The 222,545-nt window shown below is 63.6% G+C and carries 229 protein-coding genes, 2 tRNA genes and 1 riboswitch (1 of these 232 cut by a window edge); of the genes, 109 read left to right on the top strand and 122 right to left on the bottom strand.

Annotated features, from left to right (window positions below; genetic code table 11):
• Positions 1-691: the 3' portion of an aspartate aminotransferase family protein gene (locus tag F3H95_RS01530; protein ID WP_149744690.1), read on the top strand. It extends 677 nt beyond the left edge of the window; only the last 691 of its 1,368 coding nucleotides appear in the window; its start codon lies beyond the left edge, outside the window; the stop codon is at positions 689-691.
• Between the two features lie 37 nt (positions 692-728).
• Here F3H95_RS01530 and F3H95_RS01525 read toward each other — a convergent pair whose 3' ends face one another.
• The 3 genes from F3H95_RS01525 to F3H95_RS01515 all read right to left on the bottom strand — a co-directional run bounded on the left by F3H95_RS01525 (position 729) and on the right by F3H95_RS01515 (position 5,093).
• Positions 729-2,249, bottom strand: coding sequence for a glycosyltransferase family 39 protein (locus F3H95_RS01525; RefSeq protein ID WP_188134263.1), 1,521 nt, complete (start codon positions 2,247-2,249; stop codon positions 729-731).
• Entirely contained in the window at positions 2,230-3,246 is a 1,017-nt protein-coding gene (locus F3H95_RS01520; RefSeq protein WP_188134262.1) for a glycosyltransferase family 2 protein, read from the bottom strand. The genes F3H95_RS01525 and F3H95_RS01520 overlap by 20 nt, the downstream gene beginning before the upstream one ends.
• 224 nt (positions 3,247-3,470) lie before the next feature.
• Complete coding sequence (locus tag F3H95_RS01515; protein WP_188134261.1) at positions 3,471-5,093, bottom strand: glycosyltransferase family 39 protein; 1,623 nt, start codon at positions 5,091-5,093, stop codon at positions 3,471-3,473.
• A gap of 213 nt (positions 5,094-5,306) precedes the next feature.
• Between F3H95_RS01515 and F3H95_RS01510 the strand changes: the two genes are divergently transcribed.
• Positions 5,307-6,218 carry a lysylphosphatidylglycerol synthase domain-containing protein gene (locus F3H95_RS01510; RefSeq protein ID WP_149744687.1) on the top strand — a complete coding sequence of 304 codons (912 nt, stop codon included), beginning with the start codon at positions 5,307-5,309 and terminating at the stop codon, positions 6,216-6,218.
• 22 nt (positions 6,219-6,240) lie between these two features.
• Here the strand turns inward: F3H95_RS01510 and amn are convergent, their stop codons facing one another.
• The 3 genes from amn to F3H95_RS01500 all read right to left on the bottom strand — a co-directional run bounded on the left by amn (position 6,241) and on the right by F3H95_RS01500 (position 8,558).
• Positions 6,241-7,740, bottom strand: a complete 1,500-nt coding sequence (gene amn, locus F3H95_RS01505) for an AMP nucleosidase (protein ID WP_149744686.1) — start codon at positions 7,738-7,740, stop codon at positions 6,241-6,243.
• A gap of 93 nt (positions 7,741-7,833) precedes the next feature.
• Positions 7,834-7,974 (bottom strand): hypothetical protein, encoded by a 141-nt coding sequence (locus F3H95_RS27015; RefSeq protein WP_185969808.1) that lies wholly within the window; start codon positions 7,972-7,974, stop codon positions 7,834-7,836.
• 242 nt (positions 7,975-8,216) lie between these two features.
• Positions 8,217-8,558 carry a DUF2147 domain-containing protein gene (locus F3H95_RS01500; protein WP_149744685.1) on the bottom strand — a complete coding sequence of 114 codons (342 nt, stop codon included), beginning with the start codon at positions 8,556-8,558 and terminating at the stop codon, positions 8,217-8,219.
• 510 nt (positions 8,559-9,068) lie between these two features.
• Between F3H95_RS01500 and F3H95_RS01495 the strand changes: the two genes are divergently transcribed.
• Positions 9,069-9,335 carry a sel1 repeat family protein gene (locus F3H95_RS01495; RefSeq protein WP_143125268.1) on the top strand — a complete coding sequence of 89 codons (267 nt, stop codon included), beginning with the start codon at positions 9,069-9,071 and terminating at the stop codon, positions 9,333-9,335.
• 86 nt (positions 9,336-9,421) lie between these two features.
• Here the strand turns inward: F3H95_RS01495 and F3H95_RS01490 are convergent, their stop codons facing one another.
• A complete protein-coding gene (locus tag F3H95_RS01490; protein ID WP_149744684.1) occupies positions 9,422-10,534 on the bottom strand; it encodes a pyridoxal phosphate-dependent aminotransferase in 1,113 nt (370 codons plus the stop codon).
• A gap of 152 nt (positions 10,535-10,686) precedes the next feature.
• The gene (locus tag F3H95_RS01485; protein WP_143125270.1) at positions 10,687-11,040 is read right to left on the bottom strand and encodes a hypothetical protein; all 354 of its coding nucleotides are present in this window, start codon (positions 11,038-11,040) and stop codon (positions 10,687-10,689) included.
• Positions 11,041-11,276: 236 nt separating this feature from the next.
• Here F3H95_RS01485 and F3H95_RS01480 point away from each other — a divergent pair, with 236 nt between their 5' ends.
• From F3H95_RS01480 to F3H95_RS01465, 4 genes are all read left to right on the top strand, one after another.
• Positions 11,277-12,494 (top strand): FAD-dependent oxidoreductase, encoded by a 1,218-nt coding sequence (locus F3H95_RS01480; protein ID WP_149744683.1) that lies wholly within the window; start codon positions 11,277-11,279, stop codon positions 12,492-12,494.
• Positions 12,495-12,611: 117 nt separating this feature from the next.
• Positions 12,612-12,702 (top strand) — tRNA-Ser (locus F3H95_RS01475).
• A 411-nt stretch (positions 12,703-13,113) separates the two neighbouring features.
• On the top strand, positions 13,114-14,124 hold the full coding sequence (locus F3H95_RS01470) for a porin (protein WP_149744682.1): 1,011 nt from the start codon (positions 13,114-13,116) through the stop codon (positions 14,122-14,124).
• 630 nt (positions 14,125-14,754) lie between these two features.
• Positions 14,755-15,765 (top strand): porin, encoded by a 1,011-nt coding sequence (locus tag F3H95_RS01465; protein ID WP_149744681.1) that lies wholly within the window; start codon positions 14,755-14,757, stop codon positions 15,763-15,765.
• 81 nt (positions 15,766-15,846) lie between these two features.
• Here F3H95_RS01465 and F3H95_RS01460 read toward each other — a convergent pair whose 3' ends face one another.
• Positions 15,847-16,740, bottom strand: a complete 894-nt coding sequence (locus tag F3H95_RS01460; RefSeq protein ID WP_149744680.1) for an alpha/beta hydrolase — start codon at positions 16,738-16,740, stop codon at positions 15,847-15,849.
• Between the two features lie 73 nt (positions 16,741-16,813).
• Positions 16,814-18,886 (bottom strand): lytic transglycosylase domain-containing protein, encoded by a 2,073-nt coding sequence (locus tag F3H95_RS01455; RefSeq protein ID WP_149744679.1) that lies wholly within the window; start codon positions 18,884-18,886, stop codon positions 16,814-16,816.
• A 218-nt stretch (positions 18,887-19,104) separates the two neighbouring features.
• On the opposite strand from F3H95_RS01455, the gene dapA reads away from it, so the two are divergent.
• Both dapA and smpB read left to right on the top strand, forming a co-directional pair.
• Positions 19,105-19,989 carry a 4-hydroxy-tetrahydrodipicolinate synthase gene (gene dapA / locus F3H95_RS01450; protein ID WP_143125276.1) on the top strand — a complete coding sequence of 295 codons (885 nt, stop codon included), beginning with the start codon at positions 19,105-19,107 and terminating at the stop codon, positions 19,987-19,989.
• Between the two features lie 142 nt (positions 19,990-20,131).
• Positions 20,132-20,608, top strand: a complete 477-nt coding sequence (gene smpB, locus F3H95_RS01445) for an SsrA-binding protein SmpB (RefSeq protein WP_143125277.1) — start codon at positions 20,132-20,134, stop codon at positions 20,606-20,608.
• Between the two features lie 81 nt (positions 20,609-20,689).
• Here the strand turns inward: smpB and F3H95_RS01440 are convergent, their stop codons facing one another.
• The 3 genes from F3H95_RS01440 to F3H95_RS01430 all read right to left on the bottom strand — a co-directional run bounded on the left by F3H95_RS01440 (position 20,690) and on the right by F3H95_RS01430 (position 22,955).
• A complete protein-coding gene (locus F3H95_RS01440) occupies positions 20,690-20,986 on the bottom strand; it encodes a hypothetical protein (RefSeq protein ID WP_149744678.1) in 297 nt (98 codons plus the stop codon).
• 175 nt (positions 20,987-21,161) lie between these two features.
• Positions 21,162-22,247: a trifunctional transcriptional activator/DNA repair protein Ada/methylated-DNA--[protein]-cysteine S-methyltransferase gene (locus F3H95_RS01435; RefSeq protein ID WP_149744677.1), complete on the bottom strand. Its 1,086-nt coding sequence runs from the start codon at positions 22,245-22,247 to the stop codon at positions 21,162-21,164.
• Between the two features lie 129 nt (positions 22,248-22,376).
• Entirely contained in the window at positions 22,377-22,955 is a 579-nt protein-coding gene (locus F3H95_RS01430) for an NYN domain-containing protein (RefSeq protein ID WP_143125280.1), read from the bottom strand.
• Between the two features lie 284 nt (positions 22,956-23,239).
• Here F3H95_RS01430 and rpoZ point away from each other — a divergent pair, with 284 nt between their 5' ends.
• The 8 genes from rpoZ (at position 23,240) to era (ending at position 29,862) form a co-directional block, all read left to right on the top strand.
• Positions 23,240-23,653, top strand: coding sequence for a DNA-directed RNA polymerase subunit omega (rpoZ, locus tag F3H95_RS01425; RefSeq protein WP_143125281.1), 414 nt, complete (start codon positions 23,240-23,242; stop codon positions 23,651-23,653).
• Between the two features lie 118 nt (positions 23,654-23,771).
• Positions 23,772-26,000 carry a bifunctional (p)ppGpp synthetase/guanosine-3',5'-bis(diphosphate) 3'-pyrophosphohydrolase gene (locus tag F3H95_RS01420; RefSeq protein ID WP_149744676.1) on the top strand — a complete coding sequence of 743 codons (2,229 nt, stop codon included), beginning with the start codon at positions 23,772-23,774 and terminating at the stop codon, positions 25,998-26,000.
• A gap of 133 nt (positions 26,001-26,133) precedes the next feature.
• Complete coding sequence (locus F3H95_RS01415) at positions 26,134-26,286, top strand: DUF3563 family protein (RefSeq protein WP_143125283.1); 153 nt, start codon at positions 26,134-26,136, stop codon at positions 26,284-26,286.
• 142 nt (positions 26,287-26,428) lie between these two features.
• Positions 26,429-26,935 carry a DUF2062 domain-containing protein gene (locus tag F3H95_RS01410; RefSeq protein ID WP_188134259.1) on the top strand — a complete coding sequence of 169 codons (507 nt, stop codon included), beginning with the start codon at positions 26,429-26,431 and terminating at the stop codon, positions 26,933-26,935.
• A 33-nt stretch (positions 26,936-26,968) separates the two neighbouring features.
• Positions 26,969-27,367: a holo-ACP synthase gene (gene acpS / locus F3H95_RS01405; protein ID WP_149744674.1), complete on the top strand. Its 399-nt coding sequence runs from the start codon at positions 26,969-26,971 to the stop codon at positions 27,365-27,367.
• 84 nt (positions 27,368-27,451) lie between these two features.
• A complete protein-coding gene (gene lepB / locus F3H95_RS01400) occupies positions 27,452-28,198 on the top strand; it encodes a signal peptidase I (RefSeq protein ID WP_143125286.1) in 747 nt (248 codons plus the stop codon).
• The gene (gene rnc / locus F3H95_RS01395) at positions 28,195-28,911 is read left to right on the top strand and encodes a ribonuclease III (RefSeq protein ID WP_143125307.1); all 717 of its coding nucleotides are present in this window, start codon (positions 28,195-28,197) and stop codon (positions 28,909-28,911) included. The genes lepB and rnc overlap by 4 nt, the downstream gene beginning before the upstream one ends.
• 9 nt (positions 28,912-28,920) lie before the next feature.
• The gene (era, locus tag F3H95_RS01390) at positions 28,921-29,862 is read left to right on the top strand and encodes a GTPase Era (RefSeq protein ID WP_143125287.1); all 942 of its coding nucleotides are present in this window, start codon (positions 28,921-28,923) and stop codon (positions 29,860-29,862) included.
• Between the two features lie 36 nt (positions 29,863-29,898).
• On the opposite strand, the gene F3H95_RS01385 is transcribed toward era, so the two are convergent.
• Positions 29,899-30,288 (bottom strand): hypothetical protein, encoded by a 390-nt coding sequence (locus F3H95_RS01385; protein WP_149744673.1) that lies wholly within the window; start codon positions 30,286-30,288, stop codon positions 29,899-29,901.
• Positions 30,289-30,490: 202 nt separating this feature from the next.
• On the opposite strand from F3H95_RS01385, the gene recO reads away from it, so the two are divergent.
• Positions 30,491-31,258 carry a DNA repair protein RecO gene (recO, locus tag F3H95_RS01380; RefSeq protein ID WP_143125289.1) on the top strand — a complete coding sequence of 256 codons (768 nt, stop codon included), beginning with the start codon at positions 30,491-30,493 and terminating at the stop codon, positions 31,256-31,258.
• Between the two features lie 9 nt (positions 31,259-31,267).
• On the opposite strand, the gene F3H95_RS01375 is transcribed toward recO, so the two are convergent.
• The 6 genes from F3H95_RS01375 to F3H95_RS01350 all read right to left on the bottom strand — a co-directional run bounded on the left by F3H95_RS01375 (position 31,268) and on the right by F3H95_RS01350 (position 39,059).
• Positions 31,268-32,482: an MFS transporter gene (locus F3H95_RS01375; RefSeq protein WP_149744672.1), complete on the bottom strand. Its 1,215-nt coding sequence runs from the start codon at positions 32,480-32,482 to the stop codon at positions 31,268-31,270.
• Positions 32,483-32,641: 159 nt separating this feature from the next.
• Positions 32,642-33,616, bottom strand: coding sequence for a flagellin (locus F3H95_RS01370; protein ID WP_149744671.1), 975 nt, complete (start codon positions 33,614-33,616; stop codon positions 32,642-32,644).
• 202 nt (positions 33,617-33,818) lie between these two features.
• Positions 33,819-34,718, bottom strand: a complete 900-nt coding sequence (locus tag F3H95_RS01365; protein WP_149744670.1) for a DMT family transporter — start codon at positions 34,716-34,718, stop codon at positions 33,819-33,821.
• A 91-nt stretch (positions 34,719-34,809) separates the two neighbouring features.
• Positions 34,810-35,652 (bottom strand): MOSC domain-containing protein, encoded by an 843-nt coding sequence (locus F3H95_RS01360; protein ID WP_149744669.1) that lies wholly within the window; start codon positions 35,650-35,652, stop codon positions 34,810-34,812.
• A 9-nt stretch (positions 35,653-35,661) separates the two neighbouring features.
• Positions 35,662-36,315, bottom strand: a complete 654-nt coding sequence (locus tag F3H95_RS01355) for an HD domain-containing protein (RefSeq protein WP_244617842.1) — start codon at positions 36,313-36,315, stop codon at positions 35,662-35,664.
• On the bottom strand, positions 36,312-39,059 hold the full coding sequence (locus tag F3H95_RS01350) for a DUF2339 domain-containing protein (RefSeq protein ID WP_149744668.1): 2,748 nt from the start codon (positions 39,057-39,059) through the stop codon (positions 36,312-36,314). Before F3H95_RS01350 ends, F3H95_RS01355 begins: the two co-directional genes overlap by 4 nt.
• Before the next feature lie 246 nt (positions 39,060-39,305).
• Between F3H95_RS01350 and F3H95_RS01345 the strand changes: the two genes are divergently transcribed.
• The 3 genes from F3H95_RS01345 to F3H95_RS01335 all read left to right on the top strand — a co-directional run bounded on the left by F3H95_RS01345 (position 39,306) and on the right by F3H95_RS01335 (position 42,156).
• Positions 39,306-40,337 carry an ABC transporter substrate-binding protein gene (locus tag F3H95_RS01345; protein WP_143125295.1) on the top strand — a complete coding sequence of 344 codons (1,032 nt, stop codon included), beginning with the start codon at positions 39,306-39,308 and terminating at the stop codon, positions 40,335-40,337.
• A 212-nt stretch (positions 40,338-40,549) separates the two neighbouring features.
• Positions 40,550-41,338: an ABC transporter ATP-binding protein gene (locus F3H95_RS01340; RefSeq protein ID WP_188134258.1), complete on the top strand. Its 789-nt coding sequence runs from the start codon at positions 40,550-40,552 to the stop codon at positions 41,336-41,338.
• Positions 41,335-42,156 carry an ABC transporter permease gene (locus tag F3H95_RS01335; protein WP_143125296.1) on the top strand — a complete coding sequence of 274 codons (822 nt, stop codon included), beginning with the start codon at positions 41,335-41,337 and terminating at the stop codon, positions 42,154-42,156. Before F3H95_RS01340 ends, F3H95_RS01335 begins: the two co-directional genes overlap by 4 nt.
• 5 nt (positions 42,157-42,161) lie before the next feature.
• On the opposite strand, the gene F3H95_RS01330 is transcribed toward F3H95_RS01335, so the two are convergent.
• From F3H95_RS01330 to F3H95_RS01300, 7 genes are all read right to left on the bottom strand, one after another.
• Positions 42,162-42,677, bottom strand: a complete 516-nt coding sequence (locus F3H95_RS01330; protein ID WP_149744667.1) for a tyrosine phosphatase family protein — start codon at positions 42,675-42,677, stop codon at positions 42,162-42,164.
• Entirely contained in the window at positions 42,674-43,255 is a 582-nt protein-coding gene (locus F3H95_RS01325) for an HD family hydrolase (RefSeq protein ID WP_143125310.1), read from the bottom strand. The genes F3H95_RS01330 and F3H95_RS01325 overlap by 4 nt, the downstream gene beginning before the upstream one ends.
• 32 nt (positions 43,256-43,287) lie before the next feature.
• Complete coding sequence (locus tag F3H95_RS01320; protein WP_143125298.1) at positions 43,288-44,139, bottom strand: folate-binding protein YgfZ; 852 nt, start codon at positions 44,137-44,139, stop codon at positions 43,288-43,290.
• A gap of 190 nt (positions 44,140-44,329) precedes the next feature.
• Complete coding sequence (locus F3H95_RS01315) at positions 44,330-45,070, bottom strand: hypothetical protein (protein ID WP_149744666.1); 741 nt, start codon at positions 45,068-45,070, stop codon at positions 44,330-44,332.
• An 18-nt stretch (positions 45,071-45,088) separates the two neighbouring features.
• A complete protein-coding gene (locus F3H95_RS01310) occupies positions 45,089-45,346 on the bottom strand; it encodes a hypothetical protein (protein ID WP_143125300.1) in 258 nt (85 codons plus the stop codon).
• 107 nt (positions 45,347-45,453) lie between these two features.
• Positions 45,454-45,870 carry a TIGR02301 family protein gene (locus F3H95_RS01305; RefSeq protein ID WP_149744665.1) on the bottom strand — a complete coding sequence of 139 codons (417 nt, stop codon included), beginning with the start codon at positions 45,868-45,870 and terminating at the stop codon, positions 45,454-45,456.
• Between the two features lie 97 nt (positions 45,871-45,967).
• A complete protein-coding gene (locus F3H95_RS01300) occupies positions 45,968-46,432 on the bottom strand; it encodes an NUDIX domain-containing protein (RefSeq protein ID WP_143125302.1) in 465 nt (154 codons plus the stop codon).
• Between the two features lie 157 nt (positions 46,433-46,589).
• On the opposite strand from F3H95_RS01300, the gene F3H95_RS01295 reads away from it, so the two are divergent.
• Positions 46,590-46,916, top strand: a complete 327-nt coding sequence (locus F3H95_RS01295; RefSeq protein WP_143125303.1) for a YnfA family protein — start codon at positions 46,590-46,592, stop codon at positions 46,914-46,916.
• Between the two features lie 46 nt (positions 46,917-46,962).
• On the top strand, positions 46,963-47,748 hold the full coding sequence (locus F3H95_RS01290) for an SOS response-associated peptidase (RefSeq protein ID WP_149744664.1): 786 nt from the start codon (positions 46,963-46,965) through the stop codon (positions 47,746-47,748).
• Positions 47,749-47,791: 43 nt separating this feature from the next.
• Here F3H95_RS01290 and F3H95_RS27590 read toward each other — a convergent pair whose 3' ends face one another.
• The 3 genes from F3H95_RS27590 to F3H95_RS01280 all read right to left on the bottom strand — a co-directional run bounded on the left by F3H95_RS27590 (position 47,792) and on the right by F3H95_RS01280 (position 49,667).
• Positions 47,792-47,917: a hypothetical protein gene (locus F3H95_RS27590; protein ID WP_280177814.1), complete on the bottom strand. Its 126-nt coding sequence runs from the start codon at positions 47,915-47,917 to the stop codon at positions 47,792-47,794.
• Between the two features lie 215 nt (positions 47,918-48,132).
• A complete protein-coding gene (gene pssA / locus F3H95_RS01285) occupies positions 48,133-48,948 on the bottom strand; it encodes a CDP-diacylglycerol--serine O-phosphatidyltransferase (protein WP_149744663.1) in 816 nt (271 codons plus the stop codon).
• 17 nt (positions 48,949-48,965) lie between these two features.
• Positions 48,966-49,667 carry a phosphatidylserine decarboxylase gene (locus F3H95_RS01280; protein ID WP_149744662.1) on the bottom strand — a complete coding sequence of 234 codons (702 nt, stop codon included), beginning with the start codon at positions 49,665-49,667 and terminating at the stop codon, positions 48,966-48,968.
• Positions 49,668-49,871: 204 nt separating this feature from the next.
• Here F3H95_RS01280 and F3H95_RS01275 point away from each other — a divergent pair, with 204 nt between their 5' ends.
• On the top strand, positions 49,872-50,402 hold the full coding sequence (locus F3H95_RS01275; RefSeq protein ID WP_149744661.1) for a nucleoside kinase: 531 nt from the start codon (positions 49,872-49,874) through the stop codon (positions 50,400-50,402).
• 24 nt (positions 50,403-50,426) lie between these two features.
• Here the strand turns inward: F3H95_RS01275 and F3H95_RS01270 are convergent, their stop codons facing one another.
• Together F3H95_RS01270 and F3H95_RS01265 are read right to left on the bottom strand one after the other, a co-directional pair.
• Positions 50,427-52,313, bottom strand: coding sequence for an ABC transporter ATP-binding protein/permease (locus tag F3H95_RS01270; RefSeq protein WP_149744660.1), 1,887 nt, complete (start codon positions 52,311-52,313; stop codon positions 50,427-50,429).
• A gap of 92 nt (positions 52,314-52,405) precedes the next feature.
• The gene (locus F3H95_RS01265) at positions 52,406-54,208 is read right to left on the bottom strand and encodes a LysM peptidoglycan-binding domain-containing protein (RefSeq protein ID WP_149744659.1); all 1,803 of its coding nucleotides are present in this window, start codon (positions 54,206-54,208) and stop codon (positions 52,406-52,408) included.
• A gap of 156 nt (positions 54,209-54,364) precedes the next feature.
• Here F3H95_RS01265 and F3H95_RS01260 point away from each other — a divergent pair, with 156 nt between their 5' ends.
• Entirely contained in the window at positions 54,365-54,985 is a 621-nt protein-coding gene (locus tag F3H95_RS01260; protein WP_149745075.1) for a TIGR00730 family Rossman fold protein, read from the top strand.
• A 52-nt stretch (positions 54,986-55,037) separates the two neighbouring features.
• Here the strand turns inward: F3H95_RS01260 and rarD are convergent, their stop codons facing one another.
• The 15 genes from rarD to alr all read right to left on the bottom strand — a co-directional run bounded on the left by rarD (position 55,038) and on the right by alr (position 70,102).
• Positions 55,038-55,952: an EamA family transporter RarD gene (rarD, locus tag F3H95_RS01255; protein WP_149744658.1), complete on the bottom strand. Its 915-nt coding sequence runs from the start codon at positions 55,950-55,952 to the stop codon at positions 55,038-55,040.
• Positions 55,953-56,186: 234 nt separating this feature from the next.
• The gene (cimA, locus tag F3H95_RS01250) at positions 56,187-57,803 is read right to left on the bottom strand and encodes a citramalate synthase (protein WP_149744657.1); all 1,617 of its coding nucleotides are present in this window, start codon (positions 57,801-57,803) and stop codon (positions 56,187-56,189) included.
• Between the two features lie 262 nt (positions 57,804-58,065).
• Positions 58,066-59,022, bottom strand: a complete 957-nt coding sequence (pip, locus tag F3H95_RS01240) for a prolyl aminopeptidase (RefSeq protein WP_149744656.1) — start codon at positions 59,020-59,022, stop codon at positions 58,066-58,068.
• Between the two features lies 1 nt (position 59,023).
• The gene (locus F3H95_RS01235; protein ID WP_244617841.1) at positions 59,024-59,503 is read right to left on the bottom strand and encodes a GFA family protein; all 480 of its coding nucleotides are present in this window, start codon (positions 59,501-59,503) and stop codon (positions 59,024-59,026) included.
• On the bottom strand, positions 59,500-59,964 hold the full coding sequence (locus F3H95_RS01230) for a GFA family protein (RefSeq protein ID WP_143128054.1): 465 nt from the start codon (positions 59,962-59,964) through the stop codon (positions 59,500-59,502). Before F3H95_RS01230 ends, F3H95_RS01235 begins: the two co-directional genes overlap by 4 nt.
• A 120-nt stretch (positions 59,965-60,084) precedes the next feature.
• Entirely contained in the window at positions 60,085-60,564 is a 480-nt protein-coding gene (locus F3H95_RS01225) for a GFA family protein (RefSeq protein WP_149744654.1), read from the bottom strand.
• A 300-nt stretch (positions 60,565-60,864) separates the two neighbouring features.
• Entirely contained in the window at positions 60,865-62,370 is a 1,506-nt protein-coding gene (gene cysS / locus F3H95_RS01220) for a cysteine--tRNA ligase (RefSeq protein WP_149744653.1), read from the bottom strand.
• 260 nt (positions 62,371-62,630) lie between these two features.
• Positions 62,631-63,518: a DMT family transporter gene (locus tag F3H95_RS01215; protein ID WP_149744652.1), complete on the bottom strand. Its 888-nt coding sequence runs from the start codon at positions 63,516-63,518 to the stop codon at positions 62,631-62,633.
• A gap of 27 nt (positions 63,519-63,545) precedes the next feature.
• Positions 63,546-64,286, bottom strand: a complete 741-nt coding sequence (locus tag F3H95_RS01210; RefSeq protein ID WP_143128058.1) for an SDR family NAD(P)-dependent oxidoreductase — start codon at positions 64,284-64,286, stop codon at positions 63,546-63,548.
• Between the two features lie 244 nt (positions 64,287-64,530).
• A complete protein-coding gene (gene purF / locus F3H95_RS01205) occupies positions 64,531-66,021 on the bottom strand; it encodes an amidophosphoribosyltransferase (RefSeq protein ID WP_143128059.1) in 1,491 nt (496 codons plus the stop codon).
• Positions 66,022-66,166: 145 nt separating this feature from the next.
• Complete coding sequence (locus F3H95_RS01200) at positions 66,167-66,772, bottom strand: CvpA family protein (RefSeq protein WP_149744651.1); 606 nt, start codon at positions 66,770-66,772, stop codon at positions 66,167-66,169.
• A 126-nt stretch (positions 66,773-66,898) separates the two neighbouring features.
• Positions 66,899-68,302, bottom strand: a complete 1,404-nt coding sequence (gene radA / locus F3H95_RS01195) for a DNA repair protein RadA (protein ID WP_149744650.1) — start codon at positions 68,300-68,302, stop codon at positions 66,899-66,901.
• A gap of 8 nt (positions 68,303-68,310) precedes the next feature.
• Positions 68,311-68,562 (bottom strand): type II toxin-antitoxin system RelE/ParE family toxin, encoded by a 252-nt coding sequence (locus tag F3H95_RS01190; protein WP_244617869.1) that lies wholly within the window; start codon positions 68,560-68,562, stop codon positions 68,311-68,313.
• 47 nt (positions 68,563-68,609) lie between these two features.
• On the bottom strand, positions 68,610-68,867 hold the full coding sequence (locus tag F3H95_RS01185; protein ID WP_143125605.1) for a type II toxin-antitoxin system ParD family antitoxin: 258 nt from the start codon (positions 68,865-68,867) through the stop codon (positions 68,610-68,612).
• 65 nt (positions 68,868-68,932) lie between these two features.
• Complete coding sequence (gene alr, locus F3H95_RS01180) at positions 68,933-70,102, bottom strand: alanine racemase (RefSeq protein ID WP_149744648.1); 1,170 nt, start codon at positions 70,100-70,102, stop codon at positions 68,933-68,935.
• A 288-nt stretch (positions 70,103-70,390) separates the two neighbouring features.
• Between alr and F3H95_RS01175 the strand changes: the two genes are divergently transcribed.
• The gene (locus F3H95_RS01175; protein ID WP_149744647.1) at positions 70,391-71,617 is read left to right on the top strand and encodes an alpha-D-ribose 1-methylphosphonate 5-triphosphate diphosphatase; all 1,227 of its coding nucleotides are present in this window, start codon (positions 70,391-70,393) and stop codon (positions 71,615-71,617) included.
• A gap of 91 nt (positions 71,618-71,708) precedes the next feature.
• On the opposite strand, the gene F3H95_RS01170 is transcribed toward F3H95_RS01175, so the two are convergent.
• From F3H95_RS01170 to F3H95_RS01160, 3 genes are read right to left on the bottom strand one after another with little or no spacing between them, the layout of a single operon-like run.
• A complete protein-coding gene (locus F3H95_RS01170; RefSeq protein WP_149744646.1) occupies positions 71,709-72,494 on the bottom strand; it encodes an ABC transporter ATP-binding protein in 786 nt (261 codons plus the stop codon).
• The gene (locus tag F3H95_RS01165; RefSeq protein WP_149744645.1) at positions 72,491-73,570 is read right to left on the bottom strand and encodes an iron ABC transporter permease; all 1,080 of its coding nucleotides are present in this window, start codon (positions 73,568-73,570) and stop codon (positions 72,491-72,493) included. Before F3H95_RS01165 ends, F3H95_RS01170 begins: the two co-directional genes overlap by 4 nt.
• Before the next feature lie 13 nt (positions 73,571-73,583).
• Positions 73,584-74,723, bottom strand: coding sequence for an ABC transporter substrate-binding protein (locus F3H95_RS01160; protein ID WP_149744644.1), 1,140 nt, complete (start codon positions 74,721-74,723; stop codon positions 73,584-73,586).
• A gap of 235 nt (positions 74,724-74,958) precedes the next feature.
• Here F3H95_RS01160 and F3H95_RS01155 point away from each other — a divergent pair, with 235 nt between their 5' ends.
• The 3 genes from F3H95_RS01155 to F3H95_RS01145 all read left to right on the top strand — a co-directional run bounded on the left by F3H95_RS01155 (position 74,959) and on the right by F3H95_RS01145 (position 76,880).
• Positions 74,959-75,816 carry an AraC family transcriptional regulator gene (locus tag F3H95_RS01155; protein WP_143125599.1) on the top strand — a complete coding sequence of 286 codons (858 nt, stop codon included), beginning with the start codon at positions 74,959-74,961 and terminating at the stop codon, positions 75,814-75,816.
• 63 nt (positions 75,817-75,879) lie between these two features.
• Positions 75,880-76,581: an AzlC family ABC transporter permease gene (locus F3H95_RS01150; RefSeq protein WP_149744643.1), complete on the top strand. Its 702-nt coding sequence runs from the start codon at positions 75,880-75,882 to the stop codon at positions 76,579-76,581.
• Positions 76,578-76,880, top strand: a complete 303-nt coding sequence (locus F3H95_RS01145; protein WP_149744642.1) for an AzlD domain-containing protein — start codon at positions 76,578-76,580, stop codon at positions 76,878-76,880. The genes F3H95_RS01150 and F3H95_RS01145 overlap by 4 nt, the downstream gene beginning before the upstream one ends.
• Positions 76,881-76,885: 5 nt before the next feature.
• On the opposite strand, the gene ftrA is transcribed toward F3H95_RS01145, so the two are convergent.
• Positions 76,886-77,872: a transcriptional regulator FtrA gene (gene ftrA / locus F3H95_RS01140; protein ID WP_149744641.1), complete on the bottom strand. Its 987-nt coding sequence runs from the start codon at positions 77,870-77,872 to the stop codon at positions 76,886-76,888.
• A 101-nt stretch (positions 77,873-77,973) separates the two neighbouring features.
• On the opposite strand from ftrA, the gene F3H95_RS01135 reads away from it, so the two are divergent.
• A complete protein-coding gene (locus F3H95_RS01135) occupies positions 77,974-78,375 on the top strand; it encodes a rhodanese-like domain-containing protein (protein ID WP_143125595.1) in 402 nt (133 codons plus the stop codon).
• 68 nt (positions 78,376-78,443) lie between these two features.
• Here F3H95_RS01135 and F3H95_RS01130 read toward each other — a convergent pair whose 3' ends face one another.
• On the bottom strand, positions 78,444-79,940 hold the full coding sequence (locus tag F3H95_RS01130) for a replicative DNA helicase (protein ID WP_143125594.1): 1,497 nt from the start codon (positions 79,938-79,940) through the stop codon (positions 78,444-78,446).
• A 358-nt stretch (positions 79,941-80,298) separates the two neighbouring features.
• Between F3H95_RS01130 and F3H95_RS01125 the strand changes: the two genes are divergently transcribed.
• Genes F3H95_RS01125 through F3H95_RS01115 form a run of 3 tightly spaced genes read left to right on the top strand, consistent with a single transcriptional unit; the run spans position 80,299 to position 83,554 of the window.
• A complete protein-coding gene (locus F3H95_RS01125; protein ID WP_149744640.1) occupies positions 80,299-80,754 on the top strand; it encodes a MarR family transcriptional regulator in 456 nt (151 codons plus the stop codon).
• Positions 80,751-82,487, top strand: a complete 1,737-nt coding sequence (locus F3H95_RS01120) for an MFS transporter (RefSeq protein WP_149744639.1) — start codon at positions 80,751-80,753, stop codon at positions 82,485-82,487. Before F3H95_RS01125 ends, F3H95_RS01120 begins: the two co-directional genes overlap by 4 nt.
• 11 nt (positions 82,488-82,498) lie before the next feature.
• Complete coding sequence (locus tag F3H95_RS01115; RefSeq protein ID WP_149744638.1) at positions 82,499-83,554, top strand: HlyD family secretion protein; 1,056 nt, start codon at positions 82,499-82,501, stop codon at positions 83,552-83,554.
• Positions 83,555-83,634: 80 nt separating this feature from the next.
• Here F3H95_RS01115 and rplI read toward each other — a convergent pair whose 3' ends face one another.
• From rplI to F3H95_RS01085, 5 genes are all read right to left on the bottom strand, one after another.
• Positions 83,635-84,207 carry a 50S ribosomal protein L9 gene (gene rplI, locus F3H95_RS01110; RefSeq protein ID WP_143125590.1) on the bottom strand — a complete coding sequence of 191 codons (573 nt, stop codon included), beginning with the start codon at positions 84,205-84,207 and terminating at the stop codon, positions 83,635-83,637.
• 18 nt (positions 84,208-84,225) lie between these two features.
• Positions 84,226-85,197: a DUF2232 domain-containing protein gene (locus F3H95_RS01105; protein ID WP_244617840.1), complete on the bottom strand. Its 972-nt coding sequence runs from the start codon at positions 85,195-85,197 to the stop codon at positions 84,226-84,228.
• A gap of 157 nt (positions 85,198-85,354) precedes the next feature.
• Positions 85,355-85,603 (bottom strand): 30S ribosomal protein S18, encoded by a 249-nt coding sequence (rpsR, locus tag F3H95_RS01100; RefSeq protein WP_143125589.1) that lies wholly within the window; start codon positions 85,601-85,603, stop codon positions 85,355-85,357.
• A 26-nt stretch (positions 85,604-85,629) separates the two neighbouring features.
• Positions 85,630-86,103: a 30S ribosomal protein S6 gene (gene rpsF, locus F3H95_RS01095; protein ID WP_143125588.1), complete on the bottom strand. Its 474-nt coding sequence runs from the start codon at positions 86,101-86,103 to the stop codon at positions 85,630-85,632.
• Positions 86,104-86,402: 299 nt separating this feature from the next.
• Entirely contained in the window at positions 86,403-87,287 is an 885-nt protein-coding gene (locus F3H95_RS01085; protein WP_149744637.1) for a LytTR family DNA-binding domain-containing protein, read from the bottom strand.
• A gap of 77 nt (positions 87,288-87,364) precedes the next feature.
• Between F3H95_RS01085 and F3H95_RS01080 the strand changes: the two genes are divergently transcribed.
• Together F3H95_RS01080 and F3H95_RS01075 are read left to right on the top strand one after the other, a co-directional pair.
• Complete coding sequence (locus tag F3H95_RS01080) at positions 87,365-87,880, top strand: hypothetical protein (RefSeq protein ID WP_149744636.1); 516 nt, start codon at positions 87,365-87,367, stop codon at positions 87,878-87,880.
• 99 nt (positions 87,881-87,979) lie between these two features.
• Positions 87,980-88,411, top strand: coding sequence for a hypothetical protein (locus F3H95_RS01075; RefSeq protein ID WP_185969837.1), 432 nt, complete (start codon positions 87,980-87,982; stop codon positions 88,409-88,411).
• Here F3H95_RS01075 and F3H95_RS01070 read toward each other — a convergent pair.
• Complete coding sequence (locus F3H95_RS01070) at positions 88,344-89,387, bottom strand: aldo/keto reductase (RefSeq protein ID WP_149744635.1); 1,044 nt, start codon at positions 89,385-89,387, stop codon at positions 88,344-88,346. The genes F3H95_RS01075 and F3H95_RS01070 overlap by 68 nt on opposite strands.
• A 287-nt stretch (positions 89,388-89,674) precedes the next feature.
• Between F3H95_RS01070 and fabD the strand changes: the two genes are divergently transcribed.
• The 7 genes from fabD to gmk all read left to right on the top strand — a co-directional run bounded on the left by fabD (position 89,675) and on the right by gmk (position 96,206).
• The gene (gene fabD / locus F3H95_RS01065; protein WP_143125584.1) at positions 89,675-90,619 is read left to right on the top strand and encodes an ACP S-malonyltransferase; all 945 of its coding nucleotides are present in this window, start codon (positions 89,675-89,677) and stop codon (positions 90,617-90,619) included.
• Between the two features lie 18 nt (positions 90,620-90,637).
• Entirely contained in the window at positions 90,638-91,375 is a 738-nt protein-coding gene (gene fabG / locus F3H95_RS01060) for a 3-oxoacyl-[acyl-carrier-protein] reductase (protein WP_143125583.1), read from the top strand.
• A 284-nt stretch (positions 91,376-91,659) separates the two neighbouring features.
• Positions 91,660-91,896: an acyl carrier protein gene (locus F3H95_RS01055; protein ID WP_003502080.1), complete on the top strand. Its 237-nt coding sequence runs from the start codon at positions 91,660-91,662 to the stop codon at positions 91,894-91,896.
• 114 nt (positions 91,897-92,010) lie between these two features.
• A complete protein-coding gene (fabF, locus tag F3H95_RS01050; protein WP_149744634.1) occupies positions 92,011-93,273 on the top strand; it encodes a beta-ketoacyl-ACP synthase II in 1,263 nt (420 codons plus the stop codon).
• A gap of 113 nt (positions 93,274-93,386) precedes the next feature.
• Positions 93,387-94,595: an endolytic transglycosylase MltG gene (gene mltG / locus F3H95_RS01045; protein WP_149744633.1), complete on the top strand. Its 1,209-nt coding sequence runs from the start codon at positions 93,387-93,389 to the stop codon at positions 94,593-94,595.
• A 45-nt stretch (positions 94,596-94,640) separates the two neighbouring features.
• Positions 94,641-95,528 carry a YicC/YloC family endoribonuclease gene (locus F3H95_RS01040; protein WP_149744632.1) on the top strand — a complete coding sequence of 296 codons (888 nt, stop codon included), beginning with the start codon at positions 94,641-94,643 and terminating at the stop codon, positions 95,526-95,528.
• A 3-nt stretch (positions 95,529-95,531) separates the two neighbouring features.
• Positions 95,532-96,206 carry a guanylate kinase gene (gene gmk, locus F3H95_RS01035; RefSeq protein ID WP_149744631.1) on the top strand — a complete coding sequence of 225 codons (675 nt, stop codon included), beginning with the start codon at positions 95,532-95,534 and terminating at the stop codon, positions 96,204-96,206.
• Positions 96,207-96,267: 61 nt separating this feature from the next.
• Here the strand turns inward: gmk and rsmA are convergent, their stop codons facing one another.
• From rsmA to F3H95_RS01000, 7 genes are all read right to left on the bottom strand, one after another.
• On the bottom strand, positions 96,268-97,095 hold the full coding sequence (rsmA, locus tag F3H95_RS01030) for a 16S rRNA (adenine(1518)-N(6)/adenine(1519)-N(6))-dimethyltransferase RsmA (RefSeq protein ID WP_149744630.1): 828 nt from the start codon (positions 97,093-97,095) through the stop codon (positions 96,268-96,270).
• The gene (gene pdxA, locus F3H95_RS01025) at positions 97,095-98,129 is read right to left on the bottom strand and encodes a 4-hydroxythreonine-4-phosphate dehydrogenase PdxA (protein WP_244617839.1); all 1,035 of its coding nucleotides are present in this window, start codon (positions 98,127-98,129) and stop codon (positions 97,095-97,097) included. The genes rsmA and pdxA overlap by 1 nt, the downstream gene beginning before the upstream one ends.
• Positions 98,126-99,016 (bottom strand): SurA N-terminal domain-containing protein, encoded by an 891-nt coding sequence (locus tag F3H95_RS27400; RefSeq protein WP_244617868.1) that lies wholly within the window; start codon positions 99,014-99,016, stop codon positions 98,126-98,128. The genes pdxA and F3H95_RS27400 overlap by 4 nt, the downstream gene beginning before the upstream one ends.
• A 174-nt stretch (positions 99,017-99,190) precedes the next feature.
• Complete coding sequence (locus F3H95_RS01015) at positions 99,191-101,377, bottom strand: LPS-assembly protein LptD (RefSeq protein ID WP_185969836.1); 2,187 nt, start codon at positions 101,375-101,377, stop codon at positions 99,191-99,193.
• A gap of 143 nt (positions 101,378-101,520) precedes the next feature.
• Positions 101,521-102,609 (bottom strand): LPS export ABC transporter permease LptG, encoded by a 1,089-nt coding sequence (lptG, locus tag F3H95_RS01010; RefSeq protein ID WP_143125574.1) that lies wholly within the window; start codon positions 102,607-102,609, stop codon positions 101,521-101,523.
• Positions 102,606-103,787 (bottom strand): LptF/LptG family permease, encoded by a 1,182-nt coding sequence (locus F3H95_RS01005; RefSeq protein ID WP_143125573.1) that lies wholly within the window; start codon positions 103,785-103,787, stop codon positions 102,606-102,608. The genes lptG and F3H95_RS01005 overlap by 4 nt, the downstream gene beginning before the upstream one ends.
• A gap of 97 nt (positions 103,788-103,884) precedes the next feature.
• Complete coding sequence (locus F3H95_RS01000) at positions 103,885-104,664, bottom strand: phosphatase PAP2 family protein (RefSeq protein WP_244617838.1); 780 nt, start codon at positions 104,662-104,664, stop codon at positions 103,885-103,887.
• A 171-nt stretch (positions 104,665-104,835) separates the two neighbouring features.
• Between F3H95_RS01000 and F3H95_RS00995 the strand changes: the two genes are divergently transcribed.
• From F3H95_RS00995 to F3H95_RS00980, 4 genes are all read left to right on the top strand, one after another.
• On the top strand, positions 104,836-106,326 hold the full coding sequence (locus F3H95_RS00995) for a leucyl aminopeptidase (RefSeq protein ID WP_143125572.1): 1,491 nt from the start codon (positions 104,836-104,838) through the stop codon (positions 106,324-106,326).
• Positions 106,327-106,334: 8 nt separating this feature from the next.
• Entirely contained in the window at positions 106,335-106,784 is a 450-nt protein-coding gene (locus F3H95_RS00990; RefSeq protein ID WP_143125571.1) for a DNA polymerase III subunit chi, read from the top strand.
• 110 nt (positions 106,785-106,894) lie between these two features.
• Positions 106,895-107,488, top strand: coding sequence for a nitroreductase family protein (locus F3H95_RS00985; RefSeq protein WP_143125570.1), 594 nt, complete (start codon positions 106,895-106,897; stop codon positions 107,486-107,488).
• A gap of 368 nt (positions 107,489-107,856) precedes the next feature.
• Positions 107,857-108,963, top strand: coding sequence for an alpha/beta hydrolase (locus tag F3H95_RS00980; protein ID WP_185969835.1), 1,107 nt, complete (start codon positions 107,857-107,859; stop codon positions 108,961-108,963).
• Positions 108,964-109,086: 123 nt separating this feature from the next.
• Here the strand turns inward: F3H95_RS00980 and F3H95_RS00975 are convergent, their stop codons facing one another.
• Positions 109,087-111,039 carry a methyl-accepting chemotaxis protein gene (locus tag F3H95_RS00975; protein WP_149744627.1) on the bottom strand — a complete coding sequence of 651 codons (1,953 nt, stop codon included), beginning with the start codon at positions 111,037-111,039 and terminating at the stop codon, positions 109,087-109,089.
• Positions 111,040-111,042: 3 nt separating this feature from the next.
• Here F3H95_RS00975 and F3H95_RS00970 point away from each other — a divergent pair, with 3 nt between their 5' ends.
• Positions 111,043-111,378, top strand: a complete 336-nt coding sequence (locus tag F3H95_RS00970) for a hypothetical protein (RefSeq protein ID WP_149744626.1) — start codon at positions 111,043-111,045, stop codon at positions 111,376-111,378.
• Positions 111,379-111,462: 84 nt separating this feature from the next.
• On the opposite strand, the gene F3H95_RS00965 is transcribed toward F3H95_RS00970, so the two are convergent.
• Both F3H95_RS00965 and F3H95_RS00960 read right to left on the bottom strand, forming a co-directional pair.
• Positions 111,463-113,349, bottom strand: a complete 1,887-nt coding sequence (locus F3H95_RS00965; protein ID WP_149744625.1) for an ABC-F family ATP-binding cassette domain-containing protein — start codon at positions 113,347-113,349, stop codon at positions 111,463-111,465.
• A 60-nt stretch (positions 113,350-113,409) separates the two neighbouring features.
• Complete coding sequence (locus tag F3H95_RS00960; RefSeq protein ID WP_149744624.1) at positions 113,410-113,919, bottom strand: DinB family protein; 510 nt, start codon at positions 113,917-113,919, stop codon at positions 113,410-113,412.
• Positions 113,920-114,090: 171 nt separating this feature from the next.
• Here F3H95_RS00960 and F3H95_RS00955 point away from each other — a divergent pair, with 171 nt between their 5' ends.
• From F3H95_RS00955 to F3H95_RS00945, 3 genes are all read left to right on the top strand, one after another.
• The gene (locus F3H95_RS00955; RefSeq protein WP_149744623.1) at positions 114,091-114,774 is read left to right on the top strand and encodes a glutathione S-transferase family protein; all 684 of its coding nucleotides are present in this window, start codon (positions 114,091-114,093) and stop codon (positions 114,772-114,774) included.
• 118 nt (positions 114,775-114,892) lie between these two features.
• Positions 114,893-115,315 (top strand): nucleoside-diphosphate kinase, encoded by a 423-nt coding sequence (gene ndk / locus F3H95_RS00950; RefSeq protein ID WP_143125566.1) that lies wholly within the window; start codon positions 114,893-114,895, stop codon positions 115,313-115,315.
• A gap of 97 nt (positions 115,316-115,412) precedes the next feature.
• Positions 115,413-116,087 carry a hypothetical protein gene (locus F3H95_RS00945; protein ID WP_143125565.1) on the top strand — a complete coding sequence of 225 codons (675 nt, stop codon included), beginning with the start codon at positions 115,413-115,415 and terminating at the stop codon, positions 116,085-116,087.
• A 15-nt stretch (positions 116,088-116,102) separates the two neighbouring features.
• On the opposite strand, the gene F3H95_RS00940 is transcribed toward F3H95_RS00945, so the two are convergent.
• The 3 genes from F3H95_RS00940 to F3H95_RS00930 form a co-directional block, all read right to left on the bottom strand.
• Positions 116,103-116,987 carry a dihydrodipicolinate synthase family protein gene (locus F3H95_RS00940; protein WP_149744622.1) on the bottom strand — a complete coding sequence of 295 codons (885 nt, stop codon included), beginning with the start codon at positions 116,985-116,987 and terminating at the stop codon, positions 116,103-116,105.
• 64 nt (positions 116,988-117,051) lie between these two features.
• The gene (locus F3H95_RS00935) at positions 117,052-117,552 is read right to left on the bottom strand and encodes a hypothetical protein (protein WP_149744621.1); all 501 of its coding nucleotides are present in this window, start codon (positions 117,550-117,552) and stop codon (positions 117,052-117,054) included.
• Positions 117,549-118,097 carry a CGNR zinc finger domain-containing protein gene (locus F3H95_RS00930; RefSeq protein WP_149744620.1) on the bottom strand — a complete coding sequence of 183 codons (549 nt, stop codon included), beginning with the start codon at positions 118,095-118,097 and terminating at the stop codon, positions 117,549-117,551. The genes F3H95_RS00935 and F3H95_RS00930 overlap by 4 nt, the downstream gene beginning before the upstream one ends.
• Positions 118,098-118,168: 71 nt before the next feature.
• Between F3H95_RS00930 and F3H95_RS00925 the strand changes: the two genes are divergently transcribed.
• Positions 118,169-119,065 (top strand): branched-chain amino acid ABC transporter permease, encoded by an 897-nt coding sequence (locus tag F3H95_RS00925; protein ID WP_149744619.1) that lies wholly within the window; start codon positions 118,169-118,171, stop codon positions 119,063-119,065.
• Here the strand turns inward: F3H95_RS00925 and F3H95_RS00920 are convergent.
• The 6 genes from F3H95_RS00920 to F3H95_RS00895 all read right to left on the bottom strand — a co-directional run bounded on the left by F3H95_RS00920 (position 119,037) and on the right by F3H95_RS00895 (position 123,875).
• Positions 119,037-119,573, bottom strand: coding sequence for a GNAT family N-acetyltransferase (locus tag F3H95_RS00920; RefSeq protein ID WP_149744618.1), 537 nt, complete (start codon positions 119,571-119,573; stop codon positions 119,037-119,039). The genes F3H95_RS00925 and F3H95_RS00920 overlap by 29 nt on opposite strands.
• Positions 119,574-119,603: 30 nt before the next feature.
• Positions 119,604-120,068: a molybdenum cofactor biosynthesis protein MoaE gene (locus F3H95_RS00915; protein ID WP_149744617.1), complete on the bottom strand. Its 465-nt coding sequence runs from the start codon at positions 120,066-120,068 to the stop codon at positions 119,604-119,606.
• A 76-nt stretch (positions 120,069-120,144) separates the two neighbouring features.
• Entirely contained in the window at positions 120,145-120,402 is a 258-nt protein-coding gene (gene moaD, locus F3H95_RS00910) for a molybdopterin converting factor subunit 1 (protein WP_143125559.1), read from the bottom strand.
• The gene (gene pgsA, locus F3H95_RS00905; protein ID WP_143125558.1) at positions 120,399-120,986 is read right to left on the bottom strand and encodes a CDP-diacylglycerol--glycerol-3-phosphate 3-phosphatidyltransferase; all 588 of its coding nucleotides are present in this window, start codon (positions 120,984-120,986) and stop codon (positions 120,399-120,401) included. Before pgsA ends, moaD begins: the two co-directional genes overlap by 4 nt.
• A 94-nt stretch (positions 120,987-121,080) precedes the next feature.
• Positions 121,081-123,117: an excinuclease ABC subunit UvrC gene (uvrC, locus tag F3H95_RS00900; RefSeq protein WP_149744616.1), complete on the bottom strand. Its 2,037-nt coding sequence runs from the start codon at positions 123,115-123,117 to the stop codon at positions 121,081-121,083.
• Entirely contained in the window at positions 123,114-123,875 is a 762-nt protein-coding gene (locus F3H95_RS00895; RefSeq protein WP_149744615.1) for an SDR family oxidoreductase, read from the bottom strand. The genes uvrC and F3H95_RS00895 overlap by 4 nt, the downstream gene beginning before the upstream one ends.
• A gap of 366 nt (positions 123,876-124,241) precedes the next feature.
• On the opposite strand from F3H95_RS00895, the gene F3H95_RS00890 reads away from it, so the two are divergent.
• Positions 124,242-124,880, top strand: a complete 639-nt coding sequence (locus F3H95_RS00890) for an outer membrane protein (protein WP_143125555.1) — start codon at positions 124,242-124,244, stop codon at positions 124,878-124,880.
• 189 nt (positions 124,881-125,069) lie between these two features.
• Here F3H95_RS00890 and F3H95_RS00885 read toward each other — a convergent pair whose 3' ends face one another.
• The 4 genes from F3H95_RS00885 to F3H95_RS00870 form a co-directional block, all read right to left on the bottom strand.
• A complete protein-coding gene (locus tag F3H95_RS00885) occupies positions 125,070-125,663 on the bottom strand; it encodes a glutathione S-transferase family protein (RefSeq protein WP_143125554.1) in 594 nt (197 codons plus the stop codon).
• A 419-nt stretch (positions 125,664-126,082) separates the two neighbouring features.
• Entirely contained in the window at positions 126,083-126,679 is a 597-nt protein-coding gene (locus F3H95_RS00880; protein WP_149744614.1) for a glutathione S-transferase, read from the bottom strand.
• 22 nt (positions 126,680-126,701) lie between these two features.
• The gene (locus F3H95_RS00875) at positions 126,702-127,355 is read right to left on the bottom strand and encodes a ribonuclease (protein ID WP_348530037.1); all 654 of its coding nucleotides are present in this window, start codon (positions 127,353-127,355) and stop codon (positions 126,702-126,704) included.
• Positions 127,356-127,439: 84 nt separating this feature from the next.
• The gene (locus tag F3H95_RS00870) at positions 127,440-128,306 is read right to left on the bottom strand and encodes a 23S rRNA (adenine(2030)-N(6))-methyltransferase RlmJ (RefSeq protein WP_143125552.1); all 867 of its coding nucleotides are present in this window, start codon (positions 128,304-128,306) and stop codon (positions 127,440-127,442) included.
• 86 nt (positions 128,307-128,392) lie between these two features.
• Here F3H95_RS00870 and F3H95_RS00865 point away from each other — a divergent pair, with 86 nt between their 5' ends.
• From F3H95_RS00865 to F3H95_RS00835, 7 genes are all read left to right on the top strand, one after another.
• Positions 128,393-130,531, top strand: a complete 2,139-nt coding sequence (locus F3H95_RS00865; protein ID WP_149744613.1) for a molybdopterin oxidoreductase family protein — start codon at positions 128,393-128,395, stop codon at positions 130,529-130,531.
• Positions 130,528-131,121, top strand: coding sequence for an NUDIX domain-containing protein (locus F3H95_RS00860; RefSeq protein ID WP_149744612.1), 594 nt, complete (start codon positions 130,528-130,530; stop codon positions 131,119-131,121). The genes F3H95_RS00865 and F3H95_RS00860 overlap by 4 nt, the downstream gene beginning before the upstream one ends.
• Positions 131,122-131,251: 130 nt before the next feature.
• A complete protein-coding gene (blh, locus tag F3H95_RS00855) occupies positions 131,252-132,544 on the top strand; it encodes a bifunctional sulfur transferase/dioxygenase Blh (protein WP_149744611.1) in 1,293 nt (430 codons plus the stop codon).
• The gene (gene bigR, locus F3H95_RS00850) at positions 132,538-132,885 is read left to right on the top strand and encodes a sulfite-sensing transcriptional repressor BigR (RefSeq protein ID WP_149744610.1); all 348 of its coding nucleotides are present in this window, start codon (positions 132,538-132,540) and stop codon (positions 132,883-132,885) included. Before blh ends, bigR begins: the two co-directional genes overlap by 7 nt.
• Positions 132,882-133,289, top strand: a complete 408-nt coding sequence (locus F3H95_RS00845; RefSeq protein ID WP_149744609.1) for a YeeE/YedE thiosulfate transporter family protein — start codon at positions 132,882-132,884, stop codon at positions 133,287-133,289. Before bigR ends, F3H95_RS00845 begins: the two co-directional genes overlap by 4 nt.
• The gene (locus F3H95_RS00840; protein ID WP_149744608.1) at positions 133,286-133,717 is read left to right on the top strand and encodes a YeeE/YedE family protein; all 432 of its coding nucleotides are present in this window, start codon (positions 133,286-133,288) and stop codon (positions 133,715-133,717) included. The genes F3H95_RS00845 and F3H95_RS00840 overlap by 4 nt, the downstream gene beginning before the upstream one ends.
• Positions 133,717-134,496 carry a sulfite exporter TauE/SafE family protein gene (locus tag F3H95_RS00835; protein ID WP_149744607.1) on the top strand — a complete coding sequence of 260 codons (780 nt, stop codon included), beginning with the start codon at positions 133,717-133,719 and terminating at the stop codon, positions 134,494-134,496. Before F3H95_RS00840 ends, F3H95_RS00835 begins: the two co-directional genes overlap by 1 nt.
• Before the next feature lie 25 nt (positions 134,497-134,521).
• Here F3H95_RS00835 and purN read toward each other — a convergent pair whose 3' ends face one another.
• Positions 134,522-135,178 (bottom strand): phosphoribosylglycinamide formyltransferase, encoded by a 657-nt coding sequence (purN, locus tag F3H95_RS00830; RefSeq protein WP_149744606.1) that lies wholly within the window; start codon positions 135,176-135,178, stop codon positions 134,522-134,524.
• Positions 135,175-136,248, bottom strand: a complete 1,074-nt coding sequence (gene purM, locus F3H95_RS00825) for a phosphoribosylformylglycinamidine cyclo-ligase (protein WP_149744605.1) — start codon at positions 136,246-136,248, stop codon at positions 135,175-135,177. The genes purN and purM overlap by 4 nt, the downstream gene beginning before the upstream one ends.
• A 308-nt stretch (positions 136,249-136,556) precedes the next feature.
• On the opposite strand from purM, the gene F3H95_RS00820 reads away from it, so the two are divergent.
• The 4 genes from F3H95_RS00820 to ppx all read left to right on the top strand — a co-directional run bounded on the left by F3H95_RS00820 (position 136,557) and on the right by ppx (position 142,222).
• Complete coding sequence (locus F3H95_RS00820) at positions 136,557-137,711, top strand: AI-2E family transporter (protein ID WP_143125542.1); 1,155 nt, start codon at positions 136,557-136,559, stop codon at positions 137,709-137,711.
• Positions 137,704-138,414 (top strand): DnaA regulatory inactivator HdaA, encoded by a 711-nt coding sequence (gene hdaA, locus F3H95_RS00815; RefSeq protein ID WP_143125541.1) that lies wholly within the window; start codon positions 137,704-137,706, stop codon positions 138,412-138,414. The genes F3H95_RS00820 and hdaA overlap by 8 nt, the downstream gene beginning before the upstream one ends.
• Positions 138,415-138,505: 91 nt before the next feature.
• Entirely contained in the window at positions 138,506-140,695 is a 2,190-nt protein-coding gene (locus F3H95_RS00810) for an RNA degradosome polyphosphate kinase (RefSeq protein ID WP_143125540.1), read from the top strand.
• Positions 140,696-140,701: 6 nt separating this feature from the next.
• Positions 140,702-142,222 carry an exopolyphosphatase gene (ppx, locus tag F3H95_RS00805; protein ID WP_143125539.1) on the top strand — a complete coding sequence of 507 codons (1,521 nt, stop codon included), beginning with the start codon at positions 140,702-140,704 and terminating at the stop codon, positions 142,220-142,222.
• Positions 142,223-142,224: 2 nt separating this feature from the next.
• Here the strand turns inward: ppx and F3H95_RS00800 are convergent, their stop codons facing one another.
• A complete protein-coding gene (locus tag F3H95_RS00800) occupies positions 142,225-143,310 on the bottom strand; it encodes an adenylate/guanylate cyclase domain-containing protein (RefSeq protein ID WP_149744604.1) in 1,086 nt (361 codons plus the stop codon).
• A 343-nt stretch (positions 143,311-143,653) separates the two neighbouring features.
• Between F3H95_RS00800 and F3H95_RS00795 the strand changes: the two genes are divergently transcribed.
• A complete protein-coding gene (locus F3H95_RS00795) occupies positions 143,654-144,595 on the top strand; it encodes a YbhN family protein (RefSeq protein WP_143125612.1) in 942 nt (313 codons plus the stop codon).
• Positions 144,596-144,670: 75 nt separating this feature from the next.
• Here F3H95_RS00795 and F3H95_RS00790 read toward each other — a convergent pair whose 3' ends face one another.
• The 6 genes from F3H95_RS00790 to F3H95_RS00765 form a co-directional block, all read right to left on the bottom strand.
• Entirely contained in the window at positions 144,671-146,026 is a 1,356-nt protein-coding gene (locus tag F3H95_RS00790) for an esterase-like activity of phytase family protein (RefSeq protein WP_149744603.1), read from the bottom strand.
• Between the two features lie 209 nt (positions 146,027-146,235).
• Entirely contained in the window at positions 146,236-147,243 is a 1,008-nt protein-coding gene (locus F3H95_RS00785) for a DUF2891 domain-containing protein (RefSeq protein ID WP_149744602.1), read from the bottom strand.
• Entirely contained in the window at positions 147,240-148,391 is a 1,152-nt protein-coding gene (gene rnd / locus F3H95_RS00780) for a ribonuclease D (protein WP_143125535.1), read from the bottom strand. Before rnd ends, F3H95_RS00785 begins: the two co-directional genes overlap by 4 nt.
• 146 nt (positions 148,392-148,537) lie before the next feature.
• Complete coding sequence (locus F3H95_RS00775; protein WP_149744601.1) at positions 148,538-149,431, bottom strand: MBL fold metallo-hydrolase; 894 nt, start codon at positions 149,429-149,431, stop codon at positions 148,538-148,540.
• Positions 149,432-149,466: 35 nt separating this feature from the next.
• Positions 149,467-150,882 (bottom strand): multicopper oxidase family protein, encoded by a 1,416-nt coding sequence (locus tag F3H95_RS00770; protein WP_149744600.1) that lies wholly within the window; start codon positions 150,880-150,882, stop codon positions 149,467-149,469.
• Positions 150,883-150,973: 91 nt separating this feature from the next.
• The gene (locus F3H95_RS00765) at positions 150,974-152,227 is read right to left on the bottom strand and encodes an MFS transporter (RefSeq protein ID WP_149744599.1); all 1,254 of its coding nucleotides are present in this window, start codon (positions 152,225-152,227) and stop codon (positions 150,974-150,976) included.
• A 297-nt stretch (positions 152,228-152,524) separates the two neighbouring features.
• Here F3H95_RS00765 and F3H95_RS00760 point away from each other — a divergent pair, with 297 nt between their 5' ends.
• From F3H95_RS00760 to F3H95_RS00735, 6 genes are all read left to right on the top strand, one after another.
• Positions 152,525-153,049: an isoprenylcysteine carboxyl methyltransferase family protein gene (locus tag F3H95_RS00760; RefSeq protein WP_188134257.1), complete on the top strand. Its 525-nt coding sequence runs from the start codon at positions 152,525-152,527 to the stop codon at positions 153,047-153,049.
• 154 nt (positions 153,050-153,203) lie between these two features.
• On the top strand, positions 153,204-154,994 hold the full coding sequence (gene aspS, locus F3H95_RS00755; protein ID WP_143125531.1) for an aspartate--tRNA ligase: 1,791 nt from the start codon (positions 153,204-153,206) through the stop codon (positions 154,992-154,994).
• A 212-nt stretch (positions 154,995-155,206) separates the two neighbouring features.
• Positions 155,207-155,887, top strand: coding sequence for a hypothetical protein (locus F3H95_RS00750; protein WP_149744598.1), 681 nt, complete (start codon positions 155,207-155,209; stop codon positions 155,885-155,887).
• A 124-nt stretch (positions 155,888-156,011) separates the two neighbouring features.
• Positions 156,012-156,335, top strand: a complete 324-nt coding sequence (locus tag F3H95_RS00745) for a DUF1236 domain-containing protein (RefSeq protein WP_149745071.1) — start codon at positions 156,012-156,014, stop codon at positions 156,333-156,335.
• Between the two features lie 326 nt (positions 156,336-156,661).
• Positions 156,662-157,309, top strand: coding sequence for a glutathione S-transferase family protein (locus F3H95_RS00740; protein WP_149744597.1), 648 nt, complete (start codon positions 156,662-156,664; stop codon positions 157,307-157,309).
• Complete coding sequence (locus F3H95_RS00735; protein WP_149744596.1) at positions 157,306-159,399, top strand: bifunctional diguanylate cyclase/phosphodiesterase; 2,094 nt, start codon at positions 157,306-157,308, stop codon at positions 159,397-159,399. Before F3H95_RS00740 ends, F3H95_RS00735 begins: the two co-directional genes overlap by 4 nt.
• A 54-nt stretch (positions 159,400-159,453) precedes the next feature.
• Here F3H95_RS00735 and F3H95_RS00730 read toward each other — a convergent pair whose 3' ends face one another.
• Complete coding sequence (locus F3H95_RS00730) at positions 159,454-160,641, bottom strand: hypothetical protein (RefSeq protein ID WP_149744595.1); 1,188 nt, start codon at positions 160,639-160,641, stop codon at positions 159,454-159,456.
• 182 nt (positions 160,642-160,823) lie between these two features.
• On the opposite strand from F3H95_RS00730, the gene parC reads away from it, so the two are divergent.
• Positions 160,824-163,085, top strand: a complete 2,262-nt coding sequence (gene parC, locus F3H95_RS00725; RefSeq protein ID WP_143125526.1) for a DNA topoisomerase IV subunit A — start codon at positions 160,824-160,826, stop codon at positions 163,083-163,085.
• A 106-nt stretch (positions 163,086-163,191) separates the two neighbouring features.
• Here the strand turns inward: parC and F3H95_RS00720 are convergent, their stop codons facing one another.
• The 4 genes from F3H95_RS00720 to hemB all read right to left on the bottom strand — a co-directional run bounded on the left by F3H95_RS00720 (position 163,192) and on the right by hemB (position 166,034).
• Positions 163,192-163,434 (bottom strand): AbrB family transcriptional regulator, encoded by a 243-nt coding sequence (locus F3H95_RS00720; RefSeq protein ID WP_149744594.1) that lies wholly within the window; start codon positions 163,432-163,434, stop codon positions 163,192-163,194.
• A gap of 83 nt (positions 163,435-163,517) precedes the next feature.
• The gene (locus F3H95_RS00715; RefSeq protein ID WP_149744593.1) at positions 163,518-164,285 is read right to left on the bottom strand and encodes an arginyltransferase; all 768 of its coding nucleotides are present in this window, start codon (positions 164,283-164,285) and stop codon (positions 163,518-163,520) included.
• A gap of 164 nt (positions 164,286-164,449) precedes the next feature.
• The gene (locus F3H95_RS00710; RefSeq protein ID WP_143125524.1) at positions 164,450-164,908 is read right to left on the bottom strand and encodes an RDD family protein; all 459 of its coding nucleotides are present in this window, start codon (positions 164,906-164,908) and stop codon (positions 164,450-164,452) included.
• Positions 164,909-165,020: 112 nt separating this feature from the next.
• The gene (gene hemB, locus F3H95_RS00705) at positions 165,021-166,034 is read right to left on the bottom strand and encodes a porphobilinogen synthase (protein WP_149744592.1); all 1,014 of its coding nucleotides are present in this window, start codon (positions 166,032-166,034) and stop codon (positions 165,021-165,023) included.
• Positions 166,035-166,241: 207 nt separating this feature from the next.
• Here hemB and F3H95_RS00700 point away from each other — a divergent pair, with 207 nt between their 5' ends.
• The 8 genes from F3H95_RS00700 to F3H95_RS00665 all read left to right on the top strand — a co-directional run bounded on the left by F3H95_RS00700 (position 166,242) and on the right by F3H95_RS00665 (position 173,508).
• Positions 166,242-166,682 (top strand): DUF6163 family protein, encoded by a 441-nt coding sequence (locus tag F3H95_RS00700; protein ID WP_149744591.1) that lies wholly within the window; start codon positions 166,242-166,244, stop codon positions 166,680-166,682.
• Positions 166,683-166,911: 229 nt separating this feature from the next.
• Entirely contained in the window at positions 166,912-167,424 is a 513-nt protein-coding gene (locus F3H95_RS00695) for a winged helix DNA-binding protein (protein ID WP_185969839.1), read from the top strand.
• Between the two features lie 377 nt (positions 167,425-167,801).
• On the top strand, positions 167,802-169,136 hold the full coding sequence (locus F3H95_RS00690; protein WP_143125520.1) for a L,D-transpeptidase family protein: 1,335 nt from the start codon (positions 167,802-167,804) through the stop codon (positions 169,134-169,136).
• An 89-nt stretch (positions 169,137-169,225) separates the two neighbouring features.
• Entirely contained in the window at positions 169,226-169,804 is a 579-nt protein-coding gene (locus F3H95_RS00685; protein ID WP_244617837.1) for an NUDIX hydrolase, read from the top strand.
• A gap of 182 nt (positions 169,805-169,986) precedes the next feature.
• Positions 169,987-171,276 (top strand): serine hydroxymethyltransferase, encoded by a 1,290-nt coding sequence (gene glyA, locus F3H95_RS00680; RefSeq protein ID WP_143125519.1) that lies wholly within the window; start codon positions 169,987-169,989, stop codon positions 171,274-171,276.
• 15 nt (positions 171,277-171,291) lie between these two features.
• On the top strand, positions 171,292-171,771 hold the full coding sequence (nrdR, locus tag F3H95_RS00675; protein WP_143125518.1) for a transcriptional regulator NrdR: 480 nt from the start codon (positions 171,292-171,294) through the stop codon (positions 171,769-171,771).
• Positions 171,772-171,775: 4 nt separating this feature from the next.
• A complete protein-coding gene (ribD, locus tag F3H95_RS00670; protein ID WP_149744590.1) occupies positions 171,776-172,903 on the top strand; it encodes a bifunctional diaminohydroxyphosphoribosylaminopyrimidine deaminase/5-amino-6-(5-phosphoribosylamino)uracil reductase RibD in 1,128 nt (375 codons plus the stop codon).
• Entirely contained in the window at positions 172,885-173,508 is a 624-nt protein-coding gene (locus F3H95_RS00665) for a riboflavin synthase (RefSeq protein ID WP_149744589.1), read from the top strand. Before ribD ends, F3H95_RS00665 begins: the two co-directional genes overlap by 19 nt.
• Before the next feature lie 60 nt (positions 173,509-173,568).
• On the opposite strand, the gene F3H95_RS00660 is transcribed toward F3H95_RS00665, so the two are convergent.
• Both F3H95_RS00660 and F3H95_RS00655 read right to left on the bottom strand, forming a co-directional pair.
• Positions 173,569-173,907: a hypothetical protein gene (locus tag F3H95_RS00660; protein WP_149744588.1), complete on the bottom strand. Its 339-nt coding sequence runs from the start codon at positions 173,905-173,907 to the stop codon at positions 173,569-173,571.
• A gap of 107 nt (positions 173,908-174,014) precedes the next feature.
• Positions 174,015-174,569, bottom strand: coding sequence for a GNAT family N-acetyltransferase (locus tag F3H95_RS00655; protein ID WP_149744587.1), 555 nt, complete (start codon positions 174,567-174,569; stop codon positions 174,015-174,017).
• A 164-nt stretch (positions 174,570-174,733) separates the two neighbouring features.
• On the opposite strand from F3H95_RS00655, the gene ribH reads away from it, so the two are divergent.
• The 4 genes from ribH to F3H95_RS00635 all read left to right on the top strand — a co-directional run bounded on the left by ribH (position 174,734) and on the right by F3H95_RS00635 (position 179,243).
• Positions 174,734-175,189: a 6,7-dimethyl-8-ribityllumazine synthase gene (gene ribH / locus F3H95_RS00650; RefSeq protein ID WP_143125513.1), complete on the top strand. Its 456-nt coding sequence runs from the start codon at positions 174,734-174,736 to the stop codon at positions 175,187-175,189.
• Between the two features lie 3 nt (positions 175,190-175,192).
• Positions 175,193-175,675, top strand: a complete 483-nt coding sequence (gene nusB / locus F3H95_RS00645) for a transcription antitermination factor NusB (RefSeq protein ID WP_143125512.1) — start codon at positions 175,193-175,195, stop codon at positions 175,673-175,675.
• A 9-nt stretch (positions 175,676-175,684) separates the two neighbouring features.
• Positions 175,685-176,911, top strand: coding sequence for an MFS transporter (locus F3H95_RS00640; protein WP_149744586.1), 1,227 nt, complete (start codon positions 175,685-175,687; stop codon positions 176,909-176,911).
• A 193-nt stretch (positions 176,912-177,104) separates the two neighbouring features.
• Positions 177,105-179,243, top strand: a complete 2,139-nt coding sequence (locus tag F3H95_RS00635) for a sodium-translocating pyrophosphatase (RefSeq protein ID WP_143125510.1) — start codon at positions 177,105-177,107, stop codon at positions 179,241-179,243.
• An 87-nt stretch (positions 179,244-179,330) separates the two neighbouring features.
• On the opposite strand, the gene F3H95_RS00630 is transcribed toward F3H95_RS00635, so the two are convergent.
• The gene (locus F3H95_RS00630) at positions 179,331-179,837 is read right to left on the bottom strand and encodes an outer membrane protein assembly factor BamE (RefSeq protein WP_244617836.1); all 507 of its coding nucleotides are present in this window, start codon (positions 179,835-179,837) and stop codon (positions 179,331-179,333) included.
• Positions 179,838-180,079: 242 nt separating this feature from the next.
• On the opposite strand from F3H95_RS00630, the gene F3H95_RS00625 reads away from it, so the two are divergent.
• From F3H95_RS00625 to F3H95_RS00600, 6 genes are all read left to right on the top strand, one after another.
• Positions 180,080-180,616 (top strand): ubiquinol-cytochrome C chaperone family protein, encoded by a 537-nt coding sequence (locus tag F3H95_RS00625; RefSeq protein ID WP_143125509.1) that lies wholly within the window; start codon positions 180,080-180,082, stop codon positions 180,614-180,616.
• Between the two features lie 9 nt (positions 180,617-180,625).
• Positions 180,626-181,195: a DUF177 domain-containing protein gene (locus F3H95_RS00620; protein ID WP_149744585.1), complete on the top strand. Its 570-nt coding sequence runs from the start codon at positions 180,626-180,628 to the stop codon at positions 181,193-181,195.
• Positions 181,196-181,290: 95 nt separating this feature from the next.
• Positions 181,291-182,340: a phosphate acyltransferase PlsX gene (gene plsX, locus F3H95_RS00615; protein WP_143125507.1), complete on the top strand. Its 1,050-nt coding sequence runs from the start codon at positions 181,291-181,293 to the stop codon at positions 182,338-182,340.
• Between the two features lie 18 nt (positions 182,341-182,358).
• Positions 182,359-183,330, top strand: a complete 972-nt coding sequence (locus F3H95_RS00610) for a beta-ketoacyl-ACP synthase III (RefSeq protein WP_143125506.1) — start codon at positions 182,359-182,361, stop codon at positions 183,328-183,330.
• A 90-nt stretch (positions 183,331-183,420) separates the two neighbouring features.
• Positions 183,421-183,759, top strand: coding sequence for an integration host factor subunit alpha (locus F3H95_RS00605; RefSeq protein ID WP_143125505.1), 339 nt, complete (start codon positions 183,421-183,423; stop codon positions 183,757-183,759).
• A gap of 136 nt (positions 183,760-183,895) precedes the next feature.
• Positions 183,896-184,432, top strand: a complete 537-nt coding sequence (locus tag F3H95_RS00600; protein WP_143125504.1) for a MerR family transcriptional regulator — start codon at positions 183,896-183,898, stop codon at positions 184,430-184,432.
• Positions 184,433-184,866: 434 nt separating this feature from the next.
• Here the strand turns inward: F3H95_RS00600 and F3H95_RS00595 are convergent.
• The 3 genes from F3H95_RS00595 to F3H95_RS00585 form a co-directional block, all read right to left on the bottom strand.
• A tRNA-Pro gene (locus F3H95_RS00595) sits at positions 184,867-184,943 on the bottom strand.
• A gap of 82 nt (positions 184,944-185,025) precedes the next feature.
• Positions 185,026-185,214 (bottom strand): hypothetical protein, encoded by a 189-nt coding sequence (locus F3H95_RS00590; RefSeq protein WP_143125503.1) that lies wholly within the window; start codon positions 185,212-185,214, stop codon positions 185,026-185,028.
• 108 nt (positions 185,215-185,322) lie between these two features.
• Entirely contained in the window at positions 185,323-185,667 is a 345-nt protein-coding gene (locus F3H95_RS00585; RefSeq protein ID WP_149744584.1) for a hypothetical protein, read from the bottom strand.
• Between the two features lies 1 nt (position 185,668).
• On the opposite strand from F3H95_RS00585, the gene F3H95_RS00580 reads away from it, so the two are divergent.
• Positions 185,669-185,938, top strand: coding sequence for a hypothetical protein (locus F3H95_RS00580; protein WP_149744583.1), 270 nt, complete (start codon positions 185,669-185,671; stop codon positions 185,936-185,938).
• Here F3H95_RS00580 and F3H95_RS00575 read toward each other — a convergent pair.
• The 5 genes from F3H95_RS00575 to F3H95_RS00555 form a co-directional block, all read right to left on the bottom strand.
• A complete protein-coding gene (locus F3H95_RS00575; protein WP_143125501.1) occupies positions 185,916-186,203 on the bottom strand; it encodes a helix-turn-helix domain-containing protein in 288 nt (95 codons plus the stop codon). The genes F3H95_RS00580 and F3H95_RS00575 overlap by 23 nt on opposite strands.
• A gap of 31 nt (positions 186,204-186,234) precedes the next feature.
• Positions 186,235-187,494, bottom strand: coding sequence for an O-antigen ligase family protein (locus tag F3H95_RS00570; RefSeq protein WP_143125500.1), 1,260 nt, complete (start codon positions 187,492-187,494; stop codon positions 186,235-186,237).
• Complete coding sequence (locus tag F3H95_RS00565; protein WP_149744582.1) at positions 187,491-189,047, bottom strand: undecaprenyl-phosphate glucose phosphotransferase; 1,557 nt, start codon at positions 189,045-189,047, stop codon at positions 187,491-187,493. Before F3H95_RS00565 ends, F3H95_RS00570 begins: the two co-directional genes overlap by 4 nt.
• Before the next feature lie 132 nt (positions 189,048-189,179).
• Complete coding sequence (locus F3H95_RS00560) at positions 189,180-190,319, bottom strand: glycosyltransferase family 4 protein (protein ID WP_149744581.1); 1,140 nt, start codon at positions 190,317-190,319, stop codon at positions 189,180-189,182.
• A 4-nt stretch (positions 190,320-190,323) separates the two neighbouring features.
• A complete protein-coding gene (locus F3H95_RS00555) occupies positions 190,324-190,902 on the bottom strand; it encodes a polysaccharide biosynthesis/export family protein (RefSeq protein WP_149744580.1) in 579 nt (192 codons plus the stop codon).
• Positions 190,903-191,099: 197 nt separating this feature from the next.
• Here F3H95_RS00555 and F3H95_RS00550 point away from each other — a divergent pair, with 197 nt between their 5' ends.
• The gene (locus F3H95_RS00550) at positions 191,100-193,403 is read left to right on the top strand and encodes a Wzz/FepE/Etk N-terminal domain-containing protein (RefSeq protein ID WP_149744579.1); all 2,304 of its coding nucleotides are present in this window, start codon (positions 191,100-191,102) and stop codon (positions 193,401-193,403) included.
• Positions 193,404-193,428: 25 nt separating this feature from the next.
• Here F3H95_RS00550 and F3H95_RS00545 read toward each other — a convergent pair whose 3' ends face one another.
• Both F3H95_RS00545 and F3H95_RS00540 read right to left on the bottom strand, forming a co-directional pair.
• Positions 193,429-194,568, bottom strand: a complete 1,140-nt coding sequence (locus F3H95_RS00545) for a GNAT family N-acetyltransferase (protein ID WP_188134256.1) — start codon at positions 194,566-194,568, stop codon at positions 193,429-193,431.
• Positions 194,569-194,790: 222 nt separating this feature from the next.
• Positions 194,791-195,000, bottom strand: a complete 210-nt coding sequence (locus tag F3H95_RS00540; RefSeq protein ID WP_143125494.1) for a DUF2842 domain-containing protein — start codon at positions 194,998-195,000, stop codon at positions 194,791-194,793.
• A gap of 144 nt (positions 195,001-195,144) precedes the next feature.
• Between F3H95_RS00540 and F3H95_RS00535 the strand changes: the two genes are divergently transcribed.
• Positions 195,145-196,236, top strand: a complete 1,092-nt coding sequence (locus F3H95_RS00535; RefSeq protein WP_149744577.1) for a COX15/CtaA family protein — start codon at positions 195,145-195,147, stop codon at positions 196,234-196,236.
• A gap of 4 nt (positions 196,237-196,240) precedes the next feature.
• Here F3H95_RS00535 and F3H95_RS00530 read toward each other — a convergent pair whose 3' ends face one another.
• The 9 genes from F3H95_RS00530 to F3H95_RS00490 all read right to left on the bottom strand — a co-directional run bounded on the left by F3H95_RS00530 (position 196,241) and on the right by F3H95_RS00490 (position 202,525).
• A complete protein-coding gene (locus tag F3H95_RS00530) occupies positions 196,241-197,068 on the bottom strand; it encodes a class III extradiol ring-cleavage dioxygenase (RefSeq protein WP_149744576.1) in 828 nt (275 codons plus the stop codon).
• 66 nt (positions 197,069-197,134) lie between these two features.
• Complete coding sequence (locus F3H95_RS00525) at positions 197,135-198,007, bottom strand: aminoglycoside phosphotransferase family protein (RefSeq protein ID WP_149744575.1); 873 nt, start codon at positions 198,005-198,007, stop codon at positions 197,135-197,137.
• Between the two features lie 2 nt (positions 198,008-198,009).
• The gene (locus F3H95_RS00520) at positions 198,010-198,408 is read right to left on the bottom strand and encodes a VOC family protein (RefSeq protein WP_149744574.1); all 399 of its coding nucleotides are present in this window, start codon (positions 198,406-198,408) and stop codon (positions 198,010-198,012) included.
• A gap of 27 nt (positions 198,409-198,435) precedes the next feature.
• Positions 198,436-199,368: an N-acetyl-gamma-glutamyl-phosphate reductase gene (gene argC / locus F3H95_RS00515; protein WP_143125489.1), complete on the bottom strand. Its 933-nt coding sequence runs from the start codon at positions 199,366-199,368 to the stop codon at positions 198,436-198,438.
• Positions 199,369-199,439: 71 nt separating this feature from the next.
• Entirely contained in the window at positions 199,440-200,393 is a 954-nt protein-coding gene (speB, locus tag F3H95_RS00510) for an agmatinase (RefSeq protein ID WP_149744573.1), read from the bottom strand.
• A 3-nt stretch (positions 200,394-200,396) separates the two neighbouring features.
• Positions 200,397-200,777 carry an antibiotic biosynthesis monooxygenase gene (locus F3H95_RS00505; RefSeq protein WP_149744572.1) on the bottom strand — a complete coding sequence of 127 codons (381 nt, stop codon included), beginning with the start codon at positions 200,775-200,777 and terminating at the stop codon, positions 200,397-200,399.
• Positions 200,778-200,963: 186 nt separating this feature from the next.
• The gene (rpsI, locus tag F3H95_RS00500; RefSeq protein WP_143125486.1) at positions 200,964-201,431 is read right to left on the bottom strand and encodes a 30S ribosomal protein S9; all 468 of its coding nucleotides are present in this window, start codon (positions 201,429-201,431) and stop codon (positions 200,964-200,966) included.
• A gap of 2 nt (positions 201,432-201,433) precedes the next feature.
• A complete protein-coding gene (gene rplM, locus F3H95_RS00495; protein ID WP_143125485.1) occupies positions 201,434-201,898 on the bottom strand; it encodes a 50S ribosomal protein L13 in 465 nt (154 codons plus the stop codon).
• A 276-nt stretch (positions 201,899-202,174) separates the two neighbouring features.
• Positions 202,175-202,525: a hypothetical protein gene (locus F3H95_RS00490; RefSeq protein ID WP_244617835.1), complete on the bottom strand. Its 351-nt coding sequence runs from the start codon at positions 202,523-202,525 to the stop codon at positions 202,175-202,177.
• 79 nt (positions 202,526-202,604) lie between these two features.
• On the opposite strand from F3H95_RS00490, the gene F3H95_RS00485 reads away from it, so the two are divergent.
• Entirely contained in the window at positions 202,605-203,039 is a 435-nt protein-coding gene (locus F3H95_RS00485) for a CoA-binding protein (protein WP_149744571.1), read from the top strand.
• Between the two features lie 133 nt (positions 203,040-203,172).
• Here the strand turns inward: F3H95_RS00485 and F3H95_RS00480 are convergent, their stop codons facing one another.
• Positions 203,173-203,607: a DUF6455 family protein gene (locus F3H95_RS00480; RefSeq protein WP_143125483.1), complete on the bottom strand. Its 435-nt coding sequence runs from the start codon at positions 203,605-203,607 to the stop codon at positions 203,173-203,175.
• Positions 203,608-203,868: 261 nt separating this feature from the next.
• Here F3H95_RS00480 and F3H95_RS00475 point away from each other — a divergent pair, with 261 nt between their 5' ends.
• Positions 203,869-205,152, top strand: coding sequence for an O-acetylhomoserine aminocarboxypropyltransferase (locus F3H95_RS00475; protein WP_143125482.1), 1,284 nt, complete (start codon positions 203,869-203,871; stop codon positions 205,150-205,152).
• Between the two features lie 53 nt (positions 205,153-205,205).
• Positions 205,206-205,550 carry a cupin domain-containing protein gene (locus tag F3H95_RS00470; RefSeq protein WP_149744570.1) on the top strand — a complete coding sequence of 115 codons (345 nt, stop codon included), beginning with the start codon at positions 205,206-205,208 and terminating at the stop codon, positions 205,548-205,550.
• 13 nt (positions 205,551-205,563) lie between these two features.
• Here F3H95_RS00470 and F3H95_RS00465 read toward each other — a convergent pair whose 3' ends face one another.
• From F3H95_RS00465 to F3H95_RS00450, 4 genes are all read right to left on the bottom strand, one after another.
• A complete protein-coding gene (locus F3H95_RS00465) occupies positions 205,564-205,965 on the bottom strand; it encodes a type II toxin-antitoxin system VapC family toxin (protein ID WP_149744569.1) in 402 nt (133 codons plus the stop codon).
• Positions 205,965-206,213 (bottom strand): type II toxin-antitoxin system Phd/YefM family antitoxin, encoded by a 249-nt coding sequence (locus F3H95_RS00460; RefSeq protein WP_143125479.1) that lies wholly within the window; start codon positions 206,211-206,213, stop codon positions 205,965-205,967. Before F3H95_RS00460 ends, F3H95_RS00465 begins: the two co-directional genes overlap by 1 nt.
• 69 nt (positions 206,214-206,282) lie before the next feature.
• Positions 206,283-207,530, bottom strand: a complete 1,248-nt coding sequence (locus F3H95_RS00455) for a cytochrome P450 (RefSeq protein ID WP_149744568.1) — start codon at positions 207,528-207,530, stop codon at positions 206,283-206,285.
• A gap of 98 nt (positions 207,531-207,628) precedes the next feature.
• Positions 207,629-208,882, bottom strand: a complete 1,254-nt coding sequence (locus F3H95_RS00450) for a GGDEF domain-containing protein (protein ID WP_149744567.1) — start codon at positions 208,880-208,882, stop codon at positions 207,629-207,631.
• A 248-nt stretch (positions 208,883-209,130) separates the two neighbouring features.
• On the opposite strand from F3H95_RS00450, the gene clpP reads away from it, so the two are divergent.
• The 14 genes from clpP (at position 209,131) to F3H95_RS00380 (ending at position 222,531) form a co-directional block, all read left to right on the top strand.
• Complete coding sequence (clpP, locus tag F3H95_RS00445) at positions 209,131-209,760, top strand: ATP-dependent Clp endopeptidase proteolytic subunit ClpP (RefSeq protein WP_143125476.1); 630 nt, start codon at positions 209,131-209,133, stop codon at positions 209,758-209,760.
• A 286-nt stretch (positions 209,761-210,046) separates the two neighbouring features.
• Positions 210,047-211,327: an ATP-dependent Clp protease ATP-binding subunit ClpX gene (gene clpX / locus F3H95_RS00440; RefSeq protein ID WP_143125475.1), complete on the top strand. Its 1,281-nt coding sequence runs from the start codon at positions 210,047-210,049 to the stop codon at positions 211,325-211,327.
• A 344-nt stretch (positions 211,328-211,671) separates the two neighbouring features.
• Positions 211,672-214,092: an endopeptidase La gene (gene lon / locus F3H95_RS00435; protein WP_143125474.1), complete on the top strand. Its 2,421-nt coding sequence runs from the start codon at positions 211,672-211,674 to the stop codon at positions 214,090-214,092.
• 195 nt (positions 214,093-214,287) lie between these two features.
• On the top strand, positions 214,288-214,563 hold the full coding sequence (gene hupB, locus F3H95_RS00430) for a DNA-binding protein HupB (RefSeq protein ID WP_143125473.1): 276 nt from the start codon (positions 214,288-214,290) through the stop codon (positions 214,561-214,563).
• A gap of 172 nt (positions 214,564-214,735) precedes the next feature.
• Positions 214,736-214,894: riboswitch (FMN riboswitch) on the top strand.
• A gap of 126 nt (positions 214,895-215,020) precedes the next feature.
• On the top strand, positions 215,021-215,923 hold the full coding sequence (locus F3H95_RS00425; RefSeq protein WP_143125472.1) for a DMT family transporter: 903 nt from the start codon (positions 215,021-215,023) through the stop codon (positions 215,921-215,923).
• Positions 215,924-216,060: 137 nt separating this feature from the next.
• Positions 216,061-217,080, top strand: a complete 1,020-nt coding sequence (locus tag F3H95_RS00420) for an NAD-dependent epimerase/dehydratase family protein (RefSeq protein ID WP_149744566.1) — start codon at positions 216,061-216,063, stop codon at positions 217,078-217,080.
• A gap of 368 nt (positions 217,081-217,448) precedes the next feature.
• Positions 217,449-217,661 carry a hypothetical protein gene (locus F3H95_RS00415; protein WP_149744565.1) on the top strand — a complete coding sequence of 71 codons (213 nt, stop codon included), beginning with the start codon at positions 217,449-217,451 and terminating at the stop codon, positions 217,659-217,661.
• Positions 217,658-217,891, top strand: coding sequence for a hypothetical protein (locus F3H95_RS00410; RefSeq protein WP_149744564.1), 234 nt, complete (start codon positions 217,658-217,660; stop codon positions 217,889-217,891). Before F3H95_RS00415 ends, F3H95_RS00410 begins: the two co-directional genes overlap by 4 nt.
• Entirely contained in the window at positions 217,875-219,395 is a 1,521-nt protein-coding gene (locus tag F3H95_RS00405) for an AAA family ATPase (RefSeq protein WP_149744563.1), read from the top strand. Before F3H95_RS00410 ends, F3H95_RS00405 begins: the two co-directional genes overlap by 17 nt.
• A gap of 573 nt (positions 219,396-219,968) precedes the next feature.
• Positions 219,969-220,490 (top strand): hypothetical protein, encoded by a 522-nt coding sequence (locus F3H95_RS00400; RefSeq protein WP_149744562.1) that lies wholly within the window; start codon positions 219,969-219,971, stop codon positions 220,488-220,490.
• A 107-nt stretch (positions 220,491-220,597) separates the two neighbouring features.
• Positions 220,598-221,080, top strand: a complete 483-nt coding sequence (locus tag F3H95_RS00395) for a hypothetical protein (protein ID WP_149744561.1) — start codon at positions 220,598-220,600, stop codon at positions 221,078-221,080.
• Positions 221,073-221,612, top strand: coding sequence for a hypothetical protein (locus F3H95_RS00390; protein WP_149744560.1), 540 nt, complete (start codon positions 221,073-221,075; stop codon positions 221,610-221,612). The genes F3H95_RS00395 and F3H95_RS00390 overlap by 8 nt, the downstream gene beginning before the upstream one ends.
• Complete coding sequence (locus F3H95_RS00385; RefSeq protein WP_149744559.1) at positions 221,609-222,073, top strand: hypothetical protein; 465 nt, start codon at positions 221,609-221,611, stop codon at positions 222,071-222,073. The genes F3H95_RS00390 and F3H95_RS00385 overlap by 4 nt, the downstream gene beginning before the upstream one ends.
• 38 nt (positions 222,074-222,111) lie before the next feature.
• Complete coding sequence (locus F3H95_RS00380) at positions 222,112-222,531, top strand: hypothetical protein (RefSeq protein WP_149744558.1); 420 nt, start codon at positions 222,112-222,114, stop codon at positions 222,529-222,531.
• Positions 222,532-222,545: the final 14 nt, after the last annotated feature.

Here is a 222,545-nt window from a genome sequence, read left to right as displayed (position 1 = left end):
GCCGATCCAGGGTGCAGGCGGGGTCATCGTCCCACCGGCAACCTACTGGCCGGAGATCGCCCGCATCTGCAAGGCGCGCAACATCCTGCTGGTTGCCGACGAGGTGATCTGCGGCTTCGGTCGCCTCGGTACCTGGTTCGGCCACCAGCATTTCGGCTTCGAGCCGGATCTCGCGCCCGTCGCCAAGGGCCTGTCCTCCGGTTATCTGCCGATCGGCGCGGTGCTGGTCAGCGACCGCGTGGCGAAGGTGATGATCGAGGAGGCGGGTGACTTCAACCACGGCTACACCTATTCCGGCCATCCGGTCTGCGCGGCCGCCGCCTTGGAAAACCTGCGTATCATCGAGGAGGAGGGGCTGGTGGACCGTGTTCGCACCGATATCGGTCCCTATTTCGCGGCCGCCCTGAAAAGCCTCGAAGACCATCCGGTGGTCGGGCAGGTGGATGCTGTCGGCCTGATTGCAGGCGTGCAGCTGGCTGCCGACAAGGGCACACGCCGTCGCTTCGCCAAGCCGGATGATGCCGGCATGAACGTGCGCAATCACTGCCTGGAGAATGGTCTCGTCATGCGCGCAACCGGAGACCGCATGCTGGCCTCGCCGGCGCTGATCATCAGCCGCTCAGAGGTGGACCAGATGGTCGAGACGCTGCGCAAGGGGCTCGACCATCTGCGCGACACAATGACAGAATGAGGGAAGGCGGCGAGGGCTTCGTCGCCTCATCCAGGCATCAGCGCTGCGCCTGCGGCGCCGCCTCCAGCCAGACATAGCCGAAGCGCATCGACTGGCCGTTTCGCGCGAACTTGTAGGGCACGCTGATCCACTGAACGGCAAGCGTTTCCGGCGGGATGTTGTCGTCGCGAAGCAGCGTGGTCAAAAGATCGGGCATCGCTGTTTCGCCGGCATTGGCGGGCCACACCAGCAGTCCCGGGCCCTGCTTTCTGACAGTATCGAGCGGCACCGGCTGCACGAAGCCCGGCAGCAGGGCGGGTACGCTCGGCAGGTTCAGCCGCGCATTGCCGGCCAGCATCTGGTCGCTGCTGACGATGTAGGCCGGCCGTTCGCCGCGCGCATCAATCAGCTGGTCGAGCAGGGCGCGATAGGGCACGTGTTCCTTGCCGTACTGACCGATGAACGGGCCGAGAATGATGCTGATGGCGAGATAGACGATGAAGGCGGTGACGATGCCGATGACCGGCGGCGCCATGCGGGCCACGCTTTGTCGGCTGTCGACACCGGCAGCGGCGAGCTTCAGCGTCAGATAGAGCGGCAGGAGCAGAAGGAAGGGCGACAGCCATTTTTCGCGGATGCTGGAAGCGCCGAAGCCGATGCCGATCAGGGCGACGATCACCACGCAGGCGATGATCATGCGGCCGGTGATCCGCGTCCATCGACTTTCGGCGCGCATCGCGGCCCCGATGCTGCGGAAGAAGACGGCGGCAAACAGGATCAGCACAGCGACGGTGCCCTCGATGGTGGAGATCAGGATCGAGGTGAGGCCCCGGATGGTATCCTTGGCGGCATCGCCGGAGGAGCCGACGCGCATGGCATCCACCGTACCGCTGGTGGCGGCATCCAGATGCGAGAGAACCCAGAGAAAATTCGGCAGTGCAATGGCGGCTGCGACGGCCGCGCAGGGCAGGATGCGCCAGTCGAACAGACGCTTGCGCAGGTCCGGCTCCGGCAGCACGGCGAGGGCCGCCGCAACCGGAATGATGACGAAATTGTATTTGGTGATCACGCCGATGCCGATCACCACGCCCAGCAGAAGATAGCTTGGCACGCTCGGGCTTTTCAGCGTGCGGAAGAACAGACAGAGGAAGAGCGAGACAAGACAGAGCGTGGCCACCGCATGCGTCAGATCGCGCTGGGCCAGCACCGTGACGGACGGGACGGCGAGAACGCCGAGCATCGCCACCAGTGACAGGCGCCGGTCATCGATCACCATGCGCGCTGCCAGCCAGTAGAACAGACAGCACAGAAACAGCAACGTGTTCTTCAGGAGCGAGATCGTCGCGACCGAAATGCCGAACAGCTCGAAGGTGCCGATCTGCAGCCAGTTGTAGAAGGGTGGCTGGCGACCATACCCAAGCAGAAGGAACTGCGCCTGGAAGACCTGCTCGGCCTCGTCATTCTGCAGGCTGTCGGACCGGATGACGCGCAGCAGCACCGACAGGACGAAATAGCCGAGGATCAGCCAGACCACGATATGCGGCCGGCGGATGAGGAGGTTATGAATTCGATTGCTCACCGCTGTACACTTCTCTGACAATATAGTTCACGGAACTTTCGTCCCGGTAATAGGTGCGTGCCAGCATTTCGGCGAGGATGCCGGTCGTGATCAGCTGCACGGCGGAGAGAAACAGCATCACGCCGATGAGGAAGAGCGGGCGCGTGCCGATGTCATTGCCGAGAATGAACTTGTCAACGAACAGATAGGCGAGGATCAGGCCCGAGAAGGCGCCAAGGCCAAGGCCCAGCGAGCCGAAGAAATGGCCAGGGCGTGCCCTGAAGCGCATGAAGAACATCACCGACAGAAGATCGAGGATGACGCGGAAGGTGCGCGAGATGCCGTATTTGGAAACCCCGTGCTGGCGGGCATGGTGGGTGACCGGCATTTCGCCGATCCGCGAACTCGGGACGACACCTGCCACCCAGGCCGGGATGAAGCGGTGCATCTCGCCCATCAGCTTGACCTGCTTGATGACGGAGGCGCGATAGATCTTCAGGCTGCAGCCGTAATCGTGCAGGCGCACGCCGGTGATGCGGCCGATCAGCCGGTTGGCGATCCAGGACGGCACCTTGCGCAGGAGAAGCCCGTCCTGGCGATTCTTGCGCCAGCCAACCAGCAGGTCGAGCTCGCGCCGTTCCAGTTCCGCGACCATGGCAGGAATGTCACGCGGGTCGTTCTGCAGATCGCCGTCCAGTGTCGCGATCAGGCGGCCGCGGGCCTGCGTGATGCCAGCCTGCATCGCAGCCGTCTGGCCGAAATTGCGCTGCAGTGCGACGATATTGAGGTCGAGGCCGCTCTTGCCGATGGACATGCGGGCCTTTGACAGCGTGGCGTCCGTGCTTCCATCATCGACCAGGATCAGTTCCCAGCGCTTTTCATAGCCGGCCATGGCCTCCTCGATCCGCGCGATCAGAGGTCCGACGCTTTCCTCCTCGTTGAAGACGGGGACGACCAGCGACAATTCCATGGGTACGGTCTCCGGCACGCCTTCGACCGGTTTGACGACTGACTGCACCTTCACAACTCCTGCCTCGGCATCCCTGTCTTGCCTGATGCCGGTTTCAAACGCGCACGCGAAGGCTTCTCGCGCGGCCAATCCGTGGCCTCTGTTATAGCAAGACGCCGCGGCTTGCCAGCGACAAGCGGCGGCCTGCAGGGAACGCGGCCAATCACGGGCGCACTCTGTTGCACGGGATGCTCACGTGCCGGCCATTTCCGTCGGCAGGCCTCAGTCCGCCGTCATTGCGCCTCGGGGCGCACGATCACGTAGCGGAAGGCTTCGGCCAGCCGGTCACGAAAACCGGTATAGGGTGCGAGGAAGGTTTCGACCGAAAAGCGGGAGGCATCCAGACCCTTTTCCTTTGCCAGCCATTCCTGCAGGTCTTCGGGCACCGTTTCGCTGCCACGCCAGACCAGCAGGATCGGATGCTCGGCGCGCCAGGTAAAGGGCAGGCGCAGATGGCTGAAATCGGTGGCAATGACGGAGCTTCCGGGAAATTCCATCTCGAGATTGCCGGCAGTCTGCCAGTTGACGGTGACGATCAATCCCGCCGTCTTGATGCCGGTCTGACGTCTGAAGGCCTCGCCGAACGCATCGAACGGTTCGACATAGTCGGCATTGGTGTTGAAACGGCCCACCCCATAGGTCGTTGGCACGATCAGCGTCATGATGATGAGCGCGGCGGGGAGCACGCGCCTCAGCGCCGCCCCGCCGTCCAGATCGGCCGCCTTCAGCTTCAGGCACAGCAGCAGCGGCACCATCTGCATCAGTGGCAGCAGCCAGCGGTCACGGAAATTGGTGAAGGTCAGGGCGAGCACCACCAGGACGAGAAGCAACAGAACGGCGCCGAGGAGAACGAGAAAGAAGTCCGACCAGGCGTTGCGCGCCCTCAGGGCCCGCAGAAGCGGACGGCCGAAGCCCGCCAGCAAAAGCACAAGGCCAGGCGCGGCAATCACCGCCGTGTTGATCAGCAGGCTTGCGGTGCCGGACAGGATTTCCACGCCGCGGCTGATCTTCTCGGCATTTTCCGCCATGCGTTCCGCCGTCACGCTGGAAGCCACGTCCAGGTGGTTGAAAAGCCACAGCAGGTGCGGTGTCAGGATGGCAAGTGCCACGGCGGCTGTCAGCATGATCCGTCGGTCGAACAGCCTCTGCCGGCCGACAGGCAGCAGCAGGACAGCGAGAAACAGGGCTGCCACCAGGATTGCGAAATTGTACTTCGTCAGCATGCCGAAGCCGATGGCCGCGCCAAGGAACAGGTAGGCCGTGAGGTTCGGGCGGCGAATGGTGTGAACGGTGGCGATCATCAGCAGATTGACGAGCAGCATCATCGCGGTCGTATGTGTCAGATCCCGCTGTGCCTGCCAGAACACCTGTGGTGTCAGGAACAGCGCGAGGCAGCCCAGCGCCGCGAAAGCCCTGTCACGCAGCACCATGCAGCCGAGCGCGTAATAGCTGGCCATGACCGCAAACAGCACGATGCCCTTCAGGGCAGCGAGGCCGAGCAGATAATCTCCCGTGACCGCGAAGACGGCATATTGCAGCCAGTTGTAGAGCGGCGGCTGCGCATCATAGCCCGGCAGCAGCCACTGGGCGAGAAACACCTGCTGCGCCTCATCGATGCGCAGGCCATGCGGAATAAGCAGTCTCACGCCGATCTGTGCCAGATAGTAGACGGCAAAGACGATCAGCAGGCGTTCCGGCCGGCGGGCCAGCGTGTCGGCGAATTCTGCAAGCCGTGCGAGAAGACGGGTGGGGTGCGGTGGTGCTGGCCGTTCGTCCATCGCTCGGGTGTGGTGTGCGACCGGTTCCTCGCGAAAAGGCGAGGGATCAGCGTCGCGGATATCGATACCGTTGTCCATCGCCTGCTTTCCAAAGCCTTCAGGCGGCGACAGAGGCTGAAACGGCATCATGCCAGATCTGTCACGCCACGCATCATGCACGGTCTCCGGGCCACCAGATGGCAAAGCCGGACGGAACTGTGCTACAGGTCCGGCCCAAGAGAAATCGAGCACAACGACTATATGACTTCCCCCCGATTTGCCAGAGAATCACGCTGGGTTGTGCGCCATCGCATGGCGCTTGTTACTGCGGGTGTCATTCTTGCCTATGCGGCCTTCCTCGAGTGGAGCATCGGCTGGTCCGTGCTCGGTGCACGTTTCGCTGACATTGGCTTTCTGCCGCTCGCGATCGCCCTTGCGGCGCTGACGATGACCTATGTCATCCGCTGCTGGCGCATTCACGACTATTTTCCGAACGAGACGCGCGGCCAGTTCGCACGGCTGCTCAGGGTCACGCTGGTGCACAACCTGCTCAACGTGATGCTGCCCATGCGCACCGGCGAAACCAGTTTTCCGCTTCTGATGCGCACGGAATTCGGCATGCCGCTCGCCCGCGGCACGGCGGCGCTCCTGGTGATGCGGGCGCTGGACCTGCATGCGCTGCTCGCGGCCGCCGGCGTCGGGCTGGTGATGGAGCGGGGCTGGGCGGTGTGGGCCATTGTGCTGTGGCTGCTGTTTGTCGCGCTGCCCTTCCTCGCCTTTGCCGCAAAGGAGCCGGTGATGCGCCACCTTGCCGGCCGCGTTCCGGCAAAGCTCACCCGCCTGCTGGACGAGGTGATGCTCGGCCTGCCGGTGAACCATCCGGCATTCCTGCGTGCCTTTGCCGCGACGCTGATCAACTGGGGCATCAAGGTGGTGGTGCTGGCCTGGGCGCTGGCGGTGATGGGGGTCTTCCCGGTTGCCGCGGCCTTTGGCGGTGCGCTGGGGGGCGAACTCTCCTCGGTGCTGCCCATTCACGCGCCCGGCGGTGTCGGCACCTATCCGGCCGGCATCGTGGCGGGCGCTGTGTCCTTCGGCGCCGATGTCTCGACGAATGCAATGGTAAAGCTGGCGGCGGCGGCGGTGAACGCCCACCTGCTGATCCTGATGTCGGCCTTCACCGGCGCCGGTCTCTCGCTGTTCCTCTCGCCGAACCGGAAGCCGTAAGGCTTCCGACCGGCCGGAGAACTCACTGGAACGCGGTTTCGTAGAAGCTGCGCAGCTTGCGCGAATGCAGCGTTTCCGTCGGCATGGCTGCCAGCTTCTGCACGGCGCGGATGCCGATCTTCAGATGCTGGCGCACCTGCGTACGATAGAACTCCGTCGCCATGCCCGGCAGCTTCAACTCGCCATGCAGCGGCTTGTCCGACACGCAGAGCAGGGTGCCGTAGGGCACGCGAAAGCGGAAACCGTTGGCGGCAATCGTCGCCGATTCCATGTCGAGCGCGATGGCGCGCGCCTGCGACAGCCGCTTGACCGGCCCGCGCTGGTCGCGCAGTTCCCAGTTGCGGTTGTCGATCGTGGCGACAGTGCCCGTGCGCATGATGCGCTTCAGCTCGAAACCCTCAAGACCGGTAATCTCTTCCACTGCATCTTCCAGCGCTTTCTGCACCTCGGCCAGCGCCGGGATCGGCACCCAGACCGGCAGGTCGTCATCCAGCACGTGATCTTCGCGCATATAGGCATGGGCGAGGACGTAATCGCCCAGCCGCTGGCTGTTGCGCAGGCCGGCGCAGTGGCCGACCATCAGCCAGGCATGCGGGCGCAGCACCGCGATGTGGTCCGTGATCGTCTTGGCGTTCGAGGGGCCGACGCCGATGTTGACGAGCGTGATGCCGGCATGGCCCTTCTTCTTCAGGTGATAGGCGGGCATCTGCGGCAGCCGTGCCACCTGTTCCGGCGAGCGTTCGGCACCGGCCGGCGTGATGATGTTGCCGGGCTCGACGAAGGCTGTATAGCCTTCCCCACCATTCGCCATCAGTTCGCGCGCCCAGGCGGCAAATTCATCAATGTAGAACTGGTAGTTGGTGAAGAGCACGAAGTTCTGGAAATGATCGGCACTCGTTGCCGTGTAGTGGCTGAGCCGCGCCAGCGAGTAATCGATGCGCTGGGCCGTGAAGGGGGCCAGCGGCGCGGGTTCGCCCGGCACCTGATCATATTCGCCATTGGCGATCAGGTCGTCTGTGATGTTGAGGTCCGGCGTGTCGAAGAGATCACGCAACGGCATGTCCGACAGCACCGTCGAGGCGGAGGCTTCCACATGGGCACCTTCGCCGAAGGCAAAATGCAGCGGGATCGGCGTCGTCGATTCGGATACCGTGACCGGAACCCGGTGATTGCGCATCAGAAGCCCGAGCTGTTCCTTGAGGTAATGTCTGAACAGGGTCGGTCGGGTGATGGTCGTCGTGTAGACGCCCGGCGCGGTGACATGGCCGTAGGAGAGGCGCGAATCGATATGGCCGAAGCTCGTGGTCTCGATGCTCACCTGCGGATAGCAGGCGCGGTAGCGTCCGCTGACCGCAGCCCCCTTCGCCAGGTCCTCGAACCGGCTGATCAGGAAGGCTGTGTTGCGTTCGTAAAGAGCAGTCAGCGCATCCACCGCCTTGACCGGATCGTCAAAACTCTGCGGTGCAAAGGGCTCAGGGCTGATGCAGGCGGAATGGGTGGGGGAATGGATTCGTTTGCTCATGGCGCATCATAATGCGCTCTTCTTAACAAGCCAATTACGGGCCTCGGCCTGCGGCAAAACTTTTCCGCCGGGGGCCGTGTTCCCGAGCAATGCTCAGCGATAGCGCGGCAGCATTTCCAGGTGCACTGTCAGGTCTGTGTCCTTGTTGACCTCACGCGCCAAAAGGCCGAAGGCGCCGGCAAACAGCGCGATCAGCAGGGTCATCAGGGCAAAGCGGCGGGCAAGATAAGGCATGAACATGTCCCCCTCGAGTTGCATGCAGAGTGAAGGCACATGGCTTAACCGGCGCTGATCCCCCCATTCATCCGGCATTCATCTGTCGTGGATGGTCCCGCAGCGCCCTGCCTGCCGCTGCCATCTTGTCAGCGATGCAAATGGGGCCGGTCTGGCGTGCGGTATGCCCGCGTTTTCATGAGGCAGGGGCGCGACGCGTAGACCGTCTGTCCGCGCCCGCCCCATCGACATCTCACCAGAGGTTAGAGGCGGCTCCAGGTCTGGCTCTTGCAGAAGATGCTCAGCACGCAGCCCTTCATCTTCAGCGAATTGCCGGTGACGGTGCCGGAGCCGCTATAGGTCTTGTCGTTTTCCGGATCGGTGATCTCGCCGTCATAGGTTCCGGCCTGGCCGCTCATCTTGCCGATCTGGCGCCCGGCATATTTTCCGGTCTTCAGCGTCACGCAGAAGGCGGGACCGCATTTGGCAATGGCTGCCGTCTCACCGCTTGCGGTCTTCCAGTTGCCCTCGATGGGTTCCGCTGCCAGCGCAAATCCCGTCGAGCCCATCAGCAGTCCGGCAAGCAGCACGATCCTGATCGTCATTCCTTACTCCTCCATCCGAGCCGGCATCCGTCCTCGCCCTTTCCGCTCCCCCGGAACGGGCGGAATGCCTTGCAGGAATCTAGCTTACGCGCACGTAAAGGTAAACATGATTTGCATGCATCGACTGCCATCCCGGAACGTCTTCCGCCGTCACCTTTTTTCGTCGCGGACCGGAATCGACATGCGAAACAGGGTGAATGAAGGGTGAAGACACCATGGTGAACGAAAGCTGAAGGGATCGCGAAAATCCTTAATTTCCGGGCCCTCCCATGCTTAACGAAATATGCGGTTTACGACCCGTTTAGACTTTGTTTTCAGCAAATTAAGCATGCATTTTAGGCGAATTTTGAAGTCGCGGCGGCATAGTGGAGCCATCGAACGAGCAGGGAAAACCTGCCGGCCGGACGGCTCGCGAAACACCGCTTGAAGATGGTGCGGATCGCCCGGCGCCCCCCGAGGGCCGATGAAAACAGGGAATACCAAAACAGGCTCCGAACAGGGATCTTCTCGATGGCACGCTTTGACATGAACAGTTCCGAAACGGCCGACATGGGCGGCAAGGCCCATGCAGAGGTCTTCTGCGACATGGGCCTGAAATATGCCACTGGCCGCGGCTGCCCGGTCGATCTGGTGGCGGCGCATACCTGGCTCAACATCGCCGCCATTCGTGGCTGCGATCGTGCGGCGGAACTGAGAGCCGATCTGTCGAAGTCGATGACCAAGATGCAACTGGCCGAAGCGCTGCGCGCCGCCCGTGAGTGGATGACCACCCACTGATCCGGCATCGCATGCATTGAAAAAAGCCGCGCCCGGTCTTCTGCCCGGCGCGGCTTTTTCGCATCGTGATCGGCGATGTGCCGTGATCAGGCGAGGCGTTTCAGAACCTGCGGCAGGGCTTCTTCCAGCAAAGCCATATCCTCCGGCCGACCGGCGCTGATGCGGATGCAGCGGTTGAGCGGCGCGACCCCCGGCATGCGGATGAACACGCCATGTTCCATCAGCCCGTCCACGATGGCGCGGGCATAGGTTCCGTCCCGGCCGCAATCCACGGCGACGAAATTGGTGGCGGATGGCAGGGCCGCAAGGCCGTTTGCCGCGGCAATCGCGGCGATCTTCTCGCGCGACCGGCCGATCGCCGCAATGGCCTCGGCGAGGTAGGCCTGATCCTTGAGGGCTGCCAGCGCTGCCGCTACGCTCACCCGCGCCATGCCGAAATGATGGCGGATCTTGTCGAAGGCTTTTGCATTGCCCTCTGCCGCAATCACATAGCCGACGCGGGCGCCGGCCAGGCCATAGGCCTTGGAAAAGGTGCGGGTCCGCATCACGTTCGGCAGATCGAGAAGGGCGTCGACCGGCGGCGTGGTGCCGGCTGGTGCCGTTTCGCAATAGGCCTCGTCCAGAATGAGCAGACAGCTGGCAGGCAGCGCCCGGGCAAAGGCGACGACGCTGTCGGCATCCCACCAGCTGCCCATCGGATTGTCCGGATTGGCGAAATAGACGAGCGGCGCATTGTCCCGCCGCACGAGATCCAGCAAGCCGTCGAGATCCTCCCGGTCGTTGACGTAAGGCGTGGTGACAAGGCGCCCGCCATAGCCGACCACATGGAAATTGAAGGTGGGATAGGCGCCGAGCGAGGTAACGACCGGCGTGCCCGGTTCAATGACCATGCGGGCGATGTGGCCGAGCAGCGAATCGATTCCCTCGCCGATCGCGAGATTCTCGGGCCGGCAGCCAAGATGGGCTGCGAGCGCCTGCTTCAGCTCGAAATTTTCGGGATCGGCATATTTCCAGGTGTCGGCCGCAGCGTCCGCGATGGCACGGATCACCGAGGGCGCAGGACCGAAGCCGCTTTCATTGGCGCCGATGCGCGCCTTCACGGCAAGGCCGCGATTGCGCTCGATGGCTTCCGGCCCGACAAAGGGCACGGTGGCGGGCAACTGGTCGAGAAGAGGGGTGAAACGGGAAAACATCGTCATGCGGTCTTGTCCGGCGCAAAGAAAGTCCGCCTACCATAGGGGGCTTTGTCGACCGCGCAAGGCCGGTTGGGTGCCTTGCCGTTGGTGCCGGATGAACCGGTGAGCCGCCCGCATAAAAGGGCGGGCGGTCCACCCTGCTGCACCGATGCGCCTCAGTGGCTGGTTTCAAAACTCAGCCGGATGACGTGATGCAGGAAATCCGCGTCGATCAGCATATTGAAGCCGACGGTGACCTTTTCCTTCTGGCGGCGGATCAGCGTGCAGCCGATTTCGTCGCGCACGCCGAGGATTTCCAGGAAAAAGTGATTCGGGACCGGAAGGTGGGGGCTGACTTCCAGTTCCGCCCCGTAGAGCGACATGCGGCGAACCAGGCAACGCATCTGGTTCTTGGTGCTGAGATGGTGGCCGACGAAGATGATCTTGCCCGGCCGGTCGATCTCGAATTTTTCGAACACCTCATCATGAGGGATGTTGGCTTTCGTCTCTCTCACAATGTTCAAGGGCATCGAACCCTCCTGTGGATGCTACACCCTCAGTCTGACCTTATAGATATGACGCTTCCTGAAGCCGGACGATAAAATGCAAGCGATCACCGCGATTTTGTCGCATGTCGGGAGCGCGGCGGGGATGCTGTTGACCCGATCAGTCCGCGGCGTTACCCACGGACCGGAGAAGAGCGCCGTGGAAGCGCTCTGTTGCGGGCGTGATGGAAAGCCGCGGACTGGACGAGGGAGTGGCGGGCGTGTCGGACAATATCGTGATCATTGGTGGCGGTCAGGCTGCCTTCGCGCTTTCGGCCAAGCTGCGGGCGCTGAAGGACGAGCGACCGATCACTCTGGTCAGCGCCGAATCCGTGCCGCCCTATCAGCGGCCGCCACTCTCAAAGAAGTATCTGCTGGGCGAGATGGAGTTTTCCCGGCTGCTGCTGCGTCCCGAGGCCTGGTACCAGGAAAACGGTGTTGATCTGCGGCTTGCCACCTTTGCCGAGGAGATCGACCGTGCGGCCTGCACTGTGCGCCTGCAGGACGGCACTCTTCTTCCTTATGGCACGCTGGTGCTGGCGACCGGGGCCACGCCCCGCACCCTGCCGGCAGCGCTCGGCGGCGATCTCGCTGGCGTCCACGTGATGCGCGACAAGCGCGATGCCGATCATCTCTCCGGCGCATTGCTGTCGGGGCGGCGTGTTCTCATCATCGGCGGCGGCTATATCGGCCTGGAAGCGGCGGCGGTCGCACGCCACCGGGGGCTCGAGGTCACCCTCATCGAGATGGCCGACCGCATCCTGAAGCGGGTCGCGGCGTCGGAAACGGCCGATATCCTGCGCGGGGTGCACGCAAGGCATGGGGTCACCATCCGCGAATCGACCGGTCTGGCCCGCCTGATCGGCCGCGACGGCCATGTCTGCGGTGCCGAGCTTTCCGATGGCAGCATGCTCGATGTCGATCTCGTCATCGTCGGCATCGGCGTCACTGCCAATGACCAGCTGGCCAAGGCTGCCGGTCTTGATGTCGCGAATGGCGTGATCGTGGATGCCTACGGTCGTACCTCCGATCCGGCGATCTATGCGGTCGGCGACTGCACGGAGCTGCCTTACGGGGAAGGGCGGGTGCGACTCGAATCGGTACAGAATGCGGTGGACCAGGCCGAATCGGCCGCGCTTGCGATTCGCGGCGAACCGGTTGCCTACGTGCCCAAGCCCTGGTTCTGGTCGGACCAGTATGACGTGAAGCTGCAGATCGCCGGCCTCAATCAGGGCTATGACGAGACACTGGTGCGGCCGGGCGCCCGGGACGGCGCGGCCTCGGTCTGGTATTTCAGGGCCGGACGCTTCATCGCCGTCGATGCCGTCAACGATGCCAAGGCCTATGTGACCGGCAAGAAGCTGCTCGATCTCGGACGCACGCCGGAGCGGGCGATTCTGGCTGATTCCGCCGCCGACCTGAAGGTGCTTCTGGCCTGATATGCCGGGGGCAATGCCCGCGATGGCGGGCATTTCGGTTCTTTTCACGGAGAAATGCGGGAAAGCGTGCAAAATTCCTTGCAATCGTCGTCTGTCCGCAATAATCACCACCGCACCGGAGAGGTGGCCGAGTGGTCGAAGGCGCTCCCCTGCTAAGGGAGTATACGTCAAAAGCGTATCGAGGGTTCGAATCCCTTCCTCTCCGCCACTCCCCAGACATAATCTTAACGTTCATTAGTATTTCAGTGGATGCTGCGGAGTGTGCGCAAGTCACGATGGAATCGTTTCGGCGTCGCTATACTGATTCCGTTGCTGCGCCGACCTTTCCTGCATGGCGTGTAAGTTTCCCGTTCTCCCTGCACTTCTTAACCAAAGGTAAAATTCAGGACGGCCGGTCATTGCGTCTGTGCTGTTTGTGCAACAGGGGGGTGGGGAAGCGGGTGTATCGGAACGAAACCGATCCAGTTCACGATTGCATGAACGAAGCGCTCTAGTATGTTCACCATCAGAAGCGAGGCGGTGGATCGTCTGTCTTCTAAGAACCGACGGGGATGGGGCAGGGAATGCTGTCCTTCAGCCAAAAAACCCAGACCCTTACGAAACTTGACTGGAGGTCATTATGAACATCAAGAGCCTTCTTCTCGGCTCCGCTGCTGCCCTCGCAGCAGTATCCGGCGCTCACGCTGCCGACGCTATCGTTGCCGCTGAGCCGGAACCGATGGAATACGTTCGCGTTTGCGACGCTTTCGGCGCTGGTTATTTCTACATCCCGGGTTCTGAAACCTGCCTGAAGATCAGCGGTTACGTCCGTTTCCAGGTCGACATGAGCGAGCTGCTCAATGACTCGGACAACGTTTCTGCAACGGCTGGCAACTGGAATGCCAAGACCCGCGGTCTCGTAACCTTCGCAACGAAGTCTGACACGGAACTCGGCGCTCTCGGCAGCACCATCACCGTTCGCGCTTGGGGCGATCAGTCCTCTTCGTCTTCGCTCGAAATCGACGAAGCGTTCCTGACCCTCGGCGGCTTCCGCGCTGGTTACGGCTACAACTACTGGGATAACGGCATCGTTGGCGAAACCGACGCGCTCGGCTCCAACCGCATCAACCAGATCGGTTACGAAGCAACCTTCGGCGCCATCAAGGCTGGCCTGTTCGTTGACGAGCTGAACAATACCACTGCCACGAACAACGACACCTGGGGTGTTGAAGGCCAGATCTCCGGCGCCTTTGGCCCGGTCAAGGCATACCTGCTCGGCGGCTACGACGTCGACAAGGAAGAAGGCGCGATCCGCGGTATCCTGTCTGCCGCTGTTGGCCCGGGCACCCTCGAAGGCGCTGTTGTCTACTCCAGCGGCACCAACGCATACTTCTCGACTTCCGAGTGGGCATTCGCAGCCGCTTACGAAGCCAAGATCAACGACAAGATCAAGGTTACCCCCGGCTTCCAGTACTGGGACAAGCTCGGCTTCGTCGACAGCGCCAACGGCTGGAAGGCCGGCGTTGCTGTAGACTACGCCATCACCAAGGGCTTTGCTGCCAAGGTTTCGGCTCAGTACACGGACCGCGACGACAAGAACAACGGCGACGGCTACTGGGCTGGTTACTTCCGCCTGCAGCGTTCGTTCTAATTCGATCTTGATCGAATGGGAGAAAGCCCGGCTTTGCCGGGCTTTTTTCGTTTTGGAGGTACGTGCGGCGTTTCCCGTGTCTTTCCTTTCCTGTCGCTGACCGCCGTGCAATCGGACGCGTCCGCCGTCGACTGCTCGTCGTCTGAGGTCCGTTCCGTACCGCCGACACGCTGTCATGCGACCTTGGTCTGTGCGCGAATCGGCGGACTGTCCCCTGTGCCGGCGTGGCACGAGGTCGGGCGGCCGGTTTGCGAGTCGCGTTGTCCCGTCCGTTCGGCCGCAGAAGGAAACGATTCGGCCGCTTCGGCGTAATCCGGTGGGGGTGCTTCGGCGACTCGTTCCGGCCGAGGCGAAAGATCCTGCCCGATTTTTGCCATCAACATTGCTGCAATGTTTCTGGAAAATGCAGGCTTTCTAAGTGCTTGGCTAAAAAAACGGCACCGCTGCGCTCCATTTGGCCCGCCGCTGCGGCGTATGTCACGAAAGCGCAACAGTGCCGGGGTAGAGAGTTTGCTGGAACCGAAATCCGGGCGTTTTTAATTTTCTCTGCGGGCAAAACGGTGGTTTAGTTTGGACAACTCAGGCGGCAATAGTGTCTGAGGTGTCCCAAATCAGTCCCGAGGAAAAAACATGAACATGAGAGCTATCGTACTGAGCTCTGTTGCAGCGCTTTCTTTTGGCGCGGCAGCCCACGCAGCTGACGCCATCGTTGCTGCTGAACCGGAGCCGATGGAATATGTCCGCGTTTGCGATGCGTTCGGCGCCGGTTATTTCTACATCCCGGGTTCTGAAACCTGCCTGAAGATCTCCGGTTACGTCCGCTTCCAGGTTGATGCCAGCGAACTGCTGAACGACTCGAACAACGTTTCGGCCACCGGCGGCAACTGGAATGCCAAGACCCGCGGTCTCGTGACCTTCGACACCAAGTCCGACACGGAATACGGCGCTCTCGGCAGCACCATCACCGTTCGCGCCTGGGGTGACTCCTCGTCCTCCGGCAATCTCGAAATCGACGAAGCCTTCCTGACCCTCGGCGGCTTCCGCGCTGGTTACGGCTACAACTACTGGGATACCGATATTGCCGGCGAAACCGACGACCTCGGTTCCAACCGCATCAACCAGATCGGTTACGAGCACACCTTCGGCGCCATCAAGGCCGGCCTGTTCGTTGACGAGCTGAACAACACGACCGCGACCAACAACGACACCTGGGGTGTTGAAGGCCAGGTTTCGGCTGCTATCGGTTCGATCAACGCTGCCCTGCTCGGCGGTTACGACGTTGACGCCAGCGAAGGCGCTGTTCGTCTGATCGTGACGGCTCCGGTTGGCCCGGGCACCCTGAACCTCGCCGGCATCTACTCCTCCGGCAACAACGCCTACTACGGCGCTGGCGAATGGACGGTTGCCACCTCCTACGAGCTGAAGGTCACCGACAAGTTCTCCGTTACCCCGGGCTTCCAGTATTGGGACAAGCTCGGCTGGGTCAGCGGCCAGAACGGCTGGAAGGCTGGCGCAACGCTCGATTACGCCATCACCAAGGGCTTTGCTGCCAAGGTTTCCGCTCAGTACACCGACCGCGACGACCAGAACAACGGCGACGGCTACTGGTCTGGCTTCTTCCGCCTGCAGCGCTCGTTCTAATCCGAACGAACTCTCTCTCGAAGGCCCGGCATTGCCGGGCCTTTTTGCGTTGGGGCTTTTTTTGCGCGACTGTCCCCTTGGTCAAGCATGCATCGCGCTGGCAAGAAACGCGCCGAGCGGTGCGGCGATCTCCGGGCGGTGAAGAAGAGGTGCGTGTCCCTGGCCGGGCGCGACAACCGCTTGCAGTGAAGGGCGTCGCGCGGCCATCGCAGCCACCGTGTCGGCGGTCAGCAGCCGTGAATGCTCGCCGCGAATCACCAGCATCGGAATGTCCGGAAACTGGTCGAACTGCGCCCAGAGCGCGGGCAGGGGGGGCGTCAGATCGGCAGCTGCAAAGGCAGCCGCGATGGCCGGATCGCAGTCGGCCACAATGCCGTTCTCATCCTGCGTGTAGATCGATTCTGCCATTTCCGCCCAATCCGTCTCGCTGAGGGACGGGAAGGCTGCGCCATGCACCCGCTTCAGGTCCTCCCTGGCATCCATCCAGGTCGCGAGACGACGCGGCGCCCTGAGATAGTCCTGGATCTGACGCAGGCCCTCGATGCCGAGTTCCGGCCCGATGTCGTTGAATACGATGGCTGCCAGCCGTTCGGGTGCGAGGGCGGCGAGAACGTGCAGAATCAGTCCGCCGCGCGAGGTGCCGATGAACAGCGCGCGGTCGATCGCGAGATGGTCGAGCACGGCCATCACGTCCTGCGCTTCCGTTGCCACGGTATAGCTCGCCTTGTCGATGGCCCGGCCGGAGGAACCGCGTCCGCGATAATCGATGCAAACGACAGACCTTGGCCGCTTTGGATCGGTGATGATCCGCTTCGCCAGCGGATGGAAGTCGCGCGCGTTGCGGGTGAGGCCCGGCAGGCAGATGACCGGCAGCGTGTTTGGCGATGCTGCAGCGTCTGCCGCCGGAGCGTAGAGTCGATAGCCAAGCTGCGTCCCATCGGTCGCGGCGATGTGGTGTTGGGTGTGGTCTGCCATGGGCTTCCTCCTTGTCCGGGAGGCAGCCTATCGCAAGGCAGCCGGGCGCGGCAGGGGAAAATGCCAGAGGGGATTAACGGCGGCCGAAGCGCAGGTCGTCCTCGATATCGGCCTGCTGGCCCAGCCGGATCTTGTAGACCTGATAGTTTTCCATCACCCGCTGCACGTAGTTGCGGGTTTCCGGGAAGGGAATGCGCTCGATCCAGTCCACGACCTCGTCGAGCGACTTGCCGCGCGGATCGCCATAGCGGGCGATCCATTCGGGCACGCGCTTCGGCCCGGCATTGTAGGCAATGAAGGTGAGGATGTAGGAGCCGCCAAAGCTGTCGATCTGTTCGCCGAGATAATGCGCACCGAGCGTGGCGTTGTATCCGGGGTCCGAGGTCAGCCGGGCGGGCGTGAAGGTCATGCCATGTCGGTTGGCGACCCCTTTGGCCGTGCCCGGCAGGATCTGCAGCAGGCCACGGGCATCGGCTGCGGAAACGGCCGCCGGATTGAAGGCGCTTTCCTGGCGGGCAATCGCATAGGCCAGCGCCTTGCCGGAGCCCTGGATGTTGGCGCTGGCGGGAATGACGCCGACCGGGAAGGCGAGGGCGGCCACATCGATGCCGCGGCTGAAAGCGCTCTTGCCGATCTGCAGGGAGAGGGCGTGATTGCCGTTGCGCTCGGCACGGGCCGCCAGGATCGCCAGTTCGCCCGGGCTCGTTAGCTGCTCGCCCAGCGCGCGATAGAGCGCATCCGCCCGTTCCGGATGGCCGGCGGCATCCAGCCTGTCAATCGCGCGCACGGCCTCGCGGGCCTGGAAATCGCGGCGATCTTCCGACGTTGGCTGCGGATAGGCGACGTCGAGCGTCTTCCGCTTCAGGCGTGCGGCGGCCAGCTGTCCATAGAAGGTGGCGGGATAGGCGGCGGCCTTGACGTAGAACGCGGCGGCCTTGCCGGAGCCGCCTTGCTCCGCCGCCCGGCCAAGCCAGTACCAGCCGCGCGAGGCCGACATCGGCCGCGACGAGGTGTCGATGATTCGCTGGAAATGCGTTTCGGCCGTTTCCGGATCGTTCAGCCCCCGCAGGGCATACCAGCCGGCATGAAATTCGGCATCGACGATATCTGCCGTCGCCTTGGCATTGTGGTTTGCGACCAGCCGGTAGGCATTGCGAAAATCGCCCTGATCCGCCAGGCCACGGGCAATGATGCGCCGCTCGTTCCACCATTCGGTGGCATTCACCTGTTCGGCATGGTCCTGCGGTGCGCGTGCCAGAAGGCCGGCTGCTTCGCCATAACGCTCCTGCTGCCGCAGGAATTCGATCTGGGCAAACAGGAAGGCCGGATCGCGCCCCCACCTGGCGGCCGCCTTGTCGAGCAGAGCGCCGGCCGTCTTGGCGCGGCTTGCGACCGCGCTCCAGGCGGCATAAAGCGGCGCGGCGCGCCCCAGGTCCCCGAAGCGCTTTGCCTGCGAGACGCGGTTGCGATACATCAGAAAATCCATGCGGGCGCGATGGTCCGTGCTGGTCAACAACGGTCCGAACTCCTGCAGGATGCGATCCTCGAGATCCTTGTCGAGCGTCTGGCCGGTCCAGAAGGGACGCAGCACTGATGCCGCCTGCGGGGCACGGCCGGTAGCGGCAAGCGCGCGGGCCAGAATGATGGCGCCCTGCGGCGTTTCCGGTACGGTGCGGCCAAAGGCGGCCAGAATATCCGGTGCTGGCGGATTTTCCTGGTAAAGGGCGCGCTCCGAATTGCCGCGCAGCCGGGAAAGGCCCGGCCAGCCCTGCAGGTCGCGCTGGGCCGCGGCAATCTCGGCGGAGGGGACGTCGCGCAGGCCGGATGTCACGATCGCCCAGGTCAGAAGATGCCGGTCGAGCGAGCCTTGCGGCAGGCGGTCGCGCACGGCAAGCGCGCCGGCAGCATCGTTGTCGGAGAGAAGATCGAGCCCCGCCTTCAGCGCCGCGATGGAGGTATCGGCTTCACCGTTTCCCGGTGCGCGGGGAATGGCGCCGGTAATCTCGGGTGTCGGCATGGCGACCTGCTGCAGTTCTACCGGCCGTGGGCGCGGCACGGGTGCGCCGTCGTCCGGCAATGGTGCTGCAGATAGCACCCCGGCGCACAGCGAAAGCCCGATACTGGCCATCACGAACGATTTCTTCATCCCACAACCCGCACCAGAAAGACTGTCATCCCAATTAGCTGGAGTGATGATTAACGGAAGCTTACCATAGTCGTGTCCTTGCACGATTTCTTTGATCACGATCCGGTGCGAAACCGGAAACAGCCTGCTTGTTTCAGTCTGTGGGCCGCTCTATGGTGCGCGTCACAGTATCAGAGAATGCGGCCGAAGCATGAAGCGGGCCGTTCGGGAGTGTTTGCATGTTCAAGGGGTCCATGCCCGCGCTGGTCACGCCGTTTACGGATGCGGGCGCGGTCGATGAGGCGGCATTTGCCGCTCATGTGGAATGGCAGATCGCAGAAGGTTCGACGGGGCTCGTCCCGGTTGGAACCACCGGGGAGTCGCCCACCCTCTCGCATGCCGAGCACAAACGCGTCATCGAAATCTGCATCGAGGTGGCCGCCGGGCGCGTGCCCGTGATTGCCGGTGCAGGCTCCAACAACACCCGCGAAGCGATCGAACTGGCCCAGCATGCCGAAAAGGCGGGCGCCGACGGTCTCCTCGTCGTCACCCCCTATTACAACAAGCCGACGCAGAAGGGCCTGATCGCTCATTTCAGCGCGATTGCCGAGGCCGTCAGCCTGCCGATCATCATCTACAACATTCCGCCGCGTTCGGTGATCGACATGTCGCCGGAAACGATGGGGGCGCTTGTGAAGGCGCACAAGAACATCGTCGGCGTGAAGGATGCGACCGGCAAGCTGGAGCGCGTCTCCGAGCAGCGCATGAGCTGCGGCAAGGAGTTCATCCAGCTGTCCGGCGAGGATGGCACCGCGCTCGGTTTCAACGCCCATGGCGGCGTCGGCTGCATTTCGGTCACCGCCAATGTCGCGCCGCGGCTCTGTGCGGAATTCCAGCAGGCGACGCTGGCCGGGGATTACGCCAGGGCGCTTGAATACCAGGACCGCTTGATGCCGCTGCACAAGGCGATCTTCATGGAGCCCGGCGTCTGCGGCGCGAAATACGGCCTGAGCCGCGTGCGCGGCATGAACCGGGCCGCCCGTTCGCCGCTCCTCTCCACGCTGGAGCCCGCCACCGAAGCCGCCATCGATGCGGCACTGCGCCATGCCGGCCTGCTGAACTGAGCTTGATCCGGTCAGTGGGCGGCGCGTTTCGGTGCCCCCGCTTCCCTTCGGGCATCGCGCACACTACATTGGGTCGGTCGAACCGTCGCCTCAGGGCGGATTGTCAACGAGAACCCTCAAAGGGCGGAGTTAACCACCTTCCATGGCACCCAAAGGCAGCCAGCGCGTCGTCAACAAGATCGTTGCGGAAAACCGCAAGGCGCGCTTCAACTATGAAATCATCGATACCTACGAAGCGGGCATGGTGCTGACCGGCACCGAGGTCAAGTCGCTGCGCGAAGGCAAGGCGAACATCGCCGAATCCTATGCCTCCGATGAAGATAACGAGATCTGGCTGATCAATTCACATCTGCCGGAATATCTGCAGGCCAACCGTTTCAATCACGAGCCGCGCCGTCGCCGCAAGCTGCTGCTGTCGAAGCGCGAGATCAACCGTCTGCGGGCTGGCATCAACCGCGAGGGCATGACGCTGGTGCCGTTGAAGATCTACTTCAACGAGAAGGGGCGGGCCAAGCTGGAACTGGCGCTCGCCAAGGGCAAGAAGCTGCATGACAAGCGCGAATCCGAGAAGGAGCGTGACTGGAACCGCCAGAAGAGCCGCCTGCTGAAGTCAGGCTGACCGACACGGGTTCCCTTTGTTTTGATAGATCGAGACAGCCGCCACGCTTTGCGTCGCGGCTGTTTTCAATCATGGGGGTGGTCAGCGACCGCCCATGCCCATGGTGAACATCAGTGCCGTCCGGCGCGCCTCGCTCAGCCTTGCATCCTGCCGCGCCGCCCGGCTGAGACCGCTGCCGGAGGGACAGTCCAGCGCGTCCAGCCCGATGTCGCGCAGGGCGTGGGTGTTCAGATCGCTCGCGTGGTTCAACCTGCGTCCGGCGCCGCGGAGACGGCGGGTGAACGACACGATCCAGCGAAACCCGGCAAAACCCTGGCGTCGGGCGGACAGCATGGGGCTGGCGGGAAGGGATTCGGAGGCTCGGTCGATCGTGCGCATGGTCCTGTCCTTTCGAAGAGGCACGAGAAAAGTCGCTCCGCTGCCGGCAGGACAGAGGAGAAACGGCGAAGGGGCTGGAGGTTGATTGCGGGGTGAAATGGGCAGCCTTCTGCTGCGAGCGGCAAACTGTCGCAGAAGAAGTCATTCGTCCAGTGAATGTTCTGAATGCGATTGATCAGCGCAGCTGATGAACTTCTGCCGTGCTTGACGCCTGTTGAAAGCGCTGCTCATGGCGCAAAAGCCATTCCTTGCGCCACAGGCCACCGCCATAGCCCGTCAGACTGCCATCGGCGCCCATCACCCGGTGGCAGGGAATGAGGATGGCAATCTGGTTCGCGCCATTGGCGCGAGCGACGGCGCGCACGGCGCTCTGCCGGTCGAGATCGCGCGCCACCGCGGAATAGCTGCGGCGCTGCCCCGCCGGTATCTGGCTGAGCGCCTGCCAGACCTCGCGCTCGAAGGGTGTGCCGTGTCCGCCGATCCGCACCGTGAAGTCCGAGGCGTGGCCGGCAAAATAGGCCGCAAGCTCCGCCTCGACCGTATCCGTCACGCCTGTCCGACCCATGATGATGCCACAGCGTCCGCGTTCCTGCAGCCGCTTGAGTTCCGTCGGCAGGGCCGGGCGATCGGCAAATTCCAGAAGGTGAAGGGCATGGTCGCAGACCACCGCCAGCATCGGTCCGATCGGTGTTTCGATCCAGTCGGCCTTCAGCAGCCTCTGGTCTTTCAACTGGCGGGGTGCGGCGCCCAGTCGCTGCGTGATGGCGTGGCGAAACCCGCTGCCGGATTCGAAGCCCGCATCCAGCTGTGCCGCGATGACCGGTGCACCGGCATTGAGGGTGTTTACGGCCTGGCTCAGGCGGCGCTGTCGGGCAAGCTCCAGAAAGCTCATCCCGAATCGTCGCTTGAAGGCGCGGCGCACGGTGGAGGGATCGTGGCCGAGGGCAATCAGATGCTGTTCGCTCCAGCGCCGGTCGGGTTCTGCGTCGAGGGCTGCCAGCAGGGTCGCGATGGTTGGGTCACCGTCGCCATAGCGCAGCATCGGCGTGCAGCGCTTGCAGGGGCGGTATCCAGCCGTCAGGCAATCGGCGATGCTCGTTTCAAAACGGCAGTTTTCGCGGCGCGGCTTGCGCGCCGCGCAGGTGAAGCGGCAGAAGATGCGGGTCGAGGTAACGCACACATAGGCAAAGCCATCATAGGCCGCGTCGCGGTCAAGAAGGGCCTGGTAAAGCGTGTCGTCGGAAGGTCGTAAGGTCAGCATGCATCGACCATACGAGGTCTTGGCTCGTTCCGGCGCCGAAAAACGGGCGTGCATTTTGATGAAGCCCGAAATGTGCAGGCAGCACCGCGAAAGCCTCCCAACCTCTCTGCGGTGCCGCTTGCGCCTGTCTCAGGCGTCCGCCGGATCTGAAACCGGTTCCACCACGCGCTGTACGCGTTCTGACGGATCGCGACCGATCTCGGCCTTCAGCGAAATCAGATCGATGAAATGATCCGACTGGCGGCGCAGATCGTCTGCGATCATCGGCGGCTGGGTTGCCATGGTCGACACGACGGAGACCTTGCGGCCCTTGCGCTGCAAGGCTTCCACCAGCGTGGTAAAGTCGCCGTCGCCGGAGAACAGCACCAGATGGTCCACCGTTTCGGACTGTTCCATGGCATCGATGGCCAGCTCGATGTCCATGTTACCCTTCACCTTGCGGCGGCCCATGGAATCGGTGAACTCCTTCGCCGGCTTGGTCACGACCTTGTAGCCGTTGTAGTCCAGCCAGTCGATCAGCGGGCGGATCGACGAATATTCCTGATCCTCGATCAGCGCGGTATAATAATAGGCGCGCAGGAGGTAGCCGCGCTTCTGAAAGGCCTTCAGAAGCTTGCGGTAGTCGATGTCGAAGCCGAGGCTCTTGGAGGCGGCGTAGAGATTGGCGCCGTCGATAAAAAGGGCAATTTTTTCGCGTGGATCAAACATTGTTTCCTCCATCCATTCTGAAAATATTTCGCTTTCCCGGTTCCCTCCCTTCCCGGGAACCCCGCTTGCGTCTGCAGCGGGCTGTGGTATTTTATCATATATTCATATTGAAAGTATTTAATGCACGATTGATTCAACTCCAAGCGGTTTGACGGCGTTTTCCCTAGGGAATTGGTCGCATATGGGGCCCTCGGCAAGGCCGGGTGAGGAAAAACTTGAATTCCCGCCCCTTTGCCTGTATCGGGCGTTCTAATCCTCGAAATACCGATCGTAAAGGACAGGCAATGGCCCGTGTCACAGTAGAAGATTGCATCGACAAAGTCGATAACCGTTTCGAGCTGGTCCTGCTTGCCAGCCATCGCGCCCGCCAGATTTCCCAGGGTGCTGCGATCACGGTTGATCGCGACAACGACAAGAATCCCGTCGTTGCCCTGCGCGAGATCGCCGACGAGACGCTCTCGCCCGACGATCTGAAGGAAGACCTGATCCACTCGCTGCAGAAGCATGTGGAAGTGGACGAGCCGGAGCCCGATCCCTCGACCCTCATTGCCGCCAATGCCGGTGCGGCTGCCAGCGCCGAAAAGGTTCTGGACGAGGACGATCTGCCGGAAACCCTTACTTTCGACCAGATGTCGGAAGAGGAACTGCTGGCTGGTATCGAAGGTCTGGTGCCGCCGGAAAAGAGCGACGACTACTGACGATTACCAATCGTCAAGGATCTCGCCTTAAGGGCCTTGTGTCTTGCATATCGGCAGCGTCAATCTCCGGGTTGGCGCTCCTTTTCTTTTTCTGGGTGTTGGAAGGGTCTTCGGAAGCATGATGCGGCAATACGAGCTCGTCGAGCGGGTTCAGAAGTACAAGCCCGACGCGAATGAAGCTCTCCTCAACAAGGCCTATGTCTATGCCATGCAGAAGCATGGCAAGCAGAAGCGCGCCAGCGGCGACCCCTACATTTCCCACCCGCTGGAAGTTGCCGCCATCCTCACCGAAATGCATCTCGACGAGTCCACCATCGCAGTCGCCCTGCTGCACGACACGATCGAGGATACCACCGCCACCCGCGCCGAGATCGACGAACTGTTCGGCGAGGATATCGGTCGCCTCGTCGAGGGGCTGACCAAGCTCAAGCGTCTCGACCTTGTCTCGAAGAAGGCCAAGCAGGCGGAAAACCTGCGCAAGCTGCTGCTGGCCATTTCCGACGACGTGCGCGTGCTGCTCGTGAAGCTCGCCGACCGCCTGCACAACATGCGCACGCTTGAGCATATGCGCGACGACAAGCGGGCCCGCATTTCCGAAGAGACCATGGAAATCTATGCGCCGCTCGCCGGCCGCATGGGCATGCAGGACATGCGTGAGGAGCTGGAGGACCTGTCCTTCCGCTACATGAATCCGGAGGCCTACGAGACCGTCACCAAGCGGCTGGCGGAGCTTTCGGCGCGCAACGAAAACCTCATCACCAAGATCGAGGACGAGCTGCGCGATCTTCTGATCGCCAACGGCCTGCAGAATGCTGCCGTCAAGGGCCGGCAGAAGAAGCCCTATTCCGTCTTCCGCAAGATGCAGTCGAAGTCGCTGTCCTTCGAGCAGTTGTCCGATGTCTACGGCTTCCGGCTGATCGTCGACGATATTCCCGCCTGCTACCGGGCGCTTGGCATCGTCCATACGCGCTGGCGCGTGGTGCCAGGTCGCTTCAAGGATTATATCTCGACGCCAAAGCAGAACGATTACCGTTCGATCCACACAACGATCGTCGGTCCGTCGCGCCAGCGCATCGAACTGCAGATCCGCACGCGGCGCATGCACGAGATCGCCGAATACGGCATTGCCGCCCACAGTCTCTACAAGGACGGCGAGACCGGGGAGGGCGGCGAGCTTCTGTCGAAGGAAAGCAATGCCTATTCCTGGCTGCGCCATACCATCGAGGCGCTGGCCGAGGGTGACAGCCCCGAAGAATTCCTCGAGCACACCAAGCTCGAACTCTTCCAGGACCAGGTGTTCTGCTTCACGCCGAAAGGCAAGCTGATCGCGCTGCCGCGCGGTGCCACTCCCATCGATTTTGCCTATGCCGTCCACACCAATATCGGTGACACCACGGTCGGCGCCAAGATCAACGGGCGGATCATGCCGCTCGTCACCCGGCTCAGCAATGGCGACGAGGTGGAGATCATCCGCTCCGGCGTACAGGTCCCGCCGGCGGCCTGGGAAGAGATCGTCGTTACCGGCAAGGCGCGCGCCGCCATCCGCCGCGCCACCCGCATGGCGATCCGCAAGCAGTATGCCGGCCTTGGCCATCGCATTCTGGAACGCACCTTCGAGCGGGCCGGCAAGGAGTTTTCCCGCGATATCCTGAAGCCGGCGCTGTTCCGCCTTGGCCAGAAGGAGGTCGAGGATGCGATCGCCGCCGTCGGACGCGGCGAACTGTCCTCGCTCGATGTGCTGAAGGCCGTCTTCCCGGATTTCAAGGACGAACGCACCACCATCAAGCCGGCCGCCGACCAAGGCTGGTTCAACATGCCGACCGCCTCCGGCATGATGTTCCGTCTGCCGGGCGGCGAAAAGACGGCGGCAAAACCGGCGGGAGAGGCGGGCGGACCCGAGCCCCTGCCGATCCGCGGTCTTGCCAGCAATCTGGAAGTCCGCTTCTCCCCCTCCGGCGCCGTGCCGGGTGACCGTATCGTCGGCATCATGGAAGAGGGCACGGGCATCACCATCTATCCGATCCAGGCGTCTGCCCTGCAGAAGTTCGATGACCAGCCGGAACGCTGGATCGACGTGCGCTGGGATCTGGACGAGGCGAACAAGTCCCGCTTTGCCGCAAGGCTGGTGATCAATGCGCTGAACGAGCCGGGAACGCTCGCCAAGGTCGCCCAGACGATCGCGCGCCTCGATATCAACATCCGCGTCTTGACCATGGGCCGCGTCGCCACAGATTTCTCCGAACTCCAGCTGGAGGTGGAGGTCTGGGATCTCAGGCAGTTGAACCAGCTCCTCGCCCAGTTGAAGGAGCTGGACTGCATTTCCACGGTCAAGCGCCTCTACGATTGAACATTTGTTAAGCATGGCATCGGGAAGAGTCGTGGTGCCATGCATCCAATGCATGGCTGACAGCGGAAGGCTGCGTTGGTGCCGAAGCGTTGCATGAACTATATCTTGTGCATCGCAACATTAGGAGGCAAACATGTTCAAGCCGCTTCGTACTTTCGCCCGCGCCCTTCGCGCTCCGACCCTTCAGGAACGGGAAATGGCTTATCTGAATGAATCGCATGATGCCATCGAACTGGAATACCGCATGCGCCAGGTTGATCGCGGTCTGTTCCGCAAGGTCATCTGATCGGGGCGACCGAGACGCCCCGGGCGTCCATGCATCGGAAGGCCGGTAGATGGCCATGACGGTTTTGGATCGCCTGTTCTTTGCACGACATGCTCGACCCGCCGGACGGCGCGAGCTGAGACACAGGAGACGCAGAAGCCCCTTGCGTTCCCTGCGCTACATGAGGGCAAGGGCCGTGAGGCTGACCGGTTCGCCGCATGCGGTGGCGATCGGTTTCGCCGTCGGGGTGATGTCTGCCTGGACGCCCTTTTTCGGTTTTCACATCGCCATTGCGCTTGCTGCCGCCTTTCTGTTGCGCGGCAGCCTTGTCGCCGCGACGCTTGGAACCGCCTTCAGCAATCCGCTGACCATTCCGCTCATCCTGCCGCTGACCTGGCAGATCGGCCATCGCATGCTGGACCGCGCGCCCGATTCCGGCGCCACGGCCGCAGCCCTGGTGCGACAGCTGGAAGGCCTGCATGTGGCCGAACTCTGGCATCCGCTGTTCGAGCCCCTGACGCTCGGTGCTCTTCCTCCCGCAATCGTGAGCGGTCTCTGCTGTTATCTCGCCACGTTTGTCGGCATCAGGAAGTATCGCGCCGCGCGAGCCGCAAGGCTTGCGGCGCGTCGTGCCGCCGCAAGGCCGGTCGACAAGGGCAGTCGTGTCTGACACAGATTGGGTCAGCCAACGAAGAGGAACGGCATGATCATCGGCATGGGCAGCGACCTGATCGATATCCGGCGGGTCGAGAAATCGATAGAGCGCTTCGGCGAGCGGTTCACGCATCGCTGTTTCACCGAGACCGAGCGGCGCAAATCCGACGGGCGCAAGATGCGCGCGGCCTCCTATGCCAAGCGCTTCGCCGCCAAGGAGGCCTGTTCGAAGGCGCTCGGCACGGGGCTGGCCCAGGGCGTGTTCTGGAAGGACATGGGCGTCGTCAACCTGCCGGGCGGCAAGCCCACCATGGTCTTGACCGGCGGCGCGGGCGAGCGGCTGGCTGCCCTGATGCCGGCGGGGCATGAAGCCGTCATTCACCTCACCATCACCGACGAATTCCCCTATGCGCAGGCCTTCGTGGTCATCGAGGCGCGGCCGCTCTGACCGGCGGGGGCCGGCCAAGGCCATTGCCGAGGTCCGGGGAAGAGTTTAGAGAAGCGCAAAACGCGGAAAACGAAAGACGTGCACGTGTCCGAACAAGTCGACAAGAAGCCGAACGCCCTCTGGGAAAACATCAAGGTCATCATTCAGGCACTGCTGCTGGCCATGGTCATCCGCACCGTGCTGTTCCAGCCCTTCACCATCCCCTCCGGCTCGATGATGCCGACCCTGCTCGTCGGCGACTACATCTTCGTCAACAAGTTCGCCTACGGCTTCTCGAAATATTCGCTGCCGCTGTCGCCGAACCTGTTTTCCGGCCGCATCCTGGAGTTTTCCGAGCCGAAGCGCGGCGACGTGATCGTCTTCCGCCTGCCGAGCGATCCGGACGTCGACTATATCAAGCGCCTGATCGGCCTGCCGGGTGACCGCGTGCAGATGATCGACGGCGTGCTGCATATCAATGGCAAGGCCGTGCCGAAGCTCGCCGATGGCAGCTTCACCTCCGATTACCGCCTCGATCCCGGCTCGGACGTTCCGGTGTTCCGCGAGACGCTGGACAATGGCAAGACCTATGACACGCTTGACCAGGTACCGAATTCCCGCGGCGACAACACGCGTGAATTCATCGTGCCCGAAGGCCACTACTTCTTCATGGGCGACAACCGCGACAATTCGCTCGATAGCCGCTTCGACGTGGGTTATGTGCCGGCAGAAAACATCGTGGGTCGCGCCAGCGTGATCTTCTTCTCGCTCGGCAACGACACTTCCTTCCGCGAGATCTGGAAGTGGCCCGCCAACATGCGCTGGGACCGGCTGTTCAAGGTGGTCGACTGATGAAGGCCGCAACGCTATCCGCAGACGAGCGCGCCCGGTTGGAAACCGTGATCGGGCATGTCTTCTCGGACAAGCAGTGGCTCGACCGGGCGCTGACCCATGCCAGCACGGGAAGCGCCAAGAACGCCAATTACGAACGCCTGGAATTCCTGGGCGATCGCGTGCTCGGGCTCTGCGTCGCCGAACTTCTGTTCAAGACCTTCCGCAATGCGACGGAAGGTGAGCTTTCGGTCCGGCTGAACCAGTTGGTGAGCGCCGAAAGCTGTGCCGGCATTGCCGACGAACTCGGCATCCACGAGTTCATCCGCACCGGCGCCGACGTGAAGAAACTGACCGGCAAGCGCATGATGAACGTGCGCGCCGACGTGGTGGAAAGCCTGATCGCCGCGCTTTATCTCGATGGAGGGCTGGAGGTTGCGCGTCGCTTCATCCTGCGCCACTGGGAAAAGCGTGCTATACATGCCGATGCGGCCCGCCGGGACGCCAAGACCGAGTTGCAGGAATGGTCGCACGCCCGGTTCGGCACCACGCCGGTCTACCGGGTGGATGACCGTTCCGGCCCCGATCACGACCCGCGCTTCACCGTGACGGTGGAGGTGGAGGGCGTGGCCCCGGAAACCGGCGTTGACCGGTCCAAGCGCGCTGCCGAGCAGGTGGCCGCGACGAAACTGCTTGAACGTGAGGGCGTCTGGCCGAAGCCTGCCGCCAATTGAAGGACCTTTATGACCGAAGACGACAACATGGCCGGCTCGCCTGAAGACGCGGCAATCTCCACGCGATCCGGCTTCGTGGCCCTGATCGGCGCGACCAATGCCGGCAAATCGACGCTGGTGAACCGCCTGGTGGGCGCCAAGGTGTCGATCGTCAGCCACAAGGTGCAGACGACGCGCGCCATCGTGCGCGGCATCGCGATCCACGACAACGCGCAGATCGTGTTCATGGATACGCCCGGCATCTTCAAGCCGCGCCGCAGGCTCGATCGTGCCATGGTCACCTCCGCCTGGGGCGGCGCCAAGGATGCCGACCTGATCATGCTTCTGATCGACAGCGAACGTGGCATTCGCGGCGATGCGGAAGCGATCCTGGAGGGCCTGAAAGAGGTCCACCAGCCGAAGATCCTGGTCTTGAACAAGATCGACCGGGTAAAGCCGGAGGATCTGTTGAAGCTTGCCGCTGCGGCCAACGAGGCCGTGCGGTTCGAGCGTACCTTCATGATTTCGGCGACGACAGGATCCGGCTGCAAGGATCTGCTCGATTATCTGGCCGCCGAACTGCCGGAAGGTCCCTGGTACTACCCGGAGGACCAGATTTCCGACCTGCCGATGCGTCAGCTGGCCGCCGAAATTACCCGTGAAAAACTGTTTCTGCGCCTGCATCAGGAGCTTCCCTATTCCTCCCATGTCGAGACGGAGAAGTGGGAAGAGCGCAAGGATGGCTCCGTGCGCATCGAACAGGTGATCTATGTGGAGCGCGACAGCCAGAAGAAGATCGCGCTCGGCAAGGGCGGCGAGGCGATCAAGGCGATTTCCACCGCCTCACGCAAGGAACTCTCGGAAATCCTCGAACAGCCCGTGCACCTCTTCCTGTTCGTGAAGGTGCGCGAGAACTGGGGCGATGATCCCGAACGGTTCCGCGAAATGGGCCTGGAATTCCCGAAGGGCTGAAGCCCGGCCTTTGTCGGCCGGGCAGCGGCCCGCGCGCTATTTCTGGCGTGCGAGCAGCGCCTTCATTTCCTCGAAGCGGCGGCGATGCTCCGGTTTCTCCTCGCTCGCGGAATAGCAGGTGTCGGATACACAGAAGCGCGTCAGGCCGAATGGGGCGGTGGCCCGTTCGAAGCTGCATTCGATCTGGTCCGTGAAGTCCGTTGCCTCCGGCTTGTCGCGCGTGGAATAGGTCAGTCGGGCGCCGGGCGGGTCCAGTTCCGGGAAGGACTGCACCATCCCGGTCTTCAGCGCGGGTGTCAGCAGGAAGTTCTTGGCCACGGTAATGCAGGCCTGTTCCAGTTCCGGTGACTGGGCGGCGGCGGGGGCCGCGGTGAGGTTCGTGACGGGAACGGTGATAAGGGCGGTGGCGAGGAGGACGTGTCGCATGGCATCTCCGGAATTGATTGTGCGCCCAGCAACCCGCAAGACGTCGCTTCGGTTCCATCGTCGGAGCGGTTGGTAATGGTGTAGAAGCGGCAGGTGAAGGACTTGCACCGGCAGACCGCCCTTCTCGCTGGCCCATGCATCGTTTTTCGCACGTCCGGTACGGGCGTGCCGGCTTCAATGGGCAGACAGGACGACGACCCGCATGCAATGGCAGGATGAAGGCATCATCATCGGGGTGCGGCGTCACGGCGAAACGAGCGTGGTGGCCGAACTGATGACGCGCCAGCGCGGCCGCCATATGGGCATGGTGCGCGGCGGTCGCTCGCGCAGCATGCAACCGCTGCTGCAGGCCGGCAATCGCGTCGATGCCGTCTGGCGCGCCCGCCTTGATGAGCATCTCGGCGATTTCCGGCTGGAGCCCCTGCATCTTCGCGCGGCACGGCTGATGGAAAACGCCACCTCCGTCTACGGCGTGCAGGCCATGGGCGCCCTGCTGCGGCTACTTCCCGAGCGCGATCCGCATCCGCATCTGTTCGAAGCGCTGGACGTGATCCTCGACCATATGGACGATCCGGCCGGCGCCGGCGAACTCTTCGTGCGCTTCGAGCTTGCGGTGCTGAACGATTTGGGCTTCGGGCTCGATCTCACCGCCTGTGCGGCGACCGGCACTTCGGAGGATCTCGTCTATGTCTCGCCGAAAAGCGGGCGGGCGGTCTGCCGCACGGCCGGCGCTCCCTATGCCGACCGTCTGCTGACGCTGCCAGCCTTTCTGGTCGCGCCAAGTTCGCAACGGCTCGACCGCCATGCGCTGGCCTCGGCCTTCCGTCTCAGCGGCTTCTTCCTCCATCGCCATGTCTATGAGCCGCGCGGCATCAGCGAAAATGCCGCACGCGATGGTTTCATCACGGCCGCCCTGAAGGCGCTGGACCGGCTGGAAGCCTCCCGAGATGGCGGGCAGGGGGCGTCGTAGCAGACGTCCTCAGGCTGCGAGGGCGCGCTCGACCGGGCGTTCCCGGATCGGCCAGTGAACGATCGCGGCAAACAGGCCAAGTGCGACACCCAGCCACCAGACCGGACCATAGGTGCCGAAATGGTCATAGAGGTAGCCGCCCAGCCACACGCCGAGAAAAGAGCCGATCTGGTGCGAGAGGAACACCACCCCGCCCAGCATGCCGAGATGGCGCGTGCCGAACATGATCGCGACCAGCGCATTGGTGGGTGGCACGGTGGAGAGCCACAAGAGACCCATCACCACCGCAAAGAGAATGACGGAGGTCGGGGTCTGCGGAAACAGCAGGAAGGCCGTGACGGCGATCGAGCGGCCGACATAGATCAGGGCAAGAAAATAGGGCTTGGAATAGCGCTGGGCGATGACGCCGGCGGCCAGCGAGCCAAGGATGTTGAAGAAGCCGATACAGGCCATGGCGATCACCGCGTAGCGCGCATCGATGCCGATATCGCCGAGATAGGCCGGGAAGTGCGCGGTGATGAAGGCCACCTGGAAGCCGCACACGAAGAAGCCGCTGGTCAGGAGCAGATAGCTTCTGTGGCCGAGCGCTTCGCGCAGCGCCGCGCCCGCGCTCTGCTGGAACTGTCCCTGGGACTGGCTGCCGGAGGAGGCATTGCCGCGCAAGGGAAGGGCCAGCAGCGGCACCGCCAGCATCATGGCGCCCATGATGGTCAGGCTGTCGGACCAGCCATAGAGGGTGATCAGCGCCTGGCTGATCGGCGCAAACAGGAACATGCCGGCCGAACCTGCTGCGGTGCCGATGCCAAACGCCATGGAGCGCTGTTGCGGCGTGACATGCCGCGCAAAGGCCGAGAGCACGACGCTGAACGATCCGGCGCCGACCGCCATGCCAGTCAGAAGGCCACCTCCCACATGCAGCCACAGTGGCGCTGCGGCATGGGCCATCACGAAGAGACCGAACGCATAGAGGAGGCCGGACAGCGCCAGCACGCGACCCGTGCCATGCTTGTCGGCCAGCGCACCGAAGAAAGGCTGGCTGAGACCCCAGAACAGGTTCTGCAGCGCCATGGCAAGTCCGAATGTCGAGCGGTCCCAGCCGGTATCCATCAGCATCGGCAGCTGGAAGAACCCCATGGCCGAGCGCGGCCCGAAGACCAGCAGCACGATCATGGAGCCGCTGGCAATGATCAGCCACGGCATGGGTGGTGCGGTCTTCGCGGACATGATGGCCTCCCTCGTCTGTTCGAACGAGAATAAACCAGCACTTTCGCAAGCCAAGCGTGTTTTGCTGTTCTATCGATGAGGGAAATTGATGAATGTTTATTCTAATGCCCGCGACGGAGCCGTTCGTCTCCGCCGCGTTCACTCAAGAGCGGGTGAGCGCTATCGGAACAGCGACAGGATGTTCTGTTGTGAATTGTTGGCGATGGAGAGTGCCTGGGTGGCCAACTGCTGCTGGGTGGTCAGCGCCTTGAGCCGGGTCGCCTCCTCGTCCATGTCGGCATCGACAAGCGTGCTGATGCCGCCCTTCATCCAGTCGCGCAGTTTCGACACGTAATCGAGCTGCAGGTCGACGCGTGACTGCACCGAACCGATATTGGCGCCGGCATCGGCCATCATCTGCAGCATGTCGTCCACGACCGAAATCATGTCGTCCAGCTGGCTGTCGGTGGTGTTCTTGCCAATGCCGATTTCAATCGCCGAGGCGCTGGTGTTGCTCTGATTGGCGATCAGCACATAATTGTTTGCGGCGCCCACATTGGTGGCGAACTGCGTGCTGGTGAAGATGCCGGCGCCGCCATTGGTGCTGGTTGAGCGGTTGTCGACCAGCGCCGTCACCGTGCCGTCGCTGGAGACGAGGTCGAGGGTGATCGTTTCCATGAAGACGCTGCGATCGATGTTGCGGTAGAAAGAGGCGGCCACCTTGGCCGTTGTATCGCTGCCGTCGCTGATCTTCAGCCAGTTGACGCCGTTGAAGCTCGCAGCATCGGTGATGGAGACGAGCTGCTGCTTCAGCTGCGTGATTTCCTTGTTCACCTTCTCCTTGTCGACGCCCGGCTGGCGCGCGGCGATCAGCTTGGACTTTATCTCGTCCACCACGTCGATCGAGGAATCGAGACCGGCATAGGCGGTGTCGGCGGTGGCCGCTCCAAGATTCATGGCATCCTGCACGGCAGAGAGTGCCTTGTCGTCGGATCGCATCGTCGTTGCGATCGACCAGTAGGCGGCATTCTGCGAGGACTGTCCCACCCGCAACCCGCTCGCCATGCGCTCCTGGGTCACTTCCAGATGCGTGGTGACCTCGCGCAGGGTCTTCAGGGCCACCATGGCGCCTGTGTTCGTGATGATACTCGTCATACCAAAACTCTACTGTACAAACACTCGAACGGATGCGGCGTTGCGGAAGGTAAGCGTATGGTTAATGTTTCCATAACGCCGCTATGACGTTATTGATACATAAGTAACCTTAATGGTCACTTAAGTGGGCTCCGCAAGTTTTACGTATTTCCGATAGGGGTCTGCACTCGCCGACGGGCGCCGGCAACCGGAGCAGGGGGTGTCAGGCCTGACCGTTTGTCGCCCGTGCGCGGGCAAGGCGGCTTTCGCGCCAGATGGTGAAGAAGCCGGCGCCGATGACGAGAAGGGCTCCCAGCAGCATGTTGGGGGTCAGCACCTCGCCATAGATCAGAACGCCGAGCATGCAGACGAGAACCACCTGGACATAGCCGATCTGCTGCACGGTCACGGCATCGACAAGGTCATAGGCACGGATGAGAAGGTAGTGCCCGCTCATGCCGGTGCAGCAAAGCGCGGCCATCCAGATCCAGTCCACCGGCGCCATGCTCGTCCAGTAAAAGGGACCGATGAGGGTGATTGCCACGGCGCCGGCAATGCCGGTGTAGAAGAAGCTGGTGGTGGAGGAATCCACCCGGCCGGCAAGGCGTGTCGTGATAGCGTAAAGAGCGAAGATCGAGGATCCGGCAATCGGCAGCAGCAGTTCCAGCTTCAGCGAGGCCGTCGTCGGGTTGATGATCATCAGCACGCCGAACAGGCCGACGCAGATCGCCGTCCAGCGTCGCCAGCCCACCTTTTCGCCGAGCAGCGGCACGGACATGGCCGCAACGAACAGCGGCGTGGCGGCAAAGATTGACTGGGTGTGTGACAGGCCGACCAGCGCGAAGGAATAGACGGCAACGACGATCTGGATCACGAGGATCACGCCGCGAAAGATCTGCAGCAGCGGCTGGCTGGTGCGCGCTGCCCCGAGAATGCCACCGCTGCTCCTTGCCGTCAGCGCCAGCACGAACAGGGCAAAGGCCCAGAAGCGGATCATCGTCACGAAGATCGGCGGATAGAGCGTGCCGAGATGCTTCGAGATCACGTCCTGCCCGGCAAAGATGGTGACGGCCGACAGGGCAAAGACGAGGCCGCGGGTTTTTCCGGCGCTTTTTCCGGTCATGGACATCTCGGACAGGCTGCTCCGCCGGCAGAAGGGCGGTCAAGGAAAGGAAAAGCGTCCCGCAGGGCAAACGGCTGCGAGGCGCCCGATATCAGCGGCGCTTGATCGACCAGGGGGCCCGCTCGCCCAGCACGCGGACGGGATCTCCGAGCGTCAGCGTGCCGGCGCCGACCGGCACGGCATTCCAGCCGAACAGGGGGCCGGGGACGCGCCGGTCCGCCGACATGCGGATGCGCCCCATGGCCGGCATCGGATTGGCGCCCTCGCGCGAGCCGGTCTGCTGGTCCTGCGTCGTCATGATGCAGCGGGCACAGGGTTTCACCAGACGAAGCTCGACATCGCCGACCATGATCGCCGTCCAGCCATCCTCGGCCCAGGCCACGTCATGCTCCAGCACGATGTTGGGCCGGAAGCGGTCCATGCCGACGGGTGCTTCGCCATGGGCTGCCATATCCGCATTCAGCGCCGCCAGCGAGCCGGTGGTGGTGACCAGAACCTGATAGCCGTCGCCAAAGGCAACGGGCGAATCGGGGCCGGCCCATTCGGCACTCGCCATCCGACGCGCCTGCGCATCGAAATGCACGAGACGCACGGGGCGGCCGAGCCAGTCGGAGAGGGCGGCATTGGCCGCATCCTCCGCCACGGCGGCCCTGACGGTGGATTTCCAGATCACCACATCGCTGCGGCGCTGCGGATCGGGGACGCTGACCACGAGGTCTTGCCCGTCCATAACAAGCAACAGGCCGTCATCGGTCGGCAGCACGGAAAGGCGAGCCAGCGCCGGCAGTTCGCGCTGGGTGATGAACTGCCCCTCCGGATCGGTCAGCATCCAGCGCCGGTCGCCGGCAAGGCCCATGGCATCGATCGGGCTTTCGGCCAGCGCAATGCCGCGCGCGCTTTTCATCGGATAGATGGAGAGGGCCGCAAGGCGCATGAAAATACCTCAGAGTTCGTCGAAGAAGAGATCGCGAAAATCGCTCAGCCGCTGGTGACGGTCTCCCGCCAGCCGCCGGCCCGTCGCCGTCTGGAAACCGTCGGCAAGCTTCAGCAGCTTCAGGGCAAAGTGATCGATGGCATAGGCCCTGTCGTCAAGGTCACGGGCATGGCCTTGCGGATCGCCGAGGTGATAAAGTTTCGACCCCATGCGGGCGGCGGTGTAGAAGGTGCGGGCAATGCCGATCGCCCCAAGCGAATCCAGCCGGTCGGCATCCTGCAGGATCTTCGCCTCCAGCGTCTGCGGTTGAAGATTGGCGGAAAAGCTGTGGGTCAGGATGGCATGCGCCACCGCCTCCACCTTGGCCGCGTCCCAGCCGAGTGTCGTCAGCAGGCCGGCGGCCTTGTCCGCGGCAAGGCGGGAGGAGTGGGCCCGGTCCGGATGGTTCTTCGGCAGCGAGACGCAGTCATGCAGCAGCACGGCGGCGGCCAGCACTTCGGCATCGCCGCCTTCCTCGGAAGCGATCTTCTGCGCATTGTGGAAGACGCGCAAGAGATGGGCAATGTCGTGGGCGCCGTCATCGCCCTCGACAGCATGCGGCAGAAGCGTTTCGGCAAGCGCCGCGAAGGGGGCGAAGGCGGCGCTCAAGGGGGCGTCGGTCACGATGGGTCTCCGGCAGGCGGGGCGGGTTGTCCCCCGGGGGAACGCGCGAGAATGCGCTGGTAGAACAGGCCGATTCCGATCAGCACGGCGCCGAGCCCGATGAAGGAGAGGGCGCGCAGAATGCCTTCCAGGTTTGCCATATCGATCAGGAACACCTTGCAGACCGCCATCAGCACCAGTCCCGCCGAGGCGAGACGCAGCCTGCGTGCATCGAGTCGGGAGCCGAGCGCAAGCAGGCCGACGCCGATGATCAGCCAGACCACGGAATAGGTGTAGGTTTCGCCGGCGGTGAAGCCTTTCCACAGGCCCATATGCTGGCCCTGCCAGAACCAGCGTACCGACAGTGTCGCCCATGCAAAGCCGAGCACGGCTCCCGTCAGAGCCAGCAGGGTGACGTAAGCGTGCGGCCGCTTGCCCCGTGCATGGAGTGCAAGGCCGGCATAGGCGGCCGCCGGCAGCAGGTAGCCTGGCAGCAGCAGGTTGACCACCGGCCATGTGCCCGCATCCTCGTTGGTGAGGGCCGGGTTGAGGGCGACGAGATGGACAAACAGGGCGTTCAGCGCCGCCAGCACGCCCGCCAGCATGCTGCCATAGCGGAAGCTGCGGCTGGGGCTCCTCAGGTCCAGCGTCATCAGGATGCCGGAAAGGCCGATCAGGAGCAGGGTGTAGAGCGACTGTTCGCCAAGCGTGGGTACCCGCGCATCAAGCGTGCCGCCGGTCATGGCATGGCGGACCAGAATGGATGCCGTCAGCAGGCTGGCGAGGGCCGCCAGCCCCTGCACGGCATTCAGCGCGCGCCGGCCCGGCCAGTGGCGAAGCCACCAGGCCGAGGCCGCCAGAAGGGCGGCGGGAATACCGTAGCCGGCGAGCAGCGCATTGAAGACGGGCGTCGTGCCGAGCCGGTCGGGGCCGACCACGGTCGGCTCCCAGGCGATCCGGGCGCCGATCACCACGGCGGCTGCCACCATGGCCCAGGGCAGACCGCGCCAGGGGCGATGACGGGTGAGGAGCACGAAGAGGAATCCGAGTCCTGCCACCGACAGCGTGGTGGTGAGCCCGCGGGTCAGGGCATGCAGCGCGAAGGTCAGCGCGGCAAAGGCACCGAGCACCAGCAGATCGCGCGCTAGCGGCGGTCGCGCCATCATGCGGGATGTCCGCTCGGCGGACCAGAGCAGCGCCGCACTGATTGCCAGCCCGTAAAGGCCGTAGAGCCCGTCGCCGCCCAGCCGGCCATGCGTGAAGAAGGTGATGGTGGCCAGAGTCACCGGCACGGCGGCGGCAAGCAGCGCCCAGAGGGCCGCAAGATCCGGATCCCGCTCGCCCTGCCGTCGGATGAAGAGGACGCCGCACAACGTGAAGATGGCGCCAAGGACGAGCGCTCCGGCCACCGTCGGCCCGATCGCGGCGAAAAGGGGTGTCGGGACGCCGAGTTGCGGGAGCGGGATTGTGGCCGCATCGGTCAGCGCGACGAGGCCTGTGCCGGTCACCGCAATCAGAGCCGCAAACAGGGCGGGCAGGGCACCCGCCCGGCGGCCCGCACCCAGCCCGGCCAGCGCGCCGGCCACCGCCACCAGCATCAGAACCGGATGCGCGGTCGAGGGGCCGGTGCTGCCCGTCAGTGTCAGCAGGCCGAGGAACACCGACAGGCCGGCCGAGAGCAGGATGCCGGCTGGCGGACGGGCAAGCAGGCGCCCGACGCGTCGCCAGGGATCGCGTGTGCCCTCGCCCTCGGCTGCATCGGTGTCGAGCAGGCGTCCCGGCCACAGAAAAGCGGTGCCGGCGACCAGCACCAGCAGCGCAAGGCCCGGCGGTACGGGGTCAAGCACATCCGTATTCAGCACATAGGCGATCACCCAGCCGGTGAGGCCGAGATTGGAAAGAATCGGCAGCCGGTGCCAGCGACGCAACCGCGCCGCCCCGGTCGACGCCAGCCAGACGAGGGCCAGAAAGCCGAAAAGGAAATCGATATGGGGCGCCTCGGAGGAGACGAGCGCCGGGGTGGCTAGCGATGCGGCAAGCCCGAGGCCGGCCAGCCCCTGTCCATGCAGCAGCGACAGCGCAAGCGTGCCGAGCGAGACGAGCGCCAGCAGCGCAAAGGCCGTGGTTTCCCCGATGAAGCCATAGAGACCATAGGCGGTGTAGACGGTGGCGATCAGTGTCACACAGCCCGCAGCGGTGAGCGCGCCGGGGATCATCGCATCGTTGCGCCTGCGGGTGGCGTCCGCTGCCGTTGCCGAGGCGGGCGCAATGTGCGGCAGCACGCGGCGGCGCAGCACCTCGCCGGCGAGGCCAAGACCAAGGCCGAACAGGCTTGCCAGAACAAGCCGGGCACCGGGGCCGAGCAGCCCGGCATCGATCGAATAGCGCACCAGGAAGATGCCGCCGAGCGCCAGTGCCAGCCCGCCGACCCAGACGCTCCATCGTGCGCCGAAGCGACTTTCGAAAGTTTCCCGCGCGGCGACGGGGGTAGGTTCTTCGCCTTCCGCTTCATCCGGTTCGCTATGTGCGGCCCGTGCCGCCTCCTCGACAGGAGGCGTAGCCTCCGCAGGGTCGTCGGTCTCGGTTTCGGTCTCCGCTGCCGCCTCTTTCGTCTCCGATGCCGTCTGCGGCGCAGGGGTGCCCGCCTCGGCGAGCTGGCGGGTCAGGACATCGATCCTCTGTTCCAGCAGGCGGACTCGGCCAGAGAGGCGTTGGTGCGCAATCAGCAGCACCACAGGAAGCAGCAGGAGAAAGAGTTCGATCATCGCGCACCCGACAGTGTGAAACACGCCCGTTATATTGGCTAGCATTCCGCAATGGAAAGATCGTGGTGCAGACGGGTTTGACCGGATGGTCAAAGATTTGGCATGCGGCGACCAATTTGCGCGCACAGGGATATTTTTTGAGCAATAAATGTAAATGTCTATATTGTGTGCAATTTTGGCTTGCATCGCCGCGGCGGATTGGTTTTGATGAGCCCTGTCTTATAAAATCCAGGGGGAAACCAAGACATGTTCACGCGCCGCCTTTTCACCCGGTTGACCGCCGCTGCCATCCTCTCGCTGTCGGCGGGCCTTGCCCAGCCGGTGCTCGCCGATACGCCGGTCAAGCTGACGCTCGACTGGAAGTTCGAGGGGCCGGCCGCCGGCTTCCTGCTCGCGCTCGACAAGGGTTACTTCAAGGCCGAGGGCCTCGACGTGACGATCGATACCGGCAATGGCTCGGTGGAGGCCATTCCGCGCGTGGCGACCGGCGCCTACCAGATGGGGTTTGGCGACATCAATTCGCTGATCAAGTTCCTGGATGAGGATCCGAGCCAGAAGGTGAAGGCGATCATGATGGTATACGAGCGACCGACCTTCGCGGTTGTCGGCCGCAAGTCGCTCGGCATCACCACGGATCCGAAGTCGCTCGAGGGCAAGAAGCTCGGCGCGCCGCCGCCGGATGGCGCCTTTGCCCAGTGGAAGGCTTTCAAGCAGGTCGCGAAGATCGATGACAGCAAGATCAAGATCGAATCCATCGGCTTTCCCGTGCGTGAGCCGATGCTTGCCAAGGGTGATGTCGATGCCGTCTTCGGCTTTGCCTTCTCCGTCATTCTGAACCTGAAGAAACAGGGCATCAAGGACGAGGACATCGCGACCATCCTGATGGCCGAGCATGGCCTGAACCTCTATGGCAATGCCGTACTGGTGAACACGGATTTCGCAGCCAAGAACCCCGCTGCGGTCAAGGGCTTCGTGAAAGCGCTGGCCAAGGGCTTTGCCGATGCCGTCGCCAAGCCGGAAGAGGGCGTTGCCGCTGTGCTCAAGCGCAACGAGACGCTGGACAGTGCCATCGAACTCGAGCGCCTGAAGATGGCGAACGCCATGAACATCAAGACGCCCTATGTGGTGGAAAACGGCTTCGGCGGCGTCGACATGGCCCGTCTCGGCGCGTCCATCGACACGCTGAAGATCTCCATGGGGCTGAAGGGCGCCGTGAAGGCCGAGCAGGTGTTTGATGCCGGCTATCTGCCGCCGAAGTCCGAGCGGATGCTGCCTTAACGGTGAACCTCTCCCCCGGATGGGCTGAACCTGCGGTGCGACTGCGTGAGGCCGCGCCGTGTCACCCCTTCTCCCCGTGGGGAGAAGGGGCCCGAAGGGCGGATGAGGGGGCCACCTCGACGCTGCGCCGCGCCGCCCCCTCATCGTCTCGCATGCGCACGGCTTTTCCCCCGCAGGGAAAAGGGAAAGCCGCCGTTGAAGGAGAGTTTGCAGTGTCCCACCTCGTTTCCATCGATAATGTCGACATGCGTTATGGCGGCGCTTCCGGCACACTCGCGGTGTCGGGGCTGACCATGCGCGTCGACAAGGGGGAGTTCGCGGCCGTTGTCGGGCCGTCCGGTTGCGGCAAGTCCACGCTGATGAAGCTGGTCACCGGCCTGCACATTCCGCAGACGGGCGTGGTGATCGTCGGCGGCCAGCAGGTGACGAAGCCGGTCTCCATCGTCGGCATGGCCTTCCAGAACCCCACCATGCTGCCCTGGCGCACGACGCTTGAAAACATCCTGCTGCCGCTCGAAATCGTCGAAAAGCACCGCCACCGCCTGCGGGCGCACAAGCGCGAATATGTGGAGAAGGCGGAGCAGTTGCTGGAGATCGTCGGCCTTCGCGGCTTCGGCTCGAAATTCCCCTGGCAGCTCTCCGGTGGCATGCAGCAGCGCGCCAATCTCTGCCGGGCCCTGATCCACGAGCCTGAACTTCTGATGCTGGACGAGCCGTTCGGCGCGCTCGATGCCTTCACCCGCGAGGAGCTGTGGTGCGTGATCCGCGACCTGCACGCCGCCCAAGGGGTCACCATCATTCTCGTCACGCATGACCTGCGCGAGGCGGTGTTCCTCGCCGACACGATCTTTGTCATGAGCGCAAGACCCGGCCGCATTCTGAAGGAGCATCGGGTGCCCTTCGAACGGCCGCGCGATCTCGACGTCATGTATCAATCGGCGTTCAACGACATGGTGCACGCGTTGCACGGCGAAATCGCCAAGGCGAGGGTGGTGGCATGAGCGCGATGACCGACACGGCGACACAGGCGAAAGCCGCGGCCAAACCTCTGATGGCCCGGATCAACTGGGTGAAGGCCGCGCCCTGGCTCTATACGCTGGCGCTGTTTGCGCTGTGGGAACTGCTGGTGATGGCGCTCGACATGCCGCCGACCATCCTGCCGGCGCCGAGCAACGTGTTCGCGGCGATTGCCAAATACTGGTCGCCGATCTGGAAGAATTCGCTGCAGACGCTCTATACCACCACCATGGGCTTTGCGATCGCGGTGGTGGCGGGCCTTGCGATCGGCCTCTTCATCGGCTGGTCGAAGACGATCTATGCCGGCCTCTATCCTCTGATGATCGGCTTCAATGCCATCCCAAAGGTGGCGCTGGTGCCGATCCTCGTCATCTGGTTCGGCATTGGCACGGTGCCGGCGGTGCTGACGGCCTTCCTGATCTCTTTCTTCCCGATCGTCGTCAATGTTGCGACCGGGCTTGCCACCATCGAGCCGGAAACCGAGGATGTGTTGCGGGCGCTGGGGGCGAAGAAAATGGATATCATGCTGAAGGTCGGCATTCCCCGCTCCATGCCCTATTTCTTCGGCTCGCTGAAGGTGGCAATCACGCTTGCCTTCGTCGGCTCCGTGGTGTCGGAAACCGTCGCCTCGAACTATGGCCTCGGCAACATGATGAGTTCGGCGCAGAGCCAGTTCAACGTGCCGCTCGTCTTTGCCGGCCTGCTGATGCTGGCGGTGGAAGGCATTGCCATGTACGCCCTGATGGCCTGGATCGAGCGGCGCATGACGGGCTGGGCGCATCGCTCCACGATGGCGCAGTAAAGCCCTCAGGCAAGCGGCAGAACGAAGCTTGCCCGCCCATCCGTCTCGGCGCCGCGGCCGATCGCCTTGATGGCGGCGATCAGCCGGCCCTTGCGGTTCAGCGCCCGGTCGCCGAATTCGATCAGCCGTGTGTTCGGTGTCGCGTGCGGCGCGACCTGCCGCAGACGCTGTGCAAGGGCCTCGTCGTCCTGATCGGGATCAAGCGCCAGCGCCGCGATCACGGCTGCTGCGGGGGAGCGGGACACGCCCATCCAGCAATGGATCAGCAGCGGCGCGCTGCGGTCCCAGCTTCTGGCAAAATCGATGAGGCGGGCTACATGCTCCTCACCGGGCGCTACCAGATTGCCGGTGCCGGCAAAGGCGATGTCGTTCATCCGCAGCATCAGGTGCCGGTCGGCGCGGATCACGCCGGGGCGATGGAAATCCTGGCCTTCGGCCATCAGGCTCACCATCTCGCAGGCGCGGTGGCGCACGGCCAGCTCGGCGATCTTCTCCAGCGGGCAGACGATGATGGCCGTCATGTCGGGGCGCTTTCCTGCCGGGCGCGGTCCAGCGCGTGGAAGCGGTCGAGAAACAGCCGCTGCGCCTCGATGGCCGCCATCGGCGCCATCGGCAGCATGTCGCGGGTGATACCGCGCGGCAGGCCGAAGAATTTCCTGGCTTCCTCATGCGAGAAGCCGGCAAGCTCCGTCGCCTCGAAATAGGCGGCCACCGTATCGGCCTTCTTGATGCGCGTCTTCAACTCGCGCGAGGGGTGGGGCGGCAGCCCGAAGCGCAGATGCACCGCCGCCTCCAGCCGCTTCTCCACCGCCTTGTAGCCGCCGCCGACCACCGCCTTGAACGGAGAAATCATGTCGCCAATCACATATTCCGGCGCGTCGTGCAGCAGGGTCATGGCGCAATCCGTCGCCGAGGCGGAGGGATGGGTCAGCCGGAAAATCTCTTCAACGACGAGGCAGTGCTGCGCCACCGAAAATGCGTGGTCGCCGCGCGTCTGGCCGTTCCAGCGGGCAACGCGCGCGAGCCCGTGGGCGATATCGGTGATTTCCACGTCAAGCGGCGAGGGATCGAGAAGGTCGAGGCGTCGGCCGGACAGCATGCGCTGCCAGGCGCGGGCGGAAACGAGGGTGCTCACGCCTCGGCCTCGCCGGCTCCCGTCGGGAAGGACAGGCCCGTCCAGGCCGGCAGGGTCAGCGTCACCGGGCTGTCCGCCGCCACAAGCGGTGTGCCGCTGGCCATGGCATCGCCCACCCGGTCGGTGCGAACGATGGCAAGGCCCCGGTTGCCGATCACGGTGCCGAGCGTGCCGACCGGTTTGCCGCCGGCCGAAATCTCCGCGCCGGAGGCGGGCAGGGCGGTGTCGGCCGACACCTGCACCACGCGTCGGCGCGCCGTGCCGCGGTGCTGCATGCGCGAGACAACCTCCTGGCCGATATAGCAGCCCTTGCGGAAGGAGAGGCCGCCATCGAGATCGAGCAGCACATCATGCGGAAAGGCGTCCTGGAGGGGAAAATCCCGGCCGCCGACGGCAAGGCCCGCCTCGATGCGCAGCGCATCATAGGCATCCTCGTCGCCGCTTGAGGCACCCGTTTCCATGCCCGGCCGGCGCTTCAGCCGAATGCCCGCCTTCAGGAAGGCGCCGTCGGGCACGCCGGAGGCCGTTTCCGCCTCGTCGCCCCAGGTCACGGTGACGCCTGTTTCACCCTCCGCCAGCGTCACGGCGGCGCGCAATTTGTAGAGCGTCAGCCGCTTGATCAGTCCCGGCCGCTGTTCGCCATCGCATTCCAGCAGGAAACCGTCACCCTCGCGCCAGATCAAAAAGTCGAAGAGGATCTTGCCCTGCGGCGTCAGCAGCGCGCCCGGCCGCGCTTCGCCGGTCGGCAGCCCCTCGACGTCTGTGGTGATGATCCCGTGCAGGAAGGATTGCGCGTCGGCACCCTCGATTCTGATCAGGCTGCGGTTCCGAAGGAGGGCATGGGTCATGGTCGTCTGTCCGGTCAGGGCAATGCCCGTCAGGCGACCTTTTGGCCTGTCAGACGGACTTGCATCAAAACAAGGAACTAGCACATTTCAGAGGATTCTGGCGCCCGAAGGTGCTGTTGGCCAAGACATAGGCGCATGGCCCATGCAGTGCAAGCGTGAGAAAGGGGCGCAATCGGCCGAAGGGCAGGGATCAATCCCCGCCGCTGAACATCTTCCACTTTCCGTCCGGGCTGATGCCGAGCCGGTAGAAATTGTAGTTGTTATTCTCTTCCATGGCGATCAGGTCGCCGGCGGTGATGATGCGCAGCAGTTCGACCCGCTCTGACGCAGACAGAGTATCAAGCGGCTTGCCGACGAAATAGGGCCAGACATAGATCTCATCCGGTGTGCCGGCATTCAGCCGCGCGGCTCCCGTCTGCAACAGGTCGAGCATGATGGCGAGGATTTCGAGGCCCTCCTGATCGCCCGACAGGCTTTTCAGGGCGTCGAGCGTATCGTCGCCGGCGGCACCCAACTGGCGCATCTGGTCGCCGTCGAAATTCAGCAGGGGGCGCAGCCGCTCGAAGTCGCCGGAGCTTGCAGCATCGATGATTGCCTGTCGCGTGGCGCGGACCGGCTCGGGCAGCGCATTCAGGTCACGGATGATCTCGACCGAGGTCGGAGGGCTTGCTTCGGCATCCGGCTTGTTGCCGGGCACGGCTGGCTTTTCCGTCGTATCCTGGCCGAACATCGGCGCGGGCTTGGCAGTGCCGCTCGCATCCGGCGCGGCCTGGCCCGATGTCGCCGTACCTGCAGCCTCAGGCGTCGCGGATGCACCGCTCAGCGCCCAGGCACTCTGGCCATAGAGGGTGGTGGAAAACACAAGGCAGGCGGCGGCCAGTAGCCGCACAAAGGAGCGGTGGCGCATTGCAGTCGCCGCGACGGTCAGCATGAATGGCCCCGGATCTTGTTACTGCAGGATGCGCTCCGGCGAAAACTCGCCGGCCAGCATGCGGGCGCGCAGGGATTCCAGCATGGCTTCCGCACCTTCCTCGCCATGAATGCGGATGGTTTCGCGCATGGCAAGGGCAATGGCGGCGTCGGCGATGATCTCCGGTTCGATGCCGTCCGCACGGCCATCGGCCCAGGCTTCATTCTGGTATTCGAGCGCCGCCTGCATCTTCTCGTGCACAATCATGTCGTCGATGTCGTTGCGCGCTGTCTGCATGTGTATTCCTCTTTCAAGGGATGCCTGTTGTTTACCGGCACGTTAACAAGACTAGCAGCCTTTTATCAAAACAACACGCCCCCATGGCGAAAGAGGTAAATAAAACCCTAATTTCCGTAGCGGGCGGCGATTTCGGCTGCCAGTGTTGCACCTTCGTTACGGTGGTTTTCTTCGGCAATACGAGCCGCCGGCGTGCAGGTCGAATGCACCGCCGCAAACGCCCTGTAGCCCCGGTTGAAAGAGGCGGTCAGGCGCTCGCGCCGCGCTGGCTCCTTTGCCGCCTCGGCATCCAGCAGCGCCTGCATCGAGGCACGCCAGCCAACCGAATCGTCACCGCAAAGCGAGCGCAGGTATTGAACCGAGCCGAGGATTTCCGCAAGTCGCAAAAGCTGGCCATCATAGGGTGCGGGTTTCTCCGTCGGCGGTTTGGCCGGCTGTGGCGCTGCCGCCGGCGTGTGCCCGCTGGCCTTCTGTGCGACAGCCGGCGCGGGACTTGAAAGAACGGCGACCACGAGAAGACCCATCAATGTCTTCAGTGACTTGCCGCGCTTTTCTCGTGCAGCATGACGGGTCTGCCTCGGTCCCGCACAGGCACTTGTCGTCGCCATCCACGCCATCCGGTTACACCCCTTCGCGACCGGCGATCAGTCGCTCGGCGCAATCGAGGACGCTTGGTGGGACGGGCAGGCTGCGGATCTCCTCCAGCGTGAACCAGCCGGCATCCGCAGCATCGTCGGCGGCAATGGCGGGTGTTGTCGCATCGGCCTTCACCAGAAAGACCGACAGGAAGAAGTGGCTCTGGAGATTGCCTGCTTCGTCGCGGGTTTCCAGATCATAGGTGGCAAACAGGTGCGGATCCCGTGCCGTGATGCCGGTTTCCTCGAGGAACTCGCGCAGGGCTGTCTGCGCGGGCATTTCACCGGGTTCTGCCCGCCCGCCCGGAAAGGCGTACAGATCAGCCGAAGGCGGATTGCGCCGGCGGATGAGCAGCAGGCGCCCCTCGCGCTCGAGAATGGCGGAGGAGGCGGCCTGTGGCCGGGCAGAGCAAGGCGCGGGCTGGGTGGAGGGTGGGGCTGCAATGGTCATGGTGGGGAACATAGCGCATGGGCCACAAAAATCCCCAGCCCTTTTCTCGGCCATTGCACCTGATACGACGAAGGATGGGCATGTCCGCCCCGCGAACCCGTCTTCCCTCGCATGGCAGGGCTTGCATCGCCAGGCCGCGGATGCGACGACGGGAGCCATGAAGACCACTCTGCTTTTCGCGGCCGCCGCGCTGTTCGAGATCGCCGGCTGCTTTGCCGTCTGGGCCTGGTGGCGTCTCGACAGACCGGTTTGGTGGCTGGCGCCCGGCCTCGTGTCGCTTGCCCTGTTTGCAGGCGTGCTGGCGCTGGTGGAAAGCGAAGCGGCAGGCCGCACCTTTGCGGCCTATGGCGGCATCTATGTCGCTGCCTCGCTCGCCTGGCTGTTTCTCGTGGAAGGACGCGTGCCCGACCGCTGGGATCTTACTGGCGGGGCGGTGTGCCTTGCAGGCTGCGGGCTGATCCTCTTCGGTCCCCGCAGCGGTTGATCTCGCCGCGCTTGACCCGTCGCACCGGCAATGCGATCACAATGCCATGTGTGGACGCTACGCCCTGACCGCGACGCCAAGGGACATTTTCGAATTCCTCAGCGTCATATCGATCGACGATTTTCCGAAGCGCTACAATATAGCGCCGACGCAGCCGATCCTCATCGTCGCGGCCGGCGAACGGCAGGCACCGGGCAGCAATCTGCCAGTTCGGCAGGCGATGCTGGCGCGCTGGGGCTTTCTGCCGGGCTGGGTGAAGGATCCCAGGGACTTTCCGCTGCTGATCAATGCGCGGGCCGAGACGGCCGCGGAAAAGGCATCGTTTCGTGCCGCCATGCGCCATCGCCGCGTGCTCGTGCCGGCCTCCGGCTTCTATGAATGGCATCGTCCGGGGAAGGAGGAGGGCGGTAAGGACGGGGCGGGCAGGGCGCAGGCCTACTGGATCCGGCCGAAGCACGGCGGCATCCTTGCCTTTGCCGGCCTGATGGAAACCTGGTCGTCCGCGGATGGGTCGGAGGTCGATACGGCGGCCATTCTGACTACGCGCGCCAATGACGCGATCGCGCCGATCCATGATCGCATGCCGGTGGTGATCGCGCCCGAGGATTTCGAGCGCTGGCTGGACTGCAAGACCGGCGAACCGCGCGACGTCGCCGATCTGATGAGGCCTGCGGAGCCCGATCTGTTCGAAGCCATTGCCGTGTCGGACCTCGTCAACAAGGTGTCCAACATGGGGCCGGATCTGCAGGCACCGGTCACGCCCTCGGTGCCTCTTCCGGCAAAGAGAAAGCCCCTTCCGCCGAAGGGCGGCGGCCAGCTTTCCCTGTTCTGATCGCAGCCTGCCGCCTTGGCGGCTTTCGGTTGCGCAATGCAGATCAGGCGGATTTCAGCGTCTTGCGCTTCAGCATCAGTGCTGCCGCGACAACGGCTTTCAGGCCGAGCGGGCGCAGAGGGGCATGCAACTCCTGCTTGGGTTGCGGGGCGGTCTTTTCCTGGCTCATGATGATCTCCTCAAGAATGCGAATCCGTCGCCAAACGGCGTGGATGCGCCTCTCGGGGTAAAACAGGGCGGAAATACGGCGGAATTCAAGGCGTTTTTGCCGGATCCACGATATGGAAATCCAAGAATCCGGTCCTGTTGTCGAAAAGACTCAGATCGTTTGTGTTGCAATCTATTCTTGCATTGCAGCATCGGTGATGCTGCAGGCGCTGCCGGTCAGACGTTGGCGTGGTCGTCTTCGATGGTCAGCGTACCATAACGCTTCTTCCAGGCCCTTGCGCTGAAGGGAAGGATGCAGAGATAGGCAATCGTGGTCACCACCAGCACCTGCCAGGTGTAGCTCATCAGCAGTGCGACATAGAGAACCACGCCGAGAAGGAGCGGCAGCATCAGGTCGCGCCGCACGCGCGTTTCGGATTTGCCCGACCAGACCGGAAGCCGGCTGACCAGCAGGTAGCCGATCAGCACGGTATAGGCGGTCGCGCCATAGGCCACCGTGCGGTCGCTTTCCAGACCAAGAAAGCCGAGATAGACGGGCAGAAGCACGAGCAGCGCACCCATGGGCGCGGGAACGCCGACAAAGAACTCGCTCTGCCATTTCGCCTTGTATTCGCGCTCCGCCATCACGTTGAAACGGGCGAGGCGAAGACCGGCTGCAATCGCGTAGATCAGTGCGGCAATCCAGCCGATGGAGCCGACGCGATCGAGAATGAAGACATAGAGCACCAGCGCCGGCGCCACGCCGAAATTGATGATGTCGGCCAGCGAATCCATCTGCACGCCGAACTTGGAGGTGGCCTTCAGGGCGCGTGCCACACGACCATCGATGCCGTCCAGAAAGGCGGCCAGCAGCACCATGGCGACCGCCAGTTCGAAACGGTTCTCGAAGGCCAGCCGAATGCCCGTCAGGCCTGCACAGATCGCCAGCACCGTGATGAAGTTCGGCACCAGCAGCCGAAGCGGGATTTCCCGAAGGCGCGGGCCGCGGGCGGCATCGTCGTCATTGGGGTCCGGGCTGATGTTCGGCTGCATGGTCTTCTCCGGTCTGTTTAGCTGCGGCGGCTGAGCGTCGGGCCCTTGGCCGAACCGAATTCGGCGATGACGGTTTCACCGCAGATGCAGCGCTGGCCGAGCGAGACGCGTGGCTCTCCGCCTGCCGGCACGTAGATATCGAGGCGCGAGCCGAAACGGATCAGGCCAAAGCGTTCGCCGGCATCCACCGGCTCGTTCTCGTGCACGAAGCAGAGGATGCGGCGGGCAACAAGACCGGCGATCTGCACCACGCCGAGGCGCCCGTGCTTGGTCTCGATGACAAGCCCGTTGCGTTCGTTGTCTGTGCTGGCCTTGTCGAGTTCGGCATTGACGAACTGGCCCGGCCGGTAAACGATCTTCGAGATGCGGCCGCGCGCCGGGGCGCGGTTCACGTGGCAGTCGAACACGTTCATGAAGACGGAAATGCGCAGCAGCGGCGCGTTGCCAAGCTCCAGTTCGGCTGGCGGCACGACCATCGCGACCGAGGAGACGCGGCCATCGGCGGGCGAGATGATCAGGTCGTCATCCTGCGGCACGACCCGTTCCGGATCGCGGAAGAAATAGGCGCACCACAGCGTCAGGATCAGCCCCACCCAGAACAGCGGCTTGGCGATGAGGCCCAGCACCAGCGAGGCCACGAAAAAGGCGATGACGAAGATATAGCCTTCCTTGTGGATCGGAACGAGGGTGTTGCGGATGGTGTCGAACAGGTTGGACAACAGAGGGTCTCCGGATCGTCGAACGTTGGTTTCAAACCTAGCTGACTACAGGCAAACCGGTTTGGGGGCAATGCGGTTCCAGCGAGGGAGGGGATGCGCAGATGCCGGCTTGTGGATGCGGCCCGCACCACGCTGTCGAAAATCTGACAAGTGCTTCTGCCATAGGCGTCAGCGATCTGCGGCTTGATGGGCAGGAAAGTCGAGATGGGAATCAGGAACTATCTGGTCGAGGGCGTCTCCGGAACGGGCAAGACCTCGGTTGCGGCAGAGCTTCAGCGGCGCGGCTATCCTGTGATTCACGGCGACCGGGAACTGGCCTGCAAGGGCGATCCGTTGACAGGAGAGCCACTCGATGAGGAGACCCTCCTGCGAGGCAGCGCAGACGTCACCTTCGGTCACAGGCATCATGTGTGGCCTGTGGAGAAGGTTCTTGCTCTGATGGCGGACAAGAGCCGCGCAGCAACCTTCTTTTGCGGCGGTTCCCGCAATTCTCATCAGTTCATCGACCGATTTGATGTGGTGTTCGTTCTCGATGTGGATCGCCAGGTGCTCCGCTCGCGCCTGGAGAACAGGCCGGAAGACGAGTTCGGTGGAAAGGCGGAAGAGCGGGAGGTCATCTTCCGCCTGCATGAGAGCGGCGAAGACCTGCCTCGGCAAGGTGTGATCATTGACGCCGCGCAGCCGCTGGCGCGGGTGGTCGATGCAATCCTTGCGCGGTGTGGCGAGATCGTCTGAGTTCGCCGTGCCTGCGCGCGCCGGTCAGCTTGCCGGCTCCTTCCGGACCACCACGCCCAGATCGTCGCTTTCACGCACCTGCCGCAGATGTTCTTCCGCCTGGGTCGCCTCGCGCTGGCGGCTCCACATCGAGGCGTAGAGGCCGTTTTGCGCAAGCAGGGCGGCATGCGTGCCGCGTTCGGCAATCTCGCCGGCCCGCAGCACGATGATTTCGTCGGCATTGATCACCGTGGAGAGGCGGTGGGCGATGACAAGCGTCGTGCGGTTCTTCGAGACCACGTCGAGGGCCGCCTGGATTTCCTGCTCCGTCGTGGTGTCGAGCGCCGAGGTCGCCTCGTCGAGGATCAGGATCGGTGGCGCCTTCAGAATGGTGCGGGCAATCGCTACGCGCTGCTTTTCACCGCCCGAAAGCTTCAGCCCGCGCTCGCCGACCATGGTCTTGAAGCCATCCGGCAGCTGGCGGATGAAGGTGCCGATCTGCGCCACGTCCGCGGCGATCTGCATCTCCTCCTCGGTGGCGGACAGCCTGCCGTAACGGATGTTGTAGGCAATCGTGTCGTTAAACAGCACCGTGTCCTGCGGCACCATGCCGATCACCGCGCGCAGGCTTGCCTGCGTCACGTCACGCACATCCTGCCCGTCGATTTCGACGGCGCCGGACTGCACGTCGTAGAAGCGGTAGAGCAGTCTGGAAATGGTGGATTTGCCGGCACCCGAGGGGCCGACGATTGCCACCGTCTTGCCGGCCGGCACCTCGAAGGAAATGCCCTTGAGGATCGGCCGCTCGGGATCGTAGGCGAAATGTACGTCGCGGAAGGTGATGCGGCCGTTCTCGATGGCGAGCGGTTTCGCCTCCGGCCGGTCCACCACTTCGGCCTCCACCTCGAGAAGGTCGAACATCTGCTCGATATCGGTCAGCCCCTGGCGGATTTCGCGGTAGACGAAGCCGATGAAGTTGAGCGGCACCGAAAGCTGGATCAGCAGCGCGTTGACGAAGACGAAATCGCCGATCGTCTGCTCGCCGCGCTGCACGGCCAGCGCCGACATCACCATCATCACGGTGGTGCCGAGCCCGAAGATCACGCCCTGGCCGAAGTTCAGCCAGCCGAGCGAGGTCCACACTTCGGTGGCGGCCTTTTCGTAACGCGCCATCGAGGCATCGAAGCGCTTTGCCTCCATCTCCTCATTGCCGAAATATTTGACCGTCTCGAAGTTGAGAAGCGAATCGATGGCCTTGGTATTGGCCTCGGTATCGCTGGCATTCATCGAGCGGCGGATGGCGATGCGCCAGTCGGAGGCCTTCACCGTGAACCAGATATAGGCCCAGACGGTGACGGCGGTGACGGCCACATAGCTGAAGCCATAGGCGTGCCAGAAGATGATTGCCGTCAGCAGGAACTCGACCAGCGTCGGTACGGAGTTGAGGATCGTGAAGCGCACGATCGTCTCGATGCCCTTGGTGCCGCGCTCGATGATGCGCGACAGGCCGCCGGTCTTGCGCTCCAGATGGAAGCGCAGCGACAGCCGGTGCATGTGCACGAAGGTCTTGTAGGCGAGCTGACGCACCGCATGCTGGCCGACGCTCGCAAACAGCGAGTCGCGCAGCTGGTTTAGGCCAAGCTGCAGGATGCGGGTGAGATTGTAGGCGATGACGAGCGCCACCGCACCCAGCAGCAGTGCCGGCAGAACACCCGCCATGTCCATCTTGCCGTTCAGCGCATCGGTTGCCCACTTGAAGAAATAGGGCACCGCCAGCAGCACGAACTTGGCGACGAAAAGGAAGAGCGTGGCCCAGACGACACGGGCTTTCAGGTCCGGCCGTTCGCCGGGCCACATATAGGGCCAGAGATTGACCAGCGTTGCCAGCGGATTGCCGGAATCCGCCGAAACGGTCTTCTTTCTGTCTGCCATGGGTGCCTCCGGAAGGAGGCTATCCCATAAGCCGGCCGCGTGCGCATTGCAACGCGCCATCGCGGGAAGCATCTGCCGTCAGGCTGAAGGGCTCAGCGAACCACAGAGGGCTGCTCGCCCTTGCGCAGGCGTTCGCGATGGATCTTCTCCGCTTCTCCGTCCGGCATCGCATCCTTCGGCACGCCAAAAATCTGGCCGGGCTGGATCACGTCCGGATTGGCGATCTGGTCCTGATTCGCCAGATAGATGGTGGTGTAGCGCACGCCCTGGCCGTAGACGCGGCGGGAAATCTGCCAGAGGGTATCGCCGCGGCGGATGATCACCGAGGCGGCTTCGCTCTGGGTCAGCGGCGCCTGGGCGATGGTGCGGGCGCCCGGCACCTGCTGGGCTTCGGCGGCCGCCGGCGGCAGCGGCGCCACCTTGCCATTCGGCAGGACGGGGCCGACGGCGCGGGCAATCATGTCGGCGATCGCACCAAGGCCCTTGCCGACCGAGGTCACATCGCGCGGAAGCGCGTCGAGCGCCTTCAGCGCCGCTGCCGCATCCTGCGTGGTGTTCTGGGCAATCAGTTTCGCATTGGCGTCGGCTTCTGCGGGCAGGCGGTATTCGGTCAGCGAACGAAGGGCAATCGATGTGGCGGACCGGGCCGCCGCGACCTGCTCGTCTGTCGGCGTCGCGCCATTGGCATAGAGGTTCTGCAGCAGGCGGAAGGCGCGCGACACCTCGTTGCGAAGCTTGTCGAAGGCGCCGTTGTCGATCGGGGTGAGTTCTGTCTTGCTGGTCTGCGGAGTTGCAACCGCTGCGACCTGATCGCCGGCCGGGCGGATGAAGGGGACCTCGACGCGTACCACGACCTTGCCATCCGCACCGATCTGGTCGACCGCAATGCGGTGTTCGCCGATCGACAGCGGCATGACGCCGTCGATGACGAAGTGACCATCGGCACCGGCGGTGGCATCGCCGATCAGCTTGCCGTCCGCATAGCCTTTCAGGCGGGCGCCGTTGCGGCTGATGCCGGCGACGAAGATGCGGTCCCCCTCGATCTCGACGGCGCTGACCTGCAGTTCCGGCTTGCCGGTGGCAGGCGCTGCTTCGGGTTGCTGTGCCGTCGCGGGCGCCGACGCCATTTGCTGCGGGGCCGCGTCCGGTGTCCTGGCCGGTTCGGCGCCACCGGTTGCCGGTGCGGCAGGACTGGTGGCAGAAGGCTGCGGCGGGACAGGGCTCTGGCCGCCGGCCAGCGCCACACGCTCGGTCTTGGCGGCTTCGTTGATGTTCGGAAGAGCAATCAGGCGGCTGGCCTCGCCGGGCTTGGTGACCATGGCCAGCAGTTCGCCGCCCTTTGCCTGCGGCACGGACACGGTGGCGATCTCTTCCGAAATCACCGTGCGGCCGTCCTTGGTGGTTGCCTTCAGGAGAAGCTGGTGATCGCCGGGCGCCAGCGGCTTGTCGAGGATCGCCACGAACTCGCCGCTCTTGTCGACCGTGGTGGTGGCGACCGTCTCGGCCTGGTCGTTCACGTCAAGGCGCGCTTCCGGTTCGGCGCGGCCGGCGATCACGGCGGAACCATCGGGCTCGACACGCAGCACGTCGAAGGTCGGGATGATCAGCGGGCGCTCTGCCTTGGCGGTCTGGCTCGGGGCTGCAGAGGGCTTGGCAGAGGGGGCCGCATTGCCCTGCGCGGCCTCGGCCGGGGCCTTGTCCGGGGTCGGATCGACCAGCGTACGGGCCGCATCGCCGCCTTGGGTTACCGCGTCCTTGACCTCCCGCCCGGCATTGTTGATCACCTGGCCCACCGGTTGGTCATCCGTCGAAAGCCGCGGCATGATGACGAAAACCATCAGCAGGGTCGCAATCGCAAGTACGGAAATGGCCAGCCAGCCGGCGCGGTTTTTCATTCTCTTCCCTCTCCAGACGGACGACCGTCGCATGCTACGGAATTACAGGTTTCACACCCCGTTAACAAGGTTTCACAACCCTTTTGTGCTTGCCCAGGGCTTGATTTCCCGTCACTTTTCCGGTTCGGGCGGCTGATTTGCCCGATACCATGCTGCATTACGGAGATTCCTGTGCCAATTCGATCCATTTGTGCTTACTGCGGCTCGCAACCCGGCCGTGACCCTGCCTATGTCGCGGCCGGCCGGGCGCTGGGCAAGTCCATCGCCGCCCACGGTCTGCGACTCGTCTATGGCGGCGGCACCAAGGGCATCATGGGCGCGGTGGCATCCGGCGTTCTGTCCCATGGCGGCGAGGTAACGGGAATCATTCCCGAATTTCTTGTCGACATGGAGGCAACCCGCCATTCTCTCGGACAGTTGAACGAACTGATCGTCACGAAGGACATGCACGAGCGCAAGCACAAGATGTTCGAACGTGCCGATGCCTTCGTCACGCTGCCAGGCGGTATCGGCACGCTGGAAGAGATCGTGGAGATCATGACCTGGGCGCAGCTTGGCCGGCACGGCAAGCCGATGGTGTTCGCCAATATCGGTGGCTTCTGGAACCCCATGCTGGAACTGATCGATCACATGAAGGCGCAGGGCTTCATCCACAATGCCAACCTGGTGAAGCCACTGATCATCGATCATGTCGAGGATATCGTGCCGGCCATCCTGGATGCGTGGGGCGATGCGCCTGTCGATGACGGCAACGAGGCCGTGATCGCGCGCCTTTGAAGCCTGAGATGACTGTCCGGACGGCCTCATGCGTCCGGACAGGGGCAGTCGTTCAGCCGGCGCGGCTGTTGCGCAGCATGCCGAGGCTGTAGAGGCCGAGCGCCGACCAGATCAGCACGAAGGCGAACAGCTTGACCGGGCTCAGAGGCTCGCGGAACACGAAGACGGCAATCAGGAAGATGATCGTCGGGGTCAGATACTGCATGATGCCGATGGTGGAGAGGCGCAGCCGCTTGGCGCCGTTGGCATAGAGCATCAGCGGCACGGCGGTCGCAATGCCGGCAGCGGCCAGAAGCCAGCTGTCGATGGCGGTTCCGTGCGTCAGGTGACCCTGGCCGCTCGCTTCAAGCCAGAGGATATAGGGCAGGGCGGGAACGCTGAGCAGCGCCACTTCCAGGAAGAAGCCCTGGTTCGGCCCGACCGGCAGCGTCTTGCGCAGGAAGCTGTAGATGCCCCAGCTGAAGGTCAGCGTCAGCGAAATCCACGGCAGTCGCCCGGCATCCCAGGTGAGAATGCCGACGGCGACGAAAGCCAGCACGATCGCCCCCATCTGCAGTGGCGACAATCTTTCCTTCAGCAGGATGGAGCCGAGCAGGATGCTGAAGAGCGGGTTGATGAAGTAGCCCAGCGCACCCTCGATGGCATGGCCGGAGCCGACGGCATAGACATAGGTGCACCAGTTGACGGTGATGAGGCTTGCCGTCACCGTCGCCATCACCAGCGTGCGCGGCGAGCGCAGGGCCGCCCGGATATCGCCGAAACGGCGGGTGACGAGCAGGATCAGGGCTGCAAAGGGCAGCGACCAGACGACGCGATGCGCCAGCACCTCGAAGGGCGAAAGATGGCCGAGCGCCTTCAGATAGAGCGGCAATATGCCCCACAGGCCATAGGCGGCCAGCGCATAGGCAAAGCCCTGCGGCGTATCGCCGGTCTGCTGCGATGCCACCGTTGATGGTTCGTTTGCCATGGGACTACCCTTTTCTCATTCCGGCGCCCTCCATAGGCCGGAAAACCGGTTCCCGCCAATTCATTCGTTTGGTGCTTGCATCAATGTGGTTCATCCGATGGACGCGCGCGCGAATGTCCCGTGCGTCGTCATCCTGATGAATTGCCCCTGCCGCTGATCGCCGCCCCGTTTGGTGGTGGCCGGAAGCGTCCGGCCATGCGGTCCGAAAAGGCGTGTGCGGCAGGCGATGAAGTGTCACTCCGCCGCCAGTCTGCCGGCCATGTGGCGGTTCTTCATCAGCTTGTAGACGATCGAATCGATCAGCGCCTGGAACGAGGCGTCGATGATGTTTTCCGATACGCCGACCGTCCACCAGCGGGTGCCATCGCCGTCCATGGATTCGATCAGAACGCGGGTGATGGCCTCGGTGCCGCCGTTGAGGATGCGCACCTTGTAATCCACGAGTTCGAGATCCTCGATCTCTGCGTTGAACTTGCCGAGATCCTTGCGCAGCGCAAGGTCGAGCGCGTTGACCGGGCCGTCGCCTTCCGCCACCGACATCACGCGTTCGCCATCGATGACGAGACGCACCACGGCTTCGGAAACCGTCTTCAGCTTGCCATTGGCATCGAAGCGGCGCTCCACCATCACCCGGAAACCGTCGATGTCGAAGAAGGTCGGGATGGTGCCGAGCGTGCGGCGGGCCAGCAGCTCGAAGCTCGCATCGGCCCCTTCGTAGGCATAGCCTTCCGCCTCGCGCTCCTTGACGATGGTGATGAGACGGTCGAGGCGCGGATCGTCCTTGCCGACCTCGATGCCGCGGCGCTTGAGTTCGTTGAGGAAATTGGATTTTCCGCCCTGGTCCGACACCATGACCTTGCGCAGGTTGCCGACCGATTCCGGCTCTACATGTTCATAGGTGCGCGGGTCCTTCAGAAGCGCCGAGGCATGGATGCCGGCCTTGGTGGCAAAGGCGGAGGCGCCGACATAGGGGCTCTGGTGGTTCGGCGAACGGTTCAGCAGCTCGTCGAAGGCATGCGACAGGCCGGTGAGCCCCGTCAGCCGCTCGCGGTCGATACTGGTTTCGAAGCGGTCGGCATAGACCGGCTTCAGCGCGAGCGTCGGGATCAGCGTGACCAGATTGGCATTGCCGCAGCGCTCGCCGATGCCGTTCAGCGTGCCCTGGATCTGCCGCGCACCGGCCTCCACGGCGGCCAGCGAATTGGCGATGGCCTGGCCGGTGTCGTCATGCGCATGGATGCCGAGATGATCGCCCGGAATGCCGGCGGCAATCACGGCCGAAACGATCTCGCTGACTTCGCGGGGTTGGCTTCCGCCATTGGTGTCGCACAGCACCACCCAGCGCGCGCCGGCCTCATAGGCGGTCCTGGCGCAGGCAAGTGCATAGTCCGGATTGGCCTTGTAGCCGTCGAAGAAATGCTCGCAGTCGATCAGCGCCTCGCGGCCGGCGGCGCGCACGGCTTCCACGCTGTCGCGGATCGATTGCAGGTTCTCCTCGTTCGAACAGCCGAGCGCCACCCGCACGTGATAATCCCAGCTCTTCGCGACAAGACAGATGGCATCCGTCTTCGATTGCAGAAGGGCGGCAAGGCCCGGATCGTTGGCGGCGGAAACGCCGGCGCGCTTGGTCATGCCAAAGGCGACGAATTTCGCGTTCTCTGTACGCTTCTGCGCGAAAAAGGCGGTGTCCGTCGGGTTGGCGCCCGGATAGCCGCCCTCGACATAATCGATGCCGAACGCGTCGAGCAGCCTGGAAATGGCAATCTTGTCCTCGACGGAAAAATCCACGCCCGGCGTCTGCTGGCCGTCGCGCAAGGTGGTGTCGAAGAGGTAGATCTTTTGCCTGCTCATGTCCGTGCCGCTCCCTGGCATCTTGTCATCCTTCCATGCCCTCATCCGCCTGCCGCCACCTTCCGTCGGCGATTGCAGACGTAAAGCCCCCTCTGGCCTGCCGGCCATCTCCCCCACAAGGGGGGAGACCGGCAGAACGGCTGCTGCCTCACCCAGCCACGTCTCCCGGACGTGGCCCCTTCAAACTGGGCAGGACGGCGCCGCAATGGGTCTCCCCCCTTGTGGGGGAGATGGCCGGCAGGCCAGAGGGGGTATTCAGTCCTCAGTTCTTTCCCGCAAACCGGTCGGTTGCCCGGATCAGCTGGTCGAGAATGCCGGGTTCGGTCAAAGCGTGGCCGGCGGCTTCCACGATCGTCAACTCGCCATCGGTCCAGCGCTTCGACAGTTCCCAGGCATATTTCAGCGGGCAGGGCATGTCGTAGCGACCATGCACGATGACGCCCGGAATGCCTTGTAGCTTATGCGCATCGCGCAGCAATTGCCCTTCCTCCAGCCAGCCGGCATGCATGAAATAATGGTTCTCGATGCGGGCGAAGGCGATGGCGTAATGGTCCTCACCGAAGCTGTCGATCTGCCGAGGGTTCGGCACCAGCGAGATGGTGGCGCCTTCCCACTGGCTCCAGGCCTTGGCAAAGCGCAGTTTTTCCGCTTCGTCCGTGCCGGTCAGGCGGCGGTGATAGGCGGCCATCATCTCGTGGCGTTCGCTCTCCGGCACCGGCGCGACAAACTGCTCCCAGCGGTCCGGATACATTTCCGAGACGCCGAACTGATAGTACCAGTCCAGTTCCGCCTTCGTCAGCGTGTAGACGCCGCGCACCAGAAGTTCGGTCACCCGGTCGGGATGCGTTTCGGAATAGGCGAGCGCCAGCGTGGAGCCCCAGGAGCCGCCGAACACCATCCAGCGCTCGACGCCGATCATCTGCCGCAGCCGCTCGATATCGGCCACCAGATGCCAGGTGGTGTTGGCTTCCAGCGAGGCATGCGGGGTGGAGCGGCCGCAGCCGCGCTGGTCGAACAGCAGCACGTCGTAAAGCGAGGGATCGAAGACGCGGCGCTGGTTGGCGTTGCAGCCGCCACCCGGCCCGCCATGCAGGAAGACGACGGGCTTGGCGCCCTTCGTGCCGACGCGTTCCCAGTAGATGCTGTGCCCGTCGCCGACATCCAGCATGCCCGTCTCGTAGGGCTCGATCTCGGGATAGTAGCTGCGCAGTTCGCTCATCTCAGTCTTCCTCGGGTGGCCAGTCGGCCGTGTCGTGATCGGGGTGCTGGCAGGTTCTTTGTGCGACCGCAGCCAGCCAGTCCGCGGAAATCGCCTCGGCCTCTTCCGGCAGGTCCGCCAGCGCAGGGAAGAAGGAGAGGCGGGAGTTCTGGCCGGATTGCAAGGCCGGTTTGACCCGTTCCGGTTCGTCCAGCGCGCCAAGCGTCACATTCAGCCCATCGCCGCCCAGCGGTTCGAAGAACAGCGGCGTGCCGCAGGTGGCGCAGAAGCCGCGCCGCACCATGCCGGAGGAGTGGAACCAGGCGGGTTCGCCGCGCGTCAGCGTAAAATCCGCGCGCGCCACCCAGCCGAGCGGCAAAAAATAATTGCCGGCGGCCTTCTGGCACATGCGGCAGTGGCAAAGATGCGGATTGGCCGGCACGCCCCGGATGCGATAGCGCACCGCGCCACACTGGCAGCCACCGGAAAGAGGCGCGCTCATGCGTCCTCCGGGGGCCATTGGTCCGTGTCGTGGTCCGGATGCTGGTAGCTTTCCACGGAGGCGAAGAAGGCCTCCATGGCCGGACTGGTGAAGGCCGGCTTCTCGAACAGGGTGTCGATCCAGGGCAGCCGCTGGTGATGGTTCACCTGGATCTGCGGCTCCAGTTGCTCGGGATGGTCGAAGGCGCCGATTGCCAGCTCGACGCCGTTCGGATGATGATAGGTGAGCGGCGTGCCGCAGCGATTGCAAAAGCCGCGATGCACCTTCTGCGAGGAGCGGTAGAGGCTCGGCTGGCCGCGCGTCCAGGTCAGGTGCGCCTGATCGGCCGTCACGAAGACGCCGAAGAAATGGCCGAACTGCTTCTGGCACATGCGGCAATGGCAGATCGAGGGACGCCCGAGCTTTTCCGCCCGGAACCGCACCGCCCCGCACTGACAACCGCCCGTAAACACCCCGTCCATGTCGCGTCTCCTATCTCAGTGTTACGTAGGCCACGATGCCGATGGTGATGGCCGCTACCAGAACGCCCTTGGCCATCAGCCCGTAGAGCAGCCATCCTGGCATCTTCGTGTTGGGATTGGTCATGCCGGTCGCTCCGGCGGCCATTCGGCCGTGTCGTGGTCGGGATGCTGGCGGGAGACGATATCCGGCAGGAAGGGCGCGTCGTCGAGATCGTCCAGCGTCGCGCGCGCCGGCAGGGCAGGGATGCCGTCGACGAAGGGCAGCCGGCATTCGATGCCGAACTGGATCGTCGGCGGCAGTCTTGCCGGCTCGTCGAAACTGCCGGCCGAGAGCGACAGCCCGTCCGGCGCCTCATAGGTCAGCGGCGTGCCGCAGGTTTCGCAAAAACCGCGCTGCACGAAGTTCGAGGAGGCAAACCGCTTCGGTTCGCCGCGCGTCCAGGTGACGCCGGCCGTGCCGACATTGACCAGCGGCGCATAATAGGCGCCGAAGGCCTTCTGGCACATGCGGCAATGGCAGACCGACACATCCTTCGGCTGCCCTTCCATGCGAAAGCGGATCGCGCCGCACTGGCATCCGCCGGTATGGATCTCGCTCATGCCATGCTCCCCCTGTTTCGACCTCTGTTCATCACCTGGTTCTTGCGGATCGCGCCGTTCCCCTCATCCGCCCTTCGGGCACCTTCTCCCCGAGGGGAGAAGGGAGAAACGGCCGCGACTTCGCCTCGTCTAGACCGCGATCGACCTCTGTTTTCGAGGTGTGACATGAGAGACATACCGCACCGTGGGTGTATTTGATCCCCGACGGTTCGGCTCCTCCTCCCTTCTCCCCTTGGGGAGAAGGTGCCCGAAGGGCGGATGAGGGGGCTTCTCGCTCCACTCACGCCACCAACCTCAATTTTACCGCCTCACCTCCCAGGTCGTCACCCGCTCGCCCGTCTCCTTGTCCTTGCTGTCATTCAACTGGATGCCCTTGTCGGCGAGTTCGTTGCGGATGCGGTCGGCTTCGGCGAAGTTTTTCGCCTTCAGCAGTTCGAGGCGCATCTCAACGAGTGCATCGATGCCGGCGGCAATCGCCTCGTCTGCTACAGTCGCAGGCTTGGATGCTTTAGGTTCAAACCCCAAAAAAATCAGCGTTGCAGCAAGAACATCTGCGCCATCGTCCTCCGCCGCCTTGGATAAAACGTGAAGTCGCGCGATTGCTGAGGAAAAATCGAGATCATCTGCCAGTGCCTCCACGATCTCCCGATCAACAGGATGATACTCACCGAGCGTGTAGTTATGCGCTTGGAGATACCATCGCTTCAGCAAGCGTTCCGCTTCCTCCAGCCGCTTCACCGAAAAATCAATCGGCTCGCGATAATGCGTCATCAGCATGGCAAGGCGCAGCACCTCGCCCGGCCACTTCCGTCCGCCAAACTTTTCCGTTTCCAGCAACTCGTTGATGGTGACGAAATTGCCCTCCGACTTCGACATCTTGCGGCCTTCCACCTGCACGAAGCCGTTGTGCATCCACACCGACGCCATCACGTCGGTGTCATAGGCGCAGCAGGACTGGGCGATCTCGTTTTCATGATGGGGAAAGATCAGGTCGAGGCCGCCGCCATGGATGTCGAACTGGTGCGGGTGGGCCTTCCCCCTCGGCGACAGCCGGTCCTTGATCTCTTCCCACAGATAGCGGTTGGACATGGCCGAGCATTCGATATGCCAGCCGGGGCGGCCATAGATTGGAAAATTGCGGCCTTCGAAGAGGAAATCGGCAGGCCAGCCCGGCTCGGTATCGGCGGACTGCTTCCACAGCACGAAATCGCCGGGGTTCATCTTGTGGGCTTCGACGGCCACGCGCGCGCCCGCCTGCTGGTCTTCCAGCCGGCGCTTGGAAAGCTGGCCGTAATCGGCCATGGAGGCGGTGGCAAACAGAACCTCGTGGCCTTCCGGGCCCTTTGCCACATAGGCATGGCCCTGGGTCAGCAGGCGCTGGATGATCTCGATCATCTGGGCAATGTTGTCGGTCGCGCGCGGCTGGTGCGTGGGCTCCAGGCAGCCGAGCGCCTTCACATCCGCCTGGAACTGGCTTTCCGTCTTGCCGGTCACGGCCCGGATCGCTTCGTTCAGGCTCATCGAGCCATCGGCAATCTTGTGTCCGAAATCGCGCAGCGCCCGCGCGTTGATCTTGTCATCGACGTCGGTGATGTTGCGGGCATAGGTGACATGCGCCTCGCCATAGACATGGCGCAGCAGGCGGAACAGCACGTCGAACACGATGACGGGGCGGGCATTGCCGATATGGGCGAAGTCATAGACGGTGGGCCCGCAGACATACATGCGCACATTGTTCGGATCGAGCGGCTGGAACGCGGCCTTTTCACGGGTCAGCGTGTTGTAGAGCTTGAGCGTGTGGCTCATCGATGTCTTCTCCCGAAACGAACTGGAACCGGCCGGACCGGTTCTGTGTCTTCCTGCGGAGATCGAGAGACGAGAACGGCCAGGCCAGCGATGCGCTAGCGAATAATTTTCCCGCAAATGATGCAGAGGCCGTTGTTCATGGGCGAAAGCTTATGGCGCTGAACCCGTCCACGGTCAAGGGGAGGCAAGGCGCAATCATGCGTGGATCGCGGGCGGCGTGAAATATCCGTTCGGGATTTGCGGGGAGAGCGCCTGTCCCGTTACGGCTGCGCCGGGACCCTTTGCCTCGCCGGCATCATTCCGAGCACCAGCGCGCAGCCGATGATGATGACGCCGCCGCCGGCGATCTGCATCAGGCTCAGCGGTTCGTCGAGCACCAGCGCGCCGACGAGAACCGCCACCACGGTGACGGCAAATTCCACGCTGATCGCCCGCGTCGCGCCGATGTTTGCCACGAGACCGAAATAGAGCACGTAGGTCAGCGAACTCATCACGGCCGCAAGCGCCACCAGATAGAGATAGTCGATCGGCTGCGGCATGCCGGGCACCGGCACGATCGCCAGCAATGGCAGCGCGATGATGCCGCCGGAGAAGAAGGCGCCGATGGTGACTTCCCACGGGCCCGTGCCGGCGAGGAAGCGGCTGGCATAATTGCTGCCGAAGGCGGCGGAGAAGGTGGAAAACAGCATGGCCGCGCAACCGAGCAGGAAATCCGCGGTGACCGGAACCGCGGGAAAGCCGACCAGCATCACAAGGCCGATGGTGCCAAGCGCAAGCCCCATCACGCGGGTGGGCGTGATGGCTTCGAGCCCCCACAGCCTGGAAATCACCATGGAAAACAGCGGAATGGAGGCAACGAAGATCGCCGCCATCGCCGTGCCGATCCGGGGTGTTGCATAGGAAAGGCCGATCAACTGGCCGGCAACCGTCGTGGCGCCAACCACGGCGAGCGGCATCAGGCGGGACGGGAAGGCGAGCCTGCGGCGGGTGAGACGGGAAAGGAGGAGCAGGATCGCTGCCGCGATGAAGCAGCGGAAGGTGACGGCCCCCACCCAGCCGAAGGCATGCACAACCTTCAGCAGGAGCAGGAAGGACAACCCCCAGGCGATGGCGAGAAACAGGTAGGCGGCAAGATCGCGGGGGCGCATGGCAAGGCTTCGATGGCAGGAGTGTGCTTATTCCGGCAGGCGGTAATCGACGAACTTATTCTGCCGCACGATGAACAGCCGGCCGGTTTCCGTCATTTCGGGCGCACAGAGCGGCAGCAGCTTTCCGGCCACGTCGGAGGGATGCGGCAGGGTGTCCGGATCCTCGCCGGGCATGGCTTGCGCGCGCATGGCAGTGCGGGTCGCGCCCGGATTGACGTTGATGACGCGCAGCTTCGTCTTTCTGGTCTCTTCGGCCCAGGTGCGCCCCAGCATTTCCACGGCAGCCTTCGAGGCGGCATAGGCGCCCCAGAACGGGCGTGCATCGGTCGCGACGCTGGAGGAAAGAAGAAGGGCGCGCCCCGCCTCGGATTTCAGCAGAAGCGGCTCGACCGAGCGGATCAGCCGCCAGGTGGCGGTCACGTTGGTCAGCATCACCTTGTCGAACACCTTTGCCTCGATATGGCCGACGGGGGAGATGACCCCGAGAATGCCGGCATTCGCCACGAGAATGTCGAGCTTGCCCCAGCGTTCGTAGATCGAGCCGCCGAGACGGTCGATGGCGGCCATGTCGGTGAGATCGAAGGGAACGAGTGTTGCCGTGCCGCCGGCCGCCTGGATCTGGTCGTCCAGCTCTTCCAGTCCGCCCACGGTGCGGGCGCAGGCGATCACATGCGCGCCGGCCTTTGCGAGTGCGAGTGCGGTGAAGTAACCGATGCCGCGCGATGCGCCGGTGACCAGCGCCAGCTTGCCCTTCAGGTCAATGCTCATGAATTCTCCACCCGTGCTTTTGCCCGGCCGTCCGCGTGTCCCGCGCATGGGCCTTTGTCCGTCGGGTCGGTGGCCAGGCGCCGCCTGTCTCCCGATCCCATGTCAGACCTCGTGCTTGTCACAGGGGGCTGCCGCACGCAAGGGGTTGCGCCGGCATGACGCAGGGGAGGTGCGATGGTCGCGGACGAAAAAAAAGCCCCCCGGATCAGGGTGGATCCGAGGGGGGTGGGATGATTGTCCGATGTCAGCCGTTGCTGGCCATCACCGAAACCTTGCGGCCCATCGCCTCGCCGTGCTTGTCGAGCAGACGGGTCGGATAATCGCCGGTGAAATAATGGTCCGTGAACTGCGGGCGGGCCGGATTGCGATCCTCGCCGCCAACGGCGCGGTAAAGGCCGTTGATCGACAGGAAGGCCAGCGAATCCGCGCCGATATAGCGGCACATGGCGTCCACCCCGTCATACTGGTTGGCGAGCAGCTTTTCGGCGTCCGGCGTGTCGATGCCGTAGAAATCCGGATAGAAGATCATCGGCGAGGCGACGCGCAGGTGCACTTCCTTGGCGCCGGCATCGCGGATCATCTGCACGATCTTCAGCGAGGTGGTGCCGCGCACGATCGAATCGTCCACCAAAATGACGCGCTTGCCCTCGATCATCGCCCGGTTGGCGGAATGCTTCAGCTTCACGCCGAAGGCGCGGATCTGCTGCGTCGGTTCGATGAAGGTGCGGCCGACATAATGGTTGCGGATGATGCCATATTCGAAGGGAATGCCGCTTTCCTGCGCATAGCCGAGGGCTGCCGGCGTGCCGCCATCGGGAACCGGCACCACCACGTCCCCCTCGACCGGGGCTTCCTGCGCCAGATTCACGCCCATGTTCTTGCGCGCCACATAGACGCTGCGGCCGCCGACCACCGAATCGGGCCGTGCGAAATAGACATATTCGAACAGGCACAGGCGTTCCGGCTGTGCGGTCGGCGACTTGCGGGAATCGATCTCGATCGAACCGTCCGGCTGGATCTCGCAGATGATGATCTCGCCGTTCTCCACGTCGCGCACATATTTCGCGCCGATGATGTCGAGCGCGCAGGTTTCCGAACAGAAGATCGGCTTGCCGTCCAGTTCGCCCATCACCAGCGGGCGGATGCCGGTGGGATCGCGCGCGGCGATCAGCTTGGTGCGGGTCAGTGCCAGCATGGAATAACCGCCTTCCATCTGGCGTATCGCATCGATGAAGCGGTCGGTGGTGTTGGTGTAGCGCGAGCGGGCGATGAGGTGCAGAACCACTTCCGTATCGGAGGTGGACTGGCAGATCGCGCCGCCGGCGATCAGCTGGCGGCGCAGCGTCAGCCCGTTGGTGAAATTGCCGTTATGGGCAACCGCGATGCCGCCGACTTCCAGTTCGGCAAACAGCGGCTGCACGTTGCGCAGTGCCACCTCGCCGGTGGTGGAATAGCGGGTGTGGCCGATCGCCATCGGCCCCGGCAGCTTCGCGAGCGTTGCCGGATTGGTATAGTGATCGCCGACCAGGCCCATGTGCTTTTCGGTATGGAACTGCTTTCCATCGAAGGAGACGATGCCTGCCGCCTCCTGGCCGCGATGCTGGAGGGCATGCAGGCCGAGCGCCGTCAGCGTGGCTGCATCGGGATGACCGAGAATGCCGAACACGCCGCATTCTTCATGCAGCGTATCGCCGTCCAGATCGTGGAAAACATCATGCGAAACCGGCTGAATCATGGTCTGCAGGTCCTTGGGCGTTGTCAGAAACATGGGCGTTGTCAGAAACTGAAAGAGGCCGGAGGGGTATCCCGTATCCGGCCTTGTCTCGCGCGCTATAGCACAAGTGGTGACGCTTGGCTTCCCTTAGAAGAGCACCAAACTGTCAATTCTTTGTCACACTCGGCGTCGGTGCCTGTGCGGGCGCTTCGTCGGAAGGGGCATTGTCCGTCTCGCCACTGGCCGGCTGTGCGCTGCTCTTGCCAAGCAGGCGGGCGCGGGCCTGCTGCTCGATATTTTCCGGCAGCACGGCTTCCAGCCGTCCGACCAGCGTATCCAGGAAGGGCTTCGACTTGGACTGGGTGATCCAGACCGGCTGCGACTGGACGCCGACAAGCCAGTTCCAGAAGGCAACGGCCACCACGAGAAGCAGAACCCCGCGCGCCACGCCGAACACGAAGCCGAGCGCCCGGTCCAGCGCGCCGATGCGGCTGTCGATGATGAAATCGGCAATGCGGGTGGTGATGAAGGTGATGATGATCAGCGCGACGAAGAAGACAACGGCCACCGAGCCTGCAATCGCGATGCGCTCATCCGTGGTGTAGTTCTTCGCATAGGGCAGAAGGAAGGGATAGGCATAATAGGCGGCCGCGATGGAGCCTGCCCAGCTGGCAATCGACAGAACCTCGCGGGAGAAGCCGCGCACCATGGCGAGCACCGCCGAAAACAGGGTGACGCCGATGACAATGCCGTCGAATATCGTGATGGGCATGGACGAACTTACTCCAAGACTGATCTGGCTGCGCCAGAATGACCCCGTGGCGGGTGGCGTGAAGGTCCGGTTAACCCTCAACGCCGGTGGCGCACCTCTTACAACAGGGAGACGGCGGGGAAAAGATCAATCCTCCGCCTCCGCTTTCCCCAGCTTCCTCATCGATCCCGCGATTTCCACCACCAGATCGGGCAGGCCTTCGATCTCGCTCCAGCCCTTGCGGCCGCCCTTCGGGATCTCGGCCGAGGAGGCGGGCAGCATGGCGGAAGAAAAGCCCAGCTTTTCGGCTTCCTTGAGGCGCTGTGCCGTTTGCGAGACCGGACGCACCGCTCCCGACAGGCTGACCTCGCCGAAATAGACCCGCTCGGCCGGCAGGGGGGCTGCGGCCAGCGAGGAGACAAGTGCTGCCGCCACCGCCACATCGGCCGCCGGTTCCGAAATGCGGTAGCCACCGGCCACATTGAGATAGACGTCGTGCTGGCCGAGACGCACGCCGCAATGGGCTTCCAGCACGGCAAGGATCATCGACAGGCGTGCCGAATCCCAGCCGACGACGGCGCGTCGCGGCGTGCCGAGCGAGGTGGGCGCCACGAGCGCCTGCACCTCCACCAGCACGGGACGCGTCCCTTCCATGCCGGCGAAGACGGCAGCACCCGGGGCCTTGGCATTGCGCTCGCCGAGAAAGAGTTCGGACGGGTTGGACACTTCCCGCAGGCCCTTGTCCGACATTTCGAACACGCCGATCTCGTCGGTCGGCCCGAAACGGTTCTTCACCGTGCGCAGGATGCGGTAATGGTGGCCGCGGTCGCCCTCGAAATAAAGCACCGCATCGACCATGTGCTCGACCACGCGCGGGCCGGCGATCTGGCCTTCCTTCGTCACGTGACCGACCAGCACCATGGCGGCCCCCGTCTGCTTGGCAAAGCGGATCATCGCCTGCACGCCGGTGCGCACCTGGGTGACCGTTCCCGGCGCGGAATCGGCGGTATCGCTCCACAGCGTCTGGATGGAATCGATGATCACGAGGTCCGGCCGCTTGCCCTCGGCAAGGGTCGCCAGAATGTCCTCCACATTGGTTTCCGCCGCCAGCAGCACGTCGGAAGACGCCGCTCCCAGCCGCTGGGCGCGCAGGCGCACCTGTGCGACCGCCTCTTCGCCCGAGACATAGATGATCCGGTGGCCGCGCCGCGAGAGTGCCGCTGCCGCCTGCATCAGGAGAGTCGACTTGCCGATGCCGGGATCGCCGCCGACCAGAACGGCAGAGCCGCGCACGAAACCGCCACCCGTCACCCGGTCCAGTTCGTCAATGCCGGTCTGTACGCGCGGCGCTTCCTCCGTCTCACCGGACAGCGTCGTCAGCGCCACGGGCCGCCCCTTCTTCGGTGCCTTGCCGGGACCGCCGCCGATGCCCCCCATCGGGTCTTCCTCGATGATGGTGTTCCACTCGCCGCAGCCATCGCACTTGCCGGCCCAGCGGGTATGTACCGTGCCGCAGTTCTGGCACACGAATTGGGTCTTGGGTTTTGCCATCGAAAAGATCAGTCTTGTTGTTGTTCTTCGGGAAAGAGGTCCGCCGAGAGATGCTGGTGGCGGTGGAGAACGCTGAGGATGATCATCTCCTCCGCCGTCGTGCGGAAGTAGATGCAGCGTCTGCGAAAGGGCAGCGCCTTCAAGCCGCTGCGCAGGTCATCACGTGGAACGCCGGGAAAGCCGCTTGCTGCTATCCATGCGATCTTGCTTGTTAGTTGACGCACGAAACGGCTTGCTGCGATGATGTCGCTTTCGCCAATATGGACAAAGATGTCGACGAGGTCCTGATCCGCGAGCCGCGTGTAGATCAGCTTTTTCGGTTTAATCGCCGCATCCCCCGCTCGATGACCGAATCAGCGATTGCATCCGCGTTTTCGAACGGAAGGGTATCGCCAGCTGCGACTTGAGCATCGGCGGCATCGATCGCCTGCCGAACATGCTCATCATCACGGTCCAGCAACTGCAGCCCCGCCCGCACCACGTCCTCGGCGCTTCGGTAGACACCGCTGCGCAGCTTCGCATCGATGAAGGCCTGTTCTTCCTCGGTCAGGTGGATCTCGGTCATTTCGATCTCCTTTTGTTCTCTTATAGCGCAGCATCAGCGCCCTGACCAGTGGGGATGAAAAAGGCTCAGATGTCGTCTTCGCCGAGGCTCCGACGTTCGTAGCGAAGCCCGAGGCCGGTGAGCAGTTCGTAGCCGATCGTGCCGGCGGCGGCGGCCACCTCGTCCAGCGCCATGTTGGCACCGAACAGTTCGATGTAATCGCCGGCGCGGATCGCAGGACGGGCCACGTCCGTGACGTCGAAGACGGTGAGATCCATGGTGATGCGGCCAAGCACCGGCACGCGCGTTCCGGCGATAAAGCCGAAGGCGCCTGCCGGCACGCTGGCGCGCAGCGGTATGCCGCTGCCGGAGAGATTGCGCAGATAGCCGTCGGCATATCCGACAGACGCGACGGCGAGACGGCTGTCGCGGGCGAGGCGGTGCGTGCCGCCATAGCTGACGGTTTCGCCGGCCTTCGCCTCGCGGATCTGCACGATGCGCGCTTCGGCGGTGGCAACCGGACGCATCGGATTATCCGTGCCGATGCAGGTCTGCCCGCCATAAAGAGCAATCCCCGGCCGCGTCAGGTCGAAGTGATAGTCGGATCCGAGGAAAATGCCGGCGGAGGCGGAGAGGCTGGCTTCGACACCCTCGAAGGCGGCGCTCACCGTCCGGAACAGATCGAGCTGCCGGCGGTTGGCCTCGGCGTCCGGCGTGTCGCCGCTGTGCAGATGGGAGAGAACAAGCACCGGTTCGAAACTCGTCGGGCGTGAGACGTCGTCGGCGAGGGCCAGCGCTTCGCCGACCGAAAGCCCCAGCCGGTTGAAGCCGGTATCGACCTGGAGCGCGCACGGATAGGGACCGTGTTCTGTGAGAACCGCCATCCAGAAGGCCAGCTGTTCCTCGGATGCGATCACCGGCACGAGGTCGTTTGCGAAGACGGCGTTCTCCTGGCCGGGCCAGATGCCGGACAGCACGAAGATCCGCGCATCCGGCGCATAGGCGCGCAGCGTCTCGCCTTCGCTGACGGCTGCGACGAAGAAATCGCGCGCCCCGGCCTCGTAGAGCGTCAGCCCGCAATCCTCGATGCCGAGCCCGTAGGCGTCTGCCTTCACCACCGCGCCGGCCCGCGCCCGGCCCGAGCGTGCCGCCATGTCGCGCCAGTTTTCGGCGAGCGCTTCCAGGTTGACGGTGAGACGGAGCGGGGCGGCATCGAAGGGATCGGTTTCCATCAGCTCATCACGTCCGTCGGTCATTCGCATCATCCTTTGTCATTCATCAGGCGTCACCGGGCCGCTTTCCCGATCGGGTCCGGCAGCCGTGTGTGCAGGCGGGCGCGACCCTATCACGTCTCGGGCGGACAAAAACGATGATCCCGTGAATTCTTCGCACATGCACAGCGTTTGCGCGCAAGAGGGCGGCAGCCGAATGTCAGGGTTTCAAAATGCAGTCCTGTCCGGGCGCGCTCGCAATAGTGTCACATCTGGCCAGTAGAAGCGCGCCTCTGTTAGAACCGCGCCCGTTGCGATCAGGGAATCGATATCATGCAGCAGCATCCGGCATTCATCATCGAAGGCGCAACCGTGGTCTTTGCGGATCGCCTTGCGCCCGCCTCCGTCCGCGTCGAAGATGGCCGCATCACCGCCATCGACGGCGCCCGCGACGAGGCAATCGTCATCGACGGCCGCGGCCAGATGCTTGCGCCGGCCTTCGTGGACATTCATGGCGATGCCTTCGAGCGGCAGATCATGCCACGACCGGGCACGATGCTGCCGGTGGCGCCGGCGCTTCTGGAAACCGACCGGCAGCTTGCTGCAAACGGCATCGCAACCGCCTATCATGCACTGACGCTGAGCTGGGAGCCGGGGCTGCGTTCGGTGGAGAACGGTCGCGCCATCGTCGCCGGGCTTGATCAGCTGGCGCCGCGCCTTACCGTCGACAACCGGGTGCAGCTGCGCTGGGAAACCTTCTGCTTCGAGGCGATCGATCTCATCCGCGACACGCTTGCCGGTCCGCGTCTGCCCTCGATCGCCTTCAACGACCATACCTCGATGCTGCTGCTCGATCCGGCGGTCAGGATGCAGGAGCGGCCGTTCGAGTTCGATCCGGCCTATCCGGCGCTGGAGCCTGAAAATCCGGTCTTCGCCGACAAGATGGCCGAGCGCGGCAAGCGGGCAAAGATACCTGCTGCCGATATGGTGGCGCTGACGCGGTCCGTCTGGGAGCGGCGTTCCGAGGTGCAGGCAGCGATCGACACGGTTGCCGCCCTTGGCCGCGCCGCCGATGCCCCGATGCTCTCGCATGACGACAGCCAGATCGAGACGCGCGATTTCTATCGCGGCCATGGTGCGCGCATCAGCGAGTTCCCGATGAACAGGCGGGTGGCGGAGGCGGCGCGCGCAGCCGGCGATTTCATTGTGTTCGGTGCGCCGAATGCCACACGCGGCGGCAGCCATCTCGCCTCCATCGGTGCTGCCGACATGATCCGCGAAGGCCTCTGCGATATCCTTGCCTCCGATTACTATTATCCGGCCATGCTGCTGGGGCTTGCCCGCCTGCTGGCGGATGGCGTGGCGCCGCTGCATGCGCTCTGGCCGCTGGTTTCGGCCAATCCGGCCCGCGCCTCGGGGCTTGCGGATCGTGGCGTCGTCGAGGTCGGCCGCCGGGCCGATCTGGTGCTGGTCGAGTGGCCGGACGGCGGCGTGCCCTCCGTGCGGCGCACCTTCGTGGCAGGCCGCGAGGCCTATCGTGCCGTGCCGGCAGGGCATTGAGGCGCAAGGGCTGCGGCTTGATCCGTGACGCGGGTCAGCTCTCGGCGGACAGAGCCGCAGTCCCCCCTCTCTCGTCCTGGGAAATGTCTGCTCAGAAAGAGTGCGATCGCAGCGCGACCGGATAGATCGCCCGGTGTCCGTCCTCCAGTTCCACGAGGCGGCACTCCACGCCATAGATCTCCGCGATCATCTCCGGGTGAAGAACCTCGGCCGTGCGGCCGTGGTGGCGGATGTGGCCGTCGCTCAGGATCAGCGTTGCATCCGCATAGCGGCTGGCGAGGTTCATGTCGTGCAGGATGGCGAGCGTGACGATGCCTTCGCGCCGCGTCACCTCGCACACCGCGTCCAGCATCTGCAACTGGTTCGCCAGATCGAGCGCCGAGGTGGGCTCGTCCAGCAGCAGCAGGTCCGGCCGGCGCACCAGCGCGAGGGCGAGCGCGATCATCTGCCGTTCGCCGCCGGAGAGTTGCGACGGCTGCTTGCCGGCGAAATGGACAAGGTTCAGCGCATCGAGAATCTGCCGGGCGTGGCGAAAACTGCCGCTTTCGGTCTTCCAGCCATGCCGGCCGCTGTTCTGGGCGAGAATCAGGAGGTCGAGCACCGTCATCTGCACATCGAGATGGGCGAGATCCTGCGCGACATAGCCCACCTTCTCGGCGCGTTCGGCGGGCGTGCTGTTCAGAAGATCGAAGCTGCCGAGCATGGCTTTGCCGCGGGCCTTGCGCAGGCCGCAGAGCCCCCGCACGAAGGTGGATTTGCCGGCGCCATTGGGGCCGAGCACGGCCAGGATTTCGCCGGGCCGCGCGCTCATCCGCGCATTCCGGATCACCGTCTGGCTGCCGATCATGACGCTGTAATCTTCGACGACGAGGCTCATCGCAGGCTTCCCCGGCTCTTGCGCAGGATCAGGAAGATGAAGAAGGGAAGTCCAGCCAGCGAGGTCACCATGCCGAGCGGCAGCACCGCGCCGGGCAGGATCACCTTGGAGAGCAGCGAGGCGATCGTCACGAACAGGGCACCGACCGCCATGGTGGAGGCGATGGTGAAGCGGTAATCCTCGCCGGTCAGCATGCGCGCCACATGCGGCGCGACAAGACCGATGAAGCCGATGATCCCGACCACGGCGGTGACCGAACCGGCGAGCAGCGCCGAAAGCACCAGCATCAGGGCCCGCAGCCGCCGCACCCGAACGCCGAAGACGATGGCCTGTTCGCCAAAGCTGCGCAGCGCCGTCAGCTGCCAGGCATGGAACAGCACGACGGGGAGCACGGCGAGCACGACGCTGCCGGTGATCGTCAGCTTCAGCCAGGTCGCCCGCTGCAGCGAGCCCATAAGCCAGAAGACGATGCTCTGCAACTGGTCGATGCTGGCGGTGTATTGCACGAGCGACAGAAGCGCGCTGAAGACGAAATGCAGCGCAATCCCGAGAAGCGTGATGATCTGCACATTGCGCGCGCCCTGCGAGAGGCCGAGCACCAGCAGGACGGCGAGAAGCGCAAAGACGAAGGCGTTGATCGAGATGACCAGCTCCGGCGGCACGCCGGGCAGAAGGGTCGAGACGGCAAAGCCGGCCGCGAGCGTCAGCGCCGCGCCAAAGCCCGCCGCCGAGGAAACGCCGAGCGTGAAGGGTTCCGCCAGCGGGTTGTCGAGGATCGTCTGCATCAGCAGACCGGCGAGAGACAGGCCGATGCCGGTGACCGCCGCCATCAGCGTCATCGGCATGCGCAGGCTCCAGACGATGAAGACCGCGCCGGGATCGGCATGCGCCGGGCCGAACAGGGCGGCCAGGACCTGCGAGAGGCTGAGCGTGCCGGAACCGATCATGATATCCAGCACGCCGAAGATGCAGGCCGCCCCGAAAAGGGCGGCAATGATGGCCACGCGTCGCCACGTTGCGGCATCCTGGCGAAAGCCAAGGTCTTCGGCAGGCTGCGCGATGTTGAGTGGCGTCATGGCAGAGCGACCGTCACTTGCCGGCGAGCCTTGCCCCGAAGACAACAGGCACGTCGCCAAGGCCGGTCATCCGGGTCAGGATCGTCTTCAGGTCGGCATCGGGATCGATGGCCTTCGTCTCGTCCGGATGCAGAGCCTTGGCCAGATATTCGATGGCATAGATGTTCCAGACGCTGGAATAGAGCTGGTGGTAAAGGCCCACCACGTGGCCGTCCTGCACCGCCTTGATGTGCTCGAATCCCTTGCGCGCCATCAGCCGGGACATGCCCTGTTCGACGCTGGCCCGGTCGATGTCGAAGCCGAAGGCGGGCGAGACGGCCGCCTTGTCCTCGAACGGCGTGCCGCTCATCATGTAGAGGTCCGGCTGGGCGCCGATGATGCTTTCCAGCGCCACGTCGCCGGTGCGGCCGCTCAGCATCCTGGTGCCGAGGTTTTCGCCGCCGGCGGCCTGAACGAGCTTGCCCCAATAGACATCGCCATGGGTGAAGCAGCAGAAATCGGCGCCCTTGCGACCGGCAAGCGCCTCGATGAACACCTTGGGCTTGGCCGTGCCGGCAATGGCGTCATCCACCGCCTTCTGGTGGCTGCGATAGAAGCCGGCATACTCTTCTGCTTCCTTCTCGCGGTTCAGCACCTTGCCCAGCAGCTCGACGCTCTTGACCGCATTGACCGCCGGCTCCATTTCGCTGTCGATCATCAGAACCGGCACGCCGAGCGCCTTCAGGCTGTCCAGCACATGGGCATCCTCCAGCGCCTGCTTGACGCGCGCATGCACGATGACGAGATCCGGCCTGGCCGCCACGATCTGCTCCATGTTCATCTGGCCGTCATCGCCGAACTTCATGTCGACCGGCCGTGCCGCCGATTCAGGCCATTTCTTCTGGAAAAGCGCCCAGCCCTGGCGATCGGAGCGCGACAGGATGTTGTTCCAGGCAACGACGCGCTGCAGCGGGTCCTGGCGGTCGAGCAGTGCCAGCGTGAAGAGATCGCGGCCATCCTGCAGCACGACGCGCTTCGGCTCCGACTTGATCTCGACGCTGCGGCCGGCAAAATCGGTAACCGTCAGCGGATAATCGGTGGCATGGGCGGTGAGGGCCGGCAGGGCAAACAGGCTTGCCTGGAGGGCCAGGCGCAAACGCGAAAAGAGCTTCATTGCTGTATCCAAGAAAGGGCTGGGAGGAAGGGCCGGGGATGGAAACGGATGGTGCGGCGCTTCTTGCGCCGAAAGATGATGTTGTCAATCAGGTTAACTTCACTTTTGCTCGATAGGTCGCGACAAGGGACAAGGCGCCGCAGGCGGGCTGTGCATGTCAGCCGGCAGCAAGGATGGGCAGCCGGACCTCACTTTTGTTCAAGACGGAGCGGGCAGGGCGCATTATGCTCATGTCATGCACAATGTTTCCCAGCAGCAGGCGGCCGAGGCGACGCCCGTCTCCCGGACGGAGCAGACCCGTTTCTGGCGCGACCGGCGTTTCCGCAACATGGAATGCCTGACGGCTTCCTTCATCACGCACGAATTTTCCCCGCATTCGCACGATACGTTTTCGATTGGCGCGATCGAGACCGGGTGCCAGGTGGCGATGATCCGCGGCGCGCGGGAGCATACTGGCCCCGGTGCGCTCTATCTGATCAATCCCGGCGAGATCCATGACGGTCAGCCCGGTGCGCCGGACGGTTATCGCTACCGGATGATCTATCCGGACCCGGCGCTTCTGACGGAGATCATCGAGGATATGACGGGCCGGGCCTTTCACGGCATGCCGAGCTTTTCACGCCAGCTTTTGACGGATGCGCCGCTCGCCACCGCCTTCAACCGGGCGCACCGTGCCATCGAGGAAGGCACCGCGCTGGAGGGGGAGGAGAGCATGTATGGCGTGCTTGCCACCATGTTCGCCCGTCACGGCAGCGCCATTATCAGCACGCGGGACTATCACGAACCGCTCGCCATGCGGCGGGTGAAGGATTTCATCGCCCGGCATTTCGACGCGGATATCGGGCTGGAAACCCTGGCGAAGGTGGCGGGTCTCAGCCGCGCCCACATGATCCGTGCCTTCCGAAAGCATTACTTCATCACGCCGCATGCCTACCAGACCGATCTGCGCATCCGGCATGCCCGGCACCTGCTGCGCAGCGGCGCGACACCATCCGACACGGCGGCGGCCTGCGGCTTTGCCGATCAGGCGCATCTGACGCGGCATTTCAAGGCGCGCACCGGGCTGACGCCGGCCGTCTTCCGCGCCGGCTGATCACTTTCCTTCAAGACCCGCGCCAGTCCGGACCTTTACAGCCTGTCTCGACAGGAGGTCTTCATGACATCACGGCATTTTCGGCGCGAGCTGCTCGACGGTTTGCGCGCCATTCTTCCCCTCGTGCTGGCGGCGCTGCCGATCGGCTTCGTGTTCGGCACGGTTGCGGCCGGCAATGGCCTTTCGCCGCTGGAAACCGTGCTGCTGAGCGCGCTGGTGTTTGCCGGCGGCTCGCAATTCGTCGCCATGGATCTGTGGACACATCCGGCTTCCTGGAGTGCGCTCGGCTTTGCGGCGCTTCTCGTCAACCTCCGCCATATCCTGATGGGCGCCTCGCTGGCACGCAGTCTCGGCCTGTTCCGTCGCTGGCAGACGGTACCGGCGCTTCTCGTCATGGCGGACGAGAACTGGGCGCTGGCGGAAGCCCGCGCCCGCCGTCAGCCGCTGACCCCAGCCTTCTATCTCGGCCTCGCGCTTCCCTTCTACTGCGGCTGGGTTCTGGCGAGCCTCGGCGGCTCGCTGTTCGGGGCGCTGCTGGGCGATGTCGCGGTCTATGGGCTCGACTTTGCCTTTCCGGCCGTCTTCATCGTGCTGCTGATGGGCTTCTGGAAGGGCGCCGATACGGGGCGGGTGCTCGCGGCCAGTGCGGTTGCGGCGCTGACCGTTCACAGCCTTGTGCCGGGCGCCTGGTATATCGCCGCAGGCGCGCTGGCGGGGCTTGTCGCAGCGCTCCTCGCCCCGGTCCGGCAGGAGGTGGCGGCATGAGGCTCGATCCCGCAACCCTTGCCGCCATCCTCGCCATGATGGCCGCCACCGTCTTCACCCGCCTCATCGGTGCGCTGCTCGTCAGCCGGTTCACGCTGTCGCCGCGTCTGGAGCGGGCGCTGACGGCGGTGCCGCCTGCCGTGCTGATGGCCGTGGTGACCCCGACCGCGATTGCCACCGGTCCGGCCGAAACCATCGCCTGCCTCGTCGCGGCGCTGGCTGCGCTGCGTCTTCCGCTTCTGCCGGCGGCGGGTGCCGGTGTCGTCACCGTGGCGCTGCTGCGCGCCGCGGGGCTCTGACGCCCTCAGCCCCCGGCCTCCACCGGCATGAAGCGGGTGCGATACGCGGTGGGACTGAGGCCAAGCCATTTGCGAAAATGGTGGCGCAGTGCATGGGCGGAGCCGAAGCCGACGGCATGGGCGATCTCCTCCATCGGGGCGTCGCGCGCGCAAAGCAGCTGTTTCGCCCGTTCCATCCGTTCGGCTGCCAGCCAGTCGCCGGGGGAAACACCGGTTGCCTCGATGAAGCGGCGGATGAAGGTGCGCTCGCTCATCCGGCAGCTGCTGGCCATGCGGGCGATCGTCCAGTCGCCGGCAAGATCCTGCCGCACCTGATCGAGAAGGGGCGCGATCTCGCTGCCCGGCCGCAGCGCCACCGGTCGCTCCAGGAACTGCGCCTGGCCGCCGCTGCGGTGGGCCGGCATCACGATGCGCCGGGCCACCGAATTGGCGGCTGCCGCGCCAAAATCCCGGCGGACGATCTCGATCAGAAGATCGATGCCGGCTGCGCTGCCGGCGGCGGTGAAGATGCGGTCGTGAATGCGGTAGAGCGAGGTCTCGTCCACGCTCACCTGCGGGCGCCTTTGCCGCAGCCTCTCGGCATAGCGCCAGTGGGTCGCGGCGATGGCGCCGTCCAGCAGGCCGGTTTCGGCCAGAACCACGGCGCCCGAACAGAGCGAGACAAGCCGCGCGCCACGCACATGGGCCGCACGCAGCCGCGCGCAAAGATCGTCCGGCACCGGAAGATCGATGCCCCGCCAGCCCGGCACGACGATCATGTCCGCCCGATCGATCAGACTGACGTCGCCATCGGCCGTCACCGTCAGGCCGCCCTGCGCCCGCAACGGCCCGTTCTCGACCGCGGCGCTGGCGAAGCGATACCAGCCCGGCCCCATTTCCGGCCGGCTGAGCCCGAACACCTCTGCGGCAATGCCGAATTCAAACGTGCACAGCCCGTCATAGACGAGCGCGACGACCAGCGGACCGCTAAGGGCAGGGGACGGGTTTGGCATGATCTCTACGCATATTGTCAAAGTTGCCAATTGGCAAGCCGGGCGGATTTGCCGATGGTCTGGCCGTTCACAGGACTGCTCTGCTCAAGGGAGATTGACCGATGCCAAGTTCCGTCACCGCCGTTGCCGCTGCCCCGAGCGAGGCGGCGCGCGCCCATTTCGCCGCAAGCTTCACCTTCGAGACCGATTGCTGGGATGTGCATGACGCGCTCGCCAAGGGCGCAGATTTCGTATTGCTTGATGTGCGCAGCCCTGCTCTTTATGCCGCCGGCCATGTGCCGGGCGCCATCAGCCTGCCGCATGGCAAGATCACCGCGCACCGCATGTCGGCGTGGCCGCAAGGCACGCTGTTCGTGACCTACTGCGCCGGCCCCCATTGCAATGGTGCTGCACGTGGAGCCCTGCGGCTTGCCGAACTTGGCCTCCCGGTCAAGCTGATGGCCGGCGGCATCACCGGCTGGCTGGACGAGGGGTTTGCGCTGGCGACGGGGGAAATCTCCTGACGTGCGGTCCCCAATGATCGGCCCGAACGGAAACGCCCCGCTTTTCGGGCGGGGCGCTGTCTTGAGGATCAATGTTCCTCGTACTGGGTAAAACTCGGGTCGGCCAGATCCGCGAAGCGGGTATATTCCGACTGGAAGGCGAGCTTGACAGTACCGGTCGGTCCGTGACGCTGCTTGGCGATGATCACGTCGGCCGTGCCCTTCACCTTGTCCATATGCGCTTCCCATTCGGGATATTTCGGGTCGTTCGGGTCGCGCGGTTCCATGTTCTTGACGTAGTATTCCTCGCGGAACACGAAGAGCACCACGTCGGCGTCCTGCTCGATCGAGCCGGATTCGCGAAGGTCGGAAAGCTGCGGGCGCTTGTCCTCGCGATTTTCCACCTGACGCGAGAGCTGCGAGAGCGCGATGATCGGAACGTTCAGCTCCTTGCCGAGCGCCTTCAGGCCGGTGGTGATCTGGGTCACCTCCTGCACGCGGTTTTCCCCGGATTTGCCGGAGCCGGTCATCAGCTGGATATAGTCCACCACCAGCACATCGAGGCCGCGCTGGCGCTTCAGGCGCCGGGCGCGCGCCGACAGCTGGGCAATCGAGATGCCACCGGTCTGGTCGATGAACAGCGGCACCTTCTGCATCATCTGGCTGCAGGCGACGAGCTTTTCGAAATCGGCCTCGGTGATGTCGCCGCGGCGGATTTTCGAGGAGGAGACTTCCGTCTGCTCGGAAATGATACGGGTGGCCAGCTGTTCGGACGACATTTCGAGCGAGTAAAAGCCGACGACACCGCCATTCTTGGCCTTGAAGGAGCCGTCCGGCAGCACCTCCGGCTCGTAAGCCGCCGCAATATTGTAGGCGATGTTGGTGGCGAGCGAGGTCTTACCCATGCCCGGACGGCCCGCAAGCACGATCAGGTCGGAGCGCTGCAACCCGCCCATCTTGGCATCGAGCGACATGATGCCCGTCGAAATGCCGGAAAGGTGGCCGTCGCGCTCGAAGGCGGCGCCGGCCATGTCGATCGCCTGCGCCACCGCATCGGAGAAGGACTGGAAGCCGCCGTCGTATCGGCCGGTTTCTGCCAGTTCGAACAGCCGGCGCTCGGTGTCCTCGATCTGTGCCTGCGGCGGCATGTCGAGCGGTGCATCATAGGCGATGTTGACCATGTCTTCGCCGATGGTGATCAGCGCGCGGCGCAGCGCCAGATCGTAAATGGCGCGGCCATAGTCTTCCGCATTGATGATGGTGACCGCTTCGCCGGCGAGACGCCCGAGATATTGCGCAAGCGTGAGGTCGCCCACCTTGGTGTCGGCGGGCAGGAAGGTCTTGATCGTCACCGGATGGGCGATCTTGCCCATGCGGATGATGTCGCCCGCCACCTCGAAGATCTTGCGGTGCAGCGGCTCGTGAAAATGCACCGGCTTCAGGAAGTCCGAAACGCGGTAATAGGCATCATTGTTGACAAGGATCGCGCCCAGCAGAGCCTGCTCGGCCTCGAGGTTGTTCGGGGCTTCGCGATAATGCGGTTCATTGGAGAGAGCGGGCGCGAGTTTGCGCGCGGCTTCGTTCATCGTATCGATCCAATCATTTTCATGTCGGGCATGTCTGGTGGTGTTCCACTCTACCGGACCGGCGCGCCGATCACAAACGATGGCCGTGAACTCACAACGATTCACAGGCCGCAGAAGCATCGACCGGAAAATGCGGCCATGCCCCGATAAATCCGTTGACTGTGATACGCGCCGAATCAGGAAGGCGAGACGCCAACTATAGCGCCTTCACCGCCGTGGCGGGATGTTTCAAGACGGCTGCTTTGACATTTGCCAAATTTGCATGGCTGTCGTGCGAGCTATGCTCTTGAAGGCTTGTTGCTCCCGATATAGATAGCGGTTAAATAATTAGGATACTAATTGTAAGGTCGTATTATCAATGTCACGTCATACACTCAACGAGCGCCTGTTCGATGAAATGTCCGCCTTCAACAGGCGGCTCAGGGCGCTGTTCGACCTGCGGGCGCGGGAAACCGGGCTGACGCTGACGCGCGCCCGCGCGCTCTTTGCCCTCGGCCGTCGCGGCGTGCTGAGCCAGAAGGATCTGGCTGAAGAACTGGAGATCGAAACGCCGACGCTGGTGCGCGTGCTGGACGGCATGGAAAAGCAGAACCTCATCGAACGGCGCGCCGGCGATGGCGATCGCCGGGTGAAGGAAATCCACGTCACGCCGGACGGGGAGGTGGTGAGCCGCGACGTGCAGGATCTGGCGCGCAGCCTGCGCAACCGTCTGGTGGAAGGCATTGCGGAAGAGGACCTCGACACCGCCCTGCGCGTTCTCCTGCAACTGAACCGGAACCTTGCCGTTTCCAGCGCCGAGGAGCAGAAGGCATGAGCACCGCCATCACCGTCAGTCGCGACGCAGACCAGGAGAGCGGTGCTCGGCGCCCGGAAGATGCCGCTGTGGCGCCGCAAGCTGTCCCGCAGGCAGCAAATGTCGCGCCCGCCGCAAAATCCCTTCCGGCCCAGCCGGTGCCGATCGAGGAGCGCCCGCTCTGGCTGACGCTCGCCTATATTGCCTCCGGCCTCCTGATGTTCATGACCCAGGGGCTCGGCATGAACATCGTCTCGGCCAATCTCTACCAGCTGCAGGGCACCTTCTCCGCCACGGTCGCGGAAGTCGCGGCGCTCTCGGCCGCCTATATGGCGCCCTATGCGAGCCTGTCGCTGGCGCTGTTCAAGATCCGCGTGCAATACGGCCTGCGGCCCTTCGCGGAACTCAGCATCGGCGCCTTCGTGCTGGCCTCGTGCCTGAACCTGTTCGTCACCGACCTGCATTCGGCGCTCGTCGTGCGCTTCGTCAGCGGTATGGCAGCCGCCCCCCTCTCTTCACTTGGCTTTCTCTACATCCTCGAAGCCTTTCCGCCGCAGAGAAAGCTGACGGTCGGTCTCAGCATCGCGCTCACAGGCACGCTGCTGGCGGCGCCGGTCGCCCGCATCATCTCGCCCGGCCTGCTCGATATCGATGGCTACGAGGCGCTCTATACGATGGAACTCGGCCTGGCGCTGATGGCGCTGCCGGTCATCTACATGCTGCCGCTGACCGCACCGCCCCGCGTCAAGGCGATCGAGCGGCTCGATATCTTCACCTATCTGCTGCTGGCCGTCGGTCTCGGCGCGTTTGCCGTCTTTTTCACGCTCGGCCGCTTCTACTGGTGGTTCGAGGCGCCGTGGCTCGGCGCGCTGGTGGCGCTTGCCATCGTGTCGCTGACGCTGTTCGGCATGATCGAGCTGCGCCGTCAGAACCCGCTGCTCGACCTGCGCTGGATCTTCTCCTGGCCGAACCTGCATCTGGCCGGTGTGCTGATCGTCTTCCGCGCCGTCACTGCCGAGCAGTCCAGCACCATGGTCAGCTTCCTGCAGCAGCTGGGCATCCAGAATGACCAGATGGCGACCCTGTTTTCACTGATCTTGCTTTGCTCGGTGCTGGGTGGCGCGGCCTGTGCCGTCCTGATGGTGCGCAGCCAGTCCGGCATCGCTCATGTCATCGCACTCTCGCTGATCGCACTCGGCGCCTTCCTCGACAGCCAGTCGAACAATCTCACCCGGCCGGAACAGTTCTATCTCAGCCAGTCGATGATCGCCTTCGGCGCCGCCATGTTCCTGCCCCCGGTGATGCTGCGCGGTTTTGGCGCCGCCCTGCAGAAGGGGCCACCCTACCTCGTCAACTTCATCGCGATCTTCCTGTTTACCCAGATCAGCGGTTCGGTCATCGCGACGGGCCTGCTCGGCACCTTCGTGACGATCCGTGAAAAGGTCCATTCGACCCTGCTGGTCGAAAACGTGCTCCTGACGGATCCGGACGTCGCCCAGCGCGTCGCGCAACTCTCCGGCGCCTATGCCAAGGCGCTGACGGACAAGACCCTTCTGAACGCCGAGGGACTGGCGCTGCTCGGCCAGCAGGTGTCCCGCGAGGCCTATATGCTGGCCTACAACGATACCTTTCTGCTGATCGGTGTTGCCTCCGCGCTCGCGCTGATCGGTCTTCTCATCCATCTCGCCTGGGATCGGCTTGTTGCCTGGTCCACGCGCCGGCGTGCCGGTGCCGAGGCGGTTTCCAACGCTTAAGGTCTCACATCATGTTGAAACGCATTTTTTCTCCCGCGACCCTGATCCTGCTCGTTGTCGGCATCGTGGGCCTCGGGCTCGTCCTGTATGCCTGGCGCCTGCCGCCCTTTACCAGCAGCGTGGAGATGACCGATAATGCCTATGTGCGCGGTTACGTGACCACGCTCAGTCCGCAGGTCAGCGGCTATGTCGTGGAGGTCCCGGTCAAGGATTATCAGAGCGTCAAGGCCGGCGACGTCGTGACGAGGATCGACGACCGGATCTACCGGCAGAAGCTGGCACAGGCCGAGGCGACGCTCGACAGCCAGAAGGCGGCGCTTGCCAATTCCCATCAGCAGGAAGTCTCCGCCAAGGCCAATATCGCCTCCAGCGAGGCGGCGGTGACGAGCGTGGAGGCGGCATTCACCCAGGCCCGCCTTGCCGAGGAGCGTCAGCAGAACCTTTCCAGGAGCGGTGTCGGTACCGCAAGTGGCCAGGAGGAGGCAGAAGCCAATCTCGAAAAGGCGCGCGCCGCCGTGCAGCAGGCCGAGGCCGCCCTCGAAGTCTCCCGCCAGCAGTTGCAGACCATCATCGTCAACCGCGCCTCGCTGGAAGCCGCCGTCGCCAGCGCCGAGGCGGCCGTCGAACTCGCCCGCATCGATCTCGACAACACCGCGATAAGGGCACCGCGCGATGGTCATGTCGGCGAGGTCGGCGCCCGCGTCGGCCAGTACGTGACGGCCGGCACCCAGTTGATGGCGGTGGTACCCGACGACGTCTGGGTGATCGCCAGCTTCAAGGAGACCCAGTTGCAGGGCATGCAGGCCGGCCAGCCGGTGACGATCAGCGTCGATGCGCTCGGCCACCGCAGGCTGACGGGCTATATCGAGCGCTTCTCGCCGGCGGCGGCCTCGGAATTCGCCGTTATCCGCTCCGACAATGCCACCGGTAATTTCGTGAAGATCGCCCAGCGTGTCGGTGTCCGCATCCGCTTCGACGACGGGCAGGATGCGATCCGCGATCTGCAGCCCGGTCTTTCTGTGATCGTGCGTGTCGACAAAACGCAGGCGCCGCGCAGCCTCGGCTGATCACCCTGTCAGCGAGCCAAAAAAGAAGCCCCGGATCTTGCGATCCGGGGCTCTTTTCATGCCATGATAGGCCGATGCAATCAGGCGTCGTCGCCGTCTTCGTCGTCCGGGTTGAAGAAGTCTTCCGGACGCAGGGCGTCTTCGTCCACGCCGTAGATGGCGTCGACGGAGTTGAGGTTTTCGCCCTTGGCCTGGCGCTCGGCTTCTTCGGCCGAACGGGCAACGTTGAGGGCGATTTCGATTTCGACTTCGGCATGCAGGTGCAGGGTGACGTTGTGCAGGCCGATCGACTTGATCGGGTTGTTCAGGTCAACCTGGTTGCGGGCAATGTTGAAGCCTTCCGCAGCCAGAACATCGACGATGTCGCGAGCCGCAACCGAACCGTACAGCTGGCCGGTTTCGCCAGCAGCGCGAACGACGATGAAGGACTTGCCTTCGAGGGCTTCGGCAACCTTCTGGGCTTCCGACTTGCGCTCGAGGTTGCGGGCTTCCAGCGTGGCGCGCTCGGATTCGAAGCGCTTCTTGTTGGCGTCGTTGGCGCGCAGCGCCTTGCCCTGCGGCAGCAGGAAGTTACGGGCGTAACCGTCGCGAACCTTGACGGTTTCGCCCATCTGGCCGAGCTTGGCGATGCGTTCGAGAAGAATGACGTGCATGGGTCTTGTCCTTTCAGATCAGGTCTTGGAGTCGGTGGATTTGGTATCGCGGGCCGGCGTCAGGGCGATCGTCCGGCGCGTATCGGTGAGCCCGATGACGAGGACGGCAATGGCCGGCAGCAGCATCATCGTGGAGAGGTAGATCAAGACGAGGCCCGGCAGGCGCCAGTCCTTGTCGCGCAGGCGAAAGTGCAGGGCGGCAAAGCCCGCCATCAGGAAGCCTGCGCCGAATGTGCCGCAGAGCGTCGCACCGATCATCGCCGGAACGCCGCCGAGGAAGGTCAGCACGATGCCGCACAGGAAGATGAAGATGGCATTGCGGTTCATGCGCAGCGCCGACGGCATGTCCTCGCGCGGACGAAGCGCCCGGCCGCTGCGCGAGACGATGCGCACGGCGAAATAGAAGGCGGCAAACAGCAGCATTACCCACAGGCCGCCCTGGACGATCGGCAGCATCAGCAAGATCATCCGCTTGGTCTGGGCGAGCGCTGCCGCATCCGGCACCATGGCCGGGTTCTGCTGGTTGAAGGTCTCCACCATGGCATCGACCAGCGCATTGGTCAGCGTCGGTCCATAGCCGATCACGATGCCGAGGATGACCACCGCAAGCGTCACCAGACCGCACAGATGCAGCAGGATGTCGGAGATCGGATACCAGGCCATCAGGTTGTCCGGACCGCCCAGTTCGGAGGCCGGACGCGCCAGATTGGCGAGATGGGACAGCCAGCCTGCCGGCACCAGCGTGAAGATCGCCATGGCAAGCGCGAACATTGGCGACACCAGGATGGCGCCGAGGATGGCAGCGGTGACGATGGCGACGATGGCGGTGCGATTGCCCCAGCCGAGGCCGGCGACCAGAACGGGAAGGGCGGAGGAGGCGTAAAGAACGGACGCGAACGAGGGCTGCGCATTCGCGCCCATCACGAGCAGCGTTGCGGCAATGCCGGCAAGAATGCCGGTCGTCAGCACTGTCTGGTTCAATCCGTACACGTCTCGCTGTCCTGCCTGTTCAAGCAGTTAGGGGAGAGGCCTGACAATTCTGTTTCAGGCACGTCATCCCCAACATGGGGTTTTCAAGGGTTCCGATCCGCGCCCATCGCGGAAGGGAGAATGCCGCCGGCGCGAAGTGCCGGCGGCAAGGGGTCGATCAGGATACGACGTAGGGCAGAAGGCCGAGGAAGCGGGCGCGCTTGATGGCCTGGGCCAGTTCGCGCTGCTTCTTCTGGGAAACGGCCGTGATGCGGGACGGAACGATCTTGCCGCGCTCGGAAATGTAGCGCTGCAGGAGACGAACGTCCTTGTAGTCGATCTTCGGTGCGTTGGCGCCCGAGAAGGGGCAGGTCTTGCGGCGGCGGTGGAACGGACGGCGTGCCGGAGCAGAGGATGCGTCAGCCATGGGTAATTCTCCTTGAAGCTCTCGGATTATGCACGATCTTCGCGCGGACGACGCTCGAAGCCGCCTTCACGCGGGCCGCGGTCTTCGCGGGGACCACGGTCCGAACGCGGGCCACGATCGCCGAATTCGCGGCGCGGGCCACGATCGTCGCCGTCACGACGCGGACGGTCGTCGCGGTCGCGCTTCTGCATCATGGCAGACGCACCTTCTTCGTGCTTCTCGACGGCGATCGTCATGTAGCGAAGAACGTCTTCGTTGATGCGCATCTGGCGCTCCATCTCGTGCACGGCCGGAGCCGGTGCGTCGATGTCCATCAGCGCGTAGTGAGCCTTGCGGTTCTTCTTGATGCGGTACGTCAGGGACTTGAGGCCCCAGTTTTCGATGCGCCCGACCTTGCCGCCATGAGCTTCGATGACACCCTTGTACTGTTCGACGAGGGCATCAACCTGCTGCGCGGACATATCCTGCCGGGCAAGGAATACGTGTTCGTAAAGAGCCATATCAGCTTGCCTTTCTTGCGGTTGTCTTGGCCCGGTAATCGGCGGCTAAGCCTCAACGACTGGTCTTGGAAGGAGCATTGCAGCCCCGGCAAGAAAAGCGTTACGATCGAGACGGTCGAGAGCGGAGACACGGGAGGCCGGAACCCTTGTGGTTCCTGCGGTTCCATGTGCGGAACCGGCCCTCCGTTCAGCCACCAGCCAGAAGACCGGGCATTTCGAACAGCGCGCTTATACGCGCATTTTCCGGGAACGCAAGGCTTTTGCAGATTTTCTCCGCCGCGTGTGGCAATGCCCCGTCGTCAGGGCAGGAGGCCTGCGTCGCGCAGGCGGGCCGCATGGGCGCGGCTGACGGGCAGCCGCTCGTCGGTCAGCGTCTCCACCTCGAGGCGGCCGTTGACCCGGTGGATCGCCCTTATCGCATCGACGGCCACCCAGTGCGAGCGATGCAGCTGCACGCCGTTCACCGCGCCCGCTTCCTCGATGGCGTCGCTGAGGCGCATCAGCAGCAGCGCCTTGCCCTTCAGCGTGGTCACCTCGACATAGTGGTCGCGTACGGTGAGGCTGACGATGCGTCCCCGCTTGTCGAGCGGCAGGCGGCGCACCAGAGCCGCGGCGGGGGCCAGAGCGGGGGCGGGGGCCAGAGCGGGGGCGGGGGCCAGAGCGGGGGCGGGCGGCATCTCCGGCTGCGCGGCCGTCGTCTCCCGCGCCTTTTCCTGCGGCGCCTCATCGGCGCGCCGGAACACGAATAAGATCACGGTGATCGTCATGGCGATCACAAGGGCATAGCCGAAGATGGTGATGAGCGTCCGTAGCGGATCGGCCCCCAAGCCGAATACGACGTCTTGGATGACCGCGACGCCGAGACCGGCGGCAAGCCCCGCCGCAAGGCCGACCGGCGCCAGCGCGCTTTGTCGGCGGATGCCGCGACGGGAAAGGGCAATGCTCGTCAGCGTCCCGGCGAAGTTCGCCAGGCCGAAGGTGAGGAGAACCATCGTTGCCCAGTAAAGAAGTCGCCCCACCGGCGGCAGCGCCTCATAGGTACCGAAGGGGCCGGAAAGGCTGAGGATGATGATTGCGCCGGCCAGCAGCACATGCGTCTTTGCGGAGGCGAGATCGGCCTGCATTTCACGAAGCGCCAGTCGCAGACTGCTTCCGCCTGCGGATTTTTCCGGCCGTTCACGCATGCCGTTTTGATTCCCGTCCCGCTTTTCCGCTGTCTGCCGCCGGTTGCGGCCGCCGGCTGCCGTGCAGGGAGTATAAAATGCAATTCCTCGTCAAAGTCATCACGGGCGCTCCGGTCTGGGTGTGGTTCCTGCTGGTTTTTCTGTGCCTTCTCGGCGCTGCGCGCCTGCGCGACAGCCGGGTGTCGCCGCTGCGCCTGCTTCTGCCCTCGGTGATCTTCGTGCTGCTCGCCTGCGGCAAGCTGATCGCCACGCACGGCGATCCCGCGGCGCTGGCCGGTGCCTTTCTCGGCGCCGTGATCGGGGCGGCGGCAGTTGCAGTTGTCAAGCCCGAGCGTCAGACGGAGCTGCTGCCGGATGGCCGCATCCTCATTTCCGGCGAATGGCATTCGCTGGCGCTGATCCTGCTGTTGTTCTGGACGAACTATGCCTATGCGGTGATGGCGGTGATCGCGCCGGCTGCGATCGCGACGCCGACCGCCCGGCTGGTCCTCTCGCTTCTCAACGTCTTCTCCACGGGGTTCATGCTCTGCCGCAGCCTCGCCCATCTGCGAAAGGTGCAGCGCCTGCAGCGTCCCGAGGTCGTGAAGGGGTGAGGGAGCGCCAGTCTGCCAGGGTTCTCTGGGGCTCGGCCAGGTCCAGCAGACCGAAGCCGTCGTAGACAGGTGCATCACCATCCGCGAGGGCGACTGCGCATGTATGTTTCGATCACCGGTTTCCGGGCCCATTCCGTCTGGCACATGCCTCGCTTCTGGTGGCATGCGGTCGCGGCGATGCAGCAGGTGAAGGCAGCGCCCGGCCTCATCGAGGCGGATGCCCGCAGCATGGCGGGCGTGCAGCACACGCGCTCGGCCTGGACGGATCGCGCCGCCATGCTGGCCTTCATGGCATCCGGATCACACCGGCAGGCGATGCGGGTCTTTCCCGCGATCGGCGCCGGCTATGCCTTCGGCTTCGAGGCCGAACAGATGCCGGACTGGGCCACGGTCCGCGCACTGTGGCTTGAGGAAGGAGAGCGCCGGGCCAGCGAGGCGGCCCGGCGGCAGGTGGCGTCAGGCCTCAGATCGGGGCCGGATACTGACGGTGGATGGCGGCAATCGCCTTCATCACCTCATCCGACAGCTTGACGTCGGCCGAGCCGATGTTGAGCTTCAGCTGCTCCATCGAGGTCGCGCCGATGATGGCGGCGGCCATGAACGGGCGCGTCAGGCAGAAGGCAAGCGCCATCTGCGAGGGATCGAGCCCGTGGATGCGGGCAAGCTCCACATAAGCGCGTGTTGCCGGCTCCTGCAGCGGCACGAGGCGTCCGCCGATATCGCCGTTGATCGAGCCGCGCGAGCCGGCAGGCTTGCCGCCATCGAGATACTTGCCGGACAGGATGCCGCCGGCGAGCGGCGAATAGGCGAGGAGGCCCACATCCTCGTGATGCGAAAGCTCTGCCATGTCGAGATCGAAGTGGCGGTAGAGCAGGCTGTATTCGTTCTGGACGGTGGCAACGCGCGGCAGGCCGAGCTGTTCGGCGATGGTCAGGAAGGCCTGCGTGCCCCAGGTCGTCTCGTTCGACAGGCCGATGGCGCGGATCTTGCCAGCCTTCACGCATTCGCCCAGCGCTTCCAGCTTCTCGGTGATTTCGGCCTTGGTCCTGGCCTTGTCCTGGTTGAAGGGGTTGTAGCCCCAGGCGCCGCGGAAGTGGAAATGGCCGCGGTTCGGCCAGTGGATCTGGTAGAGATCGATGTAATCGGTCTTGAGGCGCGCAAGGCTCGCATCCACCGCCTCGCGGATCGTATCGGCCGTGATCGGCGCGCCGCCGCGGATATAGGGACGCCCGGCACCGGCAACCTTGGTTGCCAGCACCACCTTGTCACGCTTGCCGGTCTTTTCGAACCAGTTGCCGATCAGCCGTTCGGTGTCGGCATAGGTGTCGGGGGAAAGGGGCGTGGTAGGGTAGAGTTCCGCCGTATCGAAGAAATTCACACCGTGATCGAGCGCGTAATCCATCTGCTCGAAGGCTTCGGCTTGCGTGTTCTGCGAACCCCAGGTCATCGTTCCGAGGCAGATTTCGGACACGCTGAGTTCGGTTCGGCCGAGCGTCTTGTATTTCATGAGATCGTTCCCGTCTTTCAGGGGTTAGGGGCAGGCATTAAGCTTGGGACCGGTGCTGGGTCCCGGGAGGCGCAGCGAATGTAAGCCGGTTTTGCTGCAACGCAAGGGAAACCGATATTGCAACGCGTTCGCCGGAGGCTGCGGGCGCCGATGCACCGTGCCATGGCAAAAACCCTGTTCACGAGGGGCAAAAGGCTTGCATTGGCGGGCCTGGCGCTTGCTGCCGGCCTTGACTTGGCGGGAGAGAATGTGAATGGAAAGGCAAAAAAGGGAAGGATTACGACCCAATGAGCATCGCATTTACATTTCCCGGCCAGGGAAGCCAGGTCGTCGGCATGGGCAAGGATCTCGCAGACGCCTTCCCGGAGGCTCGCGCGGTTTTCCAGGAGGTTGACGAAGCGCTCGGCCAGAAGCTCTCCGACATCATGTGGAACGGACCCGAGGACCAGCTGACGCTGACGGCCAATGCCCAGCCGGCGCTGATGGCGGTGTCGATGGCGGTGATGCGCGTTCTGGAAGCCGGCGGCCTGAAACTCGCCGACAAGGTGTCCTATGTCGCCGGCCATTCGCTCGGCGAATATTCGGCGCTGTGCGCTGCCGGCACCTTCACGATTGCCGATACCGCCCGCCTGCTGCGCATCCGTGGCGATGCCATGCAGTCGGCCGTGCCGGTCGGCGAGGGTGCGATGGCGGCGATCATCGGGCTGGAACATGCCGATGTGGAGGCCGTCTGCGCCGAGGCGAAGGCCGCCGGCGTCTGCCAGATCGCCAATGACAATGGCGGCGGCCAGCTCGTCATTTCCGGATCCAGGGCAGCCGTGGAAAAGGCTGCCGCGCTCGCCTCGGAAAAGGGCGCCAAGCGCGCCCTCATGCTGCCGGTGTCGGCGCCCTTCCATTCGGACCTGATGGCACCCGCCGCCGATGCCATGCGCCACGCGCTGGACAAGGTTGCCAAGCAGGATCCGGTCGTGCCCGTCATCGCCAATGTGCGCGCCGCGCCCGTCCGCGATGCAAACGAGATCGCAACCCTGCTCGTTACCCAGGTGACCGGGCAGGTGCGCTGGCGCGAAACCGTGGAATGGTTCGGCGCCAATGGTGTGACGACGCTCTATGAAATCGGGACCGGCAAGGTGCTGACCGGGCTTGCCCGCCGTATCGACAAGACTGTCACTGGCATTGCCGTCAACGGTCCGGCCGATATCGAGGCCGCCCTCAAGACCCTGCTCGGCTGAACGCAAAAGGATTGAAACATGTTTGACTTGACCGGCCGCAAGGCTCTCGTCACCGGCGCAACCGGCGGCATCGGTGAGGAAATTGCCCGCATGCTGCATGCCCAGGGCGCAACGGTCGGCCTGCACGGCACGCGCGCCGAGAAGCTGGAAGCACTGGCTGGCGAACTCGGCGAGCGCGCTCATATCTTCCCCGCCAATCTTGGCGACCGGGATCAGGTGAAGGCGCTCGGCGAAAAGGCCGAAGCCGAGCTTGGCGGCGTCGACATCCTCGTCAACAATGCCGGCATCACCAAGGACGGTCTCTTCGTGCGCATGAGCGACGAGGACTGGGATGCGGTTCTGGAAGTCAACCTGACGGCGACCTTCCGTCTGACGCGCGAACTGACCCATCCGATGATGCGCCGCCGCTTCGGCCGCATCATCAACATCACCTCGGTGGTCGGCGTCACCGGCAATCCGGGCCAGGCCAATTACTGCGCCTCCAAGGCCGGCATGATCGGCTTTTCGAAGTCGCTCGCCCAGGAAATCGCCAGCCGCAACGTAACCGTCAACTGCGTGGCGCCCGGCTTCATCGAAAGCGCGATGACCGGCAAGCTGAACGACAAGCAGAAGGAAGGCATTCTGGGCGCCATTCCGATGAAGCGCATGGGTGCCGGTGCCGACATCGCTGCCGCCGTTCTCTACCTCGCCTCCAACGAGGCAGGTTACGTTACGGGCCAGACGCTGCACGTCAACGGCGGCATGGCAATGATCTGAGTGGCTTGCGCCGCCCCGCATGCCGCAGGCGCATTGCCTGTTGGTGGCCGGGTGGCGGGCCATTTTCTGGCTTTGCGACACGGTGAAACCGTGTTAAGCGGGCCATGACTGTGAACAGTCACCCCGAAAACTGACAGGCTGTCTGTTGATCTATGGAAGCTTGAAGTCTTTTCTCGGGTGAGCGAGTTTGCCCTGGAGCCGGCCTGAACATAGGCGGTCAGGGTTTCAACAGGGTGCGGATGCCGGTGAGGCAGTCCGAAAAGACAAAGGTCGAGGAAACCGACATGAGCGATATCGCAGAGCGCGTAAAGAAAATTGTCATTGATCATCTCGGCGTCGATGCCGACAAAGTTGTCGAAGGCGCGAGCTTCATCGACGACCTGGGCGCCGACTCGCTCGACACCGTTGAACTCGTCATGGCTTTCGAAGAAGAGTTCGGCGTTGAAATTCCGGACGATGCCGCTGACTCGATCCTGACGGTTGGCGACGCCGTCAAGTTCATCGAGAAGGCCCAGGCCTGATTTCGATCGACAGGTTAGGACCCGTCGCAAGATGAGGTTCCTCGACGGCCCGGCACGTTCGGGCCGTTTCAGTATTGTGATATTGCATAAGACATGCAGGGGTGGGACGCTGGCATGAGGCGTGTCGTTATCACTGGTACCGGTATGGTATCTCCTCTGGGTTGCGGAACGGACATCAGCTGGTCGCGATTGCTGGCCGGTCAGAATGCCGCGCGCCGCGTGACCGAATTCGAGGTCGAAGATCTGCCGGCCAAGATTGCCTGCCGCATTCCGACGGAGCCCGGTACTGAAGGCGCCTTCATCGCCGACGACTGGATGGAGCCGAAGGAACAGCGCAAGGTTGACCCCTTCATCATCTACGGCGTGGCTGCTGCCGACATGGCGCTGGCCGATGCCGGATGGCAGCCGAAGACGGACGAGGACCAGTGTGCCACCGGCGTGCTGATCGGCTCCGGCATCGGCGGCATCGAGGGCATCGTCGACGCCGGCTATACCCTGCGCGACAAGGGCCCCCGCCGCATCTCGCCCTTCTTCATTCCCGGCCGCCTGATCAACCTGGTCTCCGGCCATGTGTCGATCAAGCACAAGCTGCGCGGCCCGAACCATTCGGTCGTCACCGCCTGCTCGACCGGTGCGCATGCCATCGGCGACGCCGCCCGCCTGATCGCTTTCGGCGATGCCGACGTGATGGTGGCCGGCGGCGCGGAATCGCCGATCAGCCGCATTTCACTGGCCGGCTTTGCCGCCTGCAAGGCGCTGTCGACCCAGCACAATGACGATCCGCAGAAGGCCTCGCGCCCCTATGACCGCGACCGCGACGGCTTCGTCATGGGCGAGGGGGCCGGTATCGTTGTTCTGGAGGAACTGGAACATGCCAAGGCCCGCGGCGCCAAGATCTATGCCGAGGTGATCGGTTACGGTCTGTCCGGCGATGCCTTCCATATCACCGCCCCGTGCGAGGATGGCGACGGCGCCTTCCGCTGCATGACGATGGCGCTGAAGCGGGCGGGCCTGAAGCCCTCCGACATCGATTACATCAATGCTCATGGCACCTCGACCATGGCCGACACGATCGAGCTTGGCGCCGTCGAGCGTCTGGTCGGCGATGCGGCCTCGAAGGTGTCGATGTCGTCCACCAAGTCCGCCGTCGGCCACCTCCTGGGGGCTGCCGGTGCCATCGAGGCGATCTTCTCGACGCTTGCGATCCGCGACAACATCGCGCCGCCGACGCTCAACCTCGACAATCCGGACGTGGAAACGAAGATCGATCTGGTGCCGCACGTGGCGCGCAAGCGCGAGATCAATGTGGCACTTTCCAATTCCTTCGGCTTCGGCGGCACGAACGCCTCGCTCGTGCTGCGCCGCTACGAAGGCTGATCGACAGACGGGTCTGCCGGGCTGGTCAGCCGGGCTGTCGTCTTCTGAACCCTGTTTTCGCCGCATTGCTTGCCCAAAAGGCAGGCAATGCAAGAGTATCAGAAGGAGTGCCGGTGACCGACACGAACCACAGCAGCGACTCGTCTTCCGGCCGCAGCGATACCGGCGGCCCCTTCATTCCCAAGTCGCCGAACGAGGCGCTGAAGCCCGAGCGCGTGCCGGAACCGCCGCGCCGCTCGAAGAAGGCGCGCAGCCAGATCGTCATCTTCCTCAACTTCCTGATGACGATGATGGTGTTTGCCTGCGTGGCCGCCGTCGCCGGGTTCTATTACGTCATCACCGCCTATCAGAATCCGGGTCCGCTGGAGACCAACACGCATGTGGTCATCCGCGAGGGCGCTGGCCTCGTCGAGATCGCCCAGACGCTGGAGCGCAATGGTATCATCTCGGATGCCCGCATCTTCCGCTATGTCACCGATACCAATCTCGGCAAGAACCGCACGCTGAAGGCCGGCGAGTATGAGATCAAGGCCGGCGCCTCGATGAAGGACGTGGCCGAACTGCTGGAATCCGGCAAGTCCATCCTCTATTCCGTCTCCATGCCGGAAGGGCTGACGGTGCAGCAGATGATGAGCCGGCTGACCGCCGATCCGGTGCTGGAAGGCAGCCTGCCGCAGGAACAGCCGCCGGAAGGCAGCCTGCGCCCGGATACCTACAAATTCACGCGCGGCACCAAGCGCACCGAGATCCTCGCCCAGATGCGCGCGGCGCAGGAACGTCTCGTCGACCAGATCTGGGCCAAGCGCGACCCGGATCTGCCGATCAAGACGAAGGAGGAATTCGTCGTCCTCGCTTCCATCGTCGAGAAGGAAACCGGCAAGGATGACGAGCGCGCCCATGTGGCCTCGGTCTTCATCAACCGCCTCAACAAGGGCATGCGCCTGCAATCCGACCCGACGATCCTCTACGGTCTGTTCGGCGGCGCCGGCAAGCCGGCTGATCGGGCGATCTACAAGTCGGATCTCGACAAGCAGACGCCCTATAACACCTACCAGATCAAGGGCCTGCCGCCGACGCCGATCGCCAATCCGGGCCGCGCCGCGCTCGAAGCCGTGGCCAATCCGTGGCGCACGAAGGATCTGTATTTCGTGGCCGATGGCACCGGTGGCCATGTGTTTGCGGCAACGCTCGACGAGCACAATGCCAATGTGCGCCGCTGGCGCAAGATCCAGGCCGAGCGCGGCAATGCCGGGACGGCCGACGAGGACGTGGTGGATGGACAGCCGGGCGGCAAGGATGCCGAAAAGCCTGCCTCCAACTAAGCGCACTGTCGCGACGATGGCGACGGGCGGGGAAGGATTTGACGCATGACTGTTCAGTCCATGACGGGCTTTGCCCGCCGCGAAGGCACCGCCGGCCGTCATCGCTGGGTCTGGGAACTGCGCTCGGTCAATGGCAAGGGCCTTGACCTGAGACTGAGGCTTCCCCCCGGCTTCGAGCCTCTGGAGGCCGAGGTGCGCCGGCTGACCGCGGCACGGCTCACGCGCGGCAATCTGCAGATGTCGCTGTCGATCACGGTGGCGGAAGCGCGCATCGAAGCGGTCCTCAATCGCGATGCGCTGAACGCAGTCATAGCGCTCCGTGACGAACTCGGGCCGCTTGTCGATCCTTCTCCGTTGAAGCTGGACAGCCTGCTTGGCATTCGCGGTCTCGTCGATATCCGCGAGGCCGAGGAAAGCGCCGAGGCTGCCTCCGAGCGCGATGCGGCCATCCTTTCCGGGCTGGAAGCCGCACTTGATGACCTGGTTGCCATGCGCACCGGGGAAGGCCAGGCGCTGGTCGCCGTTCTGTCGGAGCAGGTGCGCACCATCGAGCGGCTTGCAGCCGTGGTGGAACAGGATCCCTCCCGCTCGCCGGAGGAGATCGCCCGCCGGCTTGCCGCCCAGGTGGCGACGCTGATGGACGCTGCCGGCACGCTGGACCGCGACCGGCTCTATGGGGAAGTGGCGCTGCTCGCCACCAAGGCGGACCTGCGCGAGGAGATCGACCGGTTGAAGGCGCATGTGGCGGCCGCCGACGAACTGCTTGCCAGGGGCGGGCCGATCGGGCGCCGGCTTGACTTTCTTGCACAGGAATTTAATCGCGAGTCCAACACGATCTGTTCCAAATCCAATTCCGCTCAGGTAACGGCGGCTGGTATAGAACTGAAGGTCGTGATCGACCAGTTTCGCGAGCAGATCCAGAATTTGGAGTAGTGCATGAGCCCGGCGCCGTCCTCGCCTGCCGTCAAGATCGCCCGTCGTGGCCTGATGCTGGTTCTCTCCTCGCCGTCGGGCGCGGGAAAGTCCACCATCGCCCGCAACCTGCTCGACACGGATCGAAGCCTCGAAATTTCCGTCAGCGTCACCACGCGGGCGAAACGCGGCAGCGAGATTGCCGGCAAGCATTACCACTTCATCAGCGTCCAGCAGTTCGAGAAGATGCGTGACGCCGGTGATCTGCTGGAATGGGCGGAGGTGCATGGCAATTTCTACGGCACGCCGCGCGAGCCGGTGGAAAAGGCGATGGCGGAAGGCCGCGACATGCTGTTCGACATCGACTGGCAGGGTGCCCGCCAGCTGCAGGAAAAGATGAAGGCCGATGTCGTCTCCATCTTCGTTCTGCCGCCGACCATGACGGAACTGCAGTCTCGCCTGCATCGCCGCGCCGAGGACACCGAGGAGGTGATCCGCACGCGGCTTCTCAATTCCCGGGCCGAGATCGAGCACTGGCGCGAATATGATTACGTCATCGTCAATGATGACCTTGATGAAGCCTTTGGCCATGTGAGCTGCATCGTCAATGCCGAGCGCATTCGCCGCGATCGGCGCTATGGCCTGTTTGACTTCGTCGGATGCCTGCTGCAGGAAGAGCCTGATCTCTCCGGCCGCTGAGGCCGTTTTTCGACGGAACGACCCAGTGATGAACCGCAGCCCTGCGGTTCGCAGCTGGCCTTCACAGAAGGTTGGCGATCGTCACGAATTCCTCGACCGACAGCGTTTCGGCCCGCCTTGCCGGATCGATCCCGGCGCGCGTCAGGAGCGCCTCGCCGCCGAGCGGCTTCAGGCTCTGGCGCAGCATCTTGCGGCGCTGGCCGAAGGCGGCCTGCGTCACCCGCTCCAGCTTCTCCACATCGCAGGGCAGGGGCGTTTCGCGCGGCACGAGATGCACCACGCTGGAGGTCACCTTCGGCGGCGGCGTGAAGGCCTGCGGCGGCACGTCGAAGGCCATGCGCGCCTCGGTGCGCCAGCCGCACAGAACGCCAAGGCGGCCGTAATGATTGTCGTCTTCCTTCGCCACGATCCGCTGGCCGACTTCCTTCTGGAACATCAGCGTCAGCGACTGCCAGAAGGGCGGCCACTGGCGCGGCAGAAGCCAGTTCACCAGCAGCTGGGTGCCGACATTGTAGGGCAGATTGGCAATGATGCGGATCGGGCCTTCCGGGGCCAGCGCCTCGAAATCCGTCTTCAGCGCGTCGCCCTCGATGACCTCGAGGCGGCCGGGATAATAATCCGCCACCTCGGCCAAGGCCGGCAGGCAGCGGGAATCGCGTTCCACGGCGATCACCTTCTTCGCCCCGAGCGACAGAATGGCGCGCGTCAGGCCGCCGGGGCCGGGGCCGACCTCGAACACCGTGCAATCCTCCAGCGGACCGGCGGTGCGCGCGATCTTCTGGGTCAGGTTCAGGTCGAGCAGAAAGTTCTGGCCGAGCGCCTTGCGGGCATCGAGACCGTGGCGGTCGATCACCTCGCGCAGCGGCGGAAGTCCGTCAAGGGTCGCCATCAGGTGCGGTTTTCTTCTGTCTGTGATGCGAGTTTGGCAGCAAGCTTCAGGGCGGCGATCAGGCTTGCCTCGCGGGCAATACCCTTGCCGGCGAGCCCAAAGGCCGTGCCGTGATCGGGCGATGTGCGGATGAAGGGAAGGCCGAGCGTCACATTGACCGAATCGTCGAAACCCAGCGCCTTGGCCGGAATGAGCGCCTGATCGTGATACATGCACACGGCCACGTCATAGCGGCTGCGGGCCTCGTCGTGGAACATGGTGTCCGCGGGCAGCGGGCCGAAGGCGTTGATGCCGTCCTGGCGCAGGGTTGCAATCGCAGGCGCGATGAGGTCTCGGTCCTCGAGACCCATGGCACCATCCTCACCCGCATGCGGGTTAAGGCCTGCCACGGCGAGACGTGGCTGCGTCAGGCCGAAGCGCGTGCGCAGGTCACGATCGGCAATCCGGCAGGTGTCCAGGATCGCTTCGCGCGTCAGCGCAGCCGGAACGTCCTTCAGCGGAATATGGATCGTGACCGGAATGGCACGCAGTTTTGGCCCGGCCAGCATCATGACGGGTGTGCAGGCTTTTCCCGTTGCCCGCATGGCGAGGTCCGCAAGGAACTCCGTATGGCCGGGAAAACCGAAGCCCGCCTCGTAGAGCACGGATTTTGCGATGGGATTGGTCACGACGGCAGCGGCCTCGCCCTTGAAGCAGAGTGCAACGGCGGTTTCGATCGCGCTGATCGTGCTTCTGGCTGCGGCCACATGCGGTCGGCCGGCTTCGATCGGATGGCCGACAGGCACGTCCAGAACGGGAAGGGCGCGCGCAAAGATTTCCGCAGCAGAGGCAGCGTCGCTTTGCTCCAGGGCGACAGTCACGCCCAGAAGATTGGCCCGTGCCGCAAGCACCTGTCGGTCGCCCACATAGAGAAAGGGGCGCAGATTATGCGTCTCGCGCTGAAGCCAGGCGGCAAGTGCGATGTCGGGGCCTATGCCGGCCGGATCACCCTGCGTGAGGGCGAGGGGACGTGCCGTCAGGGCTGCCCCGCTCAAGGATAGACGATCTGTGCCTGCTGGCGCAGCTCCGCGAGATACTTGGCGTCGTTCGGATTTTCGCCACCCTTCTTCTGCTTGCCGATATCCTCGGCGCGGAAGACGATTTCGGCGGCGGTGTCGTCGGACACCTGGCGCTGGCTGCAGATGGCAAGGAATTCCACACCGCGCTCGGTCACGCGGGCGCCAGTTGTGCCATTCGCCGCCGGCTTTTCGATCAGCGGCCGCCATTCCTCCGGAAGTTCCGGCTTCATGACACGGCCGAGATCCCGAACGGAGACGTCGAGCATGGTCTTGGCAAAGTCCTTGGCCTTGTCGCAGCCCGGAAAATTGGGACGTGCCTTGTCCGCTTCCGCCTTGCGCTTGGCGAGAATCTCGTTGCGGCGGGATGCGGGTACGACGAAAATGACCTGTTGCAGGAAATATTCGGTGGTAACCGGCTTTTCCTTGTTTTCCTGCATGCGCTTGACCAATTCGTCGGGCGACATCTTGCCGCTCGAGCCATAGCGCGCGTTGACGAGACGCGGCCAGCTCATCTGAACGGCGATGAAGGCCTTGAAATGATCGACGCCGACGCCGGCCCGATCCAGAATCTGGGTCATCTGGGCGGCAGACAGCTTGTTGCCCTGCGCGAAACGCTCGAAGGCGCGATCGACATCCTCGGTGCTGACCGACATGCGAAGCCGCGCAATTTCCTCGCGCTTCAGCGCCTCGTCGATCAACTGATCCTTGGCCATCTTCTGCAGGTTGCCGGTCTGGCGCTGCAGCTTCAGAAAGGCGACGCGTCGTGCGACGTCGGTATTGATGATCGGCGTCTTGTTGACGACCACCACGACCTCGCTTGCCGCAAGCGCCACACGGGGCGCCGGATCCACGACGAAGGCCATAGCGAGTGCGGTAGCGGCGAGTGCTGCCCGGCGCAAGGCAATGCTGGCAAACATCATTCGTCCCTTCTTGGCGTGCGGCGGCCCCTTCGGGCCGCCGGCTCAGTCGATTTCAGTTCTCGGTGTGGATTGCATAAACCATGCGGCGAAACAATGACAAGCACAAGGGTGCCGACATTAGTTGGTCGTGTTGCCGGTCGAGCCGACCTTGACGTCGCCCAGCGTACGGAACGTCAGACGCGCCGTCACGGTCCAGTCGTTCGGGTCGGTATTGGCCGGCTGGTCGCTGTAAGCCACGGTGAAGACCGTGCACTCGTCCGCATAGCTCAGACCTACGCCGCGACGCACCACATCCTGCTTCTGGATGTCCCAGGTGGCCGACGTTGCGAAGGACCAGTTCTGGTTGATCTTCAGGTTGTTGGAGGCCTTCAGATATTCCGCTGTGGTTGCTACGCCGTATTCGGGCTGCGGCTGGATGTTGGTGTAGATCAGCGAACCGCTGACGCGCGGCAGGTTATAGCTGAAGGAGGCGTCCGCCCGACGCAGTTCGAGCGTCTTCTCGTCGAAACGGCCCTGCGTCGAAATGCTGTAGCCATGCGGCAGGTCGATTGCCGCCATGGTGACGAAATCCGAGACATTGGTCTCAAGACCCGATTCGGCACCGGCATTGACCAGGTCGGATGTGGCAAAGGAATTCAGACCGGCGAGCTGATAGGACTGTCCGAAGATGCCACGCAGTCCGATGCCGTTGTCGAAGTTGCCGGAATAGCGGATGCCGACATTGGCGCGCGTTCCGCCTTCGATGCGGTCATAGCCCGAGAACTTGTCGCGGTCGAACAAGGTGGTGGCGTCGAAGACGAAGCTCTGCGCATCCTCGTTCGGCAAGCCGCCGGCGTGCTGTTCGTCCGGACGCGCGAAAATCTGCGCGATAGGCTCGATCACATGCGTGGCATGATCGGTCGTGATCAGCACGGGATAACGGGCTTCCATGCCTGCGGTCAGCATGTAGCGCGTGGAGGCACCGGAACCGGAGAAGTCGCCGGCATAGGTGGAGGTGCCGAAGCTCGGCGCGGTCGAGGCGGTGCTGCGCAGCGCATCGCCGCGGGCCGCCAGGATCGGCGTTACAAGCAGGCCTTCGTCGGTCGTGAAGGTGCGCTTCCACTCCGCCTCGGCCGTCATGCGGCTGTAGCTGCCTTCCAGGCCGCGATAGCGGGCAAAGCCGCCTTCGGTATAGAAATCGTCCTTGCGGCGCGACATGTTGGTGATGTTGGCGTTGAACGACAGTTCGCCGCCCGCCACCGGCTCGGGCGCATAGTAGCTGTAGTCGATGACCGGATAGACGATCGCCTGCTGCTTTTCGGCGTTGCTGTTGTAATCAGCATCCTGCACGTCGAAGTAGTAGCTGTGCAGATCGAAATAGTTCCGCGTCCCGATGCCCGTCAGGTACAGGTCATTGGTGAAATTGGTCGTATTGAGATCGTTCAGCTTGTAGGTCTTGGAGAAGTTATTGTCCGACTGGAGCATCACGTTCCAGCCGAAGGTCCAGCGCGGATTGATCTTGAACTCCGCCTTGGATGCGATCATCTCGCGGCTATTGGCCCGGGCATCGCTGGTGCCGGCATTGAAGACGTTCGAACTCTGCTGGTCGATATAGGCAAATCGCAGCGTGTGATCGCCGGTCTCGAAACGGTTGCGGACCTCGCCCTGCAACAGCAGGCCCTGCTTGGTGTAATAGGTCGGGCTCAGCGTCGCATCCATGCTCGGCGAGATGACCTGATAATAGGGAACCGTCGTGCCGAAACCCAGCTTGTCGGTGAGGCTCGCACTCGGGAACAGGAAGCCGGACTTGCGTTCCACCGTTTCGTCGGGAACCGTGATGAAAGGCACATAGCCGATCGGCATGCCGAACAGCTCGAAGCGGGCATGTTCGAGGCGAATCGTGTGGTTCTTGCCGTCGCGGATGACGCGCTGCGCCTTGACCTGCCAGAGCGGCGCCTTGTCCGGCCGCTGCGCGCAGGGCAGGCAGGCCGTATAGACCCCGTTGTTCAGGATCATCTTCTCGTCGGGCAACTGCTCGGCGCTCTCGGCAGCCATGCGTGTGTTGTCGGTGGTCTCGACACGCAGCGAATTCACGAAGCCCTGACCGAAGTCGTCGGTCACATCCAGCGAATCGGCATAGACGCGGTTGCCGTCCGGTTCGATCAGTTCGATATTGCCGGTCGCCATCACGCGACCGGTCTTCTGGTCATATTCCACGCGCTGGGCCACCATGCGGTGGCGATTGTAATAGAGCTGCACGCCGCCGGTGGCGGTCACGTGCTGGCTGTCCTGGTTATAGACGAGTTCATTGGCCCGCAGGAGCATTTTCGCTCCATCGGCTTCCTGAGGCACGAGGCGAGACGCCTGTGCGTGAACGGGCGACGGGTTGACGACCAATACGCATGCAGCCGTGCTGGTGAGCAAGGCGGCAAGAAGCCGTCTGATGTTCCCGCGGTCATGTACCGCCACTAGCCATCCTCCTGATGAAGCAGGATTGTTGCGCCGATTGCCATCGCGACCACGACCGGAATCCAGACGGCCACGAAGGGGGGCACAACGCCACTGCTTCCGAATGCTTTTACAAGCACGGTTACCACATAAAGCACGAAGCCACAGACGATTCCACCCAGAATCACCGAACGCGATTGTGCCATTCGGCTGAAGCGGAGGGAAACCGTCGCAGCGATCAGGGTCATTGCCACCAGAAGCAGCGGCAAGGACAGGAGCGAATGAAATTGGGTCTCGAAGGGCTTGGTGGAGATGCCGAACGAGCGAACAACTTCGATTTTTCGTAAAATGTCAAAGAAAGCAACGTTCTCCGGCTTCGACAGCGATTCCTGCAGATAGGCCTTCCGAAGGTTCGTGCGCACCTTGACCTCCGGCAGGCGAGCCGGGGGCGCATCGGTGCGCGTTTCCAGAACATTGTTAAGCAGCCAGTAACCATCCTCCAAGGTCGCGGTCTGCGCATCCTGCCGAAGCGTGATCCGACCCTGTGGATCAAAGTGGACAATGACCACGTCGATCAGCTGCGTTCCGCCGTTTTCAAAGCCCTTGGCGCCGATGACGGTATCGTCCGTGTTGCTGATCTGGCGGATCCACGGCAGGAAATTGGAGGCGCGGCTGGCATTGCTGGCCTTGCGCCAGTCCGATTCCATGGTGGAAGAGAGGTTCTGTCCCCAGGCGGCCAGCGGATTGATCACGGTCACCGTGGCAAGGCCGATCAGGAAGGCGCCGGCGACGAAAGGCAGCACGAACTGCCAGACAGAAAGACCGGCGGCGCGCGTCACCACGAGTTCGGAGCGACGGTTGAGGGTGATCAGCGTGGTCATGCCGATGAACAGGGTCAGCGTCGGAACGGTCTGCTGCACGATCAGCGGCAGGCGCAGCGCGCTCATCAGCAGGCCGCCCGGCACGGTATAGCCGACGAAGCCGGACATGCGGCGGCTTGTCTCGCTGAAGTCGGCCAGGAAGATGATCCCGCAGACGCCCAGGAGGAACCAGAGGGCGGTGATCATGTAGCGCTTGAAGAAATACCAGCTCAGCGTCCGCGCGATCATGGCTGTCCGCCTCCCTTCGAGCCGGACGCCATCTGGCGCAGTCCGCTTTCGGCCTTGTTCATCCAGCGACCAGTGTGATTGGCAAGGAAGGATGGCAGGCGAAGGCCGCGGTTGGTCATCAGCATCACGACGCAGATCGCCCCGAAGGCGGCCGGAACCAGATAGACCAGCGGCACCATGGCAGCGTTCGTCTTGGTCAGATTCACGATATAGAAGCTCAGCCAGCGCAGTGCGAAGGCCAGAATGAGCGCCAGCACCATCGGATGCATGCGGGTGCGGCGGCTGGAGCGTACATTGCCGGCGACAACCAGGGAGATCAGGCCGAACACCACGGGCAGCATCCAGTCCGAGAGGCGGCGGTGCAGTTCTGAACGGAAGGCGCCCGGAGAGCTCAGGAAGGCCTTGTCGGTCGGGTCGGGCTTCAGCAGGAAGGCGAGGCTGCGATCGCTGGAAAACACCGCCTTGTCGCCCGTCGTCTCGTTCATGGAGGACAGGTCGAAGGCATAGGAGAGGAATTTCACGATGGAGATTCGGCCGTCCTTGGCTTTCCGGTGCACCTCGCCGTCACGCATTGTCAGCGTCGTGCCGCTCTCGTCGATCGAGCCTTCCCGCGCATAATAGATGAGTTCCATGTTCGGATCGCGGTAATCCACCAGGAACAGACCCTTCAGGATGCGGCCGGAATGGCGCTCCGAGATCTGCACATAGAGATTGTCCTCGATGCTGCGGAAGGTCTTTTCCTCGATCACCGAGGAGAGGAGATCCGCATAGGCTTCGGCCACCATGTCGCGCGCCTTGGTGCGCGAAGCCGGCTCGACGAAATTGGTGATCAGGAAAGAGAACGCCGCCATGCCGATCGCCAGCAGCATCACCGGGCGGTAGAGCACCGAGCGCGGCGCGCCCGCCGCATCGATCACCGCCAGCTCCGAATCGTTGTTCATCGCGTTCAGCGTCTGCGTCACGCCGATCACCACGGCAAACGGCAGCACCACCGGTATGATTGTCGGCAGGATGAAGGTCGCGAGCAGGACAAACGAGCCCATCGACTGGCCGGTATCGGTGACGAGATTGATCCGCCCGAGCACCTGGATGGTCCATATGATCGTCAGCACCGGAATGAGGGTGATGAAGAACATCTGGAACGCTCGCCGAAAAATGTAGAGTTCGAGAAGCTTCATTCGGGTCCGGTCGGTAATGGCCTGGTGATGGCTGGTTCGCGGGTTCTAAGCAATTCGGTGCGCCATGGCGACAGCGGTCCTGTCACAAAACTGTTTGCTACCGGTGTTTTTTTTGTGTCTGTGTCATTTCGAAATAGCTGGCGACACCCGCATAGACGACGGCTGACGACAGGAAGCCAAGGATGACATCCGACAGATAGTGGCCGCCGAAGGACAGGCGAAGGCTGGCCGGAACGAGGCAGAGCAGCAGAAGCGGCGGCCCCACGACCGGTCGCAGGCGGGCCGGAAGCAGCACCACGAGACAGACGAGCCAGCCGGCGCTGGCCGCTTCCCCGGAAATGAACGAGCAGTTGTTGACGCAGCTGCCATGGAAGGTGCCTGCCGCGGTGAAAAACTCCGTGCCGCCGAAGAGATCCGTATTGTAGGGCCGCGAGCGACCGGAGATCGTCTTGAGAATCAGGTTTACCAGCACATAGGGACCGAGAAGGAAGGCTGTGAGCGCGATCGAGTAGCGCCGGGTCTTGCCCGCATCATAGGTCGCGCCGTGGTGCTGCAGGTTTTCAAGCAGCAACATCAGGATCACGATCGCGACCACGACGGGCAGGTAGAAGAAGAACTTGCGCAGCGCGATCAGGATCCCTTCGCTGGAATAGGCGAAGCTGCCGCAGATGCGGCCCGCGACCGTGTTCGCGCCGCAATCGATCGGATGGAAGAAGCTCTGCGCCACGGCGATGTCTATGCCCGGAAACAGGTAGAAGACGGCGAGAAGAACCCACCAGGCACAAAACAGCGTGACGAACCAAGCCTGCGGCCGCCGGAAACTTTGCCGAAGCCGCGGTCCGGAAAACAGGTTGGATGACTGGAACGCGTCTGCCAAAGTGTTTATTCCTTCCCCTATGATCGTTCCGAGCCTGGTAGCGGTTACGCAGATCGCATGACAACATTAAGACGTCGCCTTGCCAATGCCTGTCCGCTCTCTTGTCCTCGGCGGCCCATCCTCCCAGATTGGCCGTGAAGTCTTACATCATCCTCTGCCTCCGGAGAAGAAATGTCCGTTCAGTATACAATTCGTTTCGCACAGTTCGCAACCGTCAGTAGCGGTCTCGCCATCGGCCTGAAAGTGTCCGGTGATCATGCCGTGGCCGGGGCGGAATTTGCAGATCCTGCGCAGGTGCTCGGCCGTGCGGGCGAGGTTGCCGGCTTCTCCGCCAAGTCGATGAGCGTGCTCGATGTCCTGGCGCCACATCAGTCGCCGTTCGACCGGCTGGTGGTGCTGGGGCTTGGAAAGCCGGCGGACATCAGCGCCTATGACTGGCTGCGGGCCGGCGGCAAGGCGTCGAGCATGATCAAGCGTGCCGAGACGGTCACCATTTTCCTTGATGCGCCGGGCCTTGAGGTGGATGCAACCAAGGCTGTGGATTTCGCCACCGGCCTGCTGCTGCGTGCCTACAGCTTCGACAGCTTCAAGACGAAGAAGGCCGATGACGAGGACAAGAGCGCCAAGGCGGTCGAGATCACCATCGTCACCGCCCATCACGAGGCCGCAGCCGCGGGCTTCGGCTTTGCAGAGGCAGTGGCCGGCGGTGTCAACCTGGCCCGCGAGTTGGTGAACCTGCCGCCGAACGTTCTCGGCCCGATCGAATTCGCCGAGCGTGCAAGCGCGCTTCAGGCACTCGGCGTCGAGGTGGAGATCCTGACGGAAACCGAGATGCGCGCGCTCGGCATGGGCGCGCTGCTCGGCGTGGCGCAGGGTTCGGCCCGTCCGCCGCGCATGGCGATCATGCAGTGGAAGGGCGGCAAGACGGACGAGGCGCCGCTCGCCTTCATCGGCAAGGGCGTTGTTTTCGATACCGGCGGCATTTCGATCAAGCCGGCCGCCAACATGGAAGACATGAAGGGCGACATGGGCGGGGCTGCCGCCGTGACCGGCCTCATGCACACGCTGGCCGCCCGCAAGGCGAAGGTGAATGCCGTCGGCATCATCGGGCTTGTGGAAAACATGCCGGATGGCAATGCCCAGCGCCCCGGCGATATCGTCACCTCCATGTCCGGCCAGACGATCGAGATCATCAATACCGATGCGGAAGGCCGTCTCGTGCTGGCCGATGCGCTCTGGTATGCCAAGGAGCGCTTCAAGCCGCGCTTCATGATCAACCTCGCCACGCTGACGGGGGCAATCCTGGTGGCGCTCGGCAACCTGCATGCCGGCCTGTTCTCCAACGATGACGAACTCGCGGCCAGCCTGCTTGCCGCCGGCGAGACGAGCGGGGAAAAGCTTTGGCGCATGCCGCTCGGCAAGGATTACGACAAGATCATCGATTCCCGCTTCGCCGACATGAAGAACAGCGGCGGGCGCTATGCCGGCTCGATCACGGCGGCGCAGTTCCTCAAGCGCTTCGTCGGTGACACGCCCTGGGCGCATCTCGATGTGGCCGGCACGGCCATGGGCTCGCCCGCCAGCGAGATCAACCAGTCCTGGGGCTCGGGCTATGGCGTGCGCCTGCTCGACCAGCTGGTGCGCGACCGCTACGAGGCGTGAACGGCACCATGACCGAGGTCCTCTTCTACCATCTGACCGAATCGAAGCTGGAGGATGCGCTGCCCGCGCTCCTCGAAAAAAGCGTCGAGCGCGGCTGGCGCGTCGTGCTCCAGACGGTGGAAGAGGCCCGGCGCGACCGGCTTGACCAGCATTTGTGGACGTTTCGGGAAGACAGCTTCCTGCCGCACGGGACCGATACCGGCGTTCTTGCCGCAGAACAGCCTGTGCTGCTGACGGTGAAGGACCACAATCCGAACGGGGCGAGCGTCCGCTTTCTGGTGGATGGCGCCGATCCCGGCGATCTCTCGTCCTATGAACGTGTCGTCTTCATGTTCGACGGTCATGATGCCGCCCAGCTGGAGGGCGCGCGGAGCCACTGGAAGCGCCTGAAGGGGGAGGGCCACCGCCTGACCTACTGGCAGCAGTCGGATGACGGGCGCTGGATCAAGAAGGCGTGAGCGGGGATGGGGATTGTCGAGCCGCTGATGACGGTGCGTGACGGCCCCTTGTGCGCCGCAGCACGGCTTGCTAGCTGATGGCATCCCACAGAAACAGGAGCCTGGAAGCCATGACTGCCAATACCCGCAAGGCCGATCATCCCGTCGCCGAGGTCTTCACCGGCCGCTGGTCGCCGCGTGCCTTCACCGATGCCACGATCTCGGAGCAGGAACTGCTCGGTCTTCTGGAAGCTGCCCGCTGGGCGCCGTCCGCCTTCAACGCCCAGCCCTGGCGCTTCATCTATGCGCTGCGTGGTGATGCCGTCTGGCAGCCGATCCTCGGCGCACTGCTGCCCTTCAACCAGAGCTGGGCCGAAAAGGCATCCGCCCTCGTCATCGTTGCCTCGGCCACCCGCTTCACCGCACCCGGCAAGACCGAGCCGAGCGACAACGGCAGCCATACCTTCGATGCCGGCACGGCCTGGGGTTATCTTGCGCTGCAGGCCCACATGGCCGGCTGGGCCTCGCATGCCATGGCGGGTTTCGACAAGCAGGCCATGGCGAAGGCCGTGAACCTGCCGGAAGGCCACGTGCTGCACGCGGCTGTTGCGATCGGCAAGCAGGGCGATGCCTCTCTGCTGCCGGAAGCCCTGCAGGCCCGCGAAGTGGCAAGCCCGCGCCTGCCGCTGTCCGAAACCGTCGTGCACGGCGTCTTCAAGGACTGAGCCGAGTCACGATCGACGGGCATGAACCGGAGGACCGGTCTTCCACGGGGAGGGCCGGTCTTTTTTTGTCCGCTGCGGTTCAGGCCTATGCCGGGAGCCGGCGGCATAGAGCATTTCCGGTGAAAACCAGATCACCGGAAATGCTCTCTCTCTTTGTTTTCACGCAGTCCGAGCCAAAACCGCTGACGCACTTTTGGCTCGGACGTGCTCTCGCATCGCCCCGATCGAGTGACATCTGGCTCCGGCCTCCGGTTTCCCGATTGATGAACAACGGCGATGAAGGCTATCGGCCGGCTTGCGCTAATCGCACAGGCGGGGGCGACTTATATCCGGTGTGGAAATTGTCCCGCAAACCGGAGTGTCTCCCGATGCACGAACCTCGCGAACTTACCCCCGTCCCGGCCGGTGCCGAACCGCTCACCATGGCGCGCCGCGATCTTCTGAAGATCACCGGCGTCGGTCTTGCCGCCGCCGGTGCCGCAAGCCTTGCCACGACCGCGACCGCGCAGGCCCAGTCCACGGCCGCAGACTGGGACAAGGTGTTCCCGAAGAGCGACAAGGTCGATCACCAGAAGGTCAGCTTCAGGAATCGCTACGGCATCACGCTGTCGGGTGATCTCTATCTGCCGAAGAATCGCGCCGGCCAGGCGCTGGCGGCAATCGTTGTCGGAGGTCCCTTCGGTGCCGTCAAGGAGCAGTCCTCCGGCCTCTATGCCCAGATCATGGCGGAGCGCGGCTTTGCGACGCTGGCCTTCGACGGCTCCTTCACCGGCGAAAGCGGCGGCGAGCCGCGCAACATTGCCTCGCCCGACATCAATACCGAGGATTTCAGCGCTGCCGTGGACTATCTCGGCCTGCGCCCCGAGGTCGACCGCGAGCGGATCGGCATGATCGGCGTTTGCGGTTGGGGTGGTTTCGCGCTGAATGCGGTTGCCGTCGACAAGCGCGTGAAGGCCGTCGTCGCCAGCACGATGTATGACATGACGCGCGTGATGTCGAAGGGCTACAATGACAGCGTGACACTCGAACAGCGCACGCAGACGCTGGATCGGCTGAGCCGTCAGCGCTGGGTCGACGTGGCGAGCGGCAACACCGTCTACCAGCAGCCCTACAATGTACTGAAGGGCGGCGAACCACAATTCCTGGTCGATTACCACGATTACTACATGACGCCGCGTGGCTATCACAAGCGGGCCGTCAATTCCGGCAACGCCTGGTCGCAGACGACGCCGCTGTCCTTCATGAACATGCCGATCCTCACCTATATCGCGGAAATCTCGCCGCGTCCGGTGCTGTTCGTGCACGGGGAAAAGGCCCATTCCCGCTATTTCGCGGAAACCGCCTTTGCGGCTGCGGCCGAGCCGAAGGAACTGATGATCATTCCCGGCGCAAGCCATGTGGATCTCTATGATCAGGTCGACAAGATCCCGTTCGACAAGCTCGAATCCTTCTTCGGCCAGCACCTCAGCGCCTGACGCCCGCGCCTGTCGAAAGACAGAAAGGCCGCCCCGGGGCAGAGCGCTGCATCCCCGGGGCGGCCTTCCTGTGGCTGATGCCTTTCCTGCCGGTGAGAACGACCACCGGCCGATAGGCGTGGATCATGCGTGGCGGCGCATATCGCTGCGGGAGACTGCCGGAACGGTCGCGCGGCTTTTGGCGCGGCCGGCTGCCGGCGGTGTGTCGGAAGACAGCGTAAAGCGGTCGATGAGGCGGGAAAGCTGAAGTGCATCATCGGCCAGCCGGTTGGTGCTTGCCGTGGTTTCCTCCACCATCGCGGCATTGCGCTGGGTCACCTGATCCATCTGTCCGACGGCGGAATTGATTTCCTGCAGGCGGCCGGATTGCTGGTTGGAGGTGGCGGCGATTTCGTGCACCTCGCCATTGATGCTGTCGACATGGCCGCGGATCTGGGCGAGCGCGTCGCCCGTGGCGGTTACGAGCTTCACGCCCGAGGCCACTTCATTGCCGGACTTGGTAATGAGGGCCTTGATGTCCTTGGCCGCACCTGCCGAGCGCTGGGCAAGTTCGCGGACTTCCTGCGCCACGACGGCAAAACCCTTGCCGGCTTCCCCGGCGCGCGCGGCTTCCACGCCGGCATTGAGTGCCAGCAGGTTCGTCTGGAAGGCTATCTCGTCGATCACGTTGATGATCTGGCCGATTTGTCCGGAGGCCTGCTCGATCCGCTCCATGGCGGCAATCGCATCGCCCACCACCACGCTGGAAGCCTCGGTGCTGCGGCGTGCCTCATCCACCTTGCGGGTTGCTTCCCGGGCGCGGTCGGTCGCCTGGCGGACCGAGACGGTGATTTCCTCAAGCGCCGAGGAGGTTTCTTCCAAGGCGGCGGCCTGCTGCTCCGTGCGACGGGCGAGGTCATCCGAGGCGTGGCGCAGCTCGCCGGAGCCGGAATTGATCTGGTCGATCGACTGGCGTACCTCGGTCACGATCGAGCGCAGCGTATCCACGGTGGTGTTCACATTGTGCTGGAGTTCGGCGAAGGCGCCGGTGAAGCTGCCGCGCATGCCGTCGGTGAGATCGCCCTCGGCCAGACGCCCCATCACGCGGCGTGTTTCGGCAAGACCGGCATCGATCGATTCGACCAGTTCGTTCATCGAGGCGGCAAAGGCGTTGAGATCGGCAAACTCGAAATCGCGGTTCATGCGGATGCTGAAGTCGCCCTCGACGGCCGCCGAGACGATCTGGCCCACGGCGGTGCGCAGGTCATGGCACTTCTCGTTGAAATGCTGTTCCTCTGCGCCAAGCGCCTGCACGCGAATACCGTTGTCCTTGAAGACGCCGACGGCCTTGGCCATCTGGCCGATCTCGTTGCGTCGTTCGAGATAGGGAATGGCAACCGCAAAATCACCCGCCGCCAGCCGGCGCATGATCGCCGTCATGCGGTCGATGGGGCGCGAGACATCACGGGACACGAAGATCATCGCACCGATGCCGGCAAGTGCACCGATCGAGAGGAGGATGGCGTTCTTGATGAGCGATGCCGTGAATTCGCTGGCACTCTCGGCATACATGTCTTCTGCAGCCTTCACATTGGCATCGCGGAAGGCATCGGCATAATCGTCCATGCGCTCGTAGCTCTTGACCATCTCACCGGTCAGCAGGGCGGAGGCCTTCTGCTTTTCGCCGGCGCGCGAAAGGGCAAGCAGCTGTTCGTGCAGGCGCAGATATTCGGCTGCGGCCTGCTTGAATCCGTCGAAGGCGCGACGCTCTTCCGCCAGCGATATCATCGGCTCGTAGGTCGCCATGCGATCCTTCAGTTTCTTGACCTCGCGCGCCAGCACCGCTTCGGCCTCTTCCAGCGCCTTTGGCTCGGTGGTCAGGATATGGCGTGTCTGCAGGCCGCGCAGATTGGCGATCGAGATGTTCAGGCGGTTCGTGATGTCGACCGCCGGTACGGCATCGTTGGCAAGCCCGTCGACATTGGTGAAGATGCCGCGCATGGAGGACAGCGCAACACCTCCCTGCAGCAGAAGCAGCAGAAGAAGAAGGGCGAAGGCAGATGTCAGGGATGTCTTCAGGGACAGAGCACGAAGCATTGCATGGGTCCAGAACAGGGGCGTGCCGTCATCATGGCGGCAGGTGCCGGAAACCGGAGGGACAGGGCCATCATCGGCCATATCCATGATGGCAGACACGCGTCATCCGTCACGGCGCGCGGCGCCGCGGGGCGGACACTGCGCGGAGCGCATGTCGGGCAGGATGGCAAGCCTGTCATTCCATCCCGCAGGATGGAGGCTCATGACCCGCTTGCCGTGTATAAAACGGAGAATGCGAGCGATGATGTTCAAGCTTTACTTAAGATTGTGCTAATTGACATCGTTTCGCATATGCGGCAACGAAGTTTTATCGATTTCGCCCTAAGAATTGAGGGGTAAACGGATCTCGGCTTCTGCCAAGATCCGGCGCGAAAGCGGAAGACGCGCCTTGTCACTCCAAAAGACGGGCGATGCAAGGCAGGATCAGCCTGCCATCGCCGCTTCATATTCGGCGGAAAGTTCCAGCCACTGTTCCTCGCAATCCGAAAGCTTCTGCGCGGCATCGCTGCGTTGCTTGGCCTTTTCTGCGGCCTTTGCCGGCGATTTCTCGTAGAGAGCCGGATCGGCCAGATCCTTGTCCAGCGCCTGGATCAGCTTCTCCAGCTTGGCGGTCATGGCTTCGAGATCGGTGATCTTCTTCTTCAGCGGCGCAAGCGAGGCGCGCTTTTCGGCATTGGCCTTGCGCTGGTCGGATTTCGAAACCGGCTCTTCGGCACCGGCCTGCGGCTTGTCGTCCTTGCGGCGCGAGGAGGCGACGATGATCGAGCGGTAATCCTCGAGATCGCCGTCGAAGGGGGCGACGGTGCCGTCATTGACCAGCCACAGGCGGTCGACGGTCGCTTCGATCAGATGGCGGTCGTGGCTGATCAGGATGACGGCGCCGTTGTAATCGTTCAGCGCCTCGATCAGCGCGCGGCGGCTGTCGATGTCGAGATGGTTGGTCGGCTCGTCGAGGATCAGAAGATTCGGCGCGTGGAATGCGGCAAGGCCCATCAGCAGGCGCGCCTTCTCGCCACCGGAAAGATCCTTGGCGGCCGTATCCATCTTTTCGGTGGCAAGTCCCATCTGGGCAACGCGGGCCCGCACCTTCGCCTCCGGCTGGTCCGGCATCAGGCGGCGCACATGGTCGGCGGCGGACTGATCGGGGATCAGGTCGTCCAGCTGGTGCTGTGCAAAGAAGCCGATCTTCAGGTTGGGCGCCACCTTCAGGTTGCCGGCTTCGGCATCCAGCCTGCCGGAGATGAATTTTGCGAAGGTGGACTTGCCGTTGCCGTTCGAGCCCAGCAGCGCGATGCGGTCGTCATTGTCGATCCGAAGCGTGATGTTCTTCAGGATCGGCTTGCCCGGCGCATAGCCGACGGCACCCTTGTCGATGGCGATGATCGGCGAGGCGGGCTGCCGGTCCGGTTCCGGAAAGGTGATCGGGTGGACGTGATCCTCGATGACCGCCGACACGGTGCCCATGCGTTCCAGCGCCTTGATGCGGCTCTGCGCCTGGCGGGCCTTGGAGGCCTTGTAGCGGAAACGGTCGATATAGCTCTGGATATGCTTGCGGGCGGCGTCGCTCTTGGCCTTCGCCTTCATCTGCAACTCGTCGGCTTCCGCCTTCTGCCGCTCGAAACTGTCATAGCCGCCGCGATAGAAGGTGAGCTTCTTCTGGTCGAGATGCACGATGGCGTTGACGGCATTGTTCAGCAGGTCGCGGTCATGGCTGATGATGACGACGGTGTGCGGATAGCGCCGGATATAATCTTCCAGCCACAGCGTGCCTTCCAGGTCGAGATAGTTGGTGGGCTCGTCGAGCAGCAGCAGGTCCGGTTCGGAAAACAGCACAGCGGCAAGAGCGACGCGCATGCGCCATCCGCCGGAGAAGGAGGAGGCGGGGCGGCGCTGCGCCTCCGCGTTGAAGCCGAGGCCGGCGAGAATGCTTGCGGCGCGCGCTTCGGCCGAATGGGCGTCGATATCGACGAGCCGTGTCTGGATTTCGGCAATGCGGTTGGGATCGGTCGCCGTCTCGGCCTCGGCAAGAAGCGCGGTGCGCTCCTTGTCGGCGGCAAGCACGATCTCGATCAGCGCATCCTCGGTGCCCGGCGCCTCCTGCGCCACCTGGCCGATGCGCGCATTCCTGGGCAGTGCGACCGATCCGCTTTCGGCGGCGAGATCCCCGGTAATGACGCGGAAGAGCGTGGATTTTCCCGCGCCATTGCGCCCCACGAGGCCAGCCTTGGTGCCGGTCGGCAGGCTGACGCTCGCATGGTCCAGAAGAAGGCGGCCCGCGACGCGCGCGGAAAGGTCGGTAATCGTGATCATGCGCCGGGTTTTGGCCGAAGTTTTTCAGCGATGCAAGAGAGGCGACCCGTCGCGACCACGCTATTGCCAGCGCTTGCCGTCTGCGAGCACGAAATAGACGAGATCGATCGCGATACTGGGCTTGCCGAGACTGGTCAGGATCGTATGCACCTGGCCGCGATGATGGGTCTGATGGTTGAAGACATGCGCCAGGATCGGTCCGAGCCGCAGCTCGACCTTGGTCGGCGTGCTGATCGGCGTATAGGAAATGATGCGGGAAAGCTCCGCCTCCTGCAGGCCGTTCAGCCAGTCGATGATGCGCCGGTCCTCCGCCTCGCGTGCGGCGCGCAGTTCGGCGAAGTCCTCGAAGAGAACGGCGTCGAGCGAGGTTGGCGCCTCGCCTTCTCCGGTGAAGCGCTTCAGCCAGATGCGGTCGGCCGCTAGCAGGTGATTCAGCGTGCGCTCGGCCGAGCCGAAGAAGGCGCCCATGTCGGCGCGGTAATCCTCGCCGCTCAGCGTGGCGCAGGCCTCGTAGACCCGCTCATTGGCCCAGCGGTTGTAATCGGCGAACATCTGGAAGTGGCGAAGCATGCAGGTCTCCTTTTTGATTGGGGCGGGACGCTAACCGAAAAATGCTGCACTGCGTGTGATGCGACCGATGAAATTTCCTGATTTGATCGAGGCTGCCGTCCTGTTCCACCATGGAGCGCGACGATGGGGTCGATAAGGCCGCCAAAAGGGCGGCAGGGGAGCCGGGAGAGCATGACCAGAATTCTCTATTCGCTGTGTGGTCGCGACGAGAGCCGGCCGTTTTCGCCGCATTGCTGGAAGGTGTCGCTGGCGCTCGCCCACAAGGGGCTGGACTTCATCGAGAAGCCGGTGGCCTTCACCGAGATCCCCAAGGTGGAGGGCGGTTTTTCCAGGACCGTGCCGATTCTGAAGGACGGTGACAGACTGGTCCGCGACAGTTTCGACATCGCCCTCTATCTCGAGGACACCTATCCCGATCGCCCGACCCTGTTCGGCGGCGAGGGCGGCAAGGCGCTGTCGCGGCTGGTCGAAGGCTTTTCCCAGACGCTGATCCACCCGGTGCTGACGAAGATTGCCGTGAAGGACATTCACGACATGCTGGCGGAACCGGATCAGGTCTATTTTCGCGAAAGCCGCGAGGCGAGGCTCGGCCAGACGCTGGAGGCCTTCAGTGCTGCGCGTGAGGCGGCGCTGGCCGATCTTTCGCTGCGTCTGGAGCCCGTGCGTCACACGCTGAAGCTTCAGCCATTCATCGGCGGTGCTACCCCGCTGTTTGCCGACTACATCCTGTTCGGCGCGCTGCAATGGGCGCGGGTCACGACGGGGCTTGCCCTTCTGCCGGACGAGGATCCGGTGGCACTCTGGTTCGGGCGCTGCCTCGATCTTCATGGCGGAATGGGCCGGGCGGTGGCCTGAAGCGCGGGGCCGCCGGGCTTTGTGACGCAGGCGTGAAATTCGCATCTCCCCCTTGTCTTCGTGATTCGGGGCGGCTAAACACCGCCCACTTATCCCTGAAGAACAAGGATTTTCCGAAATGGCGATCGAACGCACTTTCTCCATGATCAAGCCCGACGCAACGAAGCGCAACCTGACCGGTGCCATCACCAAGGTCTTCGAAGAGAATGGCCTGCGCGTCATCGCTTCCAAGCGCGTCTGGATGAGCAAGCGCGAAGCCGAAGGCTTCTACGCCGTTCACAAGGAACGTCCGTTCTTCGGCGAACTGGTTGAAGGCATGACCTCCGGCCCGACCGTCGTTCAGGTTCTCGAAGGCGAAAACGCCATCCTGAAGAACCGCGAGATCATGGGCGCCACCAACCCGGCCAACGCCGCCGAAGGCACCATCCGCAAGACCTTTGCGCTCTCCATCGGCGAAAACTCGGTTCACGGCTCGGATGCTCCGGAAACCGCTGCCCAGGAAATCGCCTACTGGTTCTCCGAAACCGAAATCGTCGGCTGATCAGGCCCTGCTGCCGGTGTGACGGCAGATGACATTGCGAGGCCGCCTGCGACGGGATCGTCCGGGCGGCCTTTTTCGTTTGAGGAAAGGCCCTGCCATGCTGCCCTGGATCGAGCTTGATCGCGCATCGGTGCCCGGTGATACGGCCGAACTGCGGCTGAAGCAGCGCGGCAGCGAATTTTCCATCATGCTCGGCGCCAACGAACTGATGAACAGCCGTCTCAGCGGTTCGGAAGAGGCGCTGGCCACGCTGGCCGCCGAGCGACTCGGTCCTCAGCCGGCGCCGGTCGTTCTGATCGGCGGCCTCGGCATGGGCTTTACGCTGCGCGCGGCACTGCGCGTGCTGCCGGCCGAGGCGAAGGTGATCGTCGCAGAACTCGTGCCGGCAGTGGTTGCCTGGGCGCGGGGGCCGATGGCCGCGGTCTTTCAGGGCTGCCTCGACGATCCGCGCGTTTCCGTTCACGTCGGCGATGTCGGCGCGCTGATCCGCAGCTCGAAATCGGCCTTCGACGCCATTCTTCTCGATGTCGACAACGGCCCGGACGGGCTGACCCGCAGCAGCAATGACGGCCTCTACGATCATGCCGGTCTGCGCGGCGCGCAGGTGGCGCTGAGGCCGAAGGGCGTGCTCGGCGTCTGGTCCTCGGGGCCGGACGACCGGTTCACGCGCCGCCTGAAGGAGTGCGGCTTTGCCGCCGAGGCGCTCTCCGTGCGGGCCAGCACGAAGCGCAGCGGTGCCCGCCATGTGATCTGGATGGCCGTCCGCCCCTGATCGCCACGCGCTCTCTCAGTCCTGCAGCCCCTCCAGCGCCGCGGCTACGCGCGGCAGGGCCTCGTCCGGGATCGGCAGCACCGGGCGGTGCGGGGCGGCGTGGAACAGGTCGAGCGTCGCGGCGATGGCATACATCACGCGAAAACTGCCGAATTGCTTGAACAGGGTCCAGAGCGGGTCGAAGGCCTGGTTCAGACGGTGCGCTTCGGCGGCATCGCCGGCCTGGGCGGCGCGGGTCAGCGCCAGGGCCTGGGCTGGCAGAAGGCCGGCGACCACGCTGTACCAGGCATCGGCGCCGGACAGCAGCGCCTCTGCCGCCCCCCAGTCACCGCTATAGCCGATGGCAAAGCCCTGCGGCAGGCGGGCGCGGAGCGCGGCCATTTCCGCCTCGAAACTGGCATCGACCGGCAGCGGCATTTTCACCGTCGCAATCTGCGGAATGGCGGAGAGCCGCACGATCAGGTCCGGGCTGAAGGTGAATTTCGTGGTGCCGGGATTGTTGTAGATGACCAGCGGCAGATCCGTCGCACCGGCCACCGCGGCAAAATGGGCAAACACCTCGTCCTCCGTCAGCGGCGTGTAGGAAACGGGGGCCAGCAGCAGGCCGTTGGCGCCGGCCTTGGCCGCATCTCCGGCGAGCGCCACGGCCTCATCGGTGCGCAGCGCCCCGACCCCGACGATCAGCGGCGTGCGGCCGGCGAGCGTCTTAACCGCGATCTCGACGGCGCGGCGCCGCTCTTGACGCGACAGATAGGCATAGCCACCGGTGCTGCCGAGCAGGCCGATGGAATCGACGCCGGCGGTCGCGAGACGATCGACCAGACGCGACAGGGCGTCCGGCTGCACGATGCCGTCCGCATCGGTCGGCGTGGGCGGAAAGGCGGAAAGACCACGGAACATGCTGCACCCTCGTCTGGCTGATGATGCCTGTGGTAGCACCGGCGCCGCGCGAGGTGAAGGCGGCTCAGGCCGGGCAATCCTGCACCGGCGTCAGGTCGATGTTGCCGCCGGGCTTGAACACCTTCGGGTTCATGTCATAGGCCGGGCCGACGACGATGGAATTGGCCGGCAGGATGCTCTGGTCGATGGTGGCGAGAACCCTGGTTTCCAGCTGCTGCAATACCTTGCCGTGGGCATCGGCCAGATCGATCTTCACGTCATAGGAACGCCCCTCGCGCACGCATTGCAGGTTGGGGCTTTCCAGCACGATCTTTTCCATCTTCGGATAAAGCTTTGCTTCCGTCACCAGGGGGGCGCCGCCGCGCGGGTTCTCGAAGCGGGCAATCGCCATGCCGCCGTCCGGCAGAGCGGCGGTCGGCCGTAGCGTCACGACGTAATTCGCCTTGGAGAGGCGATAGTTGAACACGAAGATGTGGCCGGAAAATTCCGCCAGCTTCTCCACCTCCCGCTGGCAGCCGGCAAGCGCCAGCAGGCCGAGCGCAGCCATGGTGATCTTTCTTCTCATTCCTGTTCCCCTTTCCTGCGTCGGTAATGGCGGGCGGCCTTGGCGCGGTTGCCGCACACGGCCATGTCGCACCAGAAGCGGCTCCTGTTCTTGCTGCGGTCGAGAAATAGCCAGCCGCAATGGCCGCAGATCTTCAGGCGGTCCGGCTCCGGCAAGGCGAGCAGCCTGAGCGCCGAGCGCACTGTCTGCCCCTCCAGACCATCCGCGTCGCAGGACAGCCGCAGCAGGCAGGCGCCCTGTTCCAGAAGATCGGCCAGCGTCTGGTCGGTGGATCCTCCCTCGGCCTCGGCGCGGAAATGCCGGTCGATTGCCTCGCGAAAGGTCAGAAAGGCGTGTCGTGCCTCCGTGCGCACCGGCTTCAACGGCCCGAACAGCGCGCGCTCGGCGGAAAATTCCATTGCCGCCTGCGGGAAGGCGTCGAACTGTGCGGGGTCCGCAAAACGGTCGATGCTGCGGGCGGGGTCGAAGCGCAGGATCACGCTGTTGGCGACATCGAGCGCCAATGCGCCGCCGGCGAAACGGTGAGGGGTCCAGGAAAAGCTCATGCCTCAATATAACTGGTAAAATTGCGTTTACCAGTTATAATTCTCAGCACCCATTCCGGCTGAATCGCGCCATGCTCTACGCCCTGCAACAGCTTTTGAATGCCGTGCCGATCGCCAGCCTCTATGCGGCGCTCGCCTTCGGCTACGCGACTGCCTTTGCCGTCACCAAGCGGGCGGACATCACCTATGGCGCGCTGTTTGCCGCCGCCGGCCACCTGTTCCTGCTGGTCGCCCATACCGGCTGGAATGTTCTGTTCCTCACCTTTCCGGCAGCGCTCTCGCTGGGGGCCCTTGCGGCCGTGACGCTGGTGGCGGGCGGCGGTGTGGTCATCGGCCGGCAGGTGGTCGCGCCACTGGCCCGCGTCTCGCCGAACGCGCTCACCGTTGCCTCGCTCGGCCTGCTGCTGGTCCTGATGGAAGCGGCACGGCTCGCCTCCGGCACGCGCGAACTCTGGCTGCCGCCCTTTCTCAATACGCCGCTCCGTCTCTGGCGCGGAGAGGAGGGCACGGCAAGTCTGACGCTCTTGCAGGCGCTGAACAGCCTTGTTCTGCTGCTGCTGGTCGCGGGCGGCGGATGGTTTCTCGCGGCAAGCCGCTGGGGGCGACACTGGCGCGCTGTCTGCGACGATCCGCTGGCCGCCGAACTCTGCGGGGTGCAGGCTGCCCGTATCTTTGCCGGTGCCTATGGGCTGGCTGCGCTGTTTGCGGCGCTCGCCGGGCTGCTCGCCACCGCCCATTATGGCACCATGGATTTCGGCGCCGGCATCCTCTTCGGGCTGAAGATCGTGCTGATCGCGGCGGCCGGTGGCCACAGCCATCCCCTGCGTGCGGCCGCGGGCGCCGCCCTGTTCGGTTTCGGCGAAACGCTGTGGAGCGGCTATGGCCCGGTTGCCTGGCGTGATACGGTCATGCTTGGCGCCCTGGTGGCGCTGCTGGTGATCAGTCGACGGGAAAGGGTTCTGGTGTGATCGCCACCTGCGGATTGACGATGCCGTAGATGACCTGGGTTGCGCCGAAACGCTCAATGCTTCGGAATTCGTGCATGCCGACCCGTTCGAGAAGGCGCCGCGAGGCTTGGTTCGCCGCCTGTGTCTCGCTGACGAGGCGGGGCAGGTTCAGGATTTCGAACGCGTGGCGCAGCACGGCCTGCGTGCATTCATATGCAAGACCCATCCCCCAATATTCCGGAATAAACTGATAGGACAGTTCGCGGGTGGCCTCATCGTGATTGGGAGCCAGGGTGATAAGCCCTATGCAGCCGGCCTCCTCTCGTTTGCGCAGCCGAACGGCCCATGCCGGAATCGGCGTTTGCCCCAGGATCAGGGCGTCCGCAGACGCCTTGGCGACCATCGCGTCACGGGGGCCGCCTAGAAACTGTCGCACGGCAGGATCGGTCGCCAGCGCTATGAGGCCGTCCTCGTCACCTTCCGTGGGCGATCGAAGAACACATCGGGCGGTGAAAAGTGTATCCATCATGCCCGTTGCTTCCCATCTGTCATCAAACGGTCAGCGCGTGATCCACTTGTCCCGCGCCCGATCGTCGGCATCCTTGGCCGAGACCCAGCCGCCGGCGGAGCCATCCTGCAGGTGCTCCTTCTTCCAGAAGGGAGCGGCGGTCTTCAGAAAATCCATCACGAAGCTGGCGCCGTCGAAGGCCGCCTGCCGGTGCGGGGCCGAGGCCACCACCATCACGATGGTCTCGCCCGGCGCGATCTTTCCATAGCGGTGCACGGCGGTGAGGCCGAGCAGGGAGAAGCGCGAAACCGCCTCCTCGCCGATGCGGCGCATTTCGGCCTCCGCCATGCCGGGATAATGCTCCAGCTCCAGCGCCGTCAGGCTGCCGCCTTCATCGCGGCAGAGGCCGGTAAAGGTGACGACCGCGCCGATATCCGCCCGCCCGGCCGTCAGCCGGTCAATTTCCGTCTGGAGGTCGAAATTTTCGCGCTGGACGCGGATGGTGGGTGTCGTCATGTCGAATGCCTCACCTTGTCCGGCACCTAAGCCGTTTCGTGCGATGCCCGGCAGGGCAGAGGGGCTGTTCCCGGTTTCAGCCGCCCGTCATCGGCGGAAAAATGCCGATTTCACGGGCGCCGGCAATCGGTTCGTCGTGATCGACATGCTCCTGATTGACAGCAACCCGGATCACCTCCGGATATTGCAGGGCCGCTTCATAGCCGTCACCGAGTGTCTTCAGGTGCTGCAGCAGATCGCCGGCCGTCACGACGCTGTCCGGCAGGTCGAGGTCCTCTTCCGGCTTGTCGATGCGCTCGCGCACCCAGGCGAAATAGACGAGCTTCACCTTCATTCTTCGTCCACCACATGCTTGAGGCCGGCCTTGAAGTAGTCATAGCCGGTATAGATCGTCAGGATGGCCGCAAGCCACAGCAGGGTAATGCCAAGCGTGGTCGTGTGAAGGCCGAACTTGTCGCCGGCGGGGCCCGCCAGCAGGAAGGCGATCGACACCATCTGGATTGCCGTCTTCCATTTGGCGATACGGGTGACCGGCACCGCCACCTTGAGGCCGGCCAGATATTCGCGAAGGCCCGATACGAGAATCTCGCGGCACAGAATGGTGATGGCGGCCCAGAGCGACCAGCCGGCAATCGTGCCGTCTGCGGCCATCAGCAGCAGCACGGAGGCCACCAGCAGCTTGTCGGCGATCGGATCGAGCATGCGGCCGATATTGGAGGTCTGGTTCCAGATGCGGGCGAGATAGCCGTCGAGGTAATCGGTGATCGAGGCAATGACGAAGATGCCGAGCGCCGTCCAGCGCGCCACGTCGGAACTCTGCAGCCGGCCTTCCACGAAAAAGCACGCGACGACGACCGGCACGGCCACGATGCGCGCATAGGTCAGGAGGTTGGGAATGTTGTATGCGCGCGATGCCATGACGAACCTGCTACCTGCTTGCTGGGCCCTTAGTTGATGCTTCGAAGGCCAAGCGTCAACTGCAATTCTGGCGGAATTCGCCCAGTAGCGACGATCACGGCGCGCGGCTTTCGTGAAAATGGTTGTAGATCTGTTTGGCGACCGCCTCGGAAATGCCCTCCACGGCCATCAGGTCGTTGATGCCGGCACGCGACACGGCCTTGGCGGTGCCGAAGTGTTGCAGCAGGGCCCGCTTGCGGCTGGGGCCGATGCCGGAAATCTCGTCCAGCGGGTTCTTCACCATCTCCTTCTTGCGCCGCGCCCGGTGTGAACCGATGGCGAAACGGTGCGCTTCGTCGCGCAGGCGCTGGATGAAATAGAGCACGGGGTCGCGCGGGGGGAGCGAGAAATCGCTGCGGCCATCGGCAAAGAAGCGCTCGCGCCCCGCATCGCGGTCGACACCCTTGGCGACGCCGATGGCGGTCACCACCTCGCGGATGCCAAGCTCGTCCAGAATGGCGCGCACCGCCGTCATCTGTCCCTGGCCGCCGTCGATCAGGATCACGTCGGGCCAGGCGGGGAAACCTGCATCGACGGCTTCTTCGGCCGCAGGCTGCGCCGTGCGGTCCGGCAGGCCCTCTTCCTTCAGCAGGCGCGTGAAGCGGCGGGTCATCACCTCGCGCATCATGCCAAAATCGTCGCCGGGGGTGATGTCGGTCGATTTGATGTTGAACTTGCGGTACTGGCCCTTCACGAAGCCTTCGGGCCCTGCCACCACCATGCCGCCCACCGCATTGGTGCCCATGATGTGCGAGTTGTCGTAGATCTCGATGCGGCGCGGCACATAAGCGAGGCCGAAGGTTTCGGCAAAGCCCTTCAGCAGCCGTTCCTGCGAGGCGGTTTCCGCCAGCTTGCGGCCATGCGCCTCGCGGGCATTGGCGAGAACATGGTCGACCAGATCGCGCTTTTCGCCCCGCTGCGGCACCAGGATCGCCACCTTGTGCGCGGCCTTTTCCGTCAGCGCCTGGGACAGCAGGTCCTGTTCCTCGACGGTTTCCGACAGCAGGATCTGCCTGGGCACAGGCTTGTCGTCATAGAACTGCGCGAGGAAGGCGTTCAGCACCTCTGCGCCGGAAAGCTGCGGGTCGGCCTTCGGGAAATAGGCCTGGTTGCCCCAGTTCTGGCCGGCCCGGAAGAAGAAGACCTGGATGCAGGTAAGCCCGCCTTCGTGGTGGATGGCGAAAACATCCGCCTCCTCGACACCGGCGGGGTTGATGCCCTGGTGGCTCTGCACGTGGGAGAGCGCCGCCAGCCGGTCGCGATAGACCGCGGCGCGCTCGAAATCGAGATCTTCCGAGGCTTCCGCCATCTGCCGGGCGATCGCTTCCTTGACGTTCTGGCTGCGGCCGGAGAGAAAATCCTTGGCCTCGTCGACCAGCCCCGCATAATCCGCGTCGGAGACCTCGTGCGTGCAGGGGCCGGAACAGCGCTTGATCTGGTAGAGCAGGCAGGGGCGGGTGCGAGCCTCGAACACGCTGTCGGTGCAGGTGCGCAGCAGGAAGGCGCGCTGCAGCGAGTTGATCGTGCGGCCGACCGCGCTTGCCGAGGCGAAGGGGCCGAAATAGTCTCCCTTGCGGGCACGCGCACCCCGGTGCTTGTAGATCGCCGGCGCCCGGTGATCGCCGGTGATCATGATATAGGGAAAGCTCTTGTCGTCGCGCAGCAGCACGTTGTAGCGCGGGCGCAGGCGCTTGATGAGGTTGGCTTCCAGCAGCAGCGCCTCGGTTTCCGTCCGCGTGGTGACGAATTCCATCTGCGCCGTCTCGCGCACCATCTTCGACAGGCGGTTGGAATGGACGCGTCCCTGCGCATAATTGGTCACGCGCTTCTTCAGGCTGCGCGCCTTGCCGACATAGAGCACGTCGCCGGCCGCGTTGAACATGCGGTAGACGCCGGGAGCATTGGGCAGATGCTTGACGAATTCGGCGATCAGCTCGGCGCCCGTCAGCCCGCTTTCATTGGCGAGGCCGTGATTCCATTCGATGCCGGCTACCGCGCGCGCGACATCGCCCTCCGGGGGGAGGATGTCGTCGTCATCGTCGTCCGATTCGTCATAAAGAACGCCGCCGTCAGGCAGTTTCGTTCCATTCATTCAACAATCTCCGCCACATCAGGCGTTTCCCAGGCCAGGTGCTGGCCTCCATCCAGAGCGATCATTTGGCCCGTGATGGATGGAGTGTCAAAAAGAAATCGGATCGTGCGGCCGAATTCGCAAGGGGCGGGGCCGCGCTTCAGCGGCACGCCGGCCACCTGCTTGTCAAAATCCGCCTGGGCCTGACGCTCGCTCTTGAAGGAGGGGCCGGGGCCGATCGCATTGACCCGGACGCGCGGCGCATAGGCCTGCGCCAGCGTCTGCGTGGCGGTCCAAAGCGCCGCCTTGGAGAGGGTATAGGAATAGAAGTGCGGCGTGAGCTTCCAGACGCGCTGGTCGATGATGTTGACGATCAGGCCCTCGCGATCGGCCGGCAGCTGACGCAGCAGGGCCGCGGAGAGAATGGAGGGTGCCCGCACATGGATGGCGAAATGGCGGTCGAAGGTCTCGGCATCGAAGGTTTCGGCCGTATCCTTCTGGAAGATCGATGCGCTGTTGACGAGGCCGGTAAGGGGGCCGAGTTGAGCCGCGGCCAGATCGATGAGCGCATCTGCTGCGGACGCATCGAGAAGGTTTGCCTGAACGGCCACGACTCGGTGACCCTCGGCCCGCAGACTCGCGGCCACCGATTGCGCCTCCTCGATCGAGCGGTCGGCGTGGATGGCAACGCCATAGCCGTTGCGGGCCAGATCTTCGCAGATCGCCTTGCCCATGCGGCGCGCGGCGCCGGTTACAAGTACGGTAGGGGAAGAAGTCATGGATGATCTTGTCCTGTCGGCCTGCTTCGGGGTCATTCTGAGATGCAAGTGCTTTACGCCCGGATCAAGGCCGCGGATTGCTTGGATGTTGTTCTTTTTGTTGCAGTATTATTACGTTGTATTCACGCGACCGTGACAAATAAAATCGAAGTTTATCGTCAATTAACCTTTCGTTAGGGTTAATAAATTCCATGTTGCGGGCAAGCAACATCCAGATTCAGCCATGTCTGTGCCACAATCAATTCACAATTCGGTACTTTCAATTCCTCAATTGGCCACCAAATTCCAACTCAACGAGCAGGGAGCGATGGCGTTGTCGCCTGAGAGAACAGCGCCTCCCGGCCCGCATTGAAAAGGAGATAAAGTATGCGTACTCTCGTAGCGTCCCTGATGGTTTCCGCCGCCAGCCTCATCGCCGTTTCGGCACAGGCCGCCGACGCCGTCACGCAGGTTCCGCAGGCTCCGGCTGCTTACGATGCGCCGGCACCGGCTGCGACCTGGTCTGGTTTCTACCTCGGCGGTAACGGCGCCTATGACTGGGGCAAGGTCAAGGGTGACTCCACCAAGCCGAGCGCTGATGGCTGGGGTGGTGGCATCTACGGCGGTTACAACTGGCAGAGCGGCCAGATCGTTTACGGTGCTGAAGCCGACCTCGGCTACAACGACCAGAAGGGCTCCGCAAACGGCGTTACCACCGAAGAAAAGCTGAACGGCTCGGTCCGCGGCCGCGTCGGTTACGACCTGAACCCCTTCATGATCTACGGCACGGCTGGTCTGGCTGTTGGCAACCACGAAGTTTCGAGCGCCGCCGGTTCTGACAGCAAGACCTCGGTCGGCTACACGGTTGGCGCCGGTGTCGAAGCTTTCGTGACCTCCAACATCACGGCTCGCCTCGAATACCGCTACACCGACTACAACGACAAGAACTACAACCTCGGCGGCACGAATGTTTCGCGCGGCTTCGACGACCAGTCGGTCAAGGTCGGTATCGGCGTAAAGTTCTGATCCGTCTCCAGCGGATCGAGAAGGGCCGGGGGGACACCTCCGGCCCTTTTTGCGTTGTATTGCCGTGTGACGTGAGGCGTGTCCGCGTGCAGTCCCTCCTGGTGCGGATAAGCCGGGCGCTTCGCCTCCGTGCCGCCACCCGCTGTTCTCGCCGGGCGTCGCCAGCCCCCAGCTTCCGCGGAACAAGGATCACGCGGCCGTCTTCATCTTCTGCTCGTGGAACAGGGCAGAGAACTGGCGTGGCCAGGCGGCAAGCCTGGGGCGGCCGACGGACCAGCGCCCGGCGTAGCGCAGATGCAGGTAGCCGATCAGGGCCGCCAGCGCGAAATGACCGCCGTTCAGCTTCTTCTCGGTCTTTGGCACGTGATTTTCCAGATAGTCGAGGCCGCGCGCCACCTTCACCCAATGGCGATCAATCCAGGGCTGGTACACCTTCTCCTCCGGCCGCAGCCGGCGTTCATAGGTGATGCAGAGCAGGCTGTCGGTAATGCCGTCGCAGAGCGCTTCCAGCATTTCGGCCTCGGCGCGCTTCTCCAGGCGCTTCGGGTAAAGCCGCCCCTGCGAGAGGCGGTCGAAGTAATGCATGATGGCGACGCTGTCGCACAGCGGCACTTCCCCGCTGCGGATCAGCATAGGAATTTTGCCCAGAGGGTTGCAGCCGGCCAGTTCCGGTGGCTCCTTTCCGTCTGTCGCGTTGACCTCCTCAAGGTTGATTCCAAGGTGGCGAGCAGCCATCCGGCATTTCGCCGAGTAGGGCGAAGCAGGCGAATAGAGTAGACGCACAACACAATCCTATCCAATATTTCCTCCGCCTTCCGATATAATGCAAATCAAACTTTGTCGCTAATAGATTCTTAATATTCACAGATAGATTATCTCGTATTGATCCATTTCGCATTCTAGACTCTGGTGGATGGAGAATTGTTTGTGAAAAATCGAGTCTAGATGCTGTTTTGCCGAATAAGTGCATATCGTGATCCCGGATATGTTTGACTGCGATCCCTTCGCGGTTGCAGCAATACATATTCCGGGCTTTTGCGGGGTTTTTGCATTGTGCAATGCCACCTTCGCTGCGATGCGTTGCGCCTGCTGGCGCGGATCTGCAAGGTCCGCAGAAAGCAAAAAAGGCAGCCGCTATGGCTGCCTTCCGGTTGTAGATGAACGAGGTGGTCGATGTCAGGAGCGTCGGGGCCGGCGCTTCTTCAGGCGGCCGGCTTCATGCTGGCGTGATCGGGAAAAAGCGCGGAAAATTTCTCCGGCCAGGCGGTGAGGTTGGGGCGTCCTTCGGCCCACTGGCCGGCAAAGCGCAGGTCAAGGTAACCGATCAGGGCTGCCAGCGCGAAATGACCGCCATGCAGTTTCTTTTCCGTCTTCGGCAGGTTCTTTTCCAGATGGTCGAGACCGCGCACGACCTTCTTCCACTGCTTGTCGATCCAGTCCTGGTGAATCTTCTCCTCCGGACGGAAGCGGCGCTCGTAAATGATGGCGAGCAGGCAGTCGGTGATGCCGTCGCAGAGCGCTTCCAGCACTTCCGCATCGGTACGCTTCTCCGGCTTCTTCGGATAGAGCGCGCCATCCGATTCCCTGTCCAGGAAATGCATGATGGCCACGCTGTCATAGATCGGGGCGTCACCTTCTCGGATCAGGACCGGGATCTTGCCGAGCGGATTGTTGTCGACCAGTTCGGCAGGCTCGGCGCCGGTATCGGTGCGCACTTCCTCGACCGCGATGCCGAGATGGCGTGCGGCCATGCGGCACTTGGCCGAATAGGGGGAGGCGGGTGAATAGAGAAGTTTCATTGTCAGGGTCCTGTCGGGAGGGTCAGCGTGCCGGCGGCACGGTGATGCGGTTGAGTGAGCAGCCCTTGCGGTCCACCTCGGCGCAGGGGCGGAAGGCAAGATCCTTGGACATGCAGATGCGCACCTCTTCCAGCTGGTTGCGCTCGCAGCTCACGGCGATGGAGGAGGCGCCGAGCCCGGGATTGTCGCGGATGAAACTCTGTTCGATCTGGTCGGCGGTGAAGGTCTGTGCGGTGGTTGCGGTGACGATGTCGGCCGGCAGGCGGATTTTCTCGAAGGCCGCGCGGGTCTTGTCGAAATAGGCCTTCTGGCCGAGGCCGGAACAACTGCCGTGCTTGCGCCATTCATGGCCGATCAGGCCCATCGAGGGCATGATGTCGAAATAGGCGCGCCCCAGCGTCTCCGGCACCCGGCGTGGCTCCGTCGTCGCGCAGGATTGCGGATAGTCGTTTTCGTTCTGCGGCCAGAGGCCATGCACGATGAAGGCGAACTTTTTCTCCGGACCGCACTGTTCCTTGCTGTCCTTGCCTTTCGGCGAGGCGCAGTAGGTGGGCGACCAGGACAGCGACAGCACGTAGAAATCGAAGCGGGCGGCGGTATCGTCCGCTGCCGCGGGCAGGGCGGCCAGCATCAGAATGGCTGTCGTCAGGCAGCAAAGGAAACGGCGGATCATCATCGAAGCCTCCTCATCTCGCATGCGACCATGTCTCAGGCCGCTCGGCCCGGTCAAGTCCGTCGTGGGCGGGATGCGGACAAAGGCTCAGATCTCCTCGGGCTTTTCCTCGCCGCGCAGCCAGAAGGTGCGGGAGGAGGCGAAGCGATCCTGCGCCAGAATGTCCTTCAGCACGGGCAGAACGCGGTGCAGCTCGTCCTTCAGCGTGAAGGGCGGATTGACAACGATCAGGCCGGAACCGGAAAGCCCGGTCGCATCGCGATCGCTCTTCACCGAAAGTTCGGTGCACAGCATCTTCGGAATCTCGAGCGCCTGCAGCGCCTCGTGAAACGCCTTGATCGGCGCCCCCTTCTTCAGCGGATACCACAGGCAATAGGTGCCGCCCGGAAAGCGTCGCCAGGCGGTGCCGAGCCCCTTCGCCAGCCGCTCGTATTCGCCCTCGATCTCGAAGGGCGGATCGACCAGCACGATGCCGCGCTTTTCCTTGGGCGGCAGATGGGCGCCGAGCGACAGCCAGCCGTCGAGTTCGGTCACGCGCACCTGAAAGTCGCCTTCGAACAGCCGGGCAAGGCGCAGGTAATCGTCCGGATGCAGTTCCATCGCCGCCAGCCGGTCCTGCGGGCGAAACAGCATGCGGGCCAGCTTCGGCGAGCCCGGATAGCGGGTGATCGCGCCCTTCGGATTCAGCTCCCGCACGGCATCCAGATACGGGGCCAGGATCTCGGCGGCCTGCGGCTCCAGCTCGGCCTCCATCAGCCGGCCGATGCCATCGCGCCATTCGCCGGTCTTCTGCGCCTCCTCTGAGGAAAGGTCGTAGAGGCCGATGCCGGCATGGGTGTCCAGCACCCGAAACGCCTTGTCCTTCTTCTGCATGTAGCGGATCAGCAGGCAGAGGACGGCGTGTTTCAGGACATCGGCGAAATTGCCGGCATGGTAGATGTGCCGATAGTTCATGACGGGGCCTTCTGGCTCTCTTGAATAGATTTGATGCATCGCAAAAGCGGCTTTCTGCGACGGTCTGCTTGTCCTATAGGAAAGGCATGAACGTTGCGACCCCGATCTCTGCGAAAAACACCGCCACCGCGTCCGCGGTGAAGGCCACCGTCTGCCCCCATGACTGTCCGTCTGCCTGCGCGCTCGAGGTCGATCTGACCGCCGAGGGGCGTGTCGGCCGCGTGCGGGGCGCCAATGCCAACAGCTATACCGCGGGTGTCATCTGCGCCAAGGTGGCGCGCTATGCCGAGCGGCTCTACCATCCGGACCGGCTTCTCACGCCGAAGCGCCGCAAGGGCGCCAAAGGGGAGGGTGTCTGGCAGGAGATCTCCTGGGAGGCCGCCCTCGATGAGATTGCCAACGCCTTGGTGAAGGCGGAAGCCGCCCATGGCAGCGAGGCGATCTGGCCCTATTTCTATGCCGGGACGATGGGCCAGGTGCAGCGCGATTCCATCGAGCGGCTGCGCCATGCCAAGCGCTATTCCGGCTTCTTCGGCTCGATTTGCACCAACATGGCCTGGACGGGCTATGTGCTCGGCACCGGCGCGCTGCGCGGTCCCGATCCGCGCGAGATGGCAAAATCCGATTGCATCGTCATCTGGGGCACCAATCCGGTTGCCACCCAGGTCAACGTGATGACCCATGCGGTGAAGGCGCGCAAGGAGCGCGGCGCCAGGATCGTCGTCGTCGATATCTACGACAGCCCGACGATGAAGCAGGCCGATATCAAGGTCATCCTGAAGCCCGGCACCGATGCGGCGCTTGCCTGCGCGATCATGCACATCGCCTTCCGCGACGGGTATGCCGACCGCGCCTACATGGACACGTTTGCCGACGATCCCGCCGGTCTCGAAGCGCATCTCAAGACCAGGACGCCGGAATGGGCCTCTGCCATCACCGGCCTCCCGGTCGAGGAGATCGAGACCTTCGCGCGCCTCGTCGGCACGACGAAAAAGACCTTCTTCCGTCTGGGCTACGGGTTTACCCGCCAGCGCAACGGCACCATGTCCATGCATGCCGCGCTCTCCATCGCCACCGTCCTGGGGTCATGGCAGTATGAAGGCGGCGGTGCCTTCCATAATAATGGCGAGATCTTCCGGCTCGACAAGCGCGAACTGATGGGCACCGGCTATCTCGATCCGTCGATCCGCATGCTCGACCAGTCGCAGATCGGCCGCGTTCTGACGGGCGATCCGGTGGCGCTGCGGCAGGGCGGCCCGGTGACGGCGCTTCTGATCCAGAACACCAATCCGATGAACATCGCGCCCGAGCAGCGTCTGGTGCGGCAGGGCTTTGCCCGCAGCGACCTGTTTGTTGCCGTGCACGAGCACTTCATGACCGAGACGGCCGAGATGGCCGATATCGTGCTGCCCGCCACCATGTTCGTGGAGCATGACGATCTCTACCGGGCCGGCGGGCAGAACCACATCCTGCTCGGGCCGAAGCTGGTCGAGCCGCCGGAGACGGTACGCACCAATCTCTTCGTCATCGAGGAACTGGCAAAGCGCCTCGGCGTCGCTCACTATCCGGGTTTCGGTCTGTCGGAGCGTGAACACATTGATCGCATGCTGCTGCCGAACGGCCTGCCGGGCTATGACCAGCTCTCCGTCGACAAATGGATCGACTGTCAGCCCGCCTTTGAGGATGCGCATTACCTGAACGGCTTTGGCTATCCGGATGGGAAATTCCGCTTCCGGCCGGACTGGTCGAACGGCCCGTCGCCCAACAAGACGCCGGAGAGCATCGGTCCGCTCGGGCCCCATGCCGAATTTCCGGTTTTCCCCGACCAGGTGGATGTGATCGAACTGGCGGATGCCGAGCATCCCTTCCGGCTCGCGACCTCGCCGGCCCGCAACTTCCTGAACTCCACCTTTGCCGAGACGAAGACCTCGCGCGAGAAGGAGGGGCGGCCGGAGGTGATGATCCATCCCGACGATGCGCAGGCGCTTGGCATTGTCGATGGCGCTGTGGTGCGCATCGGCAACCGTCGCGGCGCGCTTCGCATTCACGCGAAAATCATGCCCGGCGCCCGGCGCGGCGTGCTGATTGCCGAGGGCCTGTGGCCGAACAAGGCGCATCTCGACGGCGAGGGCATCAACGTGCTGACCGGTGCCGATCCGGTCGCTCCCTATGGCGGGGCGGCCGTGCATGACAACCGGGTCTGGCTGACGAAGGACGAGGCATGAGCCGCAGCAAGGACGCGACGATCCACATCGTCGAGAAGAAGCTTCTCTCCGACAACTGGTATCATCTCCACAAGGTCACGTTCGATTATACCGGCGCCAATGGCGTCACCCATCGGCTGGACCGCGAGGTCTATGATCGCGGCAATGGCGCGACCATCCTGCTCTACGATCCGGCCCGCGACGTGGTGGTGCTGGTGCGGCAGTTCCGTATCCCCGCCTATCTCAACGGCTATTCCGGCTGGCTGATCGAGACGCCGGCCGGCCTGCTGGATGGCGAGCATCCGGAAGAGGCGATCCGCCGCGAGGCGATCGAGGAGACCGGCTATCAGGTGCGCGATGTCCGTTTCCTGTTCAAGTGCTTCATGTCGCCGGGCGCCGTCACCGAGGTCGTGCACTTCTTCGCGGCGATCATCGATACCAGCGACCGCGTGACCGAAGGCGGCGGACTGGACGAAGAGAACGAGGATATCGAGGTTCTGGAAGTGCCGCTGGCAAGCGCGCTTGCTATGATCGAGACCGGCGAGATCGCCGACGGCAAGACGATCATGCTGCTGCAATGGGCACAGCTGAACCGCGCCTGCCTGCATTAAGATAACCGTCAACCGGATCAGGGACCGACCCTTCGGCCGCCGCCGTTCCTTGAAAACGGCGAAAGCTCTCTTGCGTTCAAACAATATACATTATATATAACTGTATATTGAAAGGCCAGGGAGCCCCGTCATGAACGCCATCCAGATCACTGATCGCCTCGCCATTGCCGCGCAGCCTGCTGTCGAGGACATTGCCCGCCTGCGGGCGCAAGGTTTTGCTGCGCTCGTCAATCTGCGCCCGAACGGCGAGGAGGGCGCGCCCGGAGATCGCATCGAGCGCGAGGCGGCGGCCGAGGCCGGGCTTGCCTATCGGTTTCTGCCGGTCAGCATGGGCGCCATGACCGACGCGGATGTGGATGCCTTCCGTGCAGCGCTTGCCGAGGCGAAGGGACCGGTTCTCGCCCATTGCCGCACCGGCGCGCGGGCGCTTGCGCTCCATGCCCTCGGCGAGGCGCTGGATGGGCGCATGAGTGTCGCGGACATCGGCGCGCTCGGGACTGTCCACGGGCTCGACATGAGCGCGCCGATCGCCTGGCTCGAGCGTCGCCTCCGCAGCCGTCCCGAGGTGAAGGGCTTCTTCGATCCGCGCACCTGGAGCGTGCAGTATGTCGTCACCGATCCGGCGACGAAGCGCTGTGCCATCATCGATCCGGTGCTGGATTACGATGAGAAATCCGGCCAGACCTCGACCGTCAATGCCGACCGTATCCTCGCCTATGTCGCCGAGAAGGGGCTGACGGTCGAATGGATCCTCGACACGCATCCGCATGCGGACCATTTCTCTGCCGCCCGGTATCTGAAGGAGAAGACCGGCGCGCCGACGGCGATCGGCGATCATGTCGTCGAGGTGCAGCGGCTGTGGAAGGGCATCTACAACTGGCCGGCGCTTCAGACCGACGGTTCGCAGTGGGACCGGCTGTTTGCCGAGGGAGACACCTTCAAGGTCGGCGGCATCGATGCGCGGGTGATGTTCTCGCCGGGTCATACGCTCGCCTCCATCACCTATGTCATCGGCGATGCAGCCTTCGTGCACGACACCATCTTCATGCCGGACAGCGGTACCGCCCGCGCCGATTTTCCGGGCGGCAGCGCACATGCGCTCTGGCAGTCGATCCAGGCGATCCTCGCCCTGCCGGAGGAGACGCGGCTGTTCACCGGCCACGACTATCAGCCCGGCGGGCGTCATCCCCGCTTCGAAAGCACGGTGGCCGAGCAGAAGCGCACCAACCCGCATCTCGCCGGCATTGCTGAAGCCGCTTTCGTAGATCTGCGTCAGGCGCGCGATCGCACGCTGCCGATGCCGAAGCTGATCCTGCATGCGCTGCAGGTCAACGTGCGCGGTGGGCGCCTGCCGGAGCCGGAAGACAATGGCCGGCGTTATCTGAAGATTCCGCTCAATGCGCTGGAGGGGGCCGCATGGTAACCGATTTTCTCGACAGGAAGCGCGCGCTCGGCATGAGCCCCAAGGCCATGGAGGCGCGTGCCTCGGAGGTGGCCGGGCACCTGAAGGTGCTGGCCCATCCGGTGCGCCTGATGCTGGTCTGCACGCTGGTGCAGGGCGAGTTTTCCGTCGGTGAACTCGAGGAAAAGCTCGACGTGCACCAGCCGACGCTCTCCCAGCAGCTGACCGTGCTGCGCGAGGCGGAGATCGTCGAAACCCGGCGGGAAGGCAAGCAGATCTTCTATCGCCTCACCGCGGCGAAGACGGCGCAGCTGATCGCCGCGCTGTTCGACATCTACTGCGCGGAGGACATGCCGCGATGAGCCCGTACCTCACCTCCTTTGCCGGCGGGCTGCTGATCGGTCTCTCCGCCATCCTGTACCTCATCCTCACCGGTCGCATTGCCGGCATCAGCGGTATCGTCGGCCGGCTGGCGGAAGGGGCGAATGCCCCGCTCAACGGTGCCTTCGTGATCGGCCTGCTGCTCGGGCCGCTCCTCTATCACCTTGCCTTCGGCGCGTGGCCTGCGGTGACGATCAGCGCCTCACTGCCGGTGATCATTCTTGCGGGCCTGCTGGTCGGCATTGGTTCACGCATGGGCTCCGGCTGCACCAGCGGTCATGGCGTGCTCGGCCTTGCCCGTTTCTCGCCGCGCTCGATGGTCGCCGTCGCCACCTTCCTGATCACCGGCATCGTGACCGTCTCCCTGATGAGGGCAAGCCTATGACCGCATCCTTTCGTTCCGTTCTGGCCGCCCTTGGCTGCGGCACGCTGTTCGGCTTCGGCCTTTCGCTCTCCGGCATGCTGGACCCCGCCCGCGTGCAGGGCTTTCTCGATCCGTTCGGCGCCTGGGATCCGAGCCTGATCTTCGTGCTGGGTGGTGCCGTGCTGGTGGCCATGGCGGGCATGGCTTGGGTCCGCCGCATGCCACAGCCGGTGCTGGCCGATCAGTTCCAGATCCCCACCAACCGCCGCATCGACCGGCCGCTGGTGCTGGGCTCGGCCCTGTTCGGCATCGGCTGGGGGCTCGGCGGCTTCTGTCCGGGGCCGGCGATTTCCGCGTTGCCGCTCGGCTTCGGGGCCGTGCTGCTGTTCGTCATCGCCATGGTGGCGGGCATGATCCTGCACGACCGTGTGCTGGCGGGGAAGGTGTGATGACCGAACAGCTGATCGCCGCGCTCGGCTCCGGCGGGCTGGTGGGCTTCACGCTCGGCCTGCTCGGCGGCGGCGGCTCCATCCTCGCCACGCCGCTGCTGCTCTATGTCGTTGGTGTCGCGCAGCCGCATGTGGCGATCGGCACCGGCGCGCTGGCGGTCGCCGTCAATGCCCTTGCCAATTTCATCGGCCATGCGGCCAAGGGGCATGTGCGCTGGCGCTGCGGCCTGGTGTTTTCGGCCTTCGGCGTCGTCGGGGCCTTCGGTGGCTCGACGCTTGGCAAGGCGCTCGACGGATCGAAGCTGCTGTTCTTCTTCGGGCTGGTGATGATCGCGGTCGGGGCGTTGATGCTGCGCCGGCGACCGCTGGTGGAGGTCGCACCGCGCCCCGTCGATCGGCGCATGTGCGTGCTGACGGCCGTCATGGCATTGCTCGCCGGCGGCGCCTCCGGCTTCTTTGGCATTGGCGGTGGCTTTCTCATCGTGCCGGCGCTGATCCTGGCGACCGGCATGCCCATGATTGATGCGGTCGGCACCTCGCTGATGGCGGTCACCGCCTTCGGGCTGGCCACCGCCGTCAACTATTCGCTGTCAGGGCTGGTGGACTGGGCGCTGGCGGGCGAGTTCATCTTCGGCGGCGTGCTGGGCGGTCTGGTGGGAACGCTGGCGGCCACACGGCTTTCGGCACAGAAGAACATGCTGAACCGCATCTTTGCCGGCCTGATCTTCTGCGTCGCCCTCTATGTGATCTCCCGCAGCCTTGGCGCGATTGCTGCGTAAGGCGCAATCCGTCGGTGCCGGGGGCTCAGGCGCTGATCAGCCGGGCATCGGGGCTGACGATGCTTGTCATCCGCTCCACCGTTCCCTGCGCCGTCATCCGCACCGTGCCTTCCGCCACGAGGCGAAGCGCCAGCGGATAGGTATGATGCTCGACCGTCAGCACGCGGGCGGCGAGCGTGTCGGCGGTATCGCCCGGCATGACCGGCACCACGGACTGGGCGATGCAGGGGCCTTCGTCCATGCCTTCGGTCACGAAATGCACCGTGCAGCCGGCAATCCGCACGCCGGCCTCCAGCGCGCGCTGGTGGGTGTGGAGGCCTGGAAACAGCGGCAGCAGCGAGGGATGGATGTTGAGGATGCGCCCGTCATACGGACGGATGAAGTCCGCCGACAGAAGTCGCATGTAGCCTGCAAGGCAGACGAGGTCTGGCTGCAACGCCGCGAGGGCGCCGAGCACCGCCGCCTCGTGCTCGGCCTTGCTGGAAAAATCCTTGCGCTCGAAGGCGAAGGTGGCGATGCCGCGAGCGCTCGCCTTCGCAAGCCCGCCCGCCGCCTTCTTGTCGGAGATCACGCCCACGATCTCGGCCGGGAAATCCGGTGCGGCACAGGCATCGGCCAGCGCCAGCATGTTGGAGCCGCTGCCGGAGATCAGCACGACGACGCGCTTCTTCTCCATGCTCATAGGCCAAGCGTACCCTTGTAGAGCGTCCCTGCGCCGCCTTCGGCGCGCGCGACGATGCGGCCGAGCGGCACCACGACTTCGCCTTCACCCGTCAGAACGTCGGTGACGGCCGCGACATTTTCCGCAGCGACGACGGCGATCATGCCGACGCCGCAGTTGAAGGTGCGCAGCATTTCATTGGCTGCCACGCCGCCCGTGGCAGAGAGCCAGGAGAAGACCGGCGGAACGGGAATGCTGCCGAGGTCGATTTCGGCGGCCAGAGTGTCCGGCAGAACGCGCGGAATATTGTCCGGAAAGCCGCCGCCGGTAATGTGGGCGAGCGCCTTGATGCCGGCCGTCTCGCGGATCGCCTTCAGGAGTGGCTTCACATAGATGCGGGTCGGGGTCAGCAGCGCTTCGCCGAGCGTCTTGCCGTCCGCAAAGGGGGCCGGCGCATCCCAGGCGAGGCCGGAAAGCGACACGATCTTGCGCACCAGCGAGAAGCCGTTCGAATGCACGCCCGACGAGGTCAGGCCGAGGATCACATCGCCTTCGGCAAGGTCGCCGGAGGGCAGCAGCTGGCCGCGCTCGGCAGCACCGACCGCAAAGCCGGCGAGATCATAATCGCCGTCGCGGTACATGCCGGGCATTTCCGCGGTCTCGCCGCCGATCAGCGCGCAGCCGGCCTGGCGGCAGCCATCGGCGATGCCGAGCACGATGGCGGCACCCTGTTCCGGGTCCAGCTTGCCGGTTGCGAAATAGTCGAGGAAGAACAGCGGCTCGGCGCCCTGCACCACGAGGTCATTGACGCACATGGCGACAAGGTCGATGCCGACGGTGTCATGACGGTTGGCGTCGATGGCGATCTTCAGCTTGGTGCCGACGCCGTCATTGGCGGCCACCAGAACCGGATCGGTAAAGCCCGCGGCCTTCAGGTCGAACAGGCCGCCGAAGCCGCCGATCTCGCCCTCGGCGCCGGGGCGGCGGGTAGAGCGCACGGCCGGCTTGATCTTTTCCACCATCAGGTTGCCCGCATCGATGTCGACGCCCGCATCGCTGTAGGTGAGACCGTTCTTGCCTGCGTTGCTCATCGCCCGTCTCCGCTTGTCTGCGGCAGGTGTCGCGGTCGCATGCGTCGCGAGAAGAACCTGCGCCCTGATAAAAAGGAACAGGCCGCCCGCTCCGGGTCGCAAGACCGGCCAAGACCGGCAACGGAACGGGATTGCCTGGAGACGGTCGCCATTGCACGAGTGGGCGCGATATGCAAGCGGCAGACGCCTTGAACCCCGGTTTTCCCAGCTGTTCAGGCCCTCTCTTGTGCATTGCATCCGCAGCCTTGACCTTGCAACGGGCAAGCGCCTATCCCATGTCCTCGAGAGTGATGCAGGGGACGCAAGCGATGGCCTATCATATCAGTGGTGCGAGCCTCAGACGTTACGTGCTGTTCTGGTTCGGCGCGCTTCTTGTCTTCGTCCTGTTCCTGCTCGCCTTCCGCACCATCCTTCTGCCGTTCGTGGCGGGCATGGCACTCGCCTATTTCCTCGATCCGGTGGCAGACTGGCTGGAACGGCGCGGCCTTTCGCGCCTGATGGCAACGGTCGTGATCCTGATCGGCTTCGTGCTGATGTTCGCGATTGCCCTGATGGTGGTGATCCCGCTGATCGTCAGCCAGTTCAACGATTTCGCCAAGATGCTGCCGGGCTATATCACGCAGCTGCAGCAGGTGATCGCCAGCCCCGAAAACTCCTTCCTGCCGAAATGGCTGGTGACGCAGGTCCAGAACGCCAAGCAGAACTTTTCCAGCCTGATGTCGGAGGGCGCCGGTTTCCTCGGCGGCCTGCTCAGCCAGATCTGGAGTTCCGGCAAGGCCATCGTCGATGTCATCTCGCTGCTCGTCGTCACGCCCGTCGTCGCCTTCTACATCCTGCTCGACTGGGATCGCATGGTCGCCAAGGTCGACAGCTGGATCCCGCGCGATCAGGTGACGACGATCCGCCAGCTGGCGCGCGAGATGGATCAGGCGGTGTCCGGTTTCATTCGCGGACAGGGGTCGCTCTGCCTCATCCTCGGCCTCTTCTACGCGGTGGGGCTCTCCATCGTCGGGCTGAACTTCGGCCTTCTGATCGGTTTCGTCGCGGGCATGATCAGCTTCATTCCCTATATCGGCTCGCTGGTCGGGCTGGTGCTGGCCGTCGGCGTGGCGCTGATGCAGTTCTGGCCGGATTATCCCTGGATCATTGCCGTGGTCTGCGTGTTCTTCACCGGCCAGTTCATCGAGGGCAACATCCTGCAGCCGAAGCTCGTCGGCTCCAGCGTCGGGCTGCATCCGGTCTGGCTGATGTTTGCGCTACTGGCCTTTGGCACCATGTTCGGCTTCGTCGGGCTGCTGATTGCGGTTCCCGCCGCCGCCGTGGTCGGCGTGCTTGTCCGCTTCGCCCTCACACGGTATCTTCAAAGTGATATTTACTTCGGCCATTCGGCCGCGCTGCCCTGGGACGACAGGAACGGCGTGGAAGCCAGGGCCCTTGAAACGCCTCCGAACGACCATGACTGAGACGCTCGACAAACAGAAGCGTCAGCGCGCGGAACAGCTGCCGCTGGCGCTGACCCATGATGCCGCGACCGGCCGCGACGATCTCCTCGTCGCGCCCCCCGTCAGTGCGGCCGTTGCCATGATCGATGCCTGGCCGCACTGGCCGGCGCCTGTGGTGATCCTCACCGGACCCGCCGGCTGCGGCAAGTCGCATCTTGCCAGCATCTGGCGCGAACGCACCGGTGCCGCCGACATCCATCCGACCGCCGAAAGCGACGCGGCCCTCGTCGCCGCCCGCGGCCCCGTCCTCTTCGAGGATGCCGACCGGCGCGGCTTCGATGACAATGCGCTCTTTCATGTCATCAACAGCGTGCGCCAGCACCAGACGACGCTGCTCATCACGGCGCGGCTCTGGCCGATGTCCTGGCCGGTGATGCTTGCCGATCTGCGCTCGCGCCTGAAGGCCGCGACGGTGGTGGATATCGGCGAGCCGGACGAGGATCTGCTGGGGCAGGTGATCATCAAGCTGTTTGCAGACCGGCAGCTGCATATCGATGACCGCATCGTCGCCTATATCGTGGCGCGCATGGAGCGCTCGATGGAGGCGGCGCAAGGCGTTGTCGATCGCCTCGACCGGCTGGCGCTGGCGCGCGGTACGCGCATCACCCGCACGCTTGCGGCCGAAGTGCTGGAAAGCCTCGCCGGCCGGGACACCGCTGATTGACTGTCATCGCCGCGTCGTTGAAAAGGAATAGGGGCGAGTGCAACGTTCGGCGCATCGTCCGATGCGGTATGGCAATGGCAGAGGGAGCGACATGGACCAGATTTCCGAAACGCGGGAGAGCCTCCCGGAGATGACGGCGGAAGCTTCTGACCTGCTGACGAGCCCTGATCGCTTCATCAACCGCGAATTTTCCTGGCTCCAGTTCAACCGCCGCGTTCTTGAGGAGACGCTGAACACTGCGCATCCGCTGCTGGAACGCGTGCGCTTTCTGTCGATCTCGGCGGCGAACCTCGACGAGTTCTTCATGGTGCGCGTCGCCGGCCTCGAAGGCCAGGTGCGCCAGAGCATCGTGGTGCGCAGCCCCGACGGCAAGACGCCGGCCGAGCAGCTCGACGACATCCTGAAAGAAATCGACAATCTGCAGATGGAGCAGCAGGCCTCGCTCGCCGTGCTGCAGCAGTATCTCGCCAAGGAAGACATCCTGATCGTCAGGCCGGCGGCGCTGTCGCCGGAGGATCGCAACTGGCTCGCCAGCGATTTCGAGGACAATCTGTTCCCGATCCTGACCCCGCTCTCCATCGATCCGGCGCATCCCTTCCCCTTCATTCCCAATCTCGGCTTCTCGATGGGCCTGCAGCTCGACAGCAAGAGCGGTCGCGAGCCGATGACCGGCCTGCTGCGCCTGCCGCCGACGCTCGATCGCTTCATCCGCCTGCCGGACGAGGGCCAGACGATCCGCTACATCACGCTGGAAGACGTGGTGTCGATGTTCATCGACCGCCTCTTCCCCGGTTACGAGGTCAAGGGCGCCGGCACCTTCCGCATCATCCGCGACAGCGATATCGAAGTGGAGGAAGAGGCCGAGGATCTGGTGCGTTTCTTCGAGACGGCGCTGAAGCGCCGCCGCCGCGGCAAGGTCATCCGCATCGAGACCGATTCCGAAATGCCGGCGTCCCTGCGCCAGTTCGTGGTGCAGGAGCTTGGCGTGCCCGACAATCGCGTCGCGGTTCTGCCGGGTCTGCTGGCGCTCAACACCCTTTCCGAAATCACCAAGGCCCCGCGCGACGACCTGCGTTTCGAGCCATACAATGCCCGATTTCCGGAGCGCGTTCGCGAACACGCTGGCGATTGCCTTGCGGCCATCCGCGAAAAGGACATGGTGGTTCACCACCCCTATGAGAGCTTTGACGTTGTTGTGCAGTTCCTGCTGCAGGCGGCGCGCGATCCGGATGTGCTGGCGATCAAGCAGACGCTCTACCGCACCTCGAACGACAGCCCGATCGTCCGCGCCCTGATCGATGCGGCCGAGATGGGCAAGTCGGTGACGGCGCTGGTGGAGTTGAAGGCCCGGTTCGACGAGGAGGCCAATATCCGCTGGGCGCGCGACCTGGAGCGCGCCGGCGTGCAGGTGGTGTTCGGCTTCATCGAATTGAAGACGCACGCGAAGATGTCGATGGTGGTGCGCCGTGAGGACGGCAAGCTCAGGACCTACTGCCATCTCGGTACGGGCAACTATCATCCGGTCACGGCGAAGATCTACACCGACCTGTCCTTCTTCACCTGCAATCCGAAGATCGCCCATGACATGGCGAACGTGTTCAACTTCATCACCGGCTATGGCGAGCCGGAGGAGAGCATGAAGCTTGCCGTCTCGCCCTATACGCTGCGGCCGCGCATCCTCAGGCATATCGAGGAGGAGATCGAGCACGCAGAAGCCGGGCGCCCGGCGGCCATCTGGATGAAGATGAACTCGCTGGTCGATCCCGACATCATCGATGCGCTCTACCGGGCAAGCCGGGCCGGCGTCGATGTCGATCTGGTGGTGCGCGGCATCTGCTGCCTCAGGCCGCAGGTGCCCGGCCTTTCCGACAATATCCGCGTCAAGTCGATCGTCGGCCGCTTCCTCGAACACAGTCGCATCTTCTGCTTCGGCAATGGCCACGGCCTGCCCTCCGACAAGGCGCTCGTCTATATCGGCTCGGCCGACATGATGCCGCGCAACCTCGACCGGCGCGTCGAAACGCTGGTGCCGCTGCTCAATCCCACCGTGCACGAGCAGGTGTTGTCACAGATCATGCTCGGCAACCTGATTGACAACCAGCAGAGCTACGAGATATTGCCCGACGGTACGTCGCGTCGCATGGAGGTCCGTCAGGGCGAGGAACCTTTCAACGCGCAGCAGTATTTTATGACCAATCCGAGCCTTTCGGGGCGCGGGGAAGCCCTGAAGTCGAGTGCGCCGAAACTCATCGCTGGATTGATCTCCGGCCGCAAGAAATAGTGACGAATGGTACGATCTGAAGCCCAGGGGCGTCTCCCCGGAAGCGCTCCCGTTTCCGTTGTCGACATCGGCTCAAACTCGGTGCGCGTGGTGATCTATGAGGATCTGTCCCGCTCGCCGACCATCCTGTTCAACGAGAAGGTGCTGTGCGGGCTCGGCAAGGGCCTCGGCATCAATGGCCGCATGGACGAGGAGGCGGTCAAGCGCGCCCTGAGCGCGCTGCGTCGCTTCCGCGCGCTGTCCGATCAGGCCCGTGCGACGCGGCTGTTTGCGCTGGCGACCGCCGCCGCCCGGGAGGCCTCCAACGGCCCGGCCTTCATCGAGGAGGCCGAGCGCATCCTTGGCCAGCAGATCCGGGTGCTGTCCGGCGAGCAGGAGGCCTATTATTCCGCGCTCGGCGTGATCAGTGGCTTCAACGATGTGGATGGCATCGCCGGTGATCTCGGCGGCGGCTCGCTGGAACTGATCGACATCAAGGGCAGCAGCTTCGGCAAGGGAATCACGCTGCCGCTCGGCGGGTTGCGCCTGTCGGAATCCTCGGGAAATTCCCTGCAGAAGGCCCGAAGCCTTGCCCGCAACGAGGTCCGTAACGCCAAATTTCTCACCAAGGGAGAGGGACGCACCTTCTACGCGGTTGGCGGCACCTGGCGCAACATCGCCAAGCTGCACATGGAGATCACCCGCTATCCGCTGCATATGATGCAGGGCTACGAGCTGCAGCTGAACGAGATGCAGAATTTCCTCGATCAGGTGGTGCTGTCGAAGGATTCCAAGGATCCCGCCTGGCAGTCCGTTTCCAAGAACCGCCGCGCGCTTCTGCCCTTCGGGGCTGTCGCCATGCAGGAAGTGCTTGCCGTGATGAAGCCGGCCCGCGTGGTGTTTTCCGCGCAAGGGGTGCGCGAGGGGTTCCTCTTCTCCGAGCTTCCCGAGGACGAGCAGCAGAAGGATCCGCTGCTGCTTGCCGCCGACCAGCTCGCCATTCTGCGGGCCCGCTCGCCCGAACATGCGCGCGAGCTTGCGGACTGGACCGGCCGCATGGTGCCGATGTTCGGCATCGAGGAGACGGAAGAGGAGGCGCGCTATCGCCGTGCCGCCTGTCTTCTCGCCGATATCAGCTGGCGGGCCCATCCGGATTATCGCGGGCTGCAGGCGCTCAACCTGATCGCCCATTCCTCGCTGGTCGGCATCACCCATCCGGGCCGCGCCTATCTGGCACTGGCCAATTACTACCGGTTCGAGGGCCTGCATGACGACGGGGCGACAGGGCCGCTGTCGCAGATCGCAACGCCCCGGCTTCTGTCGCTTGCCAAGCTGCTCGGCGGGCTGCTGCGCGTCGTCTATCTGTTCTCGGCCTCGATGCCAGGGGTCGTGGACCATCTTTATTTCCGCCGCTCCGCAAGCCCCGATCTCGACCTCGATCTGGTGGTGCCGCACGACTACATTGATTTTGCCGGCGAACGTCTGGACGGGCGTCTTCAGCAGCTGTCGAAACTGACCGGCAGGCGGATCGCCTTCGTCTTCGAATAAGATCAGGACGCGCGGGGACGGGCCTCTGCCGTGCGGCCCTTGCCAGTGCGCGACAGGGCGTAGACGTTGAGCGGCTCGTCGCGGCCCTTGACAAGATGCGCTCCCATCGGCTCGGCCAGTGTGCCCTGCGGCAGGGTCAGCCGTTGCATCAGATCGCTGGAGATCAGCACGGGGCGCTGCAATGTCCTGCACAGGGCCTCGATGCGTGCGGTGGTGTTCACGACATCGCCGAAATAGGTGATCTTGTGGTGGAAGACGCCGATTTCGGCCGTCACCACCGATCCGCCATGCAGCGCGGCAGACAATTGCGGCACGCGCCCGAAATGGGTCTCCCACCATGCGGCACGCACGGCGATGTCATCGAGAATATCGTGCAGGCACTGCACGCAACGCGCCTCCTTCAGTCCCTCCTGCATCGGCCAGGTGACGATCGCGCAATCTCCGACATAATCATCGATCTCGCCCTGATGCTTGCGCACGTGGCCGGCGAAATCCGCAAAGAGTTCGCCAAGAAATTCCTGGGCACGCAGGTCGCCGAACCCGCGGGCATAGGCGGTCGAGCCGACGAGATCAATGAACAGGAAGATGCGTTCCTCCTGGACGGGCGTGCGGTAGCGCCCGGTCAGCAGGCTGAGGAAGACGCGCCGTCCGAGGAGCTGGCGGACGCGCAGGATGGTGATCCCGCTCAGGAAGAAGGCCAGCGTGTAGAGGAAGGCCGGTGGGCGGATCAGCAGCACCTGCTTCCAGTGCGCGTCGATCATACCGGTCGTCTTCATGATAATGCCGGCGAGGGCGAACCCGACGCCCGAAAGCACGAAGTAGATGCCGAGGCTCGAGAGGAAATAGGCCGGCGTCGAGAAGCGGCGGATGCGCTGCAGCAGGGCTGGCAGCAGCAGACCACCTTCGAAGACAATCAGCGGCACGCTGCAGGCGAGCGCGTAGAGCGAACCGATATAGAGTGCGCCATCGACCGAAAACAGCAGCATGAACAGCATGCCTGTCAGCGCGATGAAGGACAGCAACATGATGAGGCGCAGGCCGGAAAACACGGCCCTCGCATTGATGACGGTCCGTCTCGCCCGCGTCATGGTCCCTCTGTCATCTCCCGCGGCAGATGGGCTTTACGCCTCGTCTGCCAGCTTCCCGAAGCGCACAATACGAGCTTTGCGGTCCGAGACAACTGCGGCAATTTGTGGGTGGGCGGCGGGATCGCAACGGGAACTCTCGCGTTCTGACCGAGGTTCCTTTGCCATCGGGCTGCAGCACCGGGGGCAGCGTCCTTTCTTCCCTGGTGCGCAGCGTCACGGCGGATCAAGCCGGCGTGACCGCGCCACGACCATCACTGGACCGACGGGCTGCGGGTATGGTTATAGTCTTGTGGGGGCAACGGCAGTCATGATCTGATCGGGGACGTGGTGTGCCGAAAAAAGCATGGGGGATGAGGCGATTATCAGGAAATACGGTTGGTCGGTTCTCGGGCTCGCGGTCGTCGCGATCTCGGTCTGGTTTCTCTACAAGGAGCTGCGTGGTCTTTCTCTCGATGCGCTGGGCGACAGTCTGAAAGCCATATCGGCCATGCACTGGTGTCTGGCAGTGCTGAGTGCGCTCGGCGCCTATGTGGCGCTTGCGGGCTATGATGCGCTTGCGCTCGGCTATCTCGGGCGGCGGGTGAACGGATGGTTCATCATGCTCACCTCCTTCACCACCTATGCGCTCTCGCACAATCTGGGTGCTTCCGTGTTTTCCGGTTCGGTGATCCGCTACCGCGCCTATTCGTCGAAAGGCTTGAGCGCCATCCAGATCGGCCAGCTGGTGGCTTTCTGCTCGTTCACCTTTGCGTTCGGCACCATTCTCCTGTCCGGCATCACCCTGGTGCTCGAGCCCTCGCTCGGCGAGCGCTTCATCGAGGGTCTCTCGCCGGAGGTGTCGCGCGGGGCGGGCATCGCCGTCCTGTTGCTGACGGCAGCCTATGTCTATGGCAGCTGGCGCGGCTTCCGGCCGCTGGTGCTCGGTCCGATCCGTATCGCCTATCCGAACCTGCGGACGGTGATGCTGCAGCTGATCATCGGACCGGCGGAACTGATTGCGGCCGCCGCCATCATCTATTTTGCGCTGCCGGCTGCGGGCAATCCGGGCTTTTTCATCGTGCTCGGCATCTTCCTGATGTCGTTTTCGGCAGCCCTTCTGTCGACGGCACCGGGCGGGCTCGGCGTCCTGGAGCTGGTCTTCGTCAACGGCCTGCCGGAAATGGACAAGCCGGACGTGCTGGCGGCTCTCATCGTCTTCCGGCTGCTCTACCTGATCATTCCCTTCGCCCTGTCGCTGATCGTCGTTCTCGTCTTCGAGAAACGTTCGCTGAGCGCCGGCCGCTAGAGGGCTCTTGCATCCCTGAAACGGAAAACGGGCACCGGAAACCCGGTGCCCGTCGCATGTCTGAATGCCGTCGGCTCAGCGGGCAGCGAGGAAATCGGCCACGTCGAGCAGCACGAATTCGTTGTCGTCGGCTCTGTCGATGAAGCGGCCGATGGAGAAGGGCAGATTGTTGTCGTTGCCGACGATGATATGCGTGGCATCGACCACATCGACGTTCTCGATCGTCACGAAGGGCATGGTGTAGATGCCGTCCTTCGTGCCCTGCTTGGCCTTCTTGTCCGGGTCGGCGATGTTCATCAGATCGATATAGCCGATCTTGCGGACGGCCTTGCCGACATTGGCGTCGCTCATCTCGATCTTGTAGACGCGCTTGTGCCTGGCGGGCTTTTCGAAGCAATCGACCTGCGGCTTGGCCGGGTCGGCGCAGGCCTTGTCGGCGGTGCCTTCGCCGCCGTCACGCTCCAGAACGAGGCCGGTGGTGGCGTCGATCATGTTGAAATCGCCGATATTGGTGCCGCCGGCCGACAGCGGATAGAGCCAGCTGCGGCCCGTCCAGCCCTTGCCGGCCGTGTCGAATTCGATGACGCGCAGCGCGTTCTGGCCGTCCACCTGCTCGAACTTGCCGTCGCCCAGATAGAGCGGGCCTTCCAGCAGCGCATAAAGGCGCGCGCCGTCCGGCGACATGGCAAGGCCTTCGAAGCCGTTGGAGCGGCGCAGGTTGAAGGCCGGCATCGGCTTCGAGGGATCGGAGGGCAGCGCCAGCGTCGGATTGTCCGGCGACATCACGGTCTTGCCCTCGACGCTGGTCGAATAGACGGCGACCAGTTCGCCCTTCAGGTTGACCTTGATCAGGTAGGGACCGAATTCCTCGCCGATCCAGTAGCCGTCGGCCACCGGCTGGATGGATTCGATATCGAAATCGGAGCCGGTCAGATAACGCTTTTCCGTGCCTTCCATGACGATCGGGAAGGGCGCGATCTTGTTCGGGTCGGAGAGGAACACGGTCTCCAGGCGGTCGACCTTGTTGTTGGCCCAGTCCATCTTCAGGTGGTGCAGCATCAGCATCGCATCCACGGAGTTCAGCTTGCTGCCGAAACCGTTGTCGGAAAGGCTCCAGAACGAACCGTCCGGCATGGTCTTGATGCCGGAAAAGCCCTGCACGGCCTGACCGTCGAATGGCATCGAGAGGCCGGTCGGGTGAATGCCGTCCATGCCCGGCACGGTGCCGAGGCCATTGGCGCGCTTGCGGTCGGCGGTCGTGAACTTGGCGGCGGTCTTCAGCGCGTCCGGTGCATCGGCCGGAGCCGGAATGACGGTGTTGGCGGGCAGGATGGCCTGGGCCGAAAGCCTGGCCGGAAAGGCCTTTTCCTCGGCCTTGGCACCGATGGCAAGCGCCAGAACGGCGGCGGACGCGAGCAGGATCGTCTTCATCTTGTATCCCCCGATGATGGAATCGAACGGGGCATGATTAGAAAGGCTGAATGTCGCTCGCATTGCGGGGGAATGAAGTTTTGGTGACGTTTCAGCATCGCGCCGCGAGATGGCGCCTGCCTCCGGGCATCTCGCCGTCTGGCTCCGGGGGGCGAGCGGAAATGATCACGGGAGTGACCGGACGCATCCCTGACGATCGGGCGAAACGATCAGGCGGTGAGCGCCAGCAGCGCAAAACTCGCCAGCCAGTGTTCGCCCATGTAATCGCCCGCCACATGCGGCAGCGCGGTCGCCAGATGGTGTTCCGCTGCCGTCCCAATCACGCCGCGGCGCGGATCTCCCGCGGGCAGCGAAGCCGCCAGCGTCCGGAAACACCAGGCGCGGCTGAGGTTCAGCCCGTCCAGATGGGCGATCTTGCCATCGGAACGGTCGGACACGGTGGCGGGCGCAAACAGCGTCGCGGGCTCCTGTGCTCCGATCCGGGGCAGGAAGGCTCCGAACCAGGCGAGGAAGCGATCCCGCGGCAGAAGGCGACGCAGGCATTCCGCCTCGACAAGCGTTGACGACAGGAATTCGTCGCCGGACGGTTCGCCCCAGGCCGGGCAGTTTTCGTCAGCGCCATACCAGCGTTCCGCTGTCCCGGTCAGCAGCGCCATGAGATCGGCATCGCCGGCGGTTTCGGCATAATCGGCGGCAAGGCGGAGCGCAAAGGCCGTGTTGAAATGGGTTCCGACGCGCACCGGATAGGTGGCGAGCGGCAGGAAGGCCATGAAACGGTCGCGAATCACATCCGTCAGCGGTTGAAGGATCGCCGCCCAGCGGCCGTTTTCGAGCGGCATCAGGTCAGAGGCCAGCTTCAGCAGCCAGCCCCAGCCATAGGGCCGCTCATAGCCACGCGCCAGCGGCCGCGCGAAATAGGCGCGCTCGCCGGCCACAGCATCCGCCGTGATCTGCGCATCGAACAGGGCACGGATGCGGCCTGCCTCCTGCATGTCGGGAAAGCGTCGCAGCAGGCTTGCCAGCAGCCAGTAGCCGTGCACGCAGGAATGCCAGTCGAAGCTGCCGTAGAAGAGGGGATGCAGCGCGCGCGGCGTGCCGAGATCCTCGGGGCCTTCGAACCCATGCGCGAGGTGGTTCGGATATTCGCGGGTGACATGGCCGAGCGCGATCGCGGCAAAACGATCGGCAAGCGCGATGGTCAGCCCGGGGGCGCTCACCCCTCAAGCTCCACGGCTTCCACTTTCTTGTCGGCGAAGCGCAGCGCTACCTTGCCGGAAATCAGTTTCAGCGCCGGCTCGCCGAACAGGTCGCGGCGCCAGCCGGTCAGGGCCGGCACCTCGGCGTTTTCGCCATCCACGGCAATCTTGTCGAGGTCTTCGCTGTTGGCGATCACCTTGGCGGCGACGCCATGCTGTTCGGAGATCAGCCGCAGCAGAACCTTGAGCAGTTCGACGGCGGACTGCGCGCCTTCCGGCGTGTGCACGTGCTTTGGCGCATGCGGCATGTCTGCCTTCGGCAGCGCCAGCGCCGCATTGACCGCTTCCACGATCGCGGCGCCGGAAGACGAGCGCTCCCAGCCCTTCGGCACCGTGCGCAGGCGCCCCAGCGCCTCGGTATCCTTCGGCTGCTGCTGGGCGATCTCGTAGATCGCGTCGTCCTTCAGCACGCGTGAACGCGGCACGTTGCGGCTGCGCGCTTCCCGTTCCCGCCAGGCGGCGACGAATTTCAGCACGGCCAGTTCCTGCGGCTTGCGCAGGCGCGATTTCAGTCGCAGCCACGCGTCGTCCGGATGCACGTCGTAGGTTTCGGGGTTTTCCAGGATCGCCATTTCCTCGGCGACCCAGGTGGTGCGGCCTTCGCTGTCGAGGCGGCTGCGCAGGCTCAGATAAACGTCGCGCAGATGGGTGACGTCGGCCAGCGCATAATCCAGCTGCTTTTCGGAGAGCGGCCGGCGGCTCCAGTCGGTGAAGCGGGAGGATTTGTCGATCTGCACGTTCTTCGTGCGCTGCACCAGCTGGTCGTAGGAAATCGAATCGCCGAAGCCGCAGACCATGGCCGCCACCTGCGTATCGAAGATCGGATGCGGGATGAGCTTGCCGAGATGGTAGATGATTTCCAGATCCTGGCGCGCTGCGTGGAAGACCTTCACCACCGCCGGATTGGCCATCAGCGCGAAGAAGGGCGCAAGATCCAGCCCCTTGGCCATCGGGTCCACCAGCACCTCAAGGTCGGGGCTCGCCATCTGGATGAGGCAGAGTTCCGGCCAGAAGGTCGTTTCGCGGAGAAATTCCGTGTCGACGGTAACGAATTCCGACTGGGCGAGCTTGCGGCATGCTTCATCGAGGGCGGCGGTCGTGACAATCATCAGAATCGGTCGTGCGGCTTGAAGAAAGGGACGTGGTCAACCTTCCTTTCCCTTTCATCAGAGGATGTCAACAGAAGGCTGGTCTTCGCCGCCCGCATTTGCCGGTCCGCCCGCTATTCCCGGTGGAAAGTTCATGCCGGAAAAGCTCAGGGCGTGCGGCCAAGGCTTTGACGGAGCGTCTGGATATTGTCCCGGTGCACCTGCTCGTAAGGGGCGAAATAGCCGATGCTGCCGGTGGCGATTTCGGGTGCCACGAAGCTTTCCAGGCTCTCGGCGTCGAGCGACGGATCATCGATGCGCGACAGAAGCCGCTCCAGATAGGCGCGGTTGGCGGTGATGAGATCGGGGCTGTAGCCGCCGGCGGCAATCGCCGCCTCGCTGCCGTGATTGGGCAGGATGCGGTGCACCGGCAGGCTTGCGAGACGGTGAAGCTCCGCGATATGGCGGGAGATGCCGTGCGGCTCGGAGACATAGGTCACCGTGTCCTCCAGCGTGTCGCCCGCGAGAAGCAGCCGCTCCTCGGGCAGCCACAGCACGGTGCCATCGGCGCTGTGGATGTCGAACTGCAAAAGATGCGCCGTCCGGTCGCCGACCGTCAGCTCCAGCCGGTCGTCGAACAGCCGGTTCGGCGGCACCAGCGGATGGATTGGCGGGTCCTTGGCGGCAAGCGCCGCCTCGTTCTCGACCATCGCCAGCGCCGTCAGCGGATTGGCGATGATGGGACAATCGGCAAAGGCGGTGATGCCGGCAATGTGGTCGGTGTGCCAGTGGCTGAGCACCAGCGTGGTGTGCCGCACGCCGCGCTCGGCAAGATACCGGCGGATGAGGGTCGCATGCGCGGTCGAGATGTGCGTGTCGTAGACCAGCGCCTCGTCGCCGCAGGTCAGCGCATAGCTTGCGATGCCGAGCGCATAGGCGCCGTCATCCATCCAGTTGCGCGCGTCCGAATGGAGGCGCTTGCCCGCAATGCGGCCGTCATAGAAGGCAAGGAGGCCGGGAGCGGGTTCCAGCACCCGAAGCGTGGCGGTCAGGTCACTCATGTCTGTCTCCCGGTCGGGACGTTCGGCGCGTGGCGTCACACCACCCGCACATAGCTCGTCATGCCGGCCTTCTGGTGTTCGATGATGTGGCAATGCAGAACCCAGTCGCCCGGATTGTCGGCCACCAGCGCCAGCTGCACCTTTTCGTCCGGCAGCACGAGATAGGTGTCGGAAATCAGCGGCGGGACGCTGCGGACGCTCGAGGAGACGACCTGGAAATTCATCCCGTGCAGGTGGATGGGGTGCAGATGCGGCGTGAGGTTTTCCAGGTTGAGGAGATAGGTGCGCCCGCGTTTGAGTTCCGCCAGCGGCGCCGTCGGGTCGGAGGTATCGCCCGGCCACGGCACCTTGTTGATCGCCCAGAAGGAATAGCCGAGCGAGCCGCAGAAGGATTCGCGCGCCGCGTTTTCCGCGGTGGCGCTCAGCACCAGCGGCACCGCCTCGGCATTCTTGAGGTCCGGCGGCGTGAAGGGATTGGCGGCGAGCGCCGCAACGGCGCGAAGGTCGCGCTTCAGCGAGGAGCCGGTGGCGCGGAAGGTGGCGACGGTTTTCGCGGTGGAGGGGCGCGCATCGACGAGCGATGCCGTCTGACCTTCGCCATCCGGCATGCGCAGCACCAGATCGGCGCGCTGGCCGGGGCCGAGGACCGCCTGATCGAGCGGTACGGGCGCTGGCAGCGGCTGGCCGTCCAGCGCCACGATCACGGCGTCCGCCCCGGCAAGCTTGAGCGTATAGATGCGGGTCACGTCGGTCGCCACCAGCCGCACGCGCACCAGCCCGCCGGCGGGTGCATCGAAGGCCGGTTCCACCTGCCAGTTGGCGCCGCGCACGGTACCAAAGGTGCCGTTGCGGGCGGCGTCACGCGGCTTGAACTGCTCGATGAACTGGCCGTCGCTGCCCAGACGCCAGTCGCGCAGGTTGACGGCGATCTCGGCGTCGAAGGCGGGATCTTCGGGGTTTTCGACGATCAGCAACCCCGTCATGCCGCGGCCCATCTGGGTCAGCGTGTTGCAGTGCGGGTGATACCAGAAGGTACCGGCATCCGGCGGCGTGAAGGCATAGTCGAAACTGTCGCCGGTATAGACGTAAGGCTGCGTCAGGAAGGGGACGCCATCCATGCGGTTATCGACCCGCAGGCCGTGCCAGTGGATGGTTGTCGGCTCGTCCAGCCGGTTGATGAGTTTGGCGGCAAAGGGTTCGCCCTTGCGCAGCCGCAGCGTCGGCGGCATCGGCGGGCCGGTCATCGCATCCGCCGCGCCGTCCGCGCCGTATGTCATCACACCCTTCGTCAGGTGCTGGCCGTCCAGCAGCGCATCGGCAGTCTTTGCTTCCAGCGTCACCGGAGTGGCGGCCTCCGCGCTGCGGTAAAGGCTCGCGGCCCCCAGCCCGATGCCGTAGGCGCCAAGCGCTGCGGCGCCCTTCAGCAGGGTGCGGCGGGACAGGTGAACCATGGCGTGGCCTCCGGCTGGCATGCATCTGCGTCCTGATTAAAGCTGAGCGCAGCATTCAGCAATAGAGAGGGATACGCGAATTTGCCGCAGGTCACGACCGGGGCGGGCCGTCCTTGCCCTCGTCGCCCGGCGCGCCGGCCAGCCGGTTGAAATAGGCAGAGGTGCGCAAGAGCGCACGAAAACGCCCCGGTCGGCTTTCGGGCGGCACGGCGGGGCGGGCGCGCATGCGCACCAGCGTGTACCAGAGGAAGCCCATGAAGATGAACGAGGTGTAGATGAAGAACACCTGCGGCCCGATGAACTGCAACAGCAGCGAAGCGATCAGCGGCCCGACGGTCGCGCCGATCGACCAGAAGAACAGGAGGCCCGCCGAGACCAGCGCATGTTCGCCGGGCTTGGCGAAATCATTGCCATGCGCCGAACACAGCGAATAAAGCGGCATGGCGAAGGCGCCGTAGATGAAGATGGCGATGATATTGGCCGTCTCGTCGGTGCCGGCGAAGAAGGACAGGTAGCCGCCGGTCAGGATCGTGCCGATGGTCGCCCAGATGATCACCTTGCGCCGGTCGAGCCGGTCGGAAAAGATCCCGAGCGGATATTGCAGCACCACGCCGCCGATGATTCCGGCGCTCATGAAGGTGGCGATCTCGGTGATGTCCATGCCGATATCCTGCGCATAGATCGGCCCGATGTTGCGGAAGGCGGCCATGCTGAGGCCGACCGCGATGACGCCGACCACAGAGAGTGGCGAGATGCGCCACACGGCACGGATATCGTAACTGATCGCTTCCGGCGGCGTCGGGCTGGAGCGATCGGCAACCGAGATCGGGACCAGCGACAGCGCCATGGCAATGGCGATCAGCGAGAAGATTACCGGCCCTTCGACGCCGAAGGTCGGAATCACATATTGCGCCACCGTCACGGAACTGAGGTCCACCAGACGATAGACGGAGAGCGTGCGGGCGCGGTTCTCGTTGGTGACCTTGGCATTGATCCAGCTTTCCACCACGGCAAAGAGGCCCGCCACGCAGAGGCCGATGATGAAGCGCATCAGCGTCCAGAACAGCGGCGCGATGACGAGCGGCATCAGGATGGAACAGGAGGCGGCAATCGCCGCCATGGCCGCAAACGTGCGGATATGGCCGATCGAGCGCAGGATGCGGGTGATATAGAGGCAACCGAGCGCAAAGCCGATGCTGTAGCCCGCGCCGATCAGGCCGATGGTGGAGGGCGAAAATCCTTCCGCCGAACCGCGCAGCGCGATGAACGTGCCCTGCAGGCCGTTGCCGCCGATGAGAATGCCCGCCGTGACGAGAAGGGGAACAAGCGGACGTATGGTCGACATCGGCACCGGACAGCCATGAGAAGAACGCGGGGCCCTGCAACCTTCATCGCAAACCCTGCGATTCTTGTAGCCGCCTGCCGGCCGAGAAGATAGTTCACAGGATGAATTTGTCGATCAGCGGGCGTGATCGATGAGCACCACGGCGCCGGCAGAGGGCCTGCGCGGCGGGAATGTGCTTGAACGGTGGCCGACAGGCTTCTACCAATGTCGCGCGGGTGTGCCGTAGCGGGGTTCGGTCGGTATCCGCCTGACGACTGCCCGCCCCAAAGGTCGAGCCGGCGGCGGAGGCGGCGTGCCATGGATTTCCTGCTGATCGCAGTCTTTCTGGTCGGGGCGGCGATTCGTCTCTCCAGTCTCGTGGTCTCGAAGCGGCATGAGGCTGCGCTGCGGCGCGACGGTGCCGTGGAGCACGGGGCGCTCAACACCCGCCTGCTGGCGTTCGCCCACGTGTTCTACTATGTCGCCTGCCTCGGCGAGGGGATTGCACGCGCCACCCGGTTCGATGCGGTGTCGCTGACGGGATTTGGTCTCTATGGTGCCGCTATCCTGATGCTGGTCTGGATCGTGCGGCTGCTCGGGCCGATCTGGACGGTGAAGATCATGATCGCCCGCGATCATGTGGTGAACAGGCACTGGCTGTTCCGCACGGTGCGTCACCCCAACTATTTCCTGAACATTCTGCCGGAACTGATCGGCTTCGCCCTCATCTTCCATGCCTATGTGACGCTTGTCGTCGGTCTGCCGGTCTATCTGGTGATCCTGGTGATCCGCATTCGCCAGGAGGAAGCCGCGATGCGGGACCTGTTTTCCGCGAAGGACTGAGCCATGGCCGGCGGCGCGCGGACAGCCGCAATCGGGCGCAGAACCGGTTCCGCCTTGACAAAGCGGGCGGGCCATGCGCTTTTCCGCCCGATTTTCCCCTGCCGGCCCGGCCATTGCGGCGTGCGCCGGCACAAGTGATTCCAGGATCTCGAAAATGCACCGTTACCGCAGCCACACCTGTGCAGCCCTTCGCAAGTCCGATGTCGGCGAAACCGTTCGCTTGTCCGGCTGGGTTCACCGCGTCCGCGATCATGGCGGCGTTCTCTTCATCGACTTGCGCGACCATTACGGCATGACCCAGGTCGTCGCCGATCCCGACAGCCCGGCCTTCAAGGTGGCCGAGACCGTGCGCGGCGAATGGGTGATCCGCATCGATGGCGTCGTGAAGGCCCGCTCCGACGAGACGATCAACAAGCAGATGGCCACCGGCGAGATCGAACTCTATGCCAGGGAAATCGAAATCCTGTCTGCCGCCAAGGAACTGCCGCTGCCGGTGTTCGGCGAGCCGGACTATCCGGAAGATGTGCGCCTGAAGTACCGCTTCCTCGACCTGCGCCGCGAGACGCTGCACAAGAACATCGTGCGCCGCACGCAGATCATCGCCTCGATGCGGTCGGGCATGACCTCTGCCGGTTTTGCCGAATATTCGACGCCGATCCTGACGGCCTCCTCGCCGGAAGGCGCGCGCGACTTCCTCGTGCCGAGCCGCATCCATCCCGGCCAGTTCTTCGCGCTGCCGCAGGCGCCGCAGCAGTACAAGCAGCTCCTGATGGTGGCCGGCTTCGACCGCTATTTCCAGATCGCGCCCTGCTTCCGTGACGAAGACCCGCGCGCCGATCGCCTGCCGGGCGAATTCTACCAGCTCGACGTCGAAATGAGCTTCGTCACCCAGGAAGATGTCTGGGGCACGATGGAGCCGATGATGACGAAGGTCTTCGAGCAGTTCGCCGAAGGCAAGCCGGTGACAAAGCAGTGGCCGCGCATTCCTTACGACGAGGCGATCCGCAAGTACGGTTCCGACAAGCCGGACCTGCGCAACCCGATCGAGATGCAGAACGTCACCGAGCATTTTGCGGGCTCCGGCTTCAAGGTCTTTGCGAACATGATCGCGTCCAACCCGAAGGTTCAGGTCTGGGCGATCCCGGCCAAGACCGGCGGCTCCCGCGCCTTCTGCGACCGCATGAACGCCTGGGCGCAGTCCGCGGGTCAGCCCGGCCTCGGCTATATCTTCTGGAAGGAAGAGGACGGCAAGATCGGCGGTTCCGGCCCGCTCGCCAAGAACATCGGCGAGGAGCGCACGGAAGCCGTCCGCACGCAGCTCGGCCTTGAGGCTGGCGATGCCTGCTTCTTTGTCGCTGGCGAACCCGCCAAGTTCTACAAGTTTGCCGGTGAAGCGCGCACCCGCGTCGGCGAGGACCTGAACCTCGTTGATCGTGACCGCTTCGAGTTCTGCTGGATCGTCGACTTCCCCTTCTTCGAATGGAACGAGGAAGACAAGAAGATCGACTTCGCGCACAACCCCTTCTCGATGCCGCAGGGCGGTCTGGAAGCGCTGGAGAGCCAGGATCCGCTCACCATCAAGGCGTTCCAGTATGATGCTGTCTGCAACGGCTTCGAGATCGCGTCCGGTTCGATCCGCAACCAGTCGCCCGAATTGATGGTCAAAGCCTTCGAACTGGTCGGCCTTTCCAAGGCGGATGTGGAAGAGCGTTTCGGCGGCATGTACCGCGCCTTCCAGTATGGCGCGCCTCCGCATGGCGGCTGCGCCTTCGGCATCGACCGTATCGTCATGCTGCTGGTCGGTGCGAAGAACCTGCGCGAGATCACGCTGTTCCCGATGAACCAGCAGGCGCAGGATCTTCTGATGAACGCGCCCGCACCGGCCATGCCGAAGCAGCTGATGGAGCTGTCGCTGCGCGTCATCCCGCCGCAGAAGAAGGACTGAGGGGCTAGCCCCTCCCTTTGGAGAGATCAGACGCCGCCGGTGAGCCTCTCGCCGGCGGCGTTTTCACATTCGCGTGCGGTGCGGCCCAGTCGGTTGCATTGCCACAAAATGGCCGGGGAGCGGGCGATCATCGGCAGGGCAGGGCGCCGCTTCCGCAGCATACGGGGATGCGGAAGAGCGACGTTCTTCATGACAGATCAATGGAGATAGCCATGCGTAACCTTCGTTCCCTCGTTCTTGCCGGCGCCGGTCTTGCGGCCGTGATCGCCGGCACCGCCTTTGCCCGTGATTCCATGCACGACATGACCGTCCGCCTGCCGGATGGCAGCATCGAGCACATCCGCTACCTCGGCGACCAGCCGCCGAAGGTAAGCTATGACACGCGCAGCGACCGCATCCTGGTGCCGGTCTTCGATGACGGTCTTGCCGCCGATCCCTTCGCCGCAATCGAGCAGATCTCGGCCGCGATGGATCTGCAGGCGGCCCGCATGATGCAGGCGTTTGATCACGCTGCACCTCTGACCGCACCTCTGGCGGCGGCCGGCCCCGGCCTTCTCACGGTCGACATGAGCCACCTGCCGCCCGGCGTGCAGGGCTATTCCGTCTATTCCGTGACGAGCGGCGGCAAGACCTGCTCGCAGGCGATCCGCTACCTGAATGACGGCAGCGGCGCGCCGAAGGTGGAAAAGACCGCATCGGGCAATTGTGATGCCATAGCGCCGTCCGTCTCGCCGCGCACGGTACGCCTCGCACCGGCGGTGCCCGCCGCGCCACAGCCGGCCGCACCGGTCCAGACGGCACCCTCGAACGGCCGCAACGGCAACATCATCGAGGCCAGCATCGCGGCGGACCGGACGGGGGTCCCTGCACAGCGCCTGCTGCGCAGTTTCTGACTGTTGTCTGATCACTTTGGCGGAGCGGGGCGGCCTCAGGGCGTCCCGCTCCGCGGAACCATCTCCCGGGCCGGACATTGTCCCGCCAGCATCAACGCCCGAGGAGAGCATCATGCTGAAGACCATCAGCCACACCCTCATGGCCGCATCGGCGGCCCTTCTCATCTCGACCACGGCCTTCGCCCAGTCGACCGTCATCGTCACCGACCAGCCCGCGCCGGGCGCCGTCGTCGTGCGCGAGGTTCCCTCCAGTGTGCGCACCTATGTCATGCGCCAGGAGGTGCCGTCGGTGAACTATAATGGCGACGTGCTGGTCGGCCGCGTCCTGCCGCAGGAGGTGGAGACCCACGTGATCGACGGCGATGGCGGCTATGCCTATACCATTGTCAACCAGCGTCGCGTGGTGGTGGACCCGGAAACCCGCGAAGTGATCGAGGTTCTGGACTGATCCTTTGCAAGAGCGACATCTGTCGATGGGCAGGCGGGAAACCGCCTGCCCATATCGTTTTACGGCCCCGTCTCTCCGGTGCGCGTCGAACTGGCAGGTGAAGCGGGGACGAAAGGCGGTGCCTGTCGTCCTGCAATCCCTTGTTGGTGCGGTCAATGCCGCAGCCGCGATCCGTGTGGTGACAACAGCGTAAAACTGTTGCCAAAGCTTTTCCGAAGTGGAAAAGTGTCGACATGTTGTCCGGCAAAATTCAAGGTGTTTTCAAAACGTTTTTTCAATCCTGATTGGCGTAACCTAAGACGTTCTCAAAGAGGAGAGGGTGTCGGATGTATGTGCTTTACGCCACGCGGGGATCAGGTAACTGTTTCAAGCCGTTTCTGACCTTGTGTCAGCTTTCCATTTCCTTTTCTGTACTTGAGGTGGATGTCCTGAAGGGCGAGACACGCGGAGATGCGTTTCGCCGGATCAATCCTGCCGGCGCCGTGCCCTATCTGATGACCACGCAGGGTGTGGGCCTCGGCGAATCCAACGCCATGCTGTGGCTGATCGCGGATGGATCCTCCCTGATGCCGCAGACCGCTCTGGAACGGGCCAGAAGCCTGCAATGGATGTTCTTCGAGCAGTCCAAGCTGGAGCCCCATATTTCGCCCGCCCGATTCCTCGGCCACATCGCGCCGCATCTCGGCAAGGGCCGCGAGGCGGACATCGCCGCCTGGCGCGAGAAGGCGAGGGCAGGGCTGGCAACACTCGATGCGCACCTGGCCGGCAATGCCTTCATGCTCGGCGACCGCTACGGCATCACCGACATCGCCCTTTATGGCTATGTGCATGTGGGCGACGAGGCCGGCATCGCCATGCAGGACTTCCCCTCCGTCTGTTCCTGGATGGAGCGGGTGCGCGAGCAGCCAGGCTACGTGCCGCTTTCGGAGCTCTGTTCCACTGCCAAACCCTTTGCTGCCGGACATGCTGCATGACAAAGGGCAGGGCCCACGCGACGGATCTCTTTGTCGCCGAGCAACCGGTGGGGCTGGTCAGCGACAGCCGCTGGATGCTGGAGCGGCTGAGCACTGCCGTGTGGGTGTTCGATTTCGACCACGGCCGGGTTGTGTGGGCCAATGCGGCGGCGCTGGAAATCTGGGCGGCCGATACGGCAGCAGAGCTTTATGCGCGCGACCTGAAGAACGGCATGTCGCCGGCGGTCGAGCGGCGTCTGCGGCAATACCAGGCCGATTTCATCGCCCGTGATGCCGTGTTCTCCGAAATGTGGACGCTTTATCCCCGCGGCGTGCCGCGCCCTTTGCGCGTGCGCTTCAGCGGAGTCAGGCTGGAAGACGGGCGCATGGCCATGCTCTGCGAGGGCCGGGACGAGGCGGGGCTGCCGCCGGAGGCGCTGCGCAGCGCCGATGCGCTGCTGCATACGCAGCTGATGATTTCCCTGCATGATCGCAGCGGCCGCACGCTTTATTGCAATCCGGCGGCGCGGGCCAGCTTCGATGCCAATCATGACCAGCTTGCCCGGCGTTTCGTTCGCCCGGACGATTACGAGGCGCTGTTGTCCGGCGTCGGTACCAATGGCGAGGTGAGCTTGATCGCCGAGGTGTCCACCTCGCGCGGCATCCGCTGGCATGAGATGACGGCGCGCGCCTGCCACGATCCCGCGTCCGGCCAGCCCTCGATCCTGATCAGCGAGACGGATGTGAGCGAGTTGAAGGAGGCGGAAGAGCTTGCCCATTCGCGTGCGCATCATGACCCGCTCACCGGCCTGCCGAACCGGCTTGCCATGCCGCTTCTGTTCGAGACGCTGGTGCGCCGCACGGAGGAAACCGGGGCGGGTATCGGCGTGCTGTTCATCGACCTCGATCAGTTCAAGGCCATCAACGACACGCTCGGCCATCTGCAGGGCGATGCGGTGCTGATGGAGGTGTCCCGACGGCTTTTTGCCCTGCGCGGCAAGCATGATGCCGTGATCCGCCTGGGGGGCGACGAGTTTCTGTTCCTGGCGGCGGAGGAGCCGTACGAGAAGGGCCGCATCGAGGAGCTCGCAGGGCAGATCCTGACGCAGCTCGCCATGCCCGTCCAGGGCGCCCGCCGCAAGCTGATGGTGACGCCGAGCGTCGGCATTGCCCGCTTTCCCGAACAGGGCAGTGATCCGCAGCTTCTGATGCAGAAGGCGGATCTGGCCATGTACGAGGCAAAGGCGGCCGGGCGCAACCAGTTCTGCGTCTACGAGGAGCGCATGCGCCACCGCCGCGACGATGCGATGGAGCTTCTGGCGGATCTGCGGGAAGGGTTGCGGCGCGGCCAGATCGAAGCCTATTACCAGCCGCGCTGTTCGGCTGGAGATGGGCGTATCGTGGCGGTGGAAGCGCTCGCCCGCTGGAACCATCCGGATCGCGGACTGGTTTTCCCATCGGAATTCATCCCGCTGGCGGAAAAGGCCGGGCTGGTCAACCAAGTTGGCGCCATGATCCTCGAGCAGGCGTTGCGCCAGCAGCGCATCTGGACAGAGGCCGGCTTCGATCTCGCCGTTTCCGTCAATGTGTCCCTGCGCCAGTTGTGCGAGGCTGATTTTTCAGCCCTCGTGTGCCGCCTGATGGCCTGTTACGATGTCGATCCCGGCAAGCTGGAACTGGAGCTGACCGAAACGCTGCTGCTGGAAAGCAATCCGGTGGTGCACGAAAATCTGGCACAAGTACGGGCGCTCGGCGTGCGTATCGCGATCGATGATTTCGGCACGGGCTATTCCAATCTCGCGCGCCTGAACGAGATGGCCGTCGATTGCATCAAGATCGATCGCAGCCTGATCGGTGGCCTGCCGCGCAACGAGCAGATCCTGAGGCTCGTCATCGATATGTGCAATTTCATGCAGGTGCGGATCGTGGCGGAAGGCATCGAGACGCAGGCTGCCGCAGACTGGGCCTTTGCCCATGGCTGCCACGAACTGCAGGGTTTCCTGTATGGCCGGCCGGTGCCGGTGCCGGAACTGGAGGCCATGCTGTACAGCCAGAGGGAAGAGGATGCCCGGGCAGACAGCGCGCGGCATCTGGCGCTCGGCTGTCTGTGACCGTGGGCCAGAGGCCCGCCACATCGGGCGGCAGGCCTCTGGCGTGCCTTGTGATTACTGGTTTGCCGAAACCTTGATGCCGAGCACGTCGGGAAGCGTGTTCGGGGCAGACTGCGCTGCCCCGATGATCATCGGGAACGGCACAGGGTTGGCCGGCTCGGCGGTCACCGTCAGGTTGCGCGGGTGATCGATGAAGGCGTTGACCGCTGCCGACAGGCTGTTCTGCAGCGTCGGAAGGTTCCACTGCGCCACGATCAGCGGCACCGAGCCCTTCACCATCATTGCCATCTGGTCGCCGGAAACGCCTTGGCTTTTGCCGGCGAAGGACAGCGCCCTGTTGGTGATGCCGGAATCGTCGAAGCGGACCTCGGCGCGGTTGAAGCTCAACTGCTGCAAGAGGCCGAAGATGGCGAACATCTGTGCCTGCTGGGCGGCTTCCTTGTTGGGATTGTTCTGCAGGGTGCGCGTTGTTTCCTGCACGGCTTTCATGAAGGCCGGTGTATAGCCGGAAATGGTGGCGGCGATGTTGAGGCGGCCGATATTGGCGAAGTCGAAGGCATACTCGCTGATGTCGAAGGTGCCGCTGGCGATTTCCCAGTCGCCCTGCATGGTGATCTTGCCGGCAATCTGCGTGAGGCCGAGGCTCTGCAGCGCTTCGCGCGTCTTGATGTCATCAATGCTGGAGAGGTCGGCCGCAATGCCATCGATGGTCCCGTCGAAGCTCAGGCCGGAATCGTCCTCGCTGCGCTCCATGGTCACCGAGATCTCGCTGATTGCCCAGACCTTCTGGCCCTCGACGGTGATCTGCATCGGCCCCATATGGGCCTCGCCGTAAAAAAGCATGGAATCGAGGGTGTCTCCGCTGGTGTCGCCGGGAACCACGACGTCGGATAGGTACATGTCGGAGGCGGAGATCTGTGCTTTCTCCTCGCTGAGGTTCACATTGGGAAAGGTGACCTTGTCGATCGCATAGGATCCGTTGGCTTCCTCGGTGACGCCGTCCAGCACCACGTCGCCAATGGTGAGACGCTCACCGCCGCCCTCGCCGACCGACAGGCCCTTCAGCGTGACACGCTGGCCGGACACGTCGATGCCGGTGACTGCCAGATTGCCCGCTTCCAGGTTGGCGGCGCGGGTGATCTTGTTGAGCAGGTCGGTGCCATCCAGTGCCCAGGCCGGTGCGGCAGCGAAGGCAAGCATACTGCCGGCAAGCAGAGTGCGGGTTGAGCGAAGCAGGGTCATGCAATCCTCCAGGCGGCCGTATGGCCAAAGTTTGTTCTGCAGCAGTTATAGGCTGACACCGTTAAAGGTCCACGGCCTTCGGATCATAAAAAATTGGCATGTGTGAGGATGAAAGCCCTTCATCCACAGGCGGTTCAGCGGCTTTTCTTGCTCGCAATTCGCCTTTCCGGTAGCAAGGAGGCATGGGACAGAACCTGACACCACCGCCCGGCGACGGCGACGACGACCATATCCTGCCGATCGATCTGAAGGCGGCGCTGGAAGAGCGTTACCTCGCCTATGCGCTCTCGACGATCATGCATCGCGCTCTGCCGGATGTGCGCGACGGCCTGAAGCCGGTGCACAGGCGCATCATCCACGCCATGAGCGAGATGGGCATCCGTCCGAACTCCGCCTTCAAGAAATGCGCGCGTATCGTTGGCGACGTCATCGGTAAGTTCCATCCGCACGGCGACCAGTCGGTCTATGATGCGCTGGTGCGTCTCGCCCAGGATTTCTCGCAGCGCTATCCGGTCGTCGACGGGCAGGGCAATTTCGGCAACATCGATGGCGACAGCGCTGCTGCCTATCGTTACACCGAAGCGCGCATGACCGAGGTTGCCGCCCTTCTGCTCGAAGGTGTCGACCAGGATGCGGTGGATTTCCGCCCCACCTACAACGAGGAAGACGAGGAGCCGACGGTTCTGCCGGGCGCCTTCCCGAATCTGCTGGCCAACGGCGCCTCCGGTATCGCGGTCGGCATGGCCACCTCCATTCCGCCGCACAATGCGCATGAACTCTGCGATGCCGCGCTGCATCTGATCCGCCATCCCGATGCCTCCATCGAGAAGCTCGTTGAATTCATTCCCGGCCCGGATATGCCGACGGGCGGCATCATCATCGACAGCCGTGAGCAGATCATCGACGCCTACCGGACCGGTCGCGGCGGTTTTCGCGTACGCGCAAAGTGGGAGACGGAGGATCTCGGCCGGGGCGGCTACCAGATCGTCATTTCCGAAATTCCCTATCAGGTCCAGAAGTCGCGCCTGATCGAGAAGATCGCCGAACTGCTGGTGGCCCGCAAGCTGCCGCTGCTCGAAGACATCCGTGACGAGTCGGCGGAAGATATCCGCATCGTGCTGGTGCCGAAGAGCCGCACGGTCGATGCCACGCTTCTGATGGAATCGCTGTTCCGCCTCACCGAGCTGGAAAGCCGCTTCCCGCTCAACATGAACGTGCTGTCCATGGGCCGCGTTCCCAAGGTCATGGCGCTGAATGAAGTTCTGCTCGAATGGCTGCAGCACCGCAAGGAGGTGCTGATCCGCCGCTCGCGCTTCCGGCTCGCTGCCATCGACCGGCGCCTGGAAATCCTGGGTGGCCTGCTGATTGCCTATCTCAACCTCGATGAGGTGATCCGCATCATCCGCGAGGAAGACGAGCCGAAGCCGGTCATGGTCGCCAAATGGGATTTGACCGAGGTCCAGGTCGAAGCCATCCTCAACATGCGCCTGCGCAATCTGCGCAAGCTGGAGGAATTCGAGATCCGCAAGGAATTCGACGAATTGAGCCAGGAAAAGGCCGATATCGAGGCTCTGCTCTCCTCCGACGACAAGCAGTGGAAGGTGATCGAGCACGAGATCCAGGATGTGCGGAAAAACTTTGCCAAGGGCCGCGGCAAGCCCTTTGCCCGCCTGACGCAGTTCGCCGAGGCACCGGACGCCGATGTGGAAGCCATCCAGCAGGCGATGATCGAGAAGGAACCGATCACGGTCATCATCTCGCAGAAGGGCTGGATCCGCGCACTGAAGGGCCATATCGCCGATACGTCCGGCCTCACCTTCAAGGAAGGCGACGGGCCGAAGCTCGCGTTCCCCGCCCAGACCACCGATAAGCTGTTGCTGGTTACCACTGGCGGCAAGGCCTATACGCTCGGCGCCGACAAGCTGCCGGGCGGGCGCGGCCATGGCGAACCGATCCGCATCATGGTCGACATGGAAAACGATCAGGATGTGCTGACCGCCTTCGTGCATGACCCGGCGCGCAAGCTGATCATCGCCTCCACCGCCGGCAACGGCTTCATCGTGGCGGAAAGCGAGATGATCGCCAATACCCGCAAGGGCAAGCAGATCATGAACGTGTCGATGCCGGACGAGACGAAGCTCCTCGTGCCCGTCAGCGGCGACCATGTGGCGATCGTCGGCGAGAACCGCAAGCTTCTGGTCTTCCCGCTGGCGCAACTGCCGGAAATGACCCGCGGCAAGGGCGTGCGCCTGCAGCGCTACAAGGATGGTGGCATTTCCGACATCAAGTGCTTCGCCATCGCTGACGGCCTGACTTGGGAAGACAGCGCCGGCCGCAGCTTCACCCGCAACAAGGACGAACTGGCCGAATGGCTGGCCGACCGCGCCACCGTCGGTCGCACCGTCCCGAAGGGTTTTCCGCGCAGCGGCAAGTTCAGCGGCTGACGTGATTTTGGCAAGACGGGCGCGCGACTTTGCCGTTGCAAGGGCGTGACACAGCAAGGGTCTATGCCAGCGGTTGCTCCGTGTTCACCGGATGGAGTTCCGGTGGTCACTCCCTTGCGAGCTTCTCCCGCGCGACATTGTATTTGCGCATGATCCATCGGGCCGCTTCAAGCTGCTGGTCAAAGGCGTCTTCGGCGGGCACCTCCGCCACGGACAGGTAGAGCCCGGTCTGGTCGAGATGGAGGTCGGCCGACTGGCCTTCGCTCAGTCCAAGGCGCCCGACGGCCTCCTGCGGCAGCGGCAAGACGAAGGTCTCACCTGATTTGCCGATGGTCACCTTGTATGCCATGGCCTCTCCTCCAGGATTGGGAGGCTGAGCATGGCGCAGATCTGCGCAGGCGACGAGAGGCGTGCCTGTGCGCACGTGTTGCATCAACGTTCGCTGTCGTCGGCTTCGCTGTAGCGTTCCCAGCCGCGCGGCGTCAGGTGTTCCTGCGGCTGGTAGCGGGTCTTGTAGTGCATCTTGGCGGAGCCGCGCACCCAGTAGCCGAGATAGACATGCGGCAGGCCCATCTGGTGGGTACGGGCAATGTGGTCGAGGATCATGAAGGTGCCGAGCGAGCGGCGGTCGAGCTTCGGGTTGAAGAACGAATAGACCATCGACAGGCCATCGCTCATCAGGTCCGTCAGCGCCACGCCAACCAGTTCGCCCTTGGGCTGGTCGCCGAGCCCGGCGCCCGGCACGCGCTTGCGGTATTCTATGAGGCGGGTGTTCACATGCGTGTCCTCCACCATGATCGCATAGTCGAGCGCCGACATGTCGGACATGCCGCCGCGCGGGTGGCGATCGTCCAGATAGCGGCGAAACAGCGCGAACTGTTCGGTGGAGGGCTGGGCCGGCAGCATGGTGCCGACGAGATCGCTGTTGACGGCGATCAGCTTGCGCATGGTGCGGTTGGGCACGAATTCATTGGCCAGGATGCGCACGGACACGCAGGCGCGGCAGCCTTCGCAGGCGGGGCGATAGGCGATGTTCTGCGAGCGGCGGAAGCCGCCTTGTGTCAGAAGGTCGTTCATCTCCGTTGCACGCTGGCCAACCAGATGGGTGAAGACCTTTCGCTCCATCTCGCCGGGAAGGTAGGGACATGCTGCCGGGGCTGTCAGATAAAACTGCGGAGAGGGCGTCGCCTGTGTATTCATCCGCGCAAATTGACCTTCGTTGCAAGACTTGCCGCTGAAATGCGTGGGTTGCGCAACATGATTTGCGAGCGCCACGGCAATAGCATGGCGCAAGTTAGAAAAACGTCAACCTTCCGCGAAGGTCATCCGCACCGGGAAGAGGCCGATGCGGGGCAAACGACTGTTCAGTCTGCACGGGCGATCACGGTGCCGAGCAGGAGATCATGCACAAGACGCGATCGGTTGGTAAAGAGGCCAGCCAGCAGGATGAGCGGCGTCAGCACCGAGTTCAGGATCCAGAACAGCACCATGTGAACGATGGCGGTCAGGAAGTCGATGCGCCGGCCATCGAGCCGCAGCATCACGAGACCCATCATCCGCATGCCCGGAGAGGCCTGCGTGCGGCCGCCCAGGGTGAAACCGAAGTAGAGCAGGGCAACGATGACGAAGAGGGCCGAATACAGGAACCAGCCGAGACCGAGCGTGATGACGCCGAGGAAGAACACCACGACGGAAGCCGGTATGCACAGCAGCAGCACCATCACGTAATCAACGATAAAGGCAAACACGCGCCGGGACAGCACACCGCTATAGGCGCGCCAGTCATCCGGTGCGGCAATGATGGGGGAATTGTCCAGCGACATGGTTTTGGGCTCCGTTGTTCCACCCTGATATGGGAGCCTTCGGCCCCCTTCACAAGGTGGAAAGGCGAGGGGCGCGCTGGGCGCCCATACGATCCTGCCCGCCGGGGCTTCTTCAGGCGCTCTTCAGCTTGCGCGCCGCATCCACCGCGAAATAGGTGAGGATCCCGTCGCAGCCGGCCCGCTTGAAGCAGAGCAGCGTCTCCATCATGATCCGCTCGCCATCGATCCAGCCGTTCATGGCGGCTGCCTTGATCTGGGTGTATTCGCCGGAAACCTGATAGGCGAAGGTCGGCAGGCCGAAAGCGTCCTTCATGCGCCAGCAGATGTCGAGATAGGCAAGGCCGGGCTTCACCATCAGCATGTCGGCGCCTTCCTCCACGTCAAGTGCTGCGTCGCGCAGGGCCTCCGTGCCGTTGGCCGGGCTGATGTAATAACTGTTCTTGTCGCCCTTTAAGAGGCCGCCGGTGTTGATCGCCTCACGATAGGGGCCATAGAAGCCCGAGGAAAACTTCGTGGCATAGGACATGATGCCGACATCCTGGTGGCCGGCCGCGTCGAGCGCGCGGCGGATCGCGCCGATGCGCCCGTCCATCATTTCGGACGGCGCGATGATGTCGGCGCCGGCATCCGCCTGCATCACGGCAGCGCGTGCCACCTGGTCCACCGTCTCGTCGTTGACGATGATGCCGTCGCGCAAAATGCCATCATGGCCGTGGCTGGTGAACGGATCGAGCGCCACGTCGGTGATGAGGCCGATATTGGGCACGGCCGTCTTCACCGCGCGGGCGAACTGGTTGATCAGGTTGTCGCGCGCGAGAATTTCCGAGCCGGTCGGGTCGCGCTTGTCCATCTCCACGTCCGGAAAGGGGGCGATGGCGGGAATGCCGAGATCGGCTGCCTCGCGGATGGCTTCCACTGCCTTGTCGACGCTCATCCGGTTGACGCCCGGCATGGCGCGGATCGGATCGACAATGTTTTGACCGGGCACGATGAAGATCGGCCAGATCAGGTCGTCCACCGTGAGCCTGTTTTCCTGGGTCAGACGCCGCGTCCAGTCGGCCTTGCGGTTGCGACGCATGCGACGGTGGCCGGTGATCTCGTCCACAAGGTGGGTCTTGTCGTTCATGGCGGGCTCGCTTTCGTCAATTCCAGTCTTGCGGCTGGCTTATCATGCTGGTGCCCGCTTTGCGAAGAGGCAGGCTGCCGCAGGCAGAACGATCGCCCGCCTCGGCGGCCAGTGTGGCTAAGGCGGAGGCGCGGCTGGCCTGTCCTCCCCATCCAAACACACCCTCCCGGCTGGCGGGCGGCACGGAACCGGTCTATCTTCCGCGCCATGGACGCTGATTCACCCGCGACACCGAGGCTCAGTCTCACCGAGATCCTGTTCGTGGTCTTCCTCAGGTTGATCGCCGTGGTCTGCCTGTGGTTCGGCCTGCAATACTGGGGCATGCTCGTTGGCTATTCCTTCGAGGGGCGCGCCCGTTTCGACCTGCTCAACCTTCCCTGGCGTGCCGCGGCAGCCTCGCTTGCCGTTGTCTATCCGGTGGCAGCGCTCGGCTTGTGGCTGGCGGTGTCCTGGGGCCCGGTACTCTGGGCCATCGCCGCCGGCATCCAGCTCGGCATGTACGAGGTCTGGCCTGAAATCTTCGGCCGCAATCTCATCATCCCGCTGATGCACGCGCTCGTGGCGCTGCTTTACGTGGTCTTCCGGCTCGCCATCTGGCTCGATGAACGGCGCAAGCAGGAGGAACGGGTAAGGGTCGATTTACCCTGATTGCGACGGATTTTCCGTGTCTCCTGCCACCGAAATCTTGCGCAAGTCCTTGAAAAATATGGGCACATATTCGGGACGGGTTACGCTCCCGGGGTTTGTGCAAGCCGGTGGCTCAGCGGTTAAACCCTTGTTAGCCCTGTGTTTTAAGTCGAATTTTATGCGCATTCGATAGTGTCTCTCACAAGGCGGGAAAACAGACACCGCCAAACGAAACAGTGAGGCAGACATGTTGAACACCAAGATCAAGCCCCAGGCGCAGTCTGTGGCCGACGCCCAGGATGAAACGATCCGCAGCCTCTATATGGAGTCGCTGCATCTGGTCGAGCGACTGCATCGGCGACTGCTCGATGTCATCAAGGACGAGTTCGACCGCCAGGGTCGTGACGACGTCAACGCGGTGCAGGCCCTCCTGCTCTTCAATATCGGGACCTCCGAACTGACGGCCGGCGAGTTGCGCTCGCGTGGATACTACCTCGGTTCTAACGTTTCGTATAACGTCAAGAAACTGGTCGATCTCGGCTTCATCAACCATCAGCGTTCGCGCATCGACCGCCGCTCGGTCCGCATCAGCCTGACCAAGTCCGGCCAGGAGATCGCCGAGGTGGTTGCCAAGCTCTATGAGCGCCATATCGGCTCCATCGAAAAGGTCGGCGGCATCGGCGAGGGCGAATTCGCCCAGATGAACAAGCTGCTGCAGCGCCTCGACCGCTTCTGGAACGACTCCATCATGTACCGCCTCTGAAGAGTGCGCTCCTCCCGCGCTTTTCCTTCCCCATCGCCGCTGACTGATCCCAGAACCTCCAGTCGCGATCGGAACCGGATGCGTCCCCTGCGCATCCGGTTTTCGCGCTGTGTGCCCCGCCAGCGGCGCGCCGGCGATGAAGTCTTGCAACAGCAGGCAAAACTCACGTTGCAACACGCCGACGTGAGCGGCTTTGTGCTGACAAGATGTGGCCATATTGCTATGGGACCCGCCATATCTGGTTGTGGAATCTTCCGGCTTGCTTGACCGGCCGGCCCATCCCGCAGGCTGCGGGATGGAACATCGCCACAGGATGCTTTGTTAACCATATCCGTGTATGCACGCCTGATGTGTTTGCGGATAACGTGGATCGAATGATGTCGAAAAAGAGCGAATCCGAACTTCTGTCCCGCCGGACCGTGCTGCGGTCGGCTGCTTCCCTGGGGGCGGTTGCTCTCGCGGCGCCTGCTCTTGCGCAGGATGCGCTGCAGGAGATCATTTCGGCCCCGCAACGCGGCACCTGGGATGACCAGTTTGATGCCAATGCCGCCTCCCGCACGGCCGTTGAGGTTGTGTCCAACAATCCGGTGCTGGGTCCGGCCTCGCCGATGTATCTCCAGCAGGCGATCGCCACTTACCAGACCATTGTTGCGAATGGTGGCTGGCCGCAGGTGCAGCCCAGCCAGGCCGGCATCCGCATCGGTTCTGCCGAACCGGCCGTCCAGCAGCTGCGCCAGCGCCTGATGATCGCAGGCGACCTGCCGCGCTCGGCCGGCATGTCCAATTCCTTCGATTCCTACGTGGATGGCGCCGTCAAGCGCTTTCAGGCCCGTCACGGCCTGCCGGTCGATGGCGTGCTCGGCGATTACACGCTGAAAGCGATGAACATTCCGGCCCAGACCCGCCTCGGCCAGCTGGAAACCAATCTCGTCCGCATCCAGTCGATGTCGGGCGATCTCGGCGACCGGCATGTGATGGTCAACATTCCCGCTGCCTATATCGAGGCTGTCGAAAACGGCCGCGTCGTGCTGCGCAACACCGCCGTCGTCGGCCGCATCGACCGCCCGACGCACATGATCAATTCCAAGATTTACGAGGTCATCCTCAACCCGTACTGGACGGCGCCGCGCTCGATCATCGAGAAGGATATCGTGCCGCTGATGCGCAAGGACCCGACCTACCTGTCGCGCAACAACATCCGTCTGTTCGATGGCCGCGGTCAGGAAGTGGCGCCGGAAACCGTGGACTGGTTCGCCCCCAAGGCGCCGAACCTGATGTTCCGGCAGGACCCCGGCAAGAACAACGCCATGGCGTCGACCAAGATCAACTTCCACAATCCAAACAACGAATACATGCATGACACGCCCCAGCAGGGCCTGTTCAACAAGCTGATGCGCTTTGAATCCTCGGGCTGCGTGCGCGTGCAGAACGTCCGCGACCTCATCACCTGGCTGCTGCGCGACACGCCCGGCTGGTCGCGCCAGGAAATCGAGCGCGTCATCGCCTCGCGCCAGAACAACCCGATCAAGCTTGCGGTCGAAGTGCCGGTCTATTTCGTCTACATCACCGCCTGGTCGGCGAAGGACGGTGTCGTGCAGTTCCGCGACGACATCTACCTGCGTGACGGTGCGACCGAACTTGCGCTGCAGACCAAGACCGGTGTCGAGCAGAATGCCGGCCCGATCGATGACGACATGCTGCCGCGCAATTGAGCGGCAGGTTCAGCACATCGGCATGGCCGCCCCACCGGGCGGCCATTTTCATGATGGGCTAAAGACGCGCGACACAGGGGAGCACGCCGATGGACAAGAACGGGCCTCTGGAAAAGAACTGGACCGTGCTCCGCTCGGAGCGCGTGCTGAAGGATCGCTGGATCGACCTGCGTGCCGATCACTGCCAGACGCCGTCCGGTCGCGAGATCAGCCCCTATTACGTCCTCAGCTATGCCGACTGGGTGAACATCGTTGCGATCACCGAAGCCGACGAGGTGGTGATGGTGCGCCAGTATCGGCATGGCGTTGCCGCCTGGGTCACGGAACTGCCGGGCGGCGTTGCAGATCCCGAGGATCGGTCGCTGGCCGAGGCCGCAGCCCGCGAACTGCTGGAGGAAACCGGCTACCGCGTGGCGGCCGTTCCGGAGCCCGTCTCTTCGCTCTATGCCAATCCGGCCACCAACACCAACCGCGTCCACACTTTTCTGGCCCGCGGTGTGACCTTTGATCGGGCGCCGAACCAGGAGGCGGGTGAGGAGGGCATGAGCGTGCATCTTGCGCCGGTTGCCGAGGTGGTCGCCGGCCTGCGCTCGGGGGGCATTCTCCAGTCCATGCATGTGGCGGCTCTCAGTCTGGCGCTGATGGCGACCGGTCACATCCGGACCTGACACCGCCGGATTGGGGGCAGGAGACGGATGCGCGACCTCCTGACGCAGCGGAAAACCGCGGGAAAATGCGCGACGTAGCAATTTGGTCGCTGCCTCCCCCGGCAAATGTCGCTGCACGTATTGCCCTTGCCGGGGCGGGGGGATATGACGCCATCGCATCAGTTTCTTGCAGGAGCCCTGACATGTCGCATCGAGATGCATTCTTCTCCCGTCCGCTCTCCGAATCCGATCCGGAAATCTTTGGCGCCATCGAGAAGGAACTCGGTCGTCAGCGTCACGAGATCGAGCTGATCGCCTCGGAAAACATCGTCTCCCGCGCCGTGCTTGAAGCACAGGGCTCGATCATGACGAACAAGTATGCCGAGGGCTATCCGGGCAAGCGCTATTACGGCGGCTGCCAGTTCGTCGATATCGCGGAAGAACTCGCGATCGAACGCGCCAAGAAGCTGTTCGGCGTCAACTTCGCCAACGTCCAGCCGAATTCCGGTTCGCAGATGAACCAGGCCGTGTTCCTGGCGCTCTTGCAGCCGGGCGATACCTTCATGGGCCTCGACCTGAATTCCGGTGGTCACCTGACGCATGGTTCGCCGGTCAACATGTCCGGCAAGTGGTTCAATGTCGTCTCCTACGGCGTTCGCGAAGACGATCACCAGCTCGACATGGACGAGGTGGCCCGCAAGGCCGAAGAGCACAAGCCGAAGCTGATCATCGCCGGCGGCACGGCCTATTCGCGCATCTGGGACTGGAAGCGCTTCCGCGAGATCGCCGATTCGGTCGGCGCCTATCTGATGGTCGACATGGCCCATATCGCTGGCCTCGTTGCCGGTGGCGTGCATCCGTCGCCGTTCCCGCATTGCCATGTGGCCACCTCCACCACCCACAAGTCGCTGCGCGGCCCGCGCGGCGGCATGATCCTCACCAATGACGAGGATCTGGCGAAGAAGTTCAACTCGGCCGTCTTCCCCGGCCTGCAGGGCGGTCCGCTGATGCATGTGATCGCCGCCAAGGCTGTTGCCTTCGGCGAGGCGCTGCAGCCGGAATTCAAGGACTATGCCGCCCAGGTAGTGAAGAACGCCAAGACGCTGGCCGAGACGCTGATCAAGCACAATCTCGACATCGTCTCCGGCGGCACCGACAACCACCTGATGCTGGTCGACCTGCGCAAGAAGAATGCCACCGGCAAGCGCGCGGAAGCCGCTCTCGGCCGCGCCTACATCACCTGCAACAAGAACGGCATTCCGTTCGACCCCGAAAAGCCTTTCGTCACCTCCGGTGTTCGCCTCGGCACGCCGGCCGGGACGACGCGCGGCTTCAAGGAAGCCGAGTTCGCCGAAATCGGCAACCTGATCGTCGAGGTTCTCGATGGCCTGAAGGTCGCCAATTCGGATGAGGGCAATGCCGCCGTGGAAGCCGCCGTGCGCGAAAAGGTCGTGGCTCTCACCGACCGCTTCCCGATGTACCCCTACATGTAAGAGGCAATTTGGTCGATGCGCTGCCCCTATTGCGGTTCCGAAGACACACAGGTCAAGGACTCGCGTCCGGCGGAGGATTTCACCTCCATCCGCCGGCGGCGCATCTGCCCGGATTGCGGCGGGCGTTTCACCACCTTCGAGCGCGTGCAGCTGCGCGAGCTGACGGTGACCAAGAAGACCGGCCGCAAGGTGCCTTTCGATCGCAACAAGCTGGTGCGGTCCTTCCAGATCGCCCTGCGCAAGCGCCCGGTCGATGCCGATCGCATTGAGCGGGCGGTATCCGGCATCGTGCGCCGGCTCGAAAGCTCGGGCGAGAGCGAGATCTCTTCCGAGCAGATCGGCCTGCAGGTGCTGGAAGCGCTGAAGAGCCTCGATGACGTGGCCTTCGTCCGCTATGCCTCGGTCTACCGCGATTTTTCGCATGCCGAGGATTTCGAGAAGGTGATTGCCGAGATCAACGCGAAGATCGGCCGCGACTCGACGGCGGAGTCGTGATCCGATGGTCGTGACACCCGAGGACCGGCGCTTCATGGCGGCCGCCATCCGGCTGTCGCGCCGCCACACGGGTCTCACCGCCACCAACCCGTCCGTCGGCTGCCTGATCGTCAAGGATGGCGTGATCCTGGGCTCTGCCGTCACGGCGCGCGGCGGGCGTCCGCATGCGGAAACCCAGGCGCTGGACCTTGCGGGCGAGGGCGCGCGCGGCGCCACTGCCTATGTCACGCTCGAACCCTGCTCCCATTATGGCAGGACGCCCCCTTGCGCCAATGCGCTGGTCGCGGCCGGCATTGCCCGTGTCGTCGTCTGCCTCACCGATCCGGATCCGCGCGTCTCCGGCCGTGGCCTCACGATTTTGCGCGATGCGGGCATCGAGGTCGTCAGTGGCGTGCTGGAGGAGGGGCGTCGGGCGCTCGAAGCCTATCTCATGCGCCAGATGAAGGGCCGCCCGCATGTGACGCTGAAGCTTGCGGTTTCCGCGGATGGCATGATCGGCCGGCGCGATGCCGGGCAGGTGGCGATCACCGGTCCCGTATCGCGTGCGCAGGTGCATGCCTTGCGCGCTGAAATCGATGCGATCCTCGTCGGCATCGGGACAGCCATCGCCGACGATCCGGAACTGACGGTCAGGCTGCCGGGTCTGGAAGAGCGTTCGCCGGTCCGTATCGTGCTCGACCGCCAGCTGCGTCTGCCCCTGACATCGAAACTGGTGCGGAGCGCGAGGGACGTGCCGGTCATCGTCGTTGCGGCTGGCAGCGCAGAGGGGGATTTTGCTCCCGACGTTTTCATCTCGGATGAAAACCTCCGCCGCCAGCATCTCACGCAAGCCGGCGTCGAGATCCTCGCCGCGGACGACCTCTCGTCGCTCCTCACGCAACTGGCCGACCGCGGCCTGTCCTCGCTGCTGGTCGAGGGCGGTGCCTCCGTTGCCCGTGCCTTCCTCGATGCCGGACTGGTCGATCGCATCCTGCTGTTCCAGGGCGAAGGCGTGATCGGCGCCGATGGCATTGAATCGCCGGTAACGGCACACGATATCCCGAAGGCGTACAAACCGGTCCGCCGCATGCGGTTCGGCACCGACACCTGCTGTGATTACGAAAGGGAATTTGAATGTTTACGGGTATCGTGACGGATGTCGGCACCGTGTCCGACCTGGTGCCGCTCGATGAGGGTATCCGCCTGCGCATTGCCACCAGTTATGATCCCGCCACGATCGATATCGGTGCCTCCATTTCGCATGCCGGCGTCTGCCTCACGGTGACGAAGCTCTCCGAAAGCGACAGCAACATGCGCTGGTACGAGGTGGAAGCCTGGGAAGAGGCGCTGCGGCTGACGACGATCTCCTCCTGGAGCGTCGGCACCCGCGTCAACCTGGAGCGGGCGCTGAAGATCGGCGATGAACTCGGCGGTCACATTGTCTCCGGCCATGTGGATGGCAAGGCGGAAATCCTGTCCGTCACGCCGGAAGGCGAGGCCGTCCGCATCCGTCTGCGTGCACCGGTCGAGTTCGCACGGTTCGTGGCGCCGAAGGGATCGGTGGCGCTCGACGGCACCTCGCTCACCGTCAATGCCGTGGATGGCACGGATTTCGACATCCTGCTGATCCGCCACACGCTGGAGGTGACCTCCTGGGGCGAGCGCAAGGCCGGCGATTTCGTGAATTTTGAGGTGGATACCATGGCCCGCTATGCCGCGCGCCTGGCCGAGTTCCCGTCTGCCGTGAAGGCCGGTTGACCGGAGGCGTCCGGCCGGCTGCCGGACGCCGGTTCCTCCTGCGGAACCGCAGGTCGCGGATCAACGCATGTAGAGCACGAAGCTGCCGTCGGCGGCTTCATCCGCATAGATGACGTTGCGGATCTCGACATCCTGAGCCTTCAGTTCCTTCGTAAGCACAGGGTTCTCGCGGATCGCCACCTGCAGGTCCTTCACCTCCGGGCTCTGCGGCGACAGGTCATTGAGATAGTCCTGCAGGCTGACATGATCCTCGATCTCGTCGGTCCGCATCAGCAGGAAGCGGGGATTGTGATCCGCCGCTAGCGCTCGATCCGCCGCCGACATCGCTGCCTGGCTGGTGCCCGCAAGGGCGGCGGTGGCCAGAAGACCGGTCATGCATACTGTGATCAGGCGTTTCATCGCTATACTCCTCCTCATGGGTCGGGAAAGCGGCCATGCCGTTGCCGACCGGGATCATGGTCGCGCCGATCGCCTTCAAATCCAATTCACCAGCCTGTCATAAATGGTTAAATCTTGGCCATGTTTCCGGGGCTCTCGGCTGTGACAGGCCGGCGCAGCACAACCACGTCGCCATGATAGTTGGCCCGCGCGAACTCCGTGAAGCCGAGGCGGCTGGCAAGGATGCGCGAGGGCGTGTTTTCCGGTGCGATGATCGCCGTCATCATGCGGCCTGCAAAGCGTTCTTCCGCCCAACCGATCAGCGCGGTCATCGCTTCCAGGGCGTAGCCTCGCCCATGAAACTTGGGCAACAGAACCCAGCCGGTCTCCAGCGTGCCGACGAGGGAGGGCGTCATGTCGCGACGCACCTCGTGAAAGCCGGCCTCGCCCACGAACCGCCCGCTTTCCCGCTCCTCGATGGCCAGAAAACCGAAGCCCATGTAGTGCCACATGCCGGCACGGTTCATGAGACGGATCCAGCTTGCCTCTGCCGTCGAGGGCTTGCCGCCGATATGGCGCACGACAGTCTCATCGGCCCAGAGCGCAGTAAAGTCCGGGTAGTCGGCAAGGCTGTGCGGTCTGAGGATGAGACGCTCGGTCTCGAGTATGGGCATGTCCGGCATCGGTCTGGCACTCCGGTCTCTGTCGCGAGGGCGTAATCTGACCGCTTCCGCCGGCCGCGGCCAGCCGGCCCTTTGCGAAAATCGCTTGCCATTCCGCGCGCGCCGTGGTTTGACCGGCCCAATTCCCAACATCTCAAATCGCAGAATTGCGACCAGGACGACCCATGACCGATTCTCTGAAGCCTCATCTCCTCATCGTCGAGGCCCGCTTTTACGACGATATGGCCGACGCGCTGCTCCACGGCGCAACCTCGGCGCTGGACGAGGCAGGCGCCACCTATGACGTGATCACCGTGCCGGGCGCGCTCGAAATCCCGCCGGCGATCGCCATGGCGCTCGACGCGGCCGAACAGGGCGGCGTCAACTACGACGGTTTCGTCGCGCTCGGCATGGTCATCCGTGGCGAAACCTATCACTTCGACATCGTCGCCAACGAATCCTCGCGTGCGCTGATGGATCTCGCCGTGTCGGAATCGCTTGCGATCGGCAACGGCATCATGACCGTCGAGAATGACGAGCAGGCCTGGGCGCGTGTGAAGAAGAGCGAGAAGGACAAGGGCGGTTTCGCGGCCCGCGCGGCTCTCACCATGATCGAGCTGCGTGAAAAGCTGGGTGCCTGAGCCATGTCGAAGGATCTGCAGCCGCCGGTGAAACCGGCCAACCAGCGGGGTGCCGCCCGTCTTGCCGCCGTGCAGGCGCTGTATCAGATGGATATCGGCGGCACCGGCGTGCTGGAAGTGGTGGCCGAATACGAGGAACATCGTCTCGGCCAGGAACTGGACGGCGATACCTATCTGAAGGCCGATCCCTCCTGGTTCCGTTCCATCGTCTCCGGCGTCGTGCGCGACCAGACGAAGATCGATCCGCTGGTGCGGGCCACCCTGCAGGAAGGCTGGCCGCTGTCGCGTCTCGATTCTACGCTGCGTGCCATCCTGCGTGCCGGCACGTTCGAAATCCTGGAGCGCAAGGACGTGCCCGTGCCGGTGATCGTCACGGAATATGTCGAGATCGCCCAGGCCTTCTTCTTCGAGGGCGACGAGCCGAAGATCGTCAATGCGGTGCTCGACCGCATTGCCAAGCAGGTGCGCGGCGAAACCAGGAAATAGGCAGGGATCATGGACAGCACAGGCGGCGGTGGACTGGAGCGGCAGCTTGTGGCCGCCAAGCGCACGGTCGCCCTGCTGGCCGGCACCCAGGCCATCCTCGGCTCGGCGGCGCCCATGACGATTTCTGTCGGTTCGCTGGCCGGCTATCAGTTGCTGGCCGCCGATAAATCGCTGGCGACTGCCCCGGTCACCGGTTTCAATGTCGGAACCGCGCTCGGCGCCATGGGCATTGCCATCGTGTCGCGCTTCCTTGGTCGCCGCGCGGCCTTCATGACCGGCGCCATGATCGGCGCCACCGGCGGCACGCTTGCGACCATCGCGCTGTTTCGCGGCGAGTTCTGGCTGTTTGCCTTCTCCCTGATGCTGATCGGCATCTGCGGCGGCTTCACCCAGAAGATCCGCTTTGCCGCCGCCGATGCCTCGCCATCCTCCTACAAGCCCAAGGCGATTTCCTGGATCCTCGGCGCCGGCATCGTCTCCGCCGTCATCGGGCCGCAGCTGGCGATCTGGGCAAAGGACGCCTTCGAACCGGTCACCTTTGCGGGCACTTTTCTGGCGCTTTTGCCGCTTTGCCTGGCGGCGATCGGCATCCTTGCCTTCCTGAAGCTTCCGCAGCCGACAAGGACCTCCGCGTCCGGCCAGCCGGCCCGGCCGCTGCGCGAGATCATCGCCACGCAACGTTTCGCCACCGGCATGGTCTGCGGCATCGGCACCTATGCGCTGATGTCCTTCGTGATGACGGGCGCGCCGCTCGCCATGGTGGTCGGCTGCGGCTTTCCGACGGAGCTTGCCACGCTCGGCATCCAGTGGCATGTGCTCGCCATGTTCGGCCCGAGCTTCTTCACCGGCATGATCATCGCCCGTATCGGCGCGGAAAAGGTGGTGGCGCTCGGCCTCGTCACGCTGATGGCCTGCGCGGTCGTTGCCCACATGGGCATCGAACTGTGGAACTTCTGGGCGGCCCTCGTGCTGCTCGGCATCGGCTGGAATTTCGGCTTCATCGGCGCCACCTCCATCGTTGCCTCCACCTATCGCCCGCACGAGGCCGACAAGGTGCAAGGGTTCCACGACATCATCCTGTTCGGCACCGTGGCGCTTTCTTCCTTCTCTTCCGGCAAGGTCTTCACCGCCTATGGCTGGTCCTTCATGAACCTGTTCATCTGGCCGGTCGCGATTCTCTGCCTGGTGCTGATCGGCCTGCTTCTTCTGCGGCAGAAGTCCGCAACCTCAGCTTGATTTTTGGCAAATACGCCATTCTCCGTCTGAAGTAGGGTGTTCAGGCTCCCCTTGCCGGGCAAGCCCTTGACGCCATTTCATCACAACCGCAATCTCGCGGGCGAACGGCATCATACGTTCCTTGGGAGGGGAGCCTTGCCGTTCCATGCCGGCGTAATGTTTGCGGCCGGCCTTTTGGGAGAGGAACAATCGTATGACAGTGATACTGGGTGTGATCGTCTGCGGTCTCTTGTCGGTGGTCTACGCCGCCTGGGCCACACGGTCGGTCCTGGCCGCGGACCAGGGCAATCCGCGCATGCAGGAAATCGCCGGCTATATCCGGGAAGGCGCGCAGGCCTATCTGACGCGCCAGTACATGACGATCGCCATCGTCGGTGCGGTGGTGACGATCGGTACATGGCTGCTCTTGTCCGGCCTTGCCGCCATTGGCTTCGTCATCGGCGCCGTCCTGTCCGGGGCGGCCGGCTTCATCGGCATGCATGTGTCGGTGCGCGCCAATGTGCGCACCGCCCAGGCCTCCTCGCACAGCCTGTCGGCCGGCCTCGACATCGCCTTCAAGTCCGGTGCCATCACCGGCATGCTGGTGGCCGGTCTCGCGCTGCTTGGCGTGTCGATCTACTACTGGATCCTGGTCTACCTGCTGGGTAATGCGCCCGGCAGCCGTCACGTCATCGATGCCCTGGTCGCGCTCGGCTTCGGCGCCTCGCTGATTTCCATCTTTGCCCGTCTCGGCGGCGGCATCTTCACCAAGGGCGCCGATGTCGGCGGCGATCTCGTCGGCAAGGTGGAAGCCGGCATTCCCGAGGACGATCCGCGCAACCCGGCCACCATTGCCGACAATGTCGGCGACAATGTCGGCGATTGCGCCGGCATGGCGGCCGACCTGTTCGAAACCTATGCCGTCTCGGTGGTGGCGACCATGGTGCTGGCGGCAATCTTCTTCGCCGGCGTTCCGGCGCTTGGGCTCATCATGCTCTATCCGCTGGCCATCTGCGCGGTCTGCATCCTCACCTCGATAGCCGGCACCTTCTTCGTCAAGCTCGGTTCCAATGGTTCGATCATGGGCGCGCTTTACAAGGGGTTGATCGCCACCGGCCTGCTCTCCATCGTCGGGCTCGGCATTGCCACCAGCCTCACCATCGGCTGGGGCGCCATCGGCACCGTGGCCGGCAAGGAGATTACCGGCGCCAACCTGTTCGCCTGCGGCATTCTCGGCCTCGTGGTGACCGCGCTGATCGTGGTGATCACCGAATACTACACGGGCACCAACAAGCGCCCGGTCAATTCCATCGCCCAGGCCTCCGTCACCGGCCACGGCACCAATGTCATCCAGGGGCTGGCCGTCTCGCTCGAATCGACCGCGCTGCCGGCCATCGTGATCGTCGGTGGCATCATCACCACCTATCAGCTGGGCGGCCTGTTCGGCACCGGCATTGCGGTCACCGCCATGCTCGGCCTTGCCGGCATGATCGTCGCACTCGATGCCTTCGGCCCGGTCACCGACAATGCCGGCGGCATTGCCGAAATGGCAGGCCTTCCGCCGGAAGTGCGCAAGTCCACCGATGCGCTGGATGCGGTCGGCAACACCACCAAGGCCGTCACCAAGGGTTATGCCATCGGCTCGGCCGGCCTCGGCGCGCTTGTCCTGTTTGCCGCCTATTCCAACGATCTCGCCTATTTCGCGGCGAACGGCCAGCAATATCCGTATTTCGCCGGCATCGGCGAGATCTCCTTCAGCCTCGCCAATCCTTACGTGGTGGCCGGTCTCCTCTTCGGCGGCCTGATCCCCTACCTGTTTGGCGGCATGGCGATGACGGCCGTCGGCAAGGCCGGCAGTGCTGTCGTGGAGGAAGTGCGCCGGCAGTTCCGTGAAAAGCCCGGCATCATGCAGGGCACGGACCGGCCGGATTACGGCCGTGCCGTCGACATGCTGACGCGGGCGGCGATTCGCGAAATGATCCTGCCCTCGCTGTTGCCGGTGCTGGCACCCGTCGTCGTCTATTTCGGCGTGCTGGTGATCTCGGGATCGAAGGCCTCGGCCTTTGCGGCGCTCGGCGCCTCGCTGCTCGGGGTCATCATCAACGGCCTGTTCGTGGCGATTTCGATGACCTCGGGCGGCGGCGCCTGGGACAATGCCAAGAAGAGCTTCGAGGATGGCTTTGTCGACAAGGACGGCCAGAAGCACTTCAAGGGCTCGGATGCGCACAAGGCCTCCGTTACCGGCGATACCGTGGGCGATCCCTACAAGGATACCGCGGGGCCTGCCGTCAACCCGGCGATCAAGATCACCAATATCGTGGCGCTGCTGCTGCTGGCGATTCTCGCCGCCTGACGCAACATCCCTCGACACAAGACCCCGAAATGAAGAAACCCGCGGATCGTCTCCGCGGGTTTCCTGTGTGTCGAAGGTCTGCCGGACTCAGTTGCCGAGCAGGTTGCGGAAGGCTGCCGCGCCCGCATTGGCGCCGGAGCCGGCACCCGTCAGCAGCTGCTGCAGGAAGGTCAGGTCGCGGCCGCCGGTCGGCGTCGTGCGGCTGATCGTATCGAACACCTTGCCGTCCTGCATCGTGTAGACGGCGCGGCGGGTCACGATGCCCTTCTTGTCGAAGTAATAGGCGACGACCGTCTGGTCGACGATGCGCGGCTTCATGAAGGCGACCGGGCGCTGGCGCTTCTGGGAAATGTAATAGAACACTTCGCCGTCGAAGGTCGCCGTGGTCGACGGCGTGCCCATCGAGAGCAGAACCTGCTCGCGGCTGGAGCCCACGGGCGTCAGGTCGAGCGCATCCTTGTCCAGCACGTAGCCGTTATACATGGTTTCGCCGATGCCGGTGCTGCAGCCGGCCAGACCCAGCGTCATGGAGACCGCCAGGATCGCGGCCTTGCCGGCCATATTGACTTGAGACCCAAACACCCGCTTGCTCAACACGCTGTCCTCATGTGTTCCATCCCGCCTTCCGTAGACCGCCGTGCTGCGACAGCATTGTGGCTATTCCACGAATGCCCGGCGCTTTCACCGCCGGCTTTTCCCGAATTCCCGCCGGTCGGCAGTTGCCATGCCTCAACGGCATTGCAATTCGTGCCTGCTTCGGTAAACCAGCTTTCGTTTCCATGCAACACGGCTGGCATGGCCAGTCCCCGGTTTGACGGGCAAGAGTGCAGGGTTTGATGATCTTTGGTCTGTTCCGCAGGAAAAACGGCAATCGCGCCATCGTCGAGCGCCAGTACGCGGCCTTGACTTCGGCCGCCCGCATTCCTTTCTTCTATAGTGATCTCGGCGTGCCCGATACGGTCATGGGCCGCTTCGAGATGCTGTCGGTGGTGATGATCCTGTTCTTCCGGCGCACGGCCTCGTCTGCCACCAGCGGGCAGGAACTGGCGCAGGAGATCATCGATGCCTTCTTCCAGGATATCGACCATTCGATCCGGGAACTGGGGATTGGCGATCAGGGTGTGCCGAAGCGCATGAAGAAGCTGGCCGGCATGTTCTATGGCCGCGTGAAATCCTATGCGGCGGCCATGGATGCGGATGATGCGGCAGGCCTTGAAGAGGCGCTGCGTCGCAATCTTCACCCCGGTGATGCGGCAGCCCCCGCCATGGACGGGCTTGCCCGATGGATGATATCGGCGGAAGCAGCATTGAAAGAGGTGCCCGAGGATACGATCGCTCGCGGCATGCTCGTGCTGCCAACGCCCGAAACGTGAGGTTCAATCGTGAGTTCGAATCCGGATCATGGCGCACCGGCGCCCTTTTCCTATCCCGTCAAGGTCGGGCACATCTCTGCCAATGCCGTGACCGTGCATGTGGAGGCCGATCCGCGCGAGCGGAAGGCGCTTGCCGACCTCTGGCAGGCCCTGTCGGTGGAATCGCTGTCGGCAGAGATGCAGGTCGGCCGATGGAAGAAGGATGGCGTGCGGCTGAAGGGCCGGGTGAAGGCGCATGTGGTGCAGGCCTGCGTGGTGACGCTGGAGCCGGTGGACGGTTTCATCGACGAACCCTTCGAGCAGATCTTCGTGCCTGAAGGCTCAAAGCTTGCCCGTCTGATGACCGGCGACAGCGCCGAAATGGTGCTGGACCCCGATGGTCCGGACCTGCCGGAAACCTTTGTCGGCGATACCATCGATGCGGGTGCCGTGGTGGCCGAATTCGTGGCGCTGGCGCTCGATCCCTATCCGCGCAAGGCGGGCAGCGAATTCGCCGACCACATCGAATCGGACGAGAAGACCGACGCGCGCAAGCCCAATCCCTTCGCCGTGCTGAAGGACTGGAAAAACAAGGAATAGGGTTTGCATTTTCTGAGGAATGAGTTGTATGCGGCGGCAAAAGCAGTATTTTGGCCGCGATTTCGCCAAGCGCGGGACAGAAGGATCAGGAGCGCGTGATCAGGATTTCTCTCGACGCCATGGGTGGCGATTTCGGTCCCTCGGTTGTCATTCCGGGCGCCGCCAAGGCGCTTGAACGCCATCCGGATGTCACCTTCATCATCTTTGGCCAGAAGGCCGAATGCGAGCCGCTTCTCGCCCGTTATCCGAAGCTTCGGGAAAAATCCGTCTTCCATGATTGCGAAGTGGCCATTACCATGGATGAGAAGCCGAGCGCGGCCCTGCGCCGCGGCCGCTATACCTCCTCCATGTGGCGCTCCATCGAGGCGGTGAAGACGGGAGAGGCGGATGCCGTCGTATCCGCCGGCAATACGGGCGCCCTGATGGCCATGGCCAAGTTCTGCCTGCGCACCATGGCCAATATCGAACGACCGGCGATTGCCGGCATCTGGCCGACGCTGCGCGGCGAAAGCATCGTGCTCGATATCGGGGCCACGATCGGCGCCGATGCGCAGCAGCTCCTCGACTTTGCCCTGATGGGCGGCGCCATGGCGCGCGCCCTGTTCGAAATCGACCGCCCGACCGTCGGACTGCTGAATGTCGGCGTGGAGGAGGTCAAGGGCCAGGAAGAGGTCAAGGAAGCCGGGCGGATGATCCGCGAGGCGAGTCTTTCGACCATTGCCTATCATGGCTTCGTCGAGGGTAACGACATCGGCAAGGGCGTGGTCGACGTCGTCGTTACCGAAGGCTTCACCGGCAATATCGCGTTGAAGACGGCCGAAGGCACTGCCCGCCAGATGGCGGAACTGCTGCGCTCGGCCATGTCGCGCACACTTCTGTCGAAGATCGGCTATCTGCTCGCCAAGAGCGCCTTCGACCTGCTGCGCGAGAAGATGGACCCGCGCAAGGTCAATGGCGGCGTCTTCCTCGGCCTCAACGGCATCGTCATCAAGAGCCATGGCGGCACGGATGCGGAGGGCTATGCCTCGGCCATCGATGTCGGCTACGACATGGTGCGCAATGCCCTCAACGACAAGATCGCACAGGATCTGAAGACCTATCATGCCCGCCGCCTGCCACCGGCAGGACCGGAAGAAGCGGCGTAAGAAACAGGAACAACGAGCATGATCCGTTCAGTGGTTCTCGGGTATGGCGCAGCGCTTCCCAAGCGCGTCGTCCCGAACAAGGAACTCGAAAGCCTGGTGGAAACGTCCGATGACTGGATCGTGCAGCGCACCGGTATCCGTCAGCGCTACATTGCCGGCGATGGCGAAACCAGCGCCTCGCTTGGCGAGCAGGCGGCCCGGGCAGCGCTGGACCGCGCCGGCCTGACGCCCGCCGATATCGATCTGGTGATCGTCGCCACCTCGACGCCCGATAACACCTTCCCGGCAACGGCAGTCAATATCCAGAACCGGCTCGGCATGACGCATGGCTATGCCTTCGACGTGCAGGCCGTCTGTACCGGCTTTGTCTATGCGGTGGCGACGGCCGATGCGCATCTGCGTGCCGGCCTTGCCCGCCGCGCCATCGTGATCGGCGCCGAAACCTTCTCGCGCATCCTCGACTGGACCGACCGCACAACGTGCGTGCTGTTTGGCGATGGCGCCGGCGCCATCGTTCTGGAAGCGCAGGAGGGGGAGGGCACCATTGCCGATCGCGGCGTGCTGACCGCGCATCTGCGCTCCGACGGTTCGCACAAGGACAAGCTCTATGTCGATGGCGGTCCATCCTCCACCGGCACGGTGGGCCATCTGCGCATGGAAGGCCGCGAGGTGTTCAAGCACGCGGTCGGCATGATCACCGACGTGATCGAAGCCGCATTCGAATCGACCGGCACCACCGCGGAGGATCTCGACTGGCTGGTGCCGCACCAGGCAAACCGCCGCATCATCGATGGCTCCGCCAAGAAGCTTGGCATTCCCCCGGAGAAGGTGGTGGTCACGGTGGACCTGCATGGCAACACGTCTGCGGCCTCGATTCCGCTGGCGCTGTCGGTTGCGGCTGACGACGGGCGCATCCAGAAGGGCGACCTCGTGATGCTGGAAGCCATGGGCGGCGGCTTCACCTGGGGCGCGCTTCTGATTCGCTGGTAATCTCGCGTTTACAAGTGCTTGACCGTGAACCGCAAGGAACATAGTGTTTGGGCGCTTCACCAATAAAACGAACAGTGACGGGCGGGGGCCATGGCCGGCAAGACAGTGACCAGAGCAGACTTGGCGGAATCCGTGTTTCGCAAGGTCGGCCTTTCCCGCACCGAATCTGCCGAACTCGTCGAGACGGTGATCGATGAGATCTGCAACGCCATCGTGCGCGGCGAAATCGTGAAGCTGTCGTCCTTCGCCACCTTCCAGGTGCGCGCCAAGAACGAACGCATCGGCCGCAATCCCAAGACGGGCGAGGAAGTGCCGATTTCGCCGCGTCGCGTCATGACGTTCAAGGCCTCCAACGTGCTGAAGCAGCGCATCCTCAAGGCGCATCTCGCCCGCAAGGCCAAGCTGAAGCCGGTCAATCCGCCCGGTTGAGCGTGATTTTCACGCATTCGTCTGTTTATCATTTCTTGAAACGCTTGAATTCGACGCCGTAAGCCGTTGAAATGCGGTTTATCAATCGAAATGCCGTTGCGTGAGTCGGCGCTTTGCCGGCGGTGGAGATGAGAACGTGGACAAGAGCCCGGACGCCTTTCGCACGATCAGCGAAGTTGCCGACGATCTGGACCTGCCCCAGCACGTGCTCCGCTTCTGGGAGACCCGTTTTCCGCAGATCAAGCCGATGAAGCGCGGCGGCGGCCGCCGCTACTATCGCCCGGAAGACGTCGATCTTCTGAAGGGCATCCGTCACCTGCTTTACGATCACGGCTATACTATCAAGGGCGTGCAAAAGCTGTTGCGCACCAATGGCAACAAGTTCGTGGCCGCCATTGCCTCTGGCGACATGGCGACGATGGAGGCCATCATGGCCGCCAACAACGACCGGGTGGTGGAACCGAAAGTGGTGAGCCCCGACGACGACCAGATCGTCGGCCGGCCGAAGGCAAAGCCCAGCGGCCGCTTCTTCGGCTTCGGCGGTGGCAGCGAGGATGATTCGCTGGAAGTGTCGATCGGCAAGAGTTCCATCGGCAAGGAAGACCGCGCCCTCCTGCAGGAGGCTCTCTTCGATCTTCTGGAATGCAAGCGCCTGCTGGACCAGGTTCGCTGACGGCCGCCGTTCTGCTGCGGGAAGGGCCGGCGGTGTCGCCCGTTCCTGCCTGCGATCTCGCCAAGGGCGTTTCCCGTGCAGCCTCCCTGTACCGCGACATTGCCTGTTTCTGAGGAGACGGCCCACCAGCGCTGCCAGATTCTCTTCCGCAGTGTCCGGTGTCGCACTGGCTCCGAATCGGGATCGGACTGCGTGTCTTCTGGGGGATGAGGGAAGATGATGTCTCGGGAGTACGGTCCCGTGCGATCTCATGCGCCTGTCACGGCGGAGGAGACCTTTGGCCGGTTGAAAGCAATCCGGCATGAGGTTTCAAGCCATTTAGCTGCACAGTGACACTCACCGCTGACCGCGAACATCAACGGGCAATAGTGCGACACAGGTATTTAAGGAAAAGCGAACCGCCATCTGGGGGATGGGAAGGTTCCGGGAAGAAATGGTCGGGGCGACTGGACTTGAACCAGCGACCCCTTGACCCCCAGTCAAGTGCGCTACCGGGCTGCGCTACGCCCCGACCTGCTTCCTTGGAAGCACGCCCTCCTTACTGACTTGCCGCGCAGGGTGCAAGACCTAATTCGGGCGTGAGGGAGAATTGCCTAGCGAAAAATCGGCGTACGGGTTGCGTTCATCAGCAGTTCCTGCTCCGAGGCAAAGGGCCCCAGCAGCTTCAGAAGCCGGTTCTCTTCCCGAGAATCCAGACGGTAGCGCCGTGCGAACTCGCTGACGTTCCAGACCTTGCGCAGGCCTTGCCTCTCGGTGACTTTTTGATCGACATGCTCGGTCATGATGCACCCTCTCGTTCTCTTTTTATGCGCTGCAGTTTTCTGCTATTCCCCGCATGATTGTATATCGCGAAAGGTTAATATTCGCAAACGTTCTCGCATTGAGGCAGGTCAATTCTGTTCCACTTTGACGCCGTTGCTGGAAATGCTCATCTCCACGCCCTTCGGCTTGGTTTCTTCGTGCACGACATAGGCGCCCAGTCCGGCGACGACCACGACGAGCGCGCCGATGATCAGGTAAAGACTGTTGCTGCGGGCCATTTTCCAAAACTCCTTGATCGAGAACCCGCGTTCGAGCGGGCGCCGATCAACGACCCAGTCGTGGTTTTGTTCCAGGCGAATCGCGAGGGCGCACGAACCTGATGGCGTCGCGCCCGGCGCGGCGCGCCGCCTGCTTGTGTCGGGCGCAAAAGACGGCATAATTCGAGCAGTCGTCAGTTCTCGCGAGGTTTTCACGGTGACACTTCCCCTCTGGTTCGAGGTGGTCCTGGCCTGCATCTACATGCTGGTGGCGCTCGTCTTCCTGGGGCAGGCGTTTCTCGATCGGCTGGCCTCGGGCGAGCGGTGGACAGGGCTGCGGGTCATTGGCCTTGTCCTGTGTCTGGTGTGGCCGCTGACGCTTCTCGGCGTGATGGTCTGGGCCGCACTTGGCCGTTTTCGCCGCCGGCACGAGGATGCGTCCGTGGGGATCGCGCCGATGCGCCTCAACCGTCGTTGGCGGAGCTGAGATGTTCCGGACGTAGTCCCTCATCCGCCGGTGCCTGGCGCAAGCGGACGCCGGGGCCAGCCCCCGGATTATCCTCGCCTGCCGCCACAAACACGATGCCGTGGCCTTCCAGCGTTGCCTTCAGCCGCGCCAGATCGATGCCCGGCATTTCTCCGCGCTCCAGCGCTTCGATATCTTGAGACGAAAGACCGGACGCCCGGGCAAGGTCCTTGGCGGAAAGTCCAAGCATGGCGCGTGCGGCGCGGATTTGTTCGATGCTGATCATGCCTGAGGAAATGGGCCTGCGCCGGCCGCGGTCAAGAGGGCTCTGTCGTCGCCGGAGCGGGAGCGGTTCGGTCGCGCTGATGGCGCTGCTCCAGCGCAAAGCAGCCCCAGACAATTCCGAACAGCAGATAGACATGGCGCCAGTGGTCGATGTCGATGACATTGCCGATCAGCGCATGCCCGGCAATCAGGATCCAGGCGATCATCAGATAGGGTTGCCAGGGCCGCTCCCGGAGCAGTGATCGAAAGCCGATGATCAGCGTGGACCAGATCAAGGTCACGTAGCAGACGAATCCCAGCCAGCCATAGGTGGTGAGCGATTTCAGCCAGATATTGTGCTCGTCCTCGCCGAACATCTTTCCAAGCACCATGGGGCCGAGGCCGAGCGGCCGCTCCATTGCCATCAGGAAGCCGATCTTGTGCCGCTCGAAGCGGCCGAGACGCGCCCCGTCATAGGATTGCACCAGCTTGGCGCGATTGAGGAACAGCTCGTCCACCTTCTTTGATTGCAGTACGCCGCCGATCGCCACGATCAGCAGCACCATGGCGGCAAGCGAGAGCGAGAAGATCTTCAGCCGGAAGGCGGCGGTGCGCTCCTTCAGCAGCATCACCGCCACCAGCATCAGCGTGGCAAACAGGTAAAGCCCCCAGGCGGCGCGGGAGAAGGAGAGGAAGATGCCGAGCGTCAGCACCAGCAGGCCGGCGATGTAAAGCGGTGCGCGGGCAAGCGAGCCGGAGAGAAGCCTGTACATCAGGTAGAGCGCCGGTGCGACGAGATAGGGCCCGAACACATTGGGATCCTGGAAGGCACCCTTGGCGCGGTCGTAGAGCGTAAAGATCTCGGCCCCCGCAAAGGCATGGAAATAGCCGAGAATACCGAGAATCGCCGTGATGAGAGCCCCGGCCACCCAGGCACGGAAGATCAGCAGCAGGCGTTGGTGGCCATCCTCGATGATGGCGGCATAGAAGACGGCGCTGAGGGCGAGGAAGGTGGAGACCGCCATATACATCGGCCCCTCGGAGATATCCGCCATCACCGTCAGGGACAGGATGCCGCCGACATTGAAGAGCAGCAGCAGGATGAGGAGCGGTGCCACCGGCCGCGAGATCTTCAGTCCCAGCAGGAACCAGAGCGCGATCTGCACCGCCATCATCAGTTCGTAAGGAGCGGGCTCGGAGATGACGAAGCCGGACAGGAAGACGCCGAAGGCCACCATGCCGGAGCCGACCAGCCTCAGCGCCGCCCGTTGCGGGTGAAACGGCGGGGCAGGGCTGTCGGCCAGCGCGCTCAATAGGCATTCTCCGTGTTGAGCAGGCGGATCGGCGTGAGGAACAGGATCTTCAGGTCGAACAGCAGCGACCAGTTTTCGATGTAGTCGAGGTCGTAGGCGGTGCGGGCGCGGATCTTCTCGTCGCTGTCCAGCTCGCCGCGCAGGCCGTTGATCTGCGCCCAGCCGGTCACCCCTGGCTTGACCCGGTGGCGGGCGAAGTAGCTCTCGACGACGTCCACATATTTGCGTTCGCCGGTCTGGGCGTGCACCGCATGCGGGCGCGGGCCGACGAGGGAAAGCTCGCCGCGCAGCACGTTGAACAGCTGCGGCAGCTCGTCCAGCGAGGATTTGCGCAGGAAGCGGCCGACCGGGGTGACGCGCGGATCGTTCTTCGTCACCGCCTTGCGCGCGGTCGGATCGGCAAGCTCCGTGTACATGGAGCGAAATTTCAGGACGTTGATCACCTCGTTGTTGAAGCCGTGGCGCTTCTGCATGAAGAAGACCGGCCCTTTCGAGGTGGCCTTCACCGCAACGGCCGCCGCCAGCATCACCGGCCAGGCAACGAGCAGTGCGGCCACGGCAAAGGCGATGTCGAAGATGCGCTTGGCAACCGAATCCCAGTCGCGGATCGGTTTGTCGAACAGGTCGAGCATCGGCACGCTGCCGACATGCGAATAGGTGCGCGGGCGAAAGCGCAGGCGGCTGGCATGGGCGGCAAGCCGGATGTCGACCGGCAGCACCCAGAGCTTGCGCACCAGCTGCAGGATGCGTTCCTCGGCGGTGGCGGGTAGCGCGATGATCAGCATGTCGATGCGGGCGAGGCGGGCAAATTCCACCAGTTCATCGAAGGTGCCGAGTTTCGGATAGCCGGCGACAACATCGGGCGAGCGCTCGCTGCCACGGTCGTCGAACAGGCCGCAGATGCGGATGTCGTTGTCCTCCTGCTGTTCCAGCGCGCGCACCAGATCCTTCGCCGGCTGGCCACCGCCGACGATGACGGCGCGCCGTTCCATGATTCCATTGCGCGACCAGTGGCGAATGCCGAAGGCAAGAGCCTGTCGCAGCGCCAGCAGCAGGAGTGTGCCGACGAGATACCAGAGCGCCAGCATGGCCACAGACGACATCGGCCGGTCGATCGCGACGCTGCCCGCCATCTGCACGGCAAAGCCAATCGTCCAGGCCGTCATCACGCGACGCCACATGCGGTTCGGCGCCTGGAGCGACGGGATCTGATAGGCATCGGCGAGCTGCAGCAGCAAAACCGCCACCGCAGCCGCGCATGCGCTCACCAGAAGCGGAGCGAGAAGATCGGCGGCCTGCGCGATGCCTGCGGGCAGGGCGGCGACAAGACCGACACCAAGGATCAGGAGAAACTCGGCCAGCCGGATCTGTCCCGCCAGCATGGCGGGACTGCGGCTTGTGTCACGGAACTGCTCGGCAATCTGGCGGGCGAAGGGATTCAGTTCGACGGGCTTGTGGCCGCCTGCGGCCGGGGCTGCATCGGGCGCGATGGCAGTCACCTTCTGGCGCAGGGCCTCCACGTTGAACTCGTCCTGCCGCGCCGGTTCGTTCATCGTCGTGATCCCGCCTGCCTTACCCTTAAGTCCTCAGCATGCGCTTCAGGCGGCAGTAGCCGCGTGATGCGCGCTTGAAGCCGCAGCAATAGCAGCAAAGGTGCTAAGAAAGCTTTGAGTGGCGATTGTCGATCAGTGGGGGCTAATCAGCTCGCGGTAGAGCCCCAGCATTTGTCCCGCCATGGCGGAGGCGGAGAAGGTGGCCCGGAATTCCTCCGGTCGCGGCATCACGCGCGCTTGCCAGTCGGGATCGATGAGAACGTCGGTCATGCGGCGGGCGAGGTCGCGGGCATCGCCTGGCGTTGCAAGTGCAGCACTGTCGACACCCAGCACTTCCGGAATGCCGCCCACGCGGCTGGCAATCACCGGCTTTTCGGCGGCCAGCGCTTCAAGCACGATGTAGGGCATGGCCTCGGCGCGGGAGGGAACGACGACCGTGCGGGCCAGCGAAAAGGCAGTCCGCGCCGGCATGGCGTCCTCCACCCGGATGCGCCGGCCAAGTCCGGCCTCGACGATCATCTTCCGGTAGCGCTGCTGGTCCGGCCCGTCGCCCACCATCACGGCCGAGAGCGGGCGGCCGACGGTGCGTTCGGTCTCGGCAAAGGCCTCGATGAAAACATCCGGCCCCTTCAGGTCGCGCATCATGCCGATATAGAGAAAATCGGCCCCTTGCGGGGCCGTCGTCACGGGAGAAAATTCGCTGTCGGTGATGCCGTTGTAGATCACCCGGGCCGGCGCGCGAGGCTTGCCCACCTTCGCCGCATAGGTTCGCTGCTCATAATCGCACACGAAGACGAGGCTGTCGGTGAAGCGCTCCTGCAGGCGTTCCAGACGCAGCACCACCTGACCGGCCGGGCGCGACCGGTCATAGTGCAGGCTGCCGCCATGCGGAGAATAGAGGCGGGCTACGCAATACCTGTTCACCCGCAGCACTGAGCCGATGAGCCGTGCCACGACGCCACCCTTGGCGCCGTGTCCGTGCAGAACATCCGGCCGCAAACTTTTGATATGTCGATAACTTCTGTAGAGCGCCGCGAGATCGGAGGGAGCGATCGAGCGACGGATGGGAAGGCGCGTCAGGCCCAGCGCAAGCCGGGGCGCGATCGCCTTGAAGAGTTTCTCCTCATGCGTGCCCCCGGTGGAGCTGTCGCAGAGAATGCCGACCTGATGGCCAGCCGCCGCATGCTCCTCCACCAGATCGCGCACATGGCGGAAAATTCCGCCGACGGGCGACCGAAAGCAATGGATGATCCGCAGCGGACGTGCCGTCATGGTCTCAGAACAGCCGTTCGCGCACGTAGATGGTGTCGCCGGCCAGAATCGGGCTCGAAATGCTGGTGCGGCCCGTCAGGACGTCTCCATTGATCTTGCGTGTGATGTCGATATCGCGCTGGTTGCCGCGCGGGGTAAAACCGCCGGCAATCGCGATCGCGTTCTGTGCCGTCATGCCGGGCACGTAGGAATACTGTCCGGGGCGGCCGACTTCGCCCATCACGAAGACGGGGCGATAGCGGTCCACCTCGATCGTCACGTCCGGGTTGCGCAGATAGCCCTGCTTCAGCTTCGTGGCAATGGCGCCCTCAAGGCCGGCAAGGGTCTGACCGCGCGCCGGCACCTGACCGATCAGCGGAAAGGAGATGTAGCCCGCCTGATCGACCGTATAGGTGTTCGACAGGCTCGGCTGTTCGAAGACGGCGACGCGCAGACGGTCGCCGCTGTCGAGACGGTAGGGCTGGATGGTTGCCTGGGCGAAGGCCTTCGGTGCCGGGCTGTAGCTGGTGCAGCCGGCAAGCGCGGTCGAGAGGCAGGCTGCTGCAACTAGCGACAGGGCAGATCTTTTTCGTGCGAACCACATTTCGCGCGAGGCTCCGGCTTCGGTGAGGCGATTGACCCTGTTATCGGCTGTTATGGTTAATGGCGGGTAAAGAGGGTTCAACTTTTCCGCGTCCGGTTGTGCGCGAAAGCGACAGGAGCCGGCGCCGCGGCGTGCCATTAACGCCGGGGTTACCGCGATCCCCTAGAGTTTGGAATAACTTGGAAGCGGAGTTGTTCATGGCGGGCGTCAGCGGCAATCAGGATGCGGATATCGATCTCGGCCAGCTGTTTTCCGCTGTCTGGGAAAAGCGGCGGCGCATTCTTCTCACCACGGCGCTGGCGGCCGTGGCGGCCTTTGCCGTCTCGAGCCTGATGTCGCCCTATTACAAGGCCGAAAGCCGGCTGGTCATCGAGGCGCGCGGGGCAGGCCTTGTTGGTGATGGTGCACAGGGTGCCAATGACGGGCTGCTCGATGCCTCCAACGTGGCAAGCCAGGCGCAGATCCTGCAATCGGCCGATCTTATCCGCGCCATTGCCCGCGAGATGAATCTCGGTGCCCGCAAGGAGTTCGATCCGGATGCCTACGCGCTGCTGCCGGACCCGCTTGTGCTTGTCGGTCTGAAGCCTGATCCGCTCGATCTTCCGGCAGAGGACCGCATCCTCAAGACCTTTCGCGAGCGGCTGCAGGTCTACCCCGTCGAAGGCTCGCGCGTGATCGCCATCGAATTCAGCTCGAAGGATCCGAAGCTTGCCGCGGCCATCCCCAACCGGCTGGCGGCGGCCTATCTCGCGTTGCAGAGCGATGCCAAGCGCGATACGCATTCGGATGCCACACGTTGGCTTCAGCCGGAGATCGAGACGCTGCGGGCGCGCGTCGAGGCGGCCGAGAAGAAGGTGGCCGATTATCGCGCCGCGCACGGCCTCTTTCAGTCCGGTGACAATACCAGTTTCACCACGAAGCAGCTCGCGGACATGTCGGCTGAACTGGCGAAGGTGCGCAGCGATCGTGCCTCGGCGGAAGCTCGTGCCGGAAATGTTCGCGCCGCGCTCGCCGCCGGACGCGGCACCGATACGTTGAGCGATGTGGTCGGCTCGGCCATGATCCAGCGTCTGAAGGAAAGCGAGGCTGGATTGCGCAGCCAGATCGCCGATGCCTCGACCACGCTGATGGACGGGCATCCGCGCCTGAAGGCACTGCGCGCGCAGCTTGCCGGCATCGGCCAGCAGATCGAGGCGGAAACGCGCAAGATCCTCGCCAGCCTCGAAGGCGAGGCGACGGTGGCGCGGCTGCGCGAGCAGCAGCTGATGCAGCAGCTCGGCAGCCTCCAGGCCGAATCCTCCCGCAGCGACGAGGGGGAGGTGGGCCTGCGCGCGCTGGAGCGCGAAGCGGCGGTCGAGCGCCAGCTGCTGGAAACCTATCTCGCCCGATATCGCGAGGCGGCCTCGCGGATCGATGTTCAGTCGACACCCGCCGATGCCCGCATCGTCTCCACCGCGATCGAGCCGCCGGAGCCCTATTTCCCCAAGGTGATCCCGATCACCATCGTTGCAGCGCTCGCGGCCTTCGTGGTGCAGGTGATCGTGCTCATTCTGATGGCGCTGTTTTCCGGACGGGCGCTGCGCCCGGCCGATGGCGAGATCGATGTCTCATCGGTGCCCCGGTCGAACCCCGTATCTGCCGCTCCGCCAGAGGGGATGACGCCCGTTGCCGCGGTTCTCCCCGAGATACACACCCCCGGTCCTGTCATCGAAACGCCCCGTCTCGGACCGTCATTGACGCCACAGCCGGAGAGCGTGGGGATCACTGCGCAGCCGTTAGATGACGCCAACGCCATCATCGCGTCGCTCGAGACGCCATCCGGGGCCACGCCACCATCGCCTGCGGAGGCTGCCTTCGAAGCCCCGGCGGTATCCGCTCCAGTGCCTCCGGTGCCGTCGGCGGCGGTTCCGGCGCTCGGCATCGAGGCGGTCAGGGATTACCTTTTGCGACGGCGCGATGCGCTGGTCATCTCGGTTTCGCCGCAGGGAGATGCGGGATCTGCCGCCGCCGTCGTGCTGGCGCGGGCGCTCGCCGCGCGCCGCCGCTCGGTCGTGCTGGTGGATCTGACCGGCTCGGCCTGCCCGACCGGCCTGATGGCAGGCGATGCGCGCCTTGCCGGCATCACCGACCTTTTGTGCGGCGAAGCAGCCTTCGGCGATACCATCCATCCGGACCGGCTCTCGGAGGCGCATGTGATTCCGCAGGGCACGGCCGATGCGGCGGAAGCCATGCGGGCTGCGGATCGGTTGACCATGATCATCGATGCGTTGACGGGCGCCTATGAAATCGTGCTGGTGGAATGCGGCCCGGCGGATGTGCGGGCGCTGGAGCGGCTTATGCGCGGCAGCCATGCCGAGCTGATCCTCTCCCTGTCCGGCGCCTCGGAGGATGTCATTGCCGAGACCGTCGCCCGGTTCGCCGCGGCCGGCTATCCGGATGCGCTTGTGATGACCGGTGGCACCCATCTGACCGGCACGCCGCACGGGCGTCATGCCGCCTGAGGGCTCCTGAAGCCTCCTGAGGGCGCTATTCGGTCAGGGTCGGCACCAGCCGTCCAGCCCGCACACGCTGCGCCAGATGATAGAGGAAGCGGTTGCGCTTGAGGTGTGCCTTCATGGCAACCAGAGCGCTGTGCAGGCCTGCCGCCAGCTTACCTTTCGGGGTCAGCGGAAGGAGGATGTCGTGCAGCACGGTTTCCACCGGGCACCAGCTTCGCTTGTATGGTTGGTCGCCGACGCCGAAGTCAAACAGGAGGGCTCCCTCGCGACAGGCCTTTTCGATCATCAGCCAGAACAGAAGCTCGCCGGGGCTCGCCTCCGGCAGGCGTGATTCGTCGATCGAGCCGAACTGGCAGATCACGTGGTCACCCTTGCGGGACAGCCCGGCAATCGCGGCAATGGGTTTGCCCGGCTGACCGCTGAGGCGGACGGCATGCAGCGTCAGCGGATGGTCATCTCCCTTCGGTGGCAGATCCAGCAGTGCATGCAGGAAGTTGCGCACTGACGGGCTGGCGAAGGAGTCCGGCAGGCCGTGGGCTTCGAAGCGGACCTTCTTCTGCCGGAAGAATTCCTCCAGCAGCGCATGACGCTCGATGCTGGTGCGCGGCATGTAATGCTCGAATCCGCCGGCTTCTTCCAGCCGGCGCGTCTGTGTCCGGAATTTCTTGCGCCGGCGTTTGGCGTTTACCTGTGCGAGCGTGGCCGCCATGTCGCCCTTCAGCGGCAGCTGGAAGGAATGGTTCTGGTGCGGCACGCGGGTGAGGGCCGCGAAGGGATGAGGGCGACCACGCCAGACCAGCGGCACGGCCTCCAGCACCACGAGATCCACCTCCTCGCCCAGGTGTTTGGCGAGATCGCGAACGAGGGCCTGCTGCGCCCGGGCCGACAGGGCGAGATCATCGGCAAACAGGCCGCTGTTGATGTTGTTATAGCGATGCGCGAGGAAAACGGCGCTGGTGATGCCGCAGCGACGATGGATCTCGAGCGGCAGGATCATTGCGATCCGTCCCTCGATGCGGCCAACCACCAGCGTCAGCGGAGCGCGGTGCGCCGCGACCCAGGCCTTGCACCAGTCGAGACCCTGATGCAGCGAATTGCGCGGCAGTGCTTCCAGGCGCCGCCACTCGGCCTCGATCTCCGTGATGTCGCGGACGATCGACAGGGTCATCGGACTCGTCCTGTCGCGTATCGTGATCTGCAGCGCGGGCCTGCCGCGCCCCGCCGTCTCCATCGATCCCAGCAATCCGTCCTGCACGCTCAACCCCTGCCACTGCATCGTTGCACGGCAAGGCTAGCAGCTGGAGCGAAAGGCGACCTTTACCTCCTGCAAAACGCAGGGAGGATTTGGCTGTCACGGTTAAGTGACGATGAAGGCGGAAGCTTTGCCGGGTCAGCGCTGGCGCGGTCCGGCCATCCATTTGATGATCAGCATGGCGGGCAGAACCCACAGCACGCCGGTCAGTGCGAAATAGGCAAGATGCACCCACCACGGAGATTGCGACAGCGCAAGCGTGGCGAATGTGGTCGCAAGCAGGGCATAGAGCATCACGAGAATGACGATCAGCACGGTGCCGATGAGTTTCTTCAACCGAACTGGCATTGTCTCTCTCCCCGTCCGTGCCGACCTGCGACGTCCCCGACCTGCCGCGACGGCATGCCGCAAAGCCTCTCCCCTTGTTTTGCACGGGGGCATCAGGCAAATCAACGGCAGATGGACATTGTTGACGAATGTCAGGAGAACGCCATGGCGACCTTGGATATCACGCAGACCGGCAGAGCCGAGGCCGTGCACCGGCTTGAACGAAACCGCCTGCTGTTGCGGCGCTGGCTGCAGGTCGTCATCATCACGCTCTTCTGTCTGGTGCTGGTGGGCGGCGCCACGCGGCTGACCGATTCGGGCCTGTCCATCACCGAGTGGAAGCCGATCCACGGGGTCATCCCGCCGCTGTCGGTTGCGGAATGGGAGGAAGAGTTCCAGCTCTACCAGCGCATCCCGCAATATACGCAGCTGAACCAGGGCATGACGCTCGATGCGTTCAAGACGATCTTCTGGTGGGAGTGGGCGCACCGCCTGCTGGCGCGCACCATCGGCCTCGTCTTCGGCCTGCCGCTTCTGGTGTTCTGGCTGAGCGGCCGGGTGGAAAGGCGCCTGCGGCTGCCGCTGGTCGGACTGCTGGCGCTCGGCGGCTTCCAGGGTTTCGTCGGCTGGTGGATGGTCTCTTCCGGACTTTCCGTGCGCACGGATGTGTCGCAGTACCGCCTCGCCACCCATCTGACGATCGCCTGCCTGATTTTTTCCGCCTGCGTGTGGATCATGCGCGGGCTGACGCCGCAGCGCGTCGATGCCCCGCCGACCGCGCATTCGCATCTTGCCGCGGGCGGTCTCGCTTTTCTCGCGTTGTTCCAGATCTATCTCGGCGCGCTGGTGGCGGGTCTCGATGCAGGCTTTTCCTACAACACCTGGCCGCTGATGGATGGATCGCTGATCCCCGGCGATCTCTTTCTGCGCCAGCCCTGGTGGATCAACCTCTTCGAAAACCCGAAGACGGTGCAGTTCGTCCACCGCTGCGGCGCCTATCTGCTGCTGACGCTGACCTTCGTCCACATGATCGTCTCGATCGCCAGAACGCCCGGCAGCACGCATGCCAAGGGTGCCATGGCGCTGTTCGGGCTGGTCTGCCTGCAGGCCTGCATCGGCATCGCCACGCTGCTTCTGCATGTGCCGATCGAGCTTGGCCTGCTGCATCAGGGCGGCGGTCTGGTTGTTCTGGCCTATGCCATTACCCACTGGCAAGGCTTCTACGGCGAATTCCGCCGCAGCCCGGCCGCCGCCTGATCCTTCAGCCGAAGCGGAAGGCGGAATAGGGCTTGCCGAGGAAGGTGGTCCGCAGGATCCGCGTGCCGCGGTCTGCGCCGGCCGCCCCCGCTGCCACGAACAGCGGTACCAGATGGTCATGGTCCGGCACATGGCAGGCGCGGGCATCCGGATTGTCCGGCCAGAGGGCAAGCTTTTCCGCACGCGCATCCGGGTCCGGCGTCTCCACCGCCTCGGTCAGCCAGTCATCGAAGCGGATGGCTTCGGCCACGTGGTCGGGCTCGGCGCTGCGGAACTTGCGCATGTTGTGATAGCTCATGCCGGATGCGATGATCAGCACATCCTCGTCGCGCAAGGGTTCCAGCGCCTTGCCGATCGCCACATGGCTTTCCACGTCGAGCGTGTTCTTCAGCGAGATCATGGTGATCGGCACATCCGCCTTGGGATAGATCAGCATGAAGGGAATGAACACGCCGTGGTCGAAGCCGCGGGCGGGATCTTCCGCCGAGTCGATGCCGGCGTTCGACAGCAGCTGGCGGGCGCGGGCGGCAAGCTCCAGCGAGTTTGGCGCCGGATATGACAGTTCATAGGTGTGCGGCGGGAAATTGTAGTAATCGAACAGCATCGGCGGCTGTGCAGCCGTGCTCAGCGTCGGCACCGGTTCCGTCTCCCAGTGCCCGGACACGACCAGCACCGCCTTGGGACGGCGGCCGATCTCGGCGTCCAGCCCGCGCAGGAAATCGCCCAGTTCGTCCCAGGGCCCCTTGCCCTCGTCGTTCTTGGGAAAGTCCATGAAGGGCCAGGGGCCGCCGCCATGGGGAATGAAATATACGGGAAAACGCGTCTGCTGCATGGAAGGTGATCTCCGATCCTGAGGCGACCATAGCGGGGATCGGCTGTTCACACTACAGCACAAATTTCAAACAGATTGTTGCTCGATCAGTGAACGAACGAAGCCGGCAACGGCAAGCCGCTCCCGGATGTTTTCCGTCGCGTTCGGGTTGTCCGGCTCATTCAGCGACCAGGCGGTCGAGAGCATCGCATGCGCACCGGCATAGCGCAGCACCGTTCGCGGATCGCAGCCCAGCGCAGGGGCGAAGGTTTCGGCGAGCCGCACCACGCGGGCCGGTTCGAACAGATGCGCGCCACCGGGATTGCCGAAGATATTGGCCACCTCATAGGCGGGATCGCCGATCAGGCCCTGCGGGTCGATGACGCGCCAGGTGCCGTCTATGCCCCTCATGACATTGTCGTGGTGCAGGTCGCCGTGCAGCGGGATCTGTCGCGTCTGGTGGTCGATGAGGTCGCGTGCGTGCCGGGCCGCCCAGACCGCCATCTCCCGGTGCGGGCCGTCCTTTTCAGCAAGCTGGAACAGGCTGCGGAAATGCCGCTCCAGCGGGATCAGGTCCGGAGGTGGAGGCCGGTCGGAGGGCGCATGCAGCAGCGGCAGAAGCTCGCAGAGGACCGGCGTTGCAGCCTCATCGCCCTCCGCCTTGTGCAGGTCGGCGAGGCTTTGCGTGCCGGCATCGTCCAGCAGGCAGGCGTCGTCCGACTGCTCCAGCAGGCGCACGGCGCCCAGCCCGTCGCGCCACGCGAGATAGGCAAAGCCGGCCCGCTCGCGAAGCCCCTCGGGCTTCAACTGCTTGAGGATGGCGCCGCTGCCATCGGCGCGCCGCACGCGGTAGAGGCGGCTGGAATGGGTATCGGCGATCAGGCGCGGCGCGTTTAGAGTCCAGCCCCGCAAGAGGTCGGACCGCAGCAGCGGATCGACGGACGGGGAGCCTTCGTCCATGCTCACGCGTCCATCGGCGGCAGATGGCAGACGGCTTCGATATTGTGACCGTCGGGATCGAGCACGAAGGCGGCGTAGTAGTGGGGATGGTAATGCTCCCGCACGCCCGGTGCGCCGTTATCCGTGGCGCCCGCCGCCATGGCCGCGGCATGGAAGGCATCGACTGCGGCGCGGCTGTCGGCCACGAAAGCCACATGCAGGCTGCCTCGGGTACGACCGCCGCTGCCGATCCAGAAGGAGGGCTTGCCGTTGCGGCCATAGCCTGCGCCCTCATAGGTGCCGCCGGTTTCCTCCGCCGTCACCGCCGTCACACAGGCCGCGCCGAGCCTCGGCATCACGGCGTCGTAGAAGGCGCGAGAGCGGGCAAGATCGGCCACCGACAGTCCGATGTGGTCCAGCATCCTGCCCCTCCCGTCTTGCGTGATGTCTCAGGCCGAGAGCATCAGGTCCATGTTCTGTACCGCAGCACCCGAGGCGCCCTTGCCAAGGTTGTCGAGCAGGGCGACGAGGTTGACATGCGCGCCGCCCGGCGTGCCGAACACGAAGAGCTTCATCGTGTCCTGCCCTGCCAGTTCCTCGGCATCGATCCGCGCCAGCGCGCTGCTGTCGGCAAGCGGCACGACGGTGACGATGTCCTGGCCCTGGTAATGGGCCACGAGGGCTGCATGCACGCTCTCCAGCGTCGCGCCATCCTTGAGGTCCTCGAGGAACAGCGGCACCTGCACGATCATGCCCTGCGCGAAACGTCCCACGGAGGGCGAGAAGAGGGGGGCGCGGTCGAGCAGGCCATGCACCTTCATCTCCGGCACGTGCTTGTGCTTCAGCGTCAGGCCGTAGAGGAAGTTGTTGGCGCTGATCGCATCCTCGCGGCTCTGGTCCTCCATCTGGGCGATCATCTGCTTGCCGCCGCCCGTATAACCGGAAACGGCGTTGACCGTGACGGGGTAGCCATCCGGCAGCAGGCCGGCAGCCCGCAGCGGACGGATGAGGCCGATCGCGCCGGTCGGGTAGCAGCCGGGATTGGCAACACAGCGCGCCGAGCGGATCCTGTCCGCCTGCGCCGCGTCCATCTCGGCAAAGCCATAGGCCCAGTCCTCGGCGACCCGGTAGGCGGTCGAGGTGTCGATGATGCGCACCCGGTTGTTGCCCGAGAGCATGGACACCGCTTCACGAGAGGCATCGTCTGGCAGGCAGAGAATGGCGATGTCCGCGCTGTTCAGCAGGTCCTCGCGCATCGCGGCATTGCGGCGCTCCGCTTCCGGGATCGACAGGAGCTGCACATCGCGGCGGCCGGCCATGCGGGTGCGGATCTGCAGGCCCGTGGTTCCGTGTTCGCCGTCGATGAAGATTTTCGCGCTCATGTCTTTATCCAGAAAATCAGGGGTTTAACCGGGGTTGCGGATTCAGTTTATCCGCGACTTGATTCAGTTTGTTAAAGGCCCGCCGCAAGACGCTCGGCCCTGAGGCCCAGCATATACATGGCGACCGTTGCACCGGCAATGGCGGTGATGTCGGCATGGTCGTAGGCCGGCGCCACCTCCACCACGTCAGAGCCGCGGATATCGAGAGCACCCAGCTTGCGCAGCACCGACAGGATCTTTGCCGAGGAGGGACCGCCCGCCACCGGCGTGCCGGTTCCCGGCGCAAAGGCCGGGTCCAGGCAGTCGATGTCGAAGGTGAGGTAGCAGGGAGCGTCGCCGACATGCGCGACGATCGCGTCGGCGATTGCCTGCGCGCTCATGTCCTCCACGGCATAGCCGTGCAGGATGCGGATGCCGAAATCCTCCGGCGCCTGCGTGCGGATGCCGATCTGGATGGAGCGGGCCGCATCGATCACGCCCTCGCGCACCGCACGGCAGACAAAGGAGCCGTGGTCGATGCGCTCGCCATCGTCGTCCCATGTGTCCTGATGTGCATCGAAATGCACCAGCGCCAGAGGTCCGTGCTTCGCGGCATGCGCCTTCAGCAGCGGCCAGGTCACGAAATGGTCGCCGCCCAGCCCCAGCAGATAGGCGCCGGTCGAAAGAATCTCGGCGGCCTGACGTTCGATCCGTTCCGGCGTTTCGCGGTGGTTGCCATAGTCCAGCAGCACGTCGCCGTAATCGGCTACCGCCATGGCCTCGAACAGGTCGCGGGCGAAAGGATATTGCGGATCGTTGTCGAAGATGGCGGAGGCGCGGCGGATCGCCTGCGGCCCGAAACGCGCGCCGGGGCGGTTGGAGACAGCGGCATCGAAGGGAATGCCCAGCACCACTGCATCGGCTCCCTCGATCACCTTGGTGAAGGGGCGGCGCATGAAGGACAGCGCGCCGGCATAGGTCGGATCGGTGGCGGCGCCCCGCAGGCTTCTGGCGGTGAAGGCGTTGTCGATGGATTTCGAGGCCATGGCTCAGGTGCTTTCGAATGCGTTCTCGTCTGTGGCTGCGGCAGTCTCCGGCCGGTCGAAACCATAGGCCCGGTGGATGACACCGATCCGCACCGCATAGTGCCGATACCAGTCCTGCCGTCCCCGCCGCTGGGCGGCGAGATGATCCACCACCTGCTTCCAGGCCCGGATGCTTTCCTCGTCACGCCAATAGGAATTGGTGATGCCGAAGCCAGCCTCGTCGCGTGCGCTTTCGGCGCCGAGAAAGCCCGGCTGCTGCCCGGCCAGCGCCAGCATGGCATCGGCCATGGCGCCATAGCCGTTATCGCCGTCGGTTCGCTGGGAGGCGAAGGTGACGACATGGTAGGGCGGGGCGGGCAGAGCGGCAAATGATGGAAGGCTCATGGGCGATGTCCGGTGGTCTGGTGGCCGACATGATGCCGAAACGCCGTTGATGAACAAGTTCCAAATGCTGATGGATGGCGCGTTACGGGTCGTTTGCAGACGCCGTGGCGGGCCTGACCCGCAACGAAAAAGGCGGAGCCGAAGCCCCGCCTTTTCCAATTCCGGAAACCGGTTCCCGGTGCGCGATCAGCGCTTGGAGAACTGGTAGGAACGACGGGCCTTGGCCTTGCCGTACTTCTTGCGCTCGACCACGCGGCTGTCGCGGGTCAGGAAGCCGCCCTTCTTCAGAACGGAGCGCAGGCCCGGTTCGAAGTAGGTCAGCGCCTTGGAGATGCCGTGACGAACGGCACCGGCCTGGCCGGACAGGCCGCCGCCGGCAACCGTGGCAACGATGTCGAACTGGCCGTTACGGGCAGACGCGACGATCGGCTGCTGCAGGATCATCTGCAGGACCGGACGGGCGAAATAAGCCGAATAGTCCTTGCCGTTGACGATGATCTTGCCCGAGCCAGCCTTGACCCAGACGCGGGCGACCGCGTTCTTGCGCTTGCCGGTGGCGTAGGAACGGCCGAGCGAGTCAACCTTGCGCTCGTGAACCGGAGCGGAAGCCTGGGCTACCGTGCCGAGGTCCTTGAGGGAAGAAAGGTCAGCCATGATCAGGCGCTCCGTGTGTTCTTGTTGGACAGCTTGGCCACGTCGAGGGCGACCGGCTGCTGAGCTTCGTGCGGGTGGTTGGTGCCGGCGTAGACGCGCAGGTTCTTCATCTGGCGACGGCCAAGCGGGCCGCGCGGAATCATGCGCTCGACGGCCTTCTCGAGAACGCGCTCCGGGAAGCGGCCTTCGATGATGGCGCGTGCGGTGCGCTCCTTGATGCCGCCCGGATAACCGGTGTGCCAGTAGTACTTCTTGTCGGAGTACTTCTTGCCGGTGAAGACCACCTTGTCGGCATTGATGACGATGACGTTGTCGCCGTCGTCAACGTGGGGGGTGTAGGTGGCCTTGTGCTTGCCGCGCAGACGGTTTGCGATGATCGTGGCAAGACGGCCGACGACGAGACCTTCGGCGTCGATCAGGATCCACTTCTTCTCCACCTCGGCGGGCTTCTGTACGAAGGTAGACATATGTGCTCTCTTCTTGGTGATCCCGAAACGAGGAAATCCTCGGCAACGGGCGTTTCTTGTTGCTTGGTTTGGCCTGTTGCGGCCTTAGGATGCCGGGCGCGCATACGGCTCCCGTCATCCTGGCGCGGCTTATACGGATGTGCTGAAATCCGGTCAAGATCGACCGGACCGACGCCTTAGAAAATAGGCTAGCAAAAACAATGACTTGATAATGTGGTTTCATGTTACCACAAAATAATCGTCGTCGAGGTTGCCTTTTCTGCAGCGGGCAGGGTGTCAATCGAGCCCGAAGCAGCCGGGTTCGAGAAAATTGCGGCAGTCTTCCGGCTCCGGCCGGCGCTCGCAATGGCGCACCGGGCAATTTTGCCGGTCGGCGGTCGGAACCGTCGAGGCCTTGGCGAATTCATCGAAGGAACACTGCCGGCCGGACGCCACGTAGCGGTCGTAGAGCGGAATGCCCTTGCGGCCGCTGTAGCGCAGGATGACGGCCCCTTCCTGCGCGATCTTCGCCTGCACGTCGGCACAGGCCATCTGCGTGGACGTGTAGCGGGAAACCGCCAGCACCGGCGTGGCAAGCGTCAGCATGGGCAGCAGGAGAGCAAGGGTTGCAGCGTGTATGGCTCGCATCTTAAATGTCCTGTTAAGGATCCCGGAAGGGAACTAGCGCAGACTATCGTCAGGCCAAGGGCCGGAGGAGGACGACGCGATGAATCACGATCGATACGAAGACGGTTACGTTGCCGACATCCTGAAGACGGTCAAAACCGTTGCGGTGGTGGGCGCCTCGCCCAATCCGTCGCGGCCAAGCCACGGCGTCATGGGGTTCCTGCTGTCGAAGGGTTATCACGTCATTCCGGTCAATCCGGGACAGGCAGGCAAGACCATTCTGGGCCGCACGGTCTATGGCCGGCTCGCCGATATCCCCGAACCGGTGGACATGATCGATGTGTTCCGCGCTTCCGAGTATGTGGATGCCGTGATCGATGATGCGCTGGCGCTTGATCCGTCGCCGAAGGTGATCTGGACCCAGCTTGGCGTGCGCGACGATGCGGCGGCGGGCAGGGCCGAAGCAGCCGGTCTGAAGGTCGTGCAGGATCGCTGCCCGGCCATCGAATATCCGCGGCTCATCGGGCGGCGGTAAATCGCCTCTGCGGGTCCGGCAATCCGCGCCGGACGCCCGGGGGCTGCGGCTTTACGGGTCTCTCCCTGCATGCGGTCAAGAAAAAGGGGCGGCGCGCGTTGCCACCCCAGTCTGCCTTTTCGTTTCTTCTCGCTTATTCGCGCAGCAACGGCGGCTCCGCCCGCATCACGTTGAGGGCCTGCGCATTGGCACAGTATTCGCCGAAGGTCACCGCGGCGCTGCCGTCTTCCAGTTCGTGGCGGCAGCGGCCCTTGTGGCCGCAGGTGGCACAGGTCACCTGCATGTCGCGGAACAGTTCCGGCAGGTGGGTCTGCAGATCGACCGGATCGATGTGCAGGGCCTTCAGCATCCGTTCCATTTCATCGGCGCCATGCGGGCCGGCGCGGACCACGTCCAGCAGCTGGTCGATGGCGATGTTGCAGTCTTGCGCCAGCTTGCGGCGGCTTTCCGCATCGAGATTGATCAGGGAGCGCTCCTCCTCGTGGCGGATGCGCAGGTCGGAATACCAGTCAACGAGCTGCTTGCGGACCCGCTGCCCGAGATGGGAGGTGGCGTCGTTCATGGTCATGGCAGTGCTCCAGGGCGTGATGTGTTCGTCCTGACAATGGCACTCTGCGGGCCAACGGCCTTGATCCTGGTCAAAATCTCTTTTGCGCCCGTCGTTTCTCCTGGGCTGCGTCTTGCGGACAAAAAAATCCGCGCCGCGAACGGATCGCCGGACCGGTCCGCTGGCGCTGGCGGATTCGGCCGCTATAGTTCGCGCCGGAAGGCCGGTCAGGCCTTGCCATGACGAGAACGTCATGCGGAAAATCATACGGGAGGATATGTCATGACCGATCACAATCCGGGCTTTTCGACGCTCGCCATCCATGCGGGGGCAAAGCCCGATCCGGCAACGGGCGCCCGCGCCACGCCAATTTACCAGACCACCTCCTTCGTGTTCGAAAATGCCGATCATGCCGCCGCCCTGTTCGGCCTGCAGCAGTTCGGCAACATCTATACCCGCATCATGAACCCGACCCAGGCCGTTCTGGAGGAGAAGGTGGCGGCGCTTGAAGGCGGCACGGCGGCGCTTGCGGTTGCCTCCGGTCACGCGGCACAGATGCTGGTCTTCCACACCATCATGCAGCCGGGCGCCAATTTCGTCGCGGCCAGGCGGCTTTATGGCGGCTCCATCAACCAGTTCGGCCATGCCTTCAAGAATTTCGGCTGGGAGGTGCGCTGGGCCGATCCCGCCGATCCCGCAAGCTTTGCTGCTGCGGTGGACGAAAATACCCGCGGCTTCTTCATCGAAAGTCTTGCCAATCCGGGCGGCACCTTCGTCGATATCGCCGCGATTGCCGAGGTGGCGCAGGCGCATGGCCTGCCGCTCATCGTCGACAACACCATGGCGAGCCCCTATCTGGTACGGCCGCTCGAACACGGGGCCGATATCGTCGTCCACTCGCTGACAAAATTCCTCGGCGGCCACGGCAATTCCATGGGCGGCATCATCGTCGATGGCGGCACCTTCGACTGGTCGGCCTCCGGCAAATATCCGATGCTGTCGGAACCGCGCCCGGAATATGCCGGCGTGGTGCTGCACCAGACGTTTGGCAATTTCGCGTTTGCCATCGCATGCCGCGTGCTTGGGCTTCGCGATCTCGGTCCGGCCATTTCGCCCTTCAACGCCTTCATGATCCTGACCGGCATCGAGACGCTGTCCCTGCGCATGCAGCGCCATTGCGACAATGCGGCTGCGGTCGCCGCCTGGCTGAAGGCGCATGACAAGGTGTCCTGGGTCAATTATGCCGGCCTTGCGGACGATCCCAACCATGCCCTGCAGCAGCGCTATTCGCCCTCAGGCGCCGGCGCCGTCTTCACCTTCGGCCTGAAGGGCGGTTACGAGGCGGGCAAGAATTTCGTCGAAGGGCTGAAACTCTTCTCGCATCTGGCCAATATCGGCGACACCCGCTCGCTCGTCATCCACCCGGCTTCCACCACCCATCGCCAGCTGACGCCGGAACAGCAGGTGGCGGCCGGTGCCGGGCCGGACGTGGTGCGCCTGTCGGTCGGCATAGAGGATGTCGCCGACATCATCGCCGATCTGGAACAATCGCTGGCGAAGGTCTAAGACACGGGGGGAGGTGGCGCGACCGGCGCCGCCCCCCTCACCGGAGCCTGCCGATGTCCCGTTTTCTCTCCTTCGATCTGTCCGCCATCACCCCGGAAGAGGGCGCGCCGGCGCCGGACCGCCTGATCTCCGGCGATCCGCGTTTCACCACCTGGAACATCGAGGAGGCGCAAGGCGGCCTCTATGCCGGCGTCTGGCAGTCGACGCCCGGAAAATGGCGGATCGCCTACGACGAATGGGAGTATTTCCACATCCTCAAGGGGTATTCCATCGTGACGGAGGAGGGCGGCACGCCGATCCATCTCAAGGCCGGCGACCGCCTCATCCTGCGCCCCGGTTTCCGGGGCACCTGGGAAGTGGTGGAAACCACGCGCAAGGACTATGTGATCCGGCTTTAAGGCGGGGTATCGCCTACACGCACGCCAGCACGCCATTCGCCTGCGCGGCGGCGGCCAAGGCCCTGTCGAAGGTTGCAAGCTGCCCGTCGACCCGGAGCGCGAGTTCGAGATAGGAGGCGTCGTAGATGGTGAGGGTGTGGCGGGCGCTCAGCCACATGATGTGATCCCACCCCTCCATGGAGGCCGTGACGATCGGCAGGCTCGCCAACGTTTCCAGCGCCTTGACGATTCCAACCGGACCGAGCCTGCCCCGCTTTTCGCAGATCCGCAAAATGTTGCGGACCTCGTATTGCCATATAGCCGGTACGGCTGCGCCCTGGCGTAGGGTTTTCGTGAACCATGCCTGTCCGCCCGCGCTCTGCTCGTCAGGAAGAAGCCAGGAGGCGGTGATGGATGCGTCGATGACCAGCGTCATCAACGATCATGCCCTTCGTGGCGGTAGCTCATCAGTTCTTCGAGCGTGACACCCTGAATCGAACTGCGCAGCTCCGCCAGATCGCGCTGCAGCGCCTCGATATCCACGGGGCGTCGTGGCGCCGGCGCGGCCTTCAGCTCCACCACGGTCTTCCCGTCTTCGGTCAGCACGATGGTCTCGCCGTCGCGTGCAAGCGCGATCAGTTCATCGAACTGTTCCCGGGCCTCTGCAATCGAAACATGGCGCATGTCTCTTCTCCGCTGTGGATGGCGGCAGAATACATGCAAAGCGCAGAACTGGCAAAATGTGGCGCTGTGTCACCAGGCGAGATCGAGCCGCTCCAGTCCGTGGAAATGGTAGACGTCCTTCACAACAGGCGTCCCGGCCATCCGCAGCCCCGGCAACCTCTTGAAGAGAAGCGGCAGCACGATGTTGAGTTCGAGCCGGGCCAGTGGCGCGCCGATGCAGAAATGGATGCCGGCTCCGAAGGAAAGATTGGCGCCTTCGTTGCGCTCTGGCTTGAAGACCAGCGGTTCCGGGAACTTGCCCGGATCGAGATTGGCGGCGGCAAGGATGAGGCTCACCTTGTCGCCGCGCCTGAACGGCACGCCATCCACCTCGACATCTTCGAGCGCCCAGCGCTGGAAGATGTGCACGGGCGCGCAGATGCGCAGGGTTTCCTCCACCGTGCGTTCGGTGGCGGCGGCATCGGCAAACATTGCCTGCGGATCGAGGCCGCTTTCCAGAATCACCCGCACGGAATTGCCGATCTGGTGCACGGTCGCCTCGTGGCCGGCATTGAGCAACACGATGGTGGTGGAGATCAGTTCCTCCTCGGACAGGAACTGGCCCTTGTGCTCGGTGTGGATCATGTGGCTCAGGAGGTCGTCGCGCGGGTTTGCGCGGCGCTCGGCGATCACCGTCTTCACATAGTCCGCAAATTCCTTCGCGGAGCGGTCGGCGGCGTCCTCGTCGGCGCGGGAGCGCTTGAACATGTACATGCCGACATAGTCGTGGCTCCACCTGAGAAGCTGCGGCCCCATCTCCTCGGGAATGCCGATCATGCGGGCGATCATCGTCACCGGAATGATGTCGGCGAAGGTCGAAAGCAGTTCGGTTCGTCCGTCCCGTTCGAAACCGTCGATCAGCCGGTTGGCGAGGTCGGCAATCTCGCCACTCATCTTCTCCACATGGCGCGAGACGAAGGCGCGGTTGACGAGGGTGCGCAGCCGGGTGTGTTCCGGCGGCTCGATTTCCAGCAGCGAGTGGCGTTCGGCGAGATCGAAGTTGGCGGTATGGGCGGCGGGCTCGGGAAGGCCCAGCTCTTCGCGGCTGGCGATATGCAGGATCTGCCGGCCGAAACGACGGTCACGCAGAAGCGCGTTCACATGGTCGTAGCCGCAGAAGAACCACTGCTTCTGCTCCTGCCAGTAAAAGGTCGGGCAGGCTGCATGCAGCGCGGCGTAGGTCCGGTTCGGATCGCCGTAGAAGGCGGGATTGCGGGCGTCCAGCGAGACCGTGCGGGTGGAGGGATCAATCGTGAGGAAATCAGGCAGCTGTGTCATACCCGATTGGGTAGGATATCTTGCGCGCCAAGAAAAGCGGGTTTTGACATCCGTCCCTGTGACCTGCCGTCGCCGGCGTGCTGCACCTTTACCGGTCGTCAGGCCGAAAGCGGCGGCAGGGGCGGAAGCGGAAAGGAGGTAACGCTGGTGTCCTGGCCGGACGTTTGTGGCGGCTCCTCGCGCGGCTGGCCGTCACTGACGCGGTAGCTCGCCTTGCCGTCGTGCAGCACGGTTGCATTGCGGCCTGCAGCCTTGGCGGCATAAAGTGCGCGGTCGGCATTCGACAGCATATCGTCCACCTCCGCATCGAGGATCGAGGAGACGGTCACGCCGCAGCTGACGGTGGCGATGATAATCCGGTCTGTGCCTGCAAGGCCGATCCGCTGGCGCATCAGCGACAGGCGGATGGCCTCGATGATGCCGACGGCTTCCGCCGGGCTTGCCACATGCAGCAGGCAGGCGAATTCTTCGCCGCCGATGCGGCCGAAGATGCCGCGCGTGCCGATGCATTCGATGGACGAGCGGCAGAAGGCGATGAGCACCGCATCGCCGCCCTTGTGGCCATAGCGGTCGTTGATGCGCTTGAAGTGATCGAGGTCGAAGACGGCCAGCGCCAGCATCAGCTTTCCGGCCGGCGGACGGGCGCGCATGGCCTGGACCTGTTCCAGAAAGCCACGCCGGTTCAGCACGCCGGTCAGCGGATCGGTGACGATCAGCTGCTGTAACCGACGCTCCGTGCGGGACATCAGAAGATGCGCACCAAATAATATTCCGGACACCAGACAGAATATGTTGATGACCGTATAGAAAAAGCCGTTGGGGATTTCGCTGAATGTTTCCGGCCTGACGAACAGGCAGGCGATGCCGGTATAGATCATCAGCAGGCTCTGGACGAGTGCGATGCACGCAAACACCAGACGCCCGTTGCGCGGCGGCAGCTTTGGTTCCGCCAGCACATAGGCAATCATGCCATAGCCGAGAGCGGAGATGCACTGGAACAGGAAGACGCGCATCCAGAAGGTGGACGCGAAGAAGGGAAAATGCATGCCGATCAACCAGATCGTCACGGGCGTCAGCAGCCAGACGGTGGACTTGCGGTCGTCGTAATGGCGCACGCCGGCTGCCCAGCAGGATAGCGCCAGCGCCTGAAAGCCGTTGCCGACAACGATCGACAGGTAATCCGGAATCTCGCCGCGCAACCCCACCAGCGCTGCACCGAGCGCATTGGCGGCAAATCCCAGCGACCACGCCAGCACGACCGTCTGGCGGCGATCATTGGCCCACATGGCCAGCAGCAATACTGAAAGCGTTGCCGCCTCTACCGCCCAGAGTAGCAGTGCCGTCTTCAGCACGTTGTCAGATCTCCGAATTATGCTTTGGAAGCAGTAGCACGGCTGCAACCATATAAAGAAGCCCTTATCATAAAAATCGGATTTTGCTCCGTTTGCGAATTGTTAGCTTCATGCGGCACGGATTAAGGATATCCTCCGGGCCGTCTTGAAGTACGGGGCCGCAACACTCTATGTAGGGAGTTGACCGATTTGTAGACGATTCCTGGCGCGGCAACGCCGTCGGGCGCCCGATGAAACAAAGGAACACCATGAGAAATCCCGTTGATACCGCCATGGCCCTGGTGCCGATGGTTGTGGAGCAGACCAATCGCGGCGAGCGGTCCTACGACATCTACTCGCGCCTTCTGAAGGAGCGTATCATTTTCCTCACCGGTCCGGTGGAAGATCATATGGCCTCGCTCGTCTGCGCGCAGCTGCTCTTCCTCGAGGCCGAGAACCCGAAGAAGGAAATCGCGCTCTACATCAATTCGCCGGGCGGCGTCGTGACCGCCGGCATGTCGATCTACGACACCATGCAGTTCATCAAGCCTGCGGTGTCGACGCTGTGCATCGGCCAGGCCGCCTCGATGGGTTCGCTGCTGCTGGCCGCCGGCGAGAAGGGCATGCGTTTTGCCATGCCGAACTCGCGCATCATGGTCCATCAGCCGTCTGGCGGTTTCCAGGGTCAGGCGTCGGATATCGAGCGTCATGCTCGTGACATATTGAAGATGAAAAAACGCCTGAACGACGTTTACGTGAAGCACACCGGTCGCACCTACGAGGAAGTTGAAAAGACCCTCGACCGCGACCACTTCATGGATTGCGACGAGGCGCTGGCATGGGGCGTGGTCGACAAGGTCCTGACCTCGCGTCTTGAACTGGAAGGCGGCTCCGCCTGATGATGCGGAGCAACATGCCTGCCGTCACCCCGTTGTGACCGAGAACGGGGCTTTCATCTGGCGGGCAACGCGCTAATAGTTCATATTAAGGCTGTGTTGAATTATTATGACATAGCATTCGGTCGAAACGGGGTTTCGTTGCCACCGGATCGGGGACGGGTAACATCCCACCGGTAGAGTATCCCCGGTAGCGAAGCGGGCAGGTGTCCGGAAGGACCCTGCCAGCCGGCAAGAGAAGGATCCGCGCCTGGGTGACGGGCGAGCGGTGTGCTGGAAGGGAAGTGATATGAGCAAAGTCAGCGGCAGCAACGGCAGCGACTCCAAGAATACGTTGTATTGTTCGTTCTGCGGCAAGAGCCAGCACGAAGTCCGCAAGCTGATTGCCGGACCGACGGTGTTCATCTGCGATGAATGCGTCGAATTGTGCATGGACATCATCCGCGAGGAGAACAAGAGCTCCATGATGAAGTCGTCCCGCGATGGCGTTCCCACGCCGCAGGACATCATCAAGGTGCTGGATGAATATGTCATCGGCCAGAAGCAGGCGAAGAAGATCCTCTCCGTCGCCGTGCACAACCATTACAAGCGTCTCGCCCACGCCTCCAAGAACAGCGATGTCGAACTGGCAAAGTCGAACATCATGCTGGTCGGCCCGACGGGCTGCGGCAAGACCTACCTGGCGCAGACGCTGGCGCGCATCATCGATGTGCCCTTCACGATGGCCGATGCCACCACGCTGACGGAAGCCGGCTATGTCGGCGAGGATGTGGAAAACATCATCCTGAAGCTGCTGCAGGCCGCCGACTACAATGTCGAGCGTGCGCAGCGCGGCATCGTCTATATCGACGAAGTCGACAAGATCAGCCGCAAGTCCGACAACCCGTCGATCACGCGTGACGTGTCGGGTGAAGGCGTGCAGCAGGCGCTCCTGAAGATCATGGAAGGCACCGTGGCCTCGGTTCCGCCGCAGGGCGGCCGCAAGCATCCGCAGCAGGAATTCCTGCAGGTGGATACCACGAACATCCTGTTCATCTGCGGCGGCGCCTTCGCCGGTCTCGACAAGATCATCTCGGCGCGCGGCGAGAAGACCTCGATCGGCTTTGCCGCTACCGTCAAGGCGCAGGACGACCGCCGCGTCGGCGAGGTGCTGCGCGAGCTTGAGCCGGAAGATCTGGTGAAGTTCGGCCTCATCCCGGAATTCATCGGCCGTCTGCCGGTGCTCGCCACCCTGGAGGATCTCGACGAGGCAGCCCTCATCCAGATCCTGTCGGAGCCGAAGAACGCGCTCGTCAAGCAGTACCAGCGCCTGTTCGAGATGGAGGAAGTGGAACTGACCTTCCACGAGGACGCGCTCCGCGAGATCGCCAAGAAGGCGATCATCCGCAAGACCGGTGCCCGCGGCCTGCGCTCGATCATGGAAAAGATCCTGCTCGACACCATGTTCGAGCTGCCGGCGCTGGAAGGTGTGCGCGAAGTGGTGATTTCGGAAGAGGTCGTGCGCGGCACGGCCCGCCCGCTCTACATCTATGCGGATCGCCAGGAGGAAAAGGCCAACGTGTCGGCCTGATCCAAAGCCTTTCGGACAAGGGAGCCGCGGTTCCCCTGTCCCCTGTTTGGACGGGGTTGCTGCAATCCTGTCCGGAACGGCTGGACCGGTCTCCGCAGGACGGAGCCGGTCTTTTTGCCCCCTGGGTGCCCGGCGGTGTCGGCGCGATGATCCGGGCAGCATGACGGCGTCCAGTCACGCGTAAGCAATCCGCGTTAAGTCTCTGGCCTTGGGCCGCATCTGTCCGGCGTTGGCGTGCGCAAGGCTTGAAAACCCCATTCAAAACCTCCACGTTGGGGAGGACAGAAAGACCCGGATCGATTTCGGGCCGTCTCCCGCAAGCGGGACGAGTGAAAGGAAATGACATGACGAATACAGCGTCTGCGGCACCTGGCGGTGATACCTATCCGGTTCTGCCCCTGCGCGACATTGTGGTCTTCCCCCACATGATCGTGCCCCTGTTCGTCGGCCGCGAAAAATCCATTCGCGCCCTGGAGGAAGTCATGGGCTCCGACAGGCAGATCATGCTTGTCACCCAGATCAATGCCGGCGACGACGATCCGGCGCCGTCCGCCATTCACAAGGTCGGTACGGTGGCCAATGTCCTGCAGCTTCTGAAGCTGCCCGATGGCACGGTGAAGGTTCTGGTCGAAGGCCGCGCCCGCGCCAAGATCGATACCTACACGTCGCGCGAGGATTTCTATGAGGCGACCGCGAAGGTCCTCGCCGAGCCGGAAGAGGATTCCGTCGAGGTGGAGGCGCTGGCCCGCTCCGTCGTCTCGGAATTCGAGAACTATGTGAAGCTCAACAAGAAGATTTCGCCGGAAGTGGTGGGCGCCGCCAGCCAGATCGACGACTATTCCAAGCTTGCCGATACGGTTGCCTCGCATCTCTCCATCAAGATCACCGAGAAGCAGGCGATGCTCGAAACGGTGAGCGTCAAGATGCGCCTCGAAAAGGCGCTCGGCTTCATGGAAGGCGAAATTTCCGTCCTGCAGGTGGAAAAGCGCATCCGCTCGCGCGTCAAGCGCCAGATGGAGAAGACCCAGCGCGAATACTATCTGAATGAGCAGATGAAGGCGATCCAGAAGGAACTCGGCGAGGGCGAGGACGGCCGCGACGAGATGGCCGAACTGGAAGACCGCATCTCCAAGACGAAGCTGACCAAGGAAGCCCGCGAAAAGGCCGAGGCGGAACTGAAGAAGCTGAAGCAGATGAGCCCCATGTCGGCGGAAGCCACCGTGGTGCGCAACTATCTCGACTGGCTGCTCACCATTCCGTGGAACAAGAAGTCCAAGATCAAGGCCGACCTCAACAATGCCGAAAAGATCCTCGAGCAGGATCACTACGGCCTGGACAAGGTCAAGGAACGCATCGTCGAGTATCTCGCGGTGCAGGCGCGCGCCACCAAGATCAAGGGCCCGATCCTGTGCCTCGTCGGCCCTCCGGGCGTCGGCAAGACCTCGCTCGCCCAGTCGATCGCGAAAGCCACCGGCCGCGAATATGTGCGCATGGCGCTCGGCGGCGTGCGTGACGAGGCCGAGATCCGCGGTCACCGCCGCACCTATATCGGTTCGATGCCCGGCAAGGTCATCCAGTCGATGAAGAAGGCGAAGCGTTCCAACCCGCTCTTCCTGCTCGATGAAATCGACAAGATGGGCATGGATTTCCGCGGCGATCCGTCCTCGGCCCTGCTCGAAGTGCTCGATCCGGCGCAGAACTCCACCTTCATGGATCACTATCTGGAAGTGGAATACGACCTGTCGGACGTGATGTTCATCACCACGGCCAACACGCTGAACATTCCGGCCCCGCTGATGGACCGCATGGAGATCATCCGCATCGCCGGTTACACGGAAGACGAGAAGCGCGAGATCGCCAAGCGGCACCTGCTGCCCAAGGCCATCAAGGAACATGCGCTGAAGCCGGAGGAATTCTCCGTCAGCGACGATGCGCTGATGGCGGTCATCCAGCAGTATACCCGCGAAGCCGGCGTGCGTAACTTCGAACGCGAACTGATGAAGCTCGCCCGCAAGGCGGTGACCGAGATCATCAAGGGCAAGACCAAGACGGTGGAGGTCACGGCCGCCAACATCCATGATTATCTCGGTGTTCCGCGCTTCCGCCACGGCGAGGCCGAGCGCGAGGATCAGGTGGGGGTTGTCACGGGCCTGGCCTGGACGGAAGTCGGCGGTGAACTGCTCACCATCGAAGGCGTCATGATGCCCGGCAAGGGCCGCATGACCGTCACCGGCAACCTGAAGGAGGTCATGAAGGAATCGATCTCGGCAGCTGCATCTTACGTCCGCTCGCGCGCCGTCGATTTCGGTATCCAGCCGCCGCTGTTCGACAAGTCGGACATCCACGTGCATGTGCCGGAAGGGGCAACCCCGAAGGACGGCCCGTCGGCTGGTATTGCCATGGCCACGGCCATCGTCTCCATCATGACCGGCATTCCGGTCTCCAAGGATGTGGCGATGACGGGCGAGGTGACGCTGCGCGGCCGCGTGCTGCCGATCGGCGGCCTGAAGGAAAAGCTGCTGGCGGCTCTGCGGGGCGGCATCAAGAAGGTTCTGATCCCGGAAGAGAATGCCAAGGACCTGGCGGACATTCCGGACAACGTGAAGAACAACATGGAGATCATCCCGGTCTCGCTGATGTCGGAAGTGCTGCAGCATGCGCTGACGCGCCAGCCGGAACCCATCGAATGGGACGGCACGGTGGAAACGCCGGTCATTGCGACCGTGGAAGGCGTCGATGATGCCGGGGCCTCTCTGGCCCACTGAATGATGACAGCCTGTGTTGTATCCACAGGCCGAAAGCAAAAAGGCCGGCGTTTTGCCGGCCTTTTTTGTGAAAACTCGCTAAAGCCCCTTGTTTTTCAGGCGATCGCGGCGCTTTTGAGTGTCCGAAGGGGTCGTCGAAATCAGAGTCGCCCCCGACAGATCCATGTATGTGAAACCATTGAAAGGGGTGGAAACATGAACAAGAACGAGCTGGTCGCCGCAGTGGCTGAAAAGGCTGGTCTCTCCAAGGCTGATGCAGCTTCGGCTGTCGACGCCGTGTTCGAGACCGTTCAGTCGGAACTGAAGAACGGTGGCGACATCCGTCTTGCCGGTTTCGGCAGCTTCTCCGTATCCCGCCGCGAAGCTTCGAAGGGCCGCAACCCGTCGACCGGCGCTGAAGTCGATATTCCGGCTCGCAACGTTCCGAAGTTCTCCGCCGGCAAGGGCCTCAAGGATGCCGTCAACAGCTGATTGCTGTGACGAAGACAAGGCCACGCCGCGCTGCGGCGTGACGGTTCAGGGCCCGGCGGCAGCGTCGGGCCTTTTCTCGTTTCGGCTACCCGCCTTCGGATTTGAAGATGTACCATCGGCGCTTGCCATTCCCCGCCCGCTGCCCTAACCATGGGCATGCCGGTTTTTCCGGCAGCGTTCTCGGGGCGGGGTGAAAATCCCCACCGGCGGTAGGCAACCCGGAAAGGGGTCGCAAGCCCGCAAGCGCCCGTGCCGATCTGTCGGCGTGGGGTCAGCAGATCCGGTCGAACTCCGGAGCCGACGGTTACAGTCCGGATGGAAGAGAGCGGGGAAGGGCGGCATCGTCGGATGCGCGCCTGTGTCTTGCCGTTTCCGCGGCCGGCGTTGCAGTGCCGTTTGGCCTGGCTATCCCCGTCGTCCTGATCGCGTCACAGGGTCGGACAGAAAAGGGAATGGCATGAACAGTTCGAAAGCCGCATCACTGATCCGCTCGCGGGCCGTTGTGGGCGCCGTCTACATGGTGCTGGCAGGCATCACCTTCGCCCTGGTCAATGTCGCGACCCAGCGGCTGGCCATGACGCTTGCCTTTCCGGCGGCCTCCACGGCCTTCTGGCAATATGGCTTTGCGCTCGTCATCTCGCTGCCGCTTTTGCGCCGTCTCGGCCTGTCTGCCATGCGCACCCGCTATCCGGGGCGGCATGTGGTGCGGGTTGCGCTCGCGGCACTCGGCGTTCAGGCCTGGATTACGGGGCTTGCGACGGTGCCGATCTGGCAGGCGATTGCGCTCGTCATGACCTCGCCCTTCTTCGTCATTGTCGGGGCGCGGCTGTTCCTCGGCGAGACAGTCGGCCTGCACCGGTGGCTGGCAACGCTGACGGGCTTCGTCGGGGCGATGATCATCCTGCAGCCGTGGTCGGACACGTTTTCTGCGGCGGCGCTGCTTCCGGTGCTCTCGGCCCTGCTCTGGGGCGGTTCCTCGCTGATCATGAAGGACCTGACGCATCACGAGGCACCGGAAACCGTGACCGTCTGGCTGCTGGTGCTGCTGACGCCGATCAATGCAGGCCTGGCACTGGCGGAAGGCTTTGTCCTGCCGTCCGGCGCAGCACTCTGGCTGCTGCTTGCTGCAGGCCTGTTGACGGCGCTGGGGCAGTATCTGCTGACGCTCGCCTACAACGCGGCGGATGCCGCCTATGTCCAGCCCTTCGATGATCTGAAGCTGCCGCTCAACGTGATCGCGGGCTGGCTGGTCTTCGGCTATGCGCCGAGCGGCTATCTCTGGCTCGGCGCACTGCTGATTCTCTCCGCATCGCTGGCGCTGATGCTGAAGGAGGCGCGGGCGGGGGACGCCGGCGCCTGAGGCAGGCCAGACCTTCGCAAGCTATCGGGAATGTCGCCTTCGCAGCCCCGGTCCGCAAAAGCCGGGCCGCATGAGGTTGCAATGGCGGCGGGAATGCTTTTCTATCCGCCGCCACGACAGAGGGAGACAGACCTGACATGCATTACCTTCTCACGGGAACCGCGGGCTTCATCGGCTTTCACCTTGCCCGCCGTCTGCTGGAGGAGGGGCATCGGGTCACCGGCTTTGACGGGATGACGCCCTATTACAATCTGCGCCTCAAGGAAGCCCGCCACGCGGCGCTGGCGCAGTTCCCCGCCTTCCGCCCTGTCATCGGCATGCTGGAGGACCAGCGCTTGCTGGAGAGCACGCTGGAGGAGGGCGTGCCGGACGTGATCATCCACCTCGCGGCGCAGGCGGGTGTGCGCTACAGCCTGGAAAATCCCAAGGCCTATCTCGATTCGAACCTCGTCGGATCCTGGAACGTGCTGGAACTGGCAAAAAACGCCGGTGTCAGCCACCTGATGCTCGCCTCCACCTCATCCGTCTACGGCGCCAATGACAAGATTCCCTTTGGCGAAAGCGACAAAGCGGATGAGCCGCTCACTTTTTACGCGGCCAGCAAGAAGGCGATGGAGCTGATGGCGCACAGCTATTCGCATCTCTACCGCCTACCGACCACCGCCTTCCGTTTCTTCACCGTCTACGGCCCCTGGGGCCGGCCGGACATGGCGCTCTTCAAATTCGTCAAGGCGATGCTGGAGGACGAGGAGATCGAGATCTATGGCGAGGGCCTGATGAGTCGCGATTTCACCTATATCGATGATCTCGTCTCGGGAATCATTGCGCTCTCGCATATCGCGCCGAACGAATCGAATCGCGTTACCGCCGCCGGCGTCTGCGATACGCTGTCCCATCAGGCGCCGTTCCGCGTCGTCAATATCGGCGGCGGCCAGCCCGTCGGTCTCATGGATTTCGTGAAAACCATCGAAAAGGTGCTGGGCAAGCCCGCGCGCCGGAAAATGCTGCCCATGCAGCAGGGCGATGTGCCACGCACCTATGCGAGCCCCGATCTCCTGATGGCATTGACGGGGCGGAAGCCTGAAATCGGGCTGGAAGAGGGCGTCAGCGCCTTCATCGACTGGTATGTCGATCATCGCGCTGCGCTGCAGCTGTGAGGCGTCGCAGCGCCCCGTCGTGTCACGACAGGGATGTGTTCTGTGGAATGCGCCGGTTAAATGGAACGGTCACGTGTTCTCGTGACAGCAACGTGACGTCAATCTGCCGCCCGACCCCGTTCTAAAGATAACGGCGGTCGCGTTCCGATGGCGCTTGTGCCAGAGGCGGGGCGGGGTGTCCAGAACTTGTTGGGGAGGCGTCTCCGCCGTCCCGGCAATCGCTCTGCAGGCCACCCCGTTTAAGGATTGCTTCTCTCCTCAGCGAGCCCTGGCCGAGCAAGCGGTGAGCGGATGAGGGGCGTCGGGACCTACCCGTCACAGACACCGGCTGGACAGACAATATACGGGTCACTCGCCGCATCGCGCACTTGGAGCGCCTGAGCGTCAAAGACAAAGGAGCGAAGAAAAAAATTATAAAGGGGAAGATGGTGGGCGATGAGAGCCCGCTATTTGTGAGATTTTCCGGCAGTTTATGGGATTTCGAGACACAGAAAAAAGTTAAATCATTTCCGTGTCGCTCTGTTGGTGGTGTCTCGGCTCTTGAAACCCCTTCGGTGATGCTCGGAGCGGTCTTTTCATGACCCCCAAGCGCCCTCTTCAAAACACATTCCGTCTTGATCCCCGAAGGATCAAAGATCCTGCCGAGCTTCGCCGTCTCGCGAGGAACGCGAACTTTGTTCGCATTCTGGCAGGCAAGCGCGGCATGAGCGCAATCACAATTTGCGAGAAATTTCGCCTGCCAATCTCGGAAGCTATTCAGATACGCGACAGCGCCAACGAATGGAGGCGCAGCTGTGAGAAAGCGCAGTGAGGCAAACATTCGGGAGCTGGGGCCTCTCGCTGATCTTGCGGCCGGGGAAGCCAGATCGGCGGTGCTGAACGGTGTGCCCTCAATTGCGGCCAAGGTGTTGGCTGAGAGGAGTGCGCATGATGCCGAGATCGTCATGGAAACTCTCAGGGCGTTCCTTGAGAGGCAAGGCGCGGCCGGTGCAAAGGTGGTCTTTGAGGTGTTCAAAAATTGTCGCGTCGGCGGGGTGCCGGGCGATGTCCTGTACCTCGACAGGCAGTGGAATGCCGTTAACAGCCTGTCAGCGATAAACCCTGCGAAGAGGCCGGATGCGAGCGGCGACTCGCAACAGTCCTCGCCGCAGGAAATCGATATTTCTCGGCTGTTCGGAGAAAGCTCCTCGTCGGGGCAGAAACTCGTCGCGGCAACGCCTTACATCTGGACTGATCCTGCAGATATTCCGAAGCGTCCGTGGCTATACGGTCATCTGCTGGTCCGTGGTTTTGTGACGGTCACGGTTGCGCCTGGCGGTGTTGGCAAGAGTTCTCTGGCGAAAGTGGAGGCCTTGGCTATGGTTACCGGCCGGCCGCTGCTGGAGAAGCGGCCGGTTGCCCCCCTGAATGTTTGGTATTGGGGGCTTGAAGATCCTGCCGACGAATTGCAGCGCCGAATTCAGGCCGCGTGCGAACATTATGACATATCGGCCGATGATCTGTCTGATCGGCTGTTTGTCGACAGCGGCAGGATGCAGGGTCTGTGCGTCGCCCATTCCGATGCGAAGGGCAGAACGCTTGTCAACAAGCCAGTCATTGCCGCGCTGGCACAAGAGCTTATCGCGAGAAAGATCGACGTGCTGATCGTTGATCCGTTCGTTTCGAGCCATGCTGTTTCCGAGAATGACAATATCGCCATCGATAGGGTGGCTAAGATGTGGGGGCGCGTTGCCGACGCTGCCAAGTGTGCAGTTCACCTGGTGCACCATACCCGAAAGCTGGGGTCAGATGCCGAGGTGACGACAGAAAGCGCCCGAGGCGGGAAAGCTCTAACCGATGCAGCCCGTGTCGTTCGAACGGTCAACCGAATGTCTGCCGAGGAAGGCAAGGAATTCGGGATAACAAACCACCGCCAATTCTTCCGGGTCTACGACGACAAGAGCAACATGGCGCCGCCGCCGGAGGTTTCGGAGTGGCACGAACTGCGGAACGTGGTCCTGCCGAACGGGGATCATGTCGGCGTGGTGACGCGATGGGCTCCTCCGGACGCCTTCGACGGCGTGACGATAGAGAACCTGAAAGCGGTGCAGGTGGCGATCAGCCGTGGCGATTTCAGGGAGGATATTCGCGCAAGCACGTGGGCGGGAACGGTCGTTGCAGAGGTGCTCAGCATTGACGCCGCAAGCCCTCTCGGTCGCCACAAGATCAAGAAGCTGCTGGCGAAGTGGATCGAGACTGGCGCTCTTCGCGTCGAGTTGGTGAAGGACGAAAAGCGGCGTGACCGGGCGTTTGTGAGGGTTGGGGAATGGGTGTGATCAAGCACCGCTCCAGTCCTTTTTATGAACTGGAGCAAACTGGAGCACTGGAGCAAAACCCATGTCATTTTGGGGGTGCTCCAGTTCAAAATATCAACTGGAGCAGACTGGAGCACTGGAGCGCAAAGGATGCTCTGAAGGTCCGCTCCAGTTTGCTCCAGTCAAGCCGGCCGGCGCAGTCCAGTCACACCCCCTTTAGGGGGGGTGATGACTGGAGCACTGGAGCTAACTGGAGCGGCCTGCATCCGGGTGTGGGTAACTGCCAGTACAGCGAGGCGGTAGGACGTTCCGAACTGGAGCGCGTGAGTGGACCCCACATGTCAGGCGATCGCGCTCCAGTTCGGGGCGTCCGGGTGCGCTGCCCGATGGCGGATACGCGGGATCGTCTCACCTCATGCGAACGGCCAAGCCTCCTACGGCCTCTTGCCCGGAGGAGCGCCCCCCTCCCTGGGGCAGGGACCGTACACACGAAGCCGGCCGGACGGGCCGGGACGACCCCGGTTTTTCGTCAGTCACAGACCCTTGTTTGCATGGTTGACGGGGTTGACGTGGTTGACAGTGGGGTTGTCGGCCGTGGTTGACCGCACCGCCTTGTCGATCGTCGCCAACCAGCCGACCGAGCCTCAGGGGCCTGTTGCGCAGTTCCGCGACATGCACCGCCGATGGATCGAGGGCCGTCCGTTGACGCCTTCGCAGGTGGCGATCCTCATCGAAGGGTTTGGCGGCTACCTTGATGCTGTCGATGCAGGCGAGCGCGCTTCGCTGGACTGGTCATTCGGGCTGAAGGCCTGGGGTGGACTGTCCGTCGCGAAGCAGGATCGTCTTGCCCGACGCGACACGATGATCCGCAACCTATGGCGCGTGATGCCCGATTGGCAGGGCCAACAGCCCGTCACTGTCGCGCGGCTGATGGCTATAGACGCTTCCCGATACGAGCGGCAGCGATGGCCCCGCGAACGTGCCGCGCCGCCGCCGGCGCAGCCTGCCGCCACCTGGTGGGCCATCCTCGACGATGGCTTGCCGATACCGGGGATGAAGCGGCTTCAGCAGATCCTCGAGCATCCCGCCAACGAAGGTTTTTTGCTGCAAAACTGAAAGACCGTTTCTGAAATGCGAACAAAAACAGACAACTAGATAGAAATTCAAGTGGTGTTTGGATTTCCGCAGACCTGAATAACACTGATCGCAACAGGAGTTTTCACATGGATTTTGACCACACTCTCGATCCCAGCCGCCTGCGAGCGCTGGACGCTATCAGGGAAAATTTGAAGGCGTCATCGCAGGCACTGTCGGAAAAGGTCCGTACCTTGACGAAAAAGCGGATTGACAAGAACACCCAGCTCAACGCTGCCAAGGCCGCGTTGCGGGGTGCCCGAAGCGGCGGAGCTATCGTCGAGCATCACTTTGATGGCGGCATTCCGACGAGCATCACCCGGTTCCAGTCGAGTGATCACGTCATGTCCTGGACTAGCAAGGTGGAACGCTTGGAAGCCGAGTTGGCAGATATCAATCGCGAGATCACTGCCGCAAACGATGCCGCAGCCGCCGCGTCCAGTCGCTTCAGTGAGGCCGACGGACTTTGCCAGTCCTGCACGAAGTTCCTCGACGATCGCTTCCAGATCTCGGTTGCCGAGGATGTGGAACGTCAGCAGCTCAACCGCGAGGGTGGACAGGCCAATGACTGACATCAAGAAGCTGATCGGCGGTGCCTTGGCGCTGTCGCGTGAAGCCAGCCAGCAGCTCGGCCGTGGTGTCGCGGATATTCGCTCCCACATCGTGGCGCTCAAGTTGGAGCGAAAGCGCATCGCGGCTTTGCCCGTCGATCAGGACGAGACCTTTGCCCGCATCGATCGCCTGGTCGATGTTGCGACCGAGGCGGCCCGGCAGCTGTATCCGACGCCCGCGGACATGGTACGCCCTGATTACCAGCCGAAGCCGGTCGCCCTGAAGCCGGAGCTTCTTCTGCTGGCACAGATGGGTGCCGAGATCGGGCAGCGCATGAAGGCCGAGGCTCTGGAGTTCTACAAGGCCAATCCGGGCCTTGATGCGGCGACCCGAGCTGACCGGATACGCAGCGTCGATCGGAAGATCCTCGACGCCGAGCTTGCCGAAGAGAGCATGATCCGCAGTGCCGAAGCTGCAGGCTTCCCGATCCTCCGTCGTCGCGATGCAGATCCACGCGCCGTCCTTGCTCATGAGAAGGTTCTTCCACAATGATCGAGAAGAAGGTTTTACGGGCCTATACCCGCGAAGAAGTCAGAGCGGCACTGAACGCGAAGACGACTGTCGCGTACCAGGCGCCGAGAGGTTTTGCTCCGAAAGGGCTGAACGCCACAGCGATCTTCGAGAGGCGCAAGGCTGATCTGGTGTCGTCACAGCCTGCGACCAGCGCTGACACAAGTCCGCAGCCGTTTGGATCGAAGGCATTCGCACAGACCGTTTTTGCGCAGCGGCGCGGCCAACCTGCGACAGCTGCAGCGGCGCCCCAAGCGCCCCCGGCGCCATCACGGGATGCCGAGGACAGTCCGGCACCTGCCGTTTTGCGGGCCATGGCAAGCCGTCTGCAGAACTTCACCGCAGCGGGCGGTACTGTTGCTCCGGCGAAGCAGACGCTTGCCGACACGATCAGGGAAGCCGTCCACGATTGGCGGCCACCCGATAGCGCTTCCGTCGAATAGCAGGAAGCGCAATTACTCTCACCAACGAGGAGCAGACCATGATTGAAACCACAATCAAACTCGGTCGCAAGTACCGAGACACAGTTTCCGGCTTTGTCGGTGTTGCGACAGCCGTCCAGATGCATATCAGTGGGCCTGATCAGGTGTGCTTGACACCGATCGGCGCTCCTTCCGAGCTCAAGCCGGACGTGTGGCTTGACGAAAGCCGGATGGAGATCGCGCCGCACGAAACCGTTCCCGAGCGCGGTATCGTCGATACGAGAATCATCCTCGGTGCGAAGTACGTCGACAAGGTAACGGGCTTCCTGGGAACGGCAACGGCCATCGCTGCATATTCGTCTCGCCCGAACCGGGTGTGTTTAACGCCTGACGCGATCGATCAGGTCGACGTGAAGCCGGATTTCTGGATCGACGAGGTTCGTGCAGAGCGCAGCGGAACCAGCGTCGTTACCCTCTAGCCGGCTGCAGACAG

The sequence above is a fragment of the Rhizobium sp. RU35A genome (genome assembly GCF_900156005.1).
Lineage (GTDB): Bacteria > Pseudomonadota > Alphaproteobacteria > Rhizobiales > Rhizobiaceae > Neorhizobium > Neorhizobium straminoryzae.
This window is presented reverse-complemented; position numbering and strand designations above follow the sequence as displayed.

Excerpts from the sequence above, each read along its gene's own strand:
- F3H95_RS01515 (WP_188134261.1), bottom strand. The coding sequence starts at position 5,093 with ATGGACAACGGTATCGATATCCGCGACGCTGATCCCTCGCCTTTTCGC.
- F3H95_RS01510 (WP_149744687.1), top strand. The coding sequence starts at position 5,307 with ATGGCGCTTGTTACTGCGGGTGTCATTCTTGCCTATGCGGCCTTCCTC.
- amn (WP_149744686.1), bottom strand. The coding sequence starts at position 7,740 with ATGAGCAAACGAATCCATTCCCCCACCCATTCCGCCTGCATCAGCCCT.
- F3H95_RS27015 (WP_185969808.1), bottom strand. The coding sequence starts at position 7,974 with ATGCCTTATCTTGCCCGCCGCTTTGCCCTGATGACCCTGCTGATCGCG.
- F3H95_RS01500 (WP_149744685.1), bottom strand. The coding sequence starts at position 8,558 with ATGACGATCAGGATCGTGCTGCTTGCCGGACTGCTGATGGGCTCGACG.
- F3H95_RS01495 (WP_143125268.1), top strand. The coding sequence starts at position 9,069 with ATGGCACGCTTTGACATGAACAGTTCCGAAACGGCCGACATGGGCGGC.
- F3H95_RS01490 (WP_149744684.1), bottom strand. The coding sequence starts at position 10,534 with ATGACGATGTTTTCCCGTTTCACCCCTCTTCTCGACCAGTTGCCCGCC.
- F3H95_RS01485 (WP_143125270.1), bottom strand. The coding sequence starts at position 11,040 with ATGCCCTTGAACATTGTGAGAGAGACGAAAGCCAACATCCCTCATGAT.
- F3H95_RS01470 (WP_149744682.1), top strand. The coding sequence starts at position 13,114 with ATGAACATCAAGAGCCTTCTTCTCGGCTCCGCTGCTGCCCTCGCAGCA.
- F3H95_RS01465 (WP_149744681.1), top strand. The coding sequence starts at position 14,755 with ATGAACATGAGAGCTATCGTACTGAGCTCTGTTGCAGCGCTTTCTTTT.
- F3H95_RS01460 (WP_149744680.1), bottom strand. The coding sequence starts at position 16,740 with ATGGCAGACCACACCCAACACCACATCGCCGCGACCGATGGGACGCAG.
- F3H95_RS01455 (WP_149744679.1), bottom strand. The coding sequence starts at position 18,886 with ATGAAGAAATCGTTCGTGATGGCCAGTATCGGGCTTTCGCTGTGCGCC.
- dapA (WP_143125276.1), top strand. The coding sequence starts at position 19,105 with ATGTTCAAGGGGTCCATGCCCGCGCTGGTCACGCCGTTTACGGATGCG.
- smpB (WP_143125277.1), top strand. The coding sequence starts at position 20,132 with ATGGCACCCAAAGGCAGCCAGCGCGTCGTCAACAAGATCGTTGCGGAA.
- F3H95_RS01440 (WP_149744678.1), bottom strand. The coding sequence starts at position 20,986 with ATGCGCACGATCGACCGAGCCTCCGAATCCCTTCCCGCCAGCCCCATG.
- F3H95_RS01435 (WP_149744677.1), bottom strand. The coding sequence starts at position 22,247 with ATGCTGACCTTACGACCTTCCGACGACACGCTTTACCAGGCCCTTCTT.
- F3H95_RS01430 (WP_143125280.1), bottom strand. The coding sequence starts at position 22,955 with ATGTTTGATCCACGCGAAAAAATTGCCCTTTTTATCGACGGCGCCAAT.
- rpoZ (WP_143125281.1), top strand. The coding sequence starts at position 23,240 with ATGGCCCGTGTCACAGTAGAAGATTGCATCGACAAAGTCGATAACCGT.
- F3H95_RS01420 (WP_149744676.1), top strand. The coding sequence starts at position 23,772 with ATGATGCGGCAATACGAGCTCGTCGAGCGGGTTCAGAAGTACAAGCCC.
- F3H95_RS01415 (WP_143125283.1), top strand. The coding sequence starts at position 26,134 with ATGTTCAAGCCGCTTCGTACTTTCGCCCGCGCCCTTCGCGCTCCGACC.
- acpS (WP_149744674.1), top strand. The coding sequence starts at position 26,969 with ATGATCATCGGCATGGGCAGCGACCTGATCGATATCCGGCGGGTCGAG.
- era (WP_143125287.1), top strand. The coding sequence starts at position 28,921 with ATGACCGAAGACGACAACATGGCCGGCTCGCCTGAAGACGCGGCAATC.
- F3H95_RS01385 (WP_149744673.1), bottom strand. The coding sequence starts at position 30,288 with ATGCGACACGTCCTCCTCGCCACCGCCCTTATCACCGTTCCCGTCACG.
- recO (WP_143125289.1), top strand. The coding sequence starts at position 30,491 with ATGCAATGGCAGGATGAAGGCATCATCATCGGGGTGCGGCGTCACGGC.
- F3H95_RS01375 (WP_149744672.1), bottom strand. The coding sequence starts at position 32,482 with ATGTCCGCGAAGACCGCACCACCCATGCCGTGGCTGATCATTGCCAGC.
- F3H95_RS01370 (WP_149744671.1), bottom strand. The coding sequence starts at position 33,616 with ATGACGAGTATCATCACGAACACAGGCGCCATGGTGGCCCTGAAGACC.
- F3H95_RS01365 (WP_149744670.1), bottom strand. The coding sequence starts at position 34,718 with ATGACCGGAAAAAGCGCCGGAAAAACCCGCGGCCTCGTCTTTGCCCTG.
- F3H95_RS01360 (WP_149744669.1), bottom strand. The coding sequence starts at position 35,652 with ATGCGCCTTGCGGCCCTCTCCATCTATCCGATGAAAAGCGCGCGCGGC.
- F3H95_RS01350 (WP_149744668.1), bottom strand. The coding sequence starts at position 39,059 with ATGATCGAACTCTTTCTCCTGCTGCTTCCTGTGGTGCTGCTGATTGCG.
- F3H95_RS01345 (WP_143125295.1), top strand. The coding sequence starts at position 39,306 with ATGTTCACGCGCCGCCTTTTCACCCGGTTGACCGCCGCTGCCATCCTC.
- F3H95_RS01335 (WP_143125296.1), top strand. The coding sequence starts at position 41,335 with ATGAGCGCGATGACCGACACGGCGACACAGGCGAAAGCCGCGGCCAAA.
- F3H95_RS01330 (WP_149744667.1), bottom strand. The coding sequence starts at position 42,677 with ATGACGGCCATCATCGTCTGCCCGCTGGAGAAGATCGCCGAGCTGGCC.
- F3H95_RS01325 (WP_143125310.1), bottom strand. The coding sequence starts at position 43,255 with ATGCTGTCCGGCCGACGCCTCGACCTTCTCGATCCCTCGCCGCTTGAC.
- F3H95_RS01320 (WP_143125298.1), bottom strand. The coding sequence starts at position 44,139 with ATGACCCATGCCCTCCTTCGGAACCGCAGCCTGATCAGAATCGAGGGT.
- F3H95_RS01315 (WP_149744666.1), bottom strand. The coding sequence starts at position 45,070 with ATGCTGACCGTCGCGGCGACTGCAATGCGCCACCGCTCCTTTGTGCGG.
- F3H95_RS01310 (WP_143125300.1), bottom strand. The coding sequence starts at position 45,346 with ATGCAGACAGCGCGCAACGACATCGACGACATGATTGTGCACGAGAAG.
- F3H95_RS01305 (WP_149744665.1), bottom strand. The coding sequence starts at position 45,870 with ATGGGTCTTCTCGTGGTCGCCGTTCTTTCAAGTCCCGCGCCGGCTGTC.
- F3H95_RS01300 (WP_143125302.1), bottom strand. The coding sequence starts at position 46,432 with ATGACCATTGCAGCCCCACCCTCCACCCAGCCCGCGCCTTGCTCTGCC.
- F3H95_RS01295 (WP_143125303.1), top strand. The coding sequence starts at position 46,590 with ATGAAGACCACTCTGCTTTTCGCGGCCGCCGCGCTGTTCGAGATCGCC.
- F3H95_RS01290 (WP_149744664.1), top strand. The coding sequence starts at position 46,963 with ATGTGTGGACGCTACGCCCTGACCGCGACGCCAAGGGACATTTTCGAA.
- F3H95_RS27590 (WP_280177814.1), bottom strand. The coding sequence starts at position 47,917 with ATGAGCCAGGAAAAGACCGCCCCGCAACCCAAGCAGGAGTTGCATGCC.
- pssA (WP_149744663.1), bottom strand. The coding sequence starts at position 48,948 with ATGCAGCCGAACATCAGCCCGGACCCCAATGACGACGATGCCGCCCGC.
- F3H95_RS01275 (WP_149744661.1), top strand. The coding sequence starts at position 49,872 with ATGGGAATCAGGAACTATCTGGTCGAGGGCGTCTCCGGAACGGGCAAG.
- F3H95_RS01270 (WP_149744660.1), bottom strand. The coding sequence starts at position 52,313 with ATGGCAGACAGAAAGAAGACCGTTTCGGCGGATTCCGGCAATCCGCTG.
- F3H95_RS01265 (WP_149744659.1), bottom strand. The coding sequence starts at position 54,208 with ATGAAAAACCGCGCCGGCTGGCTGGCCATTTCCGTACTTGCGATTGCG.
- rarD (WP_149744658.1), bottom strand. The coding sequence starts at position 55,952 with ATGGCAAACGAACCATCAACGGTGGCATCGCAGCAGACCGGCGATACG.
- cimA (WP_149744657.1), bottom strand. The coding sequence starts at position 57,803 with ATGAGCAGGCAAAAGATCTACCTCTTCGACACCACCTTGCGCGACGGC.
- pip (WP_149744656.1), bottom strand. The coding sequence starts at position 59,022 with ATGAGCGAACTGCGCAGCTACTATCCCGAGATCGAGCCCTACGAGACG.
- F3H95_RS01235 (WP_244617841.1), bottom strand. The coding sequence starts at position 59,503 with ATGAGCGCGCCTCTTTCCGGTGGCTGCCAGTGTGGCGCGGTGCGCTAT.
- F3H95_RS01230 (WP_143128054.1), bottom strand. The coding sequence starts at position 59,964 with ATGGACGGGGTGTTTACGGGCGGTTGTCAGTGCGGGGCGGTGCGGTTC.
- F3H95_RS01225 (WP_149744654.1), bottom strand. The coding sequence starts at position 60,564 with ATGAGCGAGATCCATACCGGCGGATGCCAGTGCGGCGCGATCCGCTTT.
- cysS (WP_149744653.1), bottom strand. The coding sequence starts at position 62,370 with ATGAGCCACACGCTCAAGCTCTACAACACGCTGACCCGTGAAAAGGCC.
- F3H95_RS01215 (WP_149744652.1), bottom strand. The coding sequence starts at position 63,518 with ATGCGCCCCCGCGATCTTGCCGCCTACCTGTTTCTCGCCATCGCCTGG.
- F3H95_RS01210 (WP_143128058.1), bottom strand. The coding sequence starts at position 64,286 with ATGAGCATTGACCTGAAGGGCAAGCTGGCGCTGGTCACCGGCGCATCG.
- purF (WP_143128059.1), bottom strand. The coding sequence starts at position 66,021 with ATGATTCAGCCGGTTTCGCATGATGTTTTCCACGATCTGGACGGCGAT.
- F3H95_RS01200 (WP_149744651.1), bottom strand. The coding sequence starts at position 66,772 with ATGCCCATCACGATATTCGACGGCATTGTCATCGGCGTCACCCTGTTT.
- radA (WP_149744650.1), bottom strand. The coding sequence starts at position 68,302 with ATGGCAAAACCCAAGACCCAATTCGTGTGCCAGAACTGCGGCACGGTA.
- F3H95_RS01185 (WP_143125605.1), bottom strand. The coding sequence starts at position 68,867 with ATGACCGAGATCCACCTGACCGAGGAAGAACAGGCCTTCATCGATGCG.
- alr (WP_149744648.1), bottom strand. The coding sequence starts at position 70,102 with ATGACCGACGGACGTGATGAGCTGATGGAAACCGATCCCTTCGATGCC.
- F3H95_RS01175 (WP_149744647.1), top strand. The coding sequence starts at position 70,391 with ATGCAGCAGCATCCGGCATTCATCATCGAAGGCGCAACCGTGGTCTTT.
- F3H95_RS01170 (WP_149744646.1), bottom strand. The coding sequence starts at position 72,494 with ATGAGCCTCGTCGTCGAAGATTACAGCGTCATGATCGGCAGCCAGACG.
- F3H95_RS01165 (WP_149744645.1), bottom strand. The coding sequence starts at position 73,570 with ATGACGCCACTCAACATCGCGCAGCCTGCCGAAGACCTTGGCTTTCGC.
- F3H95_RS01160 (WP_149744644.1), bottom strand. The coding sequence starts at position 74,723 with ATGAAGCTCTTTTCGCGTTTGCGCCTGGCCCTCCAGGCAAGCCTGTTT.
- F3H95_RS01155 (WP_143125599.1), top strand. The coding sequence starts at position 74,959 with ATGCACAATGTTTCCCAGCAGCAGGCGGCCGAGGCGACGCCCGTCTCC.
- F3H95_RS01150 (WP_149744643.1), top strand. The coding sequence starts at position 75,880 with ATGACATCACGGCATTTTCGGCGCGAGCTGCTCGACGGTTTGCGCGCC.
- F3H95_RS01145 (WP_149744642.1), top strand. The coding sequence starts at position 76,578 with ATGAGGCTCGATCCCGCAACCCTTGCCGCCATCCTCGCCATGATGGCC.
- ftrA (WP_149744641.1), bottom strand. The coding sequence starts at position 77,872 with ATGCCAAACCCGTCCCCTGCCCTTAGCGGTCCGCTGGTCGTCGCGCTC.
- F3H95_RS01135 (WP_143125595.1), top strand. The coding sequence starts at position 77,974 with ATGCCAAGTTCCGTCACCGCCGTTGCCGCTGCCCCGAGCGAGGCGGCG.
- F3H95_RS01130 (WP_143125594.1), bottom strand. The coding sequence starts at position 79,940 with ATGAACGAAGCCGCGCGCAAACTCGCGCCCGCTCTCTCCAATGAACCG.
- F3H95_RS01125 (WP_149744640.1), top strand. The coding sequence starts at position 80,299 with ATGTCACGTCATACACTCAACGAGCGCCTGTTCGATGAAATGTCCGCC.
- F3H95_RS01120 (WP_149744639.1), top strand. The coding sequence starts at position 80,751 with ATGAGCACCGCCATCACCGTCAGTCGCGACGCAGACCAGGAGAGCGGT.
- F3H95_RS01115 (WP_149744638.1), top strand. The coding sequence starts at position 82,499 with ATGTTGAAACGCATTTTTTCTCCCGCGACCCTGATCCTGCTCGTTGTC.
- rplI (WP_143125590.1), bottom strand. The coding sequence starts at position 84,207 with ATGCACGTCATTCTTCTCGAACGCATCGCCAAGCTCGGCCAGATGGGC.
- rpsR (WP_143125589.1), bottom strand. The coding sequence starts at position 85,603 with ATGGCTGACGCATCCTCTGCTCCGGCACGCCGTCCGTTCCACCGCCGC.
- rpsF (WP_143125588.1), bottom strand. The coding sequence starts at position 86,103 with ATGGCTCTTTACGAACACGTATTCCTTGCCCGGCAGGATATGTCCGCG.
- F3H95_RS01085 (WP_149744637.1), bottom strand. The coding sequence starts at position 87,287 with ATGCGTGAACGGCCGGAAAAATCCGCAGGCGGAAGCAGTCTGCGACTG.
- F3H95_RS01080 (WP_149744636.1), top strand. The coding sequence starts at position 87,365 with ATGCAATTCCTCGTCAAAGTCATCACGGGCGCTCCGGTCTGGGTGTGG.
- F3H95_RS01075 (WP_185969837.1), top strand. The coding sequence starts at position 87,980 with ATGTATGTTTCGATCACCGGTTTCCGGGCCCATTCCGTCTGGCACATG.
- F3H95_RS01070 (WP_149744635.1), bottom strand. The coding sequence starts at position 89,387 with ATGAAATACAAGACGCTCGGCCGAACCGAACTCAGCGTGTCCGAAATC.
- fabD (WP_143125584.1), top strand. The coding sequence starts at position 89,675 with ATGAGCATCGCATTTACATTTCCCGGCCAGGGAAGCCAGGTCGTCGGC.
- fabG (WP_143125583.1), top strand. The coding sequence starts at position 90,638 with ATGTTTGACTTGACCGGCCGCAAGGCTCTCGTCACCGGCGCAACCGGC.
- F3H95_RS01055 (WP_003502080.1), top strand. The coding sequence starts at position 91,660 with ATGAGCGATATCGCAGAGCGCGTAAAGAAAATTGTCATTGATCATCTC.
- fabF (WP_149744634.1), top strand. The coding sequence starts at position 92,011 with ATGAGGCGTGTCGTTATCACTGGTACCGGTATGGTATCTCCTCTGGGT.
- F3H95_RS01040 (WP_149744632.1), top strand. The coding sequence starts at position 94,641 with ATGACTGTTCAGTCCATGACGGGCTTTGCCCGCCGCGAAGGCACCGCC.
- gmk (WP_149744631.1), top strand. The coding sequence starts at position 95,532 with ATGAGCCCGGCGCCGTCCTCGCCTGCCGTCAAGATCGCCCGTCGTGGC.
- rsmA (WP_149744630.1), bottom strand. The coding sequence starts at position 97,095 with ATGGCGACCCTTGACGGACTTCCGCCGCTGCGCGAGGTGATCGACCGC.
- F3H95_RS27400 (WP_244617868.1), bottom strand. The coding sequence starts at position 99,016 with ATGGCCTTCGTCGTGGATCCGGCGCCCCGTGTGGCGCTTGCGGCAAGC.
- F3H95_RS01015 (WP_185969836.1), bottom strand. The coding sequence starts at position 101,377 with ATGCTCCTGCGGGCCAATGAACTCGTCTATAACCAGGACAGCCAGCAC.
- lptG (WP_143125574.1), bottom strand. The coding sequence starts at position 102,609 with ATGATCGCGCGGACGCTGAGCTGGTATTTCTTCAAGCGCTACATGATC.
- F3H95_RS01005 (WP_143125573.1), bottom strand. The coding sequence starts at position 103,787 with ATGAAGCTTCTCGAACTCTACATTTTTCGGCGAGCGTTCCAGATGTTC.
- F3H95_RS00995 (WP_143125572.1), top strand. The coding sequence starts at position 104,836 with ATGTCCGTTCAGTATACAATTCGTTTCGCACAGTTCGCAACCGTCAGT.
- F3H95_RS00990 (WP_143125571.1), top strand. The coding sequence starts at position 106,335 with ATGACCGAGGTCCTCTTCTACCATCTGACCGAATCGAAGCTGGAGGAT.
- F3H95_RS00985 (WP_143125570.1), top strand. The coding sequence starts at position 106,895 with ATGACTGCCAATACCCGCAAGGCCGATCATCCCGTCGCCGAGGTCTTC.
- F3H95_RS00980 (WP_185969835.1), top strand. The coding sequence starts at position 107,857 with ATGCACGAACCTCGCGAACTTACCCCCGTCCCGGCCGGTGCCGAACCG.
- F3H95_RS00975 (WP_149744627.1), bottom strand. The coding sequence starts at position 111,039 with ATGCTTCGTGCTCTGTCCCTGAAGACATCCCTGACATCTGCCTTCGCC.
- F3H95_RS00970 (WP_149744626.1), top strand. The coding sequence starts at position 111,043 with ATGGGTCCAGAACAGGGGCGTGCCGTCATCATGGCGGCAGGTGCCGGA.
- F3H95_RS00965 (WP_149744625.1), bottom strand. The coding sequence starts at position 113,349 with ATGATCACGATTACCGACCTTTCCGCGCGCGTCGCGGGCCGCCTTCTT.
- F3H95_RS00960 (WP_149744624.1), bottom strand. The coding sequence starts at position 113,919 with ATGCTTCGCCACTTCCAGATGTTCGCCGATTACAACCGCTGGGCCAAT.
- F3H95_RS00955 (WP_149744623.1), top strand. The coding sequence starts at position 114,091 with ATGACCAGAATTCTCTATTCGCTGTGTGGTCGCGACGAGAGCCGGCCG.
- ndk (WP_143125566.1), top strand. The coding sequence starts at position 114,893 with ATGGCGATCGAACGCACTTTCTCCATGATCAAGCCCGACGCAACGAAG.
- F3H95_RS00945 (WP_143125565.1), top strand. The coding sequence starts at position 115,413 with ATGCTGCCCTGGATCGAGCTTGATCGCGCATCGGTGCCCGGTGATACG.
- F3H95_RS00940 (WP_149744622.1), bottom strand. The coding sequence starts at position 116,987 with ATGTTCCGTGGTCTTTCCGCCTTTCCGCCCACGCCGACCGATGCGGAC.
- F3H95_RS00935 (WP_149744621.1), bottom strand. The coding sequence starts at position 117,552 with ATGAGAAGAAAGATCACCATGGCTGCGCTCGGCCTGCTGGCGCTTGCC.
- F3H95_RS00930 (WP_149744620.1), bottom strand. The coding sequence starts at position 118,097 with ATGAGCTTTTCCTGGACCCCTCACCGTTTCGCCGGCGGCGCATTGGCG.
- F3H95_RS00925 (WP_149744619.1), top strand. The coding sequence starts at position 118,169 with ATGCTCTACGCCCTGCAACAGCTTTTGAATGCCGTGCCGATCGCCAGC.
- F3H95_RS00920 (WP_149744618.1), bottom strand. The coding sequence starts at position 119,573 with ATGATGGATACACTTTTCACCGCCCGATGTGTTCTTCGATCGCCCACG.
- F3H95_RS00915 (WP_149744617.1), bottom strand. The coding sequence starts at position 120,068 with ATGACGACACCCACCATCCGCGTCCAGCGCGAAAATTTCGACCTCCAG.
- moaD (WP_143125559.1), bottom strand. The coding sequence starts at position 120,402 with ATGAAGGTGAAGCTCGTCTATTTCGCCTGGGTGCGCGAGCGCATCGAC.
- pgsA (WP_143125558.1), bottom strand. The coding sequence starts at position 120,986 with ATGGCATCGCGCGCATACAACATTCCCAACCTCCTGACCTATGCGCGC.
- uvrC (WP_149744616.1), bottom strand. The coding sequence starts at position 123,117 with ATGAATGGAACGAAACTGCCTGACGGCGGCGTTCTTTATGACGAATCG.
- F3H95_RS00895 (WP_149744615.1), bottom strand. The coding sequence starts at position 123,875 with ATGACTTCTTCCCCTACCGTACTTGTAACCGGCGCCGCGCGCCGCATG.
- F3H95_RS00890 (WP_143125555.1), top strand. The coding sequence starts at position 124,242 with ATGCGTACTCTCGTAGCGTCCCTGATGGTTTCCGCCGCCAGCCTCATC.
- F3H95_RS00880 (WP_149744614.1), bottom strand. The coding sequence starts at position 126,679 with ATGAAACTTCTCTATTCACCCGCCTCCCCCTATTCGGCCAAGTGCCGC.
- F3H95_RS00875 (WP_348530037.1), bottom strand. The coding sequence starts at position 127,355 with ATGATGATCCGCCGTTTCCTTTGCTGCCTGACGACAGCCATTCTGATG.
- F3H95_RS00870 (WP_143125552.1), bottom strand. The coding sequence starts at position 128,306 with ATGAACTATCGGCACATCTACCATGCCGGCAATTTCGCCGATGTCCTG.
- F3H95_RS00865 (WP_149744613.1), top strand. The coding sequence starts at position 128,393 with ATGAACGTTGCGACCCCGATCTCTGCGAAAAACACCGCCACCGCGTCC.
- F3H95_RS00860 (WP_149744612.1), top strand. The coding sequence starts at position 130,528 with ATGAGCCGCAGCAAGGACGCGACGATCCACATCGTCGAGAAGAAGCTT.
- blh (WP_149744611.1), top strand. The coding sequence starts at position 131,252 with ATGAACGCCATCCAGATCACTGATCGCCTCGCCATTGCCGCGCAGCCT.
- bigR (WP_149744610.1), top strand. The coding sequence starts at position 132,538 with ATGGTAACCGATTTTCTCGACAGGAAGCGCGCGCTCGGCATGAGCCCC.
- F3H95_RS00845 (WP_149744609.1), top strand. The coding sequence starts at position 132,882 with ATGAGCCCGTACCTCACCTCCTTTGCCGGCGGGCTGCTGATCGGTCTC.
- F3H95_RS00840 (WP_149744608.1), top strand. The coding sequence starts at position 133,286 with ATGACCGCATCCTTTCGTTCCGTTCTGGCCGCCCTTGGCTGCGGCACG.
- F3H95_RS00835 (WP_149744607.1), top strand. The coding sequence starts at position 133,717 with ATGACCGAACAGCTGATCGCCGCGCTCGGCTCCGGCGGGCTGGTGGGC.
- purN (WP_149744606.1), bottom strand. The coding sequence starts at position 135,178 with ATGAGCATGGAGAAGAAGCGCGTCGTCGTGCTGATCTCCGGCAGCGGC.
- purM (WP_149744605.1), bottom strand. The coding sequence starts at position 136,248 with ATGAGCAACGCAGGCAAGAACGGTCTCACCTACAGCGATGCGGGCGTC.
- F3H95_RS00820 (WP_143125542.1), top strand. The coding sequence starts at position 136,557 with ATGGCCTATCATATCAGTGGTGCGAGCCTCAGACGTTACGTGCTGTTC.
- hdaA (WP_143125541.1), top strand. The coding sequence starts at position 137,704 with ATGACTGAGACGCTCGACAAACAGAAGCGTCAGCGCGCGGAACAGCTG.
- F3H95_RS00810 (WP_143125540.1), top strand. The coding sequence starts at position 138,506 with ATGGACCAGATTTCCGAAACGCGGGAGAGCCTCCCGGAGATGACGGCG.
- ppx (WP_143125539.1), top strand. The coding sequence starts at position 140,702 with ATGGTACGATCTGAAGCCCAGGGGCGTCTCCCCGGAAGCGCTCCCGTT.
- F3H95_RS00800 (WP_149744604.1), bottom strand. The coding sequence starts at position 143,310 with ATGACGCGGGCGAGACGGACCGTCATCAATGCGAGGGCCGTGTTTTCC.
- F3H95_RS00795 (WP_143125612.1), top strand. The coding sequence starts at position 143,654 with ATGGGGGATGAGGCGATTATCAGGAAATACGGTTGGTCGGTTCTCGGG.
- F3H95_RS00790 (WP_149744603.1), bottom strand. The coding sequence starts at position 146,026 with ATGAAGACGATCCTGCTCGCGTCCGCCGCCGTTCTGGCGCTTGCCATC.
- rnd (WP_143125535.1), bottom strand. The coding sequence starts at position 148,391 with ATGATTGTCACGACCGCCGCCCTCGATGAAGCATGCCGCAAGCTCGCC.
- F3H95_RS00775 (WP_149744601.1), bottom strand. The coding sequence starts at position 149,431 with ATGAGTGACCTGACCGCCACGCTTCGGGTGCTGGAACCCGCTCCCGGC.
- F3H95_RS00770 (WP_149744600.1), bottom strand. The coding sequence starts at position 150,882 with ATGGTTCACCTGTCCCGCCGCACCCTGCTGAAGGGCGCCGCAGCGCTT.
- F3H95_RS00765 (WP_149744599.1), bottom strand. The coding sequence starts at position 152,227 with ATGTCGACCATACGTCCGCTTGTTCCCCTTCTCGTCACGGCGGGCATT.
- F3H95_RS00760 (WP_188134257.1), top strand. The coding sequence starts at position 152,525 with ATGGATTTCCTGCTGATCGCAGTCTTTCTGGTCGGGGCGGCGATTCGT.
- aspS (WP_143125531.1), top strand. The coding sequence starts at position 153,204 with ATGCACCGTTACCGCAGCCACACCTGTGCAGCCCTTCGCAAGTCCGAT.
- F3H95_RS00750 (WP_149744598.1), top strand. The coding sequence starts at position 155,207 with ATGCGTAACCTTCGTTCCCTCGTTCTTGCCGGCGCCGGTCTTGCGGCC.
- F3H95_RS00740 (WP_149744597.1), top strand. The coding sequence starts at position 156,662 with ATGTATGTGCTTTACGCCACGCGGGGATCAGGTAACTGTTTCAAGCCG.
- F3H95_RS00735 (WP_149744596.1), top strand. The coding sequence starts at position 157,306 with ATGACAAAGGGCAGGGCCCACGCGACGGATCTCTTTGTCGCCGAGCAA.
- F3H95_RS00730 (WP_149744595.1), bottom strand. The coding sequence starts at position 160,641 with ATGACCCTGCTTCGCTCAACCCGCACTCTGCTTGCCGGCAGTATGCTT.
- parC (WP_143125526.1), top strand. The coding sequence starts at position 160,824 with ATGGGACAGAACCTGACACCACCGCCCGGCGACGGCGACGACGACCAT.
- F3H95_RS00720 (WP_149744594.1), bottom strand. The coding sequence starts at position 163,434 with ATGGCATACAAGGTGACCATCGGCAAATCAGGTGAGACCTTCGTCTTG.
- F3H95_RS00715 (WP_149744593.1), bottom strand. The coding sequence starts at position 164,285 with ATGAATACACAGGCGACGCCCTCTCCGCAGTTTTATCTGACAGCCCCG.
- F3H95_RS00710 (WP_143125524.1), bottom strand. The coding sequence starts at position 164,908 with ATGTCGCTGGACAATTCCCCCATCATTGCCGCACCGGATGACTGGCGC.
- hemB (WP_149744592.1), bottom strand. The coding sequence starts at position 166,034 with ATGAACGACAAGACCCACCTTGTGGACGAGATCACCGGCCACCGTCGC.
- F3H95_RS00700 (WP_149744591.1), top strand. The coding sequence starts at position 166,242 with ATGGACGCTGATTCACCCGCGACACCGAGGCTCAGTCTCACCGAGATC.
- F3H95_RS00690 (WP_143125520.1), top strand. The coding sequence starts at position 167,802 with ATGTCGAAAAAGAGCGAATCCGAACTTCTGTCCCGCCGGACCGTGCTG.
- F3H95_RS00685 (WP_244617837.1), top strand. The coding sequence starts at position 169,226 with ATGGACAAGAACGGGCCTCTGGAAAAGAACTGGACCGTGCTCCGCTCG.
- glyA (WP_143125519.1), top strand. The coding sequence starts at position 169,987 with ATGTCGCATCGAGATGCATTCTTCTCCCGTCCGCTCTCCGAATCCGAT.
- nrdR (WP_143125518.1), top strand. The coding sequence starts at position 171,292 with ATGCGCTGCCCCTATTGCGGTTCCGAAGACACACAGGTCAAGGACTCG.
- ribD (WP_149744590.1), top strand. The coding sequence starts at position 171,776 with ATGGTCGTGACACCCGAGGACCGGCGCTTCATGGCGGCCGCCATCCGG.
- F3H95_RS00665 (WP_149744589.1), top strand. The coding sequence starts at position 172,885 with ATGTTTACGGGTATCGTGACGGATGTCGGCACCGTGTCCGACCTGGTG.
- F3H95_RS00660 (WP_149744588.1), bottom strand. The coding sequence starts at position 173,907 with ATGAAACGCCTGATCACAGTATGCATGACCGGTCTTCTGGCCACCGCC.
- F3H95_RS00655 (WP_149744587.1), bottom strand. The coding sequence starts at position 174,569 with ATGCCGGACATGCCCATACTCGAGACCGAGCGTCTCATCCTCAGACCG.
- ribH (WP_143125513.1), top strand. The coding sequence starts at position 174,734 with ATGACCGATTCTCTGAAGCCTCATCTCCTCATCGTCGAGGCCCGCTTT.
- nusB (WP_143125512.1), top strand. The coding sequence starts at position 175,193 with ATGTCGAAGGATCTGCAGCCGCCGGTGAAACCGGCCAACCAGCGGGGT.
- F3H95_RS00640 (WP_149744586.1), top strand. The coding sequence starts at position 175,685 with ATGGACAGCACAGGCGGCGGTGGACTGGAGCGGCAGCTTGTGGCCGCC.
- F3H95_RS00635 (WP_143125510.1), top strand. The coding sequence starts at position 177,105 with ATGACAGTGATACTGGGTGTGATCGTCTGCGGTCTCTTGTCGGTGGTC.
- F3H95_RS00625 (WP_143125509.1), top strand. The coding sequence starts at position 180,080 with ATGATCTTTGGTCTGTTCCGCAGGAAAAACGGCAATCGCGCCATCGTC.
- F3H95_RS00610 (WP_143125506.1), top strand. The coding sequence starts at position 182,359 with ATGATCCGTTCAGTGGTTCTCGGGTATGGCGCAGCGCTTCCCAAGCGC.
- F3H95_RS00605 (WP_143125505.1), top strand. The coding sequence starts at position 183,421 with ATGGCCGGCAAGACAGTGACCAGAGCAGACTTGGCGGAATCCGTGTTT.
- F3H95_RS00590 (WP_143125503.1), bottom strand. The coding sequence starts at position 185,214 with ATGACCGAGCATGTCGATCAAAAAGTCACCGAGAGGCAAGGCCTGCGC.
- F3H95_RS00575 (WP_143125501.1), bottom strand. The coding sequence starts at position 186,203 with ATGATCAGCATCGAACAAATCCGCGCCGCACGCGCCATGCTTGGACTT.
- F3H95_RS00565 (WP_149744582.1), bottom strand. The coding sequence starts at position 189,047 with ATGAACGAACCGGCGCGGCAGGACGAGTTCAACGTGGAGGCCCTGCGC.
- F3H95_RS00560 (WP_149744581.1), bottom strand. The coding sequence starts at position 190,319 with ATGACGGCACGTCCGCTGCGGATCATCCATTGCTTTCGGTCGCCCGTC.
- F3H95_RS00555 (WP_149744580.1), bottom strand. The coding sequence starts at position 190,902 with ATGTGGTTCGCACGAAAAAGATCTGCCCTGTCGCTAGTTGCAGCAGCC.
- F3H95_RS00550 (WP_149744579.1), top strand. The coding sequence starts at position 191,100 with ATGGCGGGCGTCAGCGGCAATCAGGATGCGGATATCGATCTCGGCCAG.
- F3H95_RS00545 (WP_188134256.1), bottom strand. The coding sequence starts at position 194,568 with ATGACCCTGTCGATCGTCCGCGACATCACGGAGATCGAGGCCGAGTGG.
- F3H95_RS00540 (WP_143125494.1), bottom strand. The coding sequence starts at position 195,000 with ATGCCAGTTCGGTTGAAGAAACTCATCGGCACCGTGCTGATCGTCATT.
- F3H95_RS00535 (WP_149744577.1), top strand. The coding sequence starts at position 195,145 with ATGGCGACCTTGGATATCACGCAGACCGGCAGAGCCGAGGCCGTGCAC.
- F3H95_RS00530 (WP_149744576.1), bottom strand. The coding sequence starts at position 197,068 with ATGCAGCAGACGCGTTTTCCCGTATATTTCATTCCCCATGGCGGCGGC.
- F3H95_RS00525 (WP_149744575.1), bottom strand. The coding sequence starts at position 198,007 with ATGGACGAAGGCTCCCCGTCCGTCGATCCGCTGCTGCGGTCCGACCTC.
- F3H95_RS00520 (WP_149744574.1), bottom strand. The coding sequence starts at position 198,408 with ATGCTGGACCACATCGGACTGTCGGTGGCCGATCTTGCCCGCTCTCGC.
- argC (WP_143125489.1), bottom strand. The coding sequence starts at position 199,368 with ATGAGCGCGAAAATCTTCATCGACGGCGAACACGGAACCACGGGCCTG.
- speB (WP_149744573.1), bottom strand. The coding sequence starts at position 200,393 with ATGGCCTCGAAATCCATCGACAACGCCTTCACCGCCAGAAGCCTGCGG.
- F3H95_RS00505 (WP_149744572.1), bottom strand. The coding sequence starts at position 200,777 with ATGAGCCTTCCATCATTTGCCGCTCTGCCCGCCCCGCCCTACCATGTC.
- rpsI (WP_143125486.1), bottom strand. The coding sequence starts at position 201,431 with ATGGCTGACCTTTCTTCCCTCAAGGACCTCGGCACGGTAGCCCAGGCT.
- rplM (WP_143125485.1), bottom strand. The coding sequence starts at position 201,898 with ATGTCTACCTTCGTACAGAAGCCCGCCGAGGTGGAGAAGAAGTGGATC.
- F3H95_RS00490 (WP_244617835.1), bottom strand. The coding sequence starts at position 202,525 with ATGCGAGCCATACACGCTGCAACCCTTGCTCTCCTGCTGCCCATGCTG.
- F3H95_RS00485 (WP_149744571.1), top strand. The coding sequence starts at position 202,605 with ATGAATCACGATCGATACGAAGACGGTTACGTTGCCGACATCCTGAAG.
- F3H95_RS00480 (WP_143125483.1), bottom strand. The coding sequence starts at position 203,607 with ATGACCATGAACGACGCCACCTCCCATCTCGGGCAGCGGGTCCGCAAG.
- F3H95_RS00475 (WP_143125482.1), top strand. The coding sequence starts at position 203,869 with ATGACCGATCACAATCCGGGCTTTTCGACGCTCGCCATCCATGCGGGG.
- F3H95_RS00470 (WP_149744570.1), top strand. The coding sequence starts at position 205,206 with ATGTCCCGTTTTCTCTCCTTCGATCTGTCCGCCATCACCCCGGAAGAG.
- F3H95_RS00465 (WP_149744569.1), bottom strand. The coding sequence starts at position 205,965 with ATGACGCTGGTCATCGACGCATCCATCACCGCCTCCTGGCTTCTTCCT.
- F3H95_RS00460 (WP_143125479.1), bottom strand. The coding sequence starts at position 206,213 with ATGCGCCATGTTTCGATTGCAGAGGCCCGGGAACAGTTCGATGAACTG.
- F3H95_RS00455 (WP_149744568.1), bottom strand. The coding sequence starts at position 207,530 with ATGACACAGCTGCCTGATTTCCTCACGATTGATCCCTCCACCCGCACG.
- clpP (WP_143125476.1), top strand. The coding sequence starts at position 209,131 with ATGAGAAATCCCGTTGATACCGCCATGGCCCTGGTGCCGATGGTTGTG.
- clpX (WP_143125475.1), top strand. The coding sequence starts at position 210,047 with ATGAGCAAAGTCAGCGGCAGCAACGGCAGCGACTCCAAGAATACGTTG.
- lon (WP_143125474.1), top strand. The coding sequence starts at position 211,672 with ATGACGAATACAGCGTCTGCGGCACCTGGCGGTGATACCTATCCGGTT.
- hupB (WP_143125473.1), top strand. The coding sequence starts at position 214,288 with ATGAACAAGAACGAGCTGGTCGCCGCAGTGGCTGAAAAGGCTGGTCTC.
- F3H95_RS00425 (WP_143125472.1), top strand. The coding sequence starts at position 215,021 with ATGAACAGTTCGAAAGCCGCATCACTGATCCGCTCGCGGGCCGTTGTG.
- F3H95_RS00420 (WP_149744566.1), top strand. The coding sequence starts at position 216,061 with ATGCATTACCTTCTCACGGGAACCGCGGGCTTCATCGGCTTTCACCTT.
- F3H95_RS00410 (WP_149744564.1), top strand. The coding sequence starts at position 217,658 with ATGACCCCCAAGCGCCCTCTTCAAAACACATTCCGTCTTGATCCCCGA.
- F3H95_RS00395 (WP_149744561.1), top strand. The coding sequence starts at position 220,598 with ATGGATTTTGACCACACTCTCGATCCCAGCCGCCTGCGAGCGCTGGAC.
- F3H95_RS00390 (WP_149744560.1), top strand. The coding sequence starts at position 221,073 with ATGACTGACATCAAGAAGCTGATCGGCGGTGCCTTGGCGCTGTCGCGT.
- F3H95_RS00385 (WP_149744559.1), top strand. The coding sequence starts at position 221,609 with ATGATCGAGAAGAAGGTTTTACGGGCCTATACCCGCGAAGAAGTCAGA.
- F3H95_RS00380 (WP_149744558.1), top strand. The coding sequence starts at position 222,112 with ATGATTGAAACCACAATCAAACTCGGTCGCAAGTACCGAGACACAGTT.